211 protein-coding genes and 6 pseudogenes (2 of these 217 only partly in view) are annotated in these 226577 nt (G+C 67.6%); 129 read left to right on the plus strand and 88 right to left on the minus strand.

Annotated elements, in window-relative coordinates:
* The 14 genes from BKK80_RS21145 to cheZ form a co-directional block, all read left to right on the plus strand.
* Positions 1–252, plus strand: the final stretch of a protein-coding gene (locus tag BKK80_RS21145; RefSeq protein WP_071017318.1) for a methyl-accepting chemotaxis protein. Its footprint begins 1392 nt before the window's first position; only the last 252 of its 1644 coding nucleotides appear in the window; its start codon lies beyond the left edge, outside the window; its stop codon occupies positions 250–252.
* A gap of 279 nt (positions 253–531) precedes the next feature.
* A complete protein-coding gene (locus BKK80_RS21150) occupies positions 532–2310 on the plus strand; it encodes a methyl-accepting chemotaxis protein (RefSeq protein ID WP_071017316.1) in 1779 nt (592 codons plus the stop codon).
* A 95-nt stretch (positions 2311–2405) separates the two neighbouring features.
* Positions 2406–3158, plus strand: a complete 753-nt coding sequence (locus BKK80_RS21155) for a DUF4088 family protein (RefSeq protein WP_071039246.1) — start codon at positions 2406–2408, stop codon at positions 3156–3158.
* A 389-nt stretch (positions 3159–3547) separates the two neighbouring features.
* Positions 3548–3865, plus strand: a complete 318-nt coding sequence (gene flhD / locus BKK80_RS21160; protein ID WP_071017312.1) for a flagellar transcriptional regulator FlhD — start codon at positions 3548–3550, stop codon at positions 3863–3865.
* A complete protein-coding gene (gene flhC / locus BKK80_RS21165; RefSeq protein WP_071039247.1) occupies positions 3862–4467 on the plus strand; it encodes a flagellar transcriptional regulator FlhC in 606 nt (201 codons plus the stop codon). The genes flhD and flhC overlap by 4 nt, the downstream gene beginning before the upstream one ends.
* A gap of 115 nt (positions 4468–4582) precedes the next feature.
* Positions 4583–5446 (plus strand): flagellar motor stator protein MotA, encoded by an 864-nt coding sequence (motA, locus tag BKK80_RS21170; RefSeq protein ID WP_071017309.1) that lies wholly within the window; start codon positions 4583–4585, stop codon positions 5444–5446.
* Positions 5447–5464: 18 nt separating this feature from the next.
* Positions 5465–6427 (plus strand): flagellar motor protein MotB, encoded by a 963-nt coding sequence (gene motB, locus BKK80_RS21175; RefSeq protein WP_071017307.1) that lies wholly within the window; start codon positions 5465–5467, stop codon positions 6425–6427.
* A 65-nt stretch (positions 6428–6492) separates the two neighbouring features.
* Positions 6493–8544 carry a chemotaxis protein CheA gene (gene cheA / locus BKK80_RS21180; protein WP_071071085.1) on the plus strand — a complete coding sequence of 684 codons (2052 nt, stop codon included), beginning with the start codon at positions 6493–6495 and terminating at the stop codon, positions 8542–8544.
* A gap of 34 nt (positions 8545–8578) precedes the next feature.
* Positions 8579–9073 carry a chemotaxis protein CheW gene (cheW, locus tag BKK80_RS21185; RefSeq protein WP_071017303.1) on the plus strand — a complete coding sequence of 165 codons (495 nt, stop codon included), beginning with the start codon at positions 8579–8581 and terminating at the stop codon, positions 9071–9073.
* A 61-nt stretch (positions 9074–9134) separates the two neighbouring features.
* A complete protein-coding gene (locus BKK80_RS21190; protein WP_071017301.1) occupies positions 9135–10043 on the plus strand; it encodes a CheR family methyltransferase in 909 nt (302 codons plus the stop codon).
* A complete protein-coding gene (gene cheD, locus BKK80_RS21195) occupies positions 10043–10690 on the plus strand; it encodes a chemoreceptor glutamine deamidase CheD (RefSeq protein WP_071021927.1) in 648 nt (215 codons plus the stop codon). Before BKK80_RS21190 ends, cheD begins: the two co-directional genes overlap by 1 nt.
* A gap of 22 nt (positions 10691–10712) precedes the next feature.
* Positions 10713–11795 carry a protein-glutamate methylesterase/protein-glutamine glutaminase gene (locus BKK80_RS21200; protein WP_071017299.1) on the plus strand — a complete coding sequence of 361 codons (1083 nt, stop codon included), beginning with the start codon at positions 10713–10715 and terminating at the stop codon, positions 11793–11795.
* Positions 11796–11975: 180 nt separating this feature from the next.
* A complete protein-coding gene (cheY, locus tag BKK80_RS21205; protein ID WP_071017297.1) occupies positions 11976–12371 on the plus strand; it encodes a chemotaxis response regulator CheY in 396 nt (131 codons plus the stop codon).
* A 10-nt stretch (positions 12372–12381) separates the two neighbouring features.
* Complete coding sequence (gene cheZ / locus BKK80_RS21210; protein WP_071017295.1) at positions 12382–13017, plus strand: protein phosphatase CheZ; 636 nt, start codon at positions 12382–12384, stop codon at positions 13015–13017.
* Positions 13018–13305: 288 nt separating this feature from the next.
* On the opposite strand, the gene BKK80_RS21215 is transcribed toward cheZ, so the two are convergent.
* Complete coding sequence (locus tag BKK80_RS21215) at positions 13306–14400, minus strand: porin (protein WP_071017294.1); 1095 nt, start codon at positions 14398–14400, stop codon at positions 13306–13308.
* 596 nt (positions 14401–14996) lie between these two features.
* Here BKK80_RS21215 and BKK80_RS21220 point away from each other — a divergent pair.
* The 15 genes from BKK80_RS21220 (at position 14997) to BKK80_RS21290 (ending at position 31188) form a co-directional block, all read left to right on the plus strand.
* Positions 14997–15437 carry a (2Fe-2S)-binding protein gene (locus tag BKK80_RS21220; protein WP_071071087.1) on the plus strand — a complete coding sequence of 147 codons (441 nt, stop codon included), beginning with the start codon at positions 14997–14999 and terminating at the stop codon, positions 15435–15437.
* Positions 15421–17619: a xanthine dehydrogenase family protein molybdopterin-binding subunit gene (locus BKK80_RS21225; RefSeq protein ID WP_071071089.1), complete on the plus strand. Its 2199-nt coding sequence runs from the start codon at positions 15421–15423 to the stop codon at positions 17617–17619. Before BKK80_RS21220 ends, BKK80_RS21225 begins: the two co-directional genes overlap by 17 nt.
* A gap of 413 nt (positions 17620–18032) precedes the next feature.
* Complete coding sequence (locus BKK80_RS21230) at positions 18033–18338, plus strand: recombinase-like helix-turn-helix domain-containing protein (protein WP_071017289.1); 306 nt, start codon at positions 18033–18035, stop codon at positions 18336–18338.
* A 50-nt stretch (positions 18339–18388) separates the two neighbouring features.
* Positions 18389–19444, plus strand: a complete 1056-nt coding sequence (locus BKK80_RS21235; RefSeq protein ID WP_071073170.1) for an aromatic ring-hydroxylating oxygenase subunit alpha — start codon at positions 18389–18391, stop codon at positions 19442–19444.
* Positions 19437–20207: an SDR family oxidoreductase gene (locus BKK80_RS21240; RefSeq protein WP_071039248.1), complete on the plus strand. Its 771-nt coding sequence runs from the start codon at positions 19437–19439 to the stop codon at positions 20205–20207. Before BKK80_RS21235 ends, BKK80_RS21240 begins: the two co-directional genes overlap by 8 nt.
* Positions 20208–20225: 18 nt before the next feature.
* On the plus strand, positions 20226–20765 hold the full coding sequence (locus tag BKK80_RS21245) for a cupin domain-containing protein (RefSeq protein ID WP_071017285.1): 540 nt from the start codon (positions 20226–20228) through the stop codon (positions 20763–20765).
* A gap of 70 nt (positions 20766–20835) precedes the next feature.
* Entirely contained in the window at positions 20836–21702 is an 867-nt protein-coding gene (locus BKK80_RS21250; protein ID WP_071040378.1) for an alpha/beta fold hydrolase, read from the plus strand.
* Positions 21703–21739: 37 nt separating this feature from the next.
* Positions 21740–22570 (plus strand): IclR family transcriptional regulator, encoded by an 831-nt coding sequence (locus tag BKK80_RS21255; protein WP_071039249.1) that lies wholly within the window; start codon positions 21740–21742, stop codon positions 22568–22570.
* A gap of 16 nt (positions 22571–22586) precedes the next feature.
* Positions 22587–23390 (plus strand): SDR family oxidoreductase, encoded by an 804-nt coding sequence (locus tag BKK80_RS21260; RefSeq protein WP_071071091.1) that lies wholly within the window; start codon positions 22587–22589, stop codon positions 23388–23390.
* Positions 23383–25110 carry a thiamine pyrophosphate-binding protein gene (locus BKK80_RS21265; protein ID WP_071071094.1) on the plus strand — a complete coding sequence of 576 codons (1728 nt, stop codon included), beginning with the start codon at positions 23383–23385 and terminating at the stop codon, positions 25108–25110. The genes BKK80_RS21260 and BKK80_RS21265 overlap by 8 nt, the downstream gene beginning before the upstream one ends.
* Positions 25111–25126: 16 nt before the next feature.
* Positions 25127–25927: an aspartate dehydrogenase gene (locus tag BKK80_RS21270; RefSeq protein WP_071071096.1), complete on the plus strand. Its 801-nt coding sequence runs from the start codon at positions 25127–25129 to the stop codon at positions 25925–25927.
* Between the two features lie 43 nt (positions 25928–25970).
* Entirely contained in the window at positions 25971–27446 is a 1476-nt protein-coding gene (locus BKK80_RS21275) for an aldehyde dehydrogenase (RefSeq protein ID WP_071039253.1), read from the plus strand.
* Positions 27447–27483: 37 nt separating this feature from the next.
* The gene (locus BKK80_RS21280; RefSeq protein WP_071017274.1) at positions 27484–28446 is read left to right on the plus strand and encodes a VOC family protein; all 963 of its coding nucleotides are present in this window, start codon (positions 27484–27486) and stop codon (positions 28444–28446) included.
* A 93-nt stretch (positions 28447–28539) separates the two neighbouring features.
* Positions 28540–29496: a PDR/VanB family oxidoreductase gene (locus BKK80_RS21285; RefSeq protein ID WP_071039254.1), complete on the plus strand. Its 957-nt coding sequence runs from the start codon at positions 28540–28542 to the stop codon at positions 29494–29496.
* A gap of 315 nt (positions 29497–29811) precedes the next feature.
* Positions 29812–31188: an MFS transporter gene (locus BKK80_RS21290; protein ID WP_071021918.1), complete on the plus strand. Its 1377-nt coding sequence runs from the start codon at positions 29812–29814 to the stop codon at positions 31186–31188.
* A 76-nt stretch (positions 31189–31264) separates the two neighbouring features.
* Here BKK80_RS21290 and BKK80_RS21295 read toward each other — a convergent pair whose 3' ends face one another.
* The 4 genes from BKK80_RS21295 to BKK80_RS21310 form a co-directional block, all read right to left on the minus strand.
* Positions 31265–32179: an HpcH/HpaI aldolase/citrate lyase family protein gene (locus tag BKK80_RS21295; protein WP_071071098.1), complete on the minus strand. Its 915-nt coding sequence runs from the start codon at positions 32177–32179 to the stop codon at positions 31265–31267.
* A gap of 10 nt (positions 32180–32189) precedes the next feature.
* Positions 32190–32834 carry an RraA family protein gene (locus BKK80_RS21300; protein WP_071071101.1) on the minus strand — a complete coding sequence of 215 codons (645 nt, stop codon included), beginning with the start codon at positions 32832–32834 and terminating at the stop codon, positions 32190–32192.
* 42 nt (positions 32835–32876) lie between these two features.
* The gene (locus tag BKK80_RS21305) at positions 32877–34229 is read right to left on the minus strand and encodes an MFS transporter (protein WP_071071103.1); all 1353 of its coding nucleotides are present in this window, start codon (positions 34227–34229) and stop codon (positions 32877–32879) included.
* A 473-nt stretch (positions 34230–34702) separates the two neighbouring features.
* Positions 34703–35470 (minus strand): FadR/GntR family transcriptional regulator, encoded by a 768-nt coding sequence (locus BKK80_RS21310; protein WP_071039258.1) that lies wholly within the window; start codon positions 35468–35470, stop codon positions 34703–34705.
* A gap of 512 nt (positions 35471–35982) precedes the next feature.
* On the opposite strand from BKK80_RS21310, the gene gabT reads away from it, so the two are divergent.
* The 16 genes and pseudogenes from gabT (at position 35983) to BKK80_RS21385 (ending at position 53606) form a co-directional block, all read left to right on the plus strand.
* Complete coding sequence (gene gabT, locus BKK80_RS21315) at positions 35983–37245, plus strand: 4-aminobutyrate--2-oxoglutarate transaminase (protein WP_071071105.1); 1263 nt, start codon at positions 35983–35985, stop codon at positions 37243–37245.
* Between the two features lie 101 nt (positions 37246–37346).
* Positions 37347–37451, plus strand: a pseudogene (locus BKK80_RS37895) (aldehyde dehydrogenase family protein); the annotation flags it as partial.
* Positions 37452–37540: 89 nt separating this feature from the next.
* Positions 37541–39295: a thiamine pyrophosphate-binding protein gene (locus tag BKK80_RS21320; RefSeq protein ID WP_071071107.1), complete on the plus strand. Its 1755-nt coding sequence runs from the start codon at positions 37541–37543 to the stop codon at positions 39293–39295.
* A 24-nt stretch (positions 39296–39319) separates the two neighbouring features.
* The gene (locus BKK80_RS21325; protein ID WP_071071109.1) at positions 39320–40573 is read left to right on the plus strand and encodes a Zn-dependent hydrolase; all 1254 of its coding nucleotides are present in this window, start codon (positions 39320–39322) and stop codon (positions 40571–40573) included.
* A 39-nt stretch (positions 40574–40612) separates the two neighbouring features.
* Complete coding sequence (locus tag BKK80_RS21330; protein WP_071071111.1) at positions 40613–42112, plus strand: aldehyde dehydrogenase; 1500 nt, start codon at positions 40613–40615, stop codon at positions 42110–42112.
* Positions 42113–42323: 211 nt separating this feature from the next.
* Positions 42324–42746: a helix-turn-helix domain-containing protein gene (locus BKK80_RS21335; RefSeq protein ID WP_071071113.1), complete on the plus strand. Its 423-nt coding sequence runs from the start codon at positions 42324–42326 to the stop codon at positions 42744–42746.
* Positions 42747–42839: 93 nt separating this feature from the next.
* Positions 42840–43061, plus strand: a complete 222-nt coding sequence (locus BKK80_RS21340) for a SymE family type I addiction module toxin (RefSeq protein WP_071039263.1) — start codon at positions 42840–42842, stop codon at positions 43059–43061.
* Positions 43062–43385: 324 nt separating this feature from the next.
* On the plus strand, positions 43386–44573 hold the full coding sequence (locus BKK80_RS21345) for an alpha/beta hydrolase (protein ID WP_071073172.1): 1188 nt from the start codon (positions 43386–43388) through the stop codon (positions 44571–44573).
* 77 nt (positions 44574–44650) lie between these two features.
* The gene (locus tag BKK80_RS21350; protein WP_084545675.1) at positions 44651–46423 is read left to right on the plus strand and encodes an AMP-binding protein; all 1773 of its coding nucleotides are present in this window, start codon (positions 44651–44653) and stop codon (positions 46421–46423) included.
* A 1-nt stretch (position 46424) separates the two neighbouring features.
* Positions 46425–47342, plus strand: coding sequence for a VOC family protein (locus BKK80_RS21355; RefSeq protein WP_071071116.1), 918 nt, complete (start codon positions 46425–46427; stop codon positions 47340–47342).
* A complete protein-coding gene (locus BKK80_RS21360) occupies positions 47339–48496 on the plus strand; it encodes an FAD-dependent monooxygenase (RefSeq protein WP_071071119.1) in 1158 nt (385 codons plus the stop codon). The genes BKK80_RS21355 and BKK80_RS21360 overlap by 4 nt, the downstream gene beginning before the upstream one ends.
* Positions 48493–48990 (plus strand): acyl-CoA thioesterase, encoded by a 498-nt coding sequence (locus tag BKK80_RS21365; protein WP_071071121.1) that lies wholly within the window; start codon positions 48493–48495, stop codon positions 48988–48990. The genes BKK80_RS21360 and BKK80_RS21365 overlap by 4 nt, the downstream gene beginning before the upstream one ends.
* Before the next feature lie 25 nt (positions 48991–49015).
* Positions 49016–49771: a maleate cis-trans isomerase family protein gene (locus BKK80_RS21370; RefSeq protein ID WP_071017229.1), complete on the plus strand. Its 756-nt coding sequence runs from the start codon at positions 49016–49018 to the stop codon at positions 49769–49771.
* Between the two features lie 77 nt (positions 49772–49848).
* The gene (locus tag BKK80_RS21375; RefSeq protein WP_071017227.1) at positions 49849–51108 is read left to right on the plus strand and encodes an MFS transporter; all 1260 of its coding nucleotides are present in this window, start codon (positions 49849–49851) and stop codon (positions 51106–51108) included.
* Positions 51109–51219: 111 nt separating this feature from the next.
* Positions 51220–52014 carry a TetR/AcrR family transcriptional regulator gene (locus tag BKK80_RS21380; RefSeq protein WP_071039269.1) on the plus strand — a complete coding sequence of 265 codons (795 nt, stop codon included), beginning with the start codon at positions 51220–51222 and terminating at the stop codon, positions 52012–52014.
* A 407-nt stretch (positions 52015–52421) separates the two neighbouring features.
* Positions 52422–53606, plus strand: coding sequence for a porin (locus BKK80_RS21385; RefSeq protein ID WP_071071122.1), 1185 nt, complete (start codon positions 52422–52424; stop codon positions 53604–53606).
* A 52-nt stretch (positions 53607–53658) separates the two neighbouring features.
* On the opposite strand, the gene BKK80_RS21390 is transcribed toward BKK80_RS21385, so the two are convergent.
* Positions 53659–54546 (minus strand): hypothetical protein, encoded by an 888-nt coding sequence (locus BKK80_RS21390; protein ID WP_071017222.1) that lies wholly within the window; start codon positions 54544–54546, stop codon positions 53659–53661.
* Positions 54547–54948: 402 nt separating this feature from the next.
* Here BKK80_RS21390 and BKK80_RS21395 point away from each other — a divergent pair, with 402 nt between their 5' ends.
* Entirely contained in the window at positions 54949–55956 is a 1008-nt protein-coding gene (locus BKK80_RS21395; protein WP_071071124.1) for a helix-turn-helix domain-containing protein, read from the plus strand.
* A gap of 253 nt (positions 55957–56209) precedes the next feature.
* A complete protein-coding gene (locus BKK80_RS21400) occupies positions 56210–57034 on the plus strand; it encodes an alpha/beta fold hydrolase (protein ID WP_071073175.1) in 825 nt (274 codons plus the stop codon).
* Positions 57035–57053: 19 nt separating this feature from the next.
* On the opposite strand, the gene BKK80_RS21405 is transcribed toward BKK80_RS21400, so the two are convergent.
* Positions 57054–58076: a LysR family transcriptional regulator gene (locus BKK80_RS21405; protein WP_084545676.1), complete on the minus strand. Its 1023-nt coding sequence runs from the start codon at positions 58074–58076 to the stop codon at positions 57054–57056.
* Between the two features lie 258 nt (positions 58077–58334).
* Between BKK80_RS21405 and BKK80_RS21410 the strand changes: the two genes are divergently transcribed.
* From BKK80_RS21410 to BKK80_RS21425, 4 genes are all read left to right on the plus strand, one after another.
* A complete protein-coding gene (locus BKK80_RS21410) occupies positions 58335–59282 on the plus strand; it encodes a hydroxymethylglutaryl-CoA lyase (RefSeq protein WP_071071127.1) in 948 nt (315 codons plus the stop codon).
* Positions 59283–59401: 119 nt separating this feature from the next.
* Positions 59402–60499 carry a CaiB/BaiF CoA transferase family protein gene (locus BKK80_RS21415; RefSeq protein WP_071073178.1) on the plus strand — a complete coding sequence of 366 codons (1098 nt, stop codon included), beginning with the start codon at positions 59402–59404 and terminating at the stop codon, positions 60497–60499.
* Between the two features lie 81 nt (positions 60500–60580).
* Positions 60581–61603 (plus strand): tripartite tricarboxylate transporter substrate binding protein, encoded by a 1023-nt coding sequence (locus BKK80_RS21420; RefSeq protein WP_071017215.1) that lies wholly within the window; start codon positions 60581–60583, stop codon positions 61601–61603.
* Between the two features lie 103 nt (positions 61604–61706).
* Positions 61707–62231, plus strand: a complete 525-nt coding sequence (locus BKK80_RS21425; protein WP_071017213.1) for a gamma carbonic anhydrase family protein — start codon at positions 61707–61709, stop codon at positions 62229–62231.
* A gap of 55 nt (positions 62232–62286) precedes the next feature.
* Here the strand turns inward: BKK80_RS21425 and BKK80_RS21430 are convergent, their stop codons facing one another.
* Positions 62287–63021 carry a GntR family transcriptional regulator gene (locus tag BKK80_RS21430; RefSeq protein WP_071017212.1) on the minus strand — a complete coding sequence of 245 codons (735 nt, stop codon included), beginning with the start codon at positions 63019–63021 and terminating at the stop codon, positions 62287–62289.
* 129 nt (positions 63022–63150) lie between these two features.
* Between BKK80_RS21430 and BKK80_RS21435 the strand changes: the two genes are divergently transcribed.
* The 4 genes from BKK80_RS21435 (at position 63151) to BKK80_RS21450 (ending at position 68506) form a co-directional block, all read left to right on the plus strand.
* A complete protein-coding gene (locus BKK80_RS21435) occupies positions 63151–64524 on the plus strand; it encodes a class-II fumarase/aspartase family protein (protein ID WP_071071133.1) in 1374 nt (457 codons plus the stop codon).
* A 29-nt stretch (positions 64525–64553) separates the two neighbouring features.
* Positions 64554–65954 carry a cation:dicarboxylate symporter family transporter gene (locus tag BKK80_RS21440; RefSeq protein ID WP_071071140.1) on the plus strand — a complete coding sequence of 467 codons (1401 nt, stop codon included), beginning with the start codon at positions 64554–64556 and terminating at the stop codon, positions 65952–65954.
* A 102-nt stretch (positions 65955–66056) separates the two neighbouring features.
* A complete protein-coding gene (locus tag BKK80_RS21445; RefSeq protein ID WP_071071142.1) occupies positions 66057–67085 on the plus strand; it encodes a tripartite tricarboxylate transporter substrate-binding protein in 1029 nt (342 codons plus the stop codon).
* A 5-nt stretch (positions 67086–67090) separates the two neighbouring features.
* The gene (locus BKK80_RS21450; protein WP_071017204.1) at positions 67091–68506 is read left to right on the plus strand and encodes a class II fumarate hydratase; all 1416 of its coding nucleotides are present in this window, start codon (positions 67091–67093) and stop codon (positions 68504–68506) included.
* A gap of 58 nt (positions 68507–68564) precedes the next feature.
* Here the strand turns inward: BKK80_RS21450 and BKK80_RS21455 are convergent, their stop codons facing one another.
* Complete coding sequence (locus BKK80_RS21455; RefSeq protein ID WP_071071143.1) at positions 68565–69335, minus strand: SDR family NAD(P)-dependent oxidoreductase; 771 nt, start codon at positions 69333–69335, stop codon at positions 68565–68567.
* Positions 69336–69538: 203 nt separating this feature from the next.
* Between BKK80_RS21455 and BKK80_RS21460 the strand changes: the two genes are divergently transcribed.
* On the plus strand, positions 69539–70879 hold the full coding sequence (locus BKK80_RS21460) for a citrate synthase family protein (protein ID WP_084545678.1): 1341 nt from the start codon (positions 69539–69541) through the stop codon (positions 70877–70879).
* Positions 70880–71115: 236 nt separating this feature from the next.
* Here BKK80_RS21460 and BKK80_RS21465 read toward each other — a convergent pair whose 3' ends face one another.
* Positions 71116–72138: an AraC family transcriptional regulator gene (locus tag BKK80_RS21465; RefSeq protein WP_232346452.1), complete on the minus strand. Its 1023-nt coding sequence runs from the start codon at positions 72136–72138 to the stop codon at positions 71116–71118.
* 140 nt (positions 72139–72278) lie between these two features.
* On the opposite strand from BKK80_RS21465, the gene BKK80_RS21470 reads away from it, so the two are divergent.
* The 6 genes from BKK80_RS21470 (at position 72279) to BKK80_RS21495 (ending at position 77714) form a co-directional block, all read left to right on the plus strand.
* Entirely contained in the window at positions 72279–73880 is a 1602-nt protein-coding gene (locus BKK80_RS21470) for a long-chain-fatty-acid--CoA ligase (RefSeq protein ID WP_071071146.1), read from the plus strand.
* 31 nt (positions 73881–73911) lie between these two features.
* On the plus strand, positions 73912–75096 hold the full coding sequence (locus BKK80_RS21475) for a lipid-transfer protein (protein ID WP_071071148.1): 1185 nt from the start codon (positions 73912–73914) through the stop codon (positions 75094–75096).
* Between the two features lie 2 nt (positions 75097–75098).
* Positions 75099–75539 carry a MaoC family dehydratase N-terminal domain-containing protein gene (locus BKK80_RS21480; RefSeq protein ID WP_071071150.1) on the plus strand — a complete coding sequence of 147 codons (441 nt, stop codon included), beginning with the start codon at positions 75099–75101 and terminating at the stop codon, positions 75537–75539.
* A gap of 19 nt (positions 75540–75558) precedes the next feature.
* Positions 75559–75978: a MaoC family dehydratase gene (locus BKK80_RS21485; protein WP_071017193.1), complete on the plus strand. Its 420-nt coding sequence runs from the start codon at positions 75559–75561 to the stop codon at positions 75976–75978.
* Between the two features lie 68 nt (positions 75979–76046).
* On the plus strand, positions 76047–76877 hold the full coding sequence (locus BKK80_RS21490) for an SDR family NAD(P)-dependent oxidoreductase (RefSeq protein ID WP_071071152.1): 831 nt from the start codon (positions 76047–76049) through the stop codon (positions 76875–76877).
* Positions 76878–76925: 48 nt separating this feature from the next.
* A complete protein-coding gene (locus BKK80_RS21495; RefSeq protein WP_071071154.1) occupies positions 76926–77714 on the plus strand; it encodes an enoyl-CoA hydratase/isomerase family protein in 789 nt (262 codons plus the stop codon).
* 12 nt (positions 77715–77726) lie between these two features.
* On the opposite strand, the gene BKK80_RS21500 is transcribed toward BKK80_RS21495, so the two are convergent.
* Positions 77727–78932: an MFS transporter gene (locus BKK80_RS21500; protein ID WP_071071156.1), complete on the minus strand. Its 1206-nt coding sequence runs from the start codon at positions 78930–78932 to the stop codon at positions 77727–77729.
* 316 nt (positions 78933–79248) lie between these two features.
* Between BKK80_RS21500 and dapB the strand changes: the two genes are divergently transcribed.
* Positions 79249–80031 (plus strand): 4-hydroxy-tetrahydrodipicolinate reductase, encoded by a 783-nt coding sequence (dapB, locus tag BKK80_RS21505; protein WP_071071159.1) that lies wholly within the window; start codon positions 79249–79251, stop codon positions 80029–80031.
* Between the two features lie 63 nt (positions 80032–80094).
* Positions 80095–80454, plus strand: a pseudogene (locus BKK80_RS21510) (LysR family transcriptional regulator); the annotation flags it as partial.
* A gap of 521 nt (positions 80455–80975) precedes the next feature.
* Here the strand turns inward: BKK80_RS21510 and BKK80_RS21515 are convergent.
* Complete coding sequence (locus BKK80_RS21515) at positions 80976–81905, minus strand: 2-hydroxyacid dehydrogenase (protein ID WP_071039284.1); 930 nt, start codon at positions 81903–81905, stop codon at positions 80976–80978.
* A 169-nt stretch (positions 81906–82074) separates the two neighbouring features.
* On the minus strand, positions 82075–82857 hold the full coding sequence (locus BKK80_RS21520) for a class II aldolase/adducin family protein (RefSeq protein ID WP_071017182.1): 783 nt from the start codon (positions 82855–82857) through the stop codon (positions 82075–82077).
* A gap of 173 nt (positions 82858–83030) precedes the next feature.
* Here BKK80_RS21520 and BKK80_RS21525 point away from each other — a divergent pair, with 173 nt between their 5' ends.
* Positions 83031–83726, plus strand: coding sequence for a Crp/Fnr family transcriptional regulator (locus tag BKK80_RS21525; RefSeq protein WP_071017180.1), 696 nt, complete (start codon positions 83031–83033; stop codon positions 83724–83726).
* A gap of 65 nt (positions 83727–83791) precedes the next feature.
* Here BKK80_RS21525 and BKK80_RS21530 read toward each other — a convergent pair whose 3' ends face one another.
* The 6 genes and pseudogenes from BKK80_RS21530 to BKK80_RS21550 all read right to left on the minus strand — a co-directional run bounded on the left by BKK80_RS21530 (position 83792) and on the right by BKK80_RS21550 (position 89523).
* A complete protein-coding gene (locus BKK80_RS21530; protein WP_071017178.1) occupies positions 83792–84808 on the minus strand; it encodes a tripartite tricarboxylate transporter substrate binding protein in 1017 nt (338 codons plus the stop codon).
* Positions 84809–84858: 50 nt separating this feature from the next.
* On the minus strand, positions 84859–85011 hold the full coding sequence (locus tag BKK80_RS36540) for a hypothetical protein (RefSeq protein ID WP_157903291.1): 153 nt from the start codon (positions 85009–85011) through the stop codon (positions 84859–84861).
* An 18-nt stretch (positions 85012–85029) separates the two neighbouring features.
* Entirely contained in the window at positions 85030–86448 is a 1419-nt protein-coding gene (gene pyk, locus BKK80_RS21535) for a pyruvate kinase (protein WP_071017176.1), read from the minus strand.
* 16 nt (positions 86449–86464) lie between these two features.
* Entirely contained in the window at positions 86465–87808 is a 1344-nt protein-coding gene (locus BKK80_RS21540; RefSeq protein ID WP_236903910.1) for a glycerate kinase type-2 family protein, read from the minus strand.
* 16 nt (positions 87809–87824) lie between these two features.
* A pseudogene (locus BKK80_RS21545) lies at positions 87825–88247 on the minus strand (cation:dicarboxylate symporter family transporter); the annotation flags it as partial.
* Between the two features lie 187 nt (positions 88248–88434).
* Complete coding sequence (locus BKK80_RS21550) at positions 88435–89523, minus strand: tartrate dehydrogenase (protein ID WP_071071163.1); 1089 nt, start codon at positions 89521–89523, stop codon at positions 88435–88437.
* A gap of 176 nt (positions 89524–89699) precedes the next feature.
* Between BKK80_RS21550 and BKK80_RS21555 the strand changes: the two genes are divergently transcribed.
* Both BKK80_RS21555 and BKK80_RS36545 read left to right on the plus strand, forming a co-directional pair.
* Positions 89700–90623 (plus strand): LysR substrate-binding domain-containing protein, encoded by a 924-nt coding sequence (locus BKK80_RS21555; protein WP_071071165.1) that lies wholly within the window; start codon positions 89700–89702, stop codon positions 90621–90623.
* A 60-nt stretch (positions 90624–90683) separates the two neighbouring features.
* Positions 90684–90833: a hypothetical protein gene (locus tag BKK80_RS36545; RefSeq protein WP_157903292.1), complete on the plus strand. Its 150-nt coding sequence runs from the start codon at positions 90684–90686 to the stop codon at positions 90831–90833.
* A gap of 31 nt (positions 90834–90864) precedes the next feature.
* Here BKK80_RS36545 and lepB read toward each other — a convergent pair whose 3' ends face one another.
* A complete protein-coding gene (gene lepB, locus BKK80_RS21560; RefSeq protein ID WP_071039286.1) occupies positions 90865–91551 on the minus strand; it encodes a signal peptidase I in 687 nt (228 codons plus the stop codon).
* A 179-nt stretch (positions 91552–91730) separates the two neighbouring features.
* Between lepB and BKK80_RS21565 the strand changes: the two genes are divergently transcribed.
* Positions 91731–92348: a J domain-containing protein gene (locus tag BKK80_RS21565; protein WP_071071167.1), complete on the plus strand. Its 618-nt coding sequence runs from the start codon at positions 91731–91733 to the stop codon at positions 92346–92348.
* 188 nt (positions 92349–92536) lie between these two features.
* Here the strand turns inward: BKK80_RS21565 and BKK80_RS21570 are convergent, their stop codons facing one another.
* From BKK80_RS21570 to BKK80_RS21595, 6 genes are all read right to left on the minus strand, one after another.
* Positions 92537–93112, minus strand: a complete 576-nt coding sequence (locus tag BKK80_RS21570) for a PIN domain-containing protein (protein ID WP_071071169.1) — start codon at positions 93110–93112, stop codon at positions 92537–92539.
* Positions 93109–93573 carry a helix-turn-helix domain-containing protein gene (locus BKK80_RS21575; RefSeq protein ID WP_071017164.1) on the minus strand — a complete coding sequence of 155 codons (465 nt, stop codon included), beginning with the start codon at positions 93571–93573 and terminating at the stop codon, positions 93109–93111. The genes BKK80_RS21570 and BKK80_RS21575 overlap by 4 nt, the downstream gene beginning before the upstream one ends.
* 208 nt (positions 93574–93781) lie before the next feature.
* Positions 93782–94930: an acyltransferase family protein gene (locus BKK80_RS21580; RefSeq protein ID WP_157903293.1), complete on the minus strand. Its 1149-nt coding sequence runs from the start codon at positions 94928–94930 to the stop codon at positions 93782–93784.
* Between the two features lie 7 nt (positions 94931–94937).
* Positions 94938–95816 (minus strand): class D beta-lactamase, encoded by an 879-nt coding sequence (blaOXA, locus tag BKK80_RS21585; protein WP_084545679.1) that lies wholly within the window; start codon positions 95814–95816, stop codon positions 94938–94940.
* Positions 95817–95896: 80 nt separating this feature from the next.
* Positions 95897–97639: a M56 family metallopeptidase gene (locus tag BKK80_RS21590; protein WP_157903294.1), complete on the minus strand. Its 1743-nt coding sequence runs from the start codon at positions 97637–97639 to the stop codon at positions 95897–95899.
* Positions 97636–98025 (minus strand): BlaI/MecI/CopY family transcriptional regulator, encoded by a 390-nt coding sequence (locus BKK80_RS21595; protein ID WP_071017158.1) that lies wholly within the window; start codon positions 98023–98025, stop codon positions 97636–97638. The genes BKK80_RS21590 and BKK80_RS21595 overlap by 4 nt, the downstream gene beginning before the upstream one ends.
* A 533-nt stretch (positions 98026–98558) precedes the next feature.
* Here BKK80_RS21595 and BKK80_RS21600 point away from each other — a divergent pair.
* Positions 98559–99635 (plus strand): porin, encoded by a 1077-nt coding sequence (locus BKK80_RS21600; RefSeq protein WP_071017157.1) that lies wholly within the window; start codon positions 98559–98561, stop codon positions 99633–99635.
* Positions 99636–99802: 167 nt separating this feature from the next.
* Here BKK80_RS21600 and BKK80_RS38010 read toward each other — a convergent pair whose 3' ends face one another.
* The gene (locus BKK80_RS38010) at positions 99803–100063 is read right to left on the minus strand and encodes a hypothetical protein (RefSeq protein ID WP_197524029.1); all 261 of its coding nucleotides are present in this window, start codon (positions 100061–100063) and stop codon (positions 99803–99805) included.
* Between the two features lie 319 nt (positions 100064–100382).
* Here BKK80_RS38010 and BKK80_RS21610 point away from each other — a divergent pair, with 319 nt between their 5' ends.
* Positions 100383–100889 (plus strand): ClbS/DfsB family four-helix bundle protein, encoded by a 507-nt coding sequence (locus BKK80_RS21610; protein ID WP_071071173.1) that lies wholly within the window; start codon positions 100383–100385, stop codon positions 100887–100889.
* A gap of 31 nt (positions 100890–100920) precedes the next feature.
* Positions 100921–101697 (plus strand): alpha/beta fold hydrolase, encoded by a 777-nt coding sequence (locus BKK80_RS21615; RefSeq protein WP_071039292.1) that lies wholly within the window; start codon positions 100921–100923, stop codon positions 101695–101697.
* A gap of 47 nt (positions 101698–101744) precedes the next feature.
* On the opposite strand, the gene BKK80_RS21620 is transcribed toward BKK80_RS21615, so the two are convergent.
* Together BKK80_RS21620 and BKK80_RS21625 are read right to left on the minus strand one after the other, a co-directional pair.
* Positions 101745–102134, minus strand: a complete 390-nt coding sequence (locus tag BKK80_RS21620) for a glycine zipper family protein (protein ID WP_071017147.1) — start codon at positions 102132–102134, stop codon at positions 101745–101747.
* A gap of 51 nt (positions 102135–102185) precedes the next feature.
* Positions 102186–102647 (minus strand): hypothetical protein, encoded by a 462-nt coding sequence (locus BKK80_RS21625; RefSeq protein WP_071071175.1) that lies wholly within the window; start codon positions 102645–102647, stop codon positions 102186–102188.
* Between the two features lie 390 nt (positions 102648–103037).
* Between BKK80_RS21625 and BKK80_RS21630 the strand changes: the two genes are divergently transcribed.
* Positions 103038–103967 carry an MBL fold metallo-hydrolase gene (locus BKK80_RS21630; RefSeq protein ID WP_071073183.1) on the plus strand — a complete coding sequence of 310 codons (930 nt, stop codon included), beginning with the start codon at positions 103038–103040 and terminating at the stop codon, positions 103965–103967.
* 2 nt (positions 103968–103969) lie between these two features.
* Here BKK80_RS21630 and BKK80_RS21635 read toward each other — a convergent pair whose 3' ends face one another.
* Positions 103970–105856: an SAM-dependent methyltransferase gene (locus tag BKK80_RS21635; RefSeq protein ID WP_071071177.1), complete on the minus strand. Its 1887-nt coding sequence runs from the start codon at positions 105854–105856 to the stop codon at positions 103970–103972.
* Between the two features lie 412 nt (positions 105857–106268).
* Between BKK80_RS21635 and BKK80_RS21640 the strand changes: the two genes are divergently transcribed.
* The 10 genes from BKK80_RS21640 to BKK80_RS21685 all read left to right on the plus strand — a co-directional run bounded on the left by BKK80_RS21640 (position 106269) and on the right by BKK80_RS21685 (position 117684).
* Positions 106269–107045, plus strand: coding sequence for a GntR family transcriptional regulator (locus tag BKK80_RS21640; RefSeq protein ID WP_071017141.1), 777 nt, complete (start codon positions 106269–106271; stop codon positions 107043–107045).
* A 79-nt stretch (positions 107046–107124) separates the two neighbouring features.
* Positions 107125–108186, plus strand: coding sequence for an aromatic ring-hydroxylating dioxygenase subunit alpha (locus BKK80_RS21645; protein WP_071071179.1), 1062 nt, complete (start codon positions 107125–107127; stop codon positions 108184–108186).
* Positions 108186–109130 carry a PDR/VanB family oxidoreductase gene (locus BKK80_RS21650; RefSeq protein WP_083384301.1) on the plus strand — a complete coding sequence of 315 codons (945 nt, stop codon included), beginning with the start codon at positions 108186–108188 and terminating at the stop codon, positions 109128–109130. The genes BKK80_RS21645 and BKK80_RS21650 overlap by 1 nt, the downstream gene beginning before the upstream one ends.
* Positions 109131–109404: 274 nt before the next feature.
* Positions 109405–110742 carry an MFS transporter gene (locus BKK80_RS21655; protein ID WP_071017136.1) on the plus strand — a complete coding sequence of 446 codons (1338 nt, stop codon included), beginning with the start codon at positions 109405–109407 and terminating at the stop codon, positions 110740–110742.
* 115 nt (positions 110743–110857) lie between these two features.
* The gene (locus BKK80_RS21660) at positions 110858–111952 is read left to right on the plus strand and encodes a porin (protein WP_071017134.1); all 1095 of its coding nucleotides are present in this window, start codon (positions 110858–110860) and stop codon (positions 111950–111952) included.
* Between the two features lie 228 nt (positions 111953–112180).
* Positions 112181–113275 carry a mechanosensitive ion channel family protein gene (locus BKK80_RS21665; RefSeq protein WP_071071180.1) on the plus strand — a complete coding sequence of 365 codons (1095 nt, stop codon included), beginning with the start codon at positions 112181–112183 and terminating at the stop codon, positions 113273–113275.
* A 311-nt stretch (positions 113276–113586) separates the two neighbouring features.
* Positions 113587–114432 carry a TauD/TfdA dioxygenase family protein gene (locus tag BKK80_RS21670; protein WP_071017131.1) on the plus strand — a complete coding sequence of 282 codons (846 nt, stop codon included), beginning with the start codon at positions 113587–113589 and terminating at the stop codon, positions 114430–114432.
* Positions 114433–114523: 91 nt separating this feature from the next.
* Positions 114524–115582: a beta-keto acid cleavage family enzyme gene (locus BKK80_RS21675; RefSeq protein WP_071017130.1), complete on the plus strand. Its 1059-nt coding sequence runs from the start codon at positions 114524–114526 to the stop codon at positions 115580–115582.
* Positions 115583–115647: 65 nt separating this feature from the next.
* Positions 115648–116652 (plus strand): tripartite tricarboxylate transporter substrate binding protein, encoded by a 1005-nt coding sequence (locus BKK80_RS21680; protein WP_071071182.1) that lies wholly within the window; start codon positions 115648–115650, stop codon positions 116650–116652.
* A gap of 57 nt (positions 116653–116709) precedes the next feature.
* A complete protein-coding gene (locus tag BKK80_RS21685) occupies positions 116710–117684 on the plus strand; it encodes a quinone oxidoreductase family protein (protein ID WP_071071185.1) in 975 nt (324 codons plus the stop codon).
* A 42-nt stretch (positions 117685–117726) separates the two neighbouring features.
* Here BKK80_RS21685 and BKK80_RS21690 read toward each other — a convergent pair whose 3' ends face one another.
* Both BKK80_RS21690 and BKK80_RS21695 read right to left on the minus strand, forming a co-directional pair.
* The gene (locus tag BKK80_RS21690) at positions 117727–118761 is read right to left on the minus strand and encodes an AraC family transcriptional regulator (RefSeq protein WP_071039298.1); all 1035 of its coding nucleotides are present in this window, start codon (positions 118759–118761) and stop codon (positions 117727–117729) included.
* Positions 118762–118946: 185 nt separating this feature from the next.
* Complete coding sequence (locus tag BKK80_RS21695) at positions 118947–119987, minus strand: Gfo/Idh/MocA family protein (protein ID WP_071071187.1); 1041 nt, start codon at positions 119985–119987, stop codon at positions 118947–118949.
* 288 nt (positions 119988–120275) lie between these two features.
* Here BKK80_RS21695 and BKK80_RS21700 point away from each other — a divergent pair, with 288 nt between their 5' ends.
* From BKK80_RS21700 to pcaG, 6 genes are all read left to right on the plus strand, one after another.
* Complete coding sequence (locus tag BKK80_RS21700) at positions 120276–121139, plus strand: fumarylacetoacetate hydrolase family protein (RefSeq protein WP_071017120.1); 864 nt, start codon at positions 120276–120278, stop codon at positions 121137–121139.
* Positions 121136–122164, plus strand: a complete 1029-nt coding sequence (locus BKK80_RS21705) for a cupin domain-containing protein (RefSeq protein WP_071071189.1) — start codon at positions 121136–121138, stop codon at positions 122162–122164. The genes BKK80_RS21700 and BKK80_RS21705 overlap by 4 nt, the downstream gene beginning before the upstream one ends.
* 85 nt (positions 122165–122249) lie before the next feature.
* A complete protein-coding gene (locus tag BKK80_RS21710) occupies positions 122250–123248 on the plus strand; it encodes a Bug family tripartite tricarboxylate transporter substrate binding protein (protein WP_071017116.1) in 999 nt (332 codons plus the stop codon).
* A gap of 153 nt (positions 123249–123401) precedes the next feature.
* Entirely contained in the window at positions 123402–124661 is a 1260-nt protein-coding gene (locus tag BKK80_RS21715; RefSeq protein ID WP_071071191.1) for a flavin-dependent oxidoreductase, read from the plus strand.
* A gap of 27 nt (positions 124662–124688) precedes the next feature.
* Complete coding sequence (pcaH, locus tag BKK80_RS21720) at positions 124689–125414, plus strand: protocatechuate 3,4-dioxygenase subunit beta (RefSeq protein ID WP_071017112.1); 726 nt, start codon at positions 124689–124691, stop codon at positions 125412–125414.
* A 57-nt stretch (positions 125415–125471) separates the two neighbouring features.
* A complete protein-coding gene (gene pcaG / locus BKK80_RS21725; protein ID WP_071017111.1) occupies positions 125472–126026 on the plus strand; it encodes a protocatechuate 3,4-dioxygenase subunit alpha in 555 nt (184 codons plus the stop codon).
* 188 nt (positions 126027–126214) lie between these two features.
* Here pcaG and BKK80_RS21730 read toward each other — a convergent pair whose 3' ends face one another.
* A complete protein-coding gene (locus BKK80_RS21730; protein WP_071071194.1) occupies positions 126215–126841 on the minus strand; it encodes a MarR family winged helix-turn-helix transcriptional regulator in 627 nt (208 codons plus the stop codon).
* Positions 126842–127071: 230 nt separating this feature from the next.
* On the opposite strand from BKK80_RS21730, the gene BKK80_RS21735 reads away from it, so the two are divergent.
* Positions 127072–128064, plus strand: a complete 993-nt coding sequence (locus tag BKK80_RS21735; RefSeq protein ID WP_071017107.1) for a PhnD/SsuA/transferrin family substrate-binding protein — start codon at positions 127072–127074, stop codon at positions 128062–128064.
* Positions 128065–128225: 161 nt separating this feature from the next.
* A complete protein-coding gene (locus tag BKK80_RS21740) occupies positions 128226–129188 on the plus strand; it encodes a LysR family transcriptional regulator (RefSeq protein WP_071017105.1) in 963 nt (320 codons plus the stop codon).
* Here BKK80_RS21740 and BKK80_RS21745 read toward each other — a convergent pair.
* Positions 129185–130312 carry a porin gene (locus BKK80_RS21745; RefSeq protein ID WP_156811407.1) on the minus strand — a complete coding sequence of 376 codons (1128 nt, stop codon included), beginning with the start codon at positions 130310–130312 and terminating at the stop codon, positions 129185–129187. The genes BKK80_RS21740 and BKK80_RS21745 overlap by 4 nt on opposite strands.
* A 643-nt stretch (positions 130313–130955) precedes the next feature.
* Here BKK80_RS21745 and BKK80_RS21750 point away from each other — a divergent pair.
* Both BKK80_RS21750 and BKK80_RS21755 read left to right on the plus strand, forming a co-directional pair.
* Complete coding sequence (locus BKK80_RS21750) at positions 130956–131165, plus strand: hypothetical protein (protein WP_157903296.1); 210 nt, start codon at positions 130956–130958, stop codon at positions 131163–131165.
* 87 nt (positions 131166–131252) lie between these two features.
* Positions 131253–131738, plus strand: a complete 486-nt coding sequence (locus BKK80_RS21755) for a 2,4'-dihydroxyacetophenone dioxygenase family protein (protein WP_071071199.1) — start codon at positions 131253–131255, stop codon at positions 131736–131738.
* A gap of 65 nt (positions 131739–131803) precedes the next feature.
* Here the strand turns inward: BKK80_RS21755 and BKK80_RS21760 are convergent, their stop codons facing one another.
* Positions 131804–132565, minus strand: coding sequence for a glucose 1-dehydrogenase (locus BKK80_RS21760; RefSeq protein WP_071039305.1), 762 nt, complete (start codon positions 132563–132565; stop codon positions 131804–131806).
* Between the two features lie 198 nt (positions 132566–132763).
* The gene (locus BKK80_RS37220) at positions 132764–133258 is read right to left on the minus strand and encodes a 2,4'-dihydroxyacetophenone dioxygenase family protein (RefSeq protein WP_205683736.1); all 495 of its coding nucleotides are present in this window, start codon (positions 133256–133258) and stop codon (positions 132764–132766) included.
* A 300-nt stretch (positions 133259–133558) separates the two neighbouring features.
* Here BKK80_RS37220 and BKK80_RS21770 point away from each other — a divergent pair, with 300 nt between their 5' ends.
* A complete protein-coding gene (locus BKK80_RS21770; RefSeq protein WP_071017094.1) occupies positions 133559–134464 on the plus strand; it encodes a helix-turn-helix transcriptional regulator in 906 nt (301 codons plus the stop codon).
* A gap of 58 nt (positions 134465–134522) precedes the next feature.
* On the opposite strand, the gene BKK80_RS21775 is transcribed toward BKK80_RS21770, so the two are convergent.
* From BKK80_RS21775 to BKK80_RS21790, 4 genes are all read right to left on the minus strand, one after another.
* Complete coding sequence (locus BKK80_RS21775; protein WP_071071201.1) at positions 134523–135215, minus strand: NnrU family protein; 693 nt, start codon at positions 135213–135215, stop codon at positions 134523–134525.
* Between the two features lie 367 nt (positions 135216–135582).
* Entirely contained in the window at positions 135583–136041 is a 459-nt protein-coding gene (locus BKK80_RS21780; protein WP_071017091.1) for a CHRD domain-containing protein, read from the minus strand.
* 383 nt (positions 136042–136424) lie between these two features.
* Positions 136425–137270 carry an MBL fold metallo-hydrolase gene (locus BKK80_RS21785; protein WP_071071203.1) on the minus strand — a complete coding sequence of 282 codons (846 nt, stop codon included), beginning with the start codon at positions 137268–137270 and terminating at the stop codon, positions 136425–136427.
* Between the two features lie 18 nt (positions 137271–137288).
* Positions 137289–137615, minus strand: a complete 327-nt coding sequence (locus BKK80_RS21790) for a hypothetical protein (RefSeq protein ID WP_071071205.1) — start codon at positions 137613–137615, stop codon at positions 137289–137291.
* A 325-nt stretch (positions 137616–137940) separates the two neighbouring features.
* Between BKK80_RS21790 and BKK80_RS21795 the strand changes: the two genes are divergently transcribed.
* Positions 137941–138861, plus strand: coding sequence for a LysR substrate-binding domain-containing protein (locus tag BKK80_RS21795; protein ID WP_071071208.1), 921 nt, complete (start codon positions 137941–137943; stop codon positions 138859–138861).
* A gap of 97 nt (positions 138862–138958) precedes the next feature.
* Here the strand turns inward: BKK80_RS21795 and BKK80_RS21800 are convergent, their stop codons facing one another.
* Both BKK80_RS21800 and BKK80_RS21805 read right to left on the minus strand, forming a co-directional pair.
* Positions 138959–139543: a hypothetical protein gene (locus tag BKK80_RS21800; protein WP_071071210.1), complete on the minus strand. Its 585-nt coding sequence runs from the start codon at positions 139541–139543 to the stop codon at positions 138959–138961.
* A 213-nt stretch (positions 139544–139756) separates the two neighbouring features.
* Complete coding sequence (locus BKK80_RS21805) at positions 139757–140740, minus strand: helix-turn-helix transcriptional regulator (protein WP_084545685.1); 984 nt, start codon at positions 140738–140740, stop codon at positions 139757–139759.
* A 290-nt stretch (positions 140741–141030) separates the two neighbouring features.
* On the opposite strand from BKK80_RS21805, the gene BKK80_RS21810 reads away from it, so the two are divergent.
* From BKK80_RS21810 to BKK80_RS36555, 7 genes are all read left to right on the plus strand, one after another.
* Entirely contained in the window at positions 141031–141744 is a 714-nt protein-coding gene (locus BKK80_RS21810) for a fumarylacetoacetate hydrolase family protein (RefSeq protein WP_084545686.1), read from the plus strand.
* Between the two features lie 34 nt (positions 141745–141778).
* Positions 141779–142657, plus strand: coding sequence for a polysaccharide deacetylase family protein (locus BKK80_RS21815; protein ID WP_071071212.1), 879 nt, complete (start codon positions 141779–141781; stop codon positions 142655–142657).
* Between the two features lie 77 nt (positions 142658–142734).
* Positions 142735–143985 carry an MFS transporter gene (locus BKK80_RS21820; RefSeq protein WP_071071215.1) on the plus strand — a complete coding sequence of 417 codons (1251 nt, stop codon included), beginning with the start codon at positions 142735–142737 and terminating at the stop codon, positions 143983–143985.
* Positions 143982–144737: a sulfite exporter TauE/SafE family protein gene (locus BKK80_RS21825; RefSeq protein WP_071071217.1), complete on the plus strand. Its 756-nt coding sequence runs from the start codon at positions 143982–143984 to the stop codon at positions 144735–144737. Before BKK80_RS21820 ends, BKK80_RS21825 begins: the two co-directional genes overlap by 4 nt.
* Before the next feature lie 44 nt (positions 144738–144781).
* Positions 144782–146236 carry an amidohydrolase family protein gene (locus BKK80_RS21830; protein ID WP_071071219.1) on the plus strand — a complete coding sequence of 485 codons (1455 nt, stop codon included), beginning with the start codon at positions 144782–144784 and terminating at the stop codon, positions 146234–146236.
* 406 nt (positions 146237–146642) lie between these two features.
* Positions 146643–147305, plus strand: coding sequence for a dihydrofolate reductase family protein (locus BKK80_RS21835; RefSeq protein ID WP_071071221.1), 663 nt, complete (start codon positions 146643–146645; stop codon positions 147303–147305).
* Positions 147306–147321: 16 nt separating this feature from the next.
* Complete coding sequence (locus tag BKK80_RS36555; RefSeq protein ID WP_156811405.1) at positions 147322–147492, plus strand: hypothetical protein; 171 nt, start codon at positions 147322–147324, stop codon at positions 147490–147492.
* Positions 147493–147552: 60 nt separating this feature from the next.
* Here the strand turns inward: BKK80_RS36555 and BKK80_RS36560 are convergent, their stop codons facing one another.
* Positions 147553–148344 (minus strand): hypothetical protein, encoded by a 792-nt coding sequence (locus BKK80_RS36560; RefSeq protein ID WP_157903297.1) that lies wholly within the window; start codon positions 148342–148344, stop codon positions 147553–147555.
* A 604-nt stretch (positions 148345–148948) separates the two neighbouring features.
* Here BKK80_RS36560 and BKK80_RS21840 point away from each other — a divergent pair.
* Positions 148949–149266: a hypothetical protein gene (locus BKK80_RS21840; RefSeq protein WP_071039322.1), complete on the plus strand. Its 318-nt coding sequence runs from the start codon at positions 148949–148951 to the stop codon at positions 149264–149266.
* Positions 149267–149510: 244 nt separating this feature from the next.
* On the opposite strand, the gene BKK80_RS21845 is transcribed toward BKK80_RS21840, so the two are convergent.
* The 7 genes from BKK80_RS21845 to BKK80_RS21875 form a co-directional block, all read right to left on the minus strand.
* Positions 149511–150704 carry an ABC transporter permease gene (locus BKK80_RS21845; RefSeq protein WP_156811403.1) on the minus strand — a complete coding sequence of 398 codons (1194 nt, stop codon included), beginning with the start codon at positions 150702–150704 and terminating at the stop codon, positions 149511–149513.
* Positions 150701–152188 (minus strand): efflux transporter outer membrane subunit, encoded by a 1488-nt coding sequence (locus BKK80_RS21850; protein ID WP_071071223.1) that lies wholly within the window; start codon positions 152186–152188, stop codon positions 150701–150703. The genes BKK80_RS21845 and BKK80_RS21850 overlap by 4 nt, the downstream gene beginning before the upstream one ends.
* Positions 152185–153105 (minus strand): efflux RND transporter periplasmic adaptor subunit, encoded by a 921-nt coding sequence (locus tag BKK80_RS21855; RefSeq protein ID WP_071017073.1) that lies wholly within the window; start codon positions 153103–153105, stop codon positions 152185–152187. Before BKK80_RS21855 ends, BKK80_RS21850 begins: the two co-directional genes overlap by 4 nt.
* A complete protein-coding gene (locus BKK80_RS21860; RefSeq protein WP_197524027.1) occupies positions 153102–153854 on the minus strand; it encodes an ABC transporter ATP-binding protein in 753 nt (250 codons plus the stop codon). The genes BKK80_RS21855 and BKK80_RS21860 overlap by 4 nt, the downstream gene beginning before the upstream one ends.
* 157 nt (positions 153855–154011) lie before the next feature.
* The gene (locus tag BKK80_RS21865; protein ID WP_071017070.1) at positions 154012–155301 is read right to left on the minus strand and encodes a sensor histidine kinase; all 1290 of its coding nucleotides are present in this window, start codon (positions 155299–155301) and stop codon (positions 154012–154014) included.
* The gene (locus BKK80_RS21870) at positions 155291–155980 is read right to left on the minus strand and encodes a response regulator transcription factor (protein ID WP_071017068.1); all 690 of its coding nucleotides are present in this window, start codon (positions 155978–155980) and stop codon (positions 155291–155293) included. Before BKK80_RS21870 ends, BKK80_RS21865 begins: the two co-directional genes overlap by 11 nt.
* 129 nt (positions 155981–156109) lie before the next feature.
* A complete protein-coding gene (locus tag BKK80_RS21875; protein WP_071071225.1) occupies positions 156110–157093 on the minus strand; it encodes an MBL fold metallo-hydrolase in 984 nt (327 codons plus the stop codon).
* 758 nt (positions 157094–157851) lie between these two features.
* On the opposite strand from BKK80_RS21875, the gene BKK80_RS21880 reads away from it, so the two are divergent.
* On the plus strand, positions 157852–159246 hold the full coding sequence (locus tag BKK80_RS21880; protein WP_071017064.1) for an FAD-binding oxidoreductase: 1395 nt from the start codon (positions 157852–157854) through the stop codon (positions 159244–159246).
* 200 nt (positions 159247–159446) lie between these two features.
* Here the strand turns inward: BKK80_RS21880 and BKK80_RS21885 are convergent, their stop codons facing one another.
* Positions 159447–159854, minus strand: coding sequence for a hypothetical protein (locus tag BKK80_RS21885; RefSeq protein WP_071071228.1), 408 nt, complete (start codon positions 159852–159854; stop codon positions 159447–159449).
* 300 nt (positions 159855–160154) lie between these two features.
* Between BKK80_RS21885 and BKK80_RS21890 the strand changes: the two genes are divergently transcribed.
* Entirely contained in the window at positions 160155–160568 is a 414-nt protein-coding gene (locus BKK80_RS21890; protein WP_071017060.1) for a VOC family protein, read from the plus strand.
* 158 nt (positions 160569–160726) lie between these two features.
* On the opposite strand, the gene BKK80_RS21895 is transcribed toward BKK80_RS21890, so the two are convergent.
* The 5 genes from BKK80_RS21895 to BKK80_RS21915 form a co-directional block, all read right to left on the minus strand.
* Positions 160727–161593, minus strand: coding sequence for an alpha/beta fold hydrolase (locus BKK80_RS21895; RefSeq protein WP_071017058.1), 867 nt, complete (start codon positions 161591–161593; stop codon positions 160727–160729).
* Between the two features lie 107 nt (positions 161594–161700).
* Positions 161701–162489: a 2-oxopent-4-enoate hydratase gene (gene dmpE / locus BKK80_RS21900; RefSeq protein WP_071017057.1), complete on the minus strand. Its 789-nt coding sequence runs from the start codon at positions 162487–162489 to the stop codon at positions 161701–161703.
* A 65-nt stretch (positions 162490–162554) separates the two neighbouring features.
* Positions 162555–163757, minus strand: a complete 1203-nt coding sequence (locus tag BKK80_RS21905) for an acyl-CoA dehydrogenase family protein (protein ID WP_071017055.1) — start codon at positions 163755–163757, stop codon at positions 162555–162557.
* Between the two features lie 13 nt (positions 163758–163770).
* Complete coding sequence (locus BKK80_RS21910; RefSeq protein ID WP_071017053.1) at positions 163771–164310, minus strand: flavin reductase family protein; 540 nt, start codon at positions 164308–164310, stop codon at positions 163771–163773.
* Between the two features lie 144 nt (positions 164311–164454).
* A complete protein-coding gene (locus BKK80_RS21915) occupies positions 164455–165354 on the minus strand; it encodes a VOC family protein (RefSeq protein WP_071017051.1) in 900 nt (299 codons plus the stop codon).
* A gap of 334 nt (positions 165355–165688) precedes the next feature.
* On the opposite strand from BKK80_RS21915, the gene BKK80_RS21920 reads away from it, so the two are divergent.
* The 3 genes from BKK80_RS21920 to BKK80_RS21930 all read left to right on the plus strand — a co-directional run bounded on the left by BKK80_RS21920 (position 165689) and on the right by BKK80_RS21930 (position 168717).
* Positions 165689–167470, plus strand: coding sequence for a sigma-54-dependent Fis family transcriptional regulator (locus BKK80_RS21920; protein ID WP_162287351.1), 1782 nt, complete (start codon positions 165689–165691; stop codon positions 167468–167470).
* Positions 167471–167689: 219 nt separating this feature from the next.
* On the plus strand, positions 167690–168241 hold the full coding sequence (parS, locus tag BKK80_RS21925; RefSeq protein ID WP_071071232.1) for a type II RES/Xre toxin-antitoxin system antitoxin: 552 nt from the start codon (positions 167690–167692) through the stop codon (positions 168239–168241).
* Positions 168238–168717, plus strand: a complete 480-nt coding sequence (locus BKK80_RS21930) for an RES family NAD+ phosphorylase (RefSeq protein ID WP_071071235.1) — start codon at positions 168238–168240, stop codon at positions 168715–168717. Before parS ends, BKK80_RS21930 begins: the two co-directional genes overlap by 4 nt.
* 159 nt (positions 168718–168876) lie before the next feature.
* Here the strand turns inward: BKK80_RS21930 and BKK80_RS21935 are convergent, their stop codons facing one another.
* The 3 genes from BKK80_RS21935 to BKK80_RS21945 form a co-directional block, all read right to left on the minus strand.
* Positions 168877–169518, minus strand: coding sequence for a hypothetical protein (locus BKK80_RS21935; RefSeq protein ID WP_071071237.1), 642 nt, complete (start codon positions 169516–169518; stop codon positions 168877–168879).
* A gap of 44 nt (positions 169519–169562) precedes the next feature.
* On the minus strand, positions 169563–170429 hold the full coding sequence (locus tag BKK80_RS21940) for a hypothetical protein (protein ID WP_071071239.1): 867 nt from the start codon (positions 170427–170429) through the stop codon (positions 169563–169565).
* A gap of 474 nt (positions 170430–170903) precedes the next feature.
* Positions 170904–171794, minus strand: coding sequence for a LysR family transcriptional regulator (locus tag BKK80_RS21945; protein ID WP_071017041.1), 891 nt, complete (start codon positions 171792–171794; stop codon positions 170904–170906).
* 106 nt (positions 171795–171900) lie between these two features.
* Here BKK80_RS21945 and BKK80_RS21950 point away from each other — a divergent pair, with 106 nt between their 5' ends.
* Together BKK80_RS21950 and BKK80_RS21955 are read left to right on the plus strand one after the other, a co-directional pair.
* The gene (locus BKK80_RS21950) at positions 171901–172896 is read left to right on the plus strand and encodes an aldo/keto reductase (RefSeq protein WP_071071242.1); all 996 of its coding nucleotides are present in this window, start codon (positions 171901–171903) and stop codon (positions 172894–172896) included.
* 249 nt (positions 172897–173145) lie between these two features.
* The gene (locus BKK80_RS21955) at positions 173146–174054 is read left to right on the plus strand and encodes an alpha/beta fold hydrolase (RefSeq protein ID WP_071071244.1); all 909 of its coding nucleotides are present in this window, start codon (positions 173146–173148) and stop codon (positions 174052–174054) included.
* A gap of 64 nt (positions 174055–174118) precedes the next feature.
* On the opposite strand, the gene BKK80_RS21960 is transcribed toward BKK80_RS21955, so the two are convergent.
* From BKK80_RS21960 to BKK80_RS21985, 6 genes are all read right to left on the minus strand, one after another.
* Positions 174119–175252, minus strand: coding sequence for a GGDEF domain-containing protein (locus BKK80_RS21960; RefSeq protein ID WP_071071245.1), 1134 nt, complete (start codon positions 175250–175252; stop codon positions 174119–174121).
* A gap of 70 nt (positions 175253–175322) precedes the next feature.
* Positions 175323–176597: an anion transporter gene (locus tag BKK80_RS21965; RefSeq protein WP_071071248.1), complete on the minus strand. Its 1275-nt coding sequence runs from the start codon at positions 176595–176597 to the stop codon at positions 175323–175325.
* A gap of 205 nt (positions 176598–176802) precedes the next feature.
* Positions 176803–178161 carry an MFS transporter gene (locus BKK80_RS21970; protein ID WP_236903912.1) on the minus strand — a complete coding sequence of 453 codons (1359 nt, stop codon included), beginning with the start codon at positions 178159–178161 and terminating at the stop codon, positions 176803–176805.
* Between the two features lie 136 nt (positions 178162–178297).
* The gene (locus tag BKK80_RS21975) at positions 178298–178984 is read right to left on the minus strand and encodes a hypothetical protein (RefSeq protein ID WP_071071250.1); all 687 of its coding nucleotides are present in this window, start codon (positions 178982–178984) and stop codon (positions 178298–178300) included.
* Between the two features lie 168 nt (positions 178985–179152).
* Positions 179153–180502, minus strand: coding sequence for a sigma-54-dependent transcriptional regulator (locus BKK80_RS21980; protein ID WP_071071252.1), 1350 nt, complete (start codon positions 180500–180502; stop codon positions 179153–179155).
* Positions 180487–181959, minus strand: a complete 1473-nt coding sequence (locus BKK80_RS21985) for a two-component system sensor histidine kinase NtrB (RefSeq protein ID WP_236903914.1) — start codon at positions 181957–181959, stop codon at positions 180487–180489. The genes BKK80_RS21980 and BKK80_RS21985 overlap by 16 nt, the downstream gene beginning before the upstream one ends.
* A gap of 388 nt (positions 181960–182347) precedes the next feature.
* On the opposite strand from BKK80_RS21985, the gene BKK80_RS21990 reads away from it, so the two are divergent.
* A complete protein-coding gene (locus tag BKK80_RS21990; RefSeq protein ID WP_071071254.1) occupies positions 182348–182782 on the plus strand; it encodes a hypothetical protein in 435 nt (144 codons plus the stop codon).
* A 141-nt stretch (positions 182783–182923) separates the two neighbouring features.
* Here BKK80_RS21990 and BKK80_RS21995 read toward each other — a convergent pair whose 3' ends face one another.
* The 5 genes from BKK80_RS21995 to BKK80_RS22015 all read right to left on the minus strand — a co-directional run bounded on the left by BKK80_RS21995 (position 182924) and on the right by BKK80_RS22015 (position 187224).
* Positions 182924–183493 carry a YdeI/OmpD-associated family protein gene (locus tag BKK80_RS21995; RefSeq protein ID WP_071071256.1) on the minus strand — a complete coding sequence of 190 codons (570 nt, stop codon included), beginning with the start codon at positions 183491–183493 and terminating at the stop codon, positions 182924–182926.
* Between the two features lie 108 nt (positions 183494–183601).
* On the minus strand, positions 183602–184192 hold the full coding sequence (locus tag BKK80_RS22000) for a class I SAM-dependent methyltransferase (RefSeq protein ID WP_071017027.1): 591 nt from the start codon (positions 184190–184192) through the stop codon (positions 183602–183604).
* A gap of 140 nt (positions 184193–184332) precedes the next feature.
* Complete coding sequence (locus tag BKK80_RS22005; RefSeq protein ID WP_205683737.1) at positions 184333–185355, minus strand: HEAT repeat domain-containing protein; 1023 nt, start codon at positions 185353–185355, stop codon at positions 184333–184335.
* Positions 185356–185488: 133 nt separating this feature from the next.
* Complete coding sequence (locus BKK80_RS22010; RefSeq protein WP_071073194.1) at positions 185489–186166, minus strand: HEAT repeat domain-containing protein; 678 nt, start codon at positions 186164–186166, stop codon at positions 185489–185491.
* A gap of 155 nt (positions 186167–186321) precedes the next feature.
* Positions 186322–187224, minus strand: coding sequence for a LysR family transcriptional regulator (locus BKK80_RS22015; RefSeq protein WP_071071259.1), 903 nt, complete (start codon positions 187222–187224; stop codon positions 186322–186324).
* Between the two features lie 109 nt (positions 187225–187333).
* Between BKK80_RS22015 and BKK80_RS22020 the strand changes: the two genes are divergently transcribed.
* The gene (locus BKK80_RS22020; protein ID WP_071071261.1) at positions 187334–188068 is read left to right on the plus strand and encodes an SDR family oxidoreductase; all 735 of its coding nucleotides are present in this window, start codon (positions 187334–187336) and stop codon (positions 188066–188068) included.
* A 226-nt stretch (positions 188069–188294) separates the two neighbouring features.
* Here the strand turns inward: BKK80_RS22020 and BKK80_RS22025 are convergent, their stop codons facing one another.
* Positions 188295–188612, minus strand: coding sequence for a MerR family transcriptional regulator (locus BKK80_RS22025; RefSeq protein WP_231908178.1), 318 nt, complete (start codon positions 188610–188612; stop codon positions 188295–188297).
* Positions 188613–188739: 127 nt separating this feature from the next.
* Between BKK80_RS22025 and BKK80_RS22030 the strand changes: the two genes are divergently transcribed.
* A complete protein-coding gene (locus BKK80_RS22030) occupies positions 188740–189570 on the plus strand; it encodes an aminotransferase class IV family protein (RefSeq protein ID WP_071071263.1) in 831 nt (276 codons plus the stop codon).
* A 203-nt stretch (positions 189571–189773) separates the two neighbouring features.
* Here the strand turns inward: BKK80_RS22030 and BKK80_RS22035 are convergent, their stop codons facing one another.
* Genes BKK80_RS22035 through BKK80_RS22045 form a run of 3 tightly spaced genes read right to left on the minus strand, consistent with a single transcriptional unit; the run spans position 189774 to position 191694 of the window.
* A complete protein-coding gene (locus BKK80_RS22035; RefSeq protein ID WP_071071266.1) occupies positions 189774–190274 on the minus strand; it encodes a TPM domain-containing protein in 501 nt (166 codons plus the stop codon).
* Positions 190274–191125, minus strand: a complete 852-nt coding sequence (locus BKK80_RS22040; RefSeq protein ID WP_071019724.1) for a TPM domain-containing protein — start codon at positions 191123–191125, stop codon at positions 190274–190276. Before BKK80_RS22040 ends, BKK80_RS22035 begins: the two co-directional genes overlap by 1 nt.
* Entirely contained in the window at positions 191122–191694 is a 573-nt protein-coding gene (locus BKK80_RS22045; RefSeq protein WP_231908247.1) for a LemA family protein, read from the minus strand. The genes BKK80_RS22040 and BKK80_RS22045 overlap by 4 nt, the downstream gene beginning before the upstream one ends.
* A gap of 258 nt (positions 191695–191952) precedes the next feature.
* On the opposite strand from BKK80_RS22045, the gene BKK80_RS22050 reads away from it, so the two are divergent.
* The 10 genes and pseudogenes from BKK80_RS22050 to BKK80_RS38015 all read left to right on the plus strand — a co-directional run.
* On the plus strand, positions 191953–193137 hold the full coding sequence (locus tag BKK80_RS22050; RefSeq protein ID WP_084545689.1) for a methionine adenosyltransferase: 1185 nt from the start codon (positions 191953–191955) through the stop codon (positions 193135–193137).
* A gap of 175 nt (positions 193138–193312) precedes the next feature.
* A complete protein-coding gene (locus tag BKK80_RS22055; RefSeq protein ID WP_157903299.1) occupies positions 193313–195772 on the plus strand; it encodes a heavy metal translocating P-type ATPase in 2460 nt (819 codons plus the stop codon).
* Positions 195773–196333: 561 nt separating this feature from the next.
* Entirely contained in the window at positions 196334–196594 is a 261-nt protein-coding gene (locus BKK80_RS22060) for a DUF2933 domain-containing protein (RefSeq protein ID WP_071019716.1), read from the plus strand.
* Complete coding sequence (locus tag BKK80_RS22065; RefSeq protein WP_071019714.1) at positions 196594–197259, plus strand: methyltransferase family protein; 666 nt, start codon at positions 196594–196596, stop codon at positions 197257–197259. Before BKK80_RS22060 ends, BKK80_RS22065 begins: the two co-directional genes overlap by 1 nt.
* Before the next feature lie 35 nt (positions 197260–197294).
* Positions 197295–197561, plus strand: coding sequence for a DUF5676 family membrane protein (locus BKK80_RS22070; RefSeq protein ID WP_071071274.1), 267 nt, complete (start codon positions 197295–197297; stop codon positions 197559–197561).
* 152 nt (positions 197562–197713) lie between these two features.
* Positions 197714–199651 (plus strand): ATP-dependent zinc metalloprotease FtsH, encoded by a 1938-nt coding sequence (gene ftsH, locus BKK80_RS22075; RefSeq protein ID WP_071071278.1) that lies wholly within the window; start codon positions 197714–197716, stop codon positions 199649–199651.
* Positions 199632–200435, plus strand: a complete 804-nt coding sequence (gene ppk2 / locus BKK80_RS22080) for a polyphosphate kinase 2 (protein WP_071019705.1) — start codon at positions 199632–199634, stop codon at positions 200433–200435. Before ftsH ends, ppk2 begins: the two co-directional genes overlap by 20 nt.
* Before the next feature lie 43 nt (positions 200436–200478).
* The gene (locus BKK80_RS22085) at positions 200479–202893 is read left to right on the plus strand and encodes a heavy metal translocating P-type ATPase (protein ID WP_071073201.1); all 2415 of its coding nucleotides are present in this window, start codon (positions 200479–200481) and stop codon (positions 202891–202893) included.
* A gap of 10 nt (positions 202894–202903) precedes the next feature.
* Positions 202904–203572: a hypothetical protein gene (locus BKK80_RS36565; protein ID WP_157903300.1), complete on the plus strand. Its 669-nt coding sequence runs from the start codon at positions 202904–202906 to the stop codon at positions 203570–203572.
* Between the two features lie 118 nt (positions 203573–203690).
* A pseudogene (locus tag BKK80_RS38015) lies at positions 203691–203900 on the plus strand (DUF3141 domain-containing protein); the annotation flags it as partial.
* A gap of 491 nt (positions 203901–204391) precedes the next feature.
* Here the strand turns inward: BKK80_RS38015 and BKK80_RS22100 are convergent.
* The 3 genes and pseudogenes from BKK80_RS22100 to BKK80_RS35735 all read right to left on the minus strand — a co-directional run bounded on the left by BKK80_RS22100 (position 204392) and on the right by BKK80_RS35735 (position 206277).
* Positions 204392–204928 (minus strand): hypothetical protein, encoded by a 537-nt coding sequence (locus tag BKK80_RS22100; protein WP_071019698.1) that lies wholly within the window; start codon positions 204926–204928, stop codon positions 204392–204394.
* Positions 204929–205427: 499 nt separating this feature from the next.
* Positions 205428–205891, minus strand: a pseudogene (locus BKK80_RS22105) (DDE-type integrase/transposase/recombinase); the annotation flags it as partial.
* A 53-nt stretch (positions 205892–205944) separates the two neighbouring features.
* Complete coding sequence (locus BKK80_RS35735) at positions 205945–206277, minus strand: type IV toxin-antitoxin system AbiEi family antitoxin domain-containing protein (RefSeq protein WP_157903301.1); 333 nt, start codon at positions 206275–206277, stop codon at positions 205945–205947.
* A gap of 130 nt (positions 206278–206407) precedes the next feature.
* On the opposite strand from BKK80_RS35735, the gene BKK80_RS22115 reads away from it, so the two are divergent.
* Positions 206408–206671, plus strand: a complete 264-nt coding sequence (locus BKK80_RS22115) for a hypothetical protein (RefSeq protein WP_071071290.1) — start codon at positions 206408–206410, stop codon at positions 206669–206671.
* Between the two features lie 31 nt (positions 206672–206702).
* Here BKK80_RS22115 and BKK80_RS22120 read toward each other — a convergent pair whose 3' ends face one another.
* The 3 genes and pseudogenes from BKK80_RS22120 to BKK80_RS37520 form a co-directional block, all read right to left on the minus strand.
* Positions 206703–207032 carry an XRE family transcriptional regulator gene (locus BKK80_RS22120; RefSeq protein WP_071017011.1) on the minus strand — a complete coding sequence of 110 codons (330 nt, stop codon included), beginning with the start codon at positions 207030–207032 and terminating at the stop codon, positions 206703–206705.
* Positions 207025–207390, minus strand: coding sequence for a type II toxin-antitoxin system RelE/ParE family toxin (locus BKK80_RS22125; protein ID WP_071071292.1), 366 nt, complete (start codon positions 207388–207390; stop codon positions 207025–207027). The genes BKK80_RS22120 and BKK80_RS22125 overlap by 8 nt, the downstream gene beginning before the upstream one ends.
* Before the next feature lie 283 nt (positions 207391–207673).
* Positions 207674–207944: pseudogene (locus BKK80_RS37520) on the minus strand (ISNCY family transposase); the annotation flags it as partial.
* 20 nt (positions 207945–207964) lie between these two features.
* On the opposite strand from BKK80_RS37520, the gene BKK80_RS36570 reads away from it, so the two are divergent.
* Positions 207965–208087: an SDR family oxidoreductase gene (locus tag BKK80_RS36570; protein WP_231908265.1), complete on the plus strand. Its 123-nt coding sequence runs from the start codon at positions 207965–207967 to the stop codon at positions 208085–208087.
* Between the two features lie 241 nt (positions 208088–208328).
* On the opposite strand, the gene BKK80_RS35745 is transcribed toward BKK80_RS36570, so the two are convergent.
* From BKK80_RS35745 to BKK80_RS22140, 4 genes are all read right to left on the minus strand, one after another.
* Positions 208329–208703, minus strand: coding sequence for a hypothetical protein (locus BKK80_RS35745; RefSeq protein ID WP_083384286.1), 375 nt, complete (start codon positions 208701–208703; stop codon positions 208329–208331).
* A 163-nt stretch (positions 208704–208866) separates the two neighbouring features.
* Positions 208867–209103 (minus strand): hypothetical protein, encoded by a 237-nt coding sequence (locus BKK80_RS22130; protein ID WP_071071294.1) that lies wholly within the window; start codon positions 209101–209103, stop codon positions 208867–208869.
* A gap of 87 nt (positions 209104–209190) precedes the next feature.
* Positions 209191–209469 (minus strand): hypothetical protein, encoded by a 279-nt coding sequence (locus tag BKK80_RS22135; protein WP_071071296.1) that lies wholly within the window; start codon positions 209467–209469, stop codon positions 209191–209193.
* A gap of 420 nt (positions 209470–209889) precedes the next feature.
* Entirely contained in the window at positions 209890–210141 is a 252-nt protein-coding gene (locus tag BKK80_RS22140) for a DUF1488 family protein (protein WP_071017003.1), read from the minus strand.
* 210 nt (positions 210142–210351) lie between these two features.
* Between BKK80_RS22140 and BKK80_RS37110 the strand changes: the two genes are divergently transcribed.
* Both BKK80_RS37110 and BKK80_RS22145 read left to right on the plus strand, forming a co-directional pair.
* Entirely contained in the window at positions 210352–210489 is a 138-nt protein-coding gene (locus BKK80_RS37110; protein ID WP_167366693.1) for a hypothetical protein, read from the plus strand.
* Between the two features lie 125 nt (positions 210490–210614).
* On the plus strand, positions 210615–210932 hold the full coding sequence (locus BKK80_RS22145) for a hypothetical protein (RefSeq protein WP_071037351.1): 318 nt from the start codon (positions 210615–210617) through the stop codon (positions 210930–210932).
* 207 nt (positions 210933–211139) lie between these two features.
* On the opposite strand, the gene BKK80_RS22150 is transcribed toward BKK80_RS22145, so the two are convergent.
* The 4 genes from BKK80_RS22150 to BKK80_RS22165 form a co-directional block, all read right to left on the minus strand.
* Positions 211140–211349: a cold-shock protein gene (locus tag BKK80_RS22150; protein WP_071016999.1), complete on the minus strand. Its 210-nt coding sequence runs from the start codon at positions 211347–211349 to the stop codon at positions 211140–211142.
* A 240-nt stretch (positions 211350–211589) separates the two neighbouring features.
* Positions 211590–214376, minus strand: a complete 2787-nt coding sequence (locus BKK80_RS22155; protein ID WP_236903916.1) for a hybrid sensor histidine kinase/response regulator — start codon at positions 214374–214376, stop codon at positions 211590–211592.
* A complete protein-coding gene (locus BKK80_RS22160; protein WP_071071298.1) occupies positions 214373–215152 on the minus strand; it encodes a response regulator transcription factor in 780 nt (259 codons plus the stop codon). Before BKK80_RS22160 ends, BKK80_RS22155 begins: the two co-directional genes overlap by 4 nt.
* 267 nt (positions 215153–215419) lie before the next feature.
* A complete protein-coding gene (locus BKK80_RS22165) occupies positions 215420–216205 on the minus strand; it encodes a response regulator transcription factor (RefSeq protein ID WP_083384716.1) in 786 nt (261 codons plus the stop codon).
* Between the two features lie 487 nt (positions 216206–216692).
* Here BKK80_RS22165 and BKK80_RS22170 point away from each other — a divergent pair, with 487 nt between their 5' ends.
* The 3 genes from BKK80_RS22170 to BKK80_RS36580 all read left to right on the plus strand — a co-directional run.
* Complete coding sequence (locus BKK80_RS22170; RefSeq protein WP_071071300.1) at positions 216693–223826, plus strand: beta strand repeat-containing protein; 7134 nt, start codon at positions 216693–216695, stop codon at positions 223824–223826.
* Between the two features lie 1154 nt (positions 223827–224980).
* The gene (locus BKK80_RS36575; protein WP_157903302.1) at positions 224981–226015 is read left to right on the plus strand and encodes a trypsin-like serine peptidase; all 1035 of its coding nucleotides are present in this window, start codon (positions 224981–224983) and stop codon (positions 226013–226015) included.
* Positions 226016–226577, plus strand: the 5' portion of a protein-coding gene (locus BKK80_RS36580; protein ID WP_157903303.1) for a hypothetical protein. The gene runs 434 nt beyond the window's last position; only the first 562 of its 996 coding nucleotides appear in the window; its start codon is at positions 226016–226018; its stop codon lies off the right edge, out of view.

Below are 226577 nucleotides of genomic sequence, written 5' to 3' on the forward strand. Positions count from 1 at the left end.
AGCGCGGCATCGGCGGAGCAGAGCTCGGGGATCGAGCAGGTGAACCAGGCGGTGGCGCAGATGGACGAGGTGACGCAGCAGAACGCGGCGCTGGTGGAAGAGGCTGCCGCCGCGGCCGGATCGCTCGAAGACCAGGCAGGCCGCCTGGGCGAGGCGGTGGCCACCTTCCGCATCAGCCTGCAGGCCGAGGCGCGGCCGCAGCGCGCCCGGCGCGCCGAGCCTGCGCTGCGGCCGGCCTCCGCGCAGGCCTGAGCCGCGCAGGCGGCCGGATGCGGCGCCGCCGCGCCGGGGCGTGTCGGGGAGCGGCACCCAGGGCGGCGGCAGGCACCGGCGGGCGACAACGGGAAATAACAGGAAACAACGGGTAGCAGCGGGTAGCAACAGGTAGTAACGGGTAGCAACGGGTAGCAACGGGTAGCAACGGGTAGCAAAGGCAACAAGAAGAAGCAACAAGAAGAAGCAAGAACGAGCAAACCTGCAGAAGGCGGCGAAACGGCCGCCGCACTTTTCAGAGACTAGGGGGTAGTTGTCATGCAATGGTTCAATCAACTGCGCGTCACGACCAAGCTGATCGTCGGCTTTCTGGTCGTGTCCGTCATCGGCGCCGCGATGGGGCTGCTCGGCGTGGTGAACATGGGACGCATGGCTGAGTGGACCGGCAAGATCTACAACGACGATCTGCAGGCGCTCAAGGCCGTCCAGGATGGCAACGTCAACCTCGTCTATGCCAGCCGCGCCCAGATCGGCCTGCTGTCCGCGTCGACCATGGGCGAGCGCTCGGCCGAGAAGGAACTGATCGAGAAGTCGCTCGCCACCGTGGACGAGCGCATCCGCAAGGCCAAGGCGGTGTTCGTCCAGCCCGAGGGGCAGGCCCTGGTCAAGCAGTACGATACGCTGATGCCGGCCTACCGCGAGCGTATGGCCAAGTATGTCGAGATGGTGGGCAAGCAGCCACTGGACACGTCGCAGTTCGACAGCCAGGTGTTCACCGAGAGCGCGGAACTGATCAAGGCGAGCCACGCGCTCGAGGATCTGATGGCCAAGATGGTCAAGCGCCGCGACGAGCGTGCCCGCGCCAATATGGACGAGGCGCGCGGCGTCTACGACGCCACCCGCGTCTGGATGCTGGCGCTGGTCCTCGGCGGCCTGGCGGTCTCGGTGCTGCTTGGCTACGTCATCGCGCGCCTGCTGTCGCGCCAGCTCGGCGGCGAGCCGGGCTATGCGGTGGCCATCGCCTCGCGCATCGCCGCCGGCGATTTCTCCACGGCAGTCACGGTCCGCTCCGGCGACAAGAGCAGCCTGGTGCATGCGATGAGCGAGATGCAGCAGGAGCTATCGGGCATGGTGCGTGACTTCAAGGCCTCGGCCGGCTCGATCGCTTCGGCCTCGCGCCAGATCGCCGCGGGCAACGGCGACCTGTCGCAGCGCACGGAGCAGCAGGCGGCCTCGCTGGAAGAGACGGCGTCGAGCATGGAAGAGCTGACGGGCACGGTGCGCCAGAACGCGGACAACGCGCGGCAGGCGAGCGGACTGGCGGCGAACGCCTCGGAGACGGCGCTCAAGGGCGGCGAGGTGGTGGGCCGGGTGGTCGAGACGATGCAGGAGATCAACGAGGCGTCGAAGAAGATCGTCGACATCATCGGGGTGATCGAAGGGATAGCGTTCCAGACCAACATCCTGGCGCTGAACGCGGCGGTGGAAGCGGCGCGCGCGGGGGAGCAGGGACGGGGCTTCGCGGTGGTGGCGGGCGAGGTGCGCAGCCTGGCGCAGCGCAGCGCGAACGCGGCCAAGGAGATCAAGGGCCTGATCGGCGACACGGTGGCGCGGGTGGACAACGGCACGACGCTGGTGGGCCAGGCGGGCCAGACGATGGAAGAGATCGTGCAGGCGGTCAAGCGCGTGACGGACATCATGGGCGAGATCAGCGCGGCATCGGCGGAGCAGAGCTCGGGGATCGAGCAGGTGAACCAGGCGGTGGCGCAGATGGACGAGGTGACGCAGCAGAACGCGGCGCTGGTGGAAGAGGCCGCCGCCGCGGCCGGATCGCTCGAAGAGCAGGCGGGCCGCCTGCAGGACTCGGTGGCGCGCTTCCGTCTCGCCGCGGCCGACCTGCAGGCCACCACGGTGGCGCGCACGCCGGCCGTCATCAAGGCAGCGCCGGCCAAGCCGGCCGCGCCGCGTCCGGCCCGCCGCGAGCCGTCCGTCGCCGCGGAGGCCCCGCTGGAGGCCCGCCCGGCCGCCAGTGCGCCGGCCGCACGTCCGGCCGTGGCCGGAACGGCATCGGACCACGGCGACTGGAGCGCTTTCTGACCTGAAGCACCAGCCGTCCGCCCGGCCCATGCGGCGCCCGCCAGGGTGTCCGGGCCGGCGGCCAGGTGCGACCGTACCCGTTTCTGCGAGCCGACATGCATACCGACGTAACCCTGGCGCTGCCCGACGAAGCCGTCGCCAGGCTGAGAACCGCTTACGAGCAGTTCGTGCGCTTGTCCACCGGCATGGACCACGCGTTCGAGCCGCCGACCTTCGAAGCCTTCCTGCGCGCGCGCCTGCTCGAGCAGGAGTCGCCGTTGACCGAGCGCGCCGTCGGCCGGCTGCTGTCCAGCGGCGAGTACGCCTGGCTCAAGCGGGTGCTGGACAAGCAACTGCCCAACACCGTATCGGCGCTGATGCGCGATGCCGAGCGCTTCGGCTTCGCGCTGGCCACGCAATGCGACTGGACGCCGCAGCAGAAACAGGAACAGGCGCGCCAGTGGTCGCGGCAGATCCTGGCCGATTCCGGTGTCGATGCCGCTTTCGCCGAGTCGCTGGCGAGCCAGATCGCGTCTTCCGCGGTCGATGTCCGCGTGGTCGAGCAACGCATGCTGACGCCGTCCTGGCGGCTTGCCGAGAGCCTGCGGCAGCGTGCCTATGACCTGATGTACGCAGTGCAGACCGAACGCAATGTGGTGCGCGCGCGCACCCATGTCGGCGAGGTCAAGGCACTGCTCGGCCTTGCGCTCGAATACGGCTCGGTCAGCGCCGACGAATTCGAACGGGTGATGGCGCAGCTCGCCCATGTGCGTCCCGAGCTGTTCCGCGACGAGCCGGATGACATCTTCTCCCGGCTCGCCGCCTGGTTCAGGCGCTTGCTAGTCTACGGAGCCCCCGCTCGTCAATAGAGGAATGCGCTTGCCTGCACACGCCGGAGGAGCTTCCGCCCGCGTGCCGCACCGCTAGATCCTTGATGTAAATCAGATGACGCGATGATGACGGCTGTCACAATTCCGCGCCTTTGTATGTTTGGTGCGACATTGCATTCATCCCAACGTTAGTGGGGATTGGCAGGCGGGTCCGATTGCCGATATAAAACGTACCAGCTGTGCTTACACTCTGTAACACTTGTAACGCATAAGTTAAGTGTTCCAGACAAGTCCAGCGGGAAGCTGTTCCTTTTGTCGTACGTCGTACCCGTCGATTTTGCATACAAACGATCCGGCCGCCGGTTGCTTCTTGAGCCGTCGGTAAGCGCTGGACAAGCAATTCGCGGGTTTTTGGTAGCGGGGAAAAATTGGAAAGCAGTGAAGTTCTCCAGGAGATCAGGGAGGTTAACCTCGCCTATCTGCTGCTCGCGCAACGGCTGGTGCGTGAGAATCAAGTCGAAGCCATGTTCCGGCTGGGAGTCAGCAAGGAGATTGCGGACATCCTGGCCAAGCTGACCTCAGCGCAGCTCGTCAAGCTGGCGGCATCCAATATGGTGCTCTGCCGCTTCCGCTTCGACGATCACGCGCTCCTGTCGAGCCTGACGCATACCGCCAAGGGCCACGACATGCAGCAGACCCACGCAGCCATCCTGCTGGCGCGCCAACCGCTGGAGTCGCTCAATTGACCGCGCTGCTCCAGGCTCAGCCCGTCCGCAGCTTCACCGCGGCTCCGGTGCCCAACCGCAAGAGCGTCCTGCAGGACGCCAACCAGACCCAACTGGCCATCGAGCTGATCGGGCTCGGTGCCCGGCTCCAGGTACTCGAGGCGGAGACCACGCTGTCGCGTGATCGCCTGATCCGCCTGTACAAGGAGCTGCGCGGCGTATCGCCCCCCAAGGGCATGCTCCCCTTCTCGACAGACTGGTTCACCACCTGGCTGCCGAACATCCATTCCTCCCTGTTCTTCTCGGCGTACCAGTTCATGGTCCAGCAGGGCGAGACCGCGGGTATCCGCGCCATCATCGCCAGCTACCGGCTCTACCTCGAGCACGTGTCGCTGCTGGGAAGCGAAATTGTCTTAAGTTTCACCCGTGCCTGGACGTTAGTAAGGTTTTTCGAGAGCAATATGCTCCAGCTTTCCACCTGCACCTGCTGCGGTGGCCAGTTCGTGACGCATGCCTACGAGCCGCACGCTCGTTTCGTATGCAGTCTGTGCCGGCCGCCGTCGCGGGCGGGCAAAGCGAAGAAGCTCTCGAAGGACGCCCCGTCCACTCGAGCCGTCGCCTGAGCGCGGCTCGTCCGGGCCGGGCGAGCGCGGGACCGGAGTAGCGGCCGCTCGCGGCCGCCACCCCGGCCCCGGCGCGCCGCCGCGCGCCGGAGTGTTTATCTGACGGGGAATCATCGTGCTAGTTGTCATCGGCTATGTCATCGTGCTGGCGGCCGTGCTTGGCGGATACGCCATCACCGGCGGTCATATGGGCGCGCTTTACCAGCCGGCGGAGCTGATCATCATCGGGGGGGCCGCGCTCGGCGCCTTCATCAGTTCCAACAGCGGCAAGGCGCTCAAGGCGACGATGCGCGCGCTGCCCACGCTGTTTCGCAGCAGCCGCTACAGCAAGGCGCTGTACATGGAAGTGATGGCCCTGCTGTACGTGCTGCTGTCCAAGGCACGCCGCGAAGGCATCCTCTTCCTCGAGAAGGAGATCGCCGACCCCGCCGCCAGCAGCGTCTTCAGCCAGTATCCGCGCATCCTGGCCGATCCGGCCATGATGGAGTTCCTCACCGACTATCTGCGCATGATGGTCAACGGGAACATGAACGCCTTCGAGATCGAGGCCCTGATGGACCACGAGATCGAGACCTTCCGCCACGAGGCGGAAGTTCCGGCCCACGCGCTGTCGCGCGTCGGCGACGGCCTGCCCGCCTTCGGCATCGTGGCGGCGGTGATGGGCGTGGTGCACGCGCTGGCCTCGGCAGACCTGCCTCCCGCCGAACTGGGTGCGCTGATCGCGCACGCCATGGTCGGTACCTTCCTCGGCATCCTGCTGGCCTACGGTTTCGTCTCGCCGCTGGCCTCGCGCATCGAGCACCAGGTCTCCGAGACCGTGAAGATGTACGAGTGCATCAAGGTCACGCTGCTGGCTTCGCTCAACGGCTACGCACCGCTGGTGGCGGTCGAGTTCGGCCGCAAGGTGCTGTTCTCCAGCGAACGTCCCTCCTTCCTCGAGCTGGACGACCATGTCCGCGAGGTCAAGAGCCTTACCTGACGGGCAGGAGGTATTGCGATGAGCAATTCGCACGACAGCCACCCGATCGTGGTCCGGCGCGGCAAGGCGCGCGCCAAGCCGCACGGCAACCATAGCTGGAAGATTGCCTACGCCGACTTCATGACGGCGATGATGGCCTTCTTCCTGGTGCTCTGGCTGCTGAGCGCGAGCTCGCCCAAGACGCTGGTCGGCGTGGCGGAGTACTTCCGCACGCCGCTGAAGGTGGCCATCGCCGGCGGCGACAAGAGCAGCCTGTCCAGCAGCGTGATCCCCGGCGGCGGCATGGACCCGCTGAGGAAGGACGGCGAGGTGCAGCGCGCGACCGACAACGATCCGGACGCGGTGCAGAAGCGCCGCGACCAGCAGGAGGGCGAACGCCTGCGCGCGCTGAAGAACCGGCTAGAGCAGATCATCGAGAACAACCCGGTGCTGCGGCAGTTCCGTCCGCAACTGCTGCTCGACATCACCAGCGAAGGCCTGCGCATCCAGATCCTGGACACGCAGAACCGCCCGATGTTCCGTACCGGCAGCGCCATGGTCGAACCCTATATGCGCGTCATCCTGCGCGAGATCGCGCCGGTGCTCAACGAGCTGCCCAACAAGGTCAGCCTGTCGGGCCACACCGATGCGGCCAACTACAGCAATGGCGAGCGTGACTACAGCAACTGGGAGTTGTCGGCCGACCGCGCCAATGCCTCGCGGCGCGAGCTGATCTCGGGCGGCATGAACGAGGGCAAGGTGCTGCGCGTGCTGGGCCTGGCCGCGACCATGCCGCTCGATCGCAAGGACCTGATGGCGCCGGTGAACCGCCGCATCAGCATCGTCGTGCTCAACGCGCGCGCGCAGGCCCGCTTCGAGGCCGAGAACGCCAGCGCCGCGGACGTCGCGGTGAAAGCACGCGCGGGCCAGGCCGGCGAGGACATGAAGGAAGCGCTCGGGGCCGACGCGAGCGCTCCGGCAGCACAGGGCAAGAGCAAATGAGGCAGGCGACCCGCGCGTGCGGCGCGCCGCATTCCGCAATCTGGATCTAGAGAGTCAGGACGGCCATGTCTGTCGATATCGATATCACGCAGTTCTACCAGACCTTCTTCGAGGAGGCCGAGGAGCTGCTCGTTGAAATGGAGCAATTGCTGCTCGGCCTGGATCTGGAGGCGCCCGACGCGGAAGAGCTGAATGCGATCTTCCGCGCCGCGCACTCGATCAAGGGCGGCGCCGCCACCTTCGGCTTCGCCGCGCTGACCGAGACCACGCACTTGCTGGAAAACCTGTTGGATCGCACCCGGCGGCGGGAGATGGCGCTGTCGAGGACCATCATCGACACCTTTCTGGAAACCAAGGACGTGTTGCAAGATCAGCTGAACGCTTACCGCAACGGTACCGAACCCGATCCCGAAACGCTGGCGCGCATCTGCGCGGTCCTGCAGCAGCTGGCGCGCGAGGCGGGTGGCGAGCCTGCCGCCGCGTCGGCACCCGCACCGGCGCCTGCGCCGGCCCCCGTGGCGGCGGCCCCCGCTGCCGTGGCAGCCGGTGGTGCGCTCAAGGTGCGCCTGCTCAAGGTGTCGGCCGCCGACCAGGCCCTCTTGCGCGAGGAACTGGCCAATCTCGGCGAGATCACCGGCCAGCAGGAACGCGACGGCGAGCTCGCGATCTGGCTGTCGACGCAGTGCAGCGCCGACGACATCATCGCGGTGTGCTGCTTCGTGATCGACGGCGAGCAGATCGTGGTGGAGCCGGCCGATGCGGCGCCGCCGCCCGCGGTGGTGCAGGAGGCCGCCGCCGAGCCGGTCCAGGCCGCCGTGCAGGAAACCGCTGCCGTGGCGAGTGCGCCTGCGGCGCCGGCCGTGGCCGCAGCGGCCGCTCCCGCCAAGGAGAAGGCCAAGGCCGCGCCGGCCGCTGCCGCGCACGGGCACGAATCCGGTTCGATCCGCGTGGCCACCGAGAAGGTCGACCAGATCATCAACCTGGTCGGCGAACTGGTGATCACGCAATCGATGCTGGCGCAGACCGCGTCCACGCTCGACCCGGTGCTGTTCGACCGGCTGTTCTCCGGCATGGGCCAGCTCGAGCGCAACGCGCGCGACCTGCAGGAAGCGGTGATGTCGATCCGCATGATGCCGATGGACTACGTATTCTCGCGCTTCCCGCGCCTGGTGCGCGATCTTGCCGCCAAGCTGGGCAAGCAGATCGACCTGGTCACCTTCGGCAAGGCGACCGAGCTCGACAAGAGCCTGATCGAGCGGATCATCGATCCGCTCACCCACCTGGTGCGCAACAGCCTGGACCACGGCATCGAGACGCCCGACAAGCGCGTCGCCGCGGGCAAGGAGCCGACCGGCCAGCTGATCCTGTCGGCGCAGCACCACGGCGGCAACATCGTGATCGAGGTCAGCGACGATGGCGGCGGCCTGCGTCGCGACAAGATCCTGTCCAAGGCCATGCAGAACGGCCTGGCGGTGTCGGAGTCGATGCCCGACGAGGAAGTCTGGCAACTGATCTTCGCGCCGGGCTTCTCCACCGCCGAGGCCGTGACCGACGTGTCCGGCCGCGGCGTGGGCATGGACGTGGTCAAGCGCAACATCCAGGAAATGGGCGGCCACGTCGAGATCTCCTCGCGCGCGGGCCAGGGCACCACGATCCGTATCGTGCTGCCGCTGACGCTGGCCATCCTCGACGGCATGTCGGTCCGGGTCGGCGCCGAGACTTTCATCCTGCCGCTGAACTGCGTGATGGAGTCGCTGCAGCCCAAGGCCGATGACGTGCGCACCGCCGCCAACACCGAACGCGTGATGCATGTGCGCGGCGAGTACCTGCCGCTGCTCGAACTGCACCGGGTGTTCGACGTGGCCGATGCCGTGCGCGAGCCCACGCAGGGCATCGCCGTGATCCTGCAGGCCGAGGGCAAGCGCTTCGCGCTGCTGGTCGACCAGCTGATCGGCCAGCACCAGGTGGTGCTGAAGAACCTGGAAACGAACTACCGCAAGGTGCCGTGCATCTCCGCCGCCACCATCCTGGGCGACGGCAGCGTGGCGCTGATCGTCGACGTGGGTGCGCTGCAGCGTACCGGCGTGCGCCGGCACGATGCGGTGGTGGTGCAGTAACCGCTCAAGCTCTGGATCTGGAGGAACCAACATCATGGCCGGCATCGGACATATCGACGCGCCCGGCAGCGAGGCTGCCGGGCAGGAATTCCTGGTGTTCACGCTGGGATCGGAGGAGTACGGCATCGACATCCTCAAGGTGCAGGAGATCCGCGGCTACGACGCGGTCACCCGCATCGCCAATGCGCCGGATTTCATCAAGGGCGTGACCAACCTGCGCGGCGTGATCGTGCCGATCGTCGACCTGCGGGTGAAGTTCCGCCTTGGCAATGTGCGCTATGACCACCAGACCGTGGTGATCATCCTCAACATCGCCGGTCGCGTGGTCGGCATCGTCGTCGACGGCGTTTCCGACGTGCTGACGCTGAACGGCGGTGACGTCAAGCCGGCACCCGAATTCGGCGTGTCGGTGTCGACCGAGTACCTGACCGGCCTGGGCAGCGTCGAAGGCCGCATGCTGATCCTGATCGACATCGAACGCCTGATGACCAGCCCGGAGATGGAACTGATCGAGGTCGCGCTGGCCTGAGGCCGGCGCTGCAGCACCCCGCGTTCCGCCCAACCAGACCACGCAGCATCGGAGCCAGCAAATGACGCAGCCACGCTCAGCAGTCCAGGCGGCCGGCGGCACCCGCAATGTGCTGGCGCCTGCCGCCGCGCGCCGCGACGAGCAGCGCGACTTCCTGCTGACCGAGCGGGATTTCGACAAGATCCGCGCGCTCATCCATCGGCGCGCGGGCATCTCGCTCGGCAGCCAGAAGCGCGAAATGGTGTACAGCCGGCTGGCGCGCCGGCTGCGCGCGCTGCAACTGGTCGACTTTGCCACCTACCTGGAGCAGCTGGAGTCGGACGACCGCTCCCCCGAGTGGGAGCTGTTCGTCAACGCGCTGACCACCAACCTGACCTCGTTCTTCCGCGAGGCGCATCACTTCCCCCTGCTGGCGGAGCATGCCAAGAAACACGGCCGGCCCTACTCGGTCTGGTGCGCGGCGGCCTCCACCGGCGAGGAGCCGTATTCGATCGCCATCACGCTGGCCGAGGCGCTCGGTGAGCGCGCCGCGACCGTGCTGGCGACCGACATCGACACGCAGGTGCTGGCCAAGGCGCGCAGCGGCATCTACACCAGCGAGCAGGTCGCCAAGCTGCCGATGGAGCAGCTCAAGCGCTTCTTCCTCAAGGGCAGCGGACAGCGTTCGGGCGCCGTCAAGGTCAAGCCGGAACTGGCCTCGACCATAGAGTTCGCGCCGCTGAACCTGCTGGCGCCGGACTGGGGCATCCAGGAGCGCTTCGACGCGATCTTCTGCCGCAACGTGATGATCTACTTCGACAAGCCCACGCAGGGTCGCATCCTGGAGCGCTTCGTGCCGCTGCTCAAGCCGCACGGGCTGCTCTTCGCCGGGCACTCGGAGAACTTCTCCTACGTCACGCGCGCCTTCCAGCTGCGCGGACAGACGGTCTACGAGCTGGCCTCGCCGGCCAGCCGCGCGGGAGGTGGATGATGCGTACGCCACAGATGCCGGAGGCGATCGCCACCCGTACCTATTTCGACCGTGAGTTCGGCAAGCAGGCGATCAAGCTGCTGCCCAACGAGTACTACGTCAGCAGCGAGGACGTGGTGCTGACCACCGTGCTGGGCTCCTGCGTGGCAGCCTGCATCCGCGACGAGGTGGCCGGTGTCGGCGGCATGAACCACTTCATGCTGCCCGACGACGAGAACGCCGGCGCCGACCGCATGCTGTCGCCGTCGATGCGCTACGGCTGCTACGCGCTCGAAGTGCTGATCAACGAACTGCTCAAGGCCGGCGCGCGGCGCGAGCGGCTCGAGGCCAAGGTGTTCGGCGGCGGCGCCGTGCTCGCCAACATGACCACGCTGAACATCGGCGACCGCAACGCCGACTTCGTGCTGCGCTACCTGAAGACCGAGAACATCCGCGTGGCGGCGCAGGACCTGCGCGGACCGCACGCGCGCCGCGTCAGCTATTTCCCGCGCAGCGGGCTGGCGCTGGTGCGCCGCCTGACGCGCCAGGACGACCAGGTGCTGGTGGCGCGCGACGAGCGCGCGCTGGCCCGAGCCATTTCCGCCGCCCCGGAGCGCGGCCGGGCCGAGCTGTTCGAGCGCCGCCCGACTGCCTTCACGACATCCTGAAGCGAAAGGACCCGAGACAATAATGAGCGCGGCAAAGATCAAGGTGCTGTGCGTGGACGATTCCGCGCTGATCCGCAGCCTGATGACCGAGATTATCAATAGCCAGAGCGACATGGAGGTGGTCGGGACCGCTCCCGACCCGCTGGTGGCGCGCGAGATGATCAAGCGGCTGAACCCCGACGTGCTGACGCTGGACGTGGAAATGCCGCGCATGGACGGCCTCGATTTCCTCGAGCGGCTGATGCGCCTGCGCCCGATGCCGGTGCTGATGGTGTCGTCGCTGACCGAGCGCGGCTCGGAGATCACCATGCGCGCGCTGGAGCTGGGCGCGGTGGACTTCGTCACCAAGCCCAAGCTCGGCATCCGCGACGGCCTGATCGAGTACACCGACGCCATCGCCGACAAGATCCGCGCGGTCTCGCGCGCGCGCGTGCGCACGGCCGCGCCGGCCGCCGCCAGCCCGGTCGCCGGCACGCCGCCCGCGCCGCTGCTGCGCAGCCCGTTGCTGTCCACCGAGAAGCTGATCATCGTGGGCGCCTCCACCGGCGGAACCGAGGCCATCAAGGAACTGTTGATGCCGCTGCCGCCGGACAGCCCCGGCGTCATGATCGTGCAGCACATGCCGGCCGGCTTCACGCGGTCCTTCGCGCAGCGCCTCGACGGCCTGTGCCGCATCACCGTCAAGGAGGCCGAGCACAATGAGCGGGTGCTGCCCGGCCACGCCTACATCGCGCCTGGCGACATGCATCTGCGGCTGGCCCGCAGCGGCGCCAACTACGTGGCGCACCTGTCGCAGGAGGCGCCGGTCAACCGGCACCGGCCGGCGGTGGATGTCCTGTTCGATTCGGCGGCCCAGCATGCCGGCAAGAATGCCATCGGCGTGATCCTGACCGGCATGGGCCGCGATGGCGCACAGGGCATGCGGCGCATGCACGATGCGGGCGCCTATAACCTGGCGCAGGACGAGCACAGCTGCATCGTGTTCGGCATGCCCAAGGAGGCCATCGCGGCCGGCGGCGTCGACGAGATCGTGCCGCTGTCGGCCATGACGCAGCGCGTGATGGCGCGGCTGGCCACGTTCGGTGCGCGCGCTCAGCGGGTCTGAGGCACGCGGTGGACGCGACGGAGGGGTCGGCGCAGCACCACATAACAAGACGATAACAAGACGATAACAAGACGCCGGCAAGACGCCGGCAAGACGTACAAGGGCAGGGAGCCGGAAGCCTGGCACTCTCCGGAGCCTGCCGAGATAGCAATCATCCACAACCGTTTTGGAGCCGTTAGAGTGGACAAGAACATCAAGATCCTCGTGGTCGACGACTTTCCGACCATGCGTCGGATCATCCGCAACCTGCTCAAGGAGCTGGGCTTTTCCAACGTGGAAGAGGCCGAGGACGGCGCGGCCGGCCTGGAGAAGGTCAAGGATGGCAGCTTCCAGTTCGTCGTCTCCGACTGGAACATGCCCAATATGGACGGCCTGAGCATGCTGCAGGCCATCCGCGCCGAACCGGCGCTGGCCAAGCTGCCGGTGCTGATGGTGACGGCCGAGGCCAAGAAGGAAAACATCATCGCCGCCGCGCAGGCCGGCGCCAACGGCTATGTGGTCAAGCCGTTCACCGCGGCGACGCTGGACGAGAAGATCACCAAGATCTTCGAGAAGCTGGGCAAGGAAGGCACCTGAGGTAGGCACCATGGCGACGACACCGTCTTACAGCAACGATACCGCCGAGCAGATCATCCATCGCATCGGCAACCTGACGCGCATGCTGCGCGACAGCATGCGGGAACTCGGGCTCGACAAGGAAATCGAGCGCGCGGCGCAGGCCATTCCCGACGCGCGCGACCGGCTGAAGTACATCGCCGCCATGACCGAGCAGGCGGCCGAGCGCACGCTCAATGCCGTCGAACTGGCCCAGCCCATCCAGGCTCAGATGGAGAAGCAGGCCGAGGGCCTGGAGCAGCGCTGGGATGCCTGGTTCAAGGAGCCGGCGGAGCTGGCCGACGCGCGCGAGCTGGTGCTCGACACGCGCGCCTTCCTCACCGACGTGCCCCAGCAGACCCGCGCCACCGGCGCGCATCTGCTGGACATCATGATGGCCCAGGATTTCCAGGACCTGACCGGCCAGGTCATCAAGAAGATGATGGACATGATCCGCTCGCTGGAGCAGGAACTGCTGCAGATGCTGATCGACAACGTGCCGGCCGAGCGCCGCGCGGAGGCGCCGGCCACGCTGATGAACGGCCCGCAGGTCAATCCCGAAGGCAAGGCCGACGTGGTGTCGGACCAGTCGCAGGTGGACGACCTGCTCGCCAGCCTGGGCTTCTGAGTCTGCTGCCGGCCCGCGTCTTGCCCGCCGGGGCACGCGGGCCGCATGCTCTGCCGTCCCCGTCGTTTCCTCCTGTCCCCTGGCGCTGCCATGGCCGCACGGGCCGTCACGTGCTGCCCGCTTCGGGCGGCGGCGTGCCGGCGCACGTCCGCTCGTCGTCTGCGCGCCGGCCTCTCGCGCTTGCCCCTTACGCCCGAGCTTGCTCGCGCATGGCCTCGGAAAAGAAAAGAAGCGCCGCGCGCGCCGGCAGGCGGCGCGCGCGGCGGCTTTCCGGGCTTTCCCCGGCGCTCAGAACACGTGCTTGATGCCGATCATCGCGCCGAGCTGGTTCACGCCGGGTGCGGGATTGGAACCCGCGGCGCCGCCGCTGACCGATTGCGCGAGCTGCCCGCCGTTGTCGATGAAGCCGGCGGTGGCGTAGACCGAGGTGCGCTTGCTGAAGGCGTAGGTGCCGCGGATGGCGTACAGCCAGGCCTTGTTGGCGCTGTTGTGGTACTTCAGCCAGTAGACCTGGCCGGCCAGGTTGAAGGCGGGGGTGATGTCATAGGACGCGCCGGCGTACAGCAGATCGCTCTTGGGCGTGGGGCTGCCGCCATTGTCGCGGCGCAGCCAGCCGGCTCCCAGCTTGGTGTTGGCCAGCAGCATGTAGCCGCCCAGCGACAGGCGGTTGTCGGTCAGGCTGCTCTTGGTCAGGCCGCCGAAGGCGCCCGGACCGCCGCGCAGCGAATCATAGGCGGCGGACAGGCCCCACCAGTTGGTCTCGTACATCAGCATGGCCGACCATTCGCGGCAGGCGCGCACGTCGGCGGGATTCTCGCCGGCGCAGTTGGTGCCCGAGGGACTGGGGCCGGCGTTGACGGTGTCGCGGCCGAAGCTGTAGGTGGCGCCCGCCGTCAGGCCGCCGAACTTGCCCTTGTAGGCGATCGCGTTGTCGGCGCGCGTGTTGGGCAGGTAGCTGTCGAGCGAGCCGGAGCCATAGACGTTGGGTCCGAGGATATCGGTGTCCAGCGTGGCCCAGAACAACATGGTGTATTGGCGGCCGAAGCTGACCTGGCCCCAGTTGCTGCTGCTCAGGCCGACCCAGGCCTGGCGCCCGAACAGGCGGCCACCCTGGTTGGACGCGCCGCTGTCGGGCGCGAAGCCCGATTCCAGCGCGAAGTTCGCCTTCAGGCCGCCGCCCAGGTCCTCGGTGCCGCGCAGGCCCCAGCGCGACGGCACCGTGCCGGTCAGCGTGGGCACGCGGGCGAGGCCGTCCTTGGCCGCGCCGACGTTGTTCACATACTCGATCCCGGTGTCGATGACGCCGTACAGCGTCACCGACTGGGCCGCGGCGACGAGGGGCGCGGCGGCAAGCAAGCCGGCCACAAGCCTAGCAAGTTTCATTTCTCGATTCCTTCTCTTTTCCGATAGCAGATAGCGGTCAGTCGTGGTGTGGATGCCGTTCCCCGGCTCGGGAACGCGCGCCGCGCGGCGCCCTGGGGCAGTGGTGGTCTGGTGGCGGGATCCTCCTTGCGGATCGGCGGGTTCGGGGGCAGGCCAGGGTGCCGGCAACGCGCCGGCGGGACCTCGTCTTGTTCTCTCCGTGTTCCGTATATGAAACAACAATCCATATACGGAACGATTGACTCAATATAGCCGCCAATGCCGTGGAGGATGGACCCGGGATATCCCTAGTGCAGCGCGAATACGACGGCCATTGCGTCCGGCCGCCGGCTTGCCGGCTGGCGCCGGTGAATCCATGCGGGCGCGGCGGGTGAACGGGCAAGGCCGATGAATCAAGGCGGGCGGGCCGGCAGGCCGGAATCGGAGGGCAGCACGCGCCCGAGCCGGCCGGCTGGCATCGGGGTTAACCCGCGTGATTCTTCCCGGAAGCAGGCTCTATAGTCCTCGATGTTCTGCATAGGAATCAGTGTTTTATATATAAAACGCAGAGACAGCCTTGCCATGGGCGCGGGCTATCGGGCATCAGGAGAAAACGAGTGGAATTCGAGCTGAATGGGAAGCCCAGCCGCTTCGACGGCGACGGCGACACGCCGCTGTTGTGGGTCATCCGCGACGAGGCCGGGCTGACCGGCACCAAGTACGGCTGCGGCATCGGCATGTGCGGCGCCTGCACCGTGCACATCGACGGGTTGGCACAGCGCTCCTGCGTGACGCCGGCCAGCGCGGTGGCCGGCCGGCGTGTCACCACCATCGAAGGGCTGGCGCCGGAGCGCTCGCATCCGGTGCAGCAGGCCTGGATCGCCAAGGACGTGCCGCAGTGCGGCTACTGCCAGTCCGGCATGGTGATGGCGGTGGCGTCGCTGCTCAAGCAGCACCCGCATCCCACCGACCAGCAGATCGATGCGTCGATCAGCAATATCTGCCGCTGTGCCAGCTACCACCGCATCCGGGAGGCGATCCATGCTGCCGCGAAATGAGACTGCGCTGGAAGCGCCCGCCAGCCCGTCGCGGCGCGGATTCCTCAGGTTCGGCGTGGCCGCGGCCGGTGCGCTGTGCATCCCGTTGCCGGCGCTGGCCGGCCGCACCGTGGACAGCGGCCCGCACGGCAGTCACGAGCTGACCGACTGGATCTGGATCGAAGCGGACGGCAGGACGCGGCTCGGCCTGTCGCAATGCGAAGTGGGGCAGGGCGTCTACACCGGCCTGCCGCAGGTGCTGGCCGACGAGCTCGACGCCGACTGGCGCCAGGTCGAGGTGGTCTTCGTCACCGGGCGCGATGCCTACCGTACCGGGGCGGCCTACGAGGAGCCGCAGCAGTTCGTCGGCGCGTCGATGTCGGCCACGCTGTTCTACGAGCGGCTGCGCATCGCCGGCGCGCAGGCGCGCGAGGTGCTGTTGCGCGCCGGCGCACGCCGGCTCGACGTGCGGCCCAGCCAGTGCCACACCGAACTGGGGCGCGTGATCCACGGCGCCAGCGGACGCTCGCTCGGCTACGGCGAGCTGGCCGCCGATGCCGCCAGGCTGCCGCTCAACCCATCGCCCCGGCTGAAGAACGAGGCCGCCCACAAGCTGATCGGGCGCGACCTGCCGCGCCTGGACACGCCCGCCAAGGTCGACGGCAGCGCCGAATTCGGCATCGACGTCAAGGTGCCCGGCATGCTGGTCGGCGCGCTCAAGATGCCGCCCCAGGTGACCGGCAAGGTCACGGGACTGCGCAATGCCGAGGCGATCCGCAAGATGCCGGGTGTGCGCGCCGTGGTACAGGCGCCGGACGCGGCCATCGTGGTGGCGCAGCATTACTGGCAGGCCAGGAAGGCGGCCGACGCGCTGGAACTGGAGATCGACCCCGGCGCCGCCCAGGGATTGCACAGCGACGCCATCCTGGCTGCCCGCGTCGCCGCGCTCGGCGCTCCCGGGGCCGTCGTCGCCACCCACCTGGGCAGCCCGGAAGACACGCTTGCCAAGGCCGGAGGCAAGATGGTCGAGGCCGACTACCACACGCCCTACATCGTGCACGCGACCATGGAGGCGGTGAATGCCACCGTGCACGTGCGCGACGATGCCATCGAGGTCTGGGGCCCGATCCAGGGGCAGGATTTCGTGCGCAACGCCCTCGCCAGGCTGTTCAACCGCCAGCCCGAATCGGTGATCGTCCACACCACCTTCCTGGGCGGCAGCTTCGGCCGCAAATTCCTGCCCGACTTCGTCATCCACGCCGCGCGCGCCTCGGCGGCGGTGGGCCAGCCGGTCAAGGTGATCCGCTCGCGCGAGGACGACATCCGCCATGGTTTCTACCGTCCCGGCGTCTCGGGCCGCTTCCGCGCCGTGCTCGATGCGCAAGGCATGCCGCTGGCCATGCATGCGCGCGTCACCGGCCAGTCGCTGTACGGTGTCATCAAGAAGGAGCGCATGGCGCAGAACGGCGGCTGGGACGAGACCATGCTGGAGGCGATCTATGACCTGGCCTACCAGGTGCCCAACCTGAAGGTCGACATGATCGACGTGAAGCAGCCGATTCCGGTCAGCTTCCTGCGCAGCGTAGGCAGTACCTCGAGCGTGTTCATGCTGGAGAGCTTCGTCAACGAGATGGCCGACGCGGCCGGCGCCGATCCCTACCGCTACCGGCGCAAGCTGCTGGCGCACGATCCGCTGGCCGTGCGCGTGCTGGACGCGGCCGCGGCCCGCGCCGGCTGGGACAGCAAGCCCAGGCCCGGCGTGACGCGCGGCTTCACCTTCAGCCTCTACACCGGACGCGGCGAGGCCTTCCAGACCTATGTGGCGATGGCGGTCGAACTGGAGCGGACGGGCAAGACGTTCCAGGTGCGGCGCGTGGTCTGCGCCGTCGACGCCGGCCGCGCCATCAACCCGAACCTGATCCGCGCCAATATCGAGGGCGGCATCGGCTTCGCGCTCAGCAACACGCTCAAGAGCGAGATCACCTTCCAGGACGGCGCGGTGCAGCAGAGCAACTTCCACGACTTCCGCGTCATCTCGCTGGCCGAGATGCCCAAGGTGGAAGTGGAGATCGTCGCCAGCGACCGCCCGCCCCAGGGCTGCGGCGAAGTCTCGCTGGCGCCGGTGGCACCCGCCGTGGCGCACGCCTTCTACCAGGCCACCCGGCAGCGCCGCCGCGCGATGCCGATGTCGCTGGAGGCCTGAGGGCAAGCGCCCGTCGGCCGCGGCGGCCTGGATCACACCATCGGCTTCGTCTCTGCGCTCGCGTGCTGGACCACACCGAGGGCTTCGCTGGATGTGGCGCCTTGCTAAACCACCCCTCTCCCCCGCCCTCTCCCATGCGGGGAGAGGGAGCCAAGACCTTGTGCTTGGCGCTCGGTGTTGGTGCATCTCGTCGGCTTCGGCAAGTGCATCAGAGTTCGCACCGCGCCGGTCTTGGCACATCAACGGGTTAACCCCAGTCTGCATTTCCCGATTCCTTGTCTATAGTTCTGCTTGTTCAATATATGAATCGCTGTTTCGTTAGTGAAACGAAACGCAAGACAAGATCCCCGCCGCGATGATGTGGCGCCGAGCCGGCACCGAGCGCCGGCACCAGAAGGATAGGAGCAAGCGCAATGGACGACGCCGCATACAACCCGAACCTCGCGCCCTGGGAAAAGGCCGTGCCCAACAACGTGGCCGGCAAGGGCTATATCGAGCAGCCCGGCAAGGTCGCCAATCTCGTGTGGCAGACCCGCGCGGCGGCGCCGACCGCCTACGAGAACGCACTGGGCGACGCGCTGCAGGCCGCCTTCGAGGGCGGTGCCGAGACCCCCGAGGACATCGTGCGCGCCTTCAATGCCGCCGGCCTGCTGAGTGCCGACGGCCAGCGCTGGAACGAGGAGCGCTTCCTCGCCGAGATGCGCCGCCTGGGCGCCTGAGCGCAACGGCACCACGGGCACGACGGGTGATAAGGAACCGAGAGATGACGATGGAAACGAACAAGCAGGCACGCGTGGAAGAGCGCCTCGAGACGGGGCTGCGCAACTACTGGTACCCGGTGGCCGCCTCGTGGTCGCTGCGCCATGCGCCGATCGGCGTGACGCGCCTGGGCCAGAACCTGGTGCTGTGGCGCGATGGCGCCGGCCAGGTGCAGGCGCTGGAAGACCGCTGCCCGCATCGCGGCGCGCGCCTGTCGATGGGCTGGAACCTGGGCGACCGCGTGGCCTGCTGGTACCACGGCGTGGAAGTGGGCGGCGACGGCCAGGTCAAGAGCGTGCCGGCGGTGGACAGCTGCCCGATGGAGGGCAAGACCTGCGTGCGCAGCTACCCGGTGCAGGAGAAGGCCGGCGCCGTCTTCGTCTGGTTCGGCGACCGCGCCCCGGGCGAGGCCGACGCGCTGCGCCTGCCGGAGGAATTGGAAAGCGAGGAGCACAGCCACTTCCTGTGCGTGGCGCATTGGGACTGCAACTACCGCTACGCGGTGGACAACGTCATGGACCCGATGCACGGTGCCTACCTGCACGCAGTCTCGCACTCGATGGCCAGCGGCGAGAAGTCGGCCGTGATGCAGGTGGTCGAAACCGAGCACGGCCTGGTCTTCGAGAAGACCGGCCAGCGCGGCGTGAACTTCGACTGGGTCGAGTTCGGCGAGACCGGCGCGCTGTGGCTGCGCCTGTCCATCCCCTATCAGCGCAAGGTCGGCCCCGGCGGCCCCTTCGGCATCGTCGGCATCGCCACCCCGGTGGATACCGAGCACTGCATGGTCTTCTTCTGGCGTACCCGCCACGTGCAGGGCTGGCAGCGCGATGCCTGGCGCTTCCTCTACCGCAACCGCCTCGAGCGCCTGCACTGGGACGTGCTGGAGCAGGACCGCGTGGTGCTGGAGTCGCTGGCGCCGAACGCGCGGGACCACGAGACGCTGTACCAGCACGACATCGGCATCACCCGCGTGCGCCGCTTGCTGCGCCGACGCGCCGAACAGGAAGTCGCGGAGCAGCCGATCGCCATGCTGCAGCCCGCCAGCGGAGCCGCCAGCCATGCCTGACGCCGCCAACCAAGGCCTGCTGGCCGGCCGGCGCGTGCTGGTGACCGGCGCCGCGCGCGGCCTGGGACTGGCCTTCGCCGAAGCGATCGCGCAGGCCGGCGCCGCCGTCGCCATGGCCGACGTGCTGGGCGAGCGCGTGCGCGCCGCCGCGGCCGGCCTGGCGCAGCGCGGCCTCACCGTGCTGCCGCTGGAGCTGGACCTGGCCGATCCGGACTCGGTGCGCCGCTGCGCGCAGCAGGCCATCGCCGGCCTGGGCGGCCTGGACGGCCTGGTCAACAACGCCGCGGTGACCGACTCGGGCGGCCGCGCCAGCGACGAGATCGATATTGCCACCTGGGACCGCGTGATGCAGGTGAACGTGCGCGGCACCTGGCTGATGACCAATGCCTGCCTGGACGCGCTGCGCGCCTCCGGACGCGGCGCCATCGTCAACCTGGCCTCCGACACGCCGCTGTGGGGCGCGCCCCGGCTGCTGGCCTACGTGGCGAGCAAGAGCGCCATCCTCGGCATGACCCGTTCGCTGTCGCGCGAACTGGGCGAGGCGCGCATCACGGTGAACGCCGTCGCGCCCGGCCTGACCCTGGTGGAAGCCACCGAGTACGTGCCGGCCAAGCGCCACGAGCTGTACCGCGAGCAGCGCGCGATCCCGCGCGAGCAGTTGCCCGAAGACGTATGCGGCGCGGTGGTGTTCGCGCTGTCCGACTTGTCCCGCTTCATGACCGGCCAGACGCTGGCGGTCAACGGCGGTTTTGTGATGCATTGAATCAGCAAGGAGAAAGAGATGAGCGATCTGAGCGAAGCGACGCAGGTCAAGCGGACGTGGGAGCGCCCCGAGGGCGCCAGCTTCGACCAATGGATGGAAAGCCGCGTGGCGCGCTTCTCCACCCGCCGCTACGACTGGGACGCGCTGAAGTTCCAGGCCGACCACGATCCCAAGTACCGCCGCGCGCAGATGCGCTACCTGGGCACGGGTGGCACGGGCGTCGCGGCCGACACCAATACGGTGCCGTCGGAGCACTTCACCTTCTCGACCATGATCATCCCGGCCGGCCACGAAGGCCCGTCGCACCTGCATACCGACGTGGAAGAGGTGTTCTTCATCCTGCGCGGCAAGATCAAGCTGATCCTGGAGAAGGACGGCGAGCGCTTCGAGACCATCCTGACCGACCGCGACCTGGTCTCGGTGCCGCCCGGCGTGTACCGCGAGGAGATCAATATCGGCGAGGAAGACGCGCTGATGTGCGTGATGCTCGGCGCCAGGAAGCCGGTCACGCCGACCTATCCGCCCGAGCACCCGCTCGCCCAGATCAAGCGCGGGTGAGATCGTGAACGCTCCCGTGCCCGGCAGCGCGCCTGCCTCCGCAGCGGACCACGTCCAGGCCCCGGCGGCCCTGCTCGCCGAACTGGACGCGGGCTTCGCCGAGCGCACGGCCGTGCTGGCCGACGGCGCCCGCGTGGCCTACCGCAGCGGCGGCAGGCAGGGCCCGCTGGTGGTGCTGCTGCACGGCATCAGCTCCGGCGCGGCCTCCTGGCTGCCGTGCGCCAGCCTGCTGGCGGCGCAGGCGCGCGTGCTGGCATGGGACGCGCCCGGCTACGGCGCTTCCGCCGCGCTGGCGCAACCGGCGCCGCGCGCCTCGGACTATGCGGCGCGGCTGGCGGGTTTGCTGGAGGCGCTGGCGCTGCGTCCCGACGTCATCGTCGGCCACTCGCTGGGCGCGCTGATGGCCGCGGCCTTCGTCGCGCAGGCGCGTCCCGCGCTGCTGCCGTCGCGGCTGCTGCTGCTCAGCCCGGCGCAGGGCTACGGCGCGCCCGGCCAGCAGGAACAAGCGGCACAGGTGTCGGCGCAGCGGCTGCAGGCGCTGGCGCAGCTCGGCGTGGAAGGCCTGGCCGAGCGCGGTCCGCAGCGCCTGCTGAGCGCGGCCGCCGATGCCGGCGCGCGCGACTGGGTGCGCTGGAACATGCGGCGCCTGAACGTGGACGGTTACCGCCAGGCGGTGGCCATGCTGTGCGGCGATGCCATCGAGCCCTACCTGCAGCGGCGAGCCGCCGGGGTGGACGCGCGGGTGGCCTGCGGCGGCGCGGACGTGGTCACCACGCCGGCGGCGAGCGAGGCGCTGGCACAGCGTCTGGGCCTGCCTTTCGGCCTGGTGCCCGATGCCGGTCATGTGTGTTATATCGAGCAGCCACAGGCACTGGCGCGCATGCTGCGCGGCCTGCTGCCCGCCGCGGCCGCTCCCGGCGCCGCCGTGTCACACTGATCCATCGCCAACGCCAACTGCAAGGATGAACACGACCATGAGCAAAGCCACCCTGCCCGAAGACCTCCAGGAAAAGTACATCGTGCCGGGCCTGGAGCGCGGACTGCGGCTGCTGTGCGAATTCAGCCGCAAGGACAGCACGCTGTCGGCGGCCGAACTGGCGCGCCGGCTGCAGGTGCCCCGCTCCACGGTGTTCCGTTTGCTGACCACGCTGGAGATGATGGGTTTCGTCGAGCGCACCGACGGCGGGCGCGAGTTCCGCCTCGGCATGGCCGTGCTGCGCCTGGGCTTCGAGTACCTGGCCTCGCTGGAACTGACCGAGCTGGGCCGGCCGCTGCTCGACCGCCTGCGCGACGACATCCACTACCCGTGCAACCTGGTGGTGCGCGACGGCCGTTCGATCGTCTACGTCGCCAAGTCGGTGGCGCCGACGCCGTTCGCCAGCTCCGTCAACGTGGGCACGCGCCTGCCGGCGCACGCCACCGTGCTCGGCCGCGTGCTGCTGGAAGACCTGTCGCTGGCCGAACTGCGCGAGCTCTATCCGGAGTCGCAGCTCGAGGTGTTCTCGGAAAGCACCCCGCGCACCGTCGAACAGCTGTTCGAGATGGTGCAGCACGACCGCCAGCGCGGCTACGTGCTGCAGGAAGGCTTCTTCGAAGCGAGCATCTCCACCATCGCGGCGCCGGTGCGCGATCGCAGCGGCAAGGTGGCGGCGGCGATGGGCGCGACGATTCCGGCCTCGCGCATCGACCCGGAGCAGCTCGGCCCGATGGTGGAACAGGTCCGTCATGCGGCGGACGAGCTCTCGCGCCTGCTGGACTACCGTCCGGCGGCGGAGCACAAGGTAGTCAACTTATACCGAGAATGATGAACAAGGTGATGGGATGCCGATGATCGATCTGGACGGCCGCGTGGCCGTGGTGACCGGCGGTTCGTCGGGCATAGGACTGGCCACCGTGGAGCTGCTGCTGGAAGCGGGCGCATCGGTGGCACTGTGCGGCCGGGACGAAACCCGCCTGCGCGAAGCCGAAGCCGGCCTGCGCGCACGCTTTCCCGGCGCGAAACTGTATGCGGCGCGCTGCGACGTGCTGGACCCGGGCCAGGTGCGCGCCTTCGCCGCCGCCTCCGAAGCCGCGCTGGGACCGGCGCAGATGCTGGTCAACAACGCCGGCCAGGGCCGCGTGTCGACCTTCGCGGATACCGAGGACGAGGCCTGGGCCGAAGAACTGCGGCTCAAGTTCTTCTCCGTGATCCACCCGACGCGGGCCTTCCTGCCGCAGCTGGAGCGCACGCGCGACGCGGCCGTCGTCTGCGTCAACTCTCTGCTGGCGCTGCAGCCAGAGCCCCATATGGTGGCGACCTCGGCCGCGCGCGCCGGGGTGCACAACCTGGTGCGCTCGCTGGCCACCGAGTTCGCCCCCAAGGGCATCCGCGTCAACGGCATCCTGCTCGGCCTGGTGGAATCCGGCCAGTGGCGCCGCCGCTTCGAGGCGCGCCCTGACGAAGACCGCCATCTCGACTGGGCCGCGTGGACCGCGCGCCTGGCCGGGCAGAAGCATATCCAGCTCGGTCGCCTCGGCCTGCCGGTGGAAGCCGCGCGCGCCATCCTGTTCCTTGCCTCGCCGTTGTCTTCGTACACCACGGGCAGCCATATCGATATCTCCGGAGGACACTCCCGTCATGCGTAACGAACAACCGCAAGTCACCGTCGGCGCCGCCATCGCGGCCTTTCTCGAACAATGCGGGGTCAAGGCCGCCTTCGGCGTGATCTCCATCCACAACATGCCCATCCTCGACGCCATGGGCGAGCGCGGCAAGATCCGCTTCGTGCCGGCGCGCGGCGAGGCCGGCGGCACCAATATGGCCGACGCCTACGCCCGCACCACCGGCGGCCTGGGCGTGTGCCTGACCAGCACCGGCACCGCCGCCGGCAATGCCGCCGGCGCCATGGTCGAAGCGCTGACCGCCGGCACGCCGCTGCTGCACATCACCGGGCAGATCGAGACACCCTACCTGGACCAGAGCCTGGCCTACATCCACGAGGCACCGGACCAGCTCACCATGCTCAAGGCAGTGTCCAAGGCCGCCTTCCGCGTGCGCAGCGCCGACACCGCGCTGTCGACCTTCAAGCTCGCGGTACAGACCGCGCTGACCGCGCCGAGCGGCCCCGTCAGCGTGGAAGTGCCGATCGATATCCAGTCGGCGCTGATCCCGATGCCGTCCGACCTGCGTCCGCTCGCCGTGCCCACGCACGTGCCCGCGGCCGAGGCCCTCGATGCGATGGCCGAGCACCTGGCCCGCGCCAAGCGCCCGATGCTGTGGCTGGGCGGTGGCGCGCGCCATGCCGGCGCGCAGGTCAAGCGCCTGATGGACCTGGGCTTCGGCGTGGTCACCAGCACGCAGGGCCGCGGCATCGTGCCGGAGGACGACCCGCGCTCGCTGGGCGCCTACAACCTGCACAAGCCGGTCGAGACCTTCTACCAGGGCTGCGACGCCATGGTGGTGGTGGGCTCGCGCTTGCGCGGCAACGAGACGCTGAAGTACGAGCTGAAGCTGCCGCGCCCGCTCTACCGCATCGACGCCGACCCCTCCGCCGAGGGCCGCTGCTACGCCAGCGATGCCTTCGTCTGCGGCGACGCCGCGCTGGCGCTGGCCGGCCTGGCCGACCGCCTCGAAGGCAAGCTCAAGGTCGACGCCGGCTTCGCCGCCGACCTGCGCCGCGCGCACGACACCGCGGTCGGCAGCCTGGTCGACGGCCTCGGCCCCTACGCCGCGCTGGTGCAGTCGCTGCAGGCAGCGGTGGGCCGCGCGTTCAACTGGGTGCGCGACGTCACCGTGTCCAACAGCACCTGGGGCAACCGCGAGCTGCGCCTGTTCGACTCGCGTGCCGGCGTGCACGCGCTGGGCGGCGGCATCGGCCAGGGCCTGGCGATGGGCATCGGCGCCGCGGTCGGCGCGGCGGCCACCGCCTCCGGCAAGAAGACCTTCTGCCTGGCCGGCGACGGCGGCTTCATCCTCAACCTGGGCGAACTGGCCACCGCGGTGCAGGAGCGCGCCGACCTCGTCATCGTGCTGATGAACGACCGCGGCTACGGCGTGATCAAGAACATCCAGGACGCCCAGTACGGCGGCCGCCGCCACTACGTGGACCTGCACACGCCCGACTACGCCCAGCTGGCCCAGTCGCTGGCGCTGCGCCACCGCCGCGTCGGCAACCTGGCCGACGCCGCCGCCGCGCTGGAAGCGGCCACGGCCGAAGCCGGTCCCTTCCTGCTGGAGATCGACATGCTGGCCATCGGCAGCTTCAAGACCGCCTTCGCCGGCCCGCCGGTCAACAAGGCGACGCCGGCCGACGCGCAGGGCGAGCAGGAAGCGCGCGCCGCCGAGCGCGCCACCGTGACGGCCTGAGGCGAGGAGAGGCGAGATGCTGCACGTGTCGATGGTGGGCTGCGGCGCGATCGGGCGCGGCGTGCTGGAACTGCTCAAGGACGATCCCGACGTCGCCTTCGATGCGGTGATCGTGCCGGAGGCGGCGCAGGCCGAGGCGCGCGCGGCGCTGGCCGCGCTGGCGCCCGGCGCGCGCGTGGTCGACAGGCTCGGCGACAGCCGTCCCGACCTGCTGGTCGAGTGCGCCGGACACCAGGCGCTGGCCGAGCATGTGGTGCCGGCACTGGAACGCGGCATCGCCTGCCTGGTGGTCTCGGTGGGCGCGCTGTCGGAGCCCGGCCTGGCCGACCGGCTGGAAACCGCGGCGCGGCGCGGCCATACCCAGGTGCAACTGCTGTCCGGCGCCATCGGCGCCATCGACGCGCTGGCCGCGGCCCGCGTGGGCGGCCTCGACGAGGTGGTCTACACCGGCCGCAAGCCGCCGCGCGCCTGGCTGGGCACGCCGGCCGAGCAGGTCTGCGACCTCGGCGCGCTGACCGAGGCCCGGGTCATCTTCGAGGGCAGCGCGCGCGATGCCGCGCGGCTCTATCCGAAGAACGCCAACGTCGCGGCCACGCTGTCGCTGGCCGGGCTGGGCCTGGACCGCACGCAGGTCAAGCTGCTCGCCGATCCCGGCGAGCAGGAGAACGTGCACCACGTGGCCGCGCGTGGCGCCTTCGGCGGCTTCGAGCTGACCATGCGCGGCAAGCCGCTGGCGGCCAACCCCAAGACTTCCGCGCTGACGGTGTTCAGCGTGGTGCGGGCGCTGGGCAACCGCGCGCACGCGGTATCCATCTGAGGCGCGGCCCGCGGCCGGCCCGGACCAAGCAAGAGAGAGCGAGATGAACACGGAACAATGCCTGCCGATCTGCGTGGCGGGGGAATGGCGCCTGGGCACGGGCGAGCGCTATGCGACGCGCTACCCGGCCACCGGCGAGGTGGTGGCCGAGCTGCACGCGGCCAGCGTGGCCGACGTCGAGGAAGCGGTACAGGGCGCGCAGCGCGCCTTCGAGACCAGCGGCTGGGCCCGGCGCAAGCCGCATGAGCGCGCCGCCGTGCTCTACCGCGTGGCCGAGCTGATCCGCGCCCGCGCCGAGCCGCTGGCGCAGCGCCAGCGCCTGGACAACGGCAAGCCGATCAGCGAGACGCGCGCGCTGGTGGCCAGCGCCGCCGGCACCTTCCAGTTCTTCGCGGCGGCCTGCGAAACGCTGGAAGAAGCGCTCACGCCGTCGCGCGGCGACTGCCTGACCCTGAGCGTGCACGAGCCGATGGGCGTGGTGGCGGCCATCACGCCGTGGAACTCGCCGATCGCCAGCGAAGCGCAGAAGATGGCGCCGGCGCTGGCCGCGGGCAACGCCGTAGTGGTCAAGCCGGCCGAGGTCACGCCGCTGATGGCGCTGGAACTGGCCAGGATCTGCGAAGAGGCCGGCGTGCCCAAGGGCCTGGTCAGCGTGCTGCCCGGCAAGGGCTCGGTGATCGGCGACGCCATCACCCAGCATCCGCTGGTGCGCCGCGTGTCCTTCACCGGCGGCACCAGCACCGGCCGCCATATCGCCCACATCGCCGCCGACAAGATGATGCCGGTGTCGCTGGAGCTGGGCGGCAAGTCGCCCACCATCGTGTTCGAGGATGCCGACCTGGACCACGCCGTCAACGGCGTGCTGTACGGCATCTTCAGCTCCTCGGGCGAGTCCTGCATCGCCGGCTCGCGCCTGTTCGTCGCGCGCCCGCTGTACGAGGCCTTCCTGGAGCGCCTGGCCGCCGGCGCGGCGCGCCTGCGCGTGGGCGACCCGGCCGACGAGCGCACCCAGATGGGCCCGCTGATCACCGACCGCCACCGCGACAGCATCGAGTCCTACGTGGCGATGGGTGTGGAAGACGGCGGCCAGCTGCGCACGGGCGGCGTGCGCCCGGTCGTGCCCGGCTGCGAGAACGGCTACTTCTACACGCCCACCATCATCGAAGGGCTGGATAACCGCGCGCGCCTGTGCCAGGAAGAGGTCTTCGGTCCGGTGCTGGTGGCCATGCCCTTCGAAGACGAGGAAAGCCTGGTCGAGCAGGCCAACGACAGCGTCTACGCGCTGGCCGCCGGCATCTGGACGCGCGACTACAAGCGCGCCTGGCGCTTCGCCCGCGCGGTGCAGGCCGGCAATGTGTGGATCAACACCTACAAGCAGTTCTCGATCTCCACGCCGTTCGGTGGCTGGCGCGACAGCGGCCTGGGGCGCGAGAAGGGCCGCCTGGGCATCCTGCAGTACATGGAGCAGAAGAGCGTGTACTGGGGCCTGAACGAGCAGCCGCTGCCCTGGGCCAACTGAGCCGGCGCCGCGCGACCCACAAGAGAGAGACAGCAAGATGAACACGATCCTGGGCATCGACGAAATCGTCTACGGTGCCGACGACCTGGACGCCTGCAAGCGCTTCTTCGCCGACTGGGGCCTGGCCCTCACGCGTGAAGACGCCGCCGGCCTGGACTTCGAGACCTTGAACGGCTGCCGCGTGCTGGTGCGCCGTAGCGACGACCCGGCGCTGCCGCCTGCCATCGAGGACGGCCCGACCCTGCGCGAGGTGGTATGGGGCGTCGATACCCCCGCCGCGCTGGCAGGCATTGCCGAGGCGATCCGCGGCGAGGCCGGCTTCACCGAGGCCGGCGGGCGCGTCGGCTGCACCGACCCCAACGGCCTGGCCGTGCGCTTCCAGCTCACCCGCAAGCGCGAGGTGCAGCTCGAATGCGCGCGCATGAACACCTGGAACGAGAAGCCGCGCCTGAACCAGCGCGCGCCCATCTACGAGCGCGCGCAGCCGGTCGAGGTCGGCCACGTGGTGTTCTTCGTCAAGGACGTGGCGGCCACCGAACGCTTCTATACCGGCAAGCTCGGCTTCGTGCCGTCCGACCGCTATCCGGAGCGCGGCGCCTTCCTGCGCTGCGCCCCCGAGGGCGGCCACCACGACCTGTTCCTGCTGCAGCTGCCCAACGGCAAGAGCGGCCTGAACCACGTCGCCTTCACCGTGCGCGACATCCACGAAGTGTTCGGCGGCGGCCTGCACGTCTCGCGCTGTGGCTGGGATACCCAGCTCGGCCCGGGCCGCCACCCGATCTCCTCGGCCTACTTCTGGTACTTCAAGAACCCGGCCGGTGGCCTGATCGAGTACTACGCCGACGAGGACCAGCTCGACGCGCGCTGGGAACCGCGCGAGTTCGAGCCCGGCCCCACCCGCTTCGCGGAGTGGGCGGTCGAGGGCGGCCTGGACGGCAACACGCGCCGGCAGAAGAACGCGGGCGGCCCCGAAGGCAAGTTCCTCACGGAAAAGCGCTGAGCGGCCCGGCGAGGCGCGCGCAAGACAGCAGCAACGAGACAGCAGCAAGACAGCGGCAACGAGACCGCGGCAACAGCAGGAAGGAAGACAGTCATGAGTACCAGCCAGACCTTGACGATGCGCGTGCAGGCCATGCGCTACGAGGCACGCGGCATCGTCAGCGTGGAACTGCGCGCCGTCGACGGCAGCGAACTGCCGGCCTATACGCCCGGCGCGCATATCGACCTGCACCTGGGCAACGGACTGGTGCGCAGCTACTCGCTGTGCGGCGCCCCCGAGCAGCGCGACCGCTACGTGGTCGGCGTGCTCAACGACCGCGCCAGCCGCGGCGGCTCGCGCTATGTGCACGAGCAGCTGCGCGTGGGCAGCACGCTGACGGTGGGCGTGCCGCGCAACCACTTCGAACTGGACGAGGGCGCTGCCCACACCGTGCTGGTGGCGGGCGGCATCGGCATCACGCCGATCGCCTGCATGGCGCGCCGGCTGGCGCAGCTCGGCCGCTCCTTCGAGCTGGTCTACTGCGCCCGCTCGCGCGAGGAAGCCGCCTTCCTCGATGAACTGGAGCAGTACGGCGATGCGCTGCGCGTGCATTTCGACGACGTGCAGGGCGGCCCGCCCGACCTGCCGGCGCGCCTGGCAGGCCATGGCGCCGACACGCATTTCTACTGCTGCGGGCCGGGCCCGATGCTGCAGGCCTTCGAGGCCGCCTGCGCCGGCCACGGCCACCAGCATGTGCACATCGAGCGCTTCGCCGCCGATCCGGCTGTGTCGGCCGTGCAGGACGGCGCCTACACGGTCGAACTGGCGCGCTGCGGCAAGCACCTGACGGTGCCGTCCGGCAAGGCCCTGCTCGACGCGCTGCTGGAAGCCGGCGTCGACGTCGACCACAGCTGCCGCGAGGGCGTGTGCGGCTCCTGCGAGACGCGCGTGCTGGAAGGCGTGCCGGAGCACCGCGACAGCGTGCTCAGCAAGAACGAGCGCGAATCCGGCAAGACCATGATGGTATGCGTGTCCGGCTGCAAGGGCGCGCGGCTCGTGCTCGACCTGTAAGGCTCGCGGGGAAGCAAGAGAGCCGCCAATCCAGGCATGAAACGCCGCCGGCCGCGCGCCGGCGGCACGATCCCGGCATGGGGACATCCGGCACGGCGGTTGCAGACCGTCAGTAGACCGGAGGCACGCGCAGGCATCCCGCCGCTCGCGCAGGCCGCCCTGCCAGACGCCGCTCGCGCGCCGGCCCACCAGCCGCGCGCCCCCGGCCGACACCACGAAAGGCATAGCGTGTTGATCCAGAGACAAGAAACCGCCCCCCTGGCCGCCGACGGCGCCAGCGTGCCCGCCCCGCCGCCCGGCCTGCCGCGCGACGCGATGCCAGCCGGCCAGGCCGCGGCCGCCGGCACCACTCCAGGCCAGATCGTCGCGCGCATCGAGCGCATGCCCGGCAACGCCATGCATGTGCGCGCGCGCCTGCTGATCGGCCTGGCCACCTTCTTCGACGGCTTCGACGTCATCGTCATCGCCGCCACGCTGCCGCTGCTGATCGCCCAGTGGTCGCTGTCGCCGGCCCAGGTCGCCTTCCTGATCGGCGCGCCGGCCTTCGGCCAGCTGCTCGGCACCCTGCTGTTCCCGGCCCTGGCCGAGCGCATCGGGCGCCTGCGCACCATCGGCTGGAGCGCGGGCATCATCGGCCTGATGAGCATCGCCTGCGGCTTCTCCACCTCGTTCGAGATGTTTGCCGCGCTGCGCATCATCCAGGGCCTGGGGCTGGGCGGCGAACTGCCGGTGGCCGCCACCTACATCAACGAGGTCACGCGCGCCCACGGCCGCGGCCGCTTCGTGCTGCTGTACGAAGTGGTGTTCCCGATCGGCCTGCTGGTGTCCAATGCCGTCGGCGCCTGGCTGGTGCCGCGCTTCGGCTGGGAGATCATGTACTTCATCGGCGGCGTGCCGCTGGTGCTGCTCTTCATCCTGCCGCGCGCCGTGCCCGAATCGCCGCGCTGGCTGGCCGAACGGGGCCGGCTGGCCGAGGCCGATGCCGCGCTGGCCGTCTTCGAAGCGCGCGCCAAGGGCCCGCTGCCGCCGCTGGACGGCGAGCGCGACTACGATGCCCTGATGCAGAAACACCCGCGCCGCAGCGTCAAGGACCTGCTCGGCCGCGCCTACCGCGGCCGCACGCTGGCGGTGTGGATGCTGTGGGCCACCTGCGGCTTCATCCAGTACGGCCTCTCGACCTGGCTGCCCACCATCTACAAGACCGTCTACCACGCGCCGCTGCAGCTCGCGCTGAACCTCGCCGCCGCCGCCTCGGTGCTGGGCGTGCTGGGCTCGCTGGCCTGCGCCATGCTGGTCGACAAGGTCGGCCGCAAGCCGGTGATCAATGTGTCCTTCCTGCTGTGCGCGCTGTCGCTCGGGCTGGCCGGCGTGTTCCACGACAGCTCGCTGTACGTGGTCGCCACCTTCTGCGCGCTGGCCATGGGCCTGCTGGCCAGCGGCTTCATCACGGCCTACGTCTACACGCCGGAGCTCTATCCCACCAGCATCCGCGCCACGGCCTGCGGCTTCGGCGGTGCCTGGCTCAAGCTCGGCGCCATCGTCGCCCCCACCTTCGTGGCGGGCACCATCGGCAGCGGCAAGATCGACCACGCCTTCCTGGCGCTGGCGCTGGTGCCGCTGCTGACCGCGGTGGTGGTGCATCGGCTCGGCATCGAGACCAAGGGCAAGGTGCTGGAGCAGCTGGAGGCGTGAGGCTCCGGGCGGCGGGTGCTGCCCGGGGCATCGGCGGCCGGTGGCCAGCGACGGGACGGCGCGCGAGCGGCCGGCGCTACGGCGCCGATCCCCGCTGCCAGGCCAGCAGGCTGGCATGGCGGGCCAGCGTGCGGCGCGCGGTGTGGTAGTCGGGCGGGTCGACCGCCGCGGCCAGGCCGCTGCCGCCGCCGTCCTGCTGCGCCGCCGCGTGGCGCCGCACCAGGTCTTCGGCATCGGCGACCTGTTGCGCGGACGGCGTGAAGGCCGCGTGGATGGAGGCGACCTGCGCGGGCAGGACCGTGCAGCGCGACTTCATGCCGATGCGCCGCGCCCATTCGAGGTCGGCCTGCAGGGCGGCGGTGTCGCGGTAGCTGAACGGACAGTCGATCGGCACGCAGCCGGCGGCGATGCAATCGACGAGAAAGCGCGCGCGGATGTGCCGCAGTTCGATGCCATCCGGTCCGCGCACCACGCCCAGGTCGGCGCTCAGGTCTTCGGCGGCCAGCAGGCAGGCGCTGACGCGCGCGCTGGCCGACAGGATCGCGCCGGCATTGACGAGGCCGCGTGCCGATTCCAGGGTCGGCACGATCTCGGTGGCGCCGGCCGGGAGGCCGAGCGCCTGCTCCAGCGCGCCGATCTCGGCGTCCAGGGCACGGATCTGCTCGGCACGCTCGACGTGCGGCAGCAGGATCGCCGTCGGCGCGCCCGGCATGACGCCGCGCAGGTCGTCGCCGCCATCGCGCTCGAGCAGGTTGATGCGCACGGCGCCGACCGCGCCGCGTTGGCGGCACGCCGCCATCAGCGCGACGATGCGGGCACGCGCGGCGGGGCGGTCCTCGGCCGCGGTGAACTCTTCCAGGTCGGCGACCAGGACATCGGCGCCGCTGTCGAGGCCGGCCTGCTGCCGCGCCGCGTCCAGTCCGGGCACGAACAGCCAGCTGCGCCGCAGGATCGGCGGGCGCGGGCGGCAGGGGGTGTCTTGTGAAGGCATGGCGGACGCGTTACGGGGCAAGCTGAAGCACCGCCGAGGCGGGCTCGCCCGCGCGCAGGCGCGCGAGGATGGCCGGCTCGGCCTGGTCCGAGGCCAGCGCCTGGTCGACATGGGCGGCCGCCACCTCGGCGGGCAGGAACAGCACGCCATTGTCGTCGGCCAGCACCAGCCACCCGGGGTGGACCGTCACGCCGCCGCACTGCACCGGCACGTTGACGGCGCTGCCCCCGGCCTCCTGCTTCTTGGTGGTCAGCACACTGGTGCCGCGCGCGAACACCGGCAGCCGCATCCCGCCCAGCTCCGCGATGTCGGTCACGACGCCGTCGCTGACCACGCCGCGCGCGCCGGCGCATTGCAGCGCGGTGCCGGTCACCGCGCCGATCGCCGCATGCGCGCGGTCGCCGCAGGGATCGATCACCAGCACGTCGCCGGGCCGCAAGGTTGCGATGGCGCGGTTGACGGCAAAGGCATTGGGCGTGGCCAGCCGCAAGGTGACGGCGCGTCCGACGATGCGCAGGCCCGGGACCAGCGTGCGGATCGCGTGGCTGGCAAAGCCGTCCTCGAGGAAGTGGCCGAGGGTGGGAAAGCTGATGCGGTCCAGCCGCTGCAGCAGGTCTTGGTCCGGGCCTTGAGCCGGGTCGTGGTCAGCAAGCATGATGGGGAATCCAGGGTAAGGACTGGCAGCGGGCTCCGGGTGTCAGCGCGGCGCGGCGCCCGAGCCGGCCAGCGCGCTGCCATTGGCCGCATTGCGGGCCAGGGTCTCGGCGAGCATCAGCAGGGCACCGGCCGACAGCGTCGCAGAGCCGATCATGTACCAGGCCACCGACGAGCCGCGGCCGGTCGCGGACAGCAGCGCGGTGGTGATGATGGGGGTGGCGGCGCTGCCGAGCAGGCCGGACAGCATGTAGCTGATCGACAAGCCGGAGTAGCGCACCTTGGTGCCGAACAGTTCGGCCAGGAAGGTCGCGATCGGGCCGTAGTTGGCGGCGAAGGCGCCCATCATCAGCAGGTAGCCGAGCAGGGCCAGGCCGAACACCTTGGTGTCCAGCAGCCAGAACAGCGGGAAGGCCAGCAGCGCCTCGGCGATGATGCCGCCGACGATCACCGGCTTGCGCCCGACCTTGTCGGACAGCAGGCCGAACAGCGGCAGCAGCACGATGCACAGCGCGCAGGAGATCAGCGCGATGGCGAGCATCGCGTTGCGCGAGAAGCCCAGCGTCTGCGTGCCGTAGGTCAGGCCGAAGGCCACGATCAGGTTGAAGGCGGTGCCGGTCGACATGGTGGCGATGCCGCCCAGCAGCACCTGCTTCCACGATTTGGTCATCACCTCGGCCAGCGGCACCTTCACCTGTGCCGCGCTTTCCTTGACCTTGCTGAACGACGGGGTCTCGGCCGTGTTGAGGCGGATGTACATGCCGACGCCGACCAGCAGGATGCTGGCCAGGAAGGGGATGCGCCAGCCCCACGACAGCAGCGCCTCGTTGGACAGCACGGCGTTGCTGGCCAGGAAGGCCAGGTTGGCGATCAGGGTGCCGGCCGGCACGCCGATCTGCACCCAGGAGCCGTACAGGCCGCGGCGGTTGGCCGGTGCGTGTTCCACCGCCATCAGCACGGCGCCACCCCACTCGCCGCCGAGGGCCAGGCCCTGGATCACGCGCAGGGTCAGCAGCAGGATCGGCGCCCAGATGCCGATCGCGGCGTAGTCGGGCAGCAGGCCGATGGCAAAGGTCGCCGCGCCCATCATGACCAGGGAAACCAGCAGCATGGACTTGCGGCCGACCTTGTCGCCGAAGTGGCCGAACAGCGCCGCCCCGACCATGCGCGCGAGGTAGGCGGAAGCGAAGGTGCCGAAGGCCAGCAGGGTGCCGATCAGCGGATCGAAGGCCGGAAAGAACACCTTGTTGAAGACCAGGGCCGAGGCGGTGGCGAAGATGAACAGGTCGTACCACTCGACCGTCGTGCCGATGACGCTGGCGACGGCGATCCTGCGCATCTTGTCGGGGGCGGCGCCGCGTTCCGCTGGGGTCGGGGAGGCGTGGTCTGGGGTCATGACGATGTTTCCGGTAAGGCGGGATCCGGTGCGGGATCCCGAGGTTGAGGCGTTGCGCTGGCACTGGCTGGCGCCGTCCGGGCTGGCCGATGGCCGCTGGTGGTCCGGCCTTTTGGTCCGGCCGGTTGCCGTGAAGCGCTGCTTATTTCACCATCTATGATGGAATTGAGCGGGTGGTCAGGCCAATATATCCTATCGGAGCCGAAGCGGCTGGGTTATAGGTAGTTTCTCTAGGTCTGGTGGACAGGTGGTCCGGCCATATGGGGCGGGGCCAAGCTGCTGGTCTGACCGATCGCAAGACGTGTGCCAGCATCAAGATCCGGCAAAGAGGCGAGGCCGGGACCGTGGCGCGCACGGCCGTGGTGCCGGCGGCCCGGATTCGGCCCGGATTCGGTCCGGCTGCGGTGCGTCGGCGGTGCGTCGGTGGTGCGTCAGCGGGTCGTTGCGGTGCGCGGCGCTGGCCGCGCCGCGGCTCAGGCGGTGATGTCCTCGGACAGCCGCGAGACGATGGCGAGCAGGTGGAAGGACATGGCGTGGCGGGCGCGGATGGGATCCCGCGCCACGATGGCGGACACGATACGTTCGTGTTCGCCGATGGCGGCGCGCCAGGCCGGGGCATCGACGAAGTGCTTGTCTAGGCGCTTATAGAGCGGACTGGCCTCGCACAGATCCCACACGTGCGTCACCATGGACGCCAGCGCGGCATTGCCGCAGGCCGCGGCGATGGCCTGGTGGAAGGCGCGGTCATGGGCGAAATCGCTGGCTTCCGGCGACTGGTCCGGGTTCATCTGCCGATGCGCCTCCTCGATGGCCGCGATCTGTTCCTTGGAGCCCTGCTGGGCCGCCAGCGCCGCGCATTCGGGCTCGATCAGCATCCGTGTTTCCAGCAGCTCGAACGGGCTGGCCTCGCGCGCGGCGGCCAGCAGGGCGGCGTTGGCCGCGCCGCTGCCGTCGGCACCCTCGTCGGCCGGCCGGCTGTCCGTGCTCATCGGCATGGAGCGGTCCCTGGGGTCGACGACGAAGACCCCGCTGCCCACGCGTACCTCGATGTAGCCGCCGATCTCGAGGGCGATCAATGCCTCGCGCAGCGTGGAGCGTGCCACGTTGAGCTGCTCCGCCAGCTCCCGCTCGGCCGGCAGGCGCTCGCCCGGGGCGAACTCGCCGGCGGAGATCTTGCTGGCGATCTGGTCGGCGATCAATCGATACAGGCGCTGGGCGGAAACGGCTTGCAGGGACGACATAAGCGGTGCGGGCGGGAGGTGCGGCGCCGCCACGGCCGGTGGGGCGTCATCTGGACTCGGGTCTTGGCCGTGCCTGGGGCACTCGGCCTGCGGATGGTCCGGCCAATTATAGGGCAAAGACAGGCCGAAGCGATTCGGGTGGGCACCGCCTGCGGCGCGGCGCCCGCCGGGGTATCCGGTGGGCGGACCGGCGCAGATCCGTGGGCGCGCTCGTCGCGGGCCGCGTGATGCTTTATTGAGCACGTTTGCTACCTTGCAAATCCTATTGGTCCGGCCATGCGGCATCTTTCCAAGAAAATCTTGCCACTTCCACAGGCTTCTGCTTAGAATTGGTCCGGCCACCAGCCCAATTGGAGGGTGGGCCATCCACGAAATCCAGATTGGCCCGGCCAGATCCCATCAGGCGCCGCATGGCCGGTCCATCGCCGGCCGCCTGCCCGCCGCCCCGCCATCGAGACGTTGGCATGGACACGAGACAGCGGCTGCGCAAGCCGCAATGCATGGAGCAACACATGAGGAATGCAGACCTGGTTCGCCGCAAGGACGCCGCCACCCCGCGCGGCGTCGGCGTGATGTGCAATTTCTACGCCGAGCGGGCCGACAATGCCGAGATCTGGGACGTCGAGGGCAAGCGCTACATCGACTTCGCCGCCGGCATCGCCGTGCTGAACACGGGCCATCGCCACCCGCGCCTGCTGCAGGCGATGCAGGAGCAGATGGCGCGCTTCACCCACACCGCCTACCAGATCGTGCCCTACGCCAGCTACGTGGAGCTGGCCGAGAAGATCAATGCGCGCGCGCCCGGCCGCTTCGCCAAGAAGACGGCCTTCTTCACCACTGGCGCGGAGGCCGTGGAGAACGCCATCAAGATCGCCCGCGCAGCCACCGGCCGCCCCGGCGTGATCGCCTTCTCCGGCGGCTTCCACGGCCGCACCATGATGGGCATGGCGCTGACCGGCAAGGTGGCGCCCTACAAGGTAGGCTTCGGCCCCTTCCCGGGCGAGATCTTCCACGCGCCCTATCCCTGCGAACTGCACGGCGTGTCGGTCGAGGACTCGCTGAAGGCGCTGCAGCAGCTGTTCAAGTCGGATATCGATCCGAAGCGCGTGGCGGCCATCATCTTCGAGCCGGTGCAGGGCGAGGGCGGCTTCCATGTGGCGCCCGCCGCCTTCGTCAAGGCGCTGCGCGCCCTCTGCAACGAACACGGCATCCTGCTGGTCGCCGACGAGGTGCAGACCGGTTTCGGCCGCACCGGCAAGCTGTTCGCCATGGAGCACTACGGCGTGGCGCCGGACCTCACCACCATGGCCAAGAGCCTGGCCGGCGGCATGCCGCTGTCGGCCGTGTGCGGGCGCGCCGAACTCATGGATGCACCGGCGCCCGGCGGCCTGGGCGGCACCTATGCGGGCAACCCGCTGGCGGTGGCCTCGGCGCTGGCCGTGCTGGAGGTCCTGGAGCAAGAGAAGCTGGTGGACCGCGGCGCGGTGCTGGGCGACCGCCTGCGGGACAAGCTGGAAGGGCTGCGCTCGCGCGTGCCGCAGATCGCGCAGGTGCGTGGCGTCGGCGCCATGATCGCGGTCGAGTTCAAGCAGGCGGACGGCAGCCCGGATCCCGACTTCACGCGCCAGGTGCAGGCGCGCGCGCTGGAGCGGGGCCTGCTGCTGCTGTCGTGCGGCGTGGACGGCAATGTGATCCGCTTCCTGTTCCCGCTCACCATTCCCGACGCCGTGATGGACGAGGCGCTGGGCATCCTCGCCGACGCGCTGCTCGGCTGAGGCAGCGGCCATCCGCCGTGTGCCGGAGCCGGCCGAGGACACGCCGCTGCCGGCGCCGGCCCTGGGGCTGCCGGCAGAGCGCGCCGGCCTGCAGGGCGTGGCCTTCCGGCGGCGTCAAGCAATCCGGCCTGGGGCGCGAAGGTTCCAGCCTCGGCATCGAGGAGTACTTCGAGACCAAGTACCTGTGCCTGGGCGGCGTGGACCGCCGGGCAGGCGGCACGCCACCGGGCAGGGCAGGCATTCACAGGCATCGCGTCCGCTGGGGGGCGATGCGCAAGGACAGCAGAGCACAGACATGAGCACAGACAACAGCACGCAAGCGCCGCGACTGCAACCGGCGCCGACAGAGCGCAACGGCGGCCGGATTCTTATCGACCAGCTGATCATCCAGGGCGTCAAGCGCGTGTTCCTGGTGCCGGGGGAGAGCTACCTGCCCTGCATCGATGCGCTGTACGACCACCAGGACAAGATCCAGCCCATCGTCTGCCGCCAGGAGAGCGGCGCCGGCTACATGGCGGAGGCCCACGGCAAGCTGACCGGCGAGCCCGGCATCTGCTTCGTCACGCGCGGGCCCGGCGCCACCAATGCCAGCATCGCCGTGCACACGGCCTACCAGGATTCGACGCCGATGATCCTGTTCGTCGGCCAGGTGGGCAACGACTTCGCCGAGCGCGAGGCCTTCCAGGAGATCGACTACCGCCGCATGTTCGGCCAGATGGCCAAGTGGGTGGCGCAGATCGACCGCACCGAGCGCATCCCCGAGTTCATCGCGCGCGCCTTCGCGGTGGCCACCAGCGGGCGTCCCGGCCCGGTGGTGCTGGCGCTGCCGGAGGACACGCTGTGGGGCAAGGCCAGCGTGCCGGACGTGCCGCGCTACCGCCGCGCCCACGCCGCGCCCACGCCCGACGCCATGGACGAACTGGCGCGCCTGCTCGCCGCCGCCGAGCGCCCCTTCCTGCTGCTGGGGGGCTCGGGCTGGACGCCGCAGGCCGCGCGCAGTATCGAAGGGTTTGCCGAACGCTTCGGCCTGCCGGTGGGCGTGGCGTGGCGCCGGCTGGAATGCTTCGACAACCATCACCCGAACTTCGCCGGCCACGTCGGCTGGGGCATGCCAGAGTCACTGCGCCGCCGCGTGCAGCAGGCCGACCTGCTGATCGCGGTCGGCACGCGCATGGGCGAGGCCACTTCGGAGGGCTATTCGGTGATCGCCAGCCCGCTGCCGCAGCAGCGCCTGGTGCACGTGTATCCCGACGCCGGCGAACTGGGCCGCGTGTTCCACCCGACGCTGCCGATCGTGGCCGACGCGCCATCGTTTGCCGCCGCCGTCGACCGGCTCGCCCCCGCGCGCGAGCGCACGGGTTCCGGCGCCGCATACCAGGCTCGCCGGGCCCACGAGGCTCACGAGGAGTACCTGGCCGGACAGGAGCCCAAGGCCGCGCCGGGAAAGCTGAACCTGAACAAGGTCGCCTGCCACGTGCGTGACCACCTTCCGGCCGACGCCTGCCTCACCGTCGGCGCGGGCAACTACGCCCTCTATCCGCATGCCTATCACCGCTTCCGCGGCGTCGGCACCAGCCTCGCGCCGACCGTCGGCTCGATGGGCTACGGCCTGCCGGCCGCCATCGCCGCCAAGCTGGAGGATCCCCGCCGCACCGTGGTGTGCTTCGCCGGCGACGGCTGCTTCCAGATGAACCTGCAAGAACTCGGCGTGGCCATGCAATACCGCGTGGGCATCGTCGTGCTGGTCTTCAACAACGGCATCTGGGGCACCATCCGTGCCCACCAGGAGCGCGAATTCCCGGGCCGCACCGTCGCGCTGGGTTTCGACAATCCCGAGTTCAGTGAACTGGCACGCGCCTATCGCGGCTACGGTGAAATCGTCGACAGCGACGAGGCTTTCGGGCCCGCGTTCGAACGCGCCTTGGCGTTCGCCAACGCCGAGCGCCTGCCCGCCCTGCTCGAACTGCGCTATGACCCCGATGGCATCGCGCCGGGCATGACCCTGTCCGGCATCCGCGCCGACGCGCTCGCGCGCCAGTCCGAAGCCTGACGACCCGCAGCAAGGAGCACGGATATGAACACGCTGAACATCAACGGCGAGCGCCTGTGGCAAGCGCTGATGGACCTGGCCGCGATCGGGGCCACCCCGAAGGGCGGCAATGCGCGCCTGGCGCTGACCGCGCTGGACGGCCAGGGCCGCGACCTGCTGGTGCGCTGGATGCGCGAGGCCGGGCTGGCCGTGACGGTCGACCAGGTGGGCAATATCTTCGGCCGCCGCGCGGGCCGCAACGACGCGCTGCCGCCGGTCATGACCGGCAGCCATATCGACACCCAGCCGACCGGCGGCAAGTTCGACGGCTGCTACGGGGTGCTGGCAGGGCTGGAGGTGATGCGCACGCTGGCCGAGCGGGGCATCGTCACCGAGGCGCCGCTGGAGCTGGCCATCTGGACCAATGAGGAGGGCTCGCGCTTCCTGCCGGTGATGATGGGTTCCGGCGTGTTCGCCGGCGTGTTTCCGCTGGAGACGGCGCTGGAGGCGCGCGACAGCGAAGGCAAGCGCGTCGCCGACGAGCTGGCCGCCATCGGCTATGCCGGCGGCGCGCCGGTCGGCCGTGAGGTCGGTGCCTACTTCGAGGCGCATATCGAGCAGGGCCCGGTGCTGGAGGCCGCCGACCGCGTGATCGGCGTCGTCACCGGCTCGCTCGGCGTGCGCTGGTATGACGTGACCGTGACCGGCATGGAGGCGCACGCGGGCCCCACGCCCATGCCGATGCGCCGCGATGCGCTGTTCGGCGCGACCTTCCTGATGCAAGAAGTGGTGAAGATCGCCCGCGACTTCGCCCCGCACGGGCGCGGCACGGTCGGCGTGGTCAACCTCCATCCCGGCTCCCGCAACGTGATTCCCGGCGCCGTCCGCTTCACCGTCGACCTGCGCCATGAAGACGCGGAGCAGCTCGCGCGGATGGACGCGCGTTTCCGCGCCGCCTGCGCGGCGGTGGCCGATGGCACCACCACCGGGGCGGTGCTGCCGGTCGACGTGCAGCAGGTGCAGTACTTCAAGCCGACTCCCTTCGCGCGGGAACTGGTCGAGCAGGTGCGCGCGGAAGCCGCCGCGCGCGGTCTCACGCACCAGGACATCGTCACCGGGGCCGGCCACGACGCTGTCTACATCGCCGGCGTGGCGCCCACGGCGATGATCTTCGTGCCCTGCAAGGACGGCATCAGCCACAACGAGATCGAGGACGCCAGGCCCGAACACCTCGAGGCCGGCGCCAATGTGCTGCTCGGCGCCATGGTGGCGCGGGCCGGCCTTCCCGCCGGCGCCTGAGGCGCCGCGCATGCGACTACCTTCCGCTGGAAACGCATCATGACTGAGACGAAAGACCTCGCTTACTGGCGTGCCCTGGCCGAGCGCGTGCCGTTGCGCACCCAGGCCTATATCGACGGCCGCTGGGCCGATGCCGCCGACGGTGCCACCTTCGACACAGTGAACCCGGCCACCGGCCAGGTCATCGCAGCCGTGGCCGCCTGCGGCGGCGCCGACGTGGACCGCGCGGTGGCGGCGGCGCGGCGCGCCTTCGACCAGGGCATCTGGTCGGGCCTGCCGCGCAGCGCGCGCAAGGCCGCCCTGCTGAAGCTGGCCGCCCTGGTCGACACGCACCGCGAAGAGCTCGCGGTGCTCGAGACGATCGACATGGGCAAGCCGATCGCCGACACCCTCGGCTACGACATCCCGGAGGCCGCGCGCACCTACGCGTGGTATGCCGAGGCGATCGACAAGATCTACGACGAGATCGCGCCCACCGCGCCCGAGGTGCTGGCGACCATCACGCGCGAACCGCTGGGCGTGGTGGCCGCGGTGGTGCCCTGGAACTATCCGCTGCTGATGGCGAGCTGGAAAGTGGCGCCGGCCCTGGCCGCCGGCAACAGCGTGGTGCTCAAGCCGGCCGAGCAGTCGCCCCTGACGGCGCTGCGGCTGGCCGAACTGGCCGAACTGGCCGGCATCCCGGCCGGTGTCTTCAACGTGGTGCCGGGCCTGGGCGCTGTCGCGGGACAGGCGCTGGGGCTGCATGCGGACGTGGACTGCGTGGCCTTCACCGGCTCGACCGCCACCGGCAAGCGTTTCCTGCAGTACGCCGGGCAGTCCAACCTCAAGCGTGTCTGGCTGGAGTGCGGCGGCAAGTCGCCGCACATCGTCTTCGACGACTGTCCCGACCTGGACCGTGCCGCGCGCGCGGCGGCGGTCGGCATCTTCAACAACCAGGGCGAGATCTGCATCGCCGGCTCGCGGCTCTACGTGCAGGACGGCATCTACGACCGCTTCATGGCAAAGCTCGAAGCCTGCGCCGCCACGATGCAGCCGGGCGATCCGCTCGATCCCGCCTCGGCCATGGGCGCCATCGTCGACCGGGCCCAGCTCGACCGGGTCTTGTCGTACGTGCACGCGGGCCGCGAAGAGGGTGCCCGCCTGCGCCTCGGGGGCGAGCGGGTGCGCACCGACAGCGGCGGCTTCTACCTGCAGCCCACCATCTTCGAATGCCCCAGCCAGGCGCTGAAGATCGTGCGCGAGGAGATCTTCGGTCCGGTGCTGGCCGTGACCCGCTTCCACACCGAGGAGGAAGCGGTACGCATGGCCAACGATTCGCCGTACGGGCTGGGCTCCGGCCTGTGGACGGCGAACCTGGCGCGCGCCCATCGCGTGTCGCGCCGGCTGCAGGCGGGCCTGGTCTGGGTGAACTGCTACATGGACGGCGACGTCACGGTTCCCTTCGGCGGAGTCAAGCAGTCCGGCTCGGGGCGCGACAAGTCCCTGCACGCGCTGGACAAGTACACCGACCTGAAGACCACCTGGATCAGCCTTGCCTGATATCGCCGGGCGGGGCGCGCATCGCTGTGCCCGGCTGCGGGGCAGGCCGGGCTACCGCTCGGCCTGCAGTCGTTCGATCCATACGTCGGAAAGGCGGGCCGTGAATCTGCTTTTGAGTTAAATCTTGTGAAGTTGATTTACGTGTTCTGGTTCCGTACCTAAAGTGGTGTGGTGCTGTCATCAGGGCGCTGCGATCCGGAGGCGTACTGCTATGGCGTTACTTTCCATGGAGTTGGCTTCGATGAGCTTGTCTGCCCGACTCATTTCCCTGCGCAAGGCGCGTGCCCTGACGCAGCAAGGCTTGGCCGGTGCCATCGGCATCCACGTCCAGCAGATCAAACGCTATGAGGCCGGCTCTTCCGAGCCTTCCGCAGAAGTCTTGCGCAAGATCGCCAGAACCTTCGCCATCTCGACCGATTGGCTGCTGTTCGAGGAGGGGGAGCGTGCTCCATCCGATGACCTCGTCTCGCAGTTCGAAGCCGTTAGCCAGCTTTCGGACGACGAGCGCGCCATTGTCAAGGAAGTCATCGACAGCCTCGTTATCAAGTACCAGACGAGGCGCTGGAATGCTGCGAGGCAGACGCCCGCGGTCAAGACGGCTGCGACGCGAGGCGACTCGGGAGCCGATCGATAAGGATCAGCGAAGTACCGCTGAAGAAGCGCGGGCCGTGAGTGCACCAACACCCGCGGCCCGCTGACCACCACCAACTCACCAAAGGAGTTGATCATGGCTGACGCCAATCTTAAGGCACGTTCGCCCGTCACGGAACGTTTTGTGACCATCCAGCAATCGCAACGCCATCAGCGCAACGGGAGAAGCCGCTCCACGCCGCCGCTTTATCCGTGGATGAAGCTCGCCGGCCGGTGGATCGAGCACGCGGGCTTCGAGGCCGGGCAGCGTGTCAGGATCGCTGTCGAACAGGGGCGGCTGGTCATTACCGCCGAGTAGAAGCTCAGGGGAAACCACTATTTGACATCCATTCAAATAACGCCGATATTTGACAGCATATCAAATAAAGCGTGACGCCGGCTTCCACGGCGCCTGCCGTGCCGGATCCTGCTGCAGGCAGCGGTGAGGCCGCTTGTGTCGCCTGTCTGCGACGTCAGCGTGACTCTTCTGCGCGACTTTCACGCGACTTTATTTGAGACTATGTCAATAATGCCGGGCCGATGGGGCCGCGGCATCCAGAACCAAGGAGACGGCATCGTGACAGAGCAGGACAAGGCCCAGGTGACGGCGGGGATGCGCGGCGCATCGTGGGATGCGCGGCTGATGGCCCGTCCCTACCAGATGGTGCCGTATGCCTTGAGCACCGCCGACGGGCAGCGTACGCTGGGATTCCTCTTCACCGTCACCGGCAAGGAGCGCACCGTGGTCTCGCTGATGCATCCGCGCGAGATGGCGATCACGCACTATCTCGTGCCGTTCGTGCTGGACGCCGGCTGCGCCTGCTGGGTGCAGGGGCCGCGCTCGATCGGCAACGACCTGCGGCTGGAGCACGAGATCGCCCTGCTCGATGTGGCGGCGGGCATGTCGCACCTGCGCGACCTCGGCTACGAGCGCATCGTGCTGCTCGGCAACTCGGGCGGCGCGGGCCTCTACACCTTCTACAACCAGCAGGCGCTGACGCCGCGCGAGCTGCGCATCGCGCGCACGCCGGCGGGCCGGCCGACGCTGCTGGGCGAAGTGCCCATGCCGGAGGTGGACGGCATGATCCTGGTGTCGCCGCATCCCGGCCAGGGCAAGCTGCTGATGAGCGGCCTCGACGCCTCGGTGGTCGACGAGCAGGATCCGATGCGTGCCGACCCGGCGCTGGACCCGTTCGCCGCAGCCAACGGCTACGACGCGCAGACGGGGCAGGCGCGCTATGCGCCCGGGTTCGTCACGCGTTACCGCGAGGCGCAGGCGGCGCGCGTGACGCACATCGACGCGCATGCGCGTGCCTTGCTGCAGGCCAAGCAGGAGGCCCACCGGCGCGTCAAGGCTGGCACTGCGAGCGAGGTGGAGCGCCGCGTCGCCGCGCACGCGCCGGTCTTCACCGTGTGGCGCACCGACGCCGACCTGCGTGCCTGGGATACCACGCTCGACCCGTCGGACCGCAAGCCCGGTTCGCTGTGGGGCAGGGACCCCTTCGTCTCCAACTGGGGCAGCGTGGGGTTCGCGCGCGTGGTGACGCCCGAATCGTGGCTGTCGACGTGGTCGGGGCTGTCGTCGAACGCCTCGCTGGACAAGACGCTCGGCAGCCTGCACCAGCCGACCCTGCTGATCGAGTACACCGGCGACCAGTGCACCTTCCCCGCCGAGATCCGCGCCATCTACGAGCAGATCCCCGCCGCCGACAAGCGCCACCTGCGCGTGCGCGGCAACCATCACGGCATGGCGCTCGGCCGCGACGAGGAGCCGGGCCAGCGCGTGGCCGGGCGGCATATCGTGGAATGGCTGCGCGAGACCATGGTTTAGGGCCGGTGTGCCGCCACGCCCCGGCGGCGCCATCGACCGATCGAGACACCGAAAACGACAGACAGAGGTAGACAGACATGCAGCAGATCGACAGCGTCAGGCCATCCGTGCTCCTGGAGGGGGTCCGCTATCCGGACGAGGCGCGCCTGCGCCGCTACATGGAACAAGGCGTGCTGAACCGCGAGACGCTCGCCGGCGGCTTCCAGGACGCCTTCCGCACGCACGCCGGGCGCCTGGCCCTGGCGGGACCGGAGGGCGAGTACAGCTACGCCCAGCTCGACGAGGCCACCGACCGCCTGGGCGCGGCCCTGCTCGCCCTCGGCATGCGCCCGCTGGACCGCGCCATCTTCCAGTGCGGCAACTGCAACGAGCTGCTGCTGACCTTCTTCGCCTGCCTGAAGGCCGGCATCATTCCGCTGTGCTCGCTGCAGGCCTTCCGCAAGCTGGAGATCGGCTACCTCGGCAATCTCTGCGAGGCCCGCCTGCACTTCGTGCAGGGCGACGATGCCAAGTTCGACGACGTCGCCTTCGCCGAGTCGATGCAGCAGGAGGTCGGCAGCCTCGCCTTCATCCTGCAGGCGCGCGGGCAGCGGCGCGGCCGCGCCGTGCTGCTGCAGGACCTGATCCGCGACATGCCGCTGGAGGCGGCGCGCGAGCGCCTCGCCGCGGTGCGCCACGAGCCCTTCCAGGTGGCGGTGTTCCAGCTCTCGGGCGGATCGACCGGGGTGCCCAAGATCATCCCGCGCTTCCACAACGAGTACCTGTACAACATGCGCGCGGTGGCCGCGTTCAACGGCTACACGCAGGAGGATGTGCTGTTCTTCCCCACGCCCTACCTGCACAACCTCAACATGGGCTGCTTCTTCGGCCCCTTCCTGCTCAGCGGCGCCACCGTGACGGTGTCGCCCGACATCGGCGAAGAGAACCTGCAGGGACTGGTGCGCGACTATGCGCCCACCTGGTTCGGCGTGGCGGGCCCGATCCTGATGCGCATCGCGCCGGAGCTGGCCAAGGGCGATGCGCAGGCGCGCGCGCGCCGCAACTTCATCGCGCCGAAGAACGCCACCAACCTGACCCGGCTGACCGGCTCGCCCACCCGCCATATCTTCGGCATGACCGAAGGCGTGATCATGTTCACCCGCCCCGACGACGCGCCGGAGATCCGCGACGCTTCGGTCGGGCGGCCGGTGTGCGCGCAGGACGAGGTACGCATCGTCCATCCGGGCACGGAGGACGAGGTCGCCGACGGCGAGGTCGGCGAGGCGCTGTTCCGCGGTCCCTACACCATCCGCGGCTACTACAAGTCGGAGCAGGAAGACGTGCACCGCTTCACCGCCGACGGCTTCTACCGCTCCGGCGACCTGATGAGCTCGCGCGTGGTCGACGGCCGGCGCTACTACTTCTTCTGCGGCCGCATCAAGGACGTGGTCGACCGCGGCGGCGAGAAGATCAACGCCGAGGAGCTGGAGAACGTGATCCAGGAACACCCGGCGGTGCTGGCCTGCGCGGTGGTCGGCATGCCCGACAAGGTGTACGGCGAGCGCGTCTGCGCCTTCGTCATTCCCAAGCCGGCCGCGCCGGCACCGACCCTGCCCGTGCTGACGCAGTTCCTGCAGGAGGCCGGGCTGGCCAAGTTCAAGTGGCCCGAGCGCCTGGAGGTGGTCACGGAGTTCCCGCTGACCGCGTCCGGCAAGTTGAGCAAGGTGCTGCTGCGCCAGCGCATCGTCCAGGTGCTGGAGGCCGAAGCCTCCACCGCCCCCACCGCCACCGCCACCGCCACCGCCACCGCCACCGCCACCGCCACCGCCACCGCCACCGCCACCGCCTCTGCCATCACTGAAGGAAAGTGAGATGACCCAAGCCACGATTCCGTCCGACCTCCCCGACCTCCCCGTCCTCGCCCTGCACGGCGTGCACCATACCGCGCGCCCGACCTGGAAGCTTGCCGAGACCGTGCAGTTCTACCGCGACCGGCTCGGCCTGCCGCTGGTGCATGCGATCTCCGCCAAGGGCTGGGGGCCGGACAACCATGCCGACTTCCTGCACTTCTTCTTCGACAGCGGCAACGGCAGCACCATCGCCTTCTTCTACTACATCGGCACCGAGCGGCCCGACTGGCTGGCCGTGCGCGAGCACTACCAGGACCGCGCCACCCACACCGCCTGGCGCGTGCGCGACGAGGCCGAGCTGCTGGCCTGGCGCCAGCGCGCGGAGGCGGCCGGCATCCCGGTGCGCTACCAGATCCGCCACGAGGTGATCGAGTCGATCTATTTCAACGATCCGAACGGCTACCCGATCGAGATCACCTGGCAGATGCGGCCGTTCGGCACGGCCGACCGCGAGGACGCCGCGCGCACCATCGAGGCCGCGATCGAGCTGGAGCAGGCCGGGCGCGACGGCGCCGGCTTCGACTCGATCGAGCCGGTGTGGCAGCGCAAGGGCAGTCGCATCGATCCGGGACCGGAGGCCGGCACCGATGCCGGCACCGGCGCGGCCGCCGGCGCGCCGCAGCGCGCCTCGATCTACGTGCTGGACGTGCCCGAGTTCGCCGCCCTGGTCGAGGCCGCGCGGCACAGCGAGGGCTATGCCACCACCCGCCTCGCCAACGGCTACGTGCGCATCGACGGCAACCCCGGGCTGCGCTTCCAGCGCAAGGCGCTCGGCTTCAAGCCCGCGGTCTGGTACGGCGCGCTGACCGGCGGCCTGCGCGGTTCGATTCAGCAGTTCGACATGGACGCGCTGGTGGTCACGGCGGGAGAGCCGGCATGAAGATCGCAATCATCGGCGGCGGCCCCTCGGGCCTGTTCCTCTCGATCCTGCTCAAGGAGCGCATGGCCGGCGTCGAGATCGACGTCTACGAGCAGAATCCGGAAGACGCCACCTTCGGCTTCGGCGTGGTGCTGGCCGATACCGGGCTGTCCAACCTGCGCGCGGCCTCGCCGGTGGTGGTCGACGAGCTGGCGCAGGCGATGCGCTTCAGCGACCGCCATTCCATCGTCTGCCACGAGCATCCGATCACGATGAAGCGCCCGGGCGCGGGCGGCGGCGCCATTCCCCGCATCCGCCTGCTGGCCATCCTGCAGGCCAGGGCGCGCGCGCTGGGCGTGCGTATCGCTTTCCAGCAGCGCATCGAGGACTTCGACGCGCTGCAGGCCGACCTGGTGGTCGGTGCCGACGGCGTCAACTCGCGGCTGCGCGCCGCCCACGAGGATGCCTTCGGCACCACCCGCCGCCACCTGAGTAATCATTTCGCCTGGTATGGCGTCGAGAAGCCGTTCGCGAACCCCGCGCTGGTGTTCCGCAAGCACGACGGCGGCTACTTCGTCGCGCACTACTACCCGTACTCGGACACCATGAGCACCTTCGTAGCCGAGTGCGATCACCAGACCTGGCTGGACTTCGGCATGGAAGCGATGACGGACGCGGCGCGCCAGGCCCTGTTCGAGACCGTGTTCGCGCCGGAGCTCGGCGGCTACCGCCTGGTCTCGAACAATTCGGCGTGGCGCCAGTTTCCTGTCATCGTCAACCAGACCTGGCACGCCGGCAACAAGGTCCTGATCGGCGATGCGCTGACCAGCGCCCACTTTTCGATCGGCTCCGGCACGCGCATCGCCATGGAAGACGCCATGGCGCTCGCCGATGCCATCGTCGCACACCCGCACGATGTGCCGGCGGCACTGCAGCAGTACGACGACGTGCGCCGCCCGCAGAAGGCCAAGCTGATCAGCGCTTCGGAAGCCTCGTACAATTGGTACGAGCGCATCCGCGAGTGGATGGAACTGCCGACGCCGCACGAGTTCGTCTACCGCTTCATGACGCGCACCGGCCGCGTCGACCTGCAGCGCCTGCAGGCCCAGTTCCCCAATCTGATGGCGGAACTGGCCGCGGGCGGCGTGGCCGGCCTGGCGGCGGAGCAGCCATGATGCGCGCCACCGAGTATGTGCTGAGCGAGCGCCCCTTCGTCGTGCGCCGCACCGTGCGCTGGGGCGATTGCGACCCGGCCGGGGTGGTCTATACCGGCCGCTTCACCGACTACCTGCTGGGTGCCGTGGGCCTCTTCACCGACCACCTCGCGGGCGGCGGCGGGCGCCTGGGCGCGGCGCATGGTGTGGGCACGCCGTGCAAGGCGATGCGCTTCGAGTTCATCGGCACGCTGTGGCCGGACGATGTCATCGATATCGCGTGCTCGGTGCAGGCCATCCGCACGCGCTCCTTCGACCTGCGCTGCGTGGCGCGGCGGCCCGATGGCAGCCCGGTCTTCGACGCCATCTTCTCGCCGATCTGCGTGCGGCTGGACGAACGGGTCGGCACGCCGATCCCGGACTCGCTGCGCGCGGTGCTGGCCGGGTGGCTGCAGCCGCCGTCGCCGGCGTCATCCGCGTCATCCGCGTCATCCGCGTCCCCCGCATTCCCCTGAACCCCGGCCGCCGAGGCAATACGTCATGCAATACCGAATCGGGCAGATCGTGCCCAGCTCCAACATCACCATGGAACGGGAGATCCCGGCCATCTTCGCCGGCCGCATGCGCACGCGGCCCGAGCGCTTCTCCTTCCACGCCAGCCGGGTGCGCATGCACCGGGTGGTGGCCGAGGAACTGGAGCGGATGAACCGCGACATGGGGCGCTGTGCCCTGGAACTCGCCGACGCGCGCGTCGACGTGATGAGCACGGCCTGCCTGGTCGCCACCATGTGCATGGGCCGGGGCTACCACCGCCAGGTGGTCGACGACCTGTCCGCCGCCCTCGCCGGCGAGCCGCATGCGCCGGCCATCATGACCTCGGCCGGGGCCCTGGTGGAGGAACTGAAGGACTTCGGCGCGCGCCGCATCGCGCTGCTGGCGCCCTACAGCGACGCCCTCACGCACACCGTGGTCGACTACATCGAGGCGGAGGGCATCGAGGTCAAGGACGCCGTCAACTTCTCCATCCTCGATAACCTGGAGGTGGGCGCGCGCGATCCCATGCAGTTGCTGGACGACGTGCGCCGGCTCGACGTGGCCGGCGTGGACACCGTGGTGCTGTCGGCCTGCGTGCAGATGCCGTCTTTCGCCGCCATCGAGCAGGCGCAGGCCATGCTGGGCATCCCGGTCACCTCGACCGCGGTCTGCACCGCGCGGCAGATGATGCGCCGCCTCGGCATCGAGGCGGTGGCGCCGGCCGCGGGCGCCTACCTCGGCAGCCGCGCGGGCCTCGGCTGAGGCAGCGCCGGCCTTCCGCTTTTCCCCCGGGGCATGCGCCCGCAGAGGCGTGCCCGACCATCCTGGAGACAACTCCCATGCAGCCCCCGAACGATACCCGGCCGCCGGCCGGCAAGTGGACCTATGCCGCCGTCATCCTCGGCGCGGCACTCGGCATGCTGGCCGGCTATGCGCCGCTCTTCAACGCGACGGCCGGCGTCTTCGTGCGGCCGCTGGCCGCCGAGTTCGGCTGGGGCCGCTCGGAGGCCTCGCTGTCGTATGCGGCGTCGATGTTCGGCCTGGCGGTGGTCAGCCCGCTGGTCGGCTCGCTGATGGACCGCTTCGGCATCCGGCGCGTGATCGCCTGTTCGGCGGTGGTGTTCGGCCTGGCCACGGCGGCCATGGCGCTGCAGAATGGCAGCAAGGCGCTGTGGGTCTGGCTGTCGGTGCTGGTCGGCGTGTCGGGGGCGGCCACCTCGGTGCTGGGCTACCTCGCCGTGCTGCCGCAGTGGTTCGACCGCCGCCTGGGCCTGGCGCTGGGCCTGGCCATGTGCGGCCTGGGCGCGGGCACCGTGCTGATGCCGATGAGCGCGCAGTACCTGGTCACGGCGCACGGCTGGCGCGCTGCCTACGCGACGCTGGGCGGCGGCACCATCGTGCTGTCGCTGCTGGCCTGCGCGCTGCTGCGCGAACGGCACGTGCCGACGCGCGCCGCGGGCGGGCCTTCCGCCGCGGCGGACGGCATGACGCTGGGCCAGGCCCTGCGCAGCTACCGCCTGTGGGCGATCTGGCTGGTCTTCGTGCTGGCTTCGTCCGCCACGCTGTCGCTGGGGCCGCACCTGCCGGCGATGTTCGCCGACCGCGGCTTCACGCCGGCCGAGGCTGCCCGCAGCGCCTCCACCGTGGGGGTGGGCCTGCTGGTCGGCCGCATCGCCACCGGCATCCTGATCGACCGCATCCACGCGCCGCTGGTCGCCGCGGTCTTCTTCGCCGGCGGGGCGCTGGGCATCCTGCTGCTGCGCGCGGGCGGGGACTACGGCACGCTGCTGCTGGCGACCACGCTGATCGGCCTGACCATCGGCGCCGAGGGCGACCTGATCTCCTACCTGGTGCGTTCCTACTTCGGCCTGCGCGCCTTCGGCACCCTGTTCGGCATCGCCTTCTCGGGCTACGGCTTCGGCGCCGTGATCGGCCCGGTCGGCCTGGGCGCCTGGTTCGACCGCCATGGCGACTACGCGCTGCCGCTGCTGGTGCTGCCGGCCATGCTGGGCGTGGCCGCGCTGCTGGTGCTGTCGCTGGGGCGCTACCGGCGCCCGGCGGCCCACGGCGCGGCGGGCGAGGTGGCGGTGTCCGCTTGAGCGGGCGGCACGGGGCAGGGCGGCACAGGGCAGGGCCGGCACGGCGGGCGGAGTAGAATTGGGACCGGCGCAATTTCCATCCGCATCCCGTCGATCCCCCGCTTCCCCACCATGTCCGCCGCACGCAAGCCCGCCGCCGCCCAACCCGCACCCGCACCCATCCCGCGCCGGCGCGGCCGCCCGCCCAAGAGCGATTCGCCGATCGGCGCCGAGCCCATGCTCAGCCGCACGGCCATCCTGCAGCACGCCATCGCGCTGACCCGGACCATGCCGCTGGACCAGATCTCGATGGTCCAGCTGGCCAAGGACTTCGGCGTCGCGCCCGGCCTGATCCACTATTACCTGGGCGGGCGCGACAAGCTGGTGTCGGGTGTGCTCAACGACTACTACCGCATGCGCATGAGCCGCACGCCCGCGCTCAGCGGAGACTGGCGCGGCGACGTGGAGCGCATCGCGCGGCTGAGCTTCCAGGTGGCGCTGGAGAATCCGGGCGTCAGCATCTACGTGGCCTCGCACAACCGCTTCCGCCTGTTCCAGGACGTGGAGCCCGGCGAGACCGACTACGGCATGGAGTTCTTCAACCGGATGACGTCCGCCATCATGCAGGGCGGATTCAGTGCCGAGCAGGTCGCGCTGGCCTACCACCTGATCGCCCAGTACCTGGTCTCGACCAGCATGGCGGAAGCCTCGCGCCAGCTGCCGGCCTACCACCAGGCCTTCATCGAAGAGAAGCTGAGCCAGGTGCCGGCCGGGCAGTATCCCGGCGCGCGCTTCGTCGCCAAGGCCTTCTCGCGCCTGTCGTCGGAGACGGCCTTCGAGGAAGGGCTGCGCATCACGCTGGACGGGATCGAGGCCTGGCGCACGGCTGCCGCGGCGCCGAAGAAGCGCAAGGCCAAGGCGGCATAGCTTCCTTCTCCTGCTCTTGCCCCTCGCTTGCGCGCGAGGGCAGGGCTGCCGGCCCCCGGCGCCGCTTCCTGCGCGCGCCTGCGTTCAGCGATCGGTCGCTGCCATGAGTCCCCGCCGTTGAATCCTGATACCGCTGGCTAGTGGTATCCACTTATTTGAGATACTGGCAATTAATTTAGAATCCTTATTTGCCACCGTATCAAATAAAACGGAAGCGGACCGGCGCGAGCCCGGCCGCCGCGCCACGCGGCAGGCGGCAAGCGATGACAACGCAGTGATCCCTAGCGACCGATAGCGATCCGTAGCACCCCGGGGCCCGCCCTGTTGCCGGGATGCTCCAGCCTCCGATCTTCCCGACCCCCCGCAACACCCGTCACCACCCCATCGATAACACCAGGAGGAGAAAAATGAAAAAACGTCATCGCATCGCGGCCGCCGCGCTGCTGGCCTGTTTGGCCTGTTTGGCCTGTGCGGGCGCCGCCAGCGCGCAGTCCGGCGTCACGCTCTACGGCGTGGCCGATGCCAGCGTCGAGTTCGTCAACCACGCGGGCACGGTGCCGACCGCCGCCAACGGCTTCAATCCCGGGCCCGCCAACCAGGTCGTGCGCCTGAACTCGGGCGGCCTGTCGGGCTCGCGCTGGGGCCTCCGCGGCGTCGAGGACCTGGGGCAGGGACTCAAGGTGAACTTCGTGCTGGAGAGCGGCTTCAATCTCGACACCGGCACCCTCCAGCAGAGCGGCCGGCTGTTCGGGCGGCAGGCCTTCGTCGGCCTGCAGAGCGCGACGCTCGGCCAGCTTTCGCTGGGCCGGCAGTACACCTCGCTGTTCGACAGCATGGCGAACTTCGTGCCGGCCTACTTCGCCACGCAGTATGAGCCGGTGGTGATGCTGACCGGCGCCAATTTCCGCGAGGACAACACCATCAAGTACAGCGGCACCTTCGGCGCCCTGACGGCCGTCGCGCACTGGTCGTTCGGCACCGGGCTGGCCCTGCCGCAGGTGGTGGCGGGCGGCGCCGCCATCGGCGGCAACGGCGAGAACCCGGGGCAGTTCCGCCGCGACAGCGCCTACGGCGCCGCGCTCACCTATGGCGCCGGCCCCTTGGCCGCGGCGCTCGGCTACGACCAGTTCAACCCGAGCATCGGCAGCGGCAGCGGCAGCTTCCGCAAGGCCGCCGCGGCGCTCAGCTACAGCTTCGGCCCTGCGCGCCTGATCGGCGGCTACCGCTGGGGACAGAACCAGGGCGCGACGGGCGCGGTGATCGGGCGCGACGACTACTACTGGGTGGGCGGCATCTACCAGGTCACGCCGGCCCTCAGCCTGACGCTCGAGTACGCCTACGACAACCTGAAGAACCTGTACGGCAACAGCGCGCTCGCCAACCCCTGGCAGCTCAACCTGATCGCCGGCTACAGCCTGTCGAAGCGCACTGATCTCTACTTCACCGCCGCCTACGCCAGGAACGCCGGACTGGCGCTGGACTCGGCGTCGATCGGCTTTGCCAACAGCCTGTCGCTGGGCAACAGCTACGCGCCGGCCAGCGGCCAGTCGTCGATGCTGGGCATGGCGGTCGGGATCCGCCACAAGTTCTGAGCGGCCGGACGCGGGCCGATGCGCACGCCGGAGGTGCCGTCCGGGTGGCCGCTCAGGCGGCTGCGCCGGCGTGCATCGGCACGGCGCCGGCTGCCTGCGGGAACAGCGGTCCCGCGGCGGGCGCGCCGGGCTGCTCCACCTCGTCCAGCAGCGGCGGGAAGTCCGTCGCGCGCAGCCACTGGGCCAGGAAGGTGCCCAGCGCTTCCAGCAACACGTCCGAACTCAGCCCCTGCACGCCGCCGAAGGAGGGCGCCACCACCAGCGTGGTGCCCTCGTGCTGGAAGATCTGCAGGCGGTGGGTGGTGTCGGCCGGCTGCAGCACGGCTTCGCTGCCCGCCACGTCCTGGAAGCCGAAGGCACGCAGGTAGTCGTGGCGATGGCGCTCGCCCAGGCACAGCAGCACGCGCGGGCGGTGGCGCTGGCGCAGTCCATGCAGGAAGCGGAAGCGTCCGCCTTCGCGGCACAGGCGCAGGAAGGCCGGCCGCGAGCGCAGTTCCGGCTGCTCGGCGAAGACCTTGGTCCACGGCAGGGCGGCATCGAGCCGCTCGGGCAGCGGGAACAGGTTCAGCTTGAATTCCCAGCCGCGCGGCGCATAGAGGTGGCGGTGGAAATAGTCGGGCGCCGACATCAGGCTGCGCCCGGGGGGCAGCGCCGCGGCACGCGCCGACGCCATCACCCGCGCGATGCGGTAGTGCGTCTGCCAGCGCGGCAGCAGGTGGGCATGGCGGCGGCGGTAGGCGGCATCCCACGCGTCCGGCTCGGGGCGGCCCTGCAAGGCCAGCGGCAATGGCATGCCGAGGAAGAGCGGCATGGCGTCGCAGATCCAGACCGCCGCCGCCGGATTGCCCCCTTCCATGCCGGCGAACGTCGAGAATGCGCGGTCCAGCGCTTCGCGATCCCACTCTTTGCGGCCCGGCGCCGCGCTCCTGTTGTGCTGCATGACTTCCCGCCCCCTGACGCTTGACCCTTGACCCTGGACCCGGGATCGCGCGCCGTAGGCCGGCGCGTCGTCCCGTCGTTGTTCCGCCGTTCTGCTGTTCTGGCTTGCGGAGGCCGCGCGCTCGTGGATGGCGCAGCTTGTCCTCCGCGTTCCCTGCCCGGCGCGCAGGCACCGGACCGGTGCACGCCTGGCTGGCTCTTGCCGCGGGCGCCGGAGTGGGGGAAGCATGGGGAAGCATGCAATCCCATCGCCGGAGGGCTTGACCATGCGTCTCAGTTTCTGTGGCGGCGCCGGGGGAAAAAATGCGTGGGCGCTCTTGACAGCGCCGCGCCGATGCCGCTACGGTCGTCCGGCTATCCCGGCCGACATATGCCCCCATCCCATCCGGCCGCGCCACGTTCCATGCCGAATCATCCGATCTGGCCAGGCCATCCGGCGCCGGACGCCGAGCGCGTCACCTTCAGCTACTTCGACGTTGCGGGCGAGCCGTTCCACCAGCAGCTGCTGGCATGGCGCGGCCGCGTCGGACACGTGATGGATGTGCTGCCGCTGCGCGACCAGCTCGCGCAGCCCTTCCGCGGCGCCATCGCGCGCTACGACGCCGGCGGCATCGCCTTCACCGACTGCGTGACGGATACGCTGCAGATCGAGCGCACCATCGCCCGCATCTCGCGCGACAGCGTGCGCAGCTTCGCCTTCCACATCTTCCTGTCGGGCGGCACCGGGATCCTGTCGGGGCGGCGCGCCAGGCGCACCGACGCCGCCGTGGCCGACGGCATCCTCGGGCTCGATATGGACCAGCCCGTGCGCATGATCCGCCACGCCTGCCGCGTCATCACCCTCTTCGTGTCCGGCCAGGTGCTGGAGGACCTGCTGGTCGACCCGGCCACCATCCATGGCCGGGCGATCGGCGCCGACGTGCCGATCGCCCGGCTCATCATCGAGCGGTGCGCGGCCCTGGCGGGCCGCATCCGGCGCATGCCGGCGGCCGAGGCGGGCTTCCATCTGCGTGCCATCGTCCGCCTGCTGGCCGAGGCCTACGGCCGGCAGGCCGGATTGCTCGGCAACGCGCGCGCGGTGGAGCGCGCGCAGATGTACGGCCAGGTGCTGCGGCATATCCGGCACCACCTGCACGAGGCCGAACTGTCGCCGGACAGCGTGCTGGATGCGCTGGGCCTGGCGCGCCCCTCGGTCTACCGGCTGTTCCAGCACGAGGGCGGGCTGGCCCGCTACATCCAGCGGCTGCGCCTGCGCCTGGCCGCGCACGAGCTGGTGGCCTTCCCGCAGATACCGGTCAAGGACATTGCCTACGCCTGCGGCTTCAAGACCCCGTCGGACTTCTCGCGCGCCTTCCGCCGCGCCTACGAGATGACGCCGCAGGAGCTGCGCATGCCGGCTGCCCCGGTCTGACCCGGGTGCCTGGTACTGCGCTCGGCCCACGAAGGCGCGCAGTGATGGAAAATGTGCCCGGATGTGTCTTGATCGCCGTGATCGCGCCGCCCTTGCTTCCGCGAGGCCGGCCGACCCGCCGGCACCGGCCCTGGCCGTGCTGGCGGCGGCGCGCCTGCCGCTGCTGCCGACCGTGATCGTCGGCGTGGCCGCCGCAGGCGTGCTCCGGCATCTGCTCGGATACGGGACAACAAATAGGGATCACGAAAGCACCATGGATGCACCGCAACTCATCACCGAGGACCACTGGATCGACACCGCCCACGGACGCGTCTTCGCGCGCAGCTGGCAGGACGGGGATGCCGCCGCGGCCGGCCTGCCGCCCATCGTGCTGATGCACGACTCGCTCGGCTGCGTGCGCCTGTGGGGCACCTTCCCGGCCACGCTGGCGCGCCACAGCGGGCGCCGCGTGATCGCCTACGACCGGCCCGGTTTCGGCGAGTCCGAGGCACGCGCCGACCGGCTCGGCCCGGACTTCGTACGGGCCGAGTCCACCGAGGTCTTCCCGCGCCTGCGCGCGCAGCTTGGCATCGGGCGCTTCGTCGTGATGGGGCACAGCGTCGGCGGCGGCATGGCGACCTATTGCGCGGCGGCGGCCGGCGATGACTGCGAAGCCCTGGTCACCGAAGCGGCCCAGGCCTTCGTCGAAGAGAAGACGCTGGCCGGCATCCGCGATGCCAAGGTCCAGTTCGCCCAGCCCGAGCAGTTCCAGCGCCTGGCGCGCTATCACGGCGGCAAGACGCAGTGGGTGCTGGATGCCTGGATCGGGACCTGGCTGGGACCGGCCTTCGCCGACTGGTCGCTGGCGGACACGCTGCCGTCGGTGCGCTGCCCGCTGCTGGCCATCCACGGCAGCGAAGACGAGTACGGCTCCGACGTGCATCCGGACATGTTCACGCGCCTGGCCGGCGGGCCGGCGCAGATGGAGCTGATGCCCGACACGCGCCACGTGCCCCATCGCGAACGCGAGCAGCAAGTGGCGCAGCGCATCGCGGCCTTCCTGGACGCCGTGCCCGGCATGCGGGCGGCGGCGCGCTGAGCGCAGCGCCGCGCGCCGGCTAGCGGGTGGGGCGCTGCCTGCCTTGGCGCGCCGTACGCGGCGGCCGCGCGCCGGAAGCGCCGGCCGCGCCGGCTGCGTCGGCCGGCCCGATGCCGGCGGGCTCCCGCACCGGGTCCGGCGCTGCCGCCGCGCTGCGCTCGAGGAAGCCGACCAGCAGTTGCGCGGCGGGAGAGAGCAGGGCGACGTCGCGGAAGCAGATGGCGAAGCGGCGCCGTGCCCAGCCGTCGCGCAAGGGGATGATGCACAGCCCCAGTGCCGGCGCGACCTGCTGCGCGATTTCCGCCGGGAAGACGGCGATGCCCAGTCCGGCCCGCACGCAGCGCAGCGCGGCCTCGAAGGTGGACACCACGGCACGGTAGGCGATGCGCCGGCCGAGGATGGCGGCGTGCCGCTCCAGCATGGTCTGCACGGCCGTCTGCGCCGGCATGCCGACCTGGTCGAAGGCCAGTGTGTCCTCGAAGCGGCAGGCCTCCAGCCGTGCCAGCGGATGGGCGGCGGGCACCACCACGGCCAGGTGGTCGCTGCGGTAGGGCCGGGTCTGGAAGCCCTCCAGGTCGGCCGCATCCCAGCAGATGCCGAGCGGCGCCGAGCCTTCGCGCAGCGAGCGCACGATCTCCGTGCTGAGGCTCTCCTCGATGGTGACGCCGATATCGCGGTGCTCCGGCTGGCGCAGGAAGGCGGCGATGTCGTCCGGCAGCGATTCCGCCAGTGACGAGGTGGTGGCGAGCAGCCGCACCTGGCCGCGCACGCCGGCGCCGTAGTCGGCCATGTCGCGCGCCACGCGGCCGGCGGCGGCCAGCATGGCGCGCGCGTGGGCCAGCACGATCTCGCCGGCGGGCGTCGGGATCACGCCGCGGCGGCGGCGTTCCAGCAGCGTGGCGCCCACCGTTTCCTCCAACTGTGCCAGCCGCTTGCTGATGGCCGAGGCCACGATGTGCTCCTGTTCGCCGGCGCGCGCCATATTGCGCGTCTCGCAGACGGCGACGAACAGGCGCAGGGTGGTGAGGTCGAGGTCTCGCATGGCGCAGGTGGGGAGTCCAGGGTTCCGGTCGGGAAGGCACGGGCCGGCAGCGGGCCGGGAGGATGCCGACCCGGCAACGTTACCGCCAGCCGAGGCCGCGGCGCAAGGCTTTCCATTTCGGAAAGTTATCGTGCGCAAATCATCGCTTCTCCAGGACAGCGGAAGGCCATAGAGTGAATCCCGTCGCTTCCCGCCGGGAAGCCCTCCCCACCGATTCCCGCTTCCCCGATTCCCGTTCCCCGTTCCCCGTTCTCCGCCATGACCTCTACCTACCCCCGCCGCGCCGTGATCCGCGAGGTCGGCCTGCGCGACGGCCTGCAGAGCCTGCAGGCGATCCTGCCGACCGCGCACAAGAAGACCTGGATCGCCGCCGCGCACGCCGCCGGCCAGCGCGAGATCGAGGTCGGCTCCTTCGTGCCGGCACGCCTGCTGCCGCAGCTCGCCGACACCGCCGAGCTGGTGGCCTTCGCGCGTACCCTGCCGGGCCTGTCGGTCTCGGTGCTGGTGCCGAACCTGCGCGGCGCGCAGGACGCCATCGCCAGCGGCGCCGACCTGATGGTGGTGCCGCTCTCCGCCAGCCACGCCCACAGCCTGGCCAACCTGCGCAAGACCCCGGACGAGGTGGTCGCGGAGGTGGCCCGCATGCGCGCGGCGCGCGACGCGGCCGGTGCGCGCACGCTGATCGAGGGCGGGGTCGGCACCGCCTTCGGCTGCACCATCCAGGGCGCGGTCGATGCCGGCGAAGTGCTGCGCCTGATGCAGGCGCTGCTCGATGCCGGCGCCGACCGCGTCAGCCTTGCCGACACCGTCGGCTATGCCGACCCCGCCATGGTCGGCGCGCTGTTCGAACGGGCCCTCGCCATCGCCGGCGAGCGCCTGTGGTGCGGCCACTTCCACGACACGCGCGGGCTCGGGCTGGCCAATGTGCTGGCGGCACTGCAATGCGGCGTGACACGTTTCGACGCCTGCCTGGCCGGCATCGGCGGCTGCCCGCACGCGCCCGGCGCGAGCGGCAACGTCGCCAGCGAGGACCTGGCCTACATGCTGGGCAGCATGGGCATCGACACCGGCCTCGACATCGGCCGCCTGCTGTCCCTGCGTGCCGAGGTGGCCGGGTGGCTGCAGGGCGAGACGCTGCATGGCACGCTGGCGCGCGCCGGCCTGCCCAGGACCTTTGCCGCGGCGCCCGCGCGCGCGGCGGCCTGAGGGGAGACGCAATGGCCATCGACGAGCACGAAGACACCCTGGCGGCCGCTCGCGCCGGCAGGCCAGATGAGGCCGGCGCGCTGCCGCTCGCCGGCCTCCGCGTGGTGGAGTTCTCCCATATGGTGATGGGCCCCACCTGCGGCATGATCCTGGCCGACCTCGGCGCCGAGGTGATCAAGGTCGAGCCGCCCGGCGGCGACAAGACGCGCCGGCTGCCCGGCCTGGGCATCGGTTTCTTCCGCGCCTTCAACCGCAACAAGAAGAGCGTGGTGCTGGACATCACCACCGCCGCCGGACAGGCTGCCGCGATCGAGCTCGCCGGCCAGTGCGACGTGCTGCTGGAAAACTTCCGCCCGGGCCTGATGCAGGAGTTCGGCCTCGGCTACGAGGCGCTGTCGGCCCGCTTTCCCCGCCTCGTCTACGCCTCGCACAAAGGCTTCCTGCCGGGGCCGTACGAGAAGCGGCTGGCGCTCGACGAAGTGGTGCAGATGATGGCGGGCCTGTCCTACATGACGGGCCCGCCGGGACGCCCGCTGCGTGCCGGCGCCTCGGTCAACGACATCATGGGCGGCATGTTCGGCGCCATCGGCGTGCTGGCCGCGCTGCGCGAGCGCGAGCGTACCGGCCGCGGGCAGGAGATCCAGAGCGCGCTGTTCGAGAACTGCGTGTTCCTGGCCGCCCAGCACATGCAGCAGTTCGCCATGACGGGCGAGATCCCGCCGCCGATGCCGGCGCGCGTCTCGGCCTGGAGCGTGTACGACGTCTTCACGCTGGCCGGCGGCGAGCAGCTCTTCATCGGCGCGGTCAGCGACAAGCAGTTCATCACCTTGTGCAAGGTGCTGGGCCACCCGGAGCTGGCCACCCGCCCCGAGTACGCCGACAACGCCGCGCGCGTGGCCGTGCGCCCGCAACTGCTGGAAGCGCTGGGCGCCATCCTGCGGCACCACCGCGCCGAAGACCTGGCCCCCCGGCTGGAAGCGGCCGGGGTGCCCTACGCGCCGATCATGCGCCCGGACCAGTTGCTGGACGACCCCCACCTGGTGGGCAGCGGCGGGCTGGTGCCGATGCCGATGGACGACGGCAGCGTCGCCCCCACGGTGCTGCTGCCGCTGCTGATGGGCGGGCGCCGCCCTGGCGTGCGCCGCCCCTTGCCGAAGGCCGGCGAACACAACGCCGAACTCTTTCCCGGGCACGCCGAGGCGTGCGGCGGCAGCTGAGCGCGCGGCGCCCCGTCATCGAGCGCGCAGACAAGGCCACGACAGAGCCAGGACAAGACAAAACCCAGACCGGAGACAACCATGCACCAGCCCGACCCGCGTGCCCCCGCGCACGCCGACTCCCCCGCCCGGCCCGCCCGCCGCACCCTGCTGAAGCTGGCGGCGCTCGCCGCCGCCGCGGCCTGCCTGCCACCGGCGCCGGCCCTGGCCCAGGGCGGCAGGCCGCTCAGGCTGATCCTGCCGATCAGCGCCGGCTCGGGCGTGGACGTCATCGCGCGCGCCGCCGCCCCCGCGCTGGGCAAGGCGCTCGGGCAGCCGGTGGTGATCGAGAACCTGCCGGGCGCGGGCGGCATCACCGGCGCGGCGGCGGTGGTCAAGGCGCAGCCGGACGGCAACACGCTCGGCCTGGTGTCGAACAACCACGTCATCAATCCGAGCGTGTACCGCGCGATGCCCTTCGATGCCGTCAAGGACGTCACCGCCATCAGCGTGATCGGCGCCACGCCGCTGGTGCTGGTGGTCAATCCCAAGGTGCCGGCGAAGAACGTCAAGGAACTGGTGGCGCTGCTCAAGGCGAAGCCCGATGCCTACAACCTGGCCTCGTCCGGCAATGGCACCATCCTCCACCTGGCCGGCGAGATGTTCCTGGGCGAGGCGGGCGTCAAGGCCCACCACGTGCCCTACAAGGGCACCGGGCCGATGATCACCGACCTGCTGGGCGGCCAGGTCGAGATGGGCGTGGTGGCGCTGAACGCGGTGCTGCCCTACCTGAAGGCCGGCACGCTGCGCGCCATCGGCCTGTGCGGCCACGCCCGCTCGCCGGCGGCGCCGGACCTGCCGACCATCGCCGAACAGGGTTTGCCGCGCTACGACGTCGAGGGCTGGTTCGCCGTGATCGGCCCGCCCGGGATGAAGCCGGCCGACGTCCAGCGCATCCACGACGCCTTCGCCGCCGCCTTCACCAGCCCCGAGGTCGCCGACGCCATGAAGCGGCTCGCCACCGTGGTCGAGCCCGGCACGCCGGCTGCCGCGGCGAGCTTCTTCCGCGCCGAGGCCGAGCGCTATGCGCGCCTGGTCAAGGCCAGCCACGTGGTCGTCGAATAGACGGGCCGCACGACCCGCCGCGCTTCCCACATCCCGCAGCCCGCAACCCGCAACCCGCAACCCGCAACCCGCAACCCACAACCCGCAGCCCACACTACCCGACATGCCTCTCTACCGACTGGGCGGGCACGCGCCCGCCATCGCCGCCTCCGCCTACGTCGCCGCCGAGGCCACCGTGATCGGCCGCGCCGAACTGGCCGCGCAGGCCAGTGTCTGGCCCGGCGCGGTGATCCGCGCCGACAACGAAACCATCTGCCTGGGCGCTGGCAGCAATGTGCAGGAAGGCGCGGTGCTGCACACCGACCCCGGCTGTCCGCTGGACATCGGCGCGGGCGTCACCATCGGCCACCAGGCGATGCTGCACGGCTGCACGGTGGGCGATGGCAGCCTGGTCGGCATCCAGGCGGTGATCCTGAACCGCGCGGTGATCGGCGCCGAGTCGCTGGTCGCCGCCGGCGCGCTGGTGACGGAAGGCAAGGCCTTTCCGCCGCGCTCGCTGATCCTGGGCTCGCCGGCCAAGGCGGTGCGCACGCTCAGCGACGAGGAGGTGGCGAACCTGCGCGCCAATGCCGAGGACTATGTGCGGCGGGCGCAGGCCTACCGCACGGAGCTGGAGCGGATCGGCTGAGCTCCCGCACGCCGGTGTCCGGAGCCAACGGATGCCAGGCCCAGGCCACTAGCCGCTAGCCTGCCGAGCGCTTCAAGCGCATCGAGACCGAGAAGCTCTCGGCCGGATGCACGGTGACCGAGACCTCGAAGGTCTCGCCGGCCGCATCCATGTAGCGGCGCACGATCTTCAGCACGGCGGCGCCCGGTTCCAGTTGCAGGGCCTGCGCGATGCGCGCATCGGCCAGCGTCGAGGCGCGCACGTCCTGCTGGATCTCCGCGATCTGGCGCGCGTAGCGCGACTCGATCAGAGCGCTGACCAGCTTGTCCGGCGAGCGCCGGACCTCCTCGCCGATTTCCTCGTAGGCGGGATCGATGTAGACATCGGTCCAGGCCATCGGCGCCGTCCGCGCGCCTTCGCGCAGGCGCACGCTGGCAATGCGCAGCCAGGGCGTGCCCTCGGCGCAGCCGATCTCGCGCGCGGCTTCCCCCGCCACCGCCACCGTCTCCACCGCCTGCACCACGCGCAGGTGCTCCGCGCCGAACTGCACCAGGTCGTCCACCGAGGCGAGCGTGGGGCGGAACACGGCCTTCGGCCGCGTCGCCTCGACGCGTGTTCCCACGTTCTTGCGGCGCGACACCAGCCCCAGTTCCTGCAGTTCCTGCAGCACCGCGCGGATGGTGTAGCGGCTGGCCTGGAACTGCTCGCACAGCTCGAATTCCGTCGGCAGCAGCGTGCCCACCGGGAGGCGTCCCGTGGTGATCCCGTCCAGCAGTTGCCGGGTGATGTCCGCCGAATTGCTTTTGCTCATCTGTGTTGTCTACGTCACCAAAAGATGCGGGCGGGTTAACCCCCATGGCGCCGATATGTTCGAACATATTTAATGTCGAATATGTTCGAACATATTAGCGAACCCGTCCCGACCCTACAAGGTAGCACCATGTCCACCTACTCCATTCCCGCCGCCAGCACCGTCATCGACTCGGCACTGTTCCGTGACGCCTTCGGCACCCAGGCGATGCGCCAGATCTTCTCCGACGGCGCGCTGGTGCAGCGCTACATCGACGTCGAGGTCGCGCTGGCCAAGGCCGAGGCGCGCGTCGGCGTGATTCCCGCCGAGGCCGCCGCCGTCATCGCCAGTGAAGCCCGCATCGAGCGCCTCGACTTCGAGCACATGCGCGAGGAGACCGACATCGTCGGCTACCCGATCCTGCCGCTGGTGCACCAGCTCGTGGCCATGTGCGGCGAGGCGGGCCGCTACGTGCACTGGGGCGCCACCACGCAGGACATCATGGATACGGCGGTGGCGCTGCAGGTGCGCGACGCGCTCGACAGCATCGACGCCGACATCCGCGCACTGCGCGGCATTCTCGCCGGCCTGGCGCTGCGCCACCGCGATACGCCGATGGCGGGCCGCACCCACCTGCAGCAGGCGCTGCCCGTGACCTTCGGCTACAAGGCGGCGATCTGGCTGGCCATGTTCGACCGCCACCAGCAGCGCCTGGCCGAACTGCGCCCGCGCGTGGCGGTGGTCGAATTCGCCGGCGCCGCCGGCACGCTGGCCTCGCTGGGCGAGGCTGGCTTCGCGGTTCAGCGTGCGCTGGCCGAGGAACTCGGCCTGGGCGTGCCCGCCACCACCTGGCACGTGGCGCGCGACGGCTTCGCCGAGGCGGTCAACCTGCTCGCGCTGGTGACCGGTTCGCTCGGCAAGATCGCGCTCGACATCATGATCATGGCCTCGACCGAGTTCGCCGAGGTGTATGAACCCTTCGTCAAGGGGCGCGGCGCCAGCAGCACCATGCCGCAGAAGCGCAACCCGATCTCCAGCGAGCTGATGCTGGCTGCGTCCAAGGCCGTGCGGCAGCACGCCGGGCTGATGGTCGATGCGATGGTGCAGGACTTCGAGCGCGCCACCGGGCCCTGGCACGCCGAGTGGATCGCCATCCCCGAGAGCTTCGTGCTGACCGCGGGGGCCCTGCACCAGGCCAGGTTCGCGCTCGGCGGCCTGATCGTCGACGCGGCCCGCATGAAGCACAACCTCGGCCTCTCCAACGGCCTGATCGTGGCCGAGGCCGTGATGATGGGCATGGCGCCCCACATCGGCCGCCAGCAGGCGCACGACGTGGTCTACGACGCCTGCCGCACCGTCAATGAAAGCGGCGGCACGCTGGCCGACGCGCTCAGCGCCCTGCCCGAGGTGACGCGCCACTTCGACCGCGCCGCCATCGAGCGCCTGGTCGACCCGGCCAACTACCTGGGCCTGGCGCCGCAGATGGTCGACCGCGCGCTTGCCTTGTCGCGCCAGGTGGCTTGAGGTTCCGGGGTCAGGTGGAGGAAGACATCATGCACAACACACCCATCCAGGCGCCCGCTGCGGCGCCGGCGCGGCCGCTGCCGTGGTACCGCAGGCTCGGCATGCAGGTGCTGGTCGCGCTGGCGTTCGGCATCGCGGTCGGCTTCGCCTTGCCCGCCTTCGCCGCCAAGCTCAAGCTGCTCGGCGACATGTTCCTGTCCCTGATCAAGGCCGGTGTGGCGCCGCTGGTGTTCCTCACCATCGTGCACGGCATCGCCTCGGCCGGCGACGTGAAGAGCGCGGGGCGGGTCGGCTGGCGCTCCATCGTCTACTTCGAGGTGATCTCCACCCTCGCGCTGATGGCCGGCATGCTGGCCGGCAACCTGCTGCAGACCGGCAAGGGCATGAGCCACGTGGCCGCGGGCGCCGCGCCGGCCGCCGCCAAGGCGGCGCCGCAGGGCTTCCTCGAGTTCATGATGCACATCGTGCCGGACAACTTCGTCGGCGCCTTCGCCAAGGGCGAGCTGCTGCAGGTGGTGGTGCTGGCGGTGATGGTGGGCATCGGCATCCTCGCCATCCCGGAAGCGCGCCGCGAGAAGATCAATGCCGGGCTGGACACCATCTCCGAGGTGCTGTTCTCCTTCATCAACCTCGTCATGAAGCTGGCGCCGATCGGCACCTTCGGCGCGGTGGCGTACTCGGTCGGCAGCAACGGCTCGGCGGTGCTGGTGGCGCTGGCGCAGTTCGTGCTGAGCTTCTACGCCGTGGTGGCGCTCTTCATCGCCGTGGTGCTGGGCCTGATCGCGCGGCTGGCCGGCTTCAGCCTGTGGCGCTTCCTGCGGTTCATCAAGGAGGAGGTGCTGATCGTGCTGGGCACGGCCTCTTCGGAAAGCGCGCTGCCGCGCCTGCTGATCAAGCTGCAGCGCCTCGGCTGCGCCAGGCAGACCGTCGGCCTGGTGCTGCCCACCGGCTACGCCTTCAATCTCGATGGCACCTCCATCTTCATGGCCATGGGCGTGATGTTCATTTCCCATGCCTACGGCGTGCCGCTGACGCTGGACCACCAGCTCGGCATCCTCGTGCTGATGCTGCTGACCTCCAAGGGCGCGGCCACGGTGTCGGGCGGCTCCTTCGTCGTGTTCGCCGCCACCGTCACCTCGACCGGCCTGCTGCCGGTGGAGGGCCTGGCAGTCATCTTCGGCGTCTACCGCTTCCTGTCGATGGCCATCGCCACCTGCAACACCATCGGCAACAGCGTGGCCACGGTTGTCGTCGCCAAGTGGTCGGGCACCTTCGATGCCGAGGCCGCCAGGCGGCAGCTGTATCCCGAGCGCTACCCCGAGGCCGTGGCCGACGCGGTGCTCGACGGCGGCATGCTGCCGGCGGGCACCGCGCAGGGCGCCGGCCGCCAGGACAGCGGCGTGCCGCTGCAGAAAGCGCGGGCGCTTTGAGCCGGGGGCGGCGCTGCCGCCCGCATGAAGCGACGCGCACGCAATCCGCGGCAATCCGCTGCGGCAGAACCAGAAACCGATACAAGACAGAGGAGACACCGGATGCAATCCCTTCCATCCCATGCAGGCCGCGCGCAGCGCGCCTCCGCCCGCCTCGGCGCGGTGGCGGCCGGCGCCGCCTTCGCCGTGCTCGCGGCCATCGCCGGCACGGCCCAGGCCCAGGCCTACCCCGCCAAGCCGATCACCTGGATCGTGCCCTTCGCCGCCGGCGGTCCCACCGATGCGCTTGCGCGCAGCATCGCCGAGCGCGTCGCGCGCGAAGTGGGGCAGTCCATCGTCATCGACAACTCGCCCGGCGCGGGCGGCACGGTCGGCGCGGCCAAGGCGGCGCGCGCGCCGGCCGACGGCTATACCCAGCTGGTCGGCCACATGGGCTATATGGGCGCGGCGCCCGCGCTGTACAAGAAGTTGCCGTACGACCCGGTCAAGGACTTCGCCGCGGTGTTCCGCTTCCCGGACACGCCGATGGTGCTGATGGTGCGCAAGGACCATCCCGCCAAGGACGTGCGCGCCCTGGTCGACTATGGCAGGGCGCACCCCGGCAAGCTCTTCCTCAGCAATGCCGGCATGGGCTCCACCTCGCACCTGGTCGCGGCCATGTTCGCGTCGGCGGCGGGCATGAAGGTGGCGCTGGTGCCGTACAAGGGCGCCGGCCCGGCCCTGATCGACGTGATCGGGGCACAGGTCGACGGCATGTTCGACCAGACCAACACCGCATTGCCGCAGATCGCCGAGTCCAAGGTGCGCGCGCTGGCCGTCACCTCGGCGGTGCGCGTGCCGCAGCTCAAGGATGTGCCCACGCTGGCGGAAACCGTGCTGCCCGGCTTCGAGGCCGGCACCTGGTACGGGCTCTACGCGCCGCGGGGCACGCCGCCGGCAGCGCTGGAACGCCTGCAGCAGGCCTACCTGAAAGTGATGGCGGACAAGGCCTTCAGCGCCCGGCTGTCGGCGCAGGCGATCCAGTTGCTGCCGCCCGAGCAGTACACCGGCAGCGCGCTGGCGCGGCACACCGAGGCCGAGGTCGCGCGCTGGAAGACGGTGGCGGCCAAGGCCGGCATCTCGCTGGACTGAGCGCCATGGCCACCCATCGTATCGAGCACGACGCATTCGGTCCGGTCGAGATCCCGGCAGACAAGTACTGGGGCGCGCAGACGCAGCGTGCGCTCGGCGTCTTCGCGGTCGGCGAGGAGCGCCTGCCGGCCTGCCTGATCCATGCATTCGGCCTGCACAAGATGGCTGCCGCCGCCGCCAACCTGCGCTGCGGCGTGCTGGAAGCGCGGCTGGGCGAGGCGATCCTGCGCGCCGCGGACGAACTGCGCGGCGGCGCGCTCGATGCCCACTTCCCGCTGACCGTCTGGCAGACCGGCTCCGGCACGCAGACCAATATGAATGCCAACGAGGTCATCGCCAACCGTGCCAACGCAACGCTCGGCCAGCCGCTCGGCAGCAAGGCGCCGGTGCATCCGAACGACCACGTCAATGCCTCGCAGTCGTCCAACGACAGCTTCCCGAGCGTGATGCACATCACGGCCGCGCTTGAAGTGCGGGACCGCCTGCAGCCGGCACTGGCGCAACTGCGCGACAGCCTGCGCGAGCGCGCCGACGCCTTCGCCGGGGTGCTCAAGCTCGCCCGCACCCACCTGATGGATGCCGTCCCGACCACCCTGGGCCAGGCTTTCGAGGGTTTTTCCGCGCAGGTGGCCAATGCCGTGGCGCGCCTGGACGATGCCATGCCGCGCCTGCTGGTGCTGCCGCAGGGCGGCACCGCCGCGGGAACCGGGCTCAACGCGCCGGCGGGCTTCGCCGAAGCGTTCTGCGAGGAAGCCGGCCGGCTCGCCGGCCTCGCCTTCCGTCCCAATCCCTGCAAGGTCGAGGGCATGGCCGCGCATGACGCGCTGCTCGAGCTCTCCGGTGTCCTCAACGTGATCGCGGCCGCCTTCACCAAGATCGCCAATGACCTGCGCTGGATGGGCTCGGGGCCGCACTGCGGCCTCGGCGAGCTGCTGCTGCCGGACGACGGCCTGACCTCGTCGATCATGCCGGGCAAGCGCAACCCGACCATCGCCGAGGTCATGGTGCAGGCGGCGATGCAGGTGGCCGGCAACCACGTCACGGTGACCATGGCGGGCGCCTCGGGCAGCTTCGAACTGAACGTGGCCAAGCCGGTGCTCGTCTACAACGTCCTGCAGTCGATCCGCCTGCTCGCCGACAGCGCGCGCATGGCCGCCGCGCGCCTGGTGCCCGGCCTGCGCCCGGTCGAGGCACGGCTGGCGCGGCAGCTGGAGAGCCCGCTGCTGGCGGTCACCGCGCTGAACCCGGTGCTCGGCTACGATCGCGCGGCCGCGATCGTGCGCCATGCCATGGCGCGGGGGATCGCGCCGCGCGAGGCGGCGGTCGAGCTGGGGCTGTTGACGGCGCAGGCGTATGACCGCCTGGTGGACCCGCGCCGCATGGCGCGGGGCGGCGACCCCGGACCGGTGCCCGGCCGTTAGTCCACTGCGTCATTCGAGAGGCACCGCCGCCCGGGGGCGCCTTCTCTGACGCAATGGACTAGCGCCCCCGCTCGGCGCCGCCGTTGACCTGCACGATCTGCGCGGTGACGTGCGCCGCGCCGGGCGAGGCGAGCCAGCCGATGGTGGCGGCGATGTCCTGCGGCGTGCCGGCGCGCAGGGTCATGGCCTCGGCGGCCTTGCTGTCGCGCTGCGCCGGCGACAGGGCGCTGCCGAAGAACCCGGTGTCCTGCACATAGCCCGGAGCGATCACGTTGACCGTGATGCCGCGCGGGCCGAGGGCCTTGGCGAGGTCCTGGCTGTAGGGGTGCAGGGCGGCCTTCGCCGCGCCGTAGCAGCCTTGTCCCGAGCCGCGGTAGGCGGCGATCGAGCTGAGGAACAGGATGCGGCCGCCCGGCGCGCGCAGCTGGTCGGCGAGTGCCTCGGTCAGCAGCACGGCGGACAGGGTGTTGAGGCGGAAGTTGTCCGTCCAGCGGCGCGCCACGCCGGCCAGGCCATCGGCATAGGTCTCGGCGGGCACCTGGCGCAGCACATGCCTGCCCGCCGCGTTGACGATCACGTCGATGGCGTCGAAGCGCGCGCGCAGGACGTCGCGCACGCGTTCGACCTGGTCCGGCGCGGCCAGGTCGGCCTGCAGCGCGATCACCGGCGGTGCCTGGGGAAAGCGGCCGCCGATGGCCTGCGCGGCCTGTTCGAGCAGCGCGCCGCGTCGTCCGAGGATGACGACCTGGTCGCCCTGTTGCGCGAAATGTTCCGCTGCCGCGCGGCCGATGCCCGTGCCGCCGCCGCTGATGATCACCACTTGGGTCATCGACTTGCTCCGTTCGTTGCGTGCCTGAAGTACAGTGCTATGCCGCGCCGTCCGCGGCGCGCTGCTGCGTGCGCCTGCCGCGTCCGGCGTGCCGGCAACGATCGTCCGCGGCGCCCGCGGCGTCAAGCTTGATACTGCCGATCAACCTGTCCGTTCCTTTCCGTTCCCTTCCGTTCTCTTCCCTTCCCAGCCAAGGCCATCCCATGCCGACCTACCTGACTTCCGCCGAGGCCGCCGCGCGGCTCGGGGTCTCGCGCCAGTCGCTCTACGCCTACGTCAGCCGTGGCCTGCTGCGCGCGCGGGAAGCGGAGCGCGCGCGCGAGCGCCGCTATCTCGCCGCCGATGTGGAGCGCCTGGCGCAGCAGCGTGCGCGCGGCCGCAAGCCGGGGGAGGTCGCCAAGGCAACGCTCGACTGGGGGCTGCCCGTGCTCGAGTCCGGCATCACCCTGGTCGAGCACGGGCGCCTGTTCTATCGCGGCACCAGCGCCACCGAGCTGGCCGCCGCCGCCACGCTCGAAGACGTGGCGGCCCAGTTGTGGCAGTGCGATGCCGCGGCTGCATTCGGCGCGCGCGCCCCGGCGCGCTCCCGCACGCTGGCGGGTCTGCAGCGGCACTACCGCGGCCAGCGCGCGGAGGCCAGCCTGCTGCCGCTGTTCGCGGTGGCCAGCGAGGACAGCGCCACCGCCGCGCAGCAGCCCTGCGCGGCGGACCTGGTGCGGGGGTGTGCCGACCTCCTGCGTCTGCTGGCCGCCTGCCTGCTGGGCACGCGGCCCGATGTGGCACCGCTCCATCTCCAGTGCGCACGGGCGTGGGGCGTGGACGCCGCCGGCGCGGAACTGATCCGCATGGCCCTGGTACTGTGCGCGGACCACGAACTCAATGCCTCGAGCTTCACGGCCCGCTGTATCGCCTCGACCGGCGCCAGCCTGCGCGCGGGCGTGATCGGCGGCCTCGCCGCGCTGAGCGGCGACCGCCATGGCGCCACCACCGCGCGCGGCGAGATCTTGTGGGATGAACTGGGTGTCGAGCGGGGCAGGAACGCGATCGAGCGCCGCATGCGCGAACGCCTGGCCCGGGGCGGCGACCTGCCGGGATTCGGCCATCACCTGTATCCCGATGGCGACGTGCGCGCAGCCGCGCTGCTGTCCCGCGTCCTGCCCAGGCACCGCCGCTGGCAGCAGCTGGCCGCCCTCGCCAGCGCGCTGACCGGCCAGCAGCCATCGATCGACTTCGCCCTGGTCGCCGTGCGCAGGCATCTGCGCCTGCCCGTCGGCGCCGCCTTCGGCCTGTTCGCGCTGGGGCGGGCCGTCGGCTGGATCGCCCATGGGCTGGAGCAGCGCACGCAGCCGGGCCTGATCCGGCCGCGCGCGGCCTATGTGGGGGTGCGGCCGGTGGGGGGCGGACTACCAGGCGGACTACCAGGCGGGCCGCAAGTCGGATCCGCCGCCGCGCCCGGGCGCGAGTACCGCGCCGGCAAGCGCGTCGCGCCCCGGGGCGAGCGGCTGGTGGCGGAGGCGATCGCCCCGTCGTCCGGCCGCCGGTGAGCGTTGCCGCCGAGTCAGCCGCGCTTGGTGCAGGGCGAATGCCCCCCGCGCAGGCGGGCGGTCGCTCCCCTCTCTCACTCGCGGGAGAGGGGCGGGGGGAGGGCGGGCGCCCGCAGCCGTGCCGCCTCTCCGCTTGCCAGCGCCGCCCGCAAGGCTCCGGCCTTGCAACGCTTCGCCCCCGCCTCGCCCGGCTGCTCGACGGACCGGGTTTCTCGACGAATGGAAGACTCGGGACACTAAGCGTCCGTCGTCCCGCCGCGCCGGCGATACGCTCCCGGCGCGCTGCCGGTCCAGCCCTTGAAGGCGCGCTGGAAGGCCGCGCTGTCGGTGAAGCCGAGTTCCTGCGCCAGTTCGGCCAGCGGCACCGCGCTGGTATTGAGGCGCTCGATCGCCAGGTCGCGCCGCAGCGCATCCTTCAATGACTGGAAGGACGCGCCTTCGAGCGCCAGCCGCCGCTGCAGCGTGGCGGTCGACATGTGCAGCGCGCCGGCGGTCTCGGCGAGGTCCGGCCAGGCCGGCCGCGCGCCCTGCAGATGCGTGCGCACGCGTGCGCTGACGAGGTCGTTGCCGCTGCGCGGCACGATGATGTTGGCCTGCGCATGGGCCAGGAAGTGGCGCAGCGCGGCCTCGTCGCGCCGTATCGGAGCCTGCAGCCATGCCGCGTCGAACCAGAAGGTGGTCAGCTCGCGGCCGAACTCCAGGTCGGAGGGAAAGATCTTGCCGTAGCTGGCCGCGTGCGGCGGATTGTCGAAGGCGAAATCGAAGCGCGCGATCGGCAGGCGGCCGCCCGCCAGCCAGGCCAGCAGGCGCCAGAACACGCGCACCAGCATCTCGTGGAGGAACACCGGACGGCCCGTGGCCGCTTCGTGGAAGCGCAGCGCGAGTCCGGCGAGGGCGCCGTCGCGCCGGTGTTCCAGCGTGACATCGTCCTGCAGCAGGGAAAAGGTGCGGGCCACGCGCCGGATGGCGGTGTCGAGGTCGCGCGCGTTCAGCGCGGCGCGCGCGACCAGCGCGAAGCTGCCCGGCTTCAGCGGGCGCGCGAGAAAGCCCAGGCACTCGTCCTCGCGCTGCTCGATCAGCACGCGGAACAGCGCCACGTACTGCGTGGCCGTCACGCGGGCGGCCGGGTGCGTCAGCGGCGCGCGCGCGATGCCGGCATCGTGGAGAAAGCCGTCGATGGGTTCGCCGCGCGCCTGCACGCCGGCGAGCATGCCGTGCACCAGGGCGACGGGCACGGTCACGGGGGCTTTGGACGTCACGGGCGGCGGTGCCATGGATTGAGGTGTTCTGCCATCGGAACGATGCGGTTTGCAATGGCCGGCTCGGGCCAGCGTTTCTAACATGGGTGGCATCGATAACGCAATCGACCCGCAATCATGCGGGCGGGACGGAGACCAGCATGTACCTGACCCAAGGGCTGCATCGTGCGGTGCAGCAGAAACCTGACCACATCGCTGTGCGCTGCGGCCGGCGCCAGCGCACCTTCCGCCAGCTGGCGGAACGCGTGGCGCGCCTGGCCGGCGCGCTGCAGGCCCTCGGCATGCGCGAGGGCGACCGCGTGGCCATGCTGGCGCTGAACTCCGACCGCTACGTGGAGTACCAGATGGCCGTGCCCTGGGGCGGCGGGGTGATGAACCCGTGCAATACGCGCTGGTCCGCCGCGGAGATCCTCTATGCCCTGAACGACTCGGGCTCGACCATCCTGCTGGTGGACGAGAACTTCCGCGCGCTGGTCGAGCAGGTGCGCGGCGAGGCCACCACCTTGCGCGAAGTGATCTACTGCGATGACGGCGGCGATGGTGACGGCGGCAGTCACGGCGCGCCCGGCACGCGCGCCGTGCCGCCCGGCATGCACGGCTACGAGGCCCTGCTGGCCGCCACCGCCCCGGTGCCCGATGCCATGCGGCGCGGCGAGGACCTGGCGGGCATCTTCTACACCGGCGGCACCACCGGTTTTCCGAAGGGGGTCATGCTCAGCCACGCCAACCTGTGCAGCTCCGGCCTGGCGCTGCACGCCGAGGGCCTGGCGACGCGCGGCGGCACCTATCTGCATGCCGCGCCGATGTTCCACCTGGCCGACATGGGCCTGGCCATGCCGCACTGGATCGAGGGCAATACCCATGCGGTGGTTCCCGCCTTCTCCGTCGAAGGGGTGCTGGAGACGCTGGAGCGCGACCGCGTCACGCACGTGCTGCTGGTGCCGACCATGATCCAGATGCTGGTCGACCATCCGGCCATGCGCCAGCCGCGCGACCTGGGCGCGCTGCGCACCATCGCTTATGGCGCCTCGCCGATCGCGGAAGCGGTGCTGGAACGCGCGATGGCGGCCCTGCCCGGCGTGGAGTTCGTGCAGGCCTACGGCATGACCGAGCTGTCGCCGCTGGCGACCATCCTGCCGCCGCTTTACCACAGCGCACAAGGCCGCGGCCTCGGCAAGCTGCGCTCCGCCGGACGCGCCAGTTATTGCACCGAGGTGCGCATCGTCGACCCGCTGGGGCGGGAAGCGCCGCGCGGCTGCGTGGGCGAGGTCGTCGCGCGCGGACCGAACGTGATGCAGGGCTACTGGAACAAGCCGGAACAGAGCGCGGAGGCGCTGCGCGATGGCTGGATGCATACCGGCGACGGCGGCTACATGGACGAAGACGGCTTCATCTTCATCGTCGACCGCATGAAGGACATGATCATCAGCGGCGGCGAGAACGTCTATTCGGCCGAGGTCGAGAACGCGCTGGCCCAGCATGGCGCGGTGGCGTCCTGCGCCGTGATCGGCATCCCCAGCGCGGAATGGGGCGAGGCCGTGCATGCCGTGGTGGTGCGCAGGCCCGGCGCCGACGTTGCGGCCGAGGCGCTGATCGCCCACTGCAAGACGCTGATCGCCGGCTACAAATGTCCGCGCAGCGTCCAGTTCCGCGATGCCATGCCCCTCTCGGGGGCCGGCAAGATCCTCAAGACCGAGCTGCGCAAGCCCTATTGGGAAGCGCTGGCGCGCCAGGTCGGTTAGTCCTCCCACGAACCATCCACCAGGAGCCACCATGACTGCATCCGCGATCGTCGCCGGCGTCGGCATGATTCCCTTCTCCAAGCCGGGGGCGAGCGAAGCCTATCCGGTGATGGCCGCCCGCGCCATCCGTGCCGCGCTGGCCAACGCGGGCCTCGCCTACGACAAGGTACAGCAGGCCTACGCCGGCTATGTCTACGGCGACTCCACCGCCGGCCAGCGCGGGCTCTACGAGGTCGGCATGACGGGCATCCCCGTGATCAACGTCAACAACAACTGCTCGACCGGCTCGACCGCGCTGTACCTGGCGCGCCAGGCGGTGGCGAGCGGCGCCGTCGACTGCGCGCTGGCCTTCGGCTTCGAGCAGATGACGCCGGGCGCGCTGGGCTCGGTGTTCGAGGACCGGCCCAGCCCCTTCGAACGCTTCGACGCCGTGACCGAGGCACTGGTCGACGTGCCCGGGGTGCCCTTCGCGCTGCGTTACTTCGGCGGCGCCGGGCTGGCGCACATGGAGGAATTCGGCACGCGCCTGGAAACGTTCGCGCGGATCCGCGCCAAGGCCAGCCGCCACGCCGCCAACAATCCGCTGGCGCTGTTCCGCACCGTGGTCACGGCGGAGGAGGTGATGGCCTCGCCGATGATCTGGCCCGGTGTCATGACCCGGCTGATGGCCTGCCCGCCGACCTGCGGTGCGGCGGCCGCGCTGCTGGTGTCGGAGGCCTTCGCCAGGCGCCACGGCCTCGACACCACGGTGCGCATCCGCGCCCAGGCGATGACCACCGACACGCCCGTGGCCTTCGACGCGCGCGATATGCGCGAGGTGGTGGGCTTCAGCATGACGCGCGAGGCCGCCAGGCAGGTGTACGAGGCCGCCGGCGTCGGGCCGGAAGACATCCGCGTGGCGGAGCTGCACGATTGCTTCGCCCACAACGAGCTGATCACCTACGAGGCGCTCGGGCTGTGCCCCGTGGGCGGCGCCGAGAAGTTCGTCGACGATGGCGACAACACCTACGGCGGGCAGGTCGTCACCAATCCCTCGGGCGGCTTGCTGTCGAAGGGCCATCCGCTCGGCGCGACCGGGCTGGCGCAGTGCACCGAGCTGGTCGAGCAATTGCGCGGGCAGGCCGGCGCGCGCCAGGTCGAGGGCGCCCGGCTGGCCTTGCAGCACAACCTGGGGCTGGGCGGCGCCTGTGTCGTCACGCTGTACGAAAGGAGCTGACCATGATCGACAAGCAATGGATCGACCATGAGCTCGGCGCCTCGGTGCTGACGGTCGAGCGGGGCCGCGTGCGCTTCTTCGCCAAGGCGATCGGCGAGACCGATCCCATCTACAGCGACGAGGCGGCCGCGCGCGCCGCCGGCTATGCCGACCTGCCCGCGCCGCCGACCTTCCTGTTCGCGGCCGAGCTGGACTCGGGTGCCATGTTCGGCATGCTGGACCGGCTTGGCGTGCCGCACGCCAAGGTCCTGCATGCGGAGCAGGGCTTCGAGTACCTGGCTCCGGTGGTGGCCGGCGACACCGTGACGGTGCGTTCGCGCATCCAGGACATCTATGAGAAGAAGGGCGGCGCGCTGGAGTTCATCGAAGTCGCGTCCGACGTCGTCAACCAGCGCGGCGAAGCGGTGGCGCGCCTGCGCTCGCTCACCGTCGTGCGCCACTGAGCGGCGCGGAGGAATCCCCATGGCAAGCCCTGAATTCGCTTCGGTCCAGGTCGGCGACGCGCTGCCGCCCCTGCACCTGCCCGCGGTGGACCGCCGCATGCTGGCGCTGTTCGCCGGCGCCTCCGGCGACCACCACCCGATCCACATCGACCTCGACTACGCGCGCCGGGCCGGCATGCCGGACGTGTTCGCGCACGGCATGCTGGGCATGGCCTGGCTGGGCCGCCTGCTGACCGCCTGGGCGCCGCAGGCACGGCTGCGCCGCTTCGACGCGCGCTTCCAGGGCATCACCCATCTCGGCAATGCGGTGCAATGCAGCGGCCGGGTGCTGGAGAAGCTCGAACGCGGCGGCGAGCGCTGCGTGCGCGTCGAGGTGCGCAGCACCAACCAGTTCGGGCAGGTCAAGATCGCCGGCGAAGCGCTGGTGGCGCTGCCTTGACCGGCGCGGGCGAGCCGATCGCACAGAGACCGCACAGATCACACAGACATAGCAAAGGAGACGCCATCATGACCCGCAGACTCGAAGGCAAGGTTGCCCTCGTCACCGGCTCCGGCCGCGGCATCGGCCGCGCCATCGCGCTCAAGCTGGCCGGCGAAGGCGCACGCCTGGTCATCAACGACCTCGACGCCGCCCCCGCCGAGGACACCGTGCAGGCCATCCGCGCCGCCGGCGGCGAGGCGGTGGCCTGCCTCGGCAGCGTCACCGCGCCGGATTTCGCCGAGCGCTTCGTCGGCACCGCGATGGCCGAATACCAGGGCCTGGACATCCTCGTCAACAATGCCGGCTATACCTGGGACAACGTGATCCAGAAGATGACGGACGAGCAGTGGCATGCCATGCTCGACTGCCACCTGACCGCGCCGTTCCGCATCCTGCGCGCCGCCCAGCCGGTGATCCGCGGCCTGTCGAAGGCCGAGGCGGAGGCCGGCCGGCGCGTGGTGCGCAAGGTCGTCAACATCTCGTCGGTGGCCGGGCTGTTCGGCAATGCCGGCCAGGCCAACTACTCCGCCGCCAAGGCCGGCATCGTCGGCATGACGCAGACGCTGGCCAAGGAGTGGGGACGCATGCAGGTCACCGTCAATTGCGTCGCCTTCGGCCTGATCCAGACCCGGCTGACCGGCAGCGCGGCGCAGGACTCGACCGCCCGCATCGAGGGCCGCGACATCAAGGTCGGCGTGAACCCGGACCTGCTGGCGGCCATGGAGCGGGGCATCCCGCTCGGCCGCGGCGGCACGCCGGAGGAGGCCGCCGGAGCGGTCTACCTGCTGTGCATCCCGGAGTCGGATTACGTCAGCGGGCAGACGCTGGTGTGCAGCGGCGGCCTGACCGGCATCTGAGCCGCGGGCAAGGACCAAGGGGACCAACGGGAGGAGAAGGAGGAAACGATGGAACAGGAAGAGGGGATCGCCTGGAGCGTGGACGGGCCGGTCGGGCGCATCGTGCTGAAGCGGCCGGAGCGCGCCAATGCCATCTCGCGCGGCGCCAGCCGGGCGCTGGTGCGCGCCATCGACGCGGTGCTGGCGGCGCGGCCGCGCGTGGTGCTGCTGGCGGCCGAGGGGCGCATCTTCTGCGCGGGCGGCGACATCGACGAGTTCGCCGCGGTGGGCGACGGCCTGGCAGGCCTGGTCGACGACATCCTGGCGCCGCTGCACCCGGCGCTGCACCGCCTGGCGACGGCGCCGCTGCCGGTGGTCGCGGCGCTGAACGGCCCGATCGGCGGCGCCGGCATCGGGCTGGCGCTGTGCGCGGACTTCGTGCTGGCGGCGCAGTCGATGAAACTGCGCACCGGCTATGCCGCCATCGGCCTGTCGCCCGACCTCGGCGCGTCCTGGTTCCTGGCGCGCCGCATCGGCGCGGTACGGGCCCAGCAATGGCTGATGCTGAGCGAGGCGATCGACGCGCAAGGCTGCCTGGCGCACGGTGTGGTCGACGCGCTCTACGCGGACGCGGCACTGCCCCGGGCGGCGGAAGATCTGGCGGTGCGGCTGGCGCAGGCGGCGCCGGGCTCGCTGGCCGCCATCAAGACCTTGTGCGGCGGATTGCCCGGGCGCAGCCTGCAGGCCCACCTGGACCTGGAGCATGCCCTGCTGCGCGAGCGGGCCGGCAGCGCCGATGCGCGCGAAGGGGTGCAGGCCTTCGTGGCACGGCGGCCGCCGCGTTTCACCGGCGGCTGATGCCGCCCGCCCTCAGCGCTGCAGCCCCTTCTGCACCTGCCACGACAGCGGCAAGGTGAGCAGCAGCATCACCGCCAGCGTGACCACGGCGGCGGTCATGCCGGCCACGTCGCCGAGGCGGCCGAACAGCACCGGCGACAGCGCGCCGCCGCCGATGGTGCCGGTGTAGAAGAGCGCGAAGGCGTGGTCGCGCCTGCCGGCGCCGGCCAGTTCCGGCACCGCGCCGTACAGCACCGAGGAGGTGCCGTTCAGGGCCAGCCCGAGCAGCGGCAGCATCGCCATCATGGCGGGCAGCGGCAGCCACACCGCCGCCAGGATCAGCAGCGAGGTGCCGGACTCGGTGATCCAGACCGTCTTCATCATGCCGATGCGCGCGCCCAGGTAGCCGCAGAACAGCTTGCCGAAGGCGCCGCCGACGAACAGCAGCGACAGCGCGAGGCCGATGCCGGCGGTACCCGCGCCCTTGCCCTTGAGCAGGAAGGGCAGGAAGGTGAGGAAGCCCATGCGTACCGCGCTGTCCAGCGTGCCGGTCAGCAGCAGCGCGCGCAGGCCGCTCGCCGAGCCCTCGCCCGCGGTGGCCTCGGCGGCCTTGCCCGGGCCGACGGCGCCGGCGCGCGCCGGGATCAGCCACCACAGCAGCGCGGCGGCGGCCAGGCCCAGCAGGCCCATCAGGGTCACGCTGGCGCGCCAGCTCGCCACCGCCAGCAGCAGGCCCACCGCGCCGGGGATCAGGGTCTTGCCGATGTCGCCGGCGAAGTTGTACTGCGACAGCGCCTCCTTCACGTCGCCGCCCGCCTCATGCGCCTCGGTCACCAGCGACGACGCCAGCGGATGCTGGGTGCTGGCGCCCAGCCCGCCCAGCAGCAGCGCGCCCAGCAGCACCGCCACGCCGCCGGCCTGCCCGGCCACGAGATAGGCCAGGCCGGCCAGCGCCGTGCCGCCCACCAGCAGGCGTTCGCGGCCCCAGCGCCGCGCCGCGCGGCTGGCCAGCAACTGGAAGCCGGCCATCATGCCCGAGTACGAGCCGCGCAGCAGCCCGACCAGCGCGTAGCTGATGCCGAACTGCGACTGCCAGATCGGCAGCAGCACGTAGATGAGGTCGGTCAGGCCGTCATGGACAGCGTGGGCGGTGCAGGCGGCGACCAGCGCGCGGCGGCGCGCCGAGGCTGCGGGAAGGCCGGAATCGCCGGAGAAGGTGGCGCTGCGCGGATCGCTCATGGCGGCACGGGGCGGTGATCGGGAGGCGCCCATTTAAGCATCGGCACGTGCCGCAGGGAAGATGGATCAATGCGCGGATTGGTCTAGACGTCTGCAGGGTATCTTCGCGCGGCGCACACCCCGCACGGGGAGATACGCCAGCAGTGTGGGCGCGCGCCCAGCTCCTGCAACCGCCGCGCCGTCACCGTGGCGCCGCCGATCCACTCCAATGCTATCGAGTACGCTTTGCTATGCTTGAAAGGTATGGCAGGGGAGGCCAGCCGGTGGCATCCGGCATGGCTCCCCCGGCCACCAGGCATCCATGAGGAACACAGGCATGACCACACCTATCCGCATCGCTATCGCCGGAGCGCGGGGCCATATGGGCCGGGCCGTGATCGAGCTGGCGGGGCAGGACCCGACGCTGGCGGTGGTGGCCCGCATCGCGCGCGCGGGCAGCGCGGCGGCCGACGGCCAGGTCGAGCTGACGGCCGCGCTGGCGCAGGCCGACGTGGTGATCGATTTCACCAGCGGCGCGGCGTCCGCCGCCCTGGCGTCCGCCTGCGCCGCGCGTGGGGGGCCGGCCCTGGTGATCGGCTCGACGGGCTTCGAGGACGAGGACCTGGCGGCCATCGCCGCCGCCGCGCGGTATATCCCCATCGTGCGCTCGGGCAACTTCTCGCTGGGCCTCAACCTGCTGCTGGGCATGGTGGCGCGCGTGGCGAAGGCCTTGCCGCAGCAGGAGTGGGACATCGAGATCGTCGAGGCGCACCACCGGCGCAAGGTCGACGCGCCGTCGGGCACCGCGCTGATGCTGGGCGAAGCCGCCGCGCAGGGGCGGGGCGTGGCGCTCGAGGCGGTGGCGCAGCGGGAGCGCGACGGCATCACCGGCGCCCGCCCGCCGGGCGAGATCGGCTTTGCCGTGTTGCGCGCCGGCGGCATCGTCGGCGAGCACAGCGTGATGTTCGCCGCGGAAGACGAGATCCTGACGCTGTCCCATTCCGCGCGCGACCGCAGCATGTTCGCGCGCGGCGCGCTCGCCGCGGCGCGCTGGGTGGTGCACCGGCAACCGGGCGAATACGACATGCAGGACGTGCTGGGTCTCGGCGCGCCGGGCTGACGCCGCACCGTGTCGGACATCGCCAGAACGGAGCGTGCGCAGGGCGGCAGCGGGGCAGCCGACCTGCGCCGCATCGAGCTGCGCCACCTGCGCTACTTCATTGCCGTGGCCGAGGCCGGCAGCGTGGTGGCCGGCGCCCGATCGGTCGGCATCGTGCAGCCGGCGCTGTCGCGCCAGATCCAGGAACTGGAAGAGGCCATCGGCACGCCGCTGCTGCGGCGCTTGCCCAAGGGCGTGGAGCTGACCGCCGCCGGCACCGGTTTCCTGCGCGATGCCAGGCAACTGCTGGCCGGGCTGCAGGCCAGCCGCGAGCGCGCGCAGCGCAGTGCCGCCGGCCTGCTGGGCGAGCTGCGGCTCGGCGTGCTGCCCAACTACCTGGCGCTGCCGGCGGTGGCGGCGCTGCTGCAGGTGCAGCGCTTCGCAGAGGTGCTGCGCGGGACGGCACGATGCGCTTGCCGAAGCCGACTGGTGCGCCAACACCAATCGCCAAGCACGAGGTCTTGGCTCCCTCTCCCCGCGCGGGGAGAGGACGGGGGAGAGGGGTGGTTTAGCAAGGCGCCACGCCCAACGAAGCCGTCGGTGTGATCCAGCACGCGAGCACCGAATCGAAGCCGCCGGTGTGATCCAGCACGCGAGCACCGAATCGAAGCCGCCGGTGTGATCCAGCACGCGAGCACCGAATCGAAGCCGTCGGCGTGGTCCAGCCGACGAGCACGGACGAGCACGGAATCGAAGCCATCAGTGCGATCCACGCCGCCACGTTCAGCCGGCGCCTGCCCTCTCCCCCGGCCCCTCTCCCGCAGGCGGGAGAGGGGAGCGGGCCGGCGTGATGCGTACGGCGTCGCACTGGACGAGGCCGTCGGTCTGGAGCGGGGAGGCAACCGGCGCGCTCGGGAGCCTGCATTGCGCCTGCATCGCGCCTGCATTGCGCGATCCGCCCTGCCTCAATACCCCGCCGCCCGGTCCACCAGGTTCAGCAGCGGCTGGCCGGCGCGCGCGCGGCGCAGGTTCTCGACGCATTGCTGTGCCACCAGCTCGTATGAGGGATCGCAGGCGATATGCGGCGTGGCTTCGATGCGAGGATGGTTCCACACCGGGTCGCCCGCTTCGACCGGCTCCTTGGAGAAGACATCGAGCGCCGCGCCGGCGAGGTGGCCGGCGTCGAGCAGGGCGAGCAGGTCGGGCTCGACCACGTGTTCGCCGCGGCCCACGTTGATGAAGTAGGCGCCGGCCGGCAGCATCGACAGCGTGCGCCGGTTCAGCAGGCCGTGTGTCTGCGGCGTCAGCGGCAGCGTGCAGACGAGGATGTCGCTCTGCGCCAGCAGCGCGGCCAGGCCGTCGTCGCCGGTGAAGTCCGCCACGCCGGGCAGGCCCTTGCCGCCGCGGCTCCAGCCTGCCACCGGGAAGCCGATGGCGGCGAAGGTGCGTGCCACCGCGCTGCCGATCTCGCCCAGTCCCAGCACCCCCACGCGGCAGCGCGACAGCGGCCGGCCCGGATGGCGTCGCCATTCGCCGCGCCGCTGCTGCTCGGCATAGGTGCCCAGCGCGCGGGCGTGGCGCAGCGCGGTGGCCAGCACGTAATGGGCGATGCCGGTCTGCTGGCCGGGGTCGACCACGCGCGTGACCGGCAGGGCGGCCGGCAGGTCGGGCGCGGCCAGCAGCTTGTCGACGCCGGCTGCTGCCGCGCACACCAGGCGCAGCTTGGGAAAGGCGGGCACCACGCCGGGCCGCAGGCCCCAGGCCAGCAGGGCCTCGACCTCGTCCGCGGGCGCGTTCTCGCGGCCGTTCCAGACCGGAATGTCGGGCGCGGCCTCGCGCAGGGCGGCGGTGATGGGGGTTGCCATGAAGGAGGGCAGGTGAACGAGAATGGCCATGGGGGTGCGTGTTCGGATGGTCTTGACGATGCGTGAGCGGCCGCCCCCGGGGGCGGCCGCCTGCTGTCGGGGCCGGCCGTGTCGTCGGCCCGGCCCGTCGAGCGTCTCGGCTTGCGCGGCATTCGCGCGCTTGCCTGGGGATGCCGCGTATGCTGCGTATGCCGCGGGATCAGTTGCGGAAATCCGGCTGGATGCGGTCGAGCCGGCGCAGCAGGCCCGGCCAGGCCAGGCCCGAGCCCTTGCCCTTGGTGGCCTGGCGGGCCTGCTCGCCGACGTCGGCGCTGGCCGACTCGGGCACCGTGGTCAGGGTCGAGCCGCCGCTCTGCGCCAGGATCTGGATGCGGCAGGCCGATTCCAGCGTGTACATGGTCAGGAAGGCGTCGGCCACCGAGCGCCCGCAGGTCAGCAGGCCGTGGTTGCGCAGGATCATCTGCTTGCCGCGCCCGAGGTCCGCCACCAGCCGCGCCTTCTCGTCCTCGCGCAGCGCCACGCCCTCGTAGTCGTGGTAGGCCAGGCCCATGCGCGCGAACATCGCCTGCTGGGAGATCGCCAGCAGGCCCTCCTTCTGCGCCGACACCGCCACGCCGTGCGGGGTATGGGTATGCATCACGCAGCCGATCTCCGGGCGCGCCTCGTGCACCGCGCTGTGAATGATGAAGCCGGCCGGGTTGACGTCGTACGGCGTCTCCAGCACCGGCGCGCCGTGGTGGTCCACCTTGACCAGGCTGGACGCGGTGATCTCGTCGAACAGCATGCCGTAGGGGTTGATCAGGAACTGGTCCGGCGCATCCGGCACGCGCGCCGAGATATGCGTGAAGATCAGGTCGTCCCAGCCGAAGTGCGCCACCAGCCGGTAAGCCGCGGCGAGGTCCACGCGGGTCTGCCATTCCGCGTCGGATACGCGCTGCTTGACGGAATCCTTGCCCGTCTCCACCCGTTGCATCTGTGCCATGTCCGTGTCTCCTTGGCTTGTCGTTTCCTGTGGGGTCGAGGCATTCTGCGCCGGGGACGATGCCAAAGTCTGTTAAGTCCTGGACAATCTCGGTGTCATCAGGCGGGGGGACGGATGTGAAGCGAGAGGCAGGAAGTGCCGGCAAGGGCGGTGCCAGGGCGAGGGGCAGGACAGTGGCCAAGGCGGCGGCCAAGGCGGCGGAGCCGCAGGCGCCTCTGCCGCGCGGCGTGCTCGCATCGGGCTGGCTGCGCAACGCCCCGGCCCGCGTGCTCGATGCCGTGGCCAAGGCCGCGCGCCGCGAGCGCTACGCCGATGGCGAGATGATCTTCGCGCGCGGCGATGCGCCGACCAACTTCTACCTGGTGCTGTCGGGGCGGGCGCGCATGAGCCGCGTCAGCGCGGGCGGGCGTGAGGCGGTCTACGCCGTGGTCGGGCGCGGCCAGTGGTTCGGCGAGATCTCGCTGCTCGATGGCAAGCCGCGCACGCATGACGGCTTCGCGGTCGGCAGCACCGAGCTGGTGGCGCTGGGCTGGCACGACTTCCAGCGCATCCTGGCCGTGCATCCGGAAGGCATGCAGCTGATCGTGCGCCAGATCTGCGCGCGGCTGCGCATGGCCTTCGACCACGCGGAGAGCGCGCAGCAGGCGCCGGTGGACGCGCGCATGGCCGAGCGGCTGCTCGAACTGGCGGACAGCACCGAGCGCGTGGTGCATATCTCCGCCGAGGAGCTGGGCGACATGGTCAACCGCTCGCGCCAGACGGTGGCCAAGTACCTGCAGGCCTGGGAGGCCGCCGGCTGGATACGGCGCCGCTACCGCGAGATCGAGCTGGTGGCGCCGCAGGCCTTGCAGCGGCTGGCGGGGCGGTAGGGGCAGTGGCACGGTGGTGGCGGATGAGCACCGTGCCACTGCCCTGCCCTGCCCTGTCCTGCCGTTTACTCGATGGCCACCTTGCCGTCCTTCACCAGGCCGGCGAACTTCACCGTTTCCTGGTCGATGCGGCGCGCGAAGGCCTCCGGCGAGCTGGACATCGGCTCCGCGCCGGCGGCCAGCATGCGCTGCTGGAACTCGGGCGACTTGACGATGCGGACGATCTCCGCATTGAGCCGCGCCACCACTGGCCCGGGCGTGCCTGCCGGCGCCAGCACCCCGAACCACGTGCCGATGTCGAAACCCTTCAGGCCCGCTTGTTCCAGCGTGGGGACATCGGGCAGCGCGCTGGAGCGCGTGGCCGTGGTCACCGCCAGCGCGCGCAGCTTGCCGGCCTTGATGTGCGGCAGCACGGTGGCGAGCGTATCGAATGACATCGTCACCTGGCCGCCCAGCAGGTCGGTGGTCAGCGGGCCGCTGCCCTTGTAGGGCACGTGCAGCAGGCGGATGCCGGTGGCCGCCTGGAACTGGGTGCCGATCAGGTGCTGCGCGGTACCGTTGCCATTGGAGCCGTAGGAGAACCCGGGCGTGCTTTGCCTGGCCAGCGCGACCAGCTCGGCCACGTCGCGGGCTGGCGTGCGCGCCGGGTTGATGGTGAGCACGTTCGGCACCATGGCGAGGGTGCTGACCGGCACGAGATCCTTCTGGAAGCTGTAGGGCAGCTTCTTGTACACGCTGGTGGCGATGGTGTGGTGCACGGCGCCCATCAGCAGCGTGTAGCCGTCCGCCCGGGCCTTGGCCACGTAGTCGGCGCCAAGCGTGGCGCCGGCGCCCGGACGGTTCTCGACGATGACCGGCTGGCCCAGGCTGCGCGAGAGCTGGTCGCCCAGCGAGCGCGCCAGCAGGTCGGTGGTGCCGCCGGCGGGGAAGGGCACCACCAGGCTGAGCGGCTTGGCCGGCCATTCCTGCGCCAGCGCGAGCGTGGCGGCGCCCAGGCCGAGCGGCAGCGCGGCGAGGCAGCCGAGCCGGCGCAGCGCCTGGCGGCGCTGGCGGTGGTGGTAGCAGTGCTTGGATGCGGGCATGGCTTGTCTCCTCTTGTGTTCGTTTGAGTCGGAAGGTGGGAACTGCGCGGCTACGCTGCCGGTGCCGCCGCGCGCAGCGCGACGCCGATGGCATCGAGCGTCTCGCCGAGCGTGCCGTCGGCCAGCCGTACCTGCGCGGCAACCGTGGGATGGCCGCGCGAGTCGAGGATCTCGTAGCCGCGTACTTCCTGGATGGTCGTCATGGCGCCTGTCTTACTGGATTACTGGACCTGCGCGATGCGCAGCAGGTTGGTGGTGCCGGCCACGGTGAACGGCAGGCCGGCGGAGATCACGATCGATTGCCCGCTCTCGCCGAAGTGCTCGTTGCGCACGGTGTGGCCGGCCAGCTCCGTCATCTCGACCACGTCGACCACCTCGTGGCACAGCACCGCGTGCACGCCCCAGGCCAGCGCCAGGCGGCGCGCCGTGGCCACGCGCGGCGTCATGCCGAGGATCGGTACCTCGGGCCGCTCGCGTGCCATGCGCAGCGCCGAGTAGCCGGAGCTGGTGTAGGCCACCGTGGCCGGCACCTTGAGCAGGCCGGCGACATGGCGCACCGCATAGCCGATCGCATCGGCCGCCTCGGCGCGCGGCGGCGTGTGCGAGGCCTGGATGGCATCGTGGTAGAGCGGATCGGATTCCGTGCGGCGGATGATGCTGTCCATCATCTTCACGGCCTCGACCGGGTAGCGCCCGGAGGCGGACTCGGCCGACAGCATGACGGCGTCGGCGCCGTCGTAGACCGCGGTGGCCACGTCGGAGGCTTCGGCCCGCGTCGGCACCGGCGCGGCGATCATCGATTCCAGCATCTGCGTGGCCACGATGACCGGCTTGCCGGCCTTGCGGCAGGCTCGCACGATCTGCTTCTGCAGCGAAGGGACCTGTTCGGCGGGCATCTCCACGCCGAGGTCGCCGCGCGCCACCATGACCGCATCGGCCTGCGCGACGATGGCCTCCAGGCTGTGGATGGCAGCCGGCTTCTCGAGCTTGGCGACGATGCCGGCGCGCCCCTGCACCATGGCCTGGATCTCCTCGATGTCCTCGGGCCGCTGCACGAAGGATAGCGCCACCCAGTCGACGCCCAGGCCGAGGCCGAAGTCGAGATCGCGCCGGTCCTTCTCGGTCAGCGCCGACAGCGGCAGCACCACGCCGGGCACGTTGAAGCCCTTGCGGTCGGATAGCATGCCGCCATCGAGCACGGTGGTCTCGGCGAAGTCGTCGCCGCAGCATTCCACGCGCAGGCGCAGCTTGCCGTCGTCGAGCAGCAGCTCGGAGCCCTCGCGCAGGGCGCGGAAGATCTCCGGGTGCGGCAGGCTGACCCGCTGCGCCGAGCCCGGCGTGCCGCGATCGAGGTCGAGCCGGAACGGCGCCCCGGCGGCGAGCGGGACCGGGCCGGCGGCGAAGGTGCCGATGCGCAGCTTGGGGCCCTGCAGGTCGAGCAGCACGCCGATCGGCCGCCCGCGTTCGCGTTCCACCGCGCGGATGGTGTCGTAGCGCTGCCGGTGGTCGTCGTGGCTGCCGTGGCTGAAGTTGAGGCGGAACACATCGGCGCCGGCCTCGAACAGCGCGTCGATGGTTTCCGGCGTGGTGCTGGCCGGTCCCAGCGTGGCCACGATCTTGGCATTGCGAAGGCGTCTCATCTCTTTTCCCTTTCCCTCAAGTTCCAGTTGCGGCTGCAGTTGCGGTTGCGGTTGCAGTTGCACTTTCCGCTCCGCTTCCAGGCGCGATCAGGATCGCGCGGAAGTCGTTGACGTTGGTCAGCGTCGGGCCGGTCACCACGCTGTCGCCGAGCGCTTCGAAGAAGCCGTGCCCGTCGTTGTCGGCCAGCGCGTCGCGCGCCCGGATGCCGAGCCGCTGTGCGTGCCGCAGGGTGTCGGGCGTGACGATGGCGCCGGCGATCTCTTCCAGTCCGTCGACGCCGTCGGTGTCGCCCGCGATGGCATGGATGCCGGCATGGCCGCGCAAGGTCAGGGCGAGTGCCAGCAGGAACTCGACGTTGCGGCCGCCACGGCCCTGGCCGCGCACGGTCACGGTGGTCTCGCCGCCGGACAGCAGCACGCAGGGCGGCACCACCGGCTGGCGATGGTCGGCGACTTCGCGGGCGATGGCGCCCAGCACCAGGCCGACGTCGCGCGCCTCGCCCTCGATGGCGTCGCCGAGCAGGTGCACGGTCAGTCCCGCCTCGTGCGCCACCTGCGCGGCGGCTTCCAGCGCCATGCGCGGCGTGGCGATCAGCGTGGTGTCGATGCGGGGCAGGCGCACATCGCCCGGCTTGAGCGTCTCCGCCGCCTCGGAGGCCAGCACCTGCAGCACGTGCGGCGGCACTTCCAGGCCGTAGCGGCGCAGAATGTCGAGCGCGTCGGCGCGCGTGCCGGGGTCGGCCACTGTGGGGCCGGAGGCGATGTCGACCGGGTCGTCGCCCGGCACGTCCGACAGCAGCAGGTTGCACACGCGCGCCGGGTGGCAGGCGGCCGCCAGCCGGCCGCCCTTGATGGCCGACAGGTGGCGGCGCACGCAGTTCATCTCGCTGATGGTGGCGCCCGATTTCAGCAGCGCGCGGTTGAGGGCCTGCTTGTCGGCCAGCGTGATGCCCGCCAGCGGCAAGGGCAGCAGCGACGAGCCGCCGCCCGAGACCAGGCTGATCACGAGGTCGTCCGGGCCCAGGCCGGACACCAGTGCCAGCATGCGCCGCGCGGCCTCGTGGCCGGCGGCATCCGGCACCGGGTGCGCCGCCTCGACGATCTCGATGCGCCGGCACGGTACCGCGTAGCCATAGCGCGTGACCACCAGCCCTTCGAGCGGCCACGGCCAGGCCGCTTCCAGCGCCTGCGCCATGGCGGCCGAGGCCTTGCCGGCACCGATCACGATGGTGCGCCCGCGCGGCGGCGGCGGCAGGTGGCGGGTCAGCGTCAGCGCGGGCTGGGCGGCCGCGACAGCGGCGTCGAACATGCGGCGCAGCAGGGTGCGGCAGGCGCTGGTGTCCATGGAGGTCTGGGCCATCTCAGTGCATCCGTCCGCTGGTCGGCACCATGTTCATCAGGAAATCGACGAAGGAGTGCGGTGCCTGCGCCGCGTGGGTGTAGCCGGCGATGGCCTTGGCGTCGAGATGGGCGGGGTCGACGTTCATGCCGGCGCCCGGCCGCACCAGGTTGACGACCACCAGCCCCAGTGCCAGCGCCAGCGTCGACAGCAGCTCGAAGTAGAGCAGCGCGCGCGCGCCGACGCGGCCGAGTTCCTTCATGTTCTCCATGCGGGCGATGCCCAGCACCACGGTGGCGAAGATGATGGGCGCGAACACCATCTTGATGAGCTTGATGAACACGTCGCCAAGCGGCTTGACGCTGCCGGCGAGGTCGGGCGCGAACAGGCCGAGCGCGATGCCGGCGCCGACGCCGATCAGTACCTGGACGTACAGCTTTCCCAATAGCCTGCGGATCATGGCTGTCTCCTGCGGGTGATGCGTGAGGGCAGCCGGGGCACGGCTAGCGTGCCTGGCCCCCGGTCGCGCTGGCGGCGCAGCTCTGGCGGCTGCTGGACGATTCCGCCAAGGGCGGGCGCCGGTGGCGCGCACGAGGCGGCCCGGACGGTGCCGGGCGGGAAGGGTTGGATAGGGGCGGCGGGGCGGCTCAGGCCGCCTCGGCCTGCTGCTGCGTGGCCAGGTGGTCGCACACGGCGCGCGTCACCTGCGCGGTGGTGGCGCTGCCGCCGAGGTCGCGCGTGTGCAGCGCAGGGTCGGCCGTGACCGCCTCGATGGCCGCCATCAGGCGCTGCGCGGCGGCGTGCTCGCCCAGGTGCTCCAGCAGCATGACCACCGACCAGAAGGTGCCCACCGGGTTGGCCAGGCCCTGGCCCATGATGTCGAAGGCCGAGCCGTGGATGGGCTCGAACATCGACGGGTAGCGGCGCTCGGGATCGATGTTGCCGGTGGGGGCGATGCCGAGGCTGCCCGCCAGCGCGGCGGCGAGGTCGCTCAGGATGTCGGCGTGCAGATTGGTGGCGACGATGGTGTCGAGCGACTTCGGCCGGTTCACCATGCGCGCGGTGGCCGCATCGACCAGCTCCTTGTCCCAGCGCACGTCGGGGAACTCAAGCGCCACCTGTGCCGCCACCTCGTCCCACATCACCATCGCGTGGCGCTGGGCATTGGACTTGGTGATCACGGTGAGCAGCTTGCGCGGGCGCGACTGCGCCAGCCGGAAAGCGAAGCGCAGGATGCGCTCGACGCCCACGCGCGTCATCATCGACACATCGGTGGCGGCCTCGATCGGATGGCCCTGGTGCACGCGTCCGCCCACGCCCGAGTACTCGCCTTCCGAGTTCTCGCGCACGATGACCCAGTCCAGGTCTTCCGGCGCGCAGCGCTTGAGCGGGGCGTCGATGCCCGGCAGGATGCGGGTCGGGCGCACGTTGGCGTACTGGTCGAAGCCCTGGCAGATCTTCAGGCGCAGGCCCCACAGCGTGATGTGGTCGGGGATCTGGTTGTCGCCGGCCGAGCCGAACAGGATCGCATCCTTGCCGCGCAAGGCGTCGAGGCCGTCGGCGGGCATCATCGCGCCGTGCTGGCGGTAGTAGTCGCCGCCCCAGTCGAAGTCCTCGAACTCGAAGCGGAAGCCGGCGCCGGCGTCGGCCAGCGCCGCCATGACTTCCCGCCCCGCCGGCACCACCTCCTTGCCGATGCCGTCGCCGGGAATGGTTGCGATCTGGTAGGTCTTCATCTTCCGTCTCCTGGTCAGGGTTGCCGCTGCATGGCGCGAGGCGGATTCTGGCCGGTGGACGAAGTTTTGGATCGGCACTAAAGTTAAACCATTCTTAACCTGGAATTAACAGTGAGGTTCGCAGTGAAGGTCGTGATGAGGTGCCCGGCAAGGGTCACCGCGAGGAACGCAGCAGGATGACCGCCAACAGCGCGATCCAGCCCGCCGAACTGGGCTTCTTCGCCGCGCTCGCGGGCGCCGGCAGCCTCAGCGCCGCCGCCCGCGACCTGGGCATCACCACGGCGGCCGTCAGCAAGCGGCTGGCGCAGATGGAAGCGCGCATCGGCATGCCGCTGGTGGTACGCACCACCCGGCGCATGAGCCTGACGCCGGAAGGCGAGGTGGTGCTGGAGCACGCGCGCCGCATCCTCGGCGAGATCGACGACCTCGGCCAGTTGCTGACCAGCGCCAAGGGGCGCCCGAGCGGCCTGCTGCGCGTCAACGCCACGCTGGGCTTCGGGCGCATGCACGTGGCGCCGGTGATCGCCGCCTACAGCCGTGCCTACCCCGATGTCGACGTCCAGCTCCAGCTCTCCGCCGACCCGCCGCCGCTCAGCGAGGATGCCTTCGACGTCTGCGTGCGCTTCGGCGAGCCGCCCGACGCGCGCATCGTCGCGCGCCTGCTGGCGCCCAACCGCCGCCTGCTGTGCGCCGCGCCCAAATACCTGCGCGACCACGGCGCCCCGCAATCGCCGGCCGACCTGCCCCGGCACAACTGCATCGGCATCCGCCAGGGCAGTGACGCCTACGGCGTCTGGCGCCTGACCCCGGTCAAGGGCGCCAAGGCGCGTACCGAGTCCGTGCATGTGCGCGGCAACCTCACCACCAACGACGGCGAGATCGCCGTCAACTGGGCGCTCGAAGGCCACGGCATCGTGCTGCGCGCCGAGTGGGACGTCGAGCGCTACCTGCGCAGCGGCCGCCTGGTGCAGGTGCTGCCGCAGTACGCCACGCCCGAAGCGAATATCTATGCGGTGTACCAGCAGCGCCACCAGCTGTCGTCGCGCATCCGGCTGTTCGTGGATTTCCTGGCGGCGAAGTTCGCGGCCTTCGGGCGGTAGGGGAGGGCAGGCGGGTGGAGGCGAGTTGCAGCGTGCCGGTGTTTTTGTGGCATATGCGGCATGCCGCTGGCACGTGTCTACTGGCAGCGCCTGGCCGCGCATCCGTTGGGCAGTGCCGGCTTCGCGCGGATCGCCGCAGGACAGCAGGCGTGGCTGGATACGGTGCAGGGCCAGCTGGCAAGGGTAGTGGCGGGGACCGGCAGCCGCTGAAGCGAAGGCCGGCCCATCCGCGCTGTGGCCGTCAACCGCGCGCGCCGTCCAGTTCCGCCCCGAAGCGTTGCAGGCGCGGCAGGTAGTAGTGCTCCGGATCCAGCGAGAAGGCGACCCGGCGGGTCCGTCCCATGATTTCCTCGCGGGGGAAGAAGCCGTAGTAGCGCGAATCGGCGCTGTTGTCGCGGTTGTCGCCGAGCATCAGGTACTGGCCGGCCGGGACCGGCACCGGCCCGAACGAGCGGCGCGGGCTCGGGGCCAGCGGTGACAGCCGGACCGTATGCGCCATGCCGCCGACCGCTTCGGTGAAATAGGCGGCGCCGGCATCGGGGGCGACGTTCGCGGCGGTGGCGTCCAGCGGCTGGTACGAGGCGCGCTCGCCGTTGATGTAGAGCACGTTGTCACGCATTGCCACGGTATCGCCGGGCACGCCGACGATGCGCTTGACCAGCAGCGTGTGCGCGGCGGCGGAATCGATGGTGACGATGTCGCCCCGCTGCGGCTGGCTCAGGTAGGCCAGGCGCTGGTGCGTGAGCGGGATGCGCAGGTCGTAGGCCATCTTGTCCACCAGGATGCGGTCGCCGATGCGCAGGGTCGGCAGCATGGAGCCGCTCGGCACCACGTTCCAGTCGGCGATCGCGCCACGGAACAGCACCATCAGGAACAGGAAGGCGGCAAGGCCCTTGTTCTCTTTCCACAGCTTGGCGAGGAGTTGCATAGGGAGATGAGGGGAGAAGGCCGCGCTGGCGGCCGAGGTTGGCAAGAGCCCTAGAGTACACCCGAACCGGTACGCCCGAGCCGTGCCTGCGGGGGGCTGTCGCGGTGCAGCAAAAGCGCTCCGGCCCATGCTAGGATGAGCGGCGTCCATCGCAGCACCCGCCCACCCGCCAGCGCACCATGACCACTCTCTACGCGATCCTCGGCGTGCCGGAGCACGCTTCTCTGGAAGAGATCAAGCGCGCCTACCGCCGCGCCGCGATGAAGTCCCACCCTGACCGCAACCTGGGCCGCGAGGCGGAGGCACATGCCGCCTTCCAGGAGATCCGTGATGCCTACGCCATTCTGTCCGACCCGGTGCAGCGCCAGGTCTACGACGAGGTGTACGCGCGCGAGATGGAGCGCTGGCAGGCCGAGCACGAGGCCGAACAGGAACAGGAGCGCGCGGCGCAACGCGAGGCCGAGCGCGCCGCGCAGCAGCACTACGAGGCCATGGTGGCGCTGGCCATGCGCTTTGCCGGCGACGGCCACAACCGCGACGTGATCTTCGGCGTGCTGCTGGGCCGGGATTGCGAGGCGGAACTGGCCGCGCGCATCGCGGACAGCGTGTGGGCCTTGCAGGAGTCACGGCGGGCCGAGGCCGCGGCAGCGGAAGCCCGGGCCCGGGCGGAAGACGAGGCCGGGGCCGAAGGCGAGGCACCGGCGGCTGCCGCGGGCGCGGAGGCGCAGTCCCGGCGGCACACCACCCCCTTCGAGTCCTTCTGGCACGGGCTGTTCGGCCTGCACGCGCAGCGCTGAGGCGGCGCACGCTGCGCTTGCCTCAGTACAGGTCGTTGTGCACGGTGCGGAAGTCGTCGTCATCCATGGCGCACGGCGGCCGCGCCCAGGCCGTCCAGCGCGGCCCATTTCTTGCCCGACGAAGATATCCAGGCCGGCTCGCGGCGGGGATCGATCATGGATCCCTTCGCGCTGCCGCGAGTCGCGACCTACAGGATGGAACGGTATTGGCCCAGGCCCTTGACGGTTTGCAGCAGGCCCTGGCGTTGCAGCACGTCGAGGTAGCGGTCGACATCCATGGGCGGATGCTTGAGCTGCGCGCGCTGCTGCCGGGCGGCGGCAACGACAGCGGCCGCATCCAGGTCGAACAGGTTGTCGATGAATTCGTCGGGGTGCCGGGCCTCGATGCCGAACGGTGCCAATGCGTCGTCCGGAAAGTCTTTCCGGTTGAAGGTGACGATGACGCTGGCACCGCAACGAATGGCGGCGGCGAGTACGTGCCGGTCGTCTGGGTCCGGTAACCATAGTTCGACGGCAAGTGCCTCGTAGTCAAGGACCAAGGCATCAGGGATGGCGCGATCCATCAGGTCCGATGTGCGATCCAGTTGCTCGCGCGTCAGGTCTTCGCGGTTAGCCAGCAGATTGCGCTTCCATTCGTCGTGGATCTGCGGACTCCACCGTGCACGGAACCGCCCCGACAGGCCCAGCCACATGAGAAAGTCGCGCAGTGGCGCTGGATACAGCACGCAAGCGTCATACAGGGCTGTGAATGGCGAATGCCTCATTCGTAACCCATGTCAGACACCTGGGCTTGATGCGCCAACTCGGCCATGGCTTGCTCACTGGCCTGATCGCGCGCGGCCTTGAACTGCATCAGGTCCGAAAAGCGCACGCGGCGGTGCTTGCCAGCCCGATGGAACGGCAGCGCGCCGTCTTCCAGCAACTTGACCAGGTGCGGCCGGGAGACGTTGAGCAGGTCGGCCGCTTCCTGCGTGGTCAACTCGGCATGAACAGGCACGACCTTGACGGCATTGCCGCCGGCCAGTTCGGCCAGGATGTCCACCAGCAGGCGGAGCGCCGATGTTGGCAGCTCCACCTGATGAGCTTGATTCTTGTCATCGAAGATCTGGATGCGCTGGGTCTCGACCTGGGTGGCCAGATAAGCCGCCAAGGCGCGTTGACCTTGCACGGCAGCCTGCACTTCCCGTTCCACGGGTAGCGTTACTCTCGAATAGGCGGCGGTCACGGCATCACTCCTGGGCGTTGATCAGTGATCTACGTTAAACGAAACAATCGAAAAACGCAACAAACGAAACGAATGCCAAGCGATCCTGCCTTCTACGATTGCCTTGAGGCTGGGGGATCGGCTGGCATGCGGTCGTCAGCCCTCGTTTGATCCCCATGACTCCGCTACCGACTCAAGTGCACCGTCGCAATCTGTGCGTGCTCCTGCTTCAGTTCGCAGCGGATTGTCCGCCGCGCCCGTCCGCCGATGGCGCGCTGGCCGGGTAGCGGACCCACCGGCGGCGCCATGCCGCATTGATCGGGTCCGACCACGACCAGGCCACGCACGCTCCCACCGCGACCGAGAGCACCAGGTAGGCAGCCAGCAGCACCGTCTTCGCATCCCCGGCGATCATGGCCGCAGGCATGAGCGTGCGCATCGAGCCCAGCACCAGCAGGTGGAACAGGTAGATCTCGTAGCTCCGGCGCCCGCAGGCCGCCAGTGCCCGGGCCGGCCGCGACAAGGGCGCGGCGCGGCCGCTTCCCAGCAGCAGCAAGGCTGTGGCCAGGGCCATTGCGCTGACGCCCAGCACATGGCTTTGCGCGATCGGCCAGGCCAGGTACAGCGCCGCCATCGCGGCCGCGACCAGCGCGCGGACGGCGCGCTGCTGCAGCACGGGGAACGGCCGCTGCCGTGCCAGCACCGCCGCGCAGCAGCCGATCGCGATGGCGTCGAAGCAGGCCGGATAGGCGTACAGGAATCCGCCCTCGTCGCCCGCGTGGGCGTAGCGGTACAACGGGCCGATGCAGATCGCCGCCAGCGCCAGGGCCAGGCGGACCGACGGGCGCCGCAGGCCCACGCAGGCCAGCGGGAACAGCAGGTAGAACACCGCCTCGACCGACAGCGACCACAGCACGCCCAGCGGATAGTTGATCCAGCCGTGCTGCGTGATGAGGACGTTCATCCAGAAGGTCGCGCCGGCGAGATTGACGGTCCATAGCGATACCGGCGCGCCCGCGCGGTTGTCGAAGATCCGCACCCCCGCCAGGGCCAGCGTGTCCACCGCCAGCAGTGCCAGGAACAGGCCGGGCAGGATGCGTGCCGCGCGCAGGGCGTAGAAGCCGGGCAGCCGGATCCGCTCCAGGCTGCCCCAGCGCTCGAGGGCATTGGTGGTGATCAGGAAGCCGGAAATGACGAAGAAGATCGTCACGCCGTAATTGCCGTTGCGGGCCACGGCGCGCACGGCGGGCCAGCCCAGGGTTGCCGCCAGCACGGTGTCCTGCAGCGGGTAGGCGATATTGAAATGGTGGAGCAGCACCAGCAGGATCGACACGCCGCGCAGCATGTCGATCCGCCCATTGCGCGGATCGGGATGCACGGCGGTCTCAGTCCTTCTTGCTGATGCTGATGCCGGTGCCGGTGCCGGTGCCGGTGCCGGTGCCGGTGCCGGTGCCGGTGCCGGCGAGGGTGGGGAACTCGCGGAGGATGGCGTCGCGTACCCGCACGCCCGCGTTCGGCGTCGTGGCCTGCTCGTCCTGGATCAGGCGGGCGAACACCAGTTTCCGCTCGCCTTTCTCCGCCCAGCCCACGAACCAGCCGTAGGCATGGTCGCGGTCATAGCTGCCGTCCGAGCCGGGCGATCCGGTCCCGGTCTTGCCGTACACGCGCCATCCGTCCGGGCTCTGCTCCTGCGCGAAGAGGCGCTCGGCCATGTCGTAGGCATGCGCGCCGACGGGCAACTGCCGGATGGCGATCTTGCGCAGGAAGGCGATCTGCTCCAGCGGCGAGATGCGCAGCGAGGCATTGAACCACGCACCCTGCGTGCCGTTCTGCTTGCCGGGTTCGCCCGAGACATCCTGGTTGCCGTACTGGAAGGCCGACGTGTATTGCTGGAGGCGATCCTGCCCCAGGCGCGCGGCGAGCTGCTGCGAGTACCAGAACACGGAGTAGTGGATCCAGCGGGCCGGGTCCACCGGCTGGCGCCACGGCTCGCCGCCCCAGTCCGGATAGCCAGGCTGGAACGGCCACGCGGGCGTGTGTTCGTCCTGCAGGATGCCGGCGTCGAAGCCCATCAGGGCGAGCGGAAGCTTGAAGGTGGATGCCGGCGTATAGCGCTCGGCGCATTGGCCCTGCTGCAGCAGCACGCGTCCGTCGACCGCGTCGGCGACGACGGTGCAGAGGGTGAGGGCGGAGGCCGGCGCGGCGCACGGCCCGCAAAGGATCAGGGCGAGGGACATCCCGCGCCAGTTCAGTCTTGGCTTCATGGCAATCGATCAAGGGTGGAGCACGGAGGAACGGCCGCACCGGCGCCGGGGCCGGCGCGGCCGGGGAGGAGGCAGCGCGGCTACGCCGGCTGTTGGCGCGCCTTGAGCAGCACCAGGGTCAGGTCGCGTCCCTGCACCCGGACGCGCATGACCAGGCAGCGGCCCGCCGCAGGCGACATGCCGGTCTTGGACAGTTGGATGTCCCAGCCCCGGCGGCCGACCAAGGGGTTGGTATTGCGGTAGTGGAGGGCGCCGCTCGCGATGTTGACGGTTTCCGCCGGCCGCGTGCTGTCGCGCGCGATCTCCGGATAGGCGGCTGCCGCGTTCACGATGCGCTCGATGTCGGCAGCCGTGGAGCGATTGGCCGGCGACAGGCCGGTCGGTTCGCGCAGCGTCGTGTGCTTCAGGCCGAGCTGTGCCATCTTGTCGCGCAAGGACCGCTCGAACGCCGGCGTACCGCCGGGATAGCTGCGCGCCAGTGCGTGGGCGGCCCGGTTGTCCGACGACATCAGCGCCAGCTTCAGCAGCGTGCCCAGCGTCGCGCTGGCGCCCACTGGCAGTTGCGACACGCTGTTGCGGGTGGCCTCGGCATCCTCCCGCTCGATGCGGACGGGGCGGGCGAGGTCCGGGGCGGTATCCAGCACCACCATGGCCGTCATCAGCTTGGTCAGCGAGGCGATCGGGACTTCCTCATGCTCAGCCCGTCCGATCAGCTTGGCCCCCGAGGCGGCATCCACCACCAGCACGTGGGCCGCCCCGCTGGCCTTGACCAGCGCCTCGATGCCGGCCAGGCCGGAGCCGGACGGCGCGGTCGGGGCGGCCGGGACGGTCCATGCGGCGGCGCAGGCCAGCCCCAGCGCCGCGGCAAGCCAGGGGGCCGCCAGCGCGGCACGCGAGGGCGCCGGCGCCGGGCGCAGCAGGCGGCGGATGCGCTGGGCCAGTGCCCCGCCGCGCGCCTGCTGCGCCAGGTCGAGGCCGGCGGCCGGCACCGGCATGCCGCGGCTGAGGCTGTCGAGCGCGCGCGCCAGGGTGCGCGGCGCGCCGATGCAGGCCGCGGCCATATCGTCGGCGATGTGCTCGCGCTCCTCGCCCAGGCGGCGCGACAGCCACCACACCGAAGGGTGGAAGAACAGCAGTGCCTCGATCACGCGCTGCAGGAAGTTGACCAGGTAGTCGAGGCGCCGGACATGCGCCAGCTCGTGCGCCAGCAGCGCCTCCAGCAGGTCGGCCGGCATGCCGCTCACCAGGCCGGCGGGCACCAGCACCACGGGCCGCCACCAGCCCGCCGTCACGGGGCTGGACAGGCCGGGCGCGATGCGCAGCGCGACGCCGCGCGGCAAGCGCAGCCGGCCCGATAGCGCCTGCACGCGCGCTGTCCATGCGGCATCCGTCCAGGGCCGGCTGGAGCGGATCACCTGCCGCAGCCAGGCCATGCCCAGCAGCAGCCGCAGCGTCATCCCGCTCACGCCCGCCAGCCACGCCATCGCCAGCCAGGCGCGCCACGGGAGCGCCGGCGCGGCCATGGCCGGCATGCCGGCGAGCACGCCGGACCAGGTCGCCGGCAGCGTGACGATGCCGGCGGCGCCATCCGGCAGCACGGCCGATGCCTGCCAGGTGTCGAGTCGGGCGGCCGCGTCCAGCACGGGTACGACCACGCACAGGACGAGGGCGGCGCACAGTACCGCATAGCGGGCACGGGCGCCGGCAGGGCGCATCCACCACAGCAGGCAGGCCGCCGCGGCCTGGATGCACAGGCCCTGCCACAGGAAGGCCAGCAGCACATCGCCCGCGATCCAGCCGAAGCCGGCCATCGGGCCACTCACTTGCCGTCCCCGCGCAGCAGGTCCTCGATCTCGGCGCGCTCCTGCTGGCTGACGTGACCGCCGCGCAGCGCGGCCAGCACCAGGGCCTTGCCGGAGCCGGCGAAGGCCTTGCTGATCAGGTCCTTCAGCAGGCTGGCCTGGGTCGACTTCTGGCTCTGTGCGGGCGCATAGACATGCGAGCGTTCACTCTCGTCGCGCTCCAGCAGGCCCTTGCCGTGCATGATCTGCATCAGCCGCAGGACGTTCGCGTAGGTCAGCTCGGGCCGATCGGCCGCCATGGCCTGGTGCACCGCCTTGACCGTGGCCGGTCCGGTTTCCCATAGGGTCTGCAGTACGTCGAGCTCGGCGCTGGTGGGTTTGAGGGGGCTGGCGGGGAAGCGGTTCATGGCAGGAGCGGGTGCGGCGCGGCATCGGGATTGCCGGCGCCGCGTGGAGGATTCGATACATGTAGATTATTCTTTCTAGAAAAGAATGTCTAGAAAATATTGTCTATATGTGGGGCCCCGACGAGGCCGGCAGCACTGGCGGCACTGACGGGCACAGAGCGGCCAGAGCGGCCAGAGCGGCCAGAGCGGCCAGAGCGGCCAGAGCGGCCAGAGCGGCCAGAGCGGCCAGAGCGGCTAGAGCGTCACCGCAGCGGCCCTGGCAGCGCTGCCGGCACCGCCAGTGCTGTAAGTACCGCTTGAACCACTCGAATCGTCCGGAAAGTGGCGTGTCAGATGCCTGTCCGCGACTGTTCGCCAGCACGAACAGTCATTTCTTATTCGGGAACAAAGATTGTTGTTTTGATGTAATTGTTTCACGGAATTGTCATCTGGTTTTTCCATGATGCGGCCTGCCATGCCAGGGCCCCGCGCGTCGATCCATCCGCGCCGCGCTCCGGGCAAGGCTCCCTGGCAACACCACATCGAGATTCCAGTTGAAAAAGAACATCGCATTCGCGTTCGCCGCCGCCACGCTCGCCGTGCCCGCCGCGTCCCAAGCCCAGTCGGCCTCCTCCAGCGTCACCCTGTATGGCATCGCCGATGCCGGCGTCAGCTACCAGAGCCATGTCCAAAGCACCCCCGGCCAGGGCGGCAACCTGTTCGGCGTGACCTCCGGCGGCCTGTCCGGCTCGCGCTGGGGCATCCGCGGCGTGGAAGACCTGGGCGGTAACCTGAAGGGCATCTTCGTGCTGGAGAGCGGCTTCAACATCGATACCGGCACCTCCGGCCAGGGCAACCGCCTGTTCGGCCGCCAGGCCTATGTCGGCCTGCAGAGCGAATACGGCGCCATCACCCTCGGCCGCCAGCAGAACGCGCTGTTCCAGCTGTTCGGCGACTATGACCCGATGGCGGTCGGCAACAGCTACTCGCTCAACGCGGTCGACACCAACGGCTTCAACGGCCGTGCCGACAACGCGCTCAAGTACACCGGCACCTTCGGCGGCCTGACCGCCACGGCCTTCTACAGCACCGGCCGCGACAGCACCATCGCCAACGGCAGCGAAGTACCGGGCAGCTTCCGCGTCGGCACCAACTTCGGCGGCGGCATGGCCTACGCCAACGGCCCGCTGTCGGTGGGCGTGGCCTACGACCAGTACCAGGGCACCACCGTGGCGACCTCCGGCGCCAGCGCCCGCCGCGCCGCCGTCGGCGCTTCGTACAGCCTGGGCCAGGCCAAGCTGTTCGCCGGCTACCGCTGGCTGCGCGACGAGGTCACCACCGCCACCGCGCGCCACGACAACCTGTACTGGGGCGGTGCCACGTACAAGTTCACCCAGGCCTTCAGCCTGACCGGCGCGGCGTACTACACCGATGCGCGCACCGACAGCAAGGACTCGCTGATGTTCGTGCTGGACGCCGACTACGCGCTCTCCAAGCGCACCGACGCCTACCTGCTGCTGGGCTACGTGAAGAACCACGGCAACGCCGCCTATGGCCTGACCAGCACCCAGAACACGCTGCCGGGCCAGAACCAGACCGGCGCCATGCTCGGCGTGCGCCACCGCTTCTGAGCGCGCGCTGACCAACACCGGCGCGCTGTCGGGGCGCGCCGCAGATCCGTCATATCGACCTTGGCCTCTTGCAACGAGCCGGGACGTTCGGCCGGCAGGCTTGCCGGCCTTTTTTCTGCGCCGGTTGCGGGCGAGGCAACGCAAGCACCAGCGTCGGGCCATCGTGATCACGCCACGCCATCGTCTTGGAGCTGGTTTGCAGCCATGGCCGCAAACTGGCCGGCCACGTCGCACAGTCGGTCGATGATCCGGCTGGCAGCATCCGCCTGGACCTCCGCTTCATCAGCAAGGCTCAGCATGGCCCGCCGGTCGAGAGCCGGAGCCTCGCCCATCACGTCCATCTGGTACCCGCCTGACCCCTCGCAGAACGTCACGTCGTAGGCCGGCGCCAACTTCCATGCGCCGGCTGGTGACATGACGCGGGTCAAGCATGGCTGGGCTCTCTCCTGGTACGTTGTCGCCTGGTGCTGTGCTCGTAACGGCGAACGTCCTCCGGGCGGTCCAGCTTGGGCAAGAACCGTCCTTCGAGTTCCTTGATCCGCCCAGGCACCATGGCCAGGCTGACCACGTTCTCGAATCCCGCATCGCGCCCAGCCTCCAGGCCGGACCTCGAATGGATTCCGATGCTGGCGCGACCGGCCACGTCGGCTGGCGTCATCCGCTGGGCTGAGCGCTTTAGAACATGCGCCGAAGCCGGCAGCGCTCACATCATCAAGACCCTGATCGACTGGATCCGAAGGAGAAGATATGGCCGTGCCCACGAACAAGGACGAATTGCTCAAAGCGATTGATGCAAACTTCGATAAGCTCATCAAGGAGCTACGCGCCGTGCCGCTGTCGCTGGTCGATGAACGCAGCCTGGAAGGCCATGCGAAGGGAACGCAGATGAGCGTTGCCAACCTCGCTGCCTATCTGGTCGGCTGGAATGAATTGGTCTTGAAATGGCTTGACCAGGACGCGGCCGGCGAGCCGGTCGATTTCCCCGAGACCGGCTTCAAGTGGAACGAACTGGGCCGCCTCGCGCAGAAGTTCTATCGCGACCACGAGATCGTCCCCTGGCCGCAACTCCTGGACCGTTTGGTGGCTGCGAAGGATCGCATTGTCTTGCAGATCGAGACCCATAGCGAGCACGAGCTTTACGGGACACCATGGTATGGGAAATGGACGATGGGAAGAATGATCCAGTTCAACACGGCGTCCCCCTATGCCAACGCGCGCAGCCGCCTGCGTAAGTGGATGAAGACAAAGGGCTGAACTCCATCCATAGGATTTCGAGCGAGAAAGCATGTTCAACATCGGTAAGACAGTGATCGCAGGCGATGCCGCCCTGTTTGTGTCGGCAGCAGGCAAGGCGGGCGGGCAGCCGATCATCTTGCTGCATGGCGGCCTGGGAAGCCGAGACGACTTCCTGCCATTGGCGAAGCATCTGGCAGCGGACTATCGGCTGATTGCCATCGACAGCCGTGGGCATGGGCGATCGGCGTTGGGCGACCTCCCTCTCACCTACCGTCGGCTCGAACAGGATGCCGCCGCCGTTCTGGCCGAGCTTGGCCTGACAGATGCCGGGATCATCGGCCACAGCGACGGCGGTATCGTGGCATTGCGCCTTGCCGCATCCGGTGCCGTCCGGCCTCGCTTTGTCGTGGCGGCTGGCGCGCATTGGCAACTGCCGGCCGATGACCCGGCCCGCGCAATCTATCAGGGCATCACGGTGGACGAGTGGCGTGGCATGTTCCCGCAGCAGGTCCAGCACTACGAGGCTGAAAACCCCGCGCCTGATTTTGCGATGTTGTTCGGTGCAACCGCGGCCATGTGGCTCGGGAACGATGACAACGCCTATCCGGGGCCGGCAGTGCGCTCGATCGCCTGCCCGCTCCTTGTTGTTCATGGCGATGAGGACTTCCTGGTTTCCCGCCGTCAGGCTTTTGAGCTGGTCGAGCAGGTCGAAGGGGCGCGCCTGCTGAATCTGCCTTTCGCCTCGCATACCGTGCTGGAAGACTGCCCTGAAGACGTTCTTCCTGCGCTCAAGTCATTCCTTGCCAGCTTGTCGCAGGTCAAGTGACCCAAGGCCTCGGAGTGGCAGTTCCCATCTCGCGCTGGCCAGGGCATTCAGGGGGTGCGTCCTTGTGGTGCCGGCGGCGGGAAATCGGGCCTGTAATTCGCGGGCGGCCGCGCCGGCGGCGCGGCAAGCATCGGCCCGTAGGCCGGGACCCGGTGTCCGGCGGCATACATGCACTGCAGGTAGGCTGCGTCGTACTCTTGCTGCGCATCGTAGCCGGAGTATCCGGTGCCGCTGGCATTGCCGGAGGCTTGAGACGGGCTCGCACCACTGACGCGGTCCAGCGCCAGGTGGCGGCAGTTCAAGTCATCCCCGCGAAACTGCTCGTACGTCTTGTGGCTGCCCGGAAGCACCATCACGCTGGGGCCGGTCGGCATGCTCGTGCAGCCGCCCATGGCGAGCGCAGCTGCTACCAGGAGGGGGAGGGAACGCCGCTTCATCTGGTCCTCGTCATCCGTGCCTCGTCACCGCTACCCGGGTATCCGCGCGCCCTACGGCGACGGCGGCCGGGCCGGTACCGGCTGCCAGCCGCCCGGGCATTCCTTGACGTAGGGATAGTAGCCGCCGGGCCGGTCGCAGCGGTACCACCACGCGTTGGCCGACGCCAGGTCCGAATCATCGCCCTTCTCGATGTATTGGGCCGCGGGCGCGTAGTAGCCGGAGTAGGCGTAAGGGTCGGGCCAGCCGTCGTACGGATATCCCCACCACCCCCAGCCGGGCCAGCCCCACCAGCCGCCGCCCACCGCGAAGGCCACACGTGCATGCCCACGGTGAAAACCGTCATGGTGGAAGCCGCCGCCGTTGTGGAAGCCGCCGCCGTGCATGCCGCCGCCACCGCCGTGCATGCCGCCACCGCCGCCGCCGTGACCGGCGGCCAGCGCGGGACCGCCGCCGCCCATCGCGGCCGCTGCCACGCATGCCAGGGCGATCTGGCAAAGCCTGCGCCCGTTCATGATGTGCCTCCTGCTGCGCTGCCTGATTTTCCGCATTTTCCGCCAGGCGGGCGGGGCGTCGAGAACCCCGTACATGCATTGAACGGCTGACAGGTCGGATTTATTCCGCCATCCCGTCCAAGGCCCGGTGCGGCCGAACAGCGCATCCTCCGCCGCGGCCTCGCGCGCTTGTTCCGCGGCCTGCGGCTGCACGCGCTCGCGTGCCTGCTGCTGCTGCCGCTGCCGCGGGTGCAGCCGTCCCGCGCCGCACGTGCCGCACGCGCCGCACGCGCCAGGACCACGGGTGATACCATCTGCGCTGCCCCTGGCAGCGTGCGCGGCGAGCCCGCCAAGGCGATCGCGGAGGCGATCGCCGCTGCCGCGGCCTCCCTCGACAGAAGGACGATCCCCATGGACCAGCTTGTCGGCAGTCATCGTTCCCGTGCCCCGATCCAGCGTGTCGATTTCGATCGGGTCTCGGTGTTCTTCGGCGAAAAGAGCGGCAAGTATCCCGACGGCAACCAGGTGCTGGTGCGCGGCTCGGATACCCGCGCGGCCTTCGATACGCCCATCGTCGCCAACCACATCGGCGCGGAGTTCGAGGCCACCGAGCTGGTGGTGATGGGGCACGTGCACGAAGACCACATGGCCGGCCTGCACCGCCTGCCCCATGCCGCGGTCCATGTGCACGAGGCCGACCTGCCCGCGGCGCGCAGCTGGGACGGCCTGCTGGCCGCCTATGGCAGCCATGCCGGCTACGCGGCGGAGATGCTGGCGCGTTTCCAGCGCGACTTCTTCTACGCGCCGCGCCCCGACGCGCAGGCCTATGTGGATGGCGCCACCTGGGACCTCGGCCAGGTCCGCATCCGCGCCTTCCACATGCCCGGCCATACGGCCGGCCACACCGTACTGCTGGTCGAACCCGAAGGCGTGGCCTTCATCGGCGATATCGACCTGACCGGCTTCGGGCCCTACTATGGCGACGCCTGCTCCAGCCTGGCGGATTTCCGCCGCACGCTGGCGCGGCTGCCGGAGATTCCGGCCAAGGTGTGGGTCACCTCGCACCACCGCGGCGTCTATACCGAGCGCGAACGCTTCCTGCGCGATCTTGCTGCTTTCGCGGCCAAGCTGGACGAGCGCGAGCAGCGCCTGCTGGCCTGGCTCGGCGAAGGCCAGCAGACGCTGGCGCAGCTGGTCGAACGGCGCTTGCTGTATCCGCAGGGCTACGAGGGACTCTGGGTGGTGGACGCCGAGACCCGCACGATCGCGCGGCACCTGGCCGAACTGCTGGCCGACGGGCGGGTGCGGGTGGACGAGGGCGGGGTGTATCGCCTGGGGTGAACTCAGACCACGGCGTGCATCAATCGCATGGCGCTGCCCATGCGGAAGCCATCCGTGCGTCCGGCCAGGTAGCGATCGCTCAGGTCCTCCGGGCTGACGTTGTCCGCTTTGCCGAATCCCAGCGCGCGCAGGCTTTCGGCCAGCGCTGCCGGATCGAAAAAGGTCTTCCACGGCTCTCCGCTTTCCGCGATCTTCGCGCGCACCAGCTCCGTCCCCACGCGCTCCATGGGCGTGAGCAAGGCAGGATCTGCCACATAGTCGAAGACGACGGCGCTGCCGGCCGCGCACGAAGCGATGAAGCGCAGGGTCTCCAGGATCGCCGCTTCCTCCAGGTAGATCGAGACGCCGAGCCACGAGAAGAAAGCGGGCTGGTCCACCCTGAAGCCGGCATCCGACAAGGCGCCTGCCAGGCTGCCGTGTTCAAAGTCCGTGGGCACGTAGGTCAGCGACGCCGGAATCCCGATGCCGGCGGCACTGAGGCATTCCCGTTTCCATTGCTGCGTCGCCGGCAGGTCCACCTCGAAGATCCGTCCCGCCTGGTGGGGCCCGCGATAGGCATAGGTGTCCAGCCCGGCGCCCAGGATGACGTATTGGCGCACGCCATGCTGCGCAGCCTTCGACCACGTATCTTCGGCATAGCGGCTGCGCACCGCGAGGGACAGCCTGAGCCCCCTGGACAATGGGTCATCGTAGTGCCCCGGGTTGCCGCGCACGGCGGCTTCATTGCTGCTGCCCAGGATTCTCAGGGCCAGCGGGTCGTCCAGGATCAACGGCGTATCCAGGAGCCGGTGTGCCGCCCGCAAGGTCGCGACGCGTTGCGCGCTTGGCCTGGGGCCGGTGTTGACGGAGGTCTGTGCGCGCTCTCTCAAGGACAGGATCGCCTTCTGGATAAACAGGATCAGCGGCAGATCGAGGCCGATGCCGACCGACAGTCCGGGTTCGTTCTGCAGCGCCAGGTGAATCCTGCCTTCGAGCGCGGCATCGTCACCGCAGTACGAATCGCGGAACAGCTCCTGCCAGCGGCGGGCCAGGACCTGGACGGCCGGATCGGCCACCCCCGCGCCGGCCTCCATCTGCGCTCGCACCTCCGCGAACAGCTGCGGCCAATCGTCGACGTGGGCGATCATGCGCCGGCGCACGTCTTCCAGTTCGACCGGTGACAGGTACTTGGCAAACAGGTTTGCCCTGGCGTTGACCACCGACAAGGAAATCCATTGATGCATTGCCGGCGTGAAGCCGGTGATCTCCCGGGCCCTGGGTTCCCGTTCCTGCATGGCCTTCAGTCGCGACGCGAGCTGGGCGTTGTCTCCCGTCGTATCCTTCATGTGCTGCACCCAGCGCCAGGCCAGTACCTGTGCCTCCTGATGTTCCGGCAGCCGCCCGGACTCCATCGATCGTCTCGTCTCGGCAATCAGTTCGGCCCTGCGGGCATCGAGGTTTGAACCCGACGCCTGCTGCTGCGCCCGCAAATGATCCAGGTCCTCGCTCGAGAGGTGTTTTTCGTACATGGTCATCATTTCCAGTAGGTTGAGCCAGTCCGCCATGCCGGTTTCGCTGCCGCGGGTGATCTTTTCCGCCAGGTGCTGAAGACCGTCCCGCAGTGCCTGGGCGCGCCGCGCCTGCTCGTCGAGCACGCTGATCTGCCGGTGGATGATCTCAGCCGGCTCGATTCCGGCATCGTCCAGATAGGCTTTGATGTCCGACAAGGAACAGCCGAAATGCTTGAGCGCCTGGATCCGGTGCAAGCGGATCACGTCCTCGTGGCTGTATTGGCGAGACCCGCCATCCGAACGGGCGGAGGGGGACAGCAATCCGATCGCGTCATAGTGGTGCAGCGCCCGCACGGTCAGGCCCGCGCGTCTTGCGAGCTCTCCAATCTTCAATGCCATCGAAATTCCTCCGCTGAAACGCACAATAAATCATGACGTAACGTCAGGTTCAAGCCTTGGCGCATGGGTTTCCCGGGTTGGATTCTTGTGGCTTGCCCGGCGATTTGCCGAGCGCATGGACGGCGGTCGAAACGACTCGGAAGCGGCACGGCCTTCCATCCCGCGGTAGATGACGGTGCGCCGTCGTGAGAGCTGTTTTCAATGTGATGTATACAGCATTGCATGAAATGGATGGGGTGAGGTCGGGGGATCGGCTGAATAGGGCCTTATGCGCCGCATTGAATCCATGTTTACCCTGGTTATCCGAGCTTTCTCTTGCTGCGGATTCAAGTGTTGGATACATTCTGTATCCAACACAACATCAAAAGCCGCCTGGTCCCGCGCGGCTCGCCCCCCGAAGGAGACGTCACGGATGGATACGGACAACGACAACCTCAGCGACAGCAAGTCCGGCACCAGTTCTTCCCAAGCGGTCAGGGCCCTGCTAGGCCTGCGCGAGCTGGTACTCGGCGGTGAACTGCCGCCCGGCAGCCGCATCTCCGAGTTGTGGGTGGCCGACCGTCTCGGCGTGTCGCGCACGCCGATCCGCGCGGCGCTGATCCGGCTGCAGGAGGAAGGGCTGGTCGAGCCGATTCCCTCCGGTGGCTTTGCCGTGCGCTCATTCGCCGAGAGCGAGATCAGCGACGCCATCGAGCTGCGCGGCACGATCGAGGGACTGGCTGCCCGCCTGGCCGCCGAACGCGGCGTCAGCTCGAGCCTTCTCAACGCCATGCGCGACGTCATCGCGCAGATCGACACCGCACTGACCGGCGAGCTGACTGCCGTGAAGTTCTCCCAGTACGTCGACCTGAACGCACGCTTCCACCAGTTGCTTGCCGACGCGTGCGGCAGCGCGCTGGTCGCGCGCCAGATCGAGAAGGTCACCAGCCTGCCGTTCGCTTCCGCGAGCGCCTTCGTGATGGTGCAGTCGATCGATGAAAGCGCGCGCGAGATGCTGCTTCTGGCCCAGGCGCAACACCGCGCCGTGGTCGAAGCCATCGAGCAGCGCGAAGGCGCACGGGCCGAGGCGCTGATGCGCGAACACAGCCGCATCGCCAACCGGAACTTGAAGATCGCGCTGCAGAACCAGCAGGCGATGTCGCAAGTGCTCGGCGGCAGCCTGATCCGGCGCACGGGCCGTCCGGCCTGACCGCGACACCGGCTCCGCACCTCTCTCTCTTCGTCAACCACCTGGATCCTGGCGCTGCGCGCGCCGGGAGGGGATAGTCATGTTCCTGAAAAACACCTGGTACGTCGCTTGCACGCCCGACGAACTCGCAGGCAAGCCGCTCGGCCGCACCCTCTGCAACGAAAAGATGGTGCTGTACCGCGACGGCAACGGCGCGGTCGCCGCGCTCGAGGACTTCTGCCCGCACCGCGGCGCGCCGCTGTCGCTCGGCTTCGTGCGCGACGGCCAACTGGTCTGCGGCTACCACGGGCTGACCATGGGCCGCGACGGCAAGTGCGCGGCGATGACCGGCCAGCGTGTCGGCGGCTTCCCGTCGATCCGCAGCTATCCCGCCATCGAGCGCTACGGCTTCGTCTGGGTATGGCCCGGCGACGCCGCGCTCGCCGACGACACGTTGATCCCGCACCTCGAATGGGCCGTGAACCCGGCCTGGGCGCATGGCGGTGGCCTGTATCACATCGGCTGCGACTACCGTCTGATGATCGACAACCTGATGGACCTGACCCATGAGACCTATGTGCATGCGTCGAGCATCGGGCAGGCGGAGATCGAGGAGTCTGCGCCGGCCACGCGCGTGGAAGGCGATACGGTCGTCACCAGCCGCCACATGGAGGGAATCCTGCCGCCACCCTTCTGGGCCGCCGCGCTGCGCGGCAACGGCCTGGCCGACGACGTGCCGTGCGACCGCTGGCAGATCTGCCGCTTCACGCCGCCGAGCCACGTGATGATCGAGGTGGGCGTGGCCCACGCGGGCAAGGGCGGCTACGAGGCGGCGCCGGAACACAAGGCATCGAGCATCGTGGTGGACTTCATCACGCCGGAAACGGAGACCTCGATCTGGTACTTCTGGGGCATGGCACGCAACTTCAAGGCCGAGGATGCCGCGCTGACGGCGACCATCCGCGAGGGGCAGGGCAAGATCTTCGCCGAGGACCTGGACATGCTGGAGGCGCAGCAGCGCAACCTGCTGGCGCATCCCGAGCGCAAGCTGCTCAAGCTCAATATCGACGCCGGCGGCGTCCAGGCGCGACGCATCCTGGACCGGCTGATCGCGCACGAACAGGCCCAGGCCCAGGCCTCCGGGCAGCGGGGAGCGGCATGATGCGGGTCCGGATCGCAGACAAGACCGATGCCGCCGACGGCATCGCCGTGTTCGAACTGGTGGCCGCCGACGGCGGCACGCTGCCGCCCTTCAGCGCCGGGGCGCACGTCGACGTTCATCCCGGCAACGGACTGGTGCGCCAGTACTCGCTGTGCAACGACCCGGCCGAGACGCACCGCTACCTGCTCGGCGTGCTGCGCGATCCCGCTTCGCGTGGCGGCTCGGCGGCCATGCATGCGCTGGCGGCCGGCGATACGCTCGAGATCAGTGCGCCGAAGAACCATTTCCCCTTGCACGCCGACGCCGGGCATTCGGTGCTGGTGGCGGGCGGCATCGGCGTCACGCCGATCCTGGCGATGGCGCAGAGCCTCGCGCGCGCCGGCGCCTCCTTCGAGTTCCACTACTGCACCCGCAGCGCGGCGCGCACCGCGTTCCGCGAGCGGCTTGCGGCCGACGACCTGCGCGGGTGCACGCACCTGTATCACGACGACGCGCCAGGCCGGCAGGCCGACCTGCCGGGCCTGCTGGCCGCGCCGCGCCCCGACGCGCATCTCTACGTCTGCGGCCCGTCCGGCTTCATGGCCGCCGTGCTCGACGCCGCGCGCGCGGCCGGGTGGCCCGAGGCCCGGCTGCACCGTGAGTACTTCGCGGCCCCGGAGGCGCCTGCCGCCCCCGGCGGCGCCTTTCAGGTGAAGGTGCAGAGCAGCGGCCGCATCATCGGGATCGCGCCGGACGTGACCGTGGTGCAGGCCCTGGCCGCGCACGGCGTGGAGATTCCGACCTCGTGCGAGCAAGGGGTCTGCGGCACATGCCTGACGCGCCTTCTGTCCGGCGAGCCGGATCATCGCGACGCCTACCTGACCGAGGAGGAACGCGCCGCCAACGACCAGTTCCTGCCGTGCTGTTCGCGCGCGAAGAGCGGGATGCTCGTGCTGGATCTTTAGTGCCCTGAATCACGGACGCACTGACTCAGTCCGCCATGAGTCCGTCGGAGGGCCACGCGATGCGCCGTCACGGAGGCGCGCAAGGCTCCAGCCTTGCTGCGCTTCGTTCCTGGCCTCGCACGGCTTCTCGACAGACTCGGTTCTTCCACGAATTCAAGACCCGGGACACGCGTTCAGCGCTTCATCCGCTTCATCCGCTTCATCCGCATCACTCCCCCGAAAGCCGTCCGTTCGTGGCGGCACCCAATACAACAAAACCACTGGAGGTAGACCCATGCAGCCCGACATCAGGGAAACCATCAACCACGGCACCATGACCCGCTTCCAGGTGATGGCGGTCACCATCTGCATCGTGCTCAATATGCTGGACGGCTTCGACGTGCTGGCGATGGCCTTCTCGGCCTCGCACATCTCCGCCGCCTGGCACTTGACGGGCAAGGAGATCGGCGTGCTGCTCTCCGCCGGCCTGTTCGGCATGGCGGCCGGCTCGCTGTTCCTGGCGCCGTGGGCCGACCGCATCGGCCGGCGACCGCTGATCCTGATCTGCCTGGGCACGATCTCGGCCGGCATGCTGTGCTCGGCGCTGGCGCAGGACGTGCCGCAGCTCGCCGTGCTGCGCGCCGTGACGGGGCTCGGCATCGGCGGCATGCTCGCGAGCATCAACGTGATCACCGGCGAGTACGCGTCCGACAAGTGGCGCAGCACGGCGATCGTCCTGCAGGCCACCGGCTATCCGGTCGGCGCGACCATCGGCGGCGCCATTGCCGGGGTGCTGCTGGCCCGCTACGGCTGGCGCAGCGTATTCGTGTTCGGCGGCCTGGTCACGCTGGCGATGATCCCGGTCGTGCTGGCACGGCTGCCGGAATCGCTCGACTTCCTGATCGCCCGGCGTCCCGAGGGCGCGCTCGACAAGCTCAACCGGCTGCTCGCACGCATGGGCCGCCCGACCGTCACCGCGCTGCCTGTGCGCGCGGCCGCGCAAGCCCGCGAAGCCGGCGGCGTGCGCAGCCTCTTTCGCGGCAGCCTGGCCTTGCAGACGCTGATGATCTGGGTGTCGTTCTTCCTCGTGATGTTCACTTTCTACTTCGTGCTTTCCTGGACACCGAAGCTGCTGGTGGCGGCGGGCATGTCCGCGCAGCAAGGCATCACGGGCGGCGTACTGCTGAACGTGGGCGGCATCGTCGGCGGCACGGCGTTCGCCTTCCTCGCCGCGCGCATCGGACTGCGCCCGCTGCTGTGGAGCTGCTTCATCGTGACGGCGCTGCTGATGGTGGGCTTCGGCCTGTATGCCGGCGCGCTGTCGACGGCCTTCGTGCTGGCGATCCTGATCGGTGCCGGCATCTTCGGCTGCATGGTCGGACTCTATGCCTATGCGCCGATCCTCTACCCGGCGCAGACGCGCACGACGGGCATGGGCTGGTCGATCGGGATGGGCCGCTTCGGTGCCGTGCTCGCGCCGCTCGTGGCCGGTTCGCTGCTCGACGCCGGTTGGCCCACCGCCAATCTGTACTACGCCTTCGCGCTCCCGCTGCTGGTGGCGATCGCCAGTGTGGGGCTGCTGGGCAGGTCACAGGCATCCCTTGGCGAGCCGGTGCGCCTGAGCACGCACTGATTCCCCGCCGGCCCTGTGCCGGCCCCCCCATCCCTTGACGAGCAAGGCAAGCCTGCCGGCCGCCGGCCGGCAGGGCCTCGCTCGCACAAAAAAAGCCAGAACGGAGGAGAAACACATGACATCCAAGCTATCCGCTGCCATCATCGCGGCCCTGCTGCCCGCGGCCGCCGCCGCGCAGAACGTGACCGCCTATGGCGTTGTCGACACAGGTATCGAGTACCTCAACGGTATCGGCGCCGCGCACGACAGCGTGGTCCGCATGCCCGCGCTGACCGGCACCGTGCCGTCGCGCTGGGGCCTGCGCGGCACCGAAGACCTGGGCAGCGGCCTGAAGGCCGTGTTCTGGCTGGAGTCGGGCTTCGCCCCCGACAGCGGGGCCAGCAACCAGGGGGGCCGCCTGTTCGGCCGCCAGGCGCTGGTCGGCCTGTCCGGGCCCTGGGGGCAGGTGGCCCTGGGCCGCCAGTACACCATGTTGTTCTGGGCCATGGCCGAGCCGGACATCCTCGGCCCCAACGCGTTCGGCTCGGGTTCGCTGGACAGCTATATCCCCAACGCGCGCACCGACAACGCGATCTCCTACAAGGGGACATTCGGCGGCCTGACCGCGGGTGCGACCTACAGCTTCGGGCGCGACACGGTCAACGCCGGGCCCAGCCCGTCCGGCACCAACTGCGCCGGCGAGAACCCGGCCGACAAGCGGGCCTGCCGCGAGTGGTCGGCGATGCTGAAGTACGATGCCGCGGCATGGAGCGTGGGCGTAGCCTACGATTCGCTGCGGGGCGGCCCCGGCGCCTTTGCCGGACTGACCAATAGCGGGCTGCGCGACGATCGCCTCTCGATCAATGGCTACGTGAAGATCGACGACAAGGCACGGATCGGGCTGGGCTGGCTGCGACGCGACAACCGGGCCAGCGCCACACCGCGCAGCGACATGTTCTATGGCGGCGTCACGTATCAGCTCACGCCGGCGCTCAGCCTCGACGGCGAAGCGTTCCACCTGCGCTTCCACGACAGCGCGAACAAGGCATGGCTGTTTGCGGCACGCGGCGTCTATGCGTTCACCAAGCGAACCTCGGTCTATGCCACCGCCGGTTATATCGACAACGGCGGCAACCTCGCGCTTTCGGTCAGCAACGCGCAGGCCGGCGCGACCCCTGCGCCCGGCGGCAACCAGTTCGGGGCGATGGTAGGGATGAAGCATATCTTCTGACGGCGGTGCATGCGGGAGCGAGGCGCAGGCAAAAGGAGCAGAGGACCTGAGCCGTCCGGGCGCCGCAGACTTCCGCTGCCGGGGCCACAGCGGCGGGGCCGGCCGCGCAGGTAAGGCGGTCGGCTCCCGAGGCCTTTGCGCCGTTCTCGACGAAACTTCTGCCGGATCCTCCGGTCGTTATTCGATAGCCTCGCCGTAGCCCCGCGGCAAGCCAGACGAAGGACGACCATGCGCCTCGAACTTCTCCTCACACATCCCTGGTTCGGCACCTGGATGGCGGCCTTGGTCGCCGTCGCCGTTGCGCTGCTGGCGCATCGCATCGGCCGCGTGCTGCTCCTGCGCATCACCCGGTCCGCGCCCGTGCCGCATGCCATCGTCAGGAAGGCGCGCGCGCCGTCCAAGGCCGTGCTGCTGCTGCTGGCCTTGCAGACGGTCTGGCAGGCCGCGCCGGATGCGCTGCCATGGATCGACATGGTGCGCCATCTCAACGGGCTGCTGATGATCGTCGCCACCACCTGGCTGGTGGCGCGCATGATCGCGGGCTTCGCCCTGGGCGTGATGGAGCGCCATCCGGTCGATGTCGCGGACAATATCAACGCCCGCCGCATCCACACCCAGACGCGGGTGCTGGCGCGCATCGCCATGACGCTGGCGGTGGTGATGGGCGCGGCCATGCTGCTGATGACCTTCCCCGGTGCCCGCCAGGTCGGCACCAGCCTGCTGGCCTCGGCCGGCGTGGTCGGCGTGGTGGCCGGTATCGCTGCCAAGCCGGTCTTCAGCAATATGATCGCCGGCCTGCAACTGGCGCTGACCCAGCCGCTCCGCCTCGACGACGTGCTGATCGTGGAGGGCGAGTGGGGACGCGTGGAGGAGATCACCTCGACCTACGTGGTGCTGCGCATCTGGGACGAGCGCCGCCTCATCATTCCCCTGCAGTACTTCATCGAGAAGCCGTTCCAGAACTGGACCCGCAACAATTCGCAGCTGATGGGCTCGGTGTTCTTCCATGTGGACTACGGCATGCCGCTGGCGCCGCTGCGGGCCGAACTGGAGCGCATCGTGCAGGCCGCGCCGCAGTGGGACCAGCGCTTCTTCAACCTGGTGGTCACCGATGCCACGGAGCGCACCATGCAGTTGCGCGTGCTGTGCACCGCGGCTTCCTCCGGCCAGGTGTGGGACCTGCGCTGCCAGGTGCGGGAAGGGCTGATCGACTTCATGCAGCGCGAGTATCCGCAGTTCCTGCCGCGGCTGCGGGTGGAGGGGGAGGGCGCGCGGGAGGGGGCGCAGGAGGGGGCGCGGGACGGAGCGCCGCCGGACGCCTGAGCTCGCCTGGCCGCGCGCCACCGGCCCGCACCGCTTCGTCCGTGCTCGTCCGTGTTCATCCCCGCCGCGCCGTGGCCGGGCCATCGTCGGTTTCCCCGGTTCCCCGCGCTTCCCCGACCTTGCCGACCGCTGCGGCACCCGGTCGCTCCCGTTTTCCGCCGTCTTCCGCCGTTCCCCGCCGTTCCCGCCATTCCGCGCCGGATGTCCCAATTCGGCAAATGGATGTCCCAGATAAGCAAGCGCAAGCCCGCCGCGCGCCCGAAGATAGCCACAGCCGGCACGAACGGCGAGACATCGGAGGAGACGCGGAAATGAAGATCAGGCCCATCACCCCGGCCATCGGGGCGGAGATTTCGTCGGTCCACCTGGGCGAGGCGGCGCGCGACGCCGGCTTGTTCGCGCAGATCAAGGCGGCACTGCTCCAGTACAAGGTGCTGTTCTTCCGCCGGCAGGACATCACGCGCGCCGAGCACGTGGCCTTCGCCGGGCGCTTCGGCGCGCTCGAGACCCATCCGGTCGCGGGCAGCGATCCGGACCATCCCGGCCTGGTGCGCATCTACCGCAGCGACAACCCGCACAGCTACGAGAACAACTATCACTGCGACGGCCTGTGGCGGCCCAATCCGGCCATGGGGGCGGTGCTGCGCTGCATCGAGTGCCCGGAGATCGGTGGCGACACCATCTGGGTGAACATGGTGAAGGCGTACGAAGAGCTGCCGGAAGAGGTCAAGCGCAAGCTCGACGGCCTGCGCGCGCGCGCCAGCATCGAGCAGAGCTTCGGCGCGGTGATGACGCCGGAAGCGCGCGCCAAGCTGGCCCAGGACCATCCGGCGGTGGAGCACCCGGTGGTGCGCACCCATCCGGAGACCGGCGAGAAGGTGCTGTTCGTGGGCGCGGGCTTCACCACGCATTTCACCAACTACAGCACGCCGGCCAATGTGCGCCACGGTATCGACAAGGCGCCGGGCGCTGCCTTGCTGCTCAACTACCTGATCAGCCGCGCCACCATTCCCGAGTACCAGGTGCGCTGGTCATGGCAGCAAGGCGACGTCGCCGTGTGGGACAACCGCTCCACCCAGCACTACGCCCTCAACGACTACTGGCCGGCGCCGCGCAAGATGGAGCGCGCCGGCATCATCGGCGACATCCCCTGCTGAGCGCCCGCGCGGCAGCGTTGCCCCGAAGCACCGATCCCCCGCCCGAGCGCTCCCTGCCGAAGCGCGGGCACCCCCTACCCGGAGACACCCCATGAACTTCCTCGACGGCCATCTCTTTCCCGAGAACCAGCAGCCGCTGATCATCACCGCCGCCCCCTACGCGCCCGGCTGGCTGCCCTCCGACTTCCCGGAGGACATCCCGGTCACGATGGAGGCGCAGATCCAGAAGGCGGTGGACTGCTACAACGCCGGCGCCACCGTGCTGCACCTGCATGTGCGCGAGCTCGACGGCAAGGGCTCCAAGCGCCTGTCCAAGTTCAACGAGCTGATTGCCGGCGTGCGCGCCGCCGTGCCGGAGATGATCATCCAGGTGGGCGGTTCGATCTCCTTTGCGCCCGAGAACGAGGGCCAGGCCGCCAAATGGCTGTCGGACGACACGCGCCACATGCTGGCCGAGCTGGAGCCGGTGCCGGACCAGGTCACGGTGACCGTCAACACCTCGCAGATGAACGTGACCGACCACGCCGAGGACGCCGACTTCCGCGGCACCTCGCGCGAGAACCCCGCCATCTTTCACGCCTACAAGGAGATGACGGTGCCCGCGCAGCCGGGCTGGGTCGAGGAGCATGTGCGCCGCCTGAGCGCCAGGGGCATCCAGAGCGCCTTCCAGTGCTACAACACCAACAGCTTCGAGTCGGTGGAGCGCTTGATGCGCCGCGGCTTCTACAAGGGGCCGCTGGTCATGAACTGGGTCGCCATCGGCGGCGGCATGGACACGCCCAACGTCTACAGCCTCGCCAACTTCATGCGCGGCGTACCCGACGGCGCGGTGGTCACGGTGGAGAGCAATGTGCGTAACGTGCTGCCGGTCAACATGATGGGCATCGCCATGGGCCTGCACGTGCGCTGCGGTACCGAGGACGTGATCTGGAACCAGAAGCGCAGCGCGAAGATGAGCACCGTGGAGCAGATCGAGCAGCTGGTGCGTATCTCGCGCGAGTTCGGCCGCGACATCGCCAGCGCGCGCCAGGCGCGCGAGATCAGCAAGATCGGCGTCTTCTACGACTCGGTGGAGGAATCCCTGCAGGCGAACGGCTTCGCGCCCAACCGCAACGGCGGCACCCAGGGCTTCCTGCGCAAGACGCATTGAGCGCGGCGGCTCGGTAAGAGGCCAGGTGCCGGCATGCGGCCGGACATCACAACGAGGAGACTGCCATGCAACGCTTCACCCCGATCCTGCGCCGGCTTGCGGCGCCCACGCTGGCGCTCGCGCTGGCCCTGGGCGCGCTCGCGCCGGCCATGCGCACCGCCGCTGCCGCCGAATGGCCGGCCCGGCCGCTGCGCATCCTGCTCGGCGCCCCGCCGGGCGGCACCGCGGACATCGTCGCGCGCCTCTATGCGGTCGAGCTGCAGCGCGCGCTCGGGCAGCCGGTGATCGTCGACTACAAGCCCGGGGCGGCCGGCACCATCGCGGTCCAGACCATGCTGTCCGCGCCGCGTGACGGCTATACCTTCCTGCTGATCCAGAAGGGCATCGCCGCCGAAGTGCCCCATGCCATCAAGGTTTCCTACGATCCCTTCAAGGACATCGTGCCGGTCGCGCAACTGACCCGGCAGGGGCTGATGCTGGTCGGCAATCCGGGCCTGCCGGCGAAGAGCCTCGCCGAGCTGGTGGCCTATATCAAGGCCAATCCCGGCAAGCTCGACTACGCTAACTTCGGCATCGGCCTGCGCGGCCAGACCATCGGCGTGCAGTTCAACCGGCTGGCCGGACTCCAGACCGGCAGCGTCAACTACAAGGGATCGCCGCCCGCGCTGCAGGACATCATGGGCGGACAGGTCGCGCTGATGTTCGACGGCCCGGCCTCGTCGCTGCCGCTGATCAAGGGCGGCAGGCTGCGCGCCTTCGCCATCGCCTTCCCCAAGCGCATCGCCGCGCTGCCCGACGTGCCCACCTTCGCGGAACTGGGCTACCCCGAACTCAACGAGGTGGGCTGGATGGGCCTGTGGGCGGCGTCGGGCGTGCCGCCGGCCATCGTGGCCAAGGTGCGCGAGGCCGCCATCCAGGCGATGCAGTCGCGCGGCCTGCAGAAGAAGCTGGAGGAACTCGGCATGGAGGCCGGCACGCCGGTGGCCACCGAGGCGCTGGCGCGCGACGTGCGCGAATCCTACGAGCGCCAGGGCGCGCTGCTGCGCTCGATCGGCTTCACGCCGCAGTGAGGCCGCCCGGCCGGCGGGGGAACAGGACATGAACAGGCAGGACCGACAGGAGCAAGCATGAAAGCGGCACAGGTACTACCCGGCGCGGACGGCGGACGCATCGTCGTGCAGGAGATCCCCGCACCCACGCCGAAGGCCGGCGAAGTGCTGGTCCGGGTGCGGGCATCGGGCGTCAACTACGGCGAGATCAAGTACATGCGCGAGCACCGTACCGGCCTGCCGATGACTGCCGGGGTGGAGTTCGCCGGGGAAGTGGCCGCCGTGGGCGAGGGGGCCGGCGGCTGGCGCGAGGGCGACCGCGTCATGGGCCACGGCCGCGGCTGCCACGCGCAGTACGTGCTCGCCGCGCCGCAGGCGCTGATGGCGGTGCCGGACACGGTGTCGTGGGTCGACGCCGCGGCCTTTCCCAATGTCTTCATCACCGCGCACGATGCCCTGGTCAGCAATGGCGCGCTGCAGGCCGGCGAGTCCGTCTACATCAACGGCGCCTCGGGCGGCGTCGGCATGGCGGCGATCATGATCGCGTCGGCGCTGGGCGCGCGGCCGGTGATCGCCTCCTCGCGCTCGGCGGAGAAACTGGCGCGCCTGGCCGGCTACGGCGTCGACGTCGGCCTGCTGGCCGGACAGGAGCCGCTGGCCGGACGCCTGCGGGACGCCACCGACGGGCGCGGTGTCGACGTCATCCTCGACACCATCGGCGGCACGGTGTTCGAAGATCACGTGCAGAGCCTCGCCGTCAAAGGGCGGCTGGTGAACCTGGCCCGCCTCGGCGGCGCCAGCACCGCCCGCCTCGACCTCAACCTGCTGTGGCTGAACCGCCTGAAGCTGATGGGCGCCACCTTCCGCACGCGCACCGAGCCGGAGCGCCTCGCCTGCGTGCAGGCCTGCGCGCGCGACCTGCTGCCGTGGTTCGGCGCCGGCAAGCTGCGCCTGCCGATCGACCGCGTGTTCGCGCTGGACGCGATCGGCGACGCCTACGACTACATCCTGCGCAGCCAGCACATGGGCAAGATCGTGCTGTCGGTGGACTGAGCGCGCTTCCAACTTCCTTTGCATCGCCGTGCCAGGCCGACGCTAGCCCGCCAGGGCCCGCGCCGCCGGCGCGGCGTTCTGCTTGCGCCACTGCGTCACGCTGCAACCGAAGGCGGCGCGGAACCAGTGGCTGAAGCTGCTCTGGGTGGCGAAGCCCAGCAGGCTGGCGATCTCGCCGAGCGGCAGGTCGCTTTCGGCGAGGTGGCGCAGTACCAGCTGTGAACGCACCTCGTCGAGCAGTGCCGAGAAGCTCAGCCCGTCGGCATCGAGATGGCGGTGCAGCGTGCGCCGGTCGACGCGCAGGTGGCGCGCCACCTGCTGGGCCGTGCAGCGGCCGCCCGGCAGCAGCGCCAGGATCAGCTCGCGGCATGACTCGCGCGTGCCCTCGCCGCGGCGCCGCAGCGCGGCATCGAGATAGTCGCGCGCCAGCCGCGCCGCGCCGGACTGCGCGGGCGCGCGTGGCCGGTCCAGGTCCGCCGCCGCGCAGACGATGCCGTTGAAGGCCTGGTTGAACTTGGGCTGGCGGCCGAAGAAGGCGCGGTGGGCCGACAGGTCCGCCGGCGCGCGGTGCGTGAAGCAGACCTGCTGCGGCCGCCACTGTGGGCCGATCAGTTCGCGCAGGATGCGGAACATCATGGCCACCGTCAGCTCCATCGCCTGGCGCGTGGCCGCTCCCGGGGTGGGCAGCAGATCCTCGCGGATGACCACGGTCTGGTCCGTTTCCTCTATGTGCGTCACCAGGGCGGCGCTGATCAGCTTCAGGTAGCGGCACAAGGTATCGAGCGCCAGCCGGGGGGAGGCCTCTTCCTTCAGCACCAGGCTGATCGGCCCCAGGTTGGAAAACCCGCGCCGCGCCGCCAGCCGCAGCGCGAGGTCCTCCACCCCGGTGGCGCTGGCGGTCAGCTCCAGCAGCTCGCGCAGGGCGCGGCTCGGAATCAGGGCCTCGGGGTCCTTCAGCAGCCGCATCGACAAGCCCGCCTTGCGCAGCAGGGCGCCAGGATCCTGGCCGAGCGACTGCACCAGTTCGATGTAGCCGTTCAGGCTGGCACTGCGGACCAGTCTCCCGACTTGTTCCATTCTGCTGACTCCACACGCTTGGCTGCCATGCCGGGAGGCTTGGGACAGGACCGGCAGAGGCGGGCGGGAGGCCCCGCACGCTGCCGGCATCGGCGTGAAGTATGCCTGAGGTCGTGGCGCCGGGTCGAGCAAGCGGGGGCCTGGCGCGTGCAATGCGCTACGGGCGCCGGAGACAGGCGAGGAGCTCAGCGCCGGAGCGGATCGGCCAGGCCATATGCCGCATCGATCAGTTCGACGGCACGCAAGCAGTCCCGTGCACTCGCCGGGGGAGGGCCGCCGGCACGCCATGCGTCCAGGGTCTTGCGCAGCATCCCGAACGCAGGATTCCCATCCGGCTCTCCGGGCAGGGATGTCTCGTCGTCCGTGCCGACGATGCGCAGCATGCCATCCTTGGCCATCAGTAGCGCATGCTGGCCGCAGATCTTCCATTCGCCGTCGGCGCCGTCGAGCAGCCGATCCCGGCTTGGCAGATTGGTGGCGCCTTCGGTGGTGCGGCGCGGGTAGGCATTGCCAACTTCCAGCGTGGCGAGCACACCGCTTTCGCTGCGCAGCAGCACGCTTGCATAGTCTTCTACCGCCTGGCCGAGCGCACCATTGCTGATCTGTGCTGCGGTGACCACCCACGGCTCGTCGACCAGCACCCGCAGCGCGTCCAGGCCGTGCGTGCCCAGATTGCGCAGACAGCCGCCGGCCGACGCCTCCGGGTCAAGCATCCAGGCGGAATCCCAGGCGGGGTAGCGTGCGGAACTGAAGCGGTTCATGCGGATGTAGATGTGGGACAGGCGGCCGAAGCGCCCCTCGACAAGCATCTCGCGCGCCTTGCGCATGAATGGCGCGTCGCGCTGGGGCAGTGGAACGGCGACGAAGGCGCCCCGCGCCGTGGCTTTGTCGACAATGCCACGGACTTCGGCGGCGTTGCGTCCCATCGGCTTTTCCATCAGGAAGTCGATGCCCCGATCCAGCAGGTCATGCGCACGCCGCGCCATGCGGTCGTGACGGCCGAGCGCAACGACGAAATCCGGTTGCTCGCTGTCGAGCATCGCCAGGTGGTCGGCGTAGACGGCACCGACCCCGACGGCCCGTGCACGCTTCGCAGCGATCTCGGCATCGTCATCATGCAGTGCCACTACCTCCACGTCTTCCATTTGAACCAGATGTTTCAGGTAGGCGGCGTCATAGATTGAGTGCCAGTGACTGACGTCGATGGCGGCAATGCGGATCGGCATGGCTTTCCTTTGCATGGGTGGTGAAACAGGCCAGGCCCCCGGGGCCGGAGGCGTCGCCGCCGTCATGTCTTCTGGCCGGCGGCAGGCCTGGTGACTTCGATCGTGACTGGAGTGTACATAAGGTTGGTGTGCATATCAATTTATTGACCGTACGCCAATCGTTGGTATACTCACCATATCGAAACGACCCGAAGAGACAACGCCAAGCACGCGTTGCTTGCCTGAGAAGTGGTCGGGATGGTCGTTCCTTATACCGCCGGGTGCCAACTCTTCCTTCTGGAGACAAACTTGAAGCTCTGTCGATTCAACAATGACCGCGTGGGCGTCGTCCTGTCAGGACAGGTGGTGGACGTGACGGAAGCTGTCACGCGAGTACTGGAGGGCTTGCCGCCGGTGGATGGCGATCCCCTGATCGCCTACCTCGACCAGGTTCGCGCCGGATTGCCGTCGGATCTGCTGGCGCGGCAAGCCGCGCCGGCCAGCGCCGTCAGCCTGCTTGCGCCGGTGCGCTTGCCAGGCAAGATCGTGGCGGCGCCGGTCAACTATCACGCGCATATCGCTGAGATGCTGGCGAGCAATATTTCTCCGGGACACAACCTGGCGGATATCGAGAAGGCAGGTCTGTTCCTCAAGGCGACATCGTCCCTGGTGGGGGCTGCCCAGGGAGTCGCGGTGCGCTTTCCCGAGCGGCGGACCGACTACGAGGTGGAGCTGGTAGCAGTGATCGGTCGCGCCGCGAGCGAGGTGCCGGTGGAGGAAGCCTTGGACTACGTCGCCGGCTATGCGGTCGGCCTTGACATCACCGTACGCGGTACCGAGGATCGCAGCTTCCGCAAGTCGATCGATAGCTATACGGTGCTTGGCCCCTGGCTGACCACTCGGGATGAGATCGAAGATCCGAACGCCCTGCGGTTGTGGTTGTCGCAGAATGGCATCGTGAGGCAGAACACGTCCACGGCCGACATGGTGCTCAGCGTCGCGGAGCTGATTGCCTTCGCTTCGCGCTTCTACACGCTCAAGCCAGGCGACCTGCTGTTCACCGGCACGCCGGAAGGCGTGGGTCCGATCCACCCAGGCGATTTCCTGCATGCCGCCTGCGATGGCCTGGATGCCATGGATGTCCGGGTACGTGCCTATGGAGACGAGGCATGACGGCGGAACGGCAGCGCAGCGGCAGCAAGCCGCTGTTGGAGGCACTCGACGAGGTTCATGCACAACCCTTGTGGGATCGCTATATGCGTCTCAATACCCGCGAGCCCCAATATCGCGCGCCGCTGATCTGGCCGTGGCAGACGATGGGGCCGCTGGTGGAACGTGCCGCCCGCGAAGTCGACATGGAGGAGGCTGAACGGCGGGTGCTACTGCTGACCCATCCCGATTTCCCTGGCACGGTCTTTACCACGCCGACACTGTCGGGCGGATTGCAGGTTCTCAATCCGGGAGAGTCGGCCGATGCCCATCGGCATACGCTTGCCGCGCTGCGCATCGTCATGTGCGGCAGCGGAGCGGTCACGACGGTCGACGGCAAACGCTGCGAAATGGTCCCCGGCGATGTGATCCTGACGCCGGCATGGAGCTGGCACGAGCATTGCCACGAGGGAAGCGAGCGCATGGTCTGGTTCGATGGGCTCGACTATCCGCTGGCGCGGCAACTCGGCGCGGTGTTCTTCGAGATGGGGCCGGGTCCCGTGCCACCCCGTGGCCTGGCGGCAGCGCCTGACGATAGCCTGGCGGAGGGCGGCATGCTCCCGGAAGGCGACGCGGCGGTGGTGCCTTACTCTCCGCTCTATCGCTACGCCTGGGAGCGCGCCGACCGGGTGCTGGCCGCCATGGCCCCGGGCGTCGACGGCTCGCGCCGCCTGCGCTACCTCAATCCGGCCGACGGCGGCCCCGTGATGCCGACCATCGACGTCGAGGCGCTGCGCCTGGCGGCCGGCCGGACAACTGCCGCGGTGCGCACCACCGCGACCGCGATGGTCGTCGTGATCGAAGGGAGTGGCCGCAGCGACATCGGCGACACCGTGTTCCATTGGCAGCAGCACGACGTGTTCACGCTGCCACGGTGGCAGTGGGTCCGGCACCAGGCCGTGAGCGAGCAGGCCACGCTGATGCTGGTCAGCGATCGCGAACTGATGCGCAGGCTGGATTACCTGCGCGAGGAGAGGCGGGCGGATTGAAGATCTCGGCGTTCCGCGGCGTCCGGCATCCGTCCGCGCCGGGGGCCGCCACATGCATATCACACGAAAACTAGGAGACAGCTTCATGTTGAACCCCTTCCTGCGCAGCGGCCTGCTGCGCGCCTGCCTATTACTGTTCCTGGCGGCAACGTTCGGCGCCTGTCCTGTGGTCGCGCGCGCCGAGGATTTCCCGGCCCGGCCGATCACCATTGTCGTGCCATTCACCGCCGGCGGCGCGGCGGACGTCGGCGCGCGCCGTATCGCCGAGAAAGTGACCGAGTACACCGGACAACCCGTGCTGGTCGACAACCGGCCCGGCGGCGGCGGCCAGATCGGGGCCAGCGCCGTCAAGAATGCGCGCCCGGACGGCTATGTGCTCTACCTGGCCAGCGTCGGTTCGCACGCGATCAACAGTTCCCTCTATACGAAGTTGAGCTATGACCCGGTCAAGGACTTCGCGCCGGTGGCGCCCCTGTTCTCGTTTCCCCATGTGCTGGTCGTGCCGCCATCGAGTCCGGCCCGCTCGCCGGCGGACCTGGCGGCGCTGAGCAAGGGCCGGCCGGGCGGCCTCAGCTATGCCTCGATGGGCATCGGCAGCGGTGGACATCTGTTGGCCGAGATGTTCCGTTCGCGGACCCGGCTGGAAGCGACGCACGTGCCCTACAAGGGCTCGTCGCAGGCGGTTGCCGACGCAGTGGCGGGGCGCTTCGACTTCTTCTTCAACGGTATCGTCGACTCGTTGCCGCTGGTGCGCGAGGGCAAGGTGCGCGCCCTGGCCATTGCCGACACGCAGCGTTCGCCGCTGCTGCCCAACCTGCCGACCATGATCGAACTAGGCTATCCCGATTTCGTCCTGAACGCCTGGTTCGGCGTGGTTGCCCCGGCGGGTACGCCCAAGGCCGTCGTGGCGAAGCTGAACGCGGAATTCGCCAAGGCGGCGCGCGATCCCGAGGTCGTGGCGAAGATGGCGGAGCAGGGCGCCAAGATGATGACCGGCACGCCGGAGGAATTCGCCTCCTTGATGCGTTCGGAGACGATCCGGCTGGGCAAGGTCGTGCGCGAGTCCGGCGCTCACCTGGACTGAGGAACGACATGGCTCGGCGTGCTGTCGCGCGACAGCCGCAGGGCGCCACGCACCTAGCCGGACCCTGACCGGCGCCCGTGCCCATGGAAGACAACAAGGCGATGCCGTCAGGGCAGGCTCGCACTCGCTCCGAAACAAGCCAAGGAGATATTCATGCAGCATTCGCAGGAAAAGGAAGTCGTCATCATCGGGGCCGGCATCGGCGGCCTGACGCTGGCGCTGGCGCTACACCGCGTCGGCATCCGCTGTCGCATCTACGAGAGCGTGACGGAACTCAAGCCATTGGGCGTCGGGCTGAACCTGCTGCCGCACGCGATGAAGGAACCCGCCAGACTTGGACTGCAGGAGCGCCTGCTGGCGAAGGGCCAGGAGACGCGTGAGTACTGCTTCTTCACCAGCCATGGCCAGCTCGTGCATCGCGAGCCGCGTGGCAAGTTTGCCGGCTATGCCTGGCCACAGGTGTCGATCCATCGCGGTGACCTGCAGATGACCCTGCTCGCCGCGGTAGAGGAACGCCTGGGCGCCGATGTCCTGCACCTCGGGCAGCGCTGCACGGGCGTGGAGCAGGACGACGCGGGTGTCACCGTCCACCTGCAGGACAGCGGCAGCGGCGCGCCGTTGGCACCGGTCAGCGCGCAGGTCGTGGTGGCTTGCGACGGCGTCCATTCGGTGATCCGCAAGCAGTTTCACCCGGCCGAGGCCAGGCCGCGCTACCAGGGTTCCACGCAGTGGCGCGGCGTTACGCGCGCCAAGCCCTTCATGTCGGGTGCCAGCATGGCCTATGTCGGTACCTACCACACCGGAAAGCTGATTACCTATCCGATCCGCGACAACATCGACGGCGAGGGCACGCAGCTCATCAACTGGGTCATCGAGTTCGCCAAGCCCGAAGAGGAGGAGCGGGACTGGAACCGCCAGGGCCGCCTCGAGGATTTCCTGCACCTTTTCGAGCACAGTCAGTTCGAATGGCTCGACATACCAGCCATGCTGCGCGAGGCGGATGCGGTCTACGAGTACCCGATGGTCGATCAGGATCCCCTCGGCTTCTGGACGGTGGGGCGGGTCACGCTGCTGGGCGACGCCGCGCATCCGATGATGCCGCGCGGCTCGAACGGTGCAGCGCAGGCCATCATCGACGCGACTGCGCTGGCCGATCTGCTGGCCGCGGAGGACGATCCGCGCCGGGCACTGCAGGCCTACGAGCACAAGCGCTTGAAGGCTACCGGCGACGTGGTGCTGGCGAATCGCGAGATTGCACCCGATGCCATCCTGCTGGTCGTGGAGGAACGTACCGGCGGGAAACCGTTCGAGCGGCTCGAGGACGTGATCTCAGCGCAGGAGTTGCTCGCATGGCAAGAGCGCTACAAGCGCGTGGCGGGCTTCGACGCGGGGACACTGTCGGCCGCGCCTTGAGGAACCCTCTCAACTGGAGTCTGGAAGATGGAAGACGTACTGGGTTATCGCCGGCCGGCCGCGGGCACGCAGCCGGACTACCTGTTCCCTCGCTACGTGGCGACGCAGAAGCGCTCGCCCAAAGTGCCGCTGGTGTTGCTCCCGCAGACCTTGTCCGAGATCACGGGGCCCGTGTTCGGCCACCAGGATCTCGGCGCGCACGACAACGACCTGACGTCGCAACACGACGGCCGGCCGCTCGGCGAGCGCATCATCGTCAGCGGGCGGGTGCTGGACGAGAACGGCAGTGCTGTGCCGAACACGCTGGTGGAGATCTGGCAGGCCAATGCCGCCGGTCGTTATCCGCATCGTGCTGACCGTCACGACGCACCGCTTGACCCCAACTTCACCGGCTGTGGCCGAACCTTGACCGACGCGCGGGGCTGTTACCGCTTCCTCACCATCCGGCCAGGCGAGTATCCCTGGCGCAATCACTACAACGGCTGGCGCCCGGCGCACATCCACTTCTCGGTGTTCGGCCCCGCCTTCGCCACGCGGCTGGTCACGCAGATGTACTTTCCCGGCGATCCGCTGCTGGACTACGACCCCATGTACTTGTGCGTGCCCGACGCGAAGGCGCGGCAACGCTTGGTGAGCCGGCTCGACTGGGAGCACACGGTGCCGGAGTTCGCGCTGGCCTACCGCTTCGACATCGTGCTGCGCGGACGCGAGCAAACGCCGTGGGAGCCGTCCGGTGGCTGGGTACGTCGCTAAGGCCGGCATGCGCAAGGCCGGCCGCCCAGCGGCAATCATCGACAGGAGGAATGGATCATGAGCCTTCAAGCAACGACTTCACAGACTGCGGGTCCTTACCTGCATATCGGGTTCACCTGGCTGACGAGCGAGGATCTGGCACCGGGCGAGGTGGGGGAGCGCGTTTCCCTTTCCGGCCGCGTACTGGATGCCGACGGCGCGCCGGTCAACGACGCCATGCTGGAAGTCTGGCAGGCGGACCCGCAGGGGCGCTACGCCCATCCAGAGGGCGGACGGGCGCCGCTGTCCGGCTTTCGTGGCTGGGGGCGGGTGGGTACTGACGAGGCGGGGTGGTTCCGCTTCACTACCGTCAAGCCTGGCGCCGTGCCGGGGCCGGGCGGGAGCCTGCAGGCACCGCACCTGGTGGTCGCGCTGTTCATGCGCGGCATCCTGAAGCAGCTCGTGACACGGGTCTACTTCCCAGGCGAGCCCGCCAACCGGACCGACCCGGTGCTGGCGCTTGTCCCGCACGAGCGCCGCGCTACGCTGGTGGCGCAGGCCGAAGGGCCTGGAGTGCTGCGGTGGAACGTGGTGCTGCAGGGCCGGGACGAGACGGTGTTCTTCGATTTCTGACGAGCTCTGCCTTGCTGCGCCAGGCCCCAGTCCACTGCGTCATTGGAAAAGCACCTGCGATCGACAGCGATTCCAGGCCGTATGCGTCATGGCAAAGGCGTGCCATCGCCGTGCGATGCCCGTGCTTTGCGCCTGGCCTGCGACCTGGATGCACCGCCGCTCGGGAGCGCTTTCTCTGCCGCCAAGGACTAGGCGGTCTCGCCGCCGCGACGTACTGCCTTGCGTGGGGCGCGCGCGGGCGATGGCTTGCTGGCGGTGCCGGTCGTCTTGGCCGGGGACTTGCGTGCGGGCGATTTTTCCTCGGGCGCCCGTGTACCGGGCAGGTCGAGCCGGCCCTGTGCCGCCAGGTCTTCCATCCGGGAAGCATCCAGCGGTGCGCGCGAGTAGGCATTGTTGACGTTGACCAGCTTTGTGAGCATCTCCATGAAGAGGCGCTGCTCGGACTTGCTCAGCGGGGCCAGGATGCGCGCCTCGCTGCGGTCGAGTTCCTGCTCGATCTGGTCCAGCGTGGCACGGGTCGCCGGTGTCACGTGCAGCAGGTTCAAGCGGCGATCATGCGGTGCCCGCGTGCGCGTGATGAGTCCCTTCTCGACGAGGCGGTCGATGACCTTGACCATGGTCGTCTTGTCCATGGCGATCATGTTCGACAGGGTCATCTGGTCGATGCCGGGGACCTCGTCGATCATCTTCAGGGCGGCGTACTGCCGGGGCGTCAGGTCATGGCTGCCGGCTTCCTCGAGGAACAGCGCGACAGAGATCTGGTTGAGGCGACGGATCAAATGGCCGGCCCGCGAGTAGAAGATTTCAAGCGACATAGAACGAGATGCTCCTGAAAGGCGCCGCCCCGAAACGGCCGGTGGCAGTGGGCGGTCCCTGATTTGAATATTGTACCAATGATCGATACAACGATTGCCAGCATACCAACCATATGCTTGCCTATCAAATGGCGGAGGCGGGTTGCGGGGCACGGGTCATTGCTTGTGTCCCCGTGTCTCGGCGCGGGGCGATTTCCTGGAGTTTCCATTCACTGACTGGAGGTTTGCATATGAGCCGATTGCGCTTGACCATGGCCTGCTGGGACTATGACCGAGTGGCCGCACTGAAATCTGGCGAGGTCGCCATCGACGGCGTCGATCTCAATTTCCTCGCCCAGCCCGTGGAAGAGACGTTCTTCCGCATGCTGCGCCACCATGAGTTCGATATTGCCGAGATGTCGCTATCGTCCTATGTCGTGTCCCTGGCTCGGGGTGACTCGCCCTTTATCGCCGTCCCGGTGTTCCCGTCGCGTTTCTTCCGTCATTCCTGCATATTCGTCTCCGCCGCCAGTGGCATCGAGACCCCGGCGGACCTGGCAGGCAGGCGCATCGGCGTGCCCGAGTATCAGATGACGGCCCCCGTCTGGATCCGGGGCATCCTCGCCGACGAGTATGGTGTGGCGCCGGATGCCATGGAGTACTGGACGGGGGGCGAGGAGCAACCGGGGCGCGAGGAAAAGCTGCGCCTGGAGTTGCCGGAGCGTTTCCGGCTCCGCGCGATCGGCGCGGAGCAGACCCTGGCCAGCATGCTGGCTGACGGGGAGATCGATGCCTTGTTCACGGCGCGCACGCCATCGACCTTCCACACTCGCCCGCACCACGTTCGCCGGCTGTTTCCCGACTACCAGGCCGTCGAGCAGGACTACTATCGACGCGCCGGCATCTTCCCGATCATGCATACGGTGGTGATCCGCCGGGAGGTCTACCTGGCCAACCGCTGGCTTGCGCAGTCGCTGTACAAGGCGCTTCAACTGGCGCAGCGGAAGGCGTACGAGGACCTGCGCCAGACCGCAGCGCTCAAGACCATGCTGCCCTGGCTGCCGGCTCACGTCGAGCAAGCCGAAAGCGTGATGGGCCGGGACTGGTGGCCCTATGGTTTTGCTGCCAACCGCCACGTGCTGGAAACCTTCCTGCGCTACCACCACGAGCAGGGCCTGTCCCCGGCCGGCCTCAGGCCCGAAGACCTGTTCGCGCCGGAAGCGCTGGAGTCCTTCCTGATCTAGTCCGCTGAATCATTGAAATGGGAGGGAAGGACATGGTATGCGGGAATCAGCGCTTAGCGCCTGGCCTGCGACCTGGAGGCACCGTCGCGCGGGGGCGCTCGCTCTGACGCAATGGACTGACTGGTGCACGTGCCCGGCGCCGGGCAGAGGGCAGGACCTGCATGAAGATCCAGCAACTCCACGACCTTGCCGCCGTGGTGCGCCACGGCGGTATCCGGGCCGCGGCGCGCGCCCGTCGTGCGTCGCAAGCCGGGATCACCCTGAGCTTGCAGCGGCTCGAACAACAGTATGGCCTGAGCCTGTTCGTGCGCAACGGGCGCGGGATCACCTTGACGTCGCATGGCGAGATCGCGCTTCGTCATGCCGAGGCTGTCTTGCGTGAATGGGAGCGCGCCGAGCAGGCGCTGCGCAGCATGGCGTGCCAGCGTGCCTCGACCGTGCGGATCGGGTTGTCGCTCGACCCGTCAATTTTCGTGGGCACGCACGTGCTGCCCGAGTTTCAGAGACGGCTTCCCGATGTTGAACTCCATGTGATGCATGGCGCTTCGGAGACCATCGTGCACGCGCTGCGCGCTGGACGCATCGAACTGGCCATCGCCACACTGCCACCTCCTGCGGATCGCGCCGGTTTGCGCTGCAGTGCGCTGTACGACAGCGTGCCGGCCATCCTGTGCCGGCAGGGGCATCCCCTGGCAGCGGCGCGCAAGGCGTCCGCATTGAGGGACTGCAACTGGATCGTGCTGGCGGACGCCTGGTCTGTTCCCGCTTCCGGCGCATCGACCTCCACGCAGTCGAATGTGCGGCAGCGCTTCGAGCAGAAGATGGCAGGGCACGGCTTGCCACCGCCTCGCTCGGTGCTGGTACTGTCTTCGCTGATGGATGCCGTTCTTCTGATGGGAGCGTCCGACTACCTTGCCGAGATGCCGCGGGGCGTGCTGGAACGCGCGGGCAGCCCGCATGGGCTGCTGGCGCTGGAGCTCGACGACATGTTGCCGCCGCGGCAGGTCGGACTGATGCGCGCTGCCGACCGGCCTCTGCCTGCCGAAGCGCGCACGCTGGCCGCGATGCTCGCTTCGTTCGGCCGTATCCGCCAGGCGTTGCGCGGCGGCGTGCGGCCGGGCTAGAACTTGTGGCGGATGCCGGCCACCATCACCAGCTGTCGGTCGTTGCTGGAAGGGGCAAAGAGATAGATATCCGCCTTGGCGCCTACGGCCTTCTGATAGGTGCCATAGACATAGACATCCGTGCGCTTGGACAAGAAGTAGTCCAGGCTGAGTTGGGCCATGTGCCAGCGCGGGGTGCTGGAGATGCCGCTGTAGCTGCCGGCAGTGAATACATAGCCTGCGCCCAGCACCAGGGAGGGCGTCAGATGGTAGGTGCCATTGAGGTCGAAGTTGTGCAGGCGCAGTCCGCTGTTGTCGCGATAGGCGTAGTTGACATAGGTGTACATCGCGTTGACTCGCGCCGCGCCGAAACCGTAGCCGGCAGCCAGGCCCGCGACCTGCTGCTTGCGCACGCCGATCGCGGGATTGAGCGGACTGCTATGAAACAGCACGAACGGAGCACCGAAGTAGTCGTCCGTGACCGCTCCACTCGCATTGTTGCCGGCGTTGAGGCCGGGGTTGTCAAGCTGCAGGTAGGCGCCCGCCAAACGCAGGGAGCCCCTCTCGTAGATGCCGCCGGCGCTGAACGAGCGGTTGTTGGCCGCACTGGAGACATCGGACAGCGCATAGCTCAACTCGCCCCGGAGGCCGCCCCAGTCCGGTGTGACGTACTTGATCGCGTTGTTGTGGCGATAGCTGCCGAAAACGTTGTCGTTGTCGCCCACATGTGTCGCGAGGCCGGCCGCCGCGACCGGGGCGGACATGATGTCGAGGGCATCGTACACCGCGTCGTACTGGCGGCCGAACGTGAGGGTGCCATAGCGCTCGTTGCTGAGGCCGACGAAGGCCTGCCGCCCGAACAGCCGGCCACCTTGCTGTGACTTGCCGTCGTCGATCGCGAAGCCGCTCTCCAGTGCGAAGACAGCTTTGCTTCCGCCACCCAGGTCTTCGCTGCCGCGCAGGCCCCATCGATTGTTCTGCAAGGTGCCGGGCACCATCTTGGTTGCAGCCTGGCCGCCCTCGTTGTTGACGTAGGCAACGCCGACGGACAGCACGCCATACAGCGTCACGGAAGATTGCGCATGCGCCAGGCCGGGCATGCCAAGGATACCCGCGGCGGAACACACTGCCATTCTGAACTTCATCTTGTCTCCTTTCTCTTCTTGGGGAGGGGAACCGCGACGACCAACGTGTCGTCGTCGCGGTTCGGGAACTGCTATTTGAATGTGCTAACCAATCGTTGGTACACGTTTTTTATGGGAAGGATTCGGTACCGAAAGACGGTCCCGATGCATGGCAGACCCCGCGTCATGCAGGCCGGAGTGCTGCCGCCAAGGCATTACCGGTGCAATCCGCCAGGCTGGCCATGGACGGGAGGTGCCATCTGAACCGCATACATTGCCTCCCGTCGTCCGGTTGTCATTGATCGTAGACGGATGGTTGGTATGCTATTTATATGGAGGGTGGACGCGCATCGGTGATTTCCCTCGGGCGCGCGGATCTGGTGATCGGTTCTCGTTATCGCGATTTCGGCGATGCTGCCCTTTCCGTCTGCCGGTCCTCCGAGGCGCATGGCCGGGACGCCGGGAGGCCGGGACGGTAGGAGTCGTGCCGCTCGTGATCACCGAGGTCAGGCCGGCGCTGCAGGCCATCGCGTCGCGCGGCCTGGGGCGGTGCGGCGCTTCGTGGAGGAGGGGGGGAGCCGCCGGGGCGGGGGTGAGGCGGCTTGATCCAGCTTGATGCGGCTTCGTGGTGAAGCGGGGCCATGCGGCGCAAGATCCGCGGCGCATGGCTTGCCGCCACGCGCTGGTCCAGCGCGATGCCAGCGGCCTGATCGCCCTGCTGCGCGCGGTCCGGCCGACCGGCATGGCGGGCGCAACGCAGGGGCCCGTCGCGTCTGCCGTGGCTGCAGCGGCTGCCGCCGTGGCGGCGCCGGCGCTGTCGAAAACGCGGTGCTTTGCAGTTGTCGTGATCTTGTCGCGCACCCTGCTCGCGTGAGCGAGCGCACTCCCTATGATGGTGACGGACCACCGGCCTGTGCCGGTCCCCGTTTTCCCTGCCCACCACCACATAGGAGACAACCGCATGAGTACCTTGCTGAGCGACGCCGCCGCCTGCGACGACAATGCCGGCGCCCGCGCCAGGATCACCTTGCCCTATCCACGCTTCCAGAGACTCGGCCCCATCCCCTGGATGCCGTGGGTGATGGACGGCGTCGACTACAAGCTGCTGAGCGTGAACGGCCGCAACGGCGGCTTCACCTGCCTGCTCAAGGTGAAGCCCGGGGTGGCAGCGCCGATCCACCATCACCTCGGCGCCATCGAAGTGCTGGTGATGGAAGGGGACATCTGCTACGACACCGATGACATCGGCCGGCCCGGCGACTACATCTTCGAGCCGGCCGGCGACATCCACCAGCCCCGCACGGCCAACGGCTGCGTGTTGTTCTGCGTGTTCGACGGCCCGATCGCCGGCCTTGCGGGTGACGGCAGCATCGCCGGCATCGTCGACTACAAGCTGATGCTCGAGATGGCCGAGCGCGACGGGGTGGCCGCGCACGTGCACCGGTAGCGCGCTGACCGTCGCGGCCGCCGCGCAGTTCGCGCCGGCGGCCGCGACGATGGCGGCCGGCCCGCCTAGGCCGCCGTCAAGCCTCCGTCGGCCACCAGCGCGTGGCCATGAACCAGCGAGGCGCGCGGCGACATCAGCCATGCCACCGCCTCGCCGATCTCCTCCGGCGTGCCGAAGCGCCCGATGGGCTGCAGCGTGCCCCAGGTGCTCTCGGTCTCCGGCTGGGCGGCGATCACCATGTCGACCATGCGCGTGCGCACCACGCCGGGACAGACGGCATTGACCCGGATGCCGCGGCTGCCGTACTCCAGGGCGGCGGTCTTGGTCAGGCCCAGCACCGCGTGCTTGGTGGCGCAATAGACGGACAGGCCGGGCTTGCCGACCAGGCCGCCCACCGAGGCCGTATTGACGATGGCGCCGCCGCCGCCGGGCAGCATGATCTCGATCTGGCGCTTCATGCCGTACCACACCGCCTTCAGGTTGACGGCCAGCAAGGCATCGAAGTGCGCCTCGTCGTGCTGCGCGAGCGGCACGCCCGGGCCGGGAATGCCGGCATTGTTGAAGGCGCCGTCGAGGCGCCCGTAGTGCCGCAGCGCCAGTTCGAGCAGGGCGTCGATCTGCTCCGGCCGCGATACGTCCACGCCCATGGCGACGGCTTCGCCGCCGGCCTGCGCGATGCGGTGCGCGGTGTCCTCCGCGGCCGCCGCGTCGATATCGCTGACCACCACGCGCGCGCCTTCGCGCGCCATCGTCTGCGCGGCCGCCGCGCCGATGCCGGCCCCGGCGCCGGTCACCACCACCACCCGGGATTGCAGTGTTCCTGCCATGTCCTGTCTCCTGTCTCCTGTCTTCTGTCTTCTGTCTCTTGTCTCTTGTCTCTTGTCTGCATGGCTGCCGTCGGGCGCTTGCATGCCTGCTGGTCTGCCGGTTCGCGAAAGCGGCCGTGCGGGCAGCGGTGCCGCCCGCACGGCCAGGCAAGCGCCAAGCAGCAAGCCGCAAGGGACAAGCGGCGCCAGCGTTCGCCTTCAGTGCGCGGACGTCACGCGTACGACATGGCCGGCCGTGCCGTTGGCCTCGGCCAGGGCCAGCATGGTGCGGCAATCCACCACCGCATTGACCTGTCCCTGCGCATCGCAGCCGCCCAGCGGGCCATGGCTGACCGCGAACATGATGCAGCCTTGCGGCGAGACGGGTTCATGCACCGCGCCTCCGGCTTCGTAGGTGTAGCAGCCGGCCTGGCCGGGATCGTCGGCGTCGTAGTAGAAGCCGCCTTCCAGCAGGAAGGCTTCCGCCGACCCCAGGTGCGCGTGCACCGGGGCCTTGGTGCCGGCGTCGACCTTGAGCAGCATGGTGAAGCCACCGCTCAGTTCGTTTACCGCCAGCAGCTTGAAATAGGTGCCGGCCATCACCCAGGGCGTCCAGGGGATCGCGTCGGCATCGATGAAGTCGCGGCCAAGGCGGGCCGTCAGCTTGACGGAGGAGGCGGAGGCCGGCTCCGGCACGGGGGGCGAAAGGGTCAAGGCAATGTCTCCTGGATTGGGATCGTCGTGGCCATCCGCGGGGGATGGCGCGAGCCAATCTATCAGCCAGGCGACGCTGGAGAGCGCCGGGGATGAACATCTGCGCGATATCGGAACAAGTTGCGATCCTTGCACAGCCGGTGCCTGGCGCGGGACCGAGCAGGCACCCCGGCGGGCATCCGGACGCTGCCCGCCGGAATGATCGCGATATCCGCACAACGCCCTATTTTTTTGCAGGCCCGACTCCCTAGAATGGCAGCAAAACAAGGCCTGGAGCCAGGAAGACAGGAGACCCCCGCCATGGAAGCAAACAGAACCGCCCTGGAGATCATTGCCCGGGAGACCGGGCGGGGGCCCGAACGCCTGCTGGCGAGCCATAGCGGCACCATCTTCGGCGCGCGCTGGAACCATCCGCCCTGCGAGGCCAGGCTGCATGGCAACGCGGACCATGTGCTGGTCTACCACCTCTCCGGCAACACGGATGTCGAGCGCCGCCGGCATGGCCTGGTGACCGGATTCCGCTCGCGCATCGGCGCGCTCACCTTCATGCCGCGTGCCTCGGATACCGAATGGCGCGTCGGCGGCCCTACCCAGGTCCTGCATCTCTACCTGCCCCACTCGGTGTTCGAAGAGTTCTCCCGCGACACCCTGGAGCAGGACGCCTGCCCCGAGATCGACGCGTTCTTCGCCGTCACCGACCCCTGGCTCGACGGCTTCTTCCGCATGCTGGCGAGCGAGTCGCCCACCAACGCCACCGACGGCATGCGCACCGAATCCCTGGTGCTCGACCAGATCCAGGCGCTGCTGGTCCGGCACCTCGTGCAACGCTACAGCCTGGACGGCCCGGATGCCGGAAGGCACCGCGGTGCGCACGGCGGCACGCTGCGGCAGAGCGTCATGCGCAAGCTAGCCGAAGTGTTCGCCGAGCGGCTGCACGAAGACATCCGCCTGCAGGACCTGGCCCAGGTCGCCTGCATGTCGAAGGACCATTTCCTGCGGATCTTCCACGCCTCGTTCGGCCAGACGCCGCACCGCTACATCACCGCCCTGCGCTTCGAGCGGGCGCGTACCTTGCTGCGCGATGAACCCGATACGCCCGTGCTGGACATCGCCCGGCGCTGCGGCTTCAAGAACCTGAGCCACTTCTCGGCCGCCTTCCGGCGCCATGTGGGCATGAGCCCGAGCCGCTTCCGCGACCTGCGCTGAGCGGCAGGCGTGCCGGCGTCGCCTCCGCCGGCCGCGGTCGTGGCGTCCGCTTCTGCGGCTACAGCCAGCGCCAGATGCCAGCGGCCGTGCCGGCCAGCGGGAGATGGGCCCAGGATGCCGCGAGCCAGACCACGAGGCCGCCCAGCAGCGCGTGCAGGCCGAAGCCGCCGAGCCGCGCGCGGCCGGCCGCGATCGCCGCGAACGGCAGGTAGCTCGTCTTCGATTCCCAGGCGGGCCAGAGATCGGGCTGGAGCCGTTCCTTCTTGCGGTCCTGCAGGGCCGAGCCGACCAGCGCGAGGAGGATGATGGCCGCCGCCACGATGATGTTCTTGGCCACCGGGAACACCGCGATGTGGCACAGCCCCCACAGGGCGAACGACCACATCATCGGGTGGCGCGTCACCGCGAACACGCCGTGCGCCGTCTCCGGGAACGGGCCGGGCCGGCCGCCGGTGGGAAGCGCCGGATTGCGGATCAGCGAACCCATCAGCAGGACCGCGGCGATCAGCATGAGCACGCTCGCCAGCGCCCAGAGTCCGCTTCCGACCGGCCATAGCGGTGCCGTCAGGGGCGCGCGCCGGTAGGCCACGATCATCCAGCCGAGCGTCCCGGCGGCCACCAGCGAATAGACGCCCTGGAATCCGGCTTCGCCGATGGCGCCGACCAGGCTCTTGCGCAGCGGATGGGACAGGAGAAAGTGGCTGCCCACGAAGGCGACTGCCGCCGCCACGACTGCGCTGGTGCTTTCCATCGGCCCGGCTCCTCTATTCCAATCGTCGGTTGACCGTACTGCCCCCGATGCGCGACGCAGGGGGCTTCATCCGGATACGCGGCCTGCGCAGTCCAAGCCGCCATACGGCGGCCGGGGCTTTGGCCGGCTTCGATATCCAGTACGGAAGATTACTGCCTGCGTGCCGCCAAAGCCAACGGGACGATATCCCGGTGCCTCTTGTTTTTGCCCCTTATCTGCCGTGACGGGCCAGGCGGAATTCGTCCCGGCGAGGTGCATCCTCCGGATGGCGTTACGGTGCTCCTGGCTGCAATCTTGGCGGGTTCCCGTCTCGATCGCCAACGCGATCCAGATGCTCCACGTGATCCTGTGGGATGTGCTGCAGGCGTCAAGGTCCCTGCGGCGGCAGCACCTGGCCGCGGATCTCGCCGGCCGGATGCGCCTTGGTATGCACGTTGATGTACATCTTGCCGGTAAGAAGCTCCTGCGCGTCAGCCGGGGACAGCGTGGCCTGGCCCTGCAAGGGGCTGGTGAGCGCTGCGTCCTTCCTGGAAATCCAGACTTTCACGTCGGCGTTCTTGCCGGGCGTGGCCGGCCCATGGAAATGCGCCATGGTGGGCTCGCTGGACAGGTCGCTGAGCGTGATGGTCCAGGTGATGACCCGGGTACCGGGGTCGAAGGTAAGGTTGGCGGAGCCGCTTCCCTTGGTCTGGACAGGAGGCACCTCCTGCGTCCCGCTGAGCGCCACGGTGAACGAGACCGGGGCCGCTTGCACCAACGCCATCGATCCGGCCAAGGCCAGGCCGGAGAGCTCCACGAGGGCCCGCCGCCATTGCGAAGCATCCATTTGATCGCCTCCTGTCCGGTGATGCACTGGCTGCGCGGAGGCTGTCCGTTGTCATGTCATGTCATGGCGGCGGGCAGGTTCGCTGCCGGGGCTCCAATGCCTGGAAGATTCGCCGGCTGCCCGGCCGCCGGCGCCGATCCGAGAAAAGGATAGGCCGCGCCTGCTATCAAATCCAGCACGGCCGCTCTGGGGCCGCTCCGGCCACACATCCGCTCTGCGCCTGCACCGGCACATTGCTACCATCGCTCTCCTGCCGGACGGACAGGACGGAGTGAGAGGACATCCGCCACGACAACGGGGATCGACCACATCGGGCCACCGTTGCCAATCTCGAAGCTTCACAACGCTTTTTTCACCGCGTGGCCGGCCACTTGCCCACCGCCTCATGCTGCGGTCTCATAATGGAGGCCGTACAGCCGTCCGGATCGCTGTATCCGCGCGAAACCCGGCTCGCCCAAGTGCATACCGGCGATCAAGAGCCCTTCCGAACTGACCACGTCCAGAAGCCGCGATCGGGTGGAGGCCGCCAGGGACGGCTCCTGATCGAATGCAATCGATACGTCTGGCCGTTCAATCTGGATGTGAGGGAAATGAACGATATCCCCCCAGACGAGCACACCCTGGTCACGCGATTCGAGGAGATACCCGGTGTGTCCGTCTGTGTGCCCCGGTAGCGGCATCGCCCTGATACCGGGCAGCACTTCGCCCGCATCGAACGTACGGAGTCGGCCGCTGTAGGCGTCGAACACCTGGCGCGCTATCGCGAAGTTGCCGCGGGCCCGCTCACTGGCGCGAGCCAGGTTTCCGTCATCCCGCCAGAACTTGATTTCCTGCCGATGCGCGACAAGCTCCGCGTTTGGAAAGGCCATGTGTCCGGCCGTATCCACCAGCCCGCCGACATGATCGGGGTGGGCGTGAGTGAGCAGGATGGCGTCGATGGTGGCAGGTTCGATGCCGGCAAGCGATAGATTGGCCTGCAGTCGGCCGCCCCATTGCTTGATCCCGCCAGCCCCGCCGTCGATCAGCACCGTGCGGCCCGCTCCGCGCACCACGTAGCAGTTGATATGCACAGCAGAGGGTTCCTTCTGTCCTGCATCGCGCTGCATTCTGGACGCCTCGGCGCTGTCGATATTGGAAAGGAAGTCAAGGCTGGCGGTGAGATAGCCGTCGCTGATGGCGGTAATCGTGAAGTCACCGGCTTGCTGACTCGGAAAGCAGGATGCGGACATTGTTCTTCTCGAAGCCTGTCAGTTTCTGGCATGAATGCTCGGCGCGGCATAGCCAAAACAACGGATGCGCGCCGTGAGACCAGTGCGGCGAATGATGGCGTCGTCCAGGGCTTCCATGAATCGGTTCATTACCGTCGGAGTACGAAACGTTTCAAGGCGATATCGGATTTCCGCGAAGATGGGGTGTCCATGTCCGCTCCGGATATGCACGTAGATGATATGAACGTTCTTGAGCTCGGCTTCAAGGATATTCGTGCAGAGTTCGATGCAATCGTCGGAAAGCCCGGCAAGGCTCTCGTCAGACGGTGTTTTCTCCGCATCGAGATAGAAAGCAATGTTTGGCATCGCAGGCCAGTTTTTCCTGTGCTGTCGAGGGGGGCGTGGGAGCGTGTCAGTCGCTGCCTTATCGTGAGGGCGGCAGCCTTTCGCGGCGATAGAAGCCGTTCCATTCGGCTTCGCTGTCGGGACCGGCAAAGCTATGTTCCATGGTGTCGGGCATCGGGTTGTCCTTCGTGACGGAAGCCCATCGATCTGCCATGATCGATGTTCATTGCAGTGATGTAAGGCTAGCCTTATATTTCACGCATTGAAATCGAGAAAACGTCATCCTTCAGTGATGTTTGCTCAAGCTGGGCGTGGGCCCATCCGATTGGCGACTGGCGAGACCTTAATGCGACGCAAGATTCCAAGCAGTTCCGCGCTCCAGGCTTTCGAGGCGGCGGCTCGGCACGGCAGCTTCGCCCGCGCCGCCGAGGAGTTGGCACGCACCGAGGGCGCCATCAGCCGTCAGATCGGTCGCTTGGAGGAGTTCCTGGGCGTCGCATTGTTCGAGCGGATTGGCAATCGGGTACGGCTTGCACCCAACGGCACGCGCTACGCGGCGCAGGTTCGTGAAACCCTGGATCGGCTGGAGCGGGACTCCCTGTATCTGATGGGGCAGCCCAGCGAGGGGGCGAGCATCGATATCGCCGCCGTTCCGACCTTCGCTACCCGTTGGCTGATCCCGCGGCTGAAGCGTTTCCAGGCGGCGCATCCGAACATCACCGTGCATATCGCCGAACGTCTGGAACCCTTCCTTCTTGCCGGCAGCGGTTTCGACGCGGCCATTCATTTCGAGCATCCGGCATGGGCGGGCATGCATCGCCATCACCTGCTGGAGGAGGTGCTCGTGCCCGTCTGCAGCCCGGCGTTCCTCGCAGACGCGGGCGCCGGCACGTCGCTGGACGCGCTGCCACGGCTTCACCGGCGGCAGAATCCGGACGCCTGGCAGGTTTATGCGCAGGAGTCAGGGATCGTGCTCACCAATCCGGCAGTTGGCCCGCGCTACGATCTCCATTCCATGCTGATCGAGGCGGCCCTGGCCGGCCTGGGGGTCGCATTGGTGCCGCGTCTTTACATTGGGGCGGAGCTGGAACAAGGCCGTTTGGTCGCGCCCTGGCCAGACGGCAAAGCGATCACCAAGGACTTCTGCCTCGTTCTTCCCGAACCGATCGAACTGTGCGAGACGCCCTTGCAGGCGTTCGCGAAATGGCTTCTCGAAGAAGCCCGGGGCATGACGCCTCGAGGCAGCGCCAGCGCCTTGCGCCCATGATAGAGGGCATCTATCCAGAGCTTCCCGACATTCTCCCGGGCTGCTGGAGTCGGCCGAGACCGGGTTTGCCCGGCCGGGGCCGGTCCAGGCCAAGGCTTCACCGATCCGCGGGTGAATCGACGGTCGTCGCGGATCCTGTGCGGGCAATTTCGAATGCATCTTCCGGCTCGTATCCCTCGACCAGTAGCGAGTCAATCGCATCCCGGAAATCCGCAATGTTGGCGGGCAGCTCGTCCTTGTGCGCGATGTAATAGGCATAACGGAGTTTTCCCGCCTCTTCTGGCTTGCGCTTGACCAGAGGCGTGACGAGCTTTCTCTGCGCCACGATGTACGTCGCGAATTCGGGCGATTTGCTGTGCCAATCGAAATCGAAGGCTTCCTGCTGGACTTCGACGGCGATGTGCCGCTTATCGTATCGGCCACCGGGTTCGTCCGTTTGTCCGTTCACCACGAGGCCGGCCAGGTCCGGCAAGCCGAGCGTTTCGCAGAAGTACTTGACCACGTCGAGCCGCCTGCCCGTCGAGACGGGTATGGCGTTCTGTACCTCGATCAGCGAAGGGTGTCGGCCCTGGGCCTGCCCGACGAGGTTCTTGTACGTGATGGTCTGGCGCCTGATGGCGCAGTCTACGAGGATGGGGAAATAGACCTCGGCGAGAGCGATATCTGTCTTGGTGAATGTCATGGCGTCCGGCTAAGGCATTGTCGAAATGCATGGGGCGCATGCAAGCAGCGTCAATGACGGCTTGCAAAGCGTGATGGTTGCCGGTATTCCATGCCGATCACGATAAGCGGAAATTCCGGCATCTGGATATCGGCAGGCCGGGGCAGGAGCTTAAGCTGTGTCCGCGGGATGCTGCACGGCTCCCCAGGCAGCCCGGCAGTCGCCTGCCGGGGGCTACTCAACCCAGGTGCGCGCGCCGACGTTCTGGAATTGGCGTCGAAAAGCCAATGGCGTCGACCCTACGATCTGACGGAAGCGCCTGGCAAAGTTATTCGGCTCGCCGAACCCCGTGCTTTGCCCGATTTCTGCGGCGGAGGCGGATGTGAAAACCAGCAGGCTCTTCGCCCGCTCAATGCGTCTTTCCGTCACCAGTTCCAGAAAGGTCTTCCCGGTTTCATTCTTCAGCAGGTGGGCCAGATGGGTGGCGGACACATGGCTGACCTGGGCTGCATCGCCCAGGGTCAACTCCCCGGCGAGGTTGTCCGTGATATAGCGCATGCAGCGAAGCACGGATTGCTTGTACGGCTGCAGATGCCGGCCGTTGGCCTCGCAAGCACGGATCTTGTCGCCATGGCGTCGCCATACCATGCCGATCAGGTTGAGCAGGTGGCTGCGGATCAGCAGGCTGCTGGCCGTGTCGTCGCTCGACGATTGCTGCGCCTCGAGTGCCATGCGCTCGCAAAGCGCCTGCAGGGACTGCGTGTCCAGCTCATCGAACTGGAAATCCAGGCAATGCTGGAAGCGGAAGGGGGCGAGTTCCGGTGCGTGTGCGAGTGGCACATCCGATAAGGCGAAAACGTCAAGATCAAGCGACGGCAGCAGGTATTCCTTGCTGATGTTGATGACGTAGAACTGGCCGTCCGCCTGATTTGGAATGTAGTGAACCACGAACGGCAGCACGAAGCTGACCGTGCCGGGGCGAATCGATCGCTGCTGGTCCCCGATGTAGTGGGTCGTCTCGCCTCGCAGGTTGACGTAGATCTGGAAGTATTCGTGACGGTGCGCTACCGGATTGGGCAGGCAATTGCTCTGGTTGTGGATACCGAAATAGGCGCTCTGCGCCCGGGTGGCCATGGTGTAGTTCCGGATGGCCGCGCGCTTTTCGCCGCTGTGGTGCAGGGGGGGCAGCGGGTCGTTCGAGGGATGCGCCTGGTGCATGGGGAAACCGCCGGACAAAGGATCGCAAGGATTGCACATCTTTTCGCAAACCTGTGCATTGAGAGCGGATGACCTCAACTCTAAACTCTAGTCCACCGAATCACTGAAATCGGTCGGTGCCTGACATGCCATGCGGGCTCATCGCGTCGTTGCAAATGCTCGCCATAGCCGGGCTATGGCTGCGCTTTGCGCCTGGCGCTGATTCCCGCAAGACATGTCCTTCAGCTCCCATTTCAATGATTCAGCGGACCAGCCACTCCGTCAGAACATCTTACTAAGAGACAATCCCTATGCCTAGTGCCAGTGCAGACAACATCGCGCAGTCGACCGGACTCCCGCGCGTTACCCCGACCTTCCTGGATATTGTCGGCAGTGACCAACGCTTCCAGGTGCGGCGCATCTATTGCGTGGGACGCAATTATCTTGCCCATATCCGGGAGATGGGAGAGGGCGACGAGCGCGACCCGCCATTCTTCTTCCAGAAACCGGCCGATGCCATTGTCACGGATGGGCGTGTCCCTTATCCCACGTTCACCGACGATTTTCAGTTCGAGTTCGAGCTGGTGATCGCCATCGGCAGCGAAGCGGTGAACGTATCGCCCGACGCGGCGCTGGACCATGTCTTCGGCTACGCCGCGGGCCTGGATATGACACGGCGGGACCGCCAGCGCGAATGCAATAAGCGCGGCCTGCCGTGGGAGCTGGGGAAGTCGTTCGACCATTCGGCGCCGTGCGGCCCCATCCATCCCGCGGCGCAGGTCGGCCATCTCCGTTCGGGGACACTCAGCCTTGCGGTGAACGGGACGGTGCGACAGAACTCCCTGCTCGAAAAGATGATCTGGAACGTCCACGAGATCGTCAGCGAGCTGTCCAGGCAATACCGGCTGCTTCCGGGCGACCTGATCTTCACGGGCACACCGGAAGGCGTCGGCGCGGTGCAGCGCGGTGACAGGCTCAGCGGACGCATCGAAGGACTCGCCCCCTTGCAGGTCGAGATTGTCTGAGTCCCCAGCCAACGGAGCACACCAGGAGCACACCATGAAGCCGCTTGAGCGCATTTCGTATTCAGCCATTTCAGAGCGTCCCGCCTTGGCGTTGCCGGGCGGCAAGCGCCTGGCTGTCTGGGTGATTGTCAATGTCGAGGAGTGGGATATCAACGAGACCATGCCGCGCACGGTGCTGACGCCTCCCGCCGGTGGCTCTCCGATGCCCGATATCCCGAACTGGGCCTGGCACGAGTACGGCAACCGCGTCGGCTTCTGGCGCATGCTGGACGTCATCGACGAACTGGGGATCGGCGCGACGCTGGCCATCAATGGCTCGGCCATCCAGGCGTACGAGCCGATCGCCAGGGCGGCCAAGGCGCGCAACTGGGAGTTCATCGGCCATGGCTTCGGGCAGCGCAATATGCAGAAGGTGCCCGACGAAACGATCGACATCGCGAAGACCACCGAAGCGATCCGTGCCTATACCGGCAAGCGCCCGCGCGGCTGGCTTGGTCCGGGACTCACGGAAACCTGGCACACGCCGGACATCCTGGCAGAGCAAGGCTACGAGTATGTCTGCGACTGGGTGCTCGACGACCAGCCCGTGGAGCTGAAGACGCGCGATGGTGGCCGCATCGTGAACGTGCCCTATACGCAGGAGTGCAATGACGTGGCGATGATGCTGATCCAGCATCACAAGGCCAGCGAGTATCGCGACCGCGCGATCGATCAGTTCGAGCAGCTCTACGCCGACGCGAAGCACTCGGCCCGCGTGATGGCACTGGTCGTGCATCCGTACATCATGGGTGCGCCACACCGCCTGCGCTACTTCCGGGAGGCGCTGGCACACATCCGGGCACGCGAGGACGTCGCCTTCCTGACCGGGGAGCAGATCCTCGATTGGTACAAGGCAGCGCGAATCGACCGATAGCCGCCCGAGTCCGGCCTGAGCCCGGCCTGAGTCCGGGCAATCCAGAACAATCTCGCTTGACGAGAAGGAGACACCAAGTGAATTCCGCGACATCGGCCAATCCGCTGCCCGGTGAGGGGCGCAGCGAAACGCCCGTCACAGCCCTGGAGATCGGCATGTTTCTCGTGCTGCTCGCCTCTTACGCGCTCAATGCGATGGACCGGCAGATCTTTCCGCTGATCGCCGCGGATGTGCGCAGGGAGTTCGGCTTCGGCCTCGCCGACACCGGCCTGCTCTCGACCATCTTCACGCTCGGCATGGCGCTGGCGGGGGTGCCGACGGGATACCTGCTGGCGCGCTGGTCGCGCAAGGCCGTGCTGCAGCTCGGTATCGCGGTCTTTTCGCTGGCCACGCTGCTGACTGCCTATTCGAGCGGCTTCGGCGACATGATCGTGTACCGCGCTGCCACCGGTATCGGCGAGGCGATGCAACTGACCGTGGTGATCGCCATCGCGGCGAGCTATTTCGCGCGCTTCCGCGCGACTGCGGTCGGTGCCATCAACTTCTCCTTCGGTGTCGGCGCCATCGTGGGGCCGCTGCTCGGCGGGCACCTGATCGGCTTCGAGCGCAACTGGCGCTTGCCGCTGATCGTGTTCGGCCTGGCCGGATTTGCCGCGATGGCGTTGATCGCGGTGGCCGTGAGCCAGCGCATGACCGAGAAGGCCGGCACCATCGACACCCGCATCGACACCCGCGGTGCCACGACGATGTGGAACCGGAACACGGTACTGCTGACCGGGATGAGCGTCATCGGCGGACTGTGCATCTATGGCTACCTCGGCATGTATCCCACCTATCTGCGTGAGCATCTGCACTACACGCCCGCCGACACCGGCCGGGTCATGAGCATTTTCGGAGGCGGGGTGTTCGCCTCCATCTTCGGCGGCTGGCTCGGCGACCGCTTTCATCCCAAACTGGTGCTGTCGCTGAGCTTCGCGGGGGCCGGCTTGCTCGGCGTCCTCCTGTTCTCGGGGCCGACGGGCATGCTGGTCCAATCGGTGCTGTCCTTTGCCTGGGGGCTGGTGGTGAGTGGCGTGCTGTACGTGAACCTGGCCGGATACCACATCAAGTCCGTGCGCGCCTCGCTGACGAACCGCGCGACCGGTGTCTTCGTGACCACACTCTACGGCGCCGGCGCATTCGCGGGTTACATCATCGGCGGCATCGCGGCACGCTTTGGCTGGAGCGCGGCCGGCTTCCTGCAGATCACCTTGCTATCGGTGGTCGGGATCGCTCTCGCCATGTCTCTGCGGACCGATCGCATGTCTCTGCGCGTGCGCCAGCCATGACGCCGGCGGATTGGGTATTGCTCGGAGGCGCCGCGACCCTGGCCGGCACGCTGAATGCCGTGGCAGGCGGCGGCAGCTTCCTGACGCTGCCGGCCTTGGCGATGGTCGGCGTGCCGCTGGTATCTGCCAATGCCACGGGGACTGCCGCGCTCCTGCCCGGCTACGTGGCGGGTGCCTGGGCCCTGCGCAAGGAACTGTCCGGGCCGATGTCGCCCTCGCTGCTTCGCATGGGGGTGTTGTCAGTGCTGGGCGGGGCGGCAGGCGCGGCCTTGCTGTTGTCGACATCGAACAGCGCCTTCGGCCGCATCGTGCCTTGGCTGCTGCTGGCCGCGACCCTTCTCTTTGCCTGCGGGCCAAGGCTCCTGCGCCGAGGGCGCCCCGCGGCGGATGCCCGGCGCGACCGGGGCGCGGACATCGGCATCGTTGCGATCGCGATCTATGGCGGCTATTTCAACGGCGGTCTCGGCATCTTGCTGCTGGCGGCTCTCAGCGCGCTCGGGCATACCGACTTGAGCCGGATGAATGGCATCAAGAACTTCGTCTCCGTGATCCTGACGCTGATGGCCGTCGCCATCTATGCGGCGAGCGGTGCCATCGCCTGGACGCACGCCCTATGGATGGCTGCCGGCGCCACCGCCGGCGGGTATTTCGGCGGCGCGATGGCGCGGCGATTGCCGCCGGCCGTGGTGCGCGGCTTCGTGGTCCTGACGGGGCTGGCCATGACCATTGCCTTCTTTATCAAGTCGCATTGACAACACCGACTCTCCTGTCATCCGCGTCGAACCGGGAAACCAATATGAGAACCACCAGAAGAGCATTCACCAAGGCCGCGGGCGCAATGATCGCCCTGGCAAGCACCGGGATACCCTCGCTCGCCGCTCCGGCGCGGGCGGGCACGCCATCGGCGGCGCCTGCGGTCCGTCGCGGCACCTACCTGATCAAGAATGGGATGGTCATCACGGTAGACCGGAACCAGGGCGTCCTGCCACGGGCGGACATCTTGATCCGGAACGGTGTGATCGAACGGATCGGCCGGGGATTGAGCGTGCCAGGTGCGCAGTTGATCGATGCTACCGACATGATCGTGATGCCCGGCTTCGTCAACTCGCACTACCACATGTGGAGCGCGATCGGACGCAGCTTCACCGCGCGCAACGGTGGCTTTTCCTACTACCCCGCCAAGAGCGCCACGTCAGGCCTGTACACGCCCGAGGACTTCTATAACAGCGTACTTCTCGCGTGCGCCGAACTGGTGAACGGCGGGACCACCACCGTGCACAACTGGTCGCACAATACCCGCTCTCCGGCCCACGCAGACGCCGAGCTGCGCGCGCACCAACACTCGCTGCTGCGCGCACGTTACTCATATGGGCACATCGACAAGCTACCGGTCGACGAGGTCAACCGATACCACGATCTTGCGCGCGTCCGGCGCGAATGGTTCGGTGCCGATTCCCCGTTCGACGGACTGGTTCATCTGGGACTGAACCTGCGCGGCCCGCAGCAAAGTACCGATGCGGTCTTCCACGAGGAAATGAAATTCGTCAAGGCGAGCGGACTTCCCGTAGCCATCCATGCACCGCAGGAGTCCCCCAACAACGTCGATGCCGTCGACTACGAGAGGCGGGGCTACCTCGGCCCGGATTTCATGATCGCGCACTACATCCCCGCGACCACCGAAGACCTGGCGGCGATGGCACGTACGAAGACGCCGCTTTCGTTCGCGACACATTCCGAACTCCGGCTCAGCAGCACGGGCGATGCCCGCGCCGCCCTGTTCGCGATGCGCGCCGCCGGGTTGACCATTTCATTGTCCAGCGACGCGACCTCGATCGCCCCGCCGGATATGTTCGAAATGATGCGTTTCACCTGGAATCTCGGGGTGCCATGGGCCGGCACGCCAAGCGAGCGGGCGTCTGCCATCAGCGTGCAAGAGGTGATCGAAATGGCGACGATCAACGGGGCCGTTGCCATGGGGATCGGCGACATTACCGGATCCATTACCGAGGGCAAGCGCGCGGACATCATCCTGGTGCGGGCCAAGGACCTGAACATCTGGCCGATCGGCAATATCGAAACGGCCATTGTGCAGAGCGGCACCACCAGCAATGTCGACACCGTGCTGGTCGACGGGCGACTGATCAAACGGCACGGACGTCTGCTGGCGTACGACGTGAACCGCATCGTGCGCGGTGCCCAGCGGTCTTCCGCCCGGATCCTGGATTCGGCCGGGGAGATATTGAAGTTCTAGGTGGCCCTGCGGGGCAGCGGGGCAGCGGGGCGGATGGAGCCCCCTGTCCGTGGCTTCAGCTGGTCGTTTCGAGACGTGCACCCCGCCCCGGAATTCGGCAAAGAAGCAAAAAGGTTCATCAAGGAGCTCCGGGGAAAGGCTGCGCGCATCACCGTCGCGCGATCCTTCCCCGCCCTGACGGGCGGGGAATGCCGCGCATCCTGATCAAGCCGTGGCGAGCGTCATGTGACGAATGGCCGTCCCCATCGAGCATTCCAGCAACTACAGTAGTATCGAGACGGCTCGGAGGGGACTCGCCGGGAAGCCAGAAGCCTGCGCGCGGCACGACCTTTCCCTGCTGGCAACACGCATGACCGGACGCCGGCGTCCGTCGACCACCTGTCAGGCGTCCAGACGGAGGCAAACGATGGCACGCGTTCGCGTTGACGGCTTCACCCTCTCGCTCGACGGCTACGGGGCCGGTCCGGATCAGGACATCGACCATCCGCTCGGCATTGGCGGGACCGAACTGCACCAGTGGCTGGTCCCGACACGCACATTCCAGCGGATCTTGTTCGGCAAGGACGGCGGTACGACCGGGATCGACGATGATTTCGCCGCCCGTGGCTTCCAGGATGTCGGGGCCTGGATTCTTGGAAGGAATATGTTCGGACCCGTTCGCGGGGACTGGCCGGACACCAGCTGGAAAGGCTGGTGGGGAGATCGTCCACCGTATCACGTGCCGGTCTTCGTCTTGACCCATCATGCTCGTCCTTCCATCGAGATGGAGGGCGGCACGACGTTCCACTTCATCACGGAAGGCATCCGCGCAGCGCTGGACCGCGCACGCGAGGCCGCGGCCGGCATGGATGTGCGGATCGGCGGCGGGCCGGACACGATCCGGCAGTATCTGCGCGAGGGCCTCATTGATGAACTGCACATCGCGATCGCGCCGGTCCTGCTCGGCCGGGGAGAATCGCTGCTCGAAGGGGTCGACTTGCGGGCGCTGGGCTACGGATGCGTTGAGTTCGTGGCGTCGGAAAAGGCCACGCATGCCGTGCTGCGGCGCCAGGGGAACACGGGCGCCTGAACTCTCGCTGCAAGGCGTGGCGACAACCATCGCGATGCATGCGCCCACCCACGCCACCATCTACAGCAATTCCACGCTGGAGGACGAGCTGATCGACGTGGTCGCGACCCACGACGACGTGGCGGTCATCCCTTCCGGATCAGGTGATGGCGTCATCCGTTGGGTCGGCTGCCGGCGCTGGAGGTGAGCACGCGGACCAGGATCTTCAGGCGTTCCAACGGTTCGACGTCCGGCACGGTTCAGAGGGCTAATGGCCGCCTCCATTGGACATCCCACCGAATCCGCCGCGTGCCATACCTCGACCGCCACCGCCACCGCCACCGCCACCGTGGCCGATACCTGCAACATTGCCACGACTCATCGCCGAACCGCCACCGGGGGATGGAGTCCGACCACGGTCGGGGAACGCAACCGGACCACCCACGTGGACCACGGCTGAACTGCTACCAGGGACCATGGCCTGACCATGGCCGGCGAACGTCTCCGGACGGCCCGCATGAACCATGCTCGGACCAGAACCGATTTCCATGGGCCGACTGTTTCGACTGAACATGCCCGGACTGCCGCGACCGGAACCCATGCCGGAACCGCCACCGGGGCGCATTGCCTGACCGCCGCCAGGAACCCTACCCGGCCTGCCACCCGGGTTCATGCCCGGACTGCTGGCGAAGCCCGTGCCACGGTCCGGGAATCCGTGATGAAACCGGTGATGCCGCGCGCGATGGAAGTCCACAATGAACACGGAATCGAGGAAGGTGGCGGCGCCATAGTAATACCCGGGGTAATAGGGGTATCCGCAATGGAGGTAATAATAATCGTATCCGTCATATGGATACCTGCAGTCCGGATATCCATAATAGGTGTAGGCATCCCCTGGGATTGCGGAATCATACCCGGCGATTTCAGTATTTCCGGGAATCCCGGAATCATATCCGAAGGTATAGATGTCGTCGTAGTAGGTCGCAGTTGGAGTTCCGGTGCATCCCGTTATAGAAATCAGCGCCGAAGCAGCCATCGCGACAGTGCGAATCGTGCTCATGGCTTACCCCCTGCCATATCAAGTGAATCCCGTCATCAATGTTGCCGATGCGGCACGCGTTGAATTGGCTTCAACCTGCAGTCATGCGGCCGGCATCCAAAGTAAGCCGGTAATCCGGTAATCCGCCTTGGCACCCATTCCACGCTGCTCGACCCGCCATCAAGCGCGAATCCTTGATTCGTAACCGACACTTCCCCAGGGATTTCGGCTGCTGCCGGCAAGAAAGGGTCGCCCAGACCATTTCGCTCGCGTTTGAACTCCTTTCACCACTTGTCAGTGGCCATGAACTTTGTCTTTTGATTAAGTCTAGTCGCAAATCCAGCCATGCGTTTTTCCCCGGGCATTCTCGTCCTGGTATCGATGCAACCACTTATCTGCGCCGCTATCTGGACGCGAGGACGTCGCGAGCCCTCGCAAGCCCTCGCAAGCCCCTATTCCGGGCTCGCTTCGACTGCAGGAGCCCGGCCGTGCCGGCGCGCCCAGCCGGCCGCGCAACTGGCACCACGACGTCGCGTTACAGAAAGTCACCGCTGTGCGGATTCGCTAATACACGGCCGAGCCGTGCTCACCTAAAGTCTCTGCAAGAGACGAAAGGAGAGAAATCATGCGGAAGGCTGCAGCACTTGTGCTTCTGGTCGGCGTTACGGCGCTGGGCTCCAACATGGCTGAGGCGCGGGTGGATGTCGGCATCGGCATCGGCTTGCCGGCGCCAGTATTTGTCGCCCCGCCGCCCGAATACTACGAACCGGCCCCGGTCATCGTCCAACCGGCGCCCGTCGTCGCGGCTCCGGCCTACTACGATGACGCGTGGCAGGCTCGCGCTTGGAGAGAGCGCCAGTGGCGCGAGCAGCGGTGGAGGGAGCACGAATGGCGGGAGCGCCAGCGCGAACGGCGTCACTGGCACGACGACGATGACGACTGAACGCTTTCGCCGCCGTGAACCCGCAGGGCAGATCCGCATCTGACAGCCGGGTTCCGGCGCACCTCCGACACGCGCGAGCTGCCGCCGGGCATCATTGCGAATCGCGCCCAATCCTCGCGAGCGAGCTGGACGGTCGTGAGCCAGTGGCGAATGGCCGCCCGCGCCGCGCTTGTGTCCCGGAGCCGTGGCGGTGACCCGGTGGGGCGGTTCTTCCCTTGCCGCCACCGCGCCCGGAATCCGGCACTCAGCGCCCCGAGAAGACCACCATGGGCTGCAGTTTCAACACCGTTCGCGCACTGAGTGCCGCCGCGACGAGGCTGACCACGAGCACCATCAGGGCGCCGAACAGCGGCGTGAACCACATGATGCGGAAGGGGAAGCCAGCATTGGCCGCGAGGCTGCCGAGCATGCTGCAGAGGCCGATGCCCAGACCGGTACCGATCAATGCGCACAGTCCCGCCTGCGCGAAGATCATCGAGAGCAACGTCCGAGCCGTCGTGCCCATCGCGCTGAGTACAGCGTACTGGCGCAGATTCTCCTGGGTAAACATGTAGAGCATGATGCCGGTCACGCCGAAGCCTACCGACATCGCCAAGGTGAGCATGGCGGCGATGTCGCCGACGTCTTCCGAGTTGGCCAGGATCCAGCGCACGGTACTGGCCTTGAAGTCCGCCGAGGACTGCGCCCGCAGGCCGGTCTGCGCCTCGATGCGTGTCGCTAGTCCCCGGGCCGCGACGCCGTTGGCCGCCCGCACGAGGACGAACGTAAGCTGCCGCCGCTCGGGAGGCAGGATGCGCAAGGCATGGCTCAGCGTGGTGTAGAACAATGGCCGGGGCGGATACCTTGGCAGGCCGTCGGAGCGTCCTGCCACCAGCACACGGCGGTCGTTGACGAGCAGTTCGTCCCCCGCGGCGAGTTCCCGTGCCGGCGCTTGAAGATGGGGGTGGGCGAACGGCCATTGGTCTGCCTTGTCGACGGGGGTCTCCAGTTTGTCGGTCGTGCCGCCGGCATCGACGACCACCGCGTCCGGCGCGCGCAGCGCCATGGGCGAGAGGCCGTCGCGCAGGGGTGGAATGCCGGGCAGTGAGGCATCGTCGACACCGATGACCTGGAAGGGCTGGACCCGTCCGCCCGGCAGGCGCGCCTGAACCGTACCCACAACCAGCGGCACCGCTGACGCCACGCCCTGCACGCTGCGCACGCGGTCCAGTGCCACCCAGGACATATTGGTCGTCTGCTCCACGGCTTCCACCGCCGGCTCCATCACCCAGACGTCGGCCGCGCCGTTCTCGCTGATGAGCGCGAAGCCCTGCGTCATGAAGCCCGTGAAATACGAGGCGGCGAAGGTGACCAGGAACGATGTGAACGTGATGCCGGCAATCAGCCCGGCATACTTGGCCCGATCTCCCAGCAGCATCCTGACGGCAATGTAGATCACCTCGGCTCGCCTCCCTGGTCCAGCGGTCGCGCCGCTCCCGCGCCTTGCGGGTCCATGTTCCAGCCGCCCCCAAGCGCCTTGTACAAGGCAACCAGGCTGAGCGATACGGCTGTGTCGCTTAACGCCAGATCGCTTTGCGCCTGGAAGAGAGCGCGCTGCGCGTCGAGCACCTCGCGAAAGTCGGCCAGGCCGCCCAGATACCGCCCTTGGGCGAATGCGGCGGCTTGTCCTTCCATGTCGACGGTCCTGGCGAGAGCCGCCCGGCGCGCTTGCTCGTGCCGGTATCCGGCCATCGCGTTCTCCGCATCCTCCATGCCTTGCAGGATCGCGCGGCGGTACACGATCAGCGCCTGCTGCTGCTGGGCGTCGCGCACCTCGATGGTGGCGACCACCTGTCCCCCTCGCAGGATGGGCCAGGTGATCGACGGGCCGACCGACCACAGCACGCTGGCGCCGGAAAAGAGATTGCCTGCCGCCACACTGGCGAGCCCCACCGTGCCGAGCAGCGTGAACCTGGGATAGAGGTCCGCCTTGGCCATCCCCAGCCGCGCGCCGGCTGCAGCCACTGCGCGTTCAGCACTGCGGATGTCGGGGCGCTGGCGCAGCAGGTCCGAGGGCAGGCCCAGCGCTGGCAGGGCTGGCGGGGCGGCCAGCGGCCGTTCCGTGCGCAACTCGTCCGCCAACGTACCGGGCGGCTCGCCGACCAGCACGTCCAGGCGATAGAGTGCCTTCTTGTACGCCATATCGAGCGTGGGCAACCGGGCGGCTGTGCGTTCGACCTGAGCCTCGGCGCGGGCAGCGTCGAGGTCCGCGGCCAGGCCGCCGGCGCGACGCGCGCGGATGAGCGCCAGCGTCTCCTGCTGGCTTGCCAGGCTCGCGCGGGCGATACCTCGTTGTGCCTCGATGCCGCGCAGCTCGATGTAGTTTCTCGACACTTCCGCGAGCAACGAGAGAAGCAGGGCGCCACGGTCATAGGCAGCAGCATCGAGATCGGCCTGCGCCGCCTCGGTGGCCCGGCGCGTGGCGCCGAACAGGTCGAGTTCCCACTTCGCATCGAAGCCGGCCTGGAACAGGTTCTCCGGCTGGCCCGGTGACTCGATCTCGCCATCCCGTTTCACGAGCAGCGGGTTCGGTGCGTTCTCGCTGTCCTGTTCGCGCCGCATGGAGGCTGCGGCGCCGATGGACGGGAGCCGCGCGGCGCCTGCGATCGTGCGCCTGGCACGCGCCTCGCGCAACCGTGCCTGGGCGAGCTGGAGATCCACGTTGGACTGCCGGGCGCGCTCGATCAGGTGGTCGAGCTCCTGGTCGTGGAACGTGGTCCACCAGGCCGCATCGGCCTGCGTGGCCGACGCGTGGCTATCGGGCGCCTCGTGCCAGTGTGCCGGCATGGCCGGCGCCGGCGGCGTGGGCACGGCCGTCACCGCGCAGGCGGACAGGGCCGCGCACAACATCGCGGGAAGGCAGCGGCGGTGCCTGGCCATCATGATGCCGGCGCCCCCGGAGACGCCGTCCCGGACGCCTGGATGAACACATCGACCTGCTGGCCGACATAGGTGCCCGGCAGCGAGGCCGGGTCAAAGCTGTAGATGACCTGCAGCACGCGCGCGTCGGTCCGCTCCGTGCTGCGGCCGGTCAGCGTGGTCTTAGGCACGACGTATGGCTCGATTCGTTCGAACCGCAGCGCGGTGTGCAGGCCGGGATTGCCCCGGACGAAGGCTTGCGCCGGCGCATCCGGCCGGACCCGCCCCGCATCGAACTCGTCGATGTCCACGCGCAGATAGAGCCGGGTGTCGTCGCCGAGCACGATCAGGGGCGCGGCCGGCGCTGCGTCCTGGGCGAACTCGCCCGGCCGCACGTTGACTTGCAGGACCTTTCCCGGCGTCAGTGCGCAGACCGTCCGGCGCTCGATGTCCAGCCGGATCTGTGCGATCCGGGCCCTGGCCCCGGCGAGAACGGCTGCGCTGATCGCCACGGCCGAGCGGCGGTTGCTCAGCTCCTCCACGCTGATGGCGCGCGGATCCGGAACACTCTCGGCCAGCCTGAGCAGCCCGCTGGCCTGCGCGGCCCTTGCCGCCGCCTCCTTCTCCGTGGCCAGCGCCGGGAGCAGCTGCGCTTGCAGATCGCGATCGTCGAGCTTGAAGAGCCGGTCACCCGCCTTCACACGGTCGCCCCATTTGACATAGATGTCGGTAACGATGCCGGGCACAGGCGTGCCGACGTCGATGTTGCCACCGTTCGCCTCGATGACGCCGGTCCCCGCCACCTGGGTGGCAAACGGTGCCCTGGCAGGCGGTACTGCCGGACCGTTGGGGACCGCCGGGCGGCTGTCGACGACGACGGCGATGACCGTGACGATCACCCCCGCCACGGCGAGTACCGGCAGCAGGTGCCTGCGGATCATTGCAACGCTCCTGGTAGCGCCGGGCCATCGACACTGACGATCATGCCGTCGTCCAGGTACGCGATGCGGTCGGCAAACTCGAATATGCGGTTGTCGTGCGTGACGACGATGAGGGAGCGCCCGGGCCGTCTTGCTTCATGCTGGAGCAAGGCCATGACGTGGTGCCCGGTAGCGTGGTCGAGATTGCTGGTCGGCTCATCGCAGACGATCAGCCTGGGCTCATGGATCAGCGCGCGGGCGATCGCGACGCGCTGTTGCTGGCCTCCGCTCAACTGTGCAGGCAGCGCATTCGCACGTTCATCCAAGCCGACGGCTGCCAGCATGGCTTCCGCCTTGGCAACGGCCTCCTTGCGCAGCGTACCCCGGATCAACAGCGGCACCGCAACATTCTCGGCGACCGTGAGCGTCCGTAGCAGATTGAATGCCTGGAACACGAACCCGATGGACTCCCCTCGCAAGCGTGCGCGCTCATCCGGGCCGAGCTGCTGGAAATCATGGTCGAGGACCAGGCATTGCCCGGCGTCCCGATCGAGCATGCCGGCAATGATCGACAGCAGCGTGGTCTTGCCGCTGCCGGAAGGGCCGACCAGCATCAGCAGTTCGCCGTAGCGGATATCGAGGTCGATGCCACGCAGGGCTGGCGCCAGGGCATCGCCTGAGCCGAAAGCCTTCTTCAGGCCTCGGCAGCGCACCGCGACGTCGGCGTCATCCGACTTCGCTGGACGGGTTTCGTTAGGTTTCGTCGACACAACACATGGGGCAGGCGACCGGCGAACAGCAGGCGTGCAGGCGTGCAGGCGTGCAGGCGTGCAGGCGTGCAGGCGTGCAGGCGGCACGATCCGATCGGTGCGCCGCCGACACGGCGGCACTTGGCCCCATGCTAAGCAAGCGGTTGTGAAGATTCTGTCAAGACGCGTCCGATGCTGGGGTGGGCGCGAAACGAAGTGACGCGCGCGTACCACGGCCGAGTTCGCTGTCCAGTTCGATCGCCCAGCCATACTGGTCGCAGATCCGTTTCACGATCGCCAGTCCAATGCCGCAACCGCTTGCCCGGGCTTCTTCCGGCCCAGCCTGGTAGAGGCGCTCGAACACATGTGGCAAGGCCTGCGGGGAGATGCCCGCGCCGGTATCCTCGAGCGCCAGCCTGCCGTCCTCATAGCTGAAGCGGATGTGGCCCTGTGCCGTATGGCGCACCGCATTGTCGACCAGGTTCGAGAGCACGATGGCAAGGGCTGGACGATTCGCCGTGACATGCTGGCCAGGATCGATGTCGACCATTGCTTCGACATCTTTGGCGGCCAGGCTGTCAGCGAACGGCGCCAGCGCCGTCCGGGCCATGTCCGCCATATTCACAGGTTCCTGGTGCTCGGCCGACGCTTCTCTTGCCAGCATCAGCAGGGCTTCGATCACCTCGCGCATCGTGTCGGCCGCGCGTTCGATCTGCTGCAACCGTACGCGGGACTTGCCGCGGATCGAATCGTCCTGATCGAGCAGTTCGCAGCCGGTCTTGACGATGGTCAGCGGGGTGCGCAGTTCATGGCTGACGTTCCCGGTAAATGACTTCTCGCGCTCCACCATGCTGGACATGCGCTGGTGGTAGGCATTGAACGCGCTCGCCAGTTCGGCCACCTCGGCTTCGTCATACCGGCCGGGGTTGACCGACGCCGCATCGCCAAGGCGGAGCGCCTTGACCTGGCGGGCCAGCCCCCCCACCTGACGCACCAGCAGGCCCGATAGGGCATAAGCAAGCCAGATCGTCAGCAGGGCGAAGACGCCGGTGCCTGCCATGAGGGCGTTGATGACTTGCTTGAAGCGCTGCTCGTAGGCGCCGAAATCGTAGACCCGGTACAAGCGTGCGTTGCCGAACGGGGCGACCGCAACGTGGATTTCCTGGCCGCCGACGAGGATCTCATGCGTGCCGAGCGGAAGATCCTTCACCGCTGCCGGCAACACGACCGGCTGCCGGGCGCCGCCCGACACATAGCCATTCATGTGCCGATCGAAGGGCGGCAGCAGGGCCGGATCGCTGCGGTACGACTGCAGCAGGTTGCCGATGTCCTCCTGGATCAGCGCGTCGATCAGACGCTCCTCCTGTGCCTCCGCCAGCGTCTTGACGCCAAGCGCCTGGGCGATCAGCAGCAGGATCGTCACCGCCGAGAAGGCGAGCGCGACCTTGAAGCGCAGGCTATTCCGCATCGGCACGGCCTGCGACGAACCGGTATCCCAGGCCGTGCACGGTTTCGATGAGGTTCGTTTCGCCGGGGGCGGTCAGCGCACGGCGCAGCGTGTAGACGTGCGCCCGCAGCGTATCGCTGTCGCCAAGTGCTTCGCCCCACACCTGTGTCTCGAGTTCGACCCGGCTGAAGACGCGAGCCGGCGACTGCATCAGGATACGCAACAGCTGCAGGCATTTCGGCGGCAGCTTGAGCTGACGGCCGGCACGCATGACCGTCAACGTGGCCAGATCCAGGCGGACGTCCGCGCAGCACAAGATGCCCTGTGCGACCTGGCCCTTGTAGCGCTTGATCAGCGCGCCCAGGCGCGCGCCGACTTCCTTCAGCGAGAACGGCTTGACCAGGTAGTCGTCGGCGCCATGCGTGAATCCGCTGAGCTTGTCGTCGAGGGTATCCTTGGCGGTCAGCATCAGCACGGGCGTATCCCGGCGCGCTTCCTCGCGCAGCTTGCGGCACAGCGCCAGGCCATCCATGCCGGGCAGCGAGAGGTCGAGCAGGATGGCATCCCACGGCTGCGACAAGGCCAGCTGCAGGCCGGCGAGGCCGTTCGACGCCAGGTCGACTTCGTAGCCTGTGTGTTCGAGATAATCGTAGAGGTTGGCCGCAATGCCGGCGTCATCTTCGATAACGAGTATCCGCATGCCGAGCGCTCCAGTAGTCCAAGCAGACCCGGATTGTGCCACCGCAGGCGGCGCGGGACGCAAGGCGTCGGCCCATGCGCTAAGCCGGCTTCCCGCAAGCAGCCGTCCGCGCACGTCGGCCAGAGAAGGTCAGAACTCCATCAGGTCCTTGGCAACGACCACTTGTCCGGAGAAGGACTTCTTGACCTCGGCCGCATAGCGCTCGTAATCGTCATGCTCGTCGACGGTCGGCAAGAGGTGGGTCAATATCACCGTCCTGACCTTAGCGCGCGCCGCCATTTTCCCGACCTCATCCGGCGTCAGATGCTCCTCGACTTCATGCCGCATGAACGCGGCTTGTTGTTGCGCGGTCATGCTTTGCCAAGTCCCGTTCCGGATCAACACCTGCTTCACGTCTTCGCTGGAGCCGACCTCCGTGACGAGGGTATCGGCATTCCTTGCCAATTCGGTCACCGCGTCGCTGGGACCGGTGTCGCCAGTAAAGACGATGACGCGGTCGGGTGTCTGGAAGCGATAGGCATAGGATTTGTACTTGCCATAATATGGACTGCCCTCCGGGATATGGAAGTGCGTGTTCTCGACAGCGCTTACCTGGATGTTCTTGTCCTGGTAGACCACCCCTGGCGCAACATCATGGCCGACGAAGACATCCTCGAGCGGCGTGCGTCTGCCTTCGGCCCAGCGGATTTCCGCATTCACCGTAAAGTACTGAATGGCGCCTTTCACCAGCGCGACAGTCCCGGGCGGGCCATAGACGGCGATGGGATCGTGGCGCTGAAAATCCCATGCAACCGACATGAGGGTGCCCAACCCCGCAGTGTGGTCATCATGGCCGTGCGTGATGAATACCTGCCCGATCTGGCGGAAACTGGCTCCCGCCTGCGTCAACCGGCGCAGCACGCCATCGCCGGCGTCCACAAGATAGTACGTCCCGTCGACGATCCACAGATTTGACGACTGCGCCCGGTCCCTGGCGGGAATCGGCCCTCCGCGCGTACCTAGCGTGATGAGGTGCGTGCCGGTTCGCGTTTCCGTTACCTCACCGTCTGCCTGCCCTGGAGGGAGGACACCCAAGGCAACGACGCCAGCAAGCAACAGTCGATAGATTCGCATTTTCCATCTCTCCCAAAGACCATGCCTCGGCGTCAATCCGCCCGACGGGAGAATGCGGCATCCCGCATGCCACCTGGGTACCGGGCGCCGATGATCGACATGGCGCTGCGGCGTGAAGCGAAGCCATAAGAGGCGTTTCATTTCTGACGCAGACCCGCCGCAGGGAAGACGACCGGCGCCTGCACGGCGGCGTTGACGAGACGGATCGCCGATGACTGACGGGCGCTGCCGGAAGAACCGAGGTTCGCGGTCGACCCGGAGTCGGGTTGCCGTCGAATTCACGGTTTTGACCAAGCAGAGACAGCCGCCGACGCTGTCTCCCGTGGTTCCGGTCTATTGGCTCGGCGCGGCATGCGCGGTGCGGCAAGCTCGGTGTGACCGCGCATACACCCCTCTCTCCGGGGACGAACGAAACGGAACGAGACGATCAGGTCGCGCGCCTCAGGAAGTCCGTGGCTGTCCCCATTTTCCTGGATTCAAGGTGGAGAGCGGCTGTTGGTCAAGAGGGACGCGGCGATGGACGGTACGGCACACCTCGCGCGCGATCCGGGACGTCGACATGAGGCCGGATCAGCGCTGTAACAGAAGGAGACATTGTGCGCACCGCCCAGATGCCTCGTCGCCGTGCGACCGGCCTGCGGTGCCGGTTGGCTCGTTTCATGCATTGTGACAAGGCTCGGGCAATGCTGGCCAGGGATCCGGGCGGGCTTCCTCCGCCCGGCGGCGTCCGGCCGCTGTATGAAGCAAGGAGGGCTGTTATGCCTGCGATTCCGAATGACCGCGTTGACGCACTGCGTCAGAACCTGCGCGGCGCCGTCCTGACCCCCACCGATGCCGGCTACGACGCCGCGCGCACGATCTGGAACGCCATGTGCGACAAGCGCCCCGCGCTGATGGTGCAGTGCGCCGGCGTGGCCGACGTGGTGGCGGCGGTGAACTTCGCCCGCGACAACGGCCTGCAGTTGGCCGTGCGCGGCGGCGGTCACAACATCGCCGGCAGCGCGCTCTGCGACGACGGACTGGTGATCGACTTCTCGCGCATGCGGTCCGTGCAGATCAACCTTGCCACCCGTCGCGCCTACGTCGAGCCGGGCGCCACCCTGGGCGACTTCGACCACGAGGCGCTGGCGGTCGGCCTGGCCACGCCGCTGGGCATCAACTCCACCACCGGCGTCGCCGGCCTGACGCTGGGCGGCGGCTTCGGCTGGCTCTCGCGCAAGTACGGCATGACCGTCGACAACCTCGTCTCCTGCGACGTGGTGACGGCAGACGGCCAGCGCCTGCTTGCCAATCAAAAGGAACATCCGGACTTGTTCTGGGCGCTCCGTGGCGGCGGCGGCAATTTCGGCGTGGTGACACTGTTCGAATTCCGCTTGCACACGGTGGGGCCGGACGTGCTGGCCGGCCTGATCGTCTTCCCCGCCGACGAGGCCAAGTCGGTGCTGCGCAAGTACCGGGCCTTCGTCGACACCATGCCCGATGAGCTGAGCGTCTGGGTGGTGCTGCGCAAGGCGCCACCGCTGCCGTTCCTGCCGTCGTCCGTGCACGGCACCGACATCCTCGCGCTGCCGGTCTTCTACGCCGGCGACCCGGCCCAGGGGCAAGCGCTGCTCGCGCCCGTCCATGCCTTCGGCACGCCGTTGGGCGCCCACGTCGGCGTGATGCCCTACACCGCGTGGCAGAAGATGTTTGACCCGCTCCTCGGCCCCGGGGCGCGCAACTACTGGAAGTCGCACAACTTCGCCACCTTGCCGGATGAGGCCATCGACGCCATGGTCGACTATGCCGCGCGCCTGCCGTCGCCGCTGACCGACATCTTCATCGGCCTGATCGGCGGCCAGGCCAGCCGGGTCGCGCCCGACGCCATGGCCTACCACCACCGCGACGCCCGCTTCGTGATGAACGTGCATGCCCGCTGGGAACGTCCCGACGAAGACCAGGCCTGCATCGCCTGGGCGCGCGACTTCTTCCGTGTCACCGAACCGTTCGCCTCCGGCAGCGTCTACGTCAATTTCCTGACCGAGGAGGAAGGCGGCCGCATCGGCGCGGCCTACGGGCCGAACTACGCGAGGCTCGCGCAGATCAAGCAGACCTACGACCCGCAGAACCTGTTCCGGGCGAACCAGAACATCGCCCCGGCCAGCGGATCCTGAGCCCCCGCTTCACCATGACCTGCTGCCGGGGGGAGGACCTCCCGAATGCCGGCGCGTCCGTGGGCCGTTCATCCTGACGCCGTCACTGCCGTCAGGATGGCTCCCGGACGAAAGGCCGTCTTCCCATTCGCTTGGCAGGGCAGGGCAGGCTCCCGCGTCACCTCGCCACCCCGCTCGCCACCGCGGATCGGCGATGCGTCCTAGTCCTGGCCCTCCCGACGATGAGGCAGTACGGTCAGGCCCGAAGTCCCGCTGGAGCCTGACTTGCGCTGGCTCCTGAGCACCCCGTTCTGGTCGAACTCGAACAGGACCGTGGACGACTGGATGTCGTTGCCGGAAAACAGCGGGCCGATGAGCGGAATCAGGCTCTCGGCGTGAGGCTTGGCGGTCGCAAACGAGTAGACCAGCACGGTCGAGCCGTCGCCCAGCGTCGCCTGGGACGTGGGCGTCCCGAGCTGGCCGGTGACGTCATCCAGGGTGGAGAAACCCGGGATGAAGTTCGCCAACTGCTCCGGCTCGACCTTGACGCCCGTCGTCGATACGCAAGCCGCCGACAGGCAGGCAAGCATCAGTCCGCACACCACGCTTTTTGCGTGAACCCGGTTCATATCGCTACCGCGTCGCCGCGTCATCGTATCCACGCCCGGCTTCCGGAGCCGTGACGGCAGGCCTGCCGATCGCCATGGCGCGGGCCCGGCTGCAGAATGCGCCCGGTACGCCCGCCCATCAAGGATAGAACGAAGCGCCGCGTCGCGCCGCGTACAAGCCTGCTCTACCGTTGGCACAGGCGATCTCGCGGCGGCCGGTGCCAGGTCCATCTTCCCGTCCGGGACGATGGACCCCTCCCTCACGAAAGCTCGATCTCGTATAGACTCGCGCGAGTTCAACAGGACCCATGGAGAAGAACAATGCACCTGCTTGACCACGTGTCGATCAGCGTTCCCGATATCGAGGTGGCGCGGCCCTTCTACGATGCCGTCATGGATGCCCTGGGCGCGCGCAAGGTCTATGACCGGCCCGCCGCAGTCGGCTACGGCGAGCGCTGCAGCGCGGACGACACGGCATCCACCTTCCTGGCGGTCTATCAGGGTTCCGGTGAGGTCGGCGACAGCAAGCGGCATTGGTGCTTCAAGGCACCTTCGCGCGCGCAGGTGGATGCCTTCTTCCAGGCCGGGCTGTCGGCCGGCGGCCGCTCTGACGGCGAGCCCGGCTTGAGGCCGCACTACCACCGCGATTACTACGCCGCCTTCCTGATCGACCCCGCCGGCAACCGCGTCGAGGCCGTGTGTCATGCGGCGCCGCCGGCGGGCGAGGCCGCATGACCTTCGCGGTCGCCGCTTGATGGCTTGCTGCGCCGGCTGCGCGAGCGGCAGAGCCGGGCGCGATCCCGCCGCGGCGCGCTGACTCCCGGTGTCGGGAAGCAAGGCAGCGTGCCTGACCGTGCCAGCGTCGCTGGCGCGGCCTCAGGCCCGCGCCTTGCTCACTTTGCTGACTCGGCGAGGAAATCCAGCACCAGCCGGTTGAAGTGCTCCGCGTGCTCCCATTGCGCCCAGTGCCCGCAGCGGCTGAAGACGTGCATCTGCGCGTCGGGCAGGCCCCACAGCATGCGCAGGCCGCTGTCGAGCGGGACGAAGCGGTCGTCGCGGCCCCAGGTGATCAGCGTGGGCGCGGTGATTTCCTTCAGGCGGCCGCTCATGTCCGGCAGCCAGTCGGGATTGGCGGCGACGCTGGCGACGAAGTTCTGCAGGTGCTCGCGGTGCGCCATCATGTTCTCGAAGCGGCCCTGGATCAGCTCCTCGGTCAGCGTCGAGGGATCGTAGACGAACACATCCAGCATGCGCCGCAGGTTCTCGATGGTCGGCGAATGGTAGACGCCGTACAGGTGCTTGATGCCTTCCAGCGGCATCGGCTGGAACAGGCTGGGGCCCACGCCGGCGCCGCCCATGATGACCAGCTTGGCCAGGCGTTCGGGGTAGCGCAGCGCGAAGGCCAGCGCATTGCCGCCGCCCATCGAGTTGCCGATCAGGTGCGCGCGCTTGATGTCCAGCACATCCAGCAGGCCCTTCAGCGATCTGGCGTTGAGGTCGGCGCGCGAGCCCTTGTCGCAGACCACCGGATCGCTCTTGTTCCAGCCCGGCGAGTCCGGCAGGATCACGCGGTAGCCGGCGGCGACGAAGGCCTCGACGTTGCGGTGGAAATTGCTCCAGCCGGACGCGCCCGGCCCGGAGCCGTGCAGCATCACGACCGCCTCGCCGGTACCGGCGTCGTTGTAGTGGACGCGCAGGGCGAGGCCGTCTTCCTGGATATCGGCGAACCGGCTGGTGCCGGCTTCGGTCAGTGCAGTCATGTTGTCTCCTTGGCGGAATGGGTGCCGCGCATGGCGTTCGCCAGGGCGCGGCACGGGATGGGATCAGGGGTGCATTCGGGGTGGCGAGGGGTGGCGGGCGTGGCGCGCTAGCCGAAGCGGATGGCGCAGCCGCCCAGGCCGCCCAGGCTTACGCGCATGTGGTCGCCGGCCCGCACGGGCACCATGGCGCCGAGCGCGCCGGCGAGGATGAGCGAGCCCGCGGGCAGGGCTTCGCCGAGGCGCCCGAGGGTATTGGCCAGCCAGGCGACGGCATTGACGGGCGAGCCCAGCGTCGCCACGCCCGCGCCGGTGACGGCGACCTCGCCGTTCTTCTCCAGCACCATGCCGCAGGTGCGCAGGTCGAGCGCGCGCGGATCGGCCAGGCGGTCGCCCAGCACGAAGGCGCCGCAGGAAGCGTTGTCCGCCACCGTGTCCTGGATGCGGATGTTCCAGTCGCGGATGCGCGAGTCGACGATCTCGATGCAGGCCATCACGCCATCGGTGGCGGCGAGCACGTCGGCGGCGGTGAGGCCGGGGCCGGCCAGTTCCTTGCCGAGCACGAAGGCGATCTCGCCCTCCGCGCGCGGCTGCAGGAAGGCTTGCGCGGCAACCTGTCCGCCGTCGTCGCAGACCATGCCATCGAGCAGCTCGCCGAAGTCGGGCTGGCGCACGTCCAGCATGTCCATCACGGCGCGGCTGGTGACGCCGATCTTCTTGCCGACGATCCGTTCGCCGCGCCGTATCCGGTGCGACACCATGCGCCGCTGGATGCGGTAGGCCTCCTCGATCGTCATGTCGGGATGGCGGCCGGTCAGCGGCGGGATGGCGGCACGCTCGCACCAGGCCGCGTGCAGTTCGTCGCCGAGGGCGTCGATGCGCTCGCTCGCGAGAGCCATGGACTTCTCCTTGTTCGGGTTGGGGGAAAGCGGCCCGCGCGACGCGCGCCCCGCGGGCCGGGGCATCACTGCGCGGCGGGCAGGTCGAACATGAAGGGCGGCACGCCCTGGCCCAGCAGGTAGCCGCCGAGCACGCCGGCGGTGTCATCCTCGTTCTGGGTGATGTGGTTGCCGGCCACCAGCATGGCGCGCATCCACAGTTGCGCGGGATTGGTCAGCCAGATGGCGCGCGCGCTGAGCTTCTTCCACAGCATCAGGGAGGCGTCCAGGCAGTCCTTGCCGCAGCGCTGGATTTCCAGGAAGTGGTAGACGCGCGACTCCAGCGGCACCAGCTCGCCCCGGCCGACATAGGCCGAGGCCTCCTGGTAGACCTGCGCCAGCCGCCCCTGCGCGGAGCGCACCAGCAGGGCCGCGTTGCCCAGCTTGTCGCGCACATAGGGGTTCTGCGCGGCGGCGCCGGCGGGGCCGACGATGTTCTGCCGCGGCATCATCTGTTCGATATACAGGTCGACCATGCCGCGTGCGTAGCCGACGATCACCGATGACACGGCCGCGTAGAACACCTGGTTGAACGGATAGAGATAGGGCGTGGCGCGCGCCGACATCCGGTAGTCGACGATGCTGTGCGAGCGGTAGTCCGGCACGAAGGCCTCGCCGCGGATGCGCACGCTCTTGCTGCCGGTGCCGCCTAGGCCGACCACATGCCAGTCGTCGACGATCTCGTAGTCGCTGCGCGAGACCACGAAGGAGCGGTAGTCGCGCCGCTGCCCGGCGTCGTCCAGCCAGAAGGCGCCCAGGATCGCGCCGCCCTCGGCATGGTCGCAGCCGCTGGAGGTTTTCCACTCGCCGCTGACCATCCAGCCGCCCTCGACCGGGCGGCACTTGCCGAACGGCGCATAGGACGAGGCGATCAGGATGTCCGGGTCGCGGGCCCACATATCGTCGCCCGCGCGCGGGTCGAACAGCCCGAACTCCCATTGATGGACGCCCAGGATCATCAGGTTCCAGGCGCTGGAGGGGCAACCGCGGCCCAGCTCCATCAGCACCCGGGAGAAAACGATCGGGTCCATCTCCCAGCCGCCCCAGCGGCGCGGCTGCAGGATCTTGAAGAAGCCCGCCGCGCGGAAGGCGTCGATGGTCTCCTTGGGCACGGTGCGTGCCTGCTCGACTTCGGCGGCCTTGGCGCGCAGCGCCGGGATCATGGCCTGGGCGCGGGCGACCAGTTCGGCGGTGCCCGGTTCCTGCATCAGTTCGTGGATGGCGTTCATGGTGTCTCCTCCTTCATTCGATGGAAATGGCGTGCGCAGCGTGGCGGAATTGCCCGTGCGCGTAGACCAGGGGGGCGGCGTCGCCCGGCCCGACCGCGACGCTCTCCACGTCGCAGAGCAGGATCGAGTGGGTGCCGGCCGGCAGGATCTCGGCGATGCGGCAGCGGAAGCTGGCCAGTGCGCCGAGTAGCGCGGGCACCTGGCCTTCCCAGGCGCCGGCGGCAAAGCGCTCGGTGCCCTGCACGCCCGGCACCATGCCGGCGAAGCGCCTGGCGATGTCCACATCGCCGGCGGACAGCACGTTCACGCACAAGGCGCGCGAGGTCTCGAACGCGGCATGGGCAAACACCCGGCGGTTGACGCAGGCCAGCAGGCGCGGCGGCTCGGCGCACAGGGCGGTGACGGCCGTGGCGGTCAGGCCCACGGGCATCCCGTCCAGCGACGAGGTGAGCACGCAGACGCCAGCGGCCAGGCGCCGCATGCCCTGGCGGAAATCCTCCGGCGACGCGGTTGCATCGGGCACGGGCGGCGGCGCGATGGCGGTATCAGGCATGGTTGGAACTCCTGCTTCGGTGGTGGTGGGGCTGGCTGCCGGGCGCGGGACGAACGCCACCGCTCGCGCCCGGGGGCGGCGCAAGTGCTGGTGTTGCTCGCATCGGTGTGCCGGCCTGCGGGCCGGACCGGCCGCGCGGCCCGGCTAGGCGGGGCGGGCCGGCGGCCGGTGGCCCCAGTCGCTGAGCTGGCTGTAGTTCTTCACTTCCCAGGCCTGGCCGTCGATGACGATGCCGCCGTGTCCGTACTCGAGGCCGAAGCCGGAGGGCGTTTCCACGTAGAAGGAGAACATCTGGTCGTTGGGGTGGTGGCCGAGGCCGGCGTGGATGGTCAGGCCCGCGCGCAGGCAGCGGTCATAGGCCATGCCCACGTCGTCCATGTCCTGTACCTGCAGCAGCACGTGGTGCAGGCGCTTCGGGAAGGGCATGAAGGCCGTGGCCAGCGAATGGTGGCGCCCCGTGCGGGTGTGGAAGAAGGTGGCGTCGACGGTGGCGCCGGGGACCGCGTGGGCGTCGCGGATGGTGTCGCTGACCCGCAGGCCGAGCACGTTCTTGTAGAAGTGCAGCGACTGCGCATAGTCGCGCGCCACCGGCAGGATGTGACCCATCCCCAGCCGGCCGGTCTCGAAGCCGGCGCCCTTGAGCAGCGCCGAGCGGAACGGCACCGAGATCGGCGCATAGGTGGGCCCGTAGCAGAATTCGTGTACGAAGCCGTTCGGATCGTCGCAGGCGAACACGCGCTCCACCTGGCGGCTGGCGGCCATCTCCCGGCTGCCTTCGCGCACGTCGATGCCGTCGGCGCGCAGCCGGCCGACGTAGTCCCGCAGCTCGTCTTCCGAATCGAATTGCCAGCCGGCCGCCGCGATGTCGTCGTCCGATCCCTCTTCCAGCAGGATGCGTTGCGCGAACTCATCCATGCGCAGGCCCAGCGCGCCGGGGGCCCGCCGTCCCGTCATCAGGCCCAGCACATTGACGGCAAAGTCCTCCCACCGGCTCAGGCTGCTGACGCGGAACACGACGTAGCCCAGGCTTGAAAGCTCCGACATGATGTCTCCTCCTTGTTGATGTCTCTTGCGTCACTGTGGTCGGCCGGGGGGCATCCGATGCGGATGCCGGCGGGCGCTGATCGAGCCCTGTTCCCGTGTCGACGGGAAGCCAATACGCAACCCGCGTGCCAAGCGCGCGATGCTGGCGTGCAGCATGGCCGGGGCGCGCTGCACGGCGGGGAAACGCCGCGGGAACAAGGCTTGCATGTGTGGCATCGCAGCAGGCAATACGGTGCCGCGGCCGCTTGAAATTTCTCCGCCGCTGCAAAAAAATCGCCAGGCCTGCAAAATTTTCGCGCCCGCGCCAGACGGGCCGGCCCGACCAGGAGACAAGATGCCCACCGCCGACGAACTCATGGCCTTCCCGGATATCGCCCCGGTCCGGGACAAGCTGCGCTTCTATCCCGAACGGGCGCAGATCTACCTGGGCAGGCAGCGCATGGTCATGATGCACAGCGCGGCCATCCATGACTTGCGCAACGAACTGGTTGCCTCGCTCGGTGCCGGCACCGCCCGTACCCTGCTGACCCGCATCGGCTTCTCCTCGGGCACGCGCGATGCCGAGACCGCGCTGCAGCTGCACGCCCCCGACGCGGCCATCTTCGACCTGCTGGCGCGCGGCGGGCAGCTCCATGCCCTGCAAGGCGTGGCCCTGGTCAAGATGATCAGCGCCGAACTGGACGTCGCACAGGGGCGCTGCCGCCTGGAGTTCCTGTGGGAGCACTCCTTCGAGCACGAGACCGGCCGGCCGCCGCCTCACACCGGCCCGTCTCCCGCCTGCTGGCTGGAGACGGGCTACGCCAGCGGCTTCCTCAGCGCCTGCATGGGCAAGCTCATCCTGGCGCGCGAGATCGAGTGCCGCGCCACCGGCCACGAGGCCTGCCGGGTGATCGCGCAAGCCGCCGCCGACTGGCCCGATGCCGAAGAAGACCTGCGTTTCCTCAATGCGCCGATCCTGGCGCGCGAGTCCGCCGCCGATGCCCGCCCGGGCGGCGGCCGGCGTGGCATGGCGATGCAGCGGCTGGATCGCCTGGAGCGCGCCAAGCACAAGTCCGACGTGGTCGGCCTGTCGCCGGCGTTCCAGGCGGTGGTGGGCAAGATCAACCGCGTGGCCAAGACCACCGCCACCGTGCTGCTGCTGGGCGAAAGCGGCGTGGGCAAGAGCGCCTTCGCCCGCCTGCTGCACGAACAGAGCGACCGCGCCGAGCACGCCTTCGTGGCCGTCAACTGCGCGGCCATCCCGGAAACGCTGATGGAAGCGGAACTGTTCGGCGTCGAACGCGGCGCCTTCACCGGCGCGGACGCCGCCCGCGCCGGTCGCTTCGAACTGGCCGAGGGCGGCACCCTGTTCCTGGACGAGATCGGCACGCTGCCCCTGATCGCGCAGAGCAAGCTGCTGCGCGTGCTGGAGACCGGCGAATTCGAACGGCTGGGCAGCGGCAGCGCGCGCCACGCCAGTGTCCGCATCATCGCCGCCACCAACGAAGACCTCTGGCAGGCCGTGCGCGCGGGACGCTTCCGCGAAGACCTGTTCTTCCGCCTCTACGTGTTCCCCATCGAGATTCCGCCGCTGCGCGAGCGCAAGGAAGACATCCCGGTACTGCTCGAACACTACCTGGAACGTTTCGCCAAGGCCTACGGACGGCGCATCAACGGACTGACGCCGGAGACCATGTCGATGCTCATGTCATACGCCTGGCCGGGCAATATCCGCGAACTGTCGAACGTGATGGAACGTGCCGTCATCCTCTCCGACGACGATCGGGCGCTGGACCTCGCGCATGTGATCACGCTGAGGGAACTGTCGCGCAGCGCGGCGCCGGCATTGACGCAGGAGGCGCCACAGCCACCCGCAGCGGTGGCGGAGGCGATGACTGAGGCGGTGGCGCCGCTACCGCCACCATCTGCCGCCGTGAGCGACGCGGAACGCCGTCCGGCCGACGCCGGCGCGGCGGTGGGCGACCTGCTGCGCCGCCACAAGCTCACGCTGGCGCAGATGGAAAAGACCATGGTCGACACCGCGGTGGAACTGGCGGCGGGCAACCTGTCGCGGGCTGCGGCCATGCTGGGCATTTCCCGGGGGCAACTGCGCTATCGGCAGACGCGGCGGGAGTGAGGGCGGGGTTGGGTTGACTGGGGTGCCGTTGCGGGATGCGGAGATTGGCGGGCTTATTGTCCGCAGAATATGCGGTGAATAAGGCGGTATCCGCGACATCCAGAAACTCGCCCGCAAAGGAACGCTCGACGCCACCGCATGACTCGCCTGGTTCCTCGACGCCCTTTCGAGCGGGAATTACCATTTGAGCTACAATCAATACTCATTTGGGAGTCCGCGATGCAAACCACCACCGAAGCCAAGCCACGCCGCACCCCGGCCACGCGCCGCGCGGCCCCCGCGCGCCACGCCGTCAAGCGCGGCACCAAACACAGCGAACTGCACGGCATCGAGGACTTCCGCGCCTTCTATGAAGCCTCGCAATCCACCGCCGGCACCCTGCGCGTGATCGCCCTGATCCGCGCCGGCATCCCCGCCAGCGAGATCGCCGTGCTGGCCGAACGCATGGGGCTGAGCAAGGACACCCTGATGCGCACCCTGCAACTGCCGCGCGCCACCGTCGACCGCAAGGCCAAGGCCGACGAACGGCTGTCGAGCGACCAGAGCGAGCGCGTGATCGGCATGGCCAAGCTGGTGGGCCAGGTCCAGGCGCTGGTCGAGCGCTCCGGCCAGCCGGCCGGCTTCAATGCCGCGCAGTGGGTCGCGCACTGGCTCGACCAGCCCGCCCCGGCCCTCGGCGGCGAACGGCCCGCGGACCTGATGGACACCGTCGCCGGCCAGCAGATCGTGGCCGACCTGCTCGCCAAGATGGAAAGCGGGGCCTACGCGTGAGGACGGCCTGGCGCATTGCCACCGACACCCCGACCTACACCGCCGACGACCCCAGCGGCACCGGCGCCAGGATCACCGGCGGCCGCTGGAACCGCAAAGGCACCCCGATGGTGTACGCGGCCTCGTCCATCGCGCTGGCCTGCCTGGAAACGCTGGTGCACATCGGCGCCGGCGGGCTGCCGCTGAACCGCTACCTGGTGCGCATCGATATCCCCGACGACGTCTGGGAAGCCGCCGGCCGCCTCACGGCCGCCACGGCGCCGATCGGCTGGGATGCCGTGCCGGCCGGCAAGGTCAGCCTGGATGCGGGCGAGGATTGGGTGGCCGCCGGCCGGTCCGCGCTGTTGCTGGTGCCTTCGATCGTGGTGCCGGAAGAGTGGAATGTGCTGGTGAATCCGGCGCATGCGGAGGCGGGGCGGCTGGGGTGGGGGAAGGTGAGGCGGTGGGTCTATGATGCGCGGTTTGGCGGGATGTGAGTCGTTGCCCGGCTGCGATATCGAAGGAAGGCGAGGCGCTCACGGTGGGCGGCTCGTTCCTTTTCAGATCGCCGCCAGGCGTTGAATTCAAGGCGTTGTGCCTGACGGCGCCGCCTGCCGGCGCGCAGCATCGGCGCGCCCCCGCGATGACCGGCGCGCTTATCGCGCGCTATCCGTCCTGCCGGCAGCGTTCGTCGCCCCGGCGGAATCCCCGGCCGGTACCGTTTCCAGGGCGCCTGCCGGCGCGGATTGCTGCGCTCCTGGTCCGGCCTTGGTAGCGGCAGCGGCGGCGGCCGTGAAGTCGAGGAATGCCCTGGCCTCCTTGTCACGCTGCGCAAGCCGTTCGATGCGCGCCAGTACCTGCGGGAGCCACTTGGGGCGGTATTCCTCCCGCATGCCGGACAGGTCTTCCGCACCGAAGTGATGCTTCTCCAGCAGCTTGCCCGCGCTCCGCCAGCGATCGGCCACGCGGAAGATGGCCTCGTCTGCCTTGCCGGGGCAGACCTTGCGGTTGATCAGGAAGGCCTGGCCCGCGATCTTGTCCGGGGCGGGCGGGTTGACGGTCTCGATGTCGCCGTACTTCTGCGTTTCCGGCCAATCGCGGGCGAACGGCACCATCAGCCCGAGAAACCTGCACTGGCTGTCATCCCGCCACCATTCCCTGTGCAGGCTGATGGCCGTAGCCGTGTCGAGCGTGTCCTGGTCGGCATGGATGAAATCCGCGTCGGCATAAAGCGTGATATTGGACGCCACTACGCCAACGAGGAATACTCCGTTCAAGATGTTGAGCACATCCAACATGGTCTTCTCCGTATTCGATTGAGCTTGAGGCCGGGGCTGCCGCCTCAGAACACGATCGAGTTGATGTAATGCATGGCGGCGATGGGCTCGACTTCTCCCGGCTTGATGCCGTCCATGGCGGGCAGCAGCTTGTTGTCCGCCTCGGTGGCCGGTTCGATGCGCGGGCGGACGTCTTCCACGCCGAGCATGCCGTCCACCGTGGCGCCCGCGGCCATCACCGCACCGCCGACGCCCGTGCTGAGATGGTTCGTGACCGAGAGGTAGGTCGGCTTTACGCCCATCCCCAGCGTGAAGGCAAGTTCGGTGGCCAGCCGTGCGCCGATCTCGTGAGCGAGTTCGTACGAGCTGACGGACACGCCGACACCGGACTTCTTGCCAAGCGAGACCAGCTTGCCTTCGAGCAGGAACGACACGCCGAATACATCGGCACCGTAGGGGAGCTTGCGCATCAGGAAGGGGCGCGTGTTGTACCAGCGGACCTGGACAATCATCTCGCCGCGTTCCTTGAAGGACCTGCCATTGCCCCGGTAGCCCTTGATGAACTCTGCCACGGCGCGCGCGTAGTCCTTGCCCTCGCAGCCCTGGGCGCAGGGCAGAACCTTCAGCTTCGGCAGGTAGCCGACGAACTCCGACGCGTTGCCCGGTGCCTTGCCGCTCTCCGACATGCCGCGCAGCAGGTCCTCGTTGACCACCTGCGGCATGTTTTCGCTGGGGCGGAACAGCGCTGGCTTCAACGCTGCCTTGGCCAGGTAAGCCTGCTTGAGCGGATCCTTTTCGGTGGTCACGCCTTCTGGCAGATTGGCTTCCGCCGTGGCGGGAGCCGCTGCCACATTCACCTCTTTCGGCGCTTCTTGTGCCACTGCGCTCAGGCCCGCCAAGCCCAGCAGCAGGCTGCTTGCATACCGTTTCATCCCTGTGATGTCCTCATCTGCGCCTCGAACGGCGCTATCGTCTTCGACGTGGAACCCGCCGCGCGGCAGATGCTGCGTGCCGTGGCAGAGTTCCGCTCGTCGCGTTTAACGGCGATAGCGCCGGAAGGCTTTAGCGGGATGGAAGAGCGGGGCGCATGCCGGATTCCAGGTCGCCGAATCCGCTGGCGACCTGGCTACGCTACCGCGTCCTGAGCGAGCTCCACCGCGTAGATGCCGCGCTTGGCCACGCATGGGACCGGCGGGTCGATCGCTCGCACATTCGCCAGCTCCCAGCACACGTAGCCGGCACTCCATTGCTTGCCTTGGGCGCGGGCTATCTCGGGCGTCCAATCGTGTACGCCTACGATATCGACCACGGCGAGGGCGATGCCGTTCGGGTCTTCTTGTCCGTCCTGGCGCGGATGGAGCGATGCGTTTCTGCCAGCGGTCCGCGTTCCGTTCGAAAGGACTCTGCTATGCGCGATAGCGAAAGAACTCGATGAAGGCCCGCAACGCCGGTCGCATCTGTCGCCGGGAAGGGTAGTAGATGTGAAAGCCATCGAAGAACGGGCACCAATCCTCCATGACTGCAATCAGGCGACCCTCGCGAACGTCGATCGAGACCGATTCCTCAAAGAGGAAAGCCAATCCAAGACCGTCCAACGCCGCCTGCCGCATCAGGGCCTGCTGTGGAAGGATCAGGTTTCCCTTCACCTCCACACTGATTGCGTGCCCGTCGCGCTCCAATTCCCAACGGTATACGCGTCCGCTCTCGAACCGGCGACGGATGCAGTTGTGTGCCGCAAGGTCGCGGGGATGTGCTGGCTTGGGATGCTTGGCGAAATAGGCCGGCGCGGCGACGATGAGGCCGCGCCGGGGCCCGCCCGCGCGCACGGCAATCATGTCGGCCTCCAGGCTTTCCCCGAGCCTGATGCCGGCGTCGCAACCGCTTTCGACGATATCCTCAAAAATGTCCGAGGCACGGACATCCAGTTCGATCATGGGATAGAGCGCAGTGAACTCCGGCAGGCGGCGCATGACGAGTTCGTCGGCCGCGAAAAGCGGCATGGTGATCCGCAAGGGGCCGGAGGGCGCGGCCGCGCCTTCGACCACTTCTGTCAATCCGGTCTCGATCTCGGCAAGCGGCGCGGTTACCCGGCTGAGCAGACGCGCCCCTTCCTCGGTGGGGCGCGTTGAGCGCGTGGTTCGCGCCAGGAGTCGCAAACCGAGGCTGTCTTCCAGTGTAGAGACCGCATGACTGACTGCCGAGGGCGCGATGCCGAGCCGATCGGCCGCAGCGCGAAAACTGCCCGTCTCGGCCACGGTCACGAAAACCACGAGTTGGGAAAGCTGTGTTCGATCCATTGATCGAAATATTAGATTAAGCCAATCTCTATTACAGCACTTATCATCGTTGTTCGCCTCATTTAACCTGCGTTCATCACAAACCCAATGCAAACAGGAACGCCTTATGGAGCATCGCAAGCTCGGAAAAATTGAGGTCTCGGCCATTGGCCTGGGCTGCATGGGGCTGAGCCAGGCCTATGGTGTGCAAGATGAGGCGGCTTCGATCCGGACGCTACATCGGGCGATCGATCTCGGCGTCACCTCGTTCGATACCGCTGAGGTCTACGGCCCGTACCGCAACGAAATCCTTTTGGGCAAGGCGCTCAAGACTTATCGCGAGCGGGTGGTCATCGCGACGAAGTTCGGCTTCACCTACAGCCGCGATCGAACCGATTTCGGCGAGATCACGGGAACGGATGGCAGGCCTGAGAACGCCAAGGCTGTAGCCGAGGCCTCGCTGAAGCGGCTTCAGACCGATGTGATCGATCTGTATTACCTGCACCGCGTGGATCCAGCGGTGCCGATAGAGGATAGCGTCGGCGCGATGGCCGATCTCGTGACAGAGGGCAAGGTGCGCATGATCGGCCTTTCCGAAGTCTCTGCCGAGACGCTGCGCCGCGCTCATGCCATCCATCCGATCGCTGCCCTGCAGAGCGAATACTCTCTCTGGACCCGTGATGTCGAAACGAACGGCGTTCTTGAGGTCTGCCGAGAGCTAGGTATCACCTTCGTCCCGTTCAGCCCGTTGGGGCGCGGCTTCCTGACCGGCAAAGTGCCCGCCGCAGCCGAACTGGAGCCGGGAGATCTCAGACACAGCCTGCCGCGCTTCCAGCCTGGCCACATCGAGGCGAACCGGCGACTGGTCACGGTGATCGAGGAAATCGCAGCGGCAAAGGGGGCAAGCGCTGCGCAAGTCGCCCTCGCCTGGGTGCTGGCACAGGGGAACGATATCGTGCCTATTCCAGGTGCGAAGCGCATCGCGCATCTGGAGCAGAATGCCGCGGCTGTCGATCTCGCTCTGACCGCGGGGGAGTGCGCGCAGTTGGAGGCGACATTTACTCCCGAGAACATCTCGGGTGGCCGGTACCCCGACGTGTTCGAGGCGATGGCGCAGAAATAAGCCACGGTCGAGCGTCGGCGGGCGCACGAGAAGGCCACTTCCAAGGTCGCGGTGAGCCGGTCGGCCAGGGAATCACCCGGCTCCCGCGAGTTTTTCCAAGAGCTCGATGCAGGAGCGGAAGAAATCGTGCTTGCGCCACGCGCGGCTTGCACTACGCTTTAGCAGGTTCGCGCCACGCACTTTCTGCGTCCCCTCCAGAGGGCCGCTTCCTGATCGACCCTGGCCACTGCGCCCCGAGAGAAAAAGACCATGCGAAAACTGTTTGCCGCCGTCGTCCTCTTGCTTGCCATCACCCAGCCTGCGCAAGCCCAGGTGAAGCCGTATCCGCCAGGATTCCGTCACCAGAATATCCAGACCGACGGGGCTACCCTGTTTGTGCGCGTCGGCGGCAGCGGGCCGGCGGTGGTATTGCTGCACGGCTTCGGCGATACCGGCGATATGTGGGCACCCCTGGCCGCCGAATTGGCTCGCACGCATACCGTGGTGGTTCCGGATCTGCGCGGCATGGGACTGTCATCACACCCCGAAGGCGGCTATGACAAGCGCACACAGGCGGCCGACATCCGCTCGGTGCTGACGCAATTGAAAATCGACCAGTCCGATGTGGTCGGCCACGACATCGGCACCATGGTGGCCTATGCCTATGCGGCGCGCTATCCGGACAAGACGACGCGCCTGATCGTGATGGACGCTCCGGTGCCGGGGGTGCCGCCGTGGGAACAGATCGTCCGCATGCCCGCCCTCTGGCATTTCTCTTTCGGCGGCCCGGATGCGGAGCGGCTGGTGAAAGGCCGGGAGCGGATCTACCTGGACAGGTTCTGGAATGAATTCGCAGGGGATGCCTCGAAGATCGACGAGGCGACGCGGGTTCACTATGCCCGGATCTATGCGAAGCCGGGCGCCATGCATTCTGCCTTTGCGCAATTCTTGTCGATTCCGCAGGACGCCGAGGATAATCAGAAATCGCTGGCCACCAAGCTGCCCATGCCGGTGCTGGCAATCGGCGGTGAAAAGTCCTTTGGCCAGAACGAGGCGATCGTCATGCGCAATGCCGCCAGCAATGTGCAGGAACTGGTGATTCCCGATGCCGGCCATTGGCTGATGGAGGAGCAGCCGCACGCCACGGTGGGCGCGGTGGTGAAGTTCCTCGCGCCATAGTGCCAGGCCTGGTGTTTCGATGCCACACCGGACGCCACCTTATGTCACCTGACTGCGGCGGGATCTACACGACGCTCGTCTTCACAAGGTTGCGCCCGGCGCCCTTCGCCGCATAACAAGCCGTGTCCGCCGTCTGTATCCAGGCATCCCAGGTGCCGCCTTTCTGGCCGCTCCAGGCCACACCGATACTGACGGTGACACTGATGCGCGCGCCATCGATGACAACCGACATGGTTTCGATTCGATGGCGCAGCCGCTCGGCGACCGCCCTGGCGCCTTGCGCATCGACATTCGGAAGAAAGAGCACGAACTCCTCGCCGCCGAATCGCGCCAGGACATCTCCCTCCCGCAGCGCATCCCGGACCGCTCTGGCAACCGACCCCAGCACATGGTCACCCACAGGATGGCCAAACCTGTCGTTGATCTGCTTGAAGTGATCCACGTCCAGGATCGCCAGAGCGCTGTTTGCCAGCGGTGCTGCGGGAAGGCGCGCGAGGAACCACCGGCGGTTGCCGACGCCGGTCAGCGCATCGGTGTCGGCTGCCAGTTGAAGGCCCGCCTCGCGCCGCTCCCGCACCAGTGTCACCACCAGCAGCGCAATCCAGAAATTGACGAAAATCTGAAGAAAAAAAGCCGTGGCAAAGTCAAATGCCGATGGAATATCGAAAACGATGCAGACGAGGCGCACCGCATAGATCAGCGCACTCACCAGCAGGCACGCAGCCAGCGGACGGCGCGCAGGCAGGGGCTCGTTATGCCGGTCCAGCCATATCTCGACTGCCGAAGCCGCCAGGAATGTCACTGCGGTCAGGTGAAAGACGCTTGCCCGTCGAGCATCGACGAGCGGGAATCCTGAGACGATGCCAAGGGCGAACCATGCCGCCGGCACGAGTATGACAATCCAGTAAAGGCTGCGGCGGCGGCCGCTCAGGCGCCGCATGCCGTCCCAGAGCAGCGGATAGGCGACCGTGCCCAGGACCAGGCTCAAATGCGTCCACAGCCAGAGCGGTAATGCGGCACGTTCTCCGAATGCGGCCAGTACTGCACCGATTGCCAAGGTAATCAAGGCAATGGCGAGGCGCCCTAAGCCGATGCGCCGGGCGGTACGCTTGCGGCTATGCAGGATTGCCGCAGCGCCTGCCATCAACGAGGTAATGTGCAGGAGAATAATGGTGCCCAGATCCAAAGTCAGGTGCATACGGCCCCTTCGGTTGCCAATACACGAATTATCGAAGAAGCATTTTCCAGGACGATGACCTGCGGCGCGATCAGGAAGTGAGAAAGCTTACCCGTACCGTCAGGTAGAGCGCGGAGATCGCCAGCGTCGCGAGCGTGACTGGAATACCAATCCTGGCATGACGACGCCAATCGATGCGGACGTTCCGCCTGGCCGCGGCATCCACCACGATGATGTTCGAGATACTGCCGGCGATCAGCAGATTGCCCGACAGCGAGCTCACCAGTGCCAGCAGCGGCCCGGCCATCTCGTGGTGTGCCAACGGCAGCAGCAACATGACAGCCGGCACGTTGGAGACAAGGTTCGACAGCACAAAGGTTGCCCCGAACAGCGGGGCCAGCTGGTCGAGATGCAGCCCTGCACGCGCGAGATCGCCGATGACTTGTGACGCCACGCCGGACTGCTGAATGGCATGGTTGACGACGAAGAGCGCCATGAACAGGACCAGGAGTTCCCAGTCCACCAGGCCGAGCGTTCGCGTGGAGTGCATCTTCCTGCTCAGGAGCAGCACGCCTGCGCCGATCAGTGCCACTTGCTCGCGCGGCCATGGGCCAACCAGGAAGGCGATCAACAGCACCGCGGCAACCATCAGGCCCTTCGCCGTCTGCCAGCGATCGAGCGGCACGCCGTTGCCGCGATCGGCCGCACCATCGGCCACACCATCGGACGTTCCCGCCGGGGTGGCGGGCGCCGGCGCGGCCCCCTCCCATCGGCCTCTCACCTGCCAGGTGATCAGCGCCCACGCGGCAAGCAGGCCAAGGCCCACCGGGATCGCCGCCTCGGCGATATAGCCGAAGAACGGCAGGCGCAGGGTCTGTCCGATCAGCATGTTCTGCGGGTTGCCGATCAAGGTGGCCGCGGAGCCGATATTGGCCGAGCAGGCCAGGCCCAGGAGATAGGGCACCGGATCCAGGCGCCGTCGCTGACAGGCTTCGATCAGCACCGGCGTCACGGCCAGGCAAACGATATCGTTGCTGAATACCGCTGATAGTGCCGCGACACCGAGCATCAGCGCCGCGAGCAGACCGGCCGGCCGATAAGACCACGCAGCGAACCGCTGTGTGGCCCAGTCGTAGAAGCCGCCGAGGCGCATCTGCGCGGACACCACCATGAAGGAGAACAGCAAAATGATGGTCGGCAGGTGAATGGAGCCTGCTGCGGCCTCCAGGGGCACTGCGTCAACGCCGATCAAGGCAATCGCGCCAAGCAATGCCACGCCCGTCCGATCCAGTTGAAAGAACGGCAGCCCGCCGAGAATCATCCCCAGGTAGACAAGCAGAAAGATTCCTACGATGGTGGCAGTCATTTGGCAATGCGCATCATGCTTCCGGGGGTAATCGCAGCAGAGGCTATCGCGATTCCAAGACACTGGCAACCGCCCCAGATTCCGTCGGTACGGCGAGGCTGATTGGCAAGCCAGCGCCGCCTGGCAACCCGCCCGAAGCCGGATCCGGCTCGTCGTGCCACCGGCACGCCAAGACGAAGTCTGTCAGTACCACGCTGGACTCCGGTCATGGTGATCCCGATGGGCAAGCCGTCGTTCTTGCGGCTTCGGTTCGCTCCGGCTTTCCCTCGAATGTCCCGATCAGCGCATCCCCGTGCCCGGCGAGCGGAGCGCCTGCCGAGCCGGGCGGATGCATTCGGGAGAGAAGGCCGAAGCGACAGGTCAGTAGTCCGATCGCGGCAACGATGCCCAAGGCGACGAACGCCACGCTATAGCCGAAGCGATGCGCGATCCAGCCGGCCAGCGCGGGACTCATGGCTGCCCCCGCGCCTTGGATCGCCATCACCGCGCCAAGTCCTGCATTGACGTGTCCAGTACCCCGCAGCAGGCAGGCGACGAGTCCAGGCAAGGCGACGCCCAGCAGGCCCGCGCCGATTCCGTCGAGGACCTGCACCGGAATCAATGCCCATGGCGACTCCCAGCAAGCGGCGACCAGCCCGCGCAAGGGCAGGGCCGACAGGGCGGCGATGATCAGGGCCCGGTACCCGTGCCGGCCGGCGTGCCGTCCGGCCCAAAGCGCCGCGGGAATCATGACCAACTGTGCCACGATGACGATCGATGCCGTGAAGGCGCTGGGGTCCCCCAGTCCGCGCGTGACGATCGACTGCGCAAACAGGGGCAGCATCGCGGCATTGCCCAGATGGAACAGCAGCATGGTGATCGCGAGCAGGCCCAGCTCGCGCGAATCCGTCAGCACCCGCAGGATGGACGGCGCAGGGCTGCGTCCTTGCTCCGGCTGCTCCGGCTGCCTGGATGCGGGGCCACCGCCACGGGCCCGCTCATGATCGATGTCCTGTGGATGGATCCTCCACAAGCAGGCAAGCGCGGCGCATCCCATCAGGGCCATCAAGGCGAACACGGCTGACAGCCCCCAGCGGTAGCCGGCCAGCCCGGCCAATGCCGCCGCAACCACGTTGCCGGCATGGTTCCAGGCCTCGTTGGTGCCGAGTTGCCGGGACACGTCCCTCTGCTCGACGATGCCCAAGGTGATGCCCATGACGCCGGCACCCATCAACGCGCCGAACGCACCGGACACCACCTGGGAGGCGATGGCGACGCCGAACGACGGCACCCTCCACAGCGCCGCCGTGGCGAGCATGAGCGCGATGGTGCTGCCTGCCAGCAGCGTCCGCTTGCGGCGCGACGTGTCGACCCATGCGCCCATCGGCGTGATCGCCAGCATGCCGGCGACGCCGCCGGCGGCCATCACGTAGCCGATGTCATCGGCGCGCCAGCCATGGCTGGCCAGCAGCACGCCGAGGAAGGGCCCCAGGCCGTCGCGGACGTCGGCCAGGAAGAAGTTCAGGCCGGACAGCCAGCTGCGCGAACTGGTGTGCGCCGTGGGGAGGGTTGGTGTTGCCATCATCGGTTCTTAGTTCAGCGGTCCTTTGAGCACGAAGAAGGCGCACAGGCAGATGAAGCCGAAGCCCGATCGGCGGGAACGCTGCGCCGGGCCGGAGCGGGCATCCGCCGCGCCGGCCCGGGACACTGGGGGCTTGTGCTTACGGCACGCGGTCGTAGAGCGGCTGCAGGGCGGACAGGGTGGTGCCCATGCTGACGGCCTCCAGTGAGGTGCCGAACGCATTGCGCGTGCCCAGTCCGGAGGCCGCGAACGGCGCGCCCGCCTGCACGGAAAGGCGCAGGCTCTCAGGCGGGAAGCGCACGATGGTGCCGTCGCTCAGGATGACGCCGTTGGCTTCGCCCCGCGGACCGGTGAGGACGGTCTCGACGCGGCCTTCCGCCTGCAGGGGCTGCAGGCGCTGGGCGCGCAGGTGCGGCGGCAGGACGCGGCCTTCGCCTGCCGGCGGCGGCTGGTCATACACGGTGCGCCCGTTGCCGGCGTGGACGATGGCGTCAGCCCTGACCGTGCCCCGCGCTTCGGCTCGTCCGATGACGCGGACAGTGTCCCCGACCTTGACCGTGGCCGTGAGTGCATCGGCCATATGCGGCGGAAACTTGGCGATCGTTCCGTCGCTCAGGCGCAGTCCGTCGACCTCGCCGTAGGGATTGGTGAGCATCCGCTGGACCTGGCCTTCCACCGCGTACTGGCCGATCAGGCCAGGGGCATCCAGCCGCTGAGGCGGTGCCGGCGGCAGATGGGGGGCGGGGCCGGGCGGCATGGCATGCGCGGGCAGACTGCACAGGCCGAACACAAGCGCCGCGGACATGGCGAGGAAACGCGTAGACATGGAGAAACTCCTTGGGTTGGGATAAACGCCACAAGCTGTGGCGCAAGCACCATGCCAACCAGGAGTTGCAATGAAATCAAGGGTTTGCGCGGAAGCCACGGGACGGACTGTCCGCTGCGGTGACGCCAGGGTGTCACCGCAGCGGACACCGGTTTCGCTACGGCAGGCTCAATCGAGGTCGAACTCGGCCAGCTTGCGGTAAAGCTGCTGGCGGGACAGGCCGAGTCGCCGCGCCGCCTCCGCGCGGTTGCCGGCCGTCGCCGCCAGGGCGCGCACGATCATTTCGCGTTCCACGCGGGCGACGGCCAGTGCCATCGGGCCGTCCCAGTCAATGTCCAGGCCCGGGGCCGGCGCGGCCGCCGCCTGCAAGCCGATGTGTTCGACCTCGATCACGGATCCGTGGCTGAGGATGGCCGCACGTTCCATGGCATTGCGCAGCTCGCGCACATTGCCGGGCCAGGAGTGGGCCAGCAGCAGCCGGGCCGCCGCCGCGCTCAGCCGCTTGGGCGGGTCGCCGCCCAGCAGGCGCAGGAAATGCTCGGCCAACAGCAGCACGTCGCCCAGGCGTTCACGCAGCGGTGGCAGCCACAGTGGCACCACCTGCAGGCGGTACCACAGGTCTTCCCGGAAGCGCCCCGCCTTGACCGCGGCGGGCAGGTCGAGGTGTGTGGCGGCGACGATGCGCACGTCCACGGGCTGGACGCGGCTGGCGCCGAGGGGGGTGATCTCGCGCTCCTGCAGCACCCGCAGGATCTTCGCCTGCGTGGACAGCGGCATGTCGCCGATCTCATCGAGGAACAGGGTGCCGCCATCGGCCTCGCGAAAGCGCCCGATGCGTTCATGGACGGCACCGGTGAATGCCCCTTTGACATGGCCGAACAGCTCGCTTTCCATCAGCTCGGCCGGGATCGCGGCGCAGTTCACCGCGACGAAGGGCCCGGCAGCTCTGCCGCTGTTGCGGTGCAGGGCGCGCGCCACCAGTTCCTTGCCCGTCCCCGTCTCGCCGAGGACCAGCACCGTGGCGTCGCTGCCCGCGGCCAGGCCGATGCGCTTGAAGACCTGGCGCATGGCCTCGCTGCTGCTGACCAGTTCGGTGCCATCGACGGGCTCTCTGGCGCCAGGCGCCGCGGTGGCCGCCTGCTGCCGGTCAGGGGTATCGGCGTCCCGCCGCAGGGCGCGCTCCAGCGTTTCGACCAGGGCGGCCCTGGCCACGGGCTTGGTCAGGTGGTCGAACGCGCCCAGGCGCATCGCCTCGATGGTGTTGCCGCCGCTCGCATAGGCGGTGAGCATGATGCAGGGCACCGGCGAGATGCCAGCCGCGCGGCGCAGGAAGGCCAGGCCATCCTCCCCCGGCAGCCGCAGGTCGACGATGGCCGCATCCACGTTCTCGGTGCGCAGCCTGTGCAGGCCCGCATCGGTGGCCTCGGCCTGCAGCACCACATGTCCCAGGTCCTGCAGCATTTCCGCAAGGCTGCCGCGGAACGCGGCGTCATCGTCGACGATCAGGATCTTGGCCATGGCAGCTCCATCTCGATGCGCGTTCCCTTGGCCGACTCGGCGAGAGCGACCCGCCCGCCGTGGCCCTGCACGATCTCGCGCACCAGCGCCAGTCCCAGGCCGGTGCCTCCCGCGCGGGCGGTGGCGAACGGCTCGAACAGCGTATCGCGCAAGTCGTCCGGAATGCCGGAGCCATCGTCCGCCACCCACAACAGCAATGCGCCACCGCGTGGGCCGCGCGGACCGCATGCACCGCGCGCACCGCGCGCACCGAGTTCGATCTCGCCGCCTTCTCCCGTGTGCGCCATCGCATTGAGCAGCAGGTTGTCATAGACCCGCGCCATCTGCGCCGGGTCGAACAGCGCCAGCCCCCGCGCGCTGGCGGCCAGCTCCGGCGCAACCGCCAGCGTGATCCGAATGCCAAGCCTTTGCGCGGTTTCGGCATGGGCATTGCGCCGTTCTTCCAGCCACGCTGCCAGGTCGACGACCTGGCGCTCCGCGCGGAACGGCTGCGTCAACGCCAGCAGGCTCGATACCAGCGTCTCGAGGCGCGCCGTCTGTGCCAGCACGGCCTCCAGCGCGCCGGCCACACGGGCCTCGCGCAGGTCGGCCGGCGCCGCCATCGCGTTCTCCACCTTCATGCGCATCGTGCCGAGAGGGTTGCGGATCTCGTGCGCGAGCCCGGCGGACACCCGTCCCAGCGTGGCCAGGCGTTCGGACTGGGCCAGCTGCTGCTGCAGATGGGCCGACTGGCGCTGCCACCGCGAAATCATCCAGCCCAGCCAGGCGCCGGAGACCGCGACCAGCGCCAGCAGCAGGCTCACCGCAAGGGTCAAGGTGTTGACCGTTTCCGCGGCCAGCAGCGGCACGCGCATCAGGGTCCAGGCGATCAGGCGCCCGCCATCCCCGCCATCCCCGCCAACCGCTTCCACCGGGCAAGCGGCGAACGCCACGGCCTCGCGCAAGCCTGGCCGGACGTCGGTCACGAGGCCCGCGGAATCCTGCGCGCGCTGGGCCGTGGAGCCAATGCGCTCCAGCTCGGCGCTCGGCGGATCGCGCTTGATGCCCGTGCCGTCGTAGGTCGGGAAGGCATAGGCCACCACACCCGCATCCGCGCGCCAGAAGCCGCCTTCCATGCCCGGCTGGTCGCGCAGCGCCAGATCGAGCACCGCCTGCGCGGCGGCGGGGACCATGGATCGGCGCCGATCGCCCGCAGACGGAAGTTGCTGGCGAACGCGTGCCGCGCCCGCTTGCAGCGCCTGGCAACTGGTCGAGGTAAGTTGGCGCGCATGCGCAATCTGGGGGCCGGCGCCTTGGCGGCTCAAGAGCAGCAGCAACCACCCCAGCACAAGAGCGGCCGCAGCGATGGAAAGCCACAGGATCAGCAGATCGCGTCGGACGGATGGTTGCAGCGACAGGTCAGGTTTCCTTTTGCAGTGAGATACCGATTGGTCAATCGGTGAGCGTTCCGATGGCAACCAGCGATGGCACCCAGAACCTTGCCAGAAGGGGCATTGCCGCGCAAGGAAATGGTCGGTTGGCCTGCCTGCCTGCCTGCCGGTCGCGAGCGGGGCGCCGGTTCCTGCGCAGAGGCAACGACGGGATCATCCGGGCGACCTGGGCTGGTTCCAGCTGGCTGCATTAGGGCGGATCTGAAACCCATTGCGTGGAATCCCAAACTACCAGGAGCTGGCGTGAACTAGCATGGCCGGCGTCCATTGGAATGCTGCTGAGTGGGAAGAAGCAGGCTGTGCGCGCAAGGCGGTTGCCGACGGATTTCCGGAACGTGGGTTGGCGGCATGCTCTGCCGCGATCAACCCAAGATTGGCCGTGTTGGCAATGCCTTGACTTTAAAAGGAGGTGGTGATGGACAAGAGGCGGGTAATCTCTCTCATTGCGGCATTGACTGCCATGCCAATAGCCTTCGCGGGCGGCTTGTCGGATTCCGATGCTGGAACTTATGAGTACCTGGGAAAAAATCGTGCTCCCACCGGTGTCCTTTACCGACTCTCTCATTCAAACGGGAAATGGGAGGCATCAGGGAAAATACCTGGGAAAGAGTGGAAGAACATCTCCTGCGATGCGGGCTGCGAGTACAGGAACAGCACGGCAAAAGAGATCCAGAGCTACTTCCCGCCTGACTGGCTGGCCGGCGTGGAGATCGCTTGCATCCAGAATACGGCCCAGGCCTTCTGCCGGTTCTCACCGAACCAGGATGCAGGCAAGGCCGGTCACGTGGTCGTTGCTCTGGTGACGGGCAAGCCAATACCGATCCTGGTCCGGCGGGTGGATGGCCGGTAGTTGTGCCGATGGTCGCGCCGGTCCGCAATCCGACCCGGAACGCCTGCCCGACGAAGGATTGCCTGATGTCTGTGTTCACTCGGTCCGGTCATCAAGGCTTATATGCCCCGTTTGGCAAAATCTCCGGAAGAAGTGCAAGGCCTACGGATGGAAGGTTTCGCCCCGGTTCAGCATGTTGACGAATTCTTCAATTTTCCGCGCCCTTGTTTCCGGCTTTTTTGCATTCTGTAGCCGAAACAGGATGGCATAGCGGTTACGGCTGTTCAGTGTCGCGAAAAACTGCTTGGCTCCCGGATTGGCGTCCAAAGCCGCCCGCAGGTCGTCCGGCACGATCGAGTGACTGGCCGACGTATAAGCAGCCTGCCAGCGGCCGTCTTTCCTCGCCTTCTCGATTTCGCGCATGCCGGGCGGGCGCATCCTGCCTGCGGCGATCAGCGCTTCCGCCCTGTCCTTGTTGAGTTTGGACCAGATGCTTCTTGCGGAGCGTGGGGTGAAGCGTTGTAACCAGTACTGGTCGCTCTCGGCCTGCTTTTGACCGTCGATCCAGCCATGGCAGAGGGCGCTTTCCAACGCCTGTTCGTAGCTGACGGTCTGCTGCTCCGTGCCCTTCTTCGCCAGACGCAGCCATGCTCCGGCCGAAGTGCTGCCGTGTTGCCCTAGCCAGCTTTCCCATTCGGCCTGACTGGTAAATGTCAGAGCGCCTTCGGTCATGTCACTGTCCTGGAAGGTCGGAAAATCGGAAGGTCGAGTCCATGCGGGGGAAAGCCGTCCGGGGCTGGCCGTGCTGAAACGGACATCATTGTCCGTGGTGCGACAGGGTCAGCCGTTCTTGCGGACGATCAGCCGATGCACGCGTTTGCCCGACGATTCACTGACAAGGTCTTGCTCATCCAGCACGTCGATGGTGTCGCCGAGGGCGGCGCGCACCTGCGCGGTATCGAGCGCCGCATACAGGCGGCCGCGCGCGTCACGCTGCGTGTCGTCGTTGACGCGCCAACTCAGGTACAGCGTGCCGCCGGGAGCCAGCAGCGCGGCCAGCCGGGCTGCCGACGCCAGAGCGGCTGGCGGGTCCAGATGCATGAGTACGGTCTCGCAGAGCACGTTGCGGAACGCGCCAAGCGGCACGCCGGCGAGTTCCGGCAGCGCCGCCTGCTCGAAGCGCAGGCCTGGATAGCGGTGCCGCGCCTCGCCCAGCAGGGCCTCACTCGCGTCGTAGCCGGTGGTATCGAACCCGCGCGATGCGAGCCACGCGGTGTCACGCCCCGCGCCACAGCCGACGTCCGCGGTCGGCCCTGGCGAGAAGTACTGCTCAAGCAGGGCATACATGTCATCTGGCGGCGGCTGGTCGAGCCAGTCTTGTGCGTACGCCGCGGCGTGAGCGTCGTAGGCGTCGAGTGTCGTGCGGTCCATGTCGCGGTGTTCCTCGGGAAGCCGGGTGCGCGTAGTTTAAACCGATCGCCGCGGCGTGGCGCGGCACCCTCTCCCTGGGTCGGCAGGCGCCGATGGACGCTGTCGGTTCTCCGCGGTGAGGCGACGTCGGAGCACGGCCGCTACGCAGATACCTGGCGTCTGAATGGATTGCGAATGCCGATCACGTAGCGCGCGGTGCGCGCCACCGCCGGATCCGGATCGGCGGCCAGCCGTTCAAGCAGGGCCGACGCCGTGTCGTCGATTTCGGCGAGCGCCTGGCAAATGCGGCCACGGGTCTGGGCATCGGCTGCGCCGTCGGAGATCGCTGCTTCAAAGCGTTCCACGATTTGCCTGGCGATCGCTGGGTCGTCCGCCAGATCGGCCAACGCATCGGCTGCCTCGACATCGTGCGCCCCGACGAGAACCTGCTCGATCAGCAGGGGAATGGCGTCGGCTATCCCCCATCCGCCGAGCACGCGCGCGGCGCGATACCGCACGCGCTCCGTGGGGTCGAGGAGCGAGCCACGCAGCGTCTCCACCGCTTCGGCGCCGCCGAGTTTCGCCAGCGCAAGCACGGCACGTTCGCGCAGTGCCGGATCCGGATCCTGCAGTGCCGCGCCAAGTACGCCGACGCCGCTGCCCTCGGTTCTTCCCAGCGCCCAGTGCAGCGTACCCGCGACATTCGGCTCCTGCTCCTGAAGCAGGGCGTGGGCGATGAGTGCTGCCAGCGGGGCATCGCTGGACGCGGCGTCGAATGCAGCACGCTGTCGCTCAGGCGCATGCGCCGAGTCCAGTCCTTGCAACAGGTGCACGACTTCCAGCACTGCTGGCCAATCCTCGGGAGAGGCGGCGGATACGGCCGCCAGCCGGGAAAGCAAGGCTTGCTCTGCGGCCAGCCGCTCGCGGCAGCGAACCATCAGCGCGTCGATGAGTACATCGGGGCGAGGTGCTTGCCGGCTGAGCGCCTGACGCACCTCGGCGAGCCCAAGGCCCAGCGAACGGAGGCTTTCCACCTGGAACAGGCGCCACGCATCGGCTTGCGAGTACTCGCGGTATCCCGCTTCCGTACGTCCCGAGGGGCTGACCAGTCCGATCGCGTCGTAGTGCCGCAGCATGCGCGCGCTGACGCCGGAACGATCGGCCAACTCGCTGATGCGCATCATTTGTCTCCGGTGTCATCTGGGTCATGCCGCCCCGCGTCCCGGCCTGGGCGCCAGGCGGGCCTCGAAAATTCTATCAAACCGCCGACGGCGTCCATCGCCCCGGCCAAGGCGCGGCGCACCACATCGATCGCCGTCAATTTGCCGCTTCGCCGGCGCTGAGCAAGGGGGTACGAGCACGCCAGGCGTCGGCCGGATCCAGCACGAACGCACCTTCCGGGTCGGCGATCAGCCTGAGGCTCGCGCAGGCATGAACGCGCGCCGCCGGGTCCCGGTGCCGGGCCGCCGCCGCATCGAGCGGGGCGACGGCGTCGTCGCCAAGCCTGAGCAATGCCCGGCTCAGACTCCGCTTGAGGTCCTTGTCGCCGCGGCCCAGCTCGAGCACCAGTTCGTGTGCCAGGGCAGCCCGTTGCCCGCTCGGCACCAGCCCCGCGGCGGTGCGCCACGCCGTCCGTGCCACCTCCGGATCGGGGTCATGCAGATGTCCGGTCGTGATCGATGGCCAGGCCGTGGGGTCACCGATCTTCGAGAGCGTATGCAGCGCCTGGCTGCGCGCTTGCGCCACCGGCGAGCGCAGTGCGTCGCGCAGCAAGGGCAAGGTCAGATCCCGCGCATGCCGGGTCAGCGCCCAGGTGAGCATGTCGCGAACGAAGAAATCCGGCTCGACGCCGCAACGCTCCACCAGCAGCGTGATCTGGCCCGGATCGGGCGCCGTGCCGGCACCGAGCGCGGCCGCAAGACGGCGCGACGCGTCCGCATGCTCGAGTGCCGTGGCCAGTGCGTGATGGGAAGTCGGGAGATGGTGATGGGTCATGAACGCCTCCTTGCCCGACATTGGGCGCCTTGTCACTGTGACAAGGTCAAGCGCTTTCGAGCGGGGGCGTATTCACGCCACGCGCCGGGAAACCCCGGCGCTACCGCGCAACCCCGGCGGCCGGCATGCTCGCGCTGGACATCGATGGCAACGCCTCAAGTCTTGTCGCGCCCCAGGGTCGCCAGGAGAAAATCGATAAAGCTCACCAGCTTGGGTGGCATGTTCGGATCGGGCAGATGCACCACGTGGACGGGCCAGGTCGGGGCCGGCCAGTCGGGAAAGAGACGGACGAGCCGGCCCGCATCCAGGTCGTCCTGCAGCATCACCTGGGGTTGCAGGATGATGCCCAGTCCTGCGAGCGCGGCTTCGCGCAGCGCGAGACCGCCGTTGACGTCGAGATGACCGCGCACCGCGATGCGCTCCACGCCATTGCTATCGGGGCGTGGAAAGCGCCATTCACGTTCGGGGCCATTCGCCCCTATAAAGGCCAGGCAATGGTGTTGCAGCAGATCCGCTGGCACCCGCGGATGCCCGTGGCGCGCCAGGTAGGCCGGTGACGCGCAGGCAATACGCGGGGAATGGGTCAAGGCCCGCGCAATCAGGCCCGAGTCCGGCAGCACACCGGCGCGGATGGCGACATCGAAGCCTTCCTTGGCGAGATCGACGAAACGGTCATTGAGCGACAGCTCGATCTGGACCTCGGGATAGCGGTCGAGATAGCCGGAGAGCGCCGGTACGAGCACGCGTGTGCCATAGATGACCGGGCTGCTCACCCGCAATCGACCGCGCGGACTGCTCTGCATCTCGCGCGCATCCAACTCGGCGGAGTCCACCAGGGCCAGGATTTCGAGACATCGCGCGTGATAGCGCCTGCCGAGTTCGGTCAGGCTCTGGCGCCGCGTGGTGCGATTCAGCAGCCGGCCCTGGAGGCGCCGTTCCAGCTCACGGATATGGTTGCCGACCATGGTGGGCGTCATGCCGCTGCCTTCGGCCGCAGCCGCGAAGCTGCCGCGTTCGACGACGCGTGCAAAGATCGCCATGCTGCTGAATCGATCCATTCGCAAATCCTATTAAGGAGTGTTCGAAGAAATGGCGGCTTTATCAACTTTGACTAAACAATAATACTCAGGTCCTCGCTTCCCCCACAACCGACAGCAAGGACCCACCATGACTATTGCGAGCACGAACCTTCAGCACCAACGCGTCGTCCTGCTGGGCGGCACCTCGGGGATCGGCCTTGCCACGGCACGCGCCGCGCTGGCCGCCGGTGCCTCGGTGACGGTGGTGTCATCACGCAGCCAGCGCGTCGCCGAAGCCGTCGCCAGCCTCGGCGACGGGGCCGAGGGCTGCACGGTCGACCTGAGCGATGCATCTGCTGTACGCGGGCTGTTCGAACGACTCGGACCGTTCGACCACCTGGTCTACAGTGCCGGCGATGCGCTGCAGACCGGAGCGCTCGCCGACATGGATCTCGATACGGTCCGCCAGGTATTCGATCTGCGCGTCTTCGGCGCCATCGCCGCGGTCAAGCATGCGACGCCGTATCTCCGTCCCGGCGGCTCCGTGGTGCTGACCAGTGGTGTCGCCGGCCTGCGGCCACATAAGGGTTGGGTTGCACTGGCCAGCGCCTGCAGCGCATTGGAAGGCCTCACGCGGGCATTGGCGGTGGAGCTGGCGCCCATTCGCGTCAACCTGGTGAGTCCAGGCCTGGTGCGCACGCCGCTGTGGGCCAATCTGCCCGAAGCCGACCGCGAAGCGCTCTACGCCGCGAGCGGGGCGGCCCTGCCGGTCGGGCGTGTCGGCGAGGCGGAGGACCTCGCGCAGGCGTACGTCTACTTGATGACCAATCGCTATGCCACGGGGCAGACCGTCATCGTGGACGGCGGTGGCGTGCTGGTCTGATAGCCATAGGCTGGATGGATCGTCGACATTGGGTAGGTCTGAGCGGCTTCCGGACCACCGGATTTGCAACCGGCTGGGTCCGGCCAATTGCTGCCACCGGGTTAGAACAGTTCAAAGTCCGCTGAGCACAGTTAACGGACCTCAGCTCGTCACGTAACTGGCGTCTGTTGCAATCCTGAAGCTGAAAAAGCACCATGCGTCGAGCGCCCTGCTTGGAACACGCGCCTTAAGACTCGGACAAATCCAATGCGGCCAGGTAGCTCGCCACGGTATCCCGGCTCTCAGTCAATTCGCGAAGCCTTATCTCTAGTTGCTGCAATTCGCTGGTTAGAACTGCCCGAATTTCGTCACAGTCCTCAAAAACTGCGGGGTCGTCTTCCCTTACGCAGGGCAGCAGAACCCGGATCGCGTTCAATTTCAAGCCGGACGCATTGAGTTGGCGAATACGAATGGCTGCCAAAAGCTGTGAGTCGTCATAGTCACGATAACGCGCTTCGGTGCGGGCAGGTTGCAACAGTCCCTGCTGCTCGTAGTAGCGCAACATTCGTTCACTGACACCGCTACGTTGGGCTAACTCTCCAATCCGCATTCCGAACCTCCTTGCAACAGGACTTGACATTGACAGCGCTGTCAAAGTCTAACCTAACGCTTTCATCAACGAGGAGTTATGGATGACAGGTATCGTCAACACCCTTTCCAGCGAAGCAACAGCGCAATGTGATGGACGCACTGCATCTTCGGTCGACTTGGCTCCAGTCGCGTTCGCTGGCTACGCCCATTTCACCGCCTTGCAGGTACGAGAAGGCAAGGTGCGTGGTCTGGATCTCCATCTTCAGCGCTTGCGCAAGGCCTCCCTTGCTATGTTCGGACGCTCATTGGCGGATGAGGATGTCAGAAAATACCTTCGCTCAGCACTAGAGCTGAAGCCTGAAGGCAACTTATCCTTGACTGCCACCATCTATTCATCTGCAGGAGAATTCACGGCAGCAGAAAGCGAAGCTCCCTTGAGCATGCTGGTCCGGACATCATCCGCATTCAATGGCCCGCAAGGGCCTTTGCGGCTGGATATGGTGGACCACCAGCGAATGCTGCCTGAAATCAAACATGTTGGAGAAATCGCAAAAACGTGGTTTCTTCGCAAGGCTGTGGAACATGGCTTTGACGACGCTGCGTTCGTGGATGCAGAGGGTCGACTTAGCGAGGCGACCATTTGGAATCTGGCCTTCTGGGACGGTAGCTCCGTGCTGTGGCCTCGGGCTCCGATGCTGAGGGGCACCACGATGTCCATAGTGATGCGTCAGCTTGAACGTATGGGCATCTCGCAACAGCATCAGGACATCACGATGGACTCGCTGAAGGCTCTTCACGGTGCAGTGGTCATGAACTCATGGACTCCGGCTGTCGAAGTGCGAAGCCTTGGTGCCATCGACATACCTTCTGCGCCGGATTTCGTAGCGCTGCTCCACCGAGCCTTTGCAGCAGAGCCCCTGATGGAAATTTGAATTCCGAAAGCAGTGGTTGCCGTTGAGTACGTGAATGTCGGCTCAGGGTCGGGAGGCGACGATTGCCGCCTTGCTGCGGTTGACCGAGTTCGGCCAGTTACGGTCATCTGTCGAAAGCGATCCTATGACCGTTGTGAGTCTGGAATGCGACACACGTCGCTCCCCCACGGACCTCACACCTGTACCAGGCTCTTCACCGCAACCTACAGAATCACTGGCGTGTTGAGCAATTCATCCGTGCCGCCAACGCCAGTGGGAAAGTGTGTTGCCAGAAGGCTTCCGATGGCCTCTATGCCCCGAAGCACTCCCTGCTTGAACTCGTTCCGGCGAAAGGTGTCCTCCATCTGCCGGCAAATGGCGTCCCACTCTTCTTGCTTCACCCTCGCATGGATGCCACGGTCAGCAACAATCTCAACGCTGCGGTCTGCCAGCAGCAGGTAAATCAAGACGCCATTGTTGTGTTCGGTATCCCAAACATGTAGATGCGAAAAAACCTCGATGGCACGCTCACGCGCCGTGAGCCCCTTGCTTAGCGCTGCAAAGCTCAGCGCCCCCTCTACGGCGAAGCGCAGCTGTCCGATGTGAGTAGACTCGCTGGTCGCGATGGCCTGCTCGATTGCGAGCAAGGTTTCGTGCGGGAAGGTCCGCCTGACTCGCCAGTGCGTCATCAGCAGATGTCGCGCCATGCGCTGAAGGTTCGCCATCACCATTTTCCCGAGGCGCCGCCGCCGCCAAAGCCACCACCGCCGCCACTGAAGCCGCCCCGTCCAGACCCGCCACCGAAGCCGCCACGGCCGCCGATTCCCCGAAAGCCCATATGGGAACCGCCAAACATCGTAAAGACGAGCGCGATAGCGCCAGCCATGACGCCGACGGCGATTGCTCCGGAAAGTACCCAGCCAATAATGCCGACCACGCCCCCGGTGGCAACGGCACCTGGTCCTCTGCCCAGGAGGGAACGCAGCACACCGCCCACTACGAGCGTCAGCACTAGGATGACCGGCAGGAATTGCCTCACCGAGTCATCGCCGCGCTCGCCTCTTGTTCGCCTCGTTGGGGGTAACGGCTCGCCGTTGATGACACCAATAATGCGTTCGACGCCAGCCGTGACGCCGCCATAGAAGTCCCCCTGCTTGAAGCGGGGAACGATGTCATCGCTGATGATGCGCTTGCTCATCGCATCGGTGAGGACACCTTCAAGGCCATAACCGACCTCGATACGCATCGTTCGGTCGTCTTTCGCGATGATGAGCAGGGCTCCGTCATCCGCTCCTTTACGCCCGAGTTTCCATTTCTCGACCACGCGGATGGAGTATTGCTCAATGACTTCGGGTTGCGTGGTCGGAACCATCAGCACGCCTATCTGACTTCCCTTCTCGCTCTCGAAGGCTTGCAGCCTTTGTTCGAGGGCAGCCCGCTGTTCGCTTGTCAGCGTGCCGGTCAGGTCAGTTACGCGGGCCGTGAGGGCGGGAACGGCGATGTCCGCCGCAGCGCCCAGAGACACCGAAACGAGCAAGACCAGGAACAAGCCTTTGGCAACCGCAAGCCATTTCACTTGGCACCCCCAGGCGCGCTGGCGGGAGCCCCACCGAAGTCAACCTGGGGTGGCTTGGCTATCGCCGTTTCGCTTGCAACCGTAAAGTTGGGCTTCTCCTTGTAGCCAAAAGCCATTGCCGTCAGGTTGGAGGGTAGCGAGCGCACGGTCACGTTATAGGCCTGCACCGATTGGATATACCGGTTTCGCGCGACGGTTATCCGATTCTCGGTACCCTCGAGTTGGGACTGCAAATCCCTGAAGCCAGCATCAGCCTTCAACTGCGGATAGTTTTCAGAAACCGCCAGGAGCCTCGACAACGTTCCGGACAACTGCTGCTGTGCGGCCTGGAACTGCGCAAATGCCTTCGGGTCGTTCAGGGTCTCGGGTGTGACCTGAATGGTGCCAACCCGAGCTCGCGCCTCAGTTACCTGCGTCAGAACCTCACGCTCATGGCTGGCGTAACCTTTCACGGTGTTCACCAGGTTTGGCACCAAGTCAGCACGGCGTTGGTACTGGTTCACCACCTCCGACCAGCTTGCCTTGACCTGTTCATCCTGAGTTTGAATGGTGTTGTAGCCGCATCCCATCAGACTTATCAGGAGTATTGCCGCCAGTACCAACCATAGCTTTCGCACGAGACTTCTCCTTCCTTTTGCTGCCAGCGCCTGCGGTCCCGGCATTTAAGTGAGGGTACGCCCATCGCAAATCGGGTTTTCATCACACATCCTAGGTCGCGCGAAAGGCCGATTGCTTGATTTGCCTCAACAGCGGCGGCGGACGCCGGGGCGACCATGGGCGTGGCTACATAGAATGGCGATATGGTGCCTTTGTGATTGGGGTGAGTGATGCCGGCCGCCGAGAACATTGCGATTTCCGTCTCAACTGCGCCGTTGCAGTGGATGGGACAAACTGAGATGTGCGAGCACAAAGGCGTCGGACACCCGGACAGCCTTTGCGACGGCGCCGTCGAGGCTGCGGCCCATGCCCTGTGTCGCGCGTACCTTGAGGCTTATGGCGCAATCCAGCATTTCAACCTCGACAAGGCGCTACTCATTGGCGGCATAAGTGCGCCGAAATTCGGTGGCGGGCAACTCCTGCGCCCGATGCGGTTGATGGTCTCGGGCCCTGTCACCGAACTGCCATCTGCCAAGGCTGACCAAATCGTTGAGCAGGCCATTCGCGACTACTTCGTGGCCTGCTTAGGCAGGGCCGGCGACGATATCCGGGTAGAGCCCATACTCCGCCCTTCGGCCCCAAACCTCCGGCGCGTCACTGGCACAACATCCGTCCCGCTGTCGAATGACACTTCTTTCGGCATCGGGTATGCGCCACTTTCCAGCCTCGAGAAGGCTGTGCTCTCAGCCTCGCAGTTACTCCGCTCAAGTGATTTTGAGGCTTCTTTTCAGGCGGCCGGACATGATTTCAAAGTCATGGGCAGTCGACTCGATGGGCATCACCGTCTCACCATCGCGCTGGCGTTTGTTGACCGCTATATACGCGCGGTCGATGAATACTTCACTGTGAAGGGCCAGATTGCGTCATACCTTACGGACCGCATCGAACCGGCGGTTGAGATTGCCATCAATACCCTGGACGACAGCGATGCCAGTAATGAAAGTGGAATCTACCTGACCGTCACAGGCATGAGCGCGGAGCATGGCGATGACGGCCAGGTGGGTCGTGGAAACCGGGTCAACGGCTTGATTACCCCGTATCGGCCAATGTCCTTGGAAGCAGCAGCGGGAAAGAACCCGGCATCGCATGTTGGCAAGCTTTACAACGTGCTCGCCCACCGGTTGGCTGCGCGCATCGCGGCGGACATGGACGGCGTCAACGAGGTTGTGGTGCGGCTGCTGTCCGGCATCGGCCGCCCAATCGACCAGCCGCAACTGGCAGCCATCGATGTTGTAGCCGAACAGGGGCTCTCGCCGACTCAGCAACAGGAAATCCGTGAGCTACTCCGGCAGCAGCTGGCCAACCTTCCCACGTTGGTCAGGGAACTGGCGACAGGGACGATTCCCGTGTTCTAAGGCCTTCTCGCCTGCCGGCAGCCATCACTAAGGCACCATTTTCGAGCATCGCCCTCTTTGAGAAGGCGCGGCAATTCGCATTCCTTGATTGACGTCAATAAGCAAGTTCCCCGAAGGACGAGACTATTGAGGTAAATCCTGCCTTCCAGCCGCCAATCGCCCCGAGGAGGATGGCATGTCGACCAGGTCCGCTACCCCTACGGTTGGAGAAGAATCCACCATCATGGGTGGGCACGCGCCCCAACCGACAAGTCACCTGGATACTGCTCGCCAGCAAAACGTGCGCGACCCTGTTTGTGGCATGGAAGTTTCTCCCGGGGAAGCGGCCGCCAGTGCGGAAGTCGACCACAAACGCTATTGGTTCTGCTCCAGCCACTGCCAACAGGCGTTCCTCGTCAACCCGGCCCGATACATTCGGCCGCCGCTCGCCGAAGATACCCCAGGGGGCGCAAGCATTTCTCCGCCCCCCACGGCCGTACTCCCAGCGACCACCGCCGGTGCCAAGCAAACCGCCAAGGACCCCATTTGCGGAATGATGGTGGACAAGGCGACGGCCCTGTCCGCCGAGCGTGGCAACCGCAAGTACTACTTCTGCAGCGAGAGTTGCCTACGGACTTTCGAATCGCCAGAGAGCGAGTTGAAGGCCATGAAGACACGCGTGACGATTGCCCTCACGGGCGTCCTCGCGCTTGCTGTGCTGCGAGCGGGTGCCTTCCTGGCCCTGGCAGCCGGCGCCACCCTGCTGACGTGGGCACCGATTCCGGCTCTGCCTTGGTTCACGTGGGGCATGTGGCTGTTCTTGTTGGTCACGCCAGTGCAGTTCATTGGCGGCTGGAGCTTCTACAAGGGCGCGTGGAACGCCATCCGAACCCGCAACATCAACATGGACTTCCTCATCGCATTGGGGACGTCCATCGCGTATTTCTACAGCGTGGTGGTGCTGTTCTTTCCAGCCTGGCTGCCGGTCAAGGTCGAGGAGCGGGACGTCTATTTTGAGGTGTCGGCGGTAATTATTGCCTTCGTGCTACTTGGCAAGTACATGGAGGAAATTATCAAGAAGAAGTCGTCGGCAGCGGTACGGCGCCTGCTCGACCTCCGTCCGGCCGTCGCGCATGTGTTGCGTGATGGGAAGGAAGTGGAAATCCCGGCCGAAAGCATCATGGTCGGAGAGGCGGTTGTCGTGCGCCCGGGGGAGAAGATTCCCACGGATGGCAAGGTCATGGAGGGTGAGTCCAGCATCGACGAGTCAATGTTGACCGGCGAGTCGATGCCCGTTGAGAAGAAGCCTGGTACTGCCGTCATAGGCGGCACCCTGAACCGCAGCGGCGCGTTTACGTTCCAGGCGACAAAGATTGGCGCCAATACCGCGCTCGCCCAGATTATCAAGATGGTCGAGGACGCCCAGGCCAGTACCGCGCAGATTCAGCGGCTGGCGGACCAGGTCACCGGTTACTTCGTGCCCGCCGTGGTTTCCGTTGCCATGTTGGCCCTGGTGGGTTGGAGCGTCGCGGGGCACTTCCCCCATGGGCTGCTCGCGTTTGTGGCAGTTCTGATTATCTCTTGCCCATGCGCCTTGGGCGTTGCGACACCTGCCGCCCTGATGGTCGGTGTGGGAAAGGGCGCCGACAATAGCATCCTGATACGCGGCGGCGAAGTACTGGAGCGGGCCGAGAAACTCACAGCAGTTGTCTTTGACAAGACGGGTACGATTACACGAGGCGAGCCGACCGTCACCGATGTCATCTCATTGTCGAACCATGAGGAATCGACGCTATTGACCTTGGCTGCCGCCGTCGAAAGCGGGTCTGAACATCCTCTGGGCGAAGCCATCGTGCGGGCTGCCCAACATCGCGGCCTCGCCATTCCCAAGGCAACCGGCATCACCGCCCTGTCTGGTATGGGCATACAGGGGCAGGTCGACGGGCAACAGACCTGGCTCGGAAATCGACGGCTGTTTGCGCGCCAGGGAATTTCGACCTGTGACGCTGAGTCGGTGCTGCAAAGGCTCGAGGCCGACGGGAAGACCGCCATGCTGGTAGGCGCTGGTAACACGCTGCGTGGCATAGTCGCAGTGGCCGATACGGTGAAGCCAGAGGCCACCGAGGCTGTCGGCGCCTTGAGGGCACGCAACATCAAAGTGGTGCTGCTCAGCGGGGACAACCGTCGGACGGCGGAGGCCATCGGCCGGCAAGTCGGCATAGACAAAGTGATTGCTGAAGTCATGCCGGAAGACAAGGTCGAAACCATTCAGGCCTTGCAGAAGCAGGGCGAAGTCGTGGCGATGGTAGGTGACGGCGTCAATGATGCACCGGCACTCGCAGCGGCGGACATCGGTATTGCCATCGGCTCTGGCTCGGACGTTGCCAAAGAGACGGGAAGCATCATCCTCATCCGCGACGACGTCCGTGATGTGGTGGCATCCATCGAGCTTTCGCGTGCCACGATGCGCAAAATCAAGCAGAACCTGTTCTGGGCGTTCATCTACAACACCGTTGGCATCCCAGTTGCTGCGTTCGGACTATTGAACCCCATCTTTGCGGCAGCGGCCATGGCGCTGTCCTCATTGAGCGTCGTGGCGAATTCCGCGTTGCTCAAGCGTGTACGGATTGGCCAGGCCAGTAGGGAGGTGATATGAAACATACTGTCGCATGGATTTGCGCGGCGCTAGCAACGCTGCTTGCCATCGTCGTCGTGCACTGGTTCGGTATATCACCACTCACGCTACTGGTCGCAATTCTTCTACTCTCCTGCCCAGTCGTCGTAGTGTGGGTCAGCTGGCGGCTTTCCCGTCAGTGCGAATGTGACATTCAACAGGCCGTGGAGCGCGAGCGCAAGGCCAGAGGCAATCCTTGACGAGGAGGACTTCACCATGAACTGGCTCTCGCAGAATCTGACGTGGCTCCTGCCTAGCGAATTCGCATCGTGACCTTGATAGCGTGGCAGCGATTCACGAGCCATCGAACCAATCAACGGTGCGCAACGCTACACAACGCAGGAGTACAGCTCCGCTGCCCGTGACCCCGTCACCGGCAATAAGGTGGAAACCGCGCACGCCATTACGGCGAACTTTGAGGGACACACCTTCTTCTTCGAATCCGAAGCGTCGCGCACGGTATTTCGACAAGACCCCTCACGGTACATTCATCGGCACCACCACCACGGTTGCTGCTAAACAATTCCCGAGTCGGAGGCAGGTATGAATCACCAACATAGCAGTCACGAGCATCCAGACGATACGGAGCGGAAGATTTCTCGCTCCAGGCTGGTCTCGATTGGCTTTCTCTTGGTGATTGGCTACTTCCTCTGGACGGAGCACCGGGCGCACGTCATTCAGTTCCTGCCGTTCCTGCTCCTGGCAGCGTGCCCGTTGATGCATTTCTTCATGCATCACGGCCATGGCCACGGTCACGGGCAGCGCGACGAGCGAAACGACATGGGCCAAAAGGGAGAGCGATGATGGAACACAACGCGCAAAACGGCTACGGCCTGTGGTCGCTGGTGATTATTAACTCGGCGGTGTTCCTCATCTTTGCGTTCAGCTTTACCAAACCGAAGACTGCTCGGGACTGGCGCTCCTTTGGAGCCTTCTCGGCGTTCATCGTGGCGCTCTTCACCGAGATGTATGGGATTCCCCTGACCATCTATCTACTGTTGCCATGGCTGTCTGCAAAGTTTCCCAGAATCGACTTCCTGTCCCATGATGCCGGCCATCTTCCGGAGATGATTTTCGGCTGGCAGGGCAATCCCCACCTGGGACCCTTCCACATCGCCAGCGACATCCTGATTTTCGGCGGATTTCTCATGCTGTCTGCGGCGTGGCGAGTCTTGTACAAGGCTCAGCAGGAACACACCTTGGCCACCACTGGGCTCTACGCTCGTATGCGGCATCCGCAGTATGTGGCGTTCATCCTGATTATGTCGGGATTCCTGCTGCAATGGCCCACGATACTCACGTTGGCGATGTTCCCCATCTTGGTCTGGATGTACGTTCGCCTTGCCCTAGCCGAGGAGCGGGACGCACTGGCGGAATTTGGACAGGAATATGAGGCATACCGGCGCAGAACTCCTGGTTTCATCCCGCACTTTGGAGATGGGGAGACGCCTCGGACCAGGCCTCACTGAGGCTTGGCTGGAAGCCGTTGCAATTGGAGGCTGCCATGAATCCCTTCAAAACTGGTGTGACGTTGTCAGCTACGGTCGTGCTCTTCTATGCCTTATGCACGCTCGTCTGGATGGCAGCCCCCGAGCCCTTCATGAACTTCATGAACGCGCTTTTTCACGGGCTTGATTTCCGACGCCTGCAGACTGGCGAATCGGTGTCCTGGTGGTCAGTCATCTACCCGGCCATTGTGTTTGCAGTCTGGTTTTTTGCCGCCGGCAGTTTCTTTGCCTGGCTCTTTAACACCCTCAGGAGTGACCGCTGACCCACAGATGGCATTGACGGTAATGGAACTCTCACCAGGGTCTGAACCCTTGGTGTAAAGCCGGCTCGTTGTTGACGCCGGATGGGCTCGGTGGTCGTGCAGACAGCACTGGTCGCCGAGCTTTTGATTGACCACAAGATGAAAAGGCCCCCATGGAACCGCGTCAACAGTTTTCCCTTTGGTACATACTCGCGGCGGTCACGGCGATGCTTATCTTTCAGAGCGTCTTCCCTCCCTCTCACGTCGAAACGCTGCCGTACAGTGATTTCAAGGTCTTGTTGAAGGCTGGCAAGGTCAAAAATGTCACCCTCGGGGAGGGTGACATCACCGGAACGCTGAGCACCGATGGCATCGAGAATCTACTTCCCAAGCAACAGGTCGACGAAATGCTGCAGCAGGGAAAGGGAGACCACGCATTCTCGGCAGTCCGCGTCAATGACCCCAATCTGGTCCAGGAACTCGAAGCGGCAAAAGTGCGCTTCGTGGGCCAAGCAGACAACAAATGGATTGGCGTTCTGCTGTCATGGATAGTCCCCGCGCTGCTGTTCTTTGCCATATGGAGCTTTCTCATCAAACGAGTAGGCGCTAGCGCCGGCGGCATGATGGAAATTGGCAAAAGCAAGGCCAAGGTTTACATGCAGAAAGAAACAGGCGTGACCTTTGCCGACGTTGCAGGCATCGACGAAGCAAAGGAAGAGCTCGCAGAAATCGTCAACTTCCTGAAAGACCCCCAGCGCTACCGGCGCCTTGGCGGCAAGATTCCCAAAGGGGTATTGCTGCTTGGGGCACCGGGCACCGGCAAGACGCTGCTGGCTAAGGCGGTCGCGGGCGAAGCCGGCGTTCCATTTTTTAGCATGAGCGGCTCGGAGTTCGTGGAGATGTTTGTCGGCGTTGGTGCAGCGCGTGTTCGCGACCTCTTCAGCCAGGCCGAAACCAAGGCCCCCTGCATCATCTTCATCGATGAACTGGATGCGCTCGGCAAGACCCGGGCGCTCAACGCGGTGTCCGGCAACGACGAACGCGAACAGACGCTGAATCAGTTGCTGGTCCAAATGGACGGCTTTGATACCAACAAGGGCGTCATCATCATGGCTGCCACCAATAGGCCTGAAATCCTGGACCCCGCGCTGTTGCGCCCCGGGCGGTTTGACCGCCACGTCGCGCTGGACCGCCCTGACCTGAAGGGTCGCGAGCAGATTCTCAAGGTACACGTCAAGAATGTCGTCCTTGCACCCACTGTCGAGCTGACGAAGCTAGCAGCCCGCACACCTGGCTTTGCTGGCGCCGACCTCGCCAATCTCGTCAATGAGGCCGCGCTTCTCGCTGCCCGCAAGGGCAAGGATGCGGTGGACATGACAGATTTCGATGAGGCACTTGACCGCATCGTGGGCGGACTCGAGAAGAAGAATCGCGTAATGAATCCGCAGGAGAAGGAAACCATTGCCTACCACGAGGCCGGCCATGCCATCGTGGCGGAATCGCGGCCACGTGCCGACCGGGTCTCCAAGGTCTCCATCATCCCGCGAGGCGTAGCCGCCCTGGGCTACACCCAGCAGACCCCGACAGAAGACCGCTATCTCCTGAAGCAGAGTGAACTGCTTGACCGGCTCGATGTACTGCTTGGCGGGCGCATGGCCGAGCAACTTGTCTATGGAGACGTCTCAACCGGGGCACAGAACGACCTCCAACGTGCCACCGACATGGCTCGGCAAATGATTACGCAGTTTGGCATGAGCGAGCAGCTTGGGCTTGCCACTTACGAGGATATGCGGAATCCGCTCTTCAACGACGCGGGCGTCATGCCTCGTGACCGGAAAGAGTACAGCGAGGAAACCGCCCGGACTATCGATGCGGAGGTCCGAAAGATTCTCGGTGACGCGAGCCAGCGGGTGAAGCAGACGCTGCTGGCGAATCGGCACAAGCTTGATGCGCTGGCGAAGCTACTTCTCGAACAGGAGGTCGTAGACCGGTCTACCCTGGAGCTGCTGCTCTCCGAAAAAGTCACCCCGCTGACCTCTGGGAAGTCCCACCCAGCCGCGCCAGAGGCGCCAAATTCTCGGAAGGTGAACCATGAAAACGAAGGCAAGTAGCAAGAGCGCTACTACCGAGATAAGCGCCATCTCCCATGAGACCTACGAGGAGAATCTCCACCTGCTTCAAATCGAACTGGTCAAGCTACAAAAGCACTTCATTTCCTGCAGCGACCGGATTCTGGTGATTTTTGAAGGCAGGGACGCCGCTGGGAAGGACGGCACCATCAAGCGCATTGTCGAACATCTCAGCCCGCGTGAAACCCGCGTTGTCGCGCTTGGGAAGCCTTCCGACCGTGACCGAGGCTCATGGTATTTCCGGCGCTATACAGCCGAACTCCCGGCCGCCGGCGAGTTCACCCTCTTCAATCGCAGTTGGTATAACCGGGCGGGCGTGGAACGCGTGATGGGCTTCTGCACCGACGCCGAGGTTGAGGAGTTCATGGCAAGCGTTCCGGAGTTCGAAGGGATGCTGGTGCGCTCGGGAGTTCGTCTTATCAAGTACTACCTGGACATCAGCAAGCCCGAACAGAAAAAGCGCATCGAGGAGCGCCGCCGAGACCCGCTAAAGCAGTGGAAAGTCAGTCCCATTGACGAGCAGGCGGTGGCACTGTGGAAGAAGTACAGCAAGGCTCGCAATGAGATGTTTGCTCGGACCAGCGACATCGTGCCATGGAACGTCGTGCGCGCCGACGATAAGCGCGTCGCGCGCCTCAGTGTCATCAAGGATTTGCTGACGCGCCTGCACTATGCGGACAAGGACGATGAGCTGATTCGGCCTAATCCTGAAGTTGTCTTCCCTTACGCGGAGCAACATCTGCTGAGCGGGGCGATTGCGAAGTGAACCGGTAGCCCAATGAGACCTGTGAACTACGTGGATGGATGAGATGAAGACCAGCATCATTGAAGTTGGAGGCCTCCTTTCCGTTCTCAGCGCTCACGGGGTGGAGAAGCGCCTCACCAGCTTGCCCGGTGTCGTCAAGGCAGAGGTCAACTGTGTTTCGGGCAGCACGACTGTTGAGTACGACGACGCACTAACCAGCCTGAGTGAAATCAAGGCAAGGCTGGACGAGTGCGGCCATCATTGCCATGGCGAACTGGTGCCACGGCATATTTGCACCCCGGAAGACCCTCCGGCAGCCGTTGCGACGGGAGTTGATAGCAGGCCAGCCAGGACAGCAGCCAGGCTGGCAGCGCTCGGCAGACACGAGGACCATGTCCACGCGGCGAAAGCGCAGGCCCACGCGACACATGACCAGATGGCCCACGACATGGGACATGGCGCCGGCATGGACATGACCGGGATGGTTCGCGATATGCGAAACCGCTTCTGGATTTGCCTGGTCTTTACGATTCCCATCTTTCTCTACGCGCCGATGGGGATGCAGATTCCCATGCCAGCTCCGCCGTTCGGCCTGGGCATGAACCAGTGGCTGTTCCTGCTGGCGAGCGCAGCCATCCTGTACCCGAGTTGGCCCTTCTTCGTGTCTGCGTGGCGCGCCCTCCAGGACGGAACGCTCAACATGGCCACGCTGGTTGTCCTTTCCGTCGGAACGGGCTATCTGTTCAGCGTCGGGGCGACTTTTTTCTTTACCGGGGAGCAGTTCTATGAAGCCTCGGCCGTCCTGCTGGTATTTATCCTGCTGGGACACTGGCTGGAGATGCGAGCCCGTGCCGGTGCATCGGACGCTATCCGTTCACTGATGAACCTGGCTCCCCCCAAGGCTACGGTACTGCGTGACGGTCGAGAGGTGGAAATTCCGACTGCGGAAGTGAAGCTGGGGGACGTCGTCATCATCCGTCCAGGCAGCAAGATTCCGGCTGACGGTGAGGTCATCGACGGCAGCTCGCAAGTGGACGAATCGATGTTGACCGGCGAGTCTCTACCCGTGAGGAAGGGGCCGGGGGACAGCGTCATCGGCGCGACGATTAACAAGAGCGGCAGCATTCGCTATCGGGCGACCAGAGTCGGAAGTGACACTGCACTGGCGCAAATCGTCAAGCTGGTGCAGGAGGCGCAGAACTCCAAAGCGCCAGCACAACTATTGGCCGACCGTGCCTCTCAATGGCTAGTGCTCGCGGCCCTTGCCATCGGCATCACAACGTTCGTCGTGTGGTACTGGTGGTTAGGCCAGACCGTTCTGTTCTCCCTGACGCTCACGATTACGGTCTTCGTCATTGCCTGCCCCGATGCGCTCGGGTTGGCGACCCCGATGGCGGTGATGGTTGGAACAGGCCTTGGCGCGATGAACGGCATTTTGTTCAAGAATGCCTCAGCCTTGGAGGAAGCGACCAAGCTGAATGTCGTTGTGTTCGACAAGACTGGCACCCTGACTATGGGGCAACCGGAGGTCGTGGAAATCTTCGCGCCGCCGGAAGTGGACGCGTACGCCATGCTCGGGCTGGCCGCCTCTGTCGAGCAAGCGTCGGAACACCCACTCGCCCAGGCCATCCTCAAACGTGCCGGTGCACTGGCGAGGCCCGTGGCCACCGGTTTCACAAATGTCGATGGCATGGGGGCCACAGCCGACATCGACGGGAAGCCCGCGCTCCTCGGTAATCGGAAGCTCATGGCTACTTACGGCGTAGATATGAACGGCCTTACTGAGAAGTCCGACCTGATGCAAGGAGCTGGCAGAACGGTCATTCATGTTGCGCATGGCGGCAGACTGATTGGCCTGATTGCCATCGCCGATGCTCCGAGACCGACCTCAGCTGCAGCAATCAAGAAGTTGCGCGAGCGCGGCGTGCAGGTGGCGATGCTGACGGGGGACAACAAGGCCACTGCCGAGCGCATTGCGGCTGACTTGGGCATTGAGTTAGTGCTGTCAGACGTGTTGCCTGGGCAAAAGGCTGAGAAGGTAAAGGAACTACAGGCGCAGGGCAAGAAGGTTGGTATGGTGGGGGACGGTATCAATGACGCACCTGCGCTGACGCAGGCCGATGTCGGATTCGCCATTGGCGCTGGCACTGACGTGGCAATGGATAGCGCCGACATTGTTCTGATGAAGAGCGACCCGTTCGACGTGGTGGGAGCCATTGAGCTGTCGCGCGCTACGCTGCGTAAAATGCACCAGAACCTCTGGTGGGCGGTTGCCTACAACCTTATTGCCTTTCCGTTGGCCGCAGGTGTCCTATACCCATTCACCCTGAGTCCAGCGATTGCGGCAATTTCCATGTCCGGCAGCTCCGCACTGGTCGCAATCAATGCGCTGTTGCTCAAGCGTACGAAGCTGGCCGGTATCCGCGTCGCGTCGCAGTCGGTATCACCCACGGATGTACCGGCGCCTGTTGGTGGCTGAGCAGAGTTACATGGCCGAGAATACAGAACGCCACGTGGCCAGGTCATCGGGGAACGGAAGTGCCCGACGTCTGCCGGCGCATGCGAGGCATGCAAAAAAGCTCAGCCGGCTAGTTTTTCCAAGTTTCCTCGAATTTCTGGCGACGCGGGCGGACCAGGCAATTTATCCCTTCGTGGTCGGTGGGCTGGCCTTCGTCGCAACGCTCAGTATGTGTGTCCCCGTGGCCCCCCTGGTAACGGCTTCGGTGCTGCTTAGCGCGCGGCGATGGAAGGCCCTCGCGTTGTGCGCCGCTGTCGGCAGCGGGGCTGCGGCGCTCGTGCTCTATGTGGTCTTCCACCATCTCGGCTGGGAGAAATTGCTTGGCTATCTCCCCGAACTCACACGCTCGGCCAGATGGGTGCAGATTGCAGCCTATACGGAGGACTATGGGCTCCTTGCATTGGTGGCAATCGCGGCGTCACCTCTGCCGCAAACACCGGCGCTCGTCTTCGTCGCGCTGGCAGAACTCTCTCCGCTGGCCGTGTTCGGCAGCATTCTCGGCGGAAAACTTGCGAAGTACGGTGTGGTTGCTTGGCTTGCCGCTCGCGCCAGAGACCCTCTGCAGGGTGAAATAGTAGAAATGATGACGTCAATGGGAAGGAATAAGGTGCCACATGGCCGAAGACACGATTCGACGTAAGGGACGCCCGGCGCGCTCCTCCTCAGTTACTGTATCTTCTGAGATGCAGATGACCTCGCCCTTCACTGCTGAGACGCCGCATACGGCAATTGCGAGCGATATGGTCAACCGGTGGTGGGACTATGCGGCTGACGTTGCTCAGCACTGGACGCTCTTCGTCGACGTCCTGATGCAACGTGCCAACAATATGCTGGCGCACGAAGAGGCCGGTCTTCCGCCATTGCTGCATTTCGATTACGAAATGTTGCTCGATGGCAGAACGTTTGAGCGACCAGCCAACTATGCCTTGCTCCGCATCACTCGCTGTGGCACGGACCACCCGGAGGAGCGCGTACGTTCGCGCTTGCCGCAACGCCATGGGGCGCGGAGTGGCTGAAGTGGGCACATCCCATGCGCTGGACCTGCTATGCCTGGTCTGAGCGGTTCCAGCCCTGGCTTTCACCAATCGCAGCTATGGCGGACGAAGCAAGGTCGGCCCGCGTGGAATCGACGGAAGTGAACCAGTGGCGTTCTCGGCTCGTTGACGGCTGCCAGGGCGGAAGCGGGCAGCGCGAAGGCGATGGCAAGAGCCGTCCCTCTGCATGTCTGCCCGAGTTTCATTGGACAACCCCTCTGCTGGACAGAAGGGAGAGCTTCCATGACAGACCCCTCATCGAACGCCACAGCAGGAGCATGAGAACAACACGCGTGACAAAACGAAACACGGGCAAGCAACAACAACTATCTGGCTGCGGACTACAGTTTATCGAATGTCAGGCGGACCTCGAAGTGCCGCATCTAGCCTTCGCCCCGCCAACGGACCGGAGCTGTATGCCTCGGTTACTTGCCCATCATCCCACCCGGGCCCATCCCAGTGCCGGGACCCATGCCGCCGCCCATCATGCCTTGATTGTCCATCATCATTGGCATCACTTCCTGCATAAAGGCCATGTGCTGGCCCATCATGTCGTGACACATTTGCATCTGGGCCGGCGTGGCTTGGCCTTTTCCCTTGCTTGGACCAGCCATTCCCATTCCCATCATGTCCTTTTGCATGATGGACATGGCGTCCTGCATGACTTTGTTGCGTTCGGCCATTAGTGCCTGACGCTCTTCCGGTGTATTGGCTCGCGACAGCCGCTCGCGGATAGCACGAAGGTGGGCGACCTGTGCGTCGAGGTCAGCGTTTCCCGTGGCTTGGGGAGCAGCCGCCGGGGCGGCTGCCGGTGCGGGCTTCTTAACCGGCTTTTTGGCTTCCTCCTTCGGGTGGTGCTGCTCGTGCTCCGCGTCCGTCGATGGCGAGGCGGAGAAGACCGCAGGCGCCCAGGCAAGAGTGGCGGCGGCGAGGAGGATGGGAAGGCGGCGGATGTGGACCATGCTAAAGCTCCTCATGTCTAAGGAAGACAATTTACTATGGACTATGCGCCACGTGTGTGCCACCAAATTGACAGGAATCAACCAAAATCCTGCGTTCGACCGCTGGGCAACCGAGAGCATTTGGGACGACCGAGCTATCTCTTGTTGATTTGCACTGAATCCTGACCCACCCCCGGCAGGTTTTTGCATCGAATGTTGACTCACGTATAGAACACTTGCCCGCTTGGGAACGAGCGGGAGTTCGGAGTGATCGACGTGGCCATACTGAGCATCATTCGACGCTGGCATCTTCGCGACCAGATCCCGCTGCGCGAGATCGCCAGACGCCATGGCCTCGTCATCCACGGTGCAGCAGAACGTAGGCGGTATGGCCGCTCTCCCAGCCACTACTGCCGTTCGGCTTGGGTACGCCGAACGGCAGAGACGGGTCGGTAGCCGTCCTTCGGCATCGGGCGGGCCCGGCGTCCGCTATTGGGCAGCAAGCGGCCAATTAGGGCAGGGGCGTGCCTGCCTGAATCAACTTCAGGGTGACGCCGTTCGCATACGCCCACTGATCGAACGCGCGGCTCGTAAACTCGGGTCCCTGGTCCGTTCGCACCGCCTTGGGATAGCCACGGAAGCGAGCGGCACGGTTCAATGCCCGAGCGACATACAAGCCTGAGATGCCGTGGTCGACGACTTGTCGACAGCCTCTTTCGTGAAATCGTCGACGATGGCCAGGCACTTCAGGCGCCGGCCGTTGGCGAGCGCATCCATCACGAAATCGATGAGTCACACCTCGTTGGGTGCATTCGGCAAGGCCCGCTGTTCGCGCTCGATCATTACGCCATAGCGTCTACGACGGCGCCGTACAGCCAGCCCCGCCGCAAGGTACAGGCGATAAACGCGCTTGTGATTGGCGCGCCAAGTGTAGAACGACGCGTCACTGAACCCGTGCTTCCTGCACAGTTCCTTGACCAGCATACCGGCCTCGGCTTCCTTCAGAAACCCAGTGCTTTGCTCTTCCGTAAAGCGCTTCAGTCGATGCGCGGCCGCCAAGCCTTCGGATCAATCTCCATCCAGACCTTGGCGGGAATCTGGTCCGTCAGACCATAGAAGGCCAGTGCGGACGATAGGTAGACGACGCCGCCCGGGACGAGCTTGGACGCCAAGGCTAGGGAATGCTGGCTGTCGAGCTGCGAATCGGAAAGCTGGTAGACACCTCTGCCCACACGCATGACAGCACCGTCGCGCTCAAGCCGGGAGAGAGTTGATGGCGTGATTCCGGCATTGCGAAGCTCGCTGGCACGCAGAAGGCCTGCGGCACGAAGCTGCGCAATGGCACGTTCACGCTGCGAGGGAGAAGGCATCTGGTACAAAACCTAGGGTGATACTCAACACAACGGAGGAACGAGCATGCTGTCAAACTCAAGTTCTTGGCGGTCCGCCCGCGCGGTCTCATGCGGCGGCCCTCGCAGGCAAACTATTGCGGCGGTTGTCGTGCTCGGCATCGTGGCGACGGCGATCGTCGCAGGGACAACGACAGAAGGGCACGGCCCGAGCGTCGTCGCTGATGTGCTCGGCTGGCTCGAGCGATGGCGGGGCGCCCTCGCGCTGGCCGGCTGTGCGCTCGCCATCTGGGCAGCTCTCGTGCGCGGCAGCCTGGCTACTTTCCTGGGCGGCATTGCCCTCGCCGGTGTACCTACCGGGACTGGCGACTTGGCGAAAGCTGTTGCGCAGCGCCCGGCGGCGCAGAATTGGTGAAGGGACGTAGGGGCAGGGTGGTAGGAACTGCCTAGTCTACTTGCGCGGTATCGCCGATCTCTGCAAAGTTGGAGATCCGCACGGCGCCATCTGGGAAGCGCGCCACAATCTCAAGTTCGCCGCCCATGGCACGGATGTGGCTGCGCAGCGTTGAGATATACATGTCGGTACGCTGCTCCATCTTGGCGATACTTGGCTGCTTAACATGCAGCACCGAGGCCAGGGCCTCCTGCGACAGACCGCGTGCACGACGCAGCTCGCTCAACGCCATTTCAGCTACCAGGCGCTGGGCCTTCGCATCAGCCCGAGCCCGGGACTCAGGCGCCATCGTGGCCCGCAGCTCCGAAAATTTCTTAGCCATCGTTTTGACCCTCCTGCTTTAGTTCGGCCAGATGCGCGTCATAGAGTGCATCGGCGCGCGGAACATTTTCGTCATACCACCTGTCGTTGCCCGTCTTGTCCCCTCCCAATAGGAGAATTGCCGCGCGGCGCGGGTCGAAAGCGTACAACACTCGGTACGGCCTCCCCTCATGCTGTATGCGAAGCTCCCGTATATGCCCATGCCGAGAGCCATTGATCCCGCTCGAGTGCGGATGTCGAAGGTTCGGTCCGAAATGCTCCAGCAACGAGACCGAGGCGGCAACGGACTCCTGCTCCGCTTCGGAGAGGTCCTCCCACCAGTCGCCAAAGATTGATGTGTACTCTACGTCCCATCCCATGCATCGAATATAGCTCCCAGACTATATTCCGTCAAGGGAATGTCGCTGCCCAAACGCATTGGTCTACGAATCTGAAGTGCAACACCTTGCCATACGGTAAGGTGGCTAGATGCCCCTTGATGTAGGGTGTTGCCACGTCGCGACAAGATGCGCAAAGCCATGAAGCCCGATGTCATTTCATGCGCCAGGCGCGGAGGTCAAGTGCATTCCGGCGCCGGCGAGCGACCTGTTTCCTGCAGATATCACCTGGCGATGCGCAATGAATCTATTTCCACGCCAGCGCGATCACGGCGCACGCCGGTGCCCGTTCCTCGAACCGGGGGCGATCGCTACCATCGATCTGCACTAGGTCGCCCAGACGGGCCCGTCGGGTACGCGACTGGTGGACCTTGGGCGGGCGTAGCTTCGGTGGAACCCAGAAGCCAGCATCGCTCATGATGCGGCGTGCGCAACCTGCGCGATATCTCGATGCCATGGCGCTCGCGCAGCTTCTCGCAAGCCAGCGTCGGGCCGAAGTCGGCGTAGCTATCGCGGAGCAGACCGCGAAGCGCTCTACGCCGCGAGCGGGGCGGCCCTGCCGGTCGGGCGTGTCGGCGAGGCGGAGGAGCTCGCGCTGGCTTACGTCTATCTGATGACCAATCCCTATGTCACGGGGCAGACCATTATCGTGGACGGCGGTGGCGTGCAGGCCGGATAGCTATGCCATCGATTGATCGCTGGCAATGGGGCGGTCTGAGCCGCTCCCGAACCGCCGGGCTTGCAAGCGGCCGGGTTCGGCCGTGGATTCAGCGGCCCGATCGACTCCGTCCCCCATCTTGTCGACAGATTCGGGCGCTGGCAGAAGACCCCGCACGGCGGCTACCCGCGTACCGCGCTGCGGAAGGCGGCTGACAGCTCGGCCAGTGCGTCAGCCGTCCGGCCGGCCATCGCGCATCGTTCTAGCCGGGCCAGCGCCGCCGTGGTTGCTTTGCGCTAGCGCCGGTCCCCACGGGCCTGAGCTCGCCCTCCCAGGGCAATGCTTCCGGATCCAGCAGATGCTCTCCCTCGTTGGCCTTGTCAAAGAGACGATCTCGCATGACTTGGCCGATCGCGATTCGACAAAGCACTTCCGAGGTTTGGTCGATCGCCGGTTGTTGATTGCTATTGGCGCCTCGAACAGTAAAAGAACGCCTTCCCGCGCCGACAAAGCTGGTGAACTGGATACCCTCGGCATGCGTGCTGTCGCGGTAACTGACCGACACGTGATAGGCAAGGCCCTTGCCATCGGCGATCAATGTGCAGAGAAAACTGGATGGCGAGCTTGCACTGTGCATGACTGGAGCCGGTTGGTGAACTTCGATAGAGCCGCAGGTGGATGAAGGACGCTCAGATCCTCTCAGATCCGTTAAGTGCTCGTGTCTGCCTTGAGCGTGACACGGTGCGTTGCCAGTACCATGCGATGCGCGCCAACGCGTTCGTGAAGCTGCAGGATTCGATTCAGAATTCGTCGACACCTAGGATCTGATCAATAAGCGCCCGTCCGGCGAGCTCGCCCACCAAGTGCACCCAGCGGCGTGAAAACGGAGAGCCGAACACCTTGAGGGGTGTGCCGTAGACTGCTTCACGGGCTTCAATCGGCCCCTTGATCTGGAACCACGTATCAAACATCCCCTCGGGGGTCTCCAGCAGGTCAAGGCGTATCGCAAAGCCCCTGTACTCTACGGTGCATTGCATACTCATCTCCTTGTCGTTCCGGCACGCTTCGCAAGATGGAGCCCAAGATCGGAGGAGTGATGTCGTAGAGGGTTGGAGGCAAGGCAATCATACCCACCTGAAGTCCGGCATCAGGTCGTTGTGCTCGTCGATCACTGCACCGCCCCGTTCGTGAATCCACTGCTTCGTGGATTCCTTGAGATTCGAGTCGCAACCGGCAATCATCCGCAGCTGGCCTGGTTCAATCAGCAGCGTGGCAGCCCGATGCCATTGCGTTGCTGCCAGGCCTATGAATCCGAATCTGTGATGGCTTCCCTCCGACAACGCATCGACCTGCTGGTCATGCATCAGGCGTGTAGCGGGCAGGCTCCGGTATGTGGTCGTCATTCAACGGCCGGCTTTCGTGGTGACGGAGGCTGCGAGCGCGCAGAAGTCGCCGAGTGGCGTCGTGCATGGAATTTCCAGGAATCCCCGTAAGTGACTTTTGCAGTCGCCAATCCTCAGACGTCGTCGAGGGGGACAGCCCGGAAACGAAAGGCAGGCGGACCCGAGACCTTCAGGTTTCAGGAGCGCTCTGGTTACGAGTATAGAGGTCCATTGCCTCCCGACCTATCTCCCTTACAAAGTGGCTTTGCAAGCGGTGCACCATGTACTTGCGTGCAAGCGACCCTGGGAGCCACCTCATTGTGCCGTCGGTTGCCAACCGGAAGGCCCTCCGATGGAACGGCACCCGTGGGACACGAGACATCCCGATGGTGAATCCGGCAGTTGCGCCTCCCCCCCCGCAGCTTCGCCGGCAGGCCGCCCCTACGAAATGGTGTACGTGTTGCGCATTCCTGGTGTGTAGATATCTCTTGCCATTGTCAGTATCGGGTCGCGATAGCGATCGAACGTGTCCAGAAAGGCGGTCTCTTCGAAGGCAGCCCCATGACTCAGGAGCGAAAGAACAGTGTCAGTGACCTGGAAAGCGACCTCGCGCGCACCGTCGTAGCCCCAGAAGCAAACACAGTGCCGCGAGGCGTCGTAGCTGCGGCTGGGATTCGGGAAGTTCAGTGCCATGGTGGGCTCCTGTTGTCCGGTGACGCCGAGCGTTTCCTTGCTCGCTGGCGTGCGCGGCGCCAGTTCCAGTATGCGCCCGTTTCCCTCCAGCCCGATTTCTCTCCGTTGCGTTAGCCACTCGCGCCGCAGGAAAGTTTTCTCCCTTTGCCGGAGACTAAGCGCGTATGCTGGGATTGCCAATCCGGCAAGCCAGTCTTCAGGAGCACCGCCATGGCCAAGAGTCAACTACGTGGCAACCGCGAACCCAAGAAGCCCAGGCAACCCAAGAAGCCGTCCGTGCCGGCCACCCCGTTCAGCAGCATTCAATCCCGCGTCGCCAACGAGGGTGTCGCCAAGAAGAAGACGTGAGTCAGCCTGGCGAAAAGCACGCACGCGGCACAGCGACCACTCGCAACGCGCGACATGGGCCGCAGGGAATCACTATCTCTACATGGAAAGACATTGAAAGCGCAGACCGCTTCGGGAGGCGCATCATGATTCATCACAACACGGACCCTACGTTCCGAGGGCTTCCGCTCACCGCCGAGCAAGACTCGGAAATCCGTCACTATCTGAACCGGAGGGCCAGGCTGGGCAAGCCATGGAATACGCCAGAACTCCGCGCGATGCTTGAGGACATGCTGTTACCACCAGGTACCGAGGAAGACGGTCAGAGCGATGTCCCCCCCGAGACACAGGCCGCAGCGGAACGCGCAACCGCGTTCGTCGACGAGGCCATGGAGCCAATCGAGGCGTACGAGGAATGGCACGCCGCGATGGAAGCCGAGGGCATGAAAGGGAATGCGCACTGAGGTGCGGTCGCATGCAGGTGTGCAGTCCAAGCCAGTATCCTGCCAAATAGAGATGGCGTGCGTCTTGGCGAGCGGCATCTTATGCGCGACGCCGCTTCCGCTGCTTCTTTGTCGGCGCCTGGACGTTCATAAGGAGTGCGCGCCAACCGGCCTGCAAAAAAGCCCCGCAGATGGCGGGGCTCCTCTCACAGCACAGCGCAGCAACACTTAGATCGGCTCGATCTTCGTTGCCGCCGGCCCTTTCTGGCCTACGCCAACCACATACCGGACCTTCTGGCCTTCCTGGAGCGACTTGAAGCCGCTGCCTTGTCCTTGGATTTCCGAGAAGTGCGCGAACAGGTCATCGCCGCCAGCATCGGGCGTAATAAAGCCGAAGCCCTTGGCATCATTGAACCACTTGACAGTGCCGGTTTCCATGTCTGGATTCCTCCTGAAGACCCGCCAGGCAAGGGCGCCGGCGGAGCGCGAAGATCAAGGAAGAAACAAGGAAAGGCTTGAAGCGTGTTACGCAACCAGTACTTCAAAGTCGCTGCTTGAAGATCTTGCTTGATGTCTTGTACGCGCGTACAAGGGATGTGTCAACAAGCCAATGCGCTAGCCAATGCGCTGTACCGCAGATCCCTCATGCCCCAGGGAGCATGGTCCCGGAAGCCGCCGCTACGGCGCCACGCCGGCCGCCGGCACGCTCCCGCTGAACATCGCTTGCAGCTCGTCCAGTTCGCCGCGCTTGGCCAGCTGCCTGACCTTCATCACGTAGGGCGCGCACGCGGGGTCCAGCGCCGCGGCTTTGTCCGTCCAGTCGAGCAGGTCGGAGATGGCGCCGAGCTCGGCCAGCATGCGCGCCTCGTCCAGCAGGCTCTTCGAGGGTAGCTTCAGCATCTCGACGTCGATTGCCGTGGAGATCGTGAGCTGGTCGGCGCGGGGCAGGTTCAGCAGGGTGGCGATGGTGTTGCGCAGGTCGGCGAGACTGACCGGCTTCTGCAGCGAGGCATCGAAGTGTTCGTCGTCCCTGGACTGGTGAGCCGGCACCGCTGACATCATGATCACCGGCACGCCCGGGTGCCGCTCCCGCGCCGCGTGCAGGACCGCTTGTCCGGAAGCGCCCGGCATCAGCAGGTCCGTCACCACCAGCGAGAGCGGCGCGCCATCGGCGGACGACAGCCGATGCACGGCCGCAGCGCCGTCGCCGTACACCTCGACGTCGAAGTCCAGGCTCAGCAGGTCGTCGCGCAGCAGCTCGCGGATTTCGGCGGTGTCTTCGGCCACCAGCACGCGGTGGCCGCGGCCATCGATCTGCGGCAGGGCAGCGGCCGGCTCATGCATGCGCAGGCTGCTGATCGCCGCTTCGTCCATCTCGTTGACGAGCAGTTCCATGACGACGGTGGTTCCCGTGCCCGGCACGCTGTCGAGGTGCAGCGTGCCGCCCATGCGCGTGGTCCAGAGCTTGACGATGGAGAGGCCGAGGCCGATCCCCGGCCGGTGGTCGTCCTCCAGCGCGCGCACGAACGGCTCGAACACGCGCGCCTGGTCGGCGGCGGCGATGCCGCAGCCGCTGTCGGCGATGGCGAAGCACAGGTTCCAGCGGCGCGGCGCCGCCGCGTCCGCGCGGCCCGTGACGGTCAGGCGGATGGTGCCGTGCTCGGTGAACTTGGCGGCGTTGTCGAGCAGGTTGCCGAGCACCTGCTGCATGCGCCGGTCGTCGAGTTCGATCACGGGCGGCAGGTTGCCGGCGATCTCGACGGAGAAGGCATTGCCGCCGCGTGCCGCCAGCGCGGCGCCATGTTGCGCGACCGTGTCCAGCAAGGCATAGGTATAGACCGGCTGCGGCGACAGCGCGTCGGCGTCGCGCCCGTTGGCGTAGTCGATCAGGTCGTTGACCATGCCGAGCATATGCGTGGCGCTGCGGCGGATGATGCGTCCCCGTTCGGCATCCTCGCGGCCATCCGCCTGGATGAGGTCGGCGAAGCCGATGATCGACGTCAGCGGCGTGCGCAGGTCGTGGCTGATGCGCGCGAGGAAGTCGGTCTTGACGCGGACCGCGTCGTCCGCGCGGACCAGCGCTTCCCGCAGCTCGCGCGTGCGCGTGGTCACCGCCTGTTCGAGTTTCTCCCGGGTTGCCTCGCGCTCCGCCAGCAGCGCCTGCTGCGTACGCTTCTGCTTGAGGACCAGCTGGCGGGAGCGGCCGCCGATCACGAACGAGAGCAGCAGCAGCACACCGAGGCTGTCCCAGATCTGGGCGGTGCCGGCGCTCCACTCGGGCGAGATGAACCCGGCGACGGTCGCCAGGCGCAAGAACAGCGTGGTGCAATCCGGCAGGAAGGCAAGCAGGATCAGGCGCGCGTTGGGTATCCCGCGCCGGATCCCGTCGATAAAGGAGGCGACCCATACCAGGTTGCAGAGGAAGGTGCCTTGCACCGCGATCGACGCGCTGGTCCGGTAGTCGCCGAAGGCGGTCCAGGCCACGACGCCTGCATGCGCGGCGATCACCGCCAGGTAGATCCAGCGCCAGGCGCGCACGCGCTCGAAGCCCAGGAACCACAGCAGCAAGGCCGAGAACAGGGCGACGCTGGTACTGCCGGCCATGCTCGGCGAGCGCAGCACCCATTCCCCCCCTTGGGGCAGGAAGAGCGCGTACAGGAAGCCTTCGAAAGCCAGTTCGTAGACGACTTCGGCGAGGATGGTGGCCGTCAGCAGCACGAAGATGCGGTCGCGCCAGACCACCGCCAGGACCGCGGAGATGACGGCCATCGCCAGCATCGCGCCTGCCAGCAGCATGTGCACGATCGCTTCGCGCAATTGCGCGTCCTGGAATGCGCCCGGCTCCCATATCTGCAGCGACAGGAACAGGGCCGAGCGGCTCTGCACACGGACCAGGTACCGCATCTGCTCGCCCGGGGCGAGCGTGACCGGGAATGCGATCTGCGCGGACCCGATAGGCCGTGCCGCCAGCGGCGCGCCGATGCCGGAGCGGTAGCGTTTCACGGCCGCGGTGCCGGCCTCATCGACCACGTAGAAGGCGACGTCTTCGAGCCGTACCGGATCGAGCGCCAGCCAGCGCGTGACGGGCTGCCTGCCACGGTTGACGAAGGTGCCGCCTATCCACACGGCCGAGCGGGTAAAGCCGCGTGACAGCGTGCGCGGCGTCACCGCTTGCCAGTCCGGCTGGCGCAGCACCGCGGCGGCATCCAGGCTGTGCGAGGGATCATCGAACAGCATGAGCTCCGTCGCCAGCGGGCGCTGCGCATCGATCGGGGCGATATCGACCGCCTGCGGCCACGGTACCTTGCCTGCCGCCAGCGCCTGGTGTGGGCCGAGCATCGTGAACAAAGCGAACAAAGCGAACAGCGCGAGCATCGCGAACGACGCGAACGACGCGAACGACGGTCGCAGCAGGCACAGCAGGCGCGACAGCCGGCCGCCGGCGCGGAAGCGGGGCAGGATCACGGAGTTCCCCGCGCGGCGCCCTGGCGGTCGCGCGCGTTCCGCATGTCGGTCGGCGAGATGCCGAAGCGCGCCTTGAAGGCGGTCGCGAAGTTCGCGCCGCTCGTATAGCCGACCCGCATGGCGATCGTCGCAATATCGCTATCGCTTTCGAACAGCAAGCGCTTCGACTCCCGCAAACGCTCTTCGCGCACGTAATCGAACACCGTCAAGCCGGTGCAGCGCTTCATGGCCAGCGACAGCCGCCGTGCCGACGTGCTGGTCTGGCGCGCCAGCGCTTCCACATCGGGCACATCGACGAAGTTCGCCAGCACGATGGCCCGCACCTGGCGGCAGAGGGCGACGTCGAAGCTGCTGGCCTCGGTGCCCGGCGCGGTGATGTCGGCCGCCGGCGCGGGCGTGCTCGGTTCGACCTCGAGCGTCAGGTGGATGGCGACGCGCAGGCGCACCTCATCGAAGTGGAAAGGCTTCGTGATGTAGTCGATCGCGCCCGCCTCGAGCCCGGCGACGCGTTCTTCCGGATGCCCGGACGCCGTCAGGAAGATGACCGGGATATCGCGCGTGGCCGGGTCCTCCTTCAGCTGCCGGCAGGCGCTCATGCCGTCGCAGCGCGGCATCGCGATGTCCATCAGGATCAGGTCGGGCCGGCTGGCACGCGCTTTGTTCACGCCATCCAGGCCGTCGCTCGCCATGTACACGCGAAAACCCTGCTGCCCGAGAAAATCGGCAAGCAGGCTGCGATCACTGGGCTGGTCATCGACGACGAGGATACGGGTCATGGCGCAGGGGGAGGGGCAATGGACGAATGGCGGACGCGAGGGCGAGGCGCCGCCGGCAGGCCGTTGCCGGCACGGCGGAAGACAGCGCGAGCCGGCGGCGACCGGTGCAAAAACATGGCCGTCGCCCCCTCCCTTCGGGTGGGGCGGCGGGCATGGGCTCGGTACGATACCGGAATGCCGGCCGGGCCTGCAGCGCTGCCGCCGCGTGCCCGGAAAAAAGATCGTCCGAGAAACAAGATCGACCGATTCGCAAAGCTCGCCGCACGGTCAGTTCCGCACCGCCTCGACAGCGGCGGCCTCGACATATTGCTGGCGGGATTCGTTCGGTGACATGCCGAAGCGCCGGCGATAAGCCGTCGAGAAGTTCTGCCGGGTCGTGTACCCGGTGGCGCTGGCGACTGCCTGGATGTCGATGGTGGTGCGGGTCAGCAGGCTGGCGGCATACTGCATGCGCGCCTCGAAGAGGAAATCCAGGACCGTCACGCCCGCGCAGCGCTTGAACGCCAAGTTCAGGCGCAAGGCGTTCGTGCTGAGCGCGCTCGCCAGGGACGGCAGCGCCGGCGTCTCGTGGAGCCGCGACAGCAGATGGCGGCGCGCATCGCGGAACAGGTGCGCATCGAGTGCGCTGCTGCCCGCCGTGCCGGTGTCCGCGCCGGCATCCCGGTTGGGATCGGCCTCCCGGCCGTGGCGGCCCGCCCGCGCATGGATGCTCAGGCGCAGCGACACTTCTTTCAGCTCGAAGGGCTTGACGATGTAATCGATCGCGCCCGACTGAAGACCCTGGACCCGCTCGGCCGGCCGCCCCGCCGCGGTCAGGAAGATGATCGGGATCGCGCGCGTGTCGGGTGCCGATTTCAGCAGCCGCGACGCCGTCAGGCCGTCGCAGACCGGCATGCCGACATCCAGCAGGATCAGGTCGGGAAGAATCGCCAGCGCCTTCCTGAAGCCATCGTGCCCGTCCTCGGCGAGATAGACGCGGCTGCCCTTGGCGCCGAGATACTCCGCCAGCAGCCGGCGATCGTCGGGATTGTCGTCGACGACCAGGATGCGCAGCCCCACAAGAGCGTCGCAGCGCGCCTGTGCAACAGCGTTAGACATGGCAACTCCCGTGTTCGGTCTGGGTTCAGGGTGGGGGAAAGATGCCCGCCGGGGAGGCGGAATACCGCCCTGCGGCGTTGGCCGGTTCAGGGTGGTATTTGGCGACAACCTGGGTTATCGGCCGGATTTGGACCACCTTGAGGGGTGGTCGTCCGTCAATATCGGCCCGGCTCGGCGGGCCCGCCCCGTGTCCTGCCGGGCGGCCTTGCGTGGCGCGGTTCCGCGCCGGGTTCGCCGTCCGTCAAGCACCCCCTGCGCGCGCCCAAAAAAGTTTGTCCTGAGCAAACTCCGCATGCAGTTGCGCAAAGACGCGCGCTTTCCGGCGGGATGGCCGCTTCATAGCATTGGCACCTCATTCCGACTTTACCGAGCTCCGTCAATGAAACGGCCATCTTTGAATCACGTATTTCGTTTGGTTTGGAACGCTGCCTCGAGCAGCTGGGTGGCCGTTGCGGAAACGGCCCGGGGACGCGGCAAGCCTGGGCGTTCGCGCTCGGCGCGCCTCGGCACGCTCGCCGCGATCGCGCTGACGTCGGCCGGCGGGGCGCACGCTGTCACGCAGAGCATCGTGGACGGCAATGGCGCCGGCGGCTGGATGGTCGGCGTGGCCGGCCAGGCGGCCCCGGCGGTCACCAGCAACGCCATCTTCACCAACTTCGTGACGCAGGGCGGCGCCGGCAGCGGCGGCGGCGGCGGCCTGGGTGGCGTGTTCTTCGTCAACAGCGGCGCCAACCTGACCCTCAACAACGTGAGCTTCGTGCAGAACGTTGCCCGGGGCGGCGACGGCGGCAGCACGCCGGACGTCAGCATCAGCGCGCAGACGATCGCGCTGTCGGACAAGAGCGCCTCCGTGTCGTCGGTGACCGCGTTCCAGCTGACCCCGACGCTGGTGAACAACAACGGCACCATCATGGTGACGGGCGCGACCATGAGCGCGGCCAACCCGCTGGTCCAGGCCGGCGAGGTGGTCAGCGTCGGCGGCACCGGGTCCAACACCACCACCATCTCCAGCGTCAGCGGCAACGCCGTCACCTTCGCGCAGCCCGTCGCCGTCGACAGCCAGTCGATCAAGTCGCTGACCAGCGCACAGCTGGCCGCGGGCACCAACGTCATCAGTTCGGCCAACTTCGGCGCACTGGCCATCTCGGATGTCGCGGTCGGCATGTCGGTGCTGGGCACCGGCATCCCCGCCGGCACGACCATCACCAACGTGACGCGCGACCAGAACAACGCCGTCACCGGCATCACGCTGAGCAACGCCGTCACCGTCAGCGGCAGCCAGTCGCTCAGCCTGGTCAACGTCACGCAGTTCTCCGCCTCGCAGTTCGCCGTTTCCGGCGGCGGGCAGGTCCTGACCCTGCCGGCGACCGGCCTGGGCCTGTCGGTCGGCATGACGCTCACCGGCGACGGCATCCCGGCCGGGACCAAGATCGTCGCCATCAACGGCAACCAGGTCACGCTGTCGCAGGCGATCTCCTCGTCGGCCCTGCAGTTCTCGGCCAGCCTGCCGGCGACCACGGTCGGCCAGTCGACCATCCAGCTGACGGCGGTGGACAGCCACCTGAAGGTCGGCTCGGTGGTGACGGGCACGGGCATTCCGCCCAATACCACCGTGGTCGCCATCGACCCGGCGTCGGGCGTGGTGACGCTGAGCAATGCGCTCACCGGCAACCCGACCGCGCTGATCGTCCAGAGCATCACCGCGCAAGGCGCGCGCAGCCTCACGCTGACCAGCACGTCGGGCCTTCAGGTCGGCATGCAGGTGAGCGGCTCGGGCATCCCCGACGGCACCACCATCACCAGCATCAGCGGCAATGTGGTCACCCTCAGCAATAACCTGACCCCGGGCGCGACCGTCACCGGCTTCCTCGCCAGCTCGCCCTACAGCGTGGGCGGCTCGCTCAACAATATCGCTGCCACCGGTACCGTGGGCGCCAACGGCGGCAACGGCGTGTCCGGCCCGCAGGCCATCGTCTACGTGACCGATGGCGAAGGGCGCAGCGGCACCAACGGCGGTTCCGGCAAGAGCGGCAACGGCGCGGCGGGCGGCAAGGGCGGCAATGCGGGTTCCGGCAGCAACGGCATCCCCTTCAACTACGAGATGACCGAGGCCGTCATCAGCGCCACCGTCGACGCCGTCACCAATACCTCGGAGGCAGCGGCGGCGCTCGCCACCTTCCCGCCCGCGGCAGCCTTGTCCGCGGCGCACGTCGCGGCAGCGGCCAAGTCCTATGTCGATCTCGGCGTCGCCATCGCCAACCTGGCGCAATGGGGCGTCGACCTCGCCAACGGCACCGCCGGGCGTGGCGGCGACGGCGGCACCGGTGGCGGCGGCGGCAACGGGTCCACCTTCTACGGCGGCGGCGCCGGCGGTGCCGGCGGCAATGGCGGCACCGGCGCGCTCAGCATCACCGACGGCGGCAATGGCGGTGACGGCGGCGCCGGTGGCGCCGGTGGCTTCGGTGCCGGCGGCGGCTCGGGCGGCGCAGCCGGGCTGGGCGGCGGCACCGGGAACGCGGCCGACGGCAGCGCCGGCGCCGGCGGCAAGGCCGGCTTCGGCGGCGGCGTGGGCAGCGACGGCGACGGCACCGGCGGCGGTGGCGGTTCGGGCTACGGCGGCGCCATCTTCGTGCGCTCGGGCGGCAGCCTGACGCTGACGGGCAACGTGCTGTTCCGCGACAACACCGTGCTCGCCGGCTCCAGCAACAACGGCGGGCAGGCCGGCCAGGCCGCGGGCTCGGACATCTTCATGATGAAGGGCTCCAATGTGCTGCTGGCGCCCGGCGTCGGCAATACCATCCGCATCGAGGGCCAGATCGCCGACGACAGCTCGGCCAGCATCGGCAGCGGCGGCTATGCCCCCGGCGCTGGCGCCGACCTGCAGATCGGCGGCGGCGGCCTGGTGCAGCTGGTCGGCAACAACACCTACTCCGGCAAGACCATCCTGACGGGCGGCACGCTGCAGGCAGACCTGGGCGTGGGCATCAACGCGGCCAGCAGCGTCGTCTTCAACGGCGCCGGCAACCTGGCGTCCGGCCTCACCACCAGCAACGCCGGCACCCTGCTGCTGAGCTCGGACGTGACCCAGCGCGCCGGCTCGGCCGTGCCCGGACAGTTCATCTGGAATGGTGCCGGCGGCTTCGCAGCCGGCACTTCCGCCGGCATCACGGTGGCGCTCGGCCTGACGCCGTCCGGCACGAGCCAGACCCTGCAATGGGGCAGCTCCTATCTGTCGGCAAACTCGACGCTGGTGTTCGGCTCGGAATACAGCCAGGGCGCGGTGCGCTTCCAGAACAACATCGACCTGGCCGGCAACCAGGGCAATGTCGCCGTCTACGGCCAGTACCTCGGCAGCCAGGGCAATATCGCCCCCGATGCGCGCTACACCGCCTACCTGTCCGGCAACATCGCCAACGGCGGCCTGAACGTCGGCGCCGCCGGCTACAACGGCACGCTCTACCTGACCGGCCAGAACCAGCTTAGCGCCTTCGTCCTGAACGGCGGCCTGGTCTCGACCATCGATGACCACGCCAATCTCGGCCACCTGATGCAGTCCGCAGGCGGCAGCGTCACCATCAACGGCGGCACCCTGGTCCTCGGCGGCGCCGAAACGATGACCACCGTCGACGTCAAGGCCGGCGGCCAGATGGTGGCCGGCGGCGCGCTGACGGCGGGCGATGTCAGCAACCGCGGCGTGATCTCGCTGGTCGACGGCGGCACCATGCAAAGCGTGACCAACAATGCCGGCGCGACCTTCGCCACGGCCGGCGCGCTGGCGGTGACCGGGGCAGTGGCCAACAACGCCACCGCCACCGTGGTGCAATCGGGCGACCTAACCGCGGCCAGCGTGGTGAACAACGGCAACTGGACGGTCAGCGGCGCGCAGGCCATCCACACCCCGACCCTGACCGGCAACGGCAGCTTCGCCATGGCCAACGCGGCCGACACGGCCACCATCGACCAGAGCGGCAATTCCACCTTCGCCGGCACCTTCACCGGCAACGGCGCCTTCGCCAAGGACGGCGCCGGCACCCTGACGCTGACCGGAGCCAGCACCAACCTGGGCGGCACCCTGGTGAACGCCGGCACGCTGGACACCACCGGCGGCGGCACCCTGGCCGACACCGGGGCGGTGACGATCGCCAGCGGCGCCACCTTCACGGCGGGCACGGCCGATGTCATCGGCGCGGTGACCAACCACGGCACCTTCAACGTCAATGCGGTGCAGGCCGTGGCGTCGGTGGCCAACGACGGCACCACCAACCTGAACGCCGACCTGGCGAGCGCGGGCGCGGTGACCAACAACGGCACCGTCAATGTCTCCGGCGACCGCTCCGTGGCGACGACCGGCCTGGCCGGCAGCGCCTCGGGCGTGATCAACCTGGCGCAGGCCACCGACGTGCTGCACCTGACCCAGAGCGGGGCCAGCACCTATGCGGGCACCCTCGCCGGCAACGGCGGGCTGGAAAAGCTCGGCGCGGGAACGTTGACGCTGACCGGCGCCAATACCTACACCGGCGGCACCCTGGTGAGCGCGGGCACGCTCGACACCACCGGCGGCGGCACCCTGGCCGACACCGGCGCGGTAACGATCGCCAGCGGCGCCACCTTCACGGCGGGCACGGCCGATACCATCGGCGCGGTGAACAACTACGGCACCTTCCATATCAATGCGGCACAGACCGCGGCAGCCGTAGCGAACAACAGCGGAGCAGCGGTTACGCAATCGAGCGGCTTGAGCGCGGGCAGCGTGGTGAACAACGGCAACTGGACGGTCAGCGGTGCGCAGGCCATCCACACCCCGACCCTGATCGGCAACGGCAGCTTCGCCATGGCCAACGCGGCCGACACGGTCACCATCGACCAGAGCGGCAGCTCCCTCTTCGCCGGCACCTTCACCGGCAACGGCGCCTTCGCCAAGAACGGCGCCGGCACGCTGATGCTGACGGGAGCCAGCACCAACCTGGGTGGCACCCTGGTGAACGCAGGGACGCTGGACACCACCGGCGGCGGCACCCTGGCCGATACCGGCGCGGTGAAGATCGCCAGCGGCGCCACCTTCACGGCAGGCACGGCCGATACCATCGGCGCGGTGACCAACAGCGGCACCTTCAACGTCAATGCGGTACAAACCGTAGCGTCGGTGACGAACAACGGCACCACCAACCTGAATGCCAACCTGGCGAGCACCGGCACGGTGACCAACAACGGCACCGTCAACGTGGCTGGCGATCGCACCGTCGCCACGGCCGGTCTGGCCGGCAACGCCTCGGGTGTCGTCAACGTGCAGTCGGGCAGCGTGCTGCACCTGGCGCAGTCGGGTGACTCCCGCTACGCGGGCGCCATCGTCGGCGCCGGCTCCGTGGTGAAGGAAGGCACCGGCACGCTCACGCTGACCCGTGCGGCGGGCAGCCCGGCCGGCGCCGTCAACCTCGGCGGCACCCTGGTCATCAACCAAGGCACGGTCGCGCTCGATGGCGACTCCATCCTCAGCCAGACGATGAACGTGGCCGTCAACAGCAAGCAGGGCACGGTCGGCACCCTGAAGCTGGTCAGCGGGAACGAGAGCATCAACGCGCTGAGCGGCGCCGGCAACATCGACCTGGGCTCGAACCGCCTGACCGTCCAGCAAGGCGGCGACTTCTCCGGCACGGTGACCGGCTCCGGCATCTTCGACGTGCGCGGCGGCAGCTTCAACGTCAGCAACACGCTGGCGTCGACCGATACCAACAGCGCCTTCACGCTGGGCAGCAGCACCGGCACCGTCTCCGCGACGGTCACCTCGGGCAGCACGCTGTCCTTCCCGCTGATCCAGCTGAACCAGGGCGCCATGCTGTCGGTGGCCTCCGGCGGCACCGCCAAGGCAAGCACCATCGCGCTCAACTCGAACGCGCTGCTCACGGTGAACACGCAAGCCAACGTCAGCGCCGGCACCGTCAACGTCAACGACAGTGCCAAGCTGGACGTGCAAGGCTCGCTGGCCGCCAATACCATCTCCGTGGTCTCGAACAACGCGGACGCGGTCCCGACGCTGCACCTCGGCAATGCCACCGACCACTCGGTCCTGGGCACGGTCACCGCCTCCAACACGGAAATCATCGGCGGCGTCCTGTCCGGCAACGGCTCGCTGTCGGGCAACGTGACGATGGGCGCCAACGCGCTGCTGTCCCCGGGTAACTCCCCCGGCCGCCTGCAGGTGGAGAACCTGACCCTGGGCAGCGGTTCCACCAGCAAGATGGAAATCGCCAACGCCGCCTTCAACCGGGTGGCCGGCACGGACTTCGACCAGGTCAAGGTGACCGGCGCGCTCAAGATCCAGAACGGCACCACGCTCAACATCGCCAACTACAACGGCGGCGCGGATGTCGCGTTCGGTGAAGTGATCCCGCTGTTCTCCTACACCCCGGGGCAGCTGACCGGCGCCTTCTCCACCGTGCAGAAGAACTACGGGCAAGAAGCCCTGTTCAGCCTGGGCACCGGCAGCGTGATCGGCCTGGGCAGCGGCGGCTACAGCGGCTTCTACCAAGCCGTGGTGAAGAACGGCAACGAGAACGCCATCCTGAGCGGACTGCAGGTCAACTCGGCCGGCAACGTCAAGCAGTTCAACGGCGGCAGCCTGCTCGACCGCCTGGTCACCACGCTCGCGGCCGGCGGCAGCACCGAGACCGTGTTCGCCAAGTTCTCGCCCGAGGCCTACACCAGCCTGACCGAGCAAGGCAAGCAAGCCCTGTTCTTCTCGCCCGGCACGGACATCGCCGGCGATATCGGCAGGACGCAGCAAGGCGTCGACGCCAGCGTGTTCGGCGGCCGCCGCAATGCCGACAACGGCGGCTATGCCTCCTATGCGCTGAAGACCGACGGCCTGCAAGGCAGCTACACCGGCGTGGTGAAGAGCACGGTATGGAAGGCCAATGTGGTGGTCAACGACGTCTCCACCAGCAGCAACTACCTGAACGGCCGGTCCAACGGCGTCACCGGCTCACTGTCGGCCGCCACCGAACTGCCCGGCGGGCTGGGACTGCACGCACTGGCCCGCGCCGCGTTCAGCTACTACCGCAGCGACATGAACCGCCAGACCGGCAACGGATCCGCCAAGGCCGACGGCGTCTCGTCCGACGCCTGGCTGGGCGCCATCGGCCTGGCCCACGTGTACAACGGCAGCAAGCTGCGCCTGCAGACCACGCTGGAAGTCGCCCCGTACTCGGTGCGCACCAGCGGCTTCACCGAAGTCAACGCCGCCTCGCCGTCCGACGCGCTGTCCGTGCAGCAGATGAAGCAAAGCGGCACCGCCTTCGTACTGGGCGTGGGCCTGAGCGGCAACCTGACCGACCGCTTCGGCTTCGACACCGGCGTCAAGGTCATCCGCGACAGCCGCCGCGACCATTCGGTGATGGCCAGCGTCGCCACGGAAAACGCCAGCTTCTCGGTGCGCAACCCGGGCTTCGGGCAGACGCAGTTCAGCGTGAAGGGTGCGCTGAACTACCGCCTGGCCAGCGATATGCAGGTGGGGCTGGGGGTCTACTACTTTGGTGGCAGCGACGTGCAAGGGAAGTTGTCGTTTGATAAGCGGTTCTGATCGCCTCGGCATCCAGTTGCCGTCGTTGTCCGGGAGGATGGAGGGCGGCCAGTGCTTGAAGGTTGCACTGGCTGTCCGTCGTCCGCCTGGCGTGGGGACCGGGGCGCTGATGAGGCGGTTCGGATCGACGGTAAGTGGACTGTTGCGATAGTGTGCCCCCGCCTTTGGCGGGGGTATTTTTTTGCCAATCTTTGGGGGGATCGATCGTCGCAGAACGACCTACAAGGGGCGTTCGCGTTGACGCAAGGAGACTTTAAATAGTCGAGCGCACGACCTTAGAAGCGTCAACAACATAATCAATCGGCGACGCCCTTCGACAGCGCCAGATGACAGCAAGGAATGCGATGGCTACAAGGGGGAGAGATCGACGGTTCCGAAAAGGACGCCGCCCCCAAGCCCAACAACAGACAGTGGGTTTCAGGTACGGAAGCTATACCGTGACGAATATGCTGCAGCAAAGAGGACTCAAGGCGATTCCTGCTCTGGCGATGGCCAATGCTATGTCGCTTCCGTGGCTGACGAGTCGGGAAGATCAGAGCAAAAAATGGGGGCTGGGCTCTATCTATCCTACAGATGTGGGATGGCACCCCCCTATCTGAGCGACTAGTGTAGTTACTTTGCAGGCCACCCACCACGTGGAGGTTCAGATGCGGCGGTGCGCAACCATCCTGCTGACGGCATGCGCCCTGACGCCTGGTGCCAGAGGCCAAGATGTTCCGTGTCCTGACGTAGCGTCGGCGCCCGACGAAATCGCGTTCAACGTACGCAAGGGAGTCCCTCCTTCGGTTGCATCTAAGCCAGCGCCTCATCTGGGCGCAACCGGGACTCTTTCCCCCCTTGCGGCGACGGTCGGTACATCCACCGCTGCAGCCTTCTTTGGTTCAAGCGTGTTAGGGCGCGGTAACTCCACACTGAGTGCGAGCTCATTGGATGACTTCCACCCTAGCGCTGGCGACATCCCCCATTTGGGTATTTCCAGTCCTGGTCACGATCAGGCGAAAACCCTCCTTGAACAGCTTCGTCGTCAACAGCTGCCGCCAATCTATGGTGGCATCACCCCTAGTCCACCTATCTTCGGACAGTGGGAGCCGTCTGGCCCTCACATTGCTGTCTCCGCCGGACCGACAATCCCCAAACGCTGGAGCGGCACCGAGATGACTATCGAAAAACCGGGGCAAGAGGGGGAGCTACAGAGGGTCCTAGGGCCGGAGCCCATTTCCACGGCTCAGAAAAAGAATTTGGAAGCGTTGGCGAGCAATCCCGAATGTCCGCTGCTCACCTTGTCGACGATGAACAGTAAGCGTCAAGCCTTGGGGGACTCCTACCCTACCTACAAAGACCAGACTGAACTCCAGAAGGATAGTCGCCTATACCTAGCCGACCGGGGTGCCTACGTTGCGCGTGGATCGAGAAACAGCGCAATGTTCGACGATTACTTTGCCGCTACTCAGGCGGCACTCTCTAAATGCCTGCTTCCTGCTACGGAGAGTCGCGCTTATAGCGAACTGGAGATACCTAAGCGGCTCGGGTTCATCTCACTGAACTCAACGACCGTCTGCGAAGCGTGGCTTCTATCGCGCGACTTCATCTTGACAGCCCGTCACTGCTGGGCAGAGGACGGCCCGAGGCAAGACTTCCAGGCAGGGATGGGCTACTTCCGCCCGTCGGGTACAACGAAGCGTTATCAGATCTGTGGCGCCCAGACCCAGAATCGGAAGTTGAGCGACAAGACGCTAGCCGAGGAGCAGCTTGTACTCCGAATAGCACCGGTTGAATACTCGGTCAGAGCCATCTCAGTCGCTGCTCCTGCGGAGGTCAAGTCGTGGAAAGACTTGAATGGCTCTAAGACTCCTGATTCGATCGTGCTTTTCTCCTGGCTCGACGAATCCGCAAAATACGACGCCTCTTACCCGAATGATCTGTTCCTACCCCGTAAGTCTTGCTACGTGGTGAACTATGGTACCGACGGGTGCTTTTCGCACTTCTGTCCAACGTTCGGCGGAACGAGTGGCGCCCCTATCTTCGCCAAGACTGCCGGCACTTGGAAGCTCCTCGGCGTCCATATCGGAGCGGCGCAAGCGACGGGCTCACCGCCTCCCTATCCTGCGTGCAAGGACGCCTCACCCAACGTCAATGGGGGGCTAGTGGCCAATGGAGATCTCATCAAGAAATTCTCACCTAAGGAGTGAATGATGGTTCTGAGTCGTCGCACCGTTCTGGGTCTACTCGGTGTGTTGTGCTTCGCCTCCACTGCACACGCGCGAGATCCTCAAGTACGAGTTGGCTTGTCAGCAGTCTGCCCGTCGCAATTCACCGGTGGTACAGCACAGGGCGAAAGTGTCTTCCTCGCGGCCGGTGTCGCCATAGCTACCTCTGCGGCCGCGAATATTGCGGGTCATCTCGTCGACAAAGCAGCTACCTATCTGACAGCAGAAGATGCCATCAAGGCGACTGATGTGATGCCGGTCAGCGCGCTTCTCACGTCCAGTACAGGCTCGGGTGATAAGAAGGTCTTTATCGCCTCCCCGGCGAAATGTGTTTGGGTAGCAGTCGCTGACGAATTCAGCGAGCCGGGCATCGACGGGGGAGGTGCAAGCATAAAGGGCTCAACGTGGGCTGAACCCACGTCTGATCAAGCTCGTGCGATCGTTCCGTTTCCAATCGCATCAAACGCTCCGGCCATGATGCTCGGCATGGTGGGAGCCAAGTCTCCCTTGCGCTTCTACTTTGAAGGTAAGTGGGTATCGCACG

It is taken from the genome of Cupriavidus malaysiensis (assembly GCF_001854325.1).
Classification (GTDB): Bacteria; Pseudomonadota; Gammaproteobacteria; order Burkholderiales; family Burkholderiaceae; genus Cupriavidus; species Cupriavidus malaysiensis.

Coding starts and splice junctions, on each gene's coding strand:
- BKK80_RS21150 (WP_071017316.1), top strand. CDS start 532: ATGCAATGGTTCAATCAACTGCGCGTCACGACCAAGCTGATCGTCGGC.
- BKK80_RS21155 (WP_071039246.1), top strand. CDS start 2,406: ATGCATACCGACGTAACCCTGGCGCTGCCCGACGAAGCCGTCGCCAGG.
- motB (WP_071017307.1), top strand. CDS start 5,465: ATGAGCAATTCGCACGACAGCCACCCGATCGTGGTCCGGCGCGGCAAG.
- cheA (WP_071071085.1), top strand. CDS start 6,493: ATGTCTGTCGATATCGATATCACGCAGTTCTACCAGACCTTCTTCGAG.
- cheW (WP_071017303.1), top strand. CDS start 8,579: ATGGCCGGCATCGGACATATCGACGCGCCCGGCAGCGAGGCTGCCGGG.
- BKK80_RS21190 (WP_071017301.1), top strand. CDS start 9,135: ATGACGCAGCCACGCTCAGCAGTCCAGGCGGCCGGCGGCACCCGCAAT.
- cheD (WP_071021927.1), top strand. CDS start 10,043: ATGCGTACGCCACAGATGCCGGAGGCGATCGCCACCCGTACCTATTTC.
- BKK80_RS21200 (WP_071017299.1), top strand. CDS start 10,713: ATGAGCGCGGCAAAGATCAAGGTGCTGTGCGTGGACGATTCCGCGCTG.
- cheZ (WP_071017295.1), top strand. CDS start 12,382: ATGGCGACGACACCGTCTTACAGCAACGATACCGCCGAGCAGATCATC.
- BKK80_RS21215 (WP_071017294.1), bottom strand. CDS start 14,400: ATGAAACTTGCTAGGCTTGTGGCCGGCTTGCTTGCCGCCGCGCCCCTC.
- BKK80_RS21225 (WP_071071089.1), top strand. CDS start 15,421: ATGCTGCCGCGAAATGAGACTGCGCTGGAAGCGCCCGCCAGCCCGTCG.
- BKK80_RS21230 (WP_071017289.1), top strand. CDS start 18,033: ATGGACGACGCCGCATACAACCCGAACCTCGCGCCCTGGGAAAAGGCC.
- BKK80_RS21235 (WP_071073170.1), top strand. CDS start 18,389: ATGGAAACGAACAAGCAGGCACGCGTGGAAGAGCGCCTCGAGACGGGG.
- BKK80_RS21240 (WP_071039248.1), top strand. CDS start 19,437: ATGCCTGACGCCGCCAACCAAGGCCTGCTGGCCGGCCGGCGCGTGCTG.
- BKK80_RS21245 (WP_071017285.1), top strand. CDS start 20,226: ATGAGCGATCTGAGCGAAGCGACGCAGGTCAAGCGGACGTGGGAGCGC.
- BKK80_RS21255 (WP_071039249.1), top strand. CDS start 21,740: ATGAGCAAAGCCACCCTGCCCGAAGACCTCCAGGAAAAGTACATCGTG.
- BKK80_RS21260 (WP_071071091.1), top strand. CDS start 22,587: ATGCCGATGATCGATCTGGACGGCCGCGTGGCCGTGGTGACCGGCGGT.
- BKK80_RS21265 (WP_071071094.1), top strand. CDS start 23,383: ATGCGTAACGAACAACCGCAAGTCACCGTCGGCGCCGCCATCGCGGCC.
- BKK80_RS21270 (WP_071071096.1), top strand. CDS start 25,127: ATGCTGCACGTGTCGATGGTGGGCTGCGGCGCGATCGGGCGCGGCGTG.
- BKK80_RS21275 (WP_071039253.1), top strand. CDS start 25,971: ATGAACACGGAACAATGCCTGCCGATCTGCGTGGCGGGGGAATGGCGC.
- BKK80_RS21280 (WP_071017274.1), top strand. CDS start 27,484: ATGAACACGATCCTGGGCATCGACGAAATCGTCTACGGTGCCGACGAC.
- BKK80_RS21285 (WP_071039254.1), top strand. CDS start 28,540: ATGAGTACCAGCCAGACCTTGACGATGCGCGTGCAGGCCATGCGCTAC.
- BKK80_RS21290 (WP_071021918.1), top strand. CDS start 29,812: ATGCCAGCCGGCCAGGCCGCGGCCGCCGGCACCACTCCAGGCCAGATC.
- BKK80_RS21295 (WP_071071098.1), bottom strand. CDS start 32,179: ATGCCTTCACAAGACACCCCCTGCCGCCCGCGCCCGCCGATCCTGCGG.
- BKK80_RS21300 (WP_071071101.1), bottom strand. CDS start 32,834: ATGCTTGCTGACCACGACCCGGCTCAAGGCCCGGACCAAGACCTGCTG.
- BKK80_RS21305 (WP_071071103.1), bottom strand. CDS start 34,229: ATGACCCCAGACCACGCCTCCCCGACCCCAGCGGAACGCGGCGCCGCC.
- BKK80_RS21310 (WP_071039258.1), bottom strand. CDS start 35,470: ATGTCGTCCCTGCAAGCCGTTTCCGCCCAGCGCCTGTATCGATTGATC.
- gabT (WP_071071105.1), top strand. CDS start 35,983: ATGAGGAATGCAGACCTGGTTCGCCGCAAGGACGCCGCCACCCCGCGC.
- BKK80_RS21320 (WP_071071107.1), top strand. CDS start 37,541: ATGAGCACAGACAACAGCACGCAAGCGCCGCGACTGCAACCGGCGCCG.
- BKK80_RS21325 (WP_071071109.1), top strand. CDS start 39,320: ATGAACACGCTGAACATCAACGGCGAGCGCCTGTGGCAAGCGCTGATG.
- BKK80_RS21330 (WP_071071111.1), top strand. CDS start 40,613: ATGACTGAGACGAAAGACCTCGCTTACTGGCGTGCCCTGGCCGAGCGC.
- BKK80_RS21335 (WP_071071113.1), top strand. CDS start 42,324: ATGGCGTTACTTTCCATGGAGTTGGCTTCGATGAGCTTGTCTGCCCGA.
- BKK80_RS21340 (WP_071039263.1), top strand. CDS start 42,840: ATGGCTGACGCCAATCTTAAGGCACGTTCGCCCGTCACGGAACGTTTT.
- BKK80_RS21345 (WP_071073172.1), top strand. CDS start 43,386: ATGGCCCGTCCCTACCAGATGGTGCCGTATGCCTTGAGCACCGCCGAC.
- BKK80_RS21350 (WP_084545675.1), top strand. CDS start 44,651: ATGCAGCAGATCGACAGCGTCAGGCCATCCGTGCTCCTGGAGGGGGTC.
- BKK80_RS21355 (WP_071071116.1), top strand. CDS start 46,425: ATGACCCAAGCCACGATTCCGTCCGACCTCCCCGACCTCCCCGTCCTC.
- BKK80_RS21360 (WP_071071119.1), top strand. CDS start 47,339: ATGAAGATCGCAATCATCGGCGGCGGCCCCTCGGGCCTGTTCCTCTCG.
- BKK80_RS21365 (WP_071071121.1), top strand. CDS start 48,493: ATGATGCGCGCCACCGAGTATGTGCTGAGCGAGCGCCCCTTCGTCGTG.
- BKK80_RS21370 (WP_071017229.1), top strand. CDS start 49,016: ATGCAATACCGAATCGGGCAGATCGTGCCCAGCTCCAACATCACCATG.
- BKK80_RS21375 (WP_071017227.1), top strand. CDS start 49,849: ATGCAGCCCCCGAACGATACCCGGCCGCCGGCCGGCAAGTGGACCTAT.
- BKK80_RS21380 (WP_071039269.1), top strand. CDS start 51,220: ATGTCCGCCGCACGCAAGCCCGCCGCCGCCCAACCCGCACCCGCACCC.
- BKK80_RS21385 (WP_071071122.1), top strand. CDS start 52,422: ATGAAAAAACGTCATCGCATCGCGGCCGCCGCGCTGCTGGCCTGTTTG.
- BKK80_RS21390 (WP_071017222.1), bottom strand. CDS start 54,546: ATGCAGCACAACAGGAGCGCGGCGCCGGGCCGCAAAGAGTGGGATCGC.
- BKK80_RS21395 (WP_071071124.1), top strand. CDS start 54,949: ATGCCGAATCATCCGATCTGGCCAGGCCATCCGGCGCCGGACGCCGAG.
- BKK80_RS21400 (WP_071073175.1), top strand. CDS start 56,210: ATGGATGCACCGCAACTCATCACCGAGGACCACTGGATCGACACCGCC.
- BKK80_RS21405 (WP_084545676.1), bottom strand. CDS start 58,076: ATGCGAGACCTCGACCTCACCACCCTGCGCCTGTTCGTCGCCGTCTGC.
- BKK80_RS21410 (WP_071071127.1), top strand. CDS start 58,335: ATGACCTCTACCTACCCCCGCCGCGCCGTGATCCGCGAGGTCGGCCTG.
- BKK80_RS21415 (WP_071073178.1), top strand. CDS start 59,402: ATGGTGATGGGCCCCACCTGCGGCATGATCCTGGCCGACCTCGGCGCC.
- BKK80_RS21420 (WP_071017215.1), top strand. CDS start 60,581: ATGCACCAGCCCGACCCGCGTGCCCCCGCGCACGCCGACTCCCCCGCC.
- BKK80_RS21425 (WP_071017213.1), top strand. CDS start 61,707: ATGCCTCTCTACCGACTGGGCGGGCACGCGCCCGCCATCGCCGCCTCC.
- BKK80_RS21430 (WP_071017212.1), bottom strand. CDS start 63,021: ATGAGCAAAAGCAATTCGGCGGACATCACCCGGCAACTGCTGGACGGG.
- BKK80_RS21435 (WP_071071133.1), top strand. CDS start 63,151: ATGTCCACCTACTCCATTCCCGCCGCCAGCACCGTCATCGACTCGGCA.
- BKK80_RS21440 (WP_071071140.1), top strand. CDS start 64,554: ATGCACAACACACCCATCCAGGCGCCCGCTGCGGCGCCGGCGCGGCCG.
- BKK80_RS21445 (WP_071071142.1), top strand. CDS start 66,057: ATGCAATCCCTTCCATCCCATGCAGGCCGCGCGCAGCGCGCCTCCGCC.
- BKK80_RS21450 (WP_071017204.1), top strand. CDS start 67,091: ATGGCCACCCATCGTATCGAGCACGACGCATTCGGTCCGGTCGAGATC.
- BKK80_RS21455 (WP_071071143.1), bottom strand. CDS start 69,335: ATGACCCAAGTGGTGATCATCAGCGGCGGCGGCACGGGCATCGGCCGC.
- BKK80_RS21460 (WP_084545678.1), top strand. CDS start 69,539: ATGCCGACCTACCTGACTTCCGCCGAGGCCGCCGCGCGGCTCGGGGTC.
- BKK80_RS21470 (WP_071071146.1), top strand. CDS start 72,279: ATGTACCTGACCCAAGGGCTGCATCGTGCGGTGCAGCAGAAACCTGAC.
- BKK80_RS21475 (WP_071071148.1), top strand. CDS start 73,912: ATGACTGCATCCGCGATCGTCGCCGGCGTCGGCATGATTCCCTTCTCC.
- BKK80_RS21480 (WP_071071150.1), top strand. CDS start 75,099: ATGATCGACAAGCAATGGATCGACCATGAGCTCGGCGCCTCGGTGCTG.
- BKK80_RS21485 (WP_071017193.1), top strand. CDS start 75,559: ATGGCAAGCCCTGAATTCGCTTCGGTCCAGGTCGGCGACGCGCTGCCG.
- BKK80_RS21490 (WP_071071152.1), top strand. CDS start 76,047: ATGACCCGCAGACTCGAAGGCAAGGTTGCCCTCGTCACCGGCTCCGGC.
- BKK80_RS21495 (WP_071071154.1), top strand. CDS start 76,926: ATGGAACAGGAAGAGGGGATCGCCTGGAGCGTGGACGGGCCGGTCGGG.
- BKK80_RS21500 (WP_071071156.1), bottom strand. CDS start 78,932: ATGAGCGATCCGCGCAGCGCCACCTTCTCCGGCGATTCCGGCCTTCCC.
- dapB (WP_071071159.1), top strand. CDS start 79,249: ATGACCACACCTATCCGCATCGCTATCGCCGGAGCGCGGGGCCATATG.
- BKK80_RS21515 (WP_071039284.1), bottom strand. CDS start 81,905: ATGGCCATTCTCGTTCACCTGCCCTCCTTCATGGCAACCCCCATCACC.
- BKK80_RS21520 (WP_071017182.1), bottom strand. CDS start 82,857: ATGGCACAGATGCAACGGGTGGAGACGGGCAAGGATTCCGTCAAGCAG.
- BKK80_RS21530 (WP_071017178.1), bottom strand. CDS start 84,808: ATGCCCGCATCCAAGCACTGCTACCACCACCGCCAGCGCCGCCAGGCG.
- BKK80_RS36540 (WP_157903291.1), bottom strand. CDS start 85,011: ATGACGACCATCCAGGAAGTACGCGGCTACGAGATCCTCGACTCGCGC.
- pyk (WP_071017176.1), bottom strand. CDS start 86,448: ATGAGACGCCTTCGCAATGCCAAGATCGTGGCCACGCTGGGACCGGCC.
- BKK80_RS21540 (WP_236903910.1), bottom strand. CDS start 87,808: ATGGCCCAGACCTCCATGGACACCAGCGCCTGCCGCACCCTGCTGCGC.
- BKK80_RS21550 (WP_071071163.1), bottom strand. CDS start 89,523: ATGAAGACCTACCAGATCGCAACCATTCCCGGCGACGGCATCGGCAAG.
- BKK80_RS21555 (WP_071071165.1), top strand. CDS start 89,700: ATGACCGCCAACAGCGCGATCCAGCCCGCCGAACTGGGCTTCTTCGCC.
- BKK80_RS36545 (WP_157903292.1), top strand. CDS start 90,684: ATGCCGCTGGCACGTGTCTACTGGCAGCGCCTGGCCGCGCATCCGTTG.
- lepB (WP_071039286.1), bottom strand. CDS start 91,551: ATGCAACTCCTCGCCAAGCTGTGGAAAGAGAACAAGGGCCTTGCCGCC.
- BKK80_RS21565 (WP_071071167.1), top strand. CDS start 91,731: ATGACCACTCTCTACGCGATCCTCGGCGTGCCGGAGCACGCTTCTCTG.
- BKK80_RS21570 (WP_071071169.1), bottom strand. CDS start 93,112: ATGAGGCATTCGCCATTCACAGCCCTGTATGACGCTTGCGTGCTGTAT.
- blaOXA (WP_084545679.1), bottom strand. CDS start 95,816: ATGAAGCCAAGACTGAACTGGCGCGGGATGTCCCTCGCCCTGATCCTT.
- BKK80_RS21595 (WP_071017158.1), bottom strand. CDS start 98,025: ATGAACCGCTTCCCCGCCAGCCCCCTCAAACCCACCAGCGCCGAGCTC.
- BKK80_RS21610 (WP_071071173.1), top strand. CDS start 100,383: ATGGCCGTGCCCACGAACAAGGACGAATTGCTCAAAGCGATTGATGCA.
- BKK80_RS21615 (WP_071039292.1), top strand. CDS start 100,921: ATGTTCAACATCGGTAAGACAGTGATCGCAGGCGATGCCGCCCTGTTT.
- BKK80_RS21620 (WP_071017147.1), bottom strand. CDS start 102,134: ATGAAGCGGCGTTCCCTCCCCCTCCTGGTAGCAGCTGCGCTCGCCATG.
- BKK80_RS21625 (WP_071071175.1), bottom strand. CDS start 102,647: ATGAACGGGCGCAGGCTTTGCCAGATCGCCCTGGCATGCGTGGCAGCG.
- BKK80_RS21630 (WP_071073183.1), top strand. CDS start 103,038: ATGGACCAGCTTGTCGGCAGTCATCGTTCCCGTGCCCCGATCCAGCGT.
- BKK80_RS21635 (WP_071071177.1), bottom strand. CDS start 105,856: ATGGCATTGAAGATTGGAGAGCTCGCAAGACGCGCGGGCCTGACCGTG.
- BKK80_RS21640 (WP_071017141.1), top strand. CDS start 106,269: ATGGATACGGACAACGACAACCTCAGCGACAGCAAGTCCGGCACCAGT.
- BKK80_RS21645 (WP_071071179.1), top strand. CDS start 107,125: ATGTTCCTGAAAAACACCTGGTACGTCGCTTGCACGCCCGACGAACTC.
- BKK80_RS21650 (WP_083384301.1), top strand. CDS start 108,186: ATGCGGGTCCGGATCGCAGACAAGACCGATGCCGCCGACGGCATCGCC.
- BKK80_RS21655 (WP_071017136.1), top strand. CDS start 109,405: ATGCAGCCCGACATCAGGGAAACCATCAACCACGGCACCATGACCCGC.
- BKK80_RS21660 (WP_071017134.1), top strand. CDS start 110,858: ATGACATCCAAGCTATCCGCTGCCATCATCGCGGCCCTGCTGCCCGCG.
- BKK80_RS21665 (WP_071071180.1), top strand. CDS start 112,181: ATGCGCCTCGAACTTCTCCTCACACATCCCTGGTTCGGCACCTGGATG.
- BKK80_RS21670 (WP_071017131.1), top strand. CDS start 113,587: ATGAAGATCAGGCCCATCACCCCGGCCATCGGGGCGGAGATTTCGTCG.
- BKK80_RS21675 (WP_071017130.1), top strand. CDS start 114,524: ATGAACTTCCTCGACGGCCATCTCTTTCCCGAGAACCAGCAGCCGCTG.
- BKK80_RS21680 (WP_071071182.1), top strand. CDS start 115,648: ATGCAACGCTTCACCCCGATCCTGCGCCGGCTTGCGGCGCCCACGCTG.
- BKK80_RS21685 (WP_071071185.1), top strand. CDS start 116,710: ATGAAAGCGGCACAGGTACTACCCGGCGCGGACGGCGGACGCATCGTC.
- BKK80_RS21690 (WP_071039298.1), bottom strand. CDS start 118,761: ATGGAACAAGTCGGGAGACTGGTCCGCAGTGCCAGCCTGAACGGCTAC.
- BKK80_RS21695 (WP_071071187.1), bottom strand. CDS start 119,987: ATGCCGATCCGCATTGCCGCCATCGACGTCAGTCACTGGCACTCAATC.
- BKK80_RS21705 (WP_071071189.1), top strand. CDS start 121,136: ATGACGGCGGAACGGCAGCGCAGCGGCAGCAAGCCGCTGTTGGAGGCA.
- BKK80_RS21710 (WP_071017116.1), top strand. CDS start 122,250: ATGTTGAACCCCTTCCTGCGCAGCGGCCTGCTGCGCGCCTGCCTATTA.
- BKK80_RS21715 (WP_071071191.1), top strand. CDS start 123,402: ATGCAGCATTCGCAGGAAAAGGAAGTCGTCATCATCGGGGCCGGCATC.
- pcaH (WP_071017112.1), top strand. CDS start 124,689: ATGGAAGACGTACTGGGTTATCGCCGGCCGGCCGCGGGCACGCAGCCG.
- pcaG (WP_071017111.1), top strand. CDS start 125,472: ATGAGCCTTCAAGCAACGACTTCACAGACTGCGGGTCCTTACCTGCAT.
- BKK80_RS21730 (WP_071071194.1), bottom strand. CDS start 126,841: ATGTCGCTTGAAATCTTCTACTCGCGGGCCGGCCATTTGATCCGTCGC.
- BKK80_RS21735 (WP_071017107.1), top strand. CDS start 127,072: ATGAGCCGATTGCGCTTGACCATGGCCTGCTGGGACTATGACCGAGTG.
- BKK80_RS21740 (WP_071017105.1), top strand. CDS start 128,226: ATGAAGATCCAGCAACTCCACGACCTTGCCGCCGTGGTGCGCCACGGC.
- BKK80_RS21745 (WP_156811407.1), bottom strand. CDS start 130,312: ATGAAGTTCAGAATGGCAGTGTGTTCCGCCGCGGGTATCCTTGGCATG.
- BKK80_RS21750 (WP_157903296.1), top strand. CDS start 130,956: ATGGCTTGCCGCCACGCGCTGGTCCAGCGCGATGCCAGCGGCCTGATC.
- BKK80_RS21755 (WP_071071199.1), top strand. CDS start 131,253: ATGAGTACCTTGCTGAGCGACGCCGCCGCCTGCGACGACAATGCCGGC.
- BKK80_RS21760 (WP_071039305.1), bottom strand. CDS start 132,565: ATGGCAGGAACACTGCAATCCCGGGTGGTGGTGGTGACCGGCGCCGGG.
- BKK80_RS21770 (WP_071017094.1), top strand. CDS start 133,559: ATGGAAGCAAACAGAACCGCCCTGGAGATCATTGCCCGGGAGACCGGG.
- BKK80_RS21775 (WP_071071201.1), bottom strand. CDS start 135,215: ATGGAAAGCACCAGCGCAGTCGTGGCGGCGGCAGTCGCCTTCGTGGGC.
- BKK80_RS21780 (WP_071017091.1), bottom strand. CDS start 136,041: ATGGATGCTTCGCAATGGCGGCGGGCCCTCGTGGAGCTCTCCGGCCTG.
- BKK80_RS21785 (WP_071071203.1), bottom strand. CDS start 137,270: ATGTCCGCATCCTGCTTTCCGAGTCAGCAAGCCGGTGACTTCACGATT.
- BKK80_RS21790 (WP_071071205.1), bottom strand. CDS start 137,615: ATGCCAAACATTGCTTTCTATCTCGATGCGGAGAAAACACCGTCTGAC.
- BKK80_RS21795 (WP_071071208.1), top strand. CDS start 137,941: ATGCGACGCAAGATTCCAAGCAGTTCCGCGCTCCAGGCTTTCGAGGCG.
- BKK80_RS21800 (WP_071071210.1), bottom strand. CDS start 139,543: ATGACATTCACCAAGACAGATATCGCTCTCGCCGAGGTCTATTTCCCC.
- BKK80_RS21805 (WP_084545685.1), bottom strand. CDS start 140,740: ATGCACCAGGCGCATCCCTCGAACGACCCGCTGCCCCCCCTGCACCAC.
- BKK80_RS21810 (WP_084545686.1), top strand. CDS start 141,031: ATGCCTAGTGCCAGTGCAGACAACATCGCGCAGTCGACCGGACTCCCG.
- BKK80_RS21815 (WP_071071212.1), top strand. CDS start 141,779: ATGAAGCCGCTTGAGCGCATTTCGTATTCAGCCATTTCAGAGCGTCCC.
- BKK80_RS21825 (WP_071071217.1), top strand. CDS start 143,982: ATGACGCCGGCGGATTGGGTATTGCTCGGAGGCGCCGCGACCCTGGCC.
- BKK80_RS21830 (WP_071071219.1), top strand. CDS start 144,782: ATGAGAACCACCAGAAGAGCATTCACCAAGGCCGCGGGCGCAATGATC.
- BKK80_RS21835 (WP_071071221.1), top strand. CDS start 146,643: ATGGCACGCGTTCGCGTTGACGGCTTCACCCTCTCGCTCGACGGCTAC.
- BKK80_RS36560 (WP_157903297.1), bottom strand. CDS start 148,344: ATGAGCACGATTCGCACTGTCGCGATGGCTGCTTCGGCGCTGATTTCT.
- BKK80_RS21840 (WP_071039322.1), top strand. CDS start 148,949: ATGCGGAAGGCTGCAGCACTTGTGCTTCTGGTCGGCGTTACGGCGCTG.
- BKK80_RS21850 (WP_071071223.1), bottom strand. CDS start 152,188: ATGATGGCCAGGCACCGCCGCTGCCTTCCCGCGATGTTGTGCGCGGCC.
- BKK80_RS21855 (WP_071017073.1), bottom strand. CDS start 153,105: ATGATCCGCAGGCACCTGCTGCCGGTACTCGCCGTGGCGGGGGTGATC.
- BKK80_RS21865 (WP_071017070.1), bottom strand. CDS start 155,301: ATGCGGAATAGCCTGCGCTTCAAGGTCGCGCTCGCCTTCTCGGCGGTG.
- BKK80_RS21870 (WP_071017068.1), bottom strand. CDS start 155,980: ATGCGGATACTCGTTATCGAAGATGACGCCGGCATTGCGGCCAACCTC.
- BKK80_RS21875 (WP_071071225.1), bottom strand. CDS start 157,093: ATGCGAATCTATCGACTGTTGCTTGCTGGCGTCGTTGCCTTGGGTGTC.
- BKK80_RS21880 (WP_071017064.1), top strand. CDS start 157,852: ATGCCTGCGATTCCGAATGACCGCGTTGACGCACTGCGTCAGAACCTG.
- BKK80_RS21885 (WP_071071228.1), bottom strand. CDS start 159,854: ATGAACCGGGTTCACGCAAAAAGCGTGGTGTGCGGACTGATGCTTGCC.
- BKK80_RS21890 (WP_071017060.1), top strand. CDS start 160,155: ATGCACCTGCTTGACCACGTGTCGATCAGCGTTCCCGATATCGAGGTG.
- BKK80_RS21895 (WP_071017058.1), bottom strand. CDS start 161,593: ATGACTGCACTGACCGAAGCCGGCACCAGCCGGTTCGCCGATATCCAG.
- dmpE (WP_071017057.1), bottom strand. CDS start 162,489: ATGGCTCTCGCGAGCGAGCGCATCGACGCCCTCGGCGACGAACTGCAC.
- BKK80_RS21905 (WP_071017055.1), bottom strand. CDS start 163,757: ATGAACGCCATCCACGAACTGATGCAGGAACCGGGCACCGCCGAACTG.
- BKK80_RS21910 (WP_071017053.1), bottom strand. CDS start 164,310: ATGCCTGATACCGCCATCGCGCCGCCGCCCGTGCCCGATGCAACCGCG.
- BKK80_RS21915 (WP_071017051.1), bottom strand. CDS start 165,354: ATGTCGGAGCTTTCAAGCCTGGGCTACGTCGTGTTCCGCGTCAGCAGC.
- BKK80_RS21920 (WP_162287351.1), top strand. CDS start 165,689: ATGCCCACCGCCGACGAACTCATGGCCTTCCCGGATATCGCCCCGGTC.
- parS (WP_071071232.1), top strand. CDS start 167,690: ATGCAAACCACCACCGAAGCCAAGCCACGCCGCACCCCGGCCACGCGC.
- BKK80_RS21935 (WP_071071237.1), bottom strand. CDS start 169,518: ATGTTGGATGTGCTCAACATCTTGAACGGAGTATTCCTCGTTGGCGTA.
- BKK80_RS21940 (WP_071071239.1), bottom strand. CDS start 170,429: ATGAAACGGTATGCAAGCAGCCTGCTGCTGGGCTTGGCGGGCCTGAGC.
- BKK80_RS21945 (WP_071017041.1), bottom strand. CDS start 171,794: ATGGATCGAACACAGCTTTCCCAACTCGTGGTTTTCGTGACCGTGGCC.
- BKK80_RS21950 (WP_071071242.1), top strand. CDS start 171,901: ATGGAGCATCGCAAGCTCGGAAAAATTGAGGTCTCGGCCATTGGCCTG.
- BKK80_RS21955 (WP_071071244.1), top strand. CDS start 173,146: ATGCGAAAACTGTTTGCCGCCGTCGTCCTCTTGCTTGCCATCACCCAG.
- BKK80_RS21960 (WP_071071245.1), bottom strand. CDS start 175,252: ATGCACCTGACTTTGGATCTGGGCACCATTATTCTCCTGCACATTACC.
- BKK80_RS21965 (WP_071071248.1), bottom strand. CDS start 176,597: ATGACTGCCACCATCGTAGGAATCTTTCTGCTTGTCTACCTGGGGATG.
- BKK80_RS21970 (WP_236903912.1), bottom strand. CDS start 178,161: ATGATGGCAACACCAACCCTCCCCACGGCGCACACCAGTTCGCGCAGC.
- BKK80_RS21975 (WP_071071250.1), bottom strand. CDS start 178,984: ATGTCTACGCGTTTCCTCGCCATGTCCGCGGCGCTTGTGTTCGGCCTG.
- BKK80_RS21980 (WP_071071252.1), bottom strand. CDS start 180,502: ATGGCCAAGATCCTGATCGTCGACGATGACGCCGCGTTCCGCGGCAGC.
- BKK80_RS21990 (WP_071071254.1), top strand. CDS start 182,348: ATGGACAAGAGGCGGGTAATCTCTCTCATTGCGGCATTGACTGCCATG.
- BKK80_RS21995 (WP_071071256.1), bottom strand. CDS start 183,493: ATGACCGAAGGCGCTCTGACATTTACCAGTCAGGCCGAATGGGAAAGC.
- BKK80_RS22000 (WP_071017027.1), bottom strand. CDS start 184,192: ATGGACCGCACGACACTCGACGCCTACGACGCTCACGCCGCGGCGTAC.
- BKK80_RS22005 (WP_205683737.1), bottom strand. CDS start 185,355: ATGATGCGCATCAGCGAGTTGGCCGATCGTTCCGGCGTCAGCGCGCGC.
- BKK80_RS22010 (WP_071073194.1), bottom strand. CDS start 186,166: ATGACCCATCACCATCTCCCGACTTCCCATCACGCACTGGCCACGGCA.
- BKK80_RS22015 (WP_071071259.1), bottom strand. CDS start 187,224: ATGGATCGATTCAGCAGCATGGCGATCTTTGCACGCGTCGTCGAACGC.
- BKK80_RS22020 (WP_071071261.1), top strand. CDS start 187,334: ATGACTATTGCGAGCACGAACCTTCAGCACCAACGCGTCGTCCTGCTG.
- BKK80_RS22025 (WP_231908178.1), bottom strand. CDS start 188,612: ATGTTGCGCTACTACGAGCAGCAGGGACTGTTGCAACCTGCCCGCACC.
- BKK80_RS22030 (WP_071071263.1), top strand. CDS start 188,740: ATGACAGGTATCGTCAACACCCTTTCCAGCGAAGCAACAGCGCAATGT.
- BKK80_RS22035 (WP_071071266.1), bottom strand. CDS start 190,274: ATGGCGAACCTTCAGCGCATGGCGCGACATCTGCTGATGACGCACTGG.
- BKK80_RS22045 (WP_231908247.1), bottom strand. CDS start 191,694: ATGGGATGCGGCTACAACACCATTCAAACTCAGGATGAACAGGTCAAG.
- BKK80_RS22050 (WP_084545689.1), top strand. CDS start 191,953: ATGCCGGCCGCCGAGAACATTGCGATTTCCGTCTCAACTGCGCCGTTG.
- BKK80_RS22055 (WP_157903299.1), top strand. CDS start 193,313: ATGTCGACCAGGTCCGCTACCCCTACGGTTGGAGAAGAATCCACCATC.
- BKK80_RS22060 (WP_071019716.1), top strand. CDS start 196,334: ATGAATCACCAACATAGCAGTCACGAGCATCCAGACGATACGGAGCGG.
- BKK80_RS22065 (WP_071019714.1), top strand. CDS start 196,594: ATGGAACACAACGCGCAAAACGGCTACGGCCTGTGGTCGCTGGTGATT.
- BKK80_RS22070 (WP_071071274.1), top strand. CDS start 197,295: ATGAATCCCTTCAAAACTGGTGTGACGTTGTCAGCTACGGTCGTGCTC.
- ftsH (WP_071071278.1), top strand. CDS start 197,714: ATGGAACCGCGTCAACAGTTTTCCCTTTGGTACATACTCGCGGCGGTC.
- ppk2 (WP_071019705.1), top strand. CDS start 199,632: ATGAAAACGAAGGCAAGTAGCAAGAGCGCTACTACCGAGATAAGCGCC.
- BKK80_RS22085 (WP_071073201.1), top strand. CDS start 200,479: ATGAAGACCAGCATCATTGAAGTTGGAGGCCTCCTTTCCGTTCTCAGC.
- BKK80_RS36565 (WP_157903300.1), top strand. CDS start 202,904: ATGGCCGAGAATACAGAACGCCACGTGGCCAGGTCATCGGGGAACGGA.
- BKK80_RS22100 (WP_071019698.1), bottom strand. CDS start 204,928: ATGGTCCACATCCGCCGCCTTCCCATCCTCCTCGCCGCCGCCACTCTT.
- BKK80_RS35735 (WP_157903301.1), bottom strand. CDS start 206,277: ATGCCTTCTCCCTCGCAGCGTGAACGTGCCATTGCGCAGCTTCGTGCC.
- BKK80_RS22120 (WP_071017011.1), bottom strand. CDS start 207,032: ATGGCTAAGAAATTTTCGGAGCTGCGGGCCACGATGGCGCCTGAGTCC.
- BKK80_RS22125 (WP_071071292.1), bottom strand. CDS start 207,390: ATGGGATGGGACGTAGAGTACACATCAATCTTTGGCGACTGGTGGGAG.
- BKK80_RS35745 (WP_083384286.1), bottom strand. CDS start 208,703: ATGCACAGTGCAAGCTCGCCATCCAGTTTTCTCTGCACATTGATCGCC.
- BKK80_RS22130 (WP_071071294.1), bottom strand. CDS start 209,103: ATGCAATGCACCGTAGAGTACAGGGGCTTTGCGATACGCCTTGACCTG.
- BKK80_RS22135 (WP_071071296.1), bottom strand. CDS start 209,469: ATGACGACCACATACCGGAGCCTGCCCGCTACACGCCTGATGCATGAC.
- BKK80_RS22140 (WP_071017003.1), bottom strand. CDS start 210,141: ATGGCACTGAACTTCCCGAATCCCAGCCGCAGCTACGACGCCTCGCGG.
- BKK80_RS37110 (WP_167366693.1), top strand. CDS start 210,352: ATGGCCAAGAGTCAACTACGTGGCAACCGCGAACCCAAGAAGCCCAGG.
- BKK80_RS22145 (WP_071037351.1), top strand. CDS start 210,615: ATGATTCATCACAACACGGACCCTACGTTCCGAGGGCTTCCGCTCACC.
- BKK80_RS22150 (WP_071016999.1), bottom strand. CDS start 211,349: ATGGAAACCGGCACTGTCAAGTGGTTCAATGATGCCAAGGGCTTCGGC.
- BKK80_RS22160 (WP_071071298.1), bottom strand. CDS start 215,152: ATGACCCGTATCCTCGTCGTCGATGACCAGCCCAGTGATCGCAGCCTG.
- BKK80_RS36575 (WP_157903302.1), top strand. CDS start 224,981: ATGACTATCGAAAAACCGGGGCAAGAGGGGGAGCTACAGAGGGTCCTA.